This is a genomic window from Microbacterium sufflavum, from assembly GCF_023091155.1.
Lineage (GTDB): Bacteria > Actinomycetota > Actinomycetes > Actinomycetales > Microbacteriaceae > Microbacterium > Microbacterium sufflavum.
This window is the reverse complement of record NZ_JAHWXK010000001.1, coordinates 1-224,292: the sequence shown is the minus strand read 5'-3', so window position 1 is coordinate 224,292 and position 224,292 is coordinate 1. Positions and strand designations below refer to the sequence as shown.

The window sequence follows — 224,292 nt, the reverse complement described above, 5'->3', positions numbered from 1 at the left end:
ACCGCTTCTCGCAGGGCACCGAGTACTCGTCGCGTTCGGCCGGGGCGGCGTTCTGCGTCGCGGAGTCCGACGCCGACCTCTACTTCGACTACGCGAAGGTGCTGTTCGAGAACCAGCCGACGGAGAACACCGCGGGTCTGACCACCGACCAGCTGGCCGAGTTCGCGAAGCAGGTGGGTGCGGACGACGACGTCGTCTCGTGCATCACCGACGAGACCTATCGCAAGTTCGGCGCCGCCCAGGCGAAGAAGAACGACATCAAGGGCACCCCGACCGTGGAGATCAACGGCGAGCGGCTCGACCTGCAGAATCAGGCCGACATGAAGAAGCTCACCGACCTCCTGAGCTGAGTGTGATCCGCCCCGATGCCCCGTCCGGCCAAGTTGCCGGACGGGGCATCGTCGGATAACATAGATCTTTGGTGCCTTGTGCCATGCGTTCGGCGTGTCCGATCGGCCAGGCGCCACCCCCACCCATCCACCGCAGATCGACCGGTCTGCAGAAGCGTCAGCGAGGCTATGGCTAAGAAAGACGGTGTCATCGAGATCGAAGGCGTGATCTCCGAGGCTCTGCCCAACGCGATGTTCCGCGTTGAGCTCACCAACGGACACAAGGTCCTGGCGACGATCTCCGGAAAGATGCGGCAGAACTACATCCGCATCATCCCCGAGGATCGTGTCGTCGTGGAGCTCAGCCCCTACGATCTGACCCGCGGCCGCATCGTCTACCGCTACCGCTGATCGGTCGAGAAGTAACACCCCAGGCATTCCGCCTGCCCGGTGAAGACAGCGAACAGGAAACAACATGAAGGTCAACCCCAGCGTCAAGCCGATCTGCGACCACTGCAAGGTGATCCGCCGCCACGGCCGCGTCATGGTGATCTGCAAGAGCAACCCGCGTCACAAGCAGCGCCAGGGCTGAGTGCCCACCGCTGCGTGAGCAGCGCTCTCGCAATCTCATAACTCAATACGACACGGCAGGATCAGAACCCGCGACAGCGGGGGACACCTCGGGGCGGAGGCCCGGGCACCGATCCTGCTCCACACCTCCACAACACCCAGGAGAACCGCATGGCACGTCTTGCCGGCGTTGACATCCCGCGCGACAAGCGCGTGGTGATCGCCCTTACCTACATCTACGGCGTCGGCCGTACCCGCTCGGTCGAGATCCTCAAGGCGACCGACATCGACGAGAGCATCCGCGTGAAGGACCTCAGCGACGACCAGCTCGTCGCCCTCCGCGACTACATCGAAGGCAACTACAAGGTGGAGGGTGACCTTCGCCGCGAGGTCGCCGCAGACATCCGCCGCAAGGTCGAGATCGGCTCCTACGAGGGCCTGCGCCACCGTCGTGGCCTCCCGGTCCGCGGCCAGCGCACCAAGACCAACGCCCGTACCCGCAAGGGCCCGAAGCGCACCGTCGCCGGCAAGAAGAAGGCCCGCTAAGCAGCGGCCAGGGACTAGGAGAACACTTTCATGGCTGCACCCAAGGCCGCCGCGCGCAAGCCGCGCCGCAAGGAGAAGAAGAACATCGCGCTGGGCCAGGCCCACATCAAGTCGACGTTCAACAACACCATCGTTTCGATCACCGACCCGTCCGGCGCTGTCATCAGCTGGGCGTCGTCGGGTGGCGTGGGCTTCAAGGGCTCCCGCAAGTCGACCCCGTACGCCGCAGGCATGGCCGCCGAGTCGGCCGCCCGCCAGGCGCAGGAGCACGGCGTCAAGAAGGTCGACGTCTTCGTGAAGGGTCCGGGCTCCGGCCGCGAGACCGCGATCCGCTCGCTGCAGGCCGCCGGCCTCGAGGTGGGCTCGATCCAGGACGTCACCCCGCAGGCGCACAACGGCTGCCGCCCGCCGAAGCGTCGCCGCGTCTGATGCGTGCACCGAGCCGCTCGTCTCTCCGGAGCCGAGCGGCTCGGCGCCCCGCGCGGGCATCGACTTCCACAACTCAAGACCTCACCCCACCACATGTCATATAGCGGGCATGTGATCGAAAGGAACACAGAGTGCTTATTGCACAGCGTCCCACACTGACCGAGGAAAAGATCGTCGAGAACCGGAGCCGGTTCATCATCGAGCCTCTGGAGCCCGGCTTCGGCTACACGATCGGCAACGCGCTGCGCCGCAGCCTGCTGTCGTCGATCCCCGGCGCCGCTGTCACCAGCGTCCGTATCGACGGCGTGCTGCACGAGTTCAGCACCATCCCCGGCGTGAAGGAGGATGTCACCGAGATCATCCTCAACATCAAGCAGCTGGTCGTCTCCAGCGAGCGCGACGAGCCCATCACGGCCTACCTGCGCAAGACCGGTGCCGGTGAAGTGACCGCCGCCGACATCTCGGCTCCGGCCGGTGTCGAGGTGCACAACCCCGAGCTCGTCATCGCCACGCTCAACGACACCGCCAAGTTCGAGCTCGAGCTGACGATCGAGCGCGGTCGTGGCTACGTCTCGGCGACGCAGAACCGCAACGAGTACGCCGAGGCGGGCCAGATCCCGATCGACTCGATCTACTCTCCGGTCCTCAAGGTCAGCTACCGCGTCGACGCCACCCGTGCCGGTGAGCGCACCGACTTCGACAAGCTCGTCCTCGACGTCGAGACCAAGTCGGCGATCAGCCCGCGCGACGCCGTCGCCTCGGCCGCCAAGACGCTCACCGAGCTGTTCGGTCTCGCCCGCGAGCTGAACGTCGAGGCCGAGGGCATCGAGATCGGCCCGGCGCCCGTGGAGGCTGTGAACTCCAACGAGCTGTCGATGCCGATCGAGGACCTCGACCTGTCGGTCCGCTCGTACAACTGCCTGAAGCGTGAGGGCATCAACACCGTTTCGGAGCTCGTCGCCCTCTCGGAGACGCAGCTCATGAACATCCGCAATTTCGGCCAGAAGTCGGTCGACGAGGTGCGCGACAAGCTCATCTCGCTCGGTCTGTCGCTCAAGGATTCGGTGCCCGGTTTCGACGGCGCCCACTTCTACGGCGGCAGCGAAGACGAGTCCTTCTGATACCCGACCTTTCCTGACCAGGAGTTAGACGATTATGCCCAAGCCCACGAAGGGTCCCCGCCTCGGAGGCGGCCCCGCCCACGAGCGCCTGCTGCTTGCCAACCTGGCTGCCGCGCTGTACACCCACAAGTCGATCAAGACGACCGAGACCAAGGCCAAGCGCCTGCGTCCGCTCGCCGAGCGCCTGATCACCTTCGCCAAGCGCGGAGACCTGCACGCACGCCGTCGCGTGCTGTCGGTCATCGGTGACAAGGAAGTCGTGCACGTCCTGTTCAACGAGATCGCTCCGCTCGTCGCGGACCGCGAGGGTGGCTACACGCGCATCACCAAGGTCGGCAACCGTAAGGGCGACAACGCTCCGATGGCCGTGATCGAGCTCGTCCTCGAGCCCGTCACCCCGAAGGCGAAGTCGACCAAGAAGGCTGCTGCCGCGCCGAAGGCCGAGAAGCCCGCCGCCGAGGAGACCCCCGCCGAGGAGACCACCGAGGCTCCGGCCGAGGAGACCCCGGCCGAGGACGCCGCTGCCGAGGCCGGCGCCGAGTCGCAGGCCGAGGGCGAGGCCGCTGAGGCCGCCGCCGAGGACGCTGTCGAGAAGAAGTCCGAGTAACACTCGCACGCCACGAAGCCCGCCACCCCACCCGGGGTGGCGGGCTTCGTCGTCATCGGGGGACGTCAGCGGCCGTCGGTGCTGCGATAGCGTGCGCCAGGCCGGCCCTTCGTGCTGTAGTCGAGCGAGCGCACCGCCTGCCCGGTGGCGGCCAGATGCTCCAGGTAGCGGCGGGCGCTCACGCGGGAGATGTCGAGGTCGGCGCCCAGCTCCGCCGCTGAGGCGTCCGGACGGGCGGCGAGTGCGGTGGACACGCGGTGGAGCGTCTCCGCGCTCAGGCCCTTCGGCAGGCCGAACCGCTCGCGGAACGCGATGATGGCGTCTGCCGCCTCGACGCGCTGCACCACGTCGTGCAACTCGGTGTGGTCGCGCAGCAGCAGGGTCGCGCCACGGTCGGCGTCGTCGTCGCGGCTCGCGGTGCTGCGGGCGACGAGCACGTGCGACCCCACGATCACCGGGCGGCCCGCGGCCTCGCCCTCACGCAGCACCGTCGTGAGCTCCTCGCCCAGGACGTCGGCCGCCACGGCACCGTCGAGGTCGCCCGCATCACGACCGAGGAAACGGGCGGCCGCGTCGTTCGCGAGCGTGATGCGCCCGGAACCGTCGACCGTGACCACGCCCTCGCTCAGCCCGTGCAGCGTCGTCTCCTGGTTCTTCACGAGTGCCGCGATCTGATGGGGCTCCAAGCGGTAGATGCGGCGCCGGATCACCGAGGTGACCCATGCCGCTCCGAACACGCCCAGCACGGCAGCGGCGAGCATGGCGGAGATCAGCCACACCAGGTTGGCGGTGAACTCCTCACTGAGCTCCGACTCCAGGATGCCCACCGATGCCGTGCCGATCACGGCGCCGTCCTCATCCCGGATCGGCACCTTCACGCGCCATGAGGTGCCCAGCGTGCCGGTCTGCGTGCCCACGTAGATATCGCCGCCGAGCGGGATCGACGGATCGGTCGAGACCCGTTCGCCGATGCGCTCCGGGTTCGGGTGCGAGTACCGGATGCCCTCGTCGTTGGCGACCACCACGTAAGCGAGGTCGGACGCCTCCCTGATCACCTCCGCGACCGGCTGGATCGCTGCTGAGGGATCGTCGTCGTCGAACGCGTCGAGCACCACGGGCAGCGCGGCCACGGACTGCGCGACCGCCTGCATGCGATCCTTGTAGGCCTCGCGGAGCGCGTTCTCCTGGAACGCCCCGGCGGCGATCCCCGTGGCGAGGGTCACCAGGAACACGATCAGCGCCTGCAGCGCGAGCAGCTGCATCCGGAGCGTCATCTTCGAGGCCACCCGCTCATTCTCCCGGCTGTCGAACCAGGGCGCGAGCCGCGCGGACCGGCGTTCGCGACCAATACTTACGGAACGCGACCAATGGTTTCGGAAGCTTGAGCGGCCGCATCCACACCTCGATGGTGGACGGATTGCACTCGAACGCTCAAGGAGGAGCGCCATGAAGTACGTCCGCATCGCCACCCTGACCGCCGCGGTCGCCGCCACCGCCCTCGCTCTCACCGCGTGCTCGTCGGGAGGCGGAGACGCCGGAGGCTCGGACGGAGACGGGGAAGCCGTCGCCATCACCGACCTGAACATCGTGGTCCCCGCCGACCCTGGCGGCGGGTGGGACCAGACCGGCCGCGCGATGTCGCAGCTGCTCACGGAGGACGGGATCGTCGGCTCCGCCCCGGTCACGAACGTCGGAGGCGCCGGGGGGACCGTCGGCCTCGCGCAGCTCGCCAACGAGAAGGACCCGGCGACGCTCATGGTGATGGGACTGGTCATGGTCGGAGCGGTCGAGACCAACGCGTCCGCGGTCCGCATCGAGGACATGACGCCGATCGCCCGCCTCACCGACGAGCCGCTCGTGGTGGTCGTGCCCGCGGAGTCGGAGTACGACACGCTCGAGGACCTGGTGGAGGACGTCGTCGACCGCGGACAGGCCGTGACCATCACCGGCGGTTCGGCGGGCGGGGCCGACCACATCCTGGCCGGGCTCCTGCTGGAGGAGGCGGGCCTGGACGGCGGGGAGATCGCGGAGAAGCTCAACTACACGCCCAACTCCGGTGGCGGCGAGGCGACGTCGCTGATCCTCGGCGGCAAGGTCGCCGCGGGCATCTCGGGCGTCGGCGAGTTCCTGCAGCACATCGAGGCGGGGACGATGAAGGCGCTCGCGGTGTCGTCCGACGAGCCCGTCGCGCAGCTGCCCGACGTCGACACCATCACCGACGCGGGCTACGACGTGGTGCTCACCAACTGGCGCGGCGTGATCGCCCCGGGGGGCATCGACGACGCCGAGCGCGCGGAGCTGGAGCGCATCGTGACCGAGCTGGAGGAGTCGGACGCCTGGAAGGACGAGCTGGAGACCCGCGGGTGGGCCGACGCGTTCCTCACCGGTGCGGAGTTCGACGAGTTCCTCACCGGCAACATCGGCGAGGTCACCACGACGCTGCAGAACATCGGGCTGGTCGGCTGACATGTCGACCGGGTCTCCCGGGCCCTCGGGCCTGCAGACCGGCACACGCCGGTCTGTGGGCTCGCTCGGGTCTCTGCCGCGGGGCGAGCTCGTCTTCGCCCTCCTCATGGTCGCGCTCGGTGTGTTCGCCCTCGTCGGCGTGTTCTCCATCCACGTCCCTGCCGGGGCCCAGGTGGGTCCGACCGTGTTCCCTCTGTTCGTGTCGGTGCTGCTGCTCGGGTCGGCGGTGGCCGTGGTCGTGAGCATCCTCCGCGGTCACCGCGGCGTCCCGGAGGACGGCGAGGACATCGACCAGGCGCTTCCGACGGACTGGCTCGCGCTCGTGAAGATCGTGGCGCTCGTGGTGGCGCACCTGCTGCTGATCGAGCCGCTCGGGTGGGCGCCCGCCGCGGCGCTGCTGTTCGGCGGTGTCGCCTGGGCGCTCGGAGCACGCCGATGGTGGGTGGCCCTGCTGGTCGGTGCGGCCATCGCGCTCGTGGTGCAGATCGTGTTCGGCGGACTGCTCGGGCTGTCGCTCCCGTGGGGGCCGGCGCTCGGCTGGCTGGGGAGGATGCTCTGATGGACAGCTGGACCCTGCTCCTGGAGGGCTTCGCGACCGCGCTGCAGCCCCAGTACCTCGTGTTCGCGTTCTTCGGCGTGCTGATCGGCACGGCAGTGGGCGTGCTCCCGGGTATCGGCCCCGCCATGACGGTGGCCCTCCTCCTGCCGCTCACCTACACGCTGGAGCCGGCCGCGGCCCTGATCACCTTCGCCGGCATCTACTACGGCGGCATGTACGGCGGATCGACCACGAGCATCCTCCTCAACACTCCCGGGGAGTCGGCCTCGATCGTCACCGCGATCGAGGGCAACAGGATGGCCAAGCTCGGCCGGGGCGCCGCGGCCCTCGCGACCGCGGCGATCGGCTCGTTCGTCGCCGGCACGCTCGCGACGATCGGCCTCACGCTGCTGGCGCCGGTGCTGGCGCAGTTCGCCGTGAACCTCGGACCGGCGGACTACGTGGCGCTGATCGTCGTCGCGTTCGTCACGGTCGGCGCGCTCATGGGCTCCTCGGTGCCGCGGGGCCTGCTGTCGCTCGGCGTCGGGCTGTTCCTCGGGCTGGTCGGCACCGACTGGCTGTCCGGGCAGCAGCGCTACACGCTCGGCCTGCTGCCGCTCGCGGACGGCATCGACGTGGTGCTGGTGGCGGTGGGCCTGTTCGCCGTGGGGGAGACGCTCTACGTCGCCGCCCGTCTGCGCCACGGTGCGGTCGACGTGATCCCGGTGGCGCGCGGGTGGCGGAGCTGGATGACGAAGGACGACTGGCGGAGGTCGTGGAAGCCGTGGCTGCGCGGCACCGCCATCGGGTTCCCGATCGGGACGATCCCGGCGGGCGGTGCCGATGTCGCGACCTTCCTGTCGTACGCGACGGAGCGGAAGCTCTCCCGCCGCAAGGACGAGTTCGGGCGTGGCGCCATCGAGGGGGTGGCCGGGCCGGAGTCGGCGAACAACGCGGCAGCGGCCGGAGTGCTCGTGCCGCTGCTGACGCTCGGCCTGCCGACCACCGCGACCGCGGCGATCATCCTGACCGCGTTCCAGACGTACGGCCTGCAGCCGGGCCCGCTGCTGTTCACGGGACAGTCCGACCTGGTGTGGGCGCTGGTGGCGAGCCTGTACATCGGCAACGTCATCCTGCTCGTGCTCAACCTGCCGCTCGTGGGCATGTGGGTGAAGCTGCTGCAGATCCCTCGGCCGTACCTCTACGCGGGCATCCTGCTCTTCGCCGCGTTCGGTGCCTATGCGCTGAACTTCGCGGTCGTCGACATCCTGATCCTGCTCATCATCGGTGTGCTGGGGTACTTCCTCCGCCGGTACGGGTTCCCCGTGGCACCGCTCGTGGTGGGCATGATCCTCGGGCCGATGGGCGAGGAGCAGCTGCGTCGCGCACTTCAGTTGAGCCAGGGCGACCTGACGACGCTCGTCGCGCAGCCGTTCGCGGCCGTCGCCTACGCCGTGCTCGCGCTGCTGATCGCGGGCGGGCTGTGGCTGCGGCGTCGGCAGTGGCGGTACGAGCAGGCGCTCACGGCGTCGATCGCGGTGCCGGTGAAGGCCGACTCCGAGGTGTGAGAGCCGCGGGGTCGAGCAGGGGAGGAGCCGGGAGTAGGCTGGTCCGGTGACTGACGCGCAGGCCCTGAGACGCGGGCCTCGCGCCTACACGGCATTCATCGGCATCGGCCTGCTCGCCGGTCTCCTCTCCGGCCTGTTCGGCGTCGGCGGCGGCACGGTCATCGTCCCGCTCCTGGTGCTCCTGCTGCACTTCGACCAGCGGCTCGCGGCCGGCACCTCGCTGGCCGCGATCGTGCCGACCGCCAGCGTCGGTGTCATCTCGTACGCCACCACCGGATCGGTGGCATGGATCCCGGCCCTGATCCTCGCCGCGGGCGCCGTGGTGGGCGCGCAGATCGGCACGCGCCTGCTCCCGCGCATCTCGCAGACCGCGCTGCGCTGGGGCTTCGTGGGCTTCCTGGTCGTGGTGATCGTGAGCCTGTTCCTGGTGATCCCCTCGCGGGACGCCGTGTTCGAGCTGACCTGGCTCACCGGTATCGCCCTGGTCGGCGTCGGCGTGGGCACCGGCATCCTCGCCGGACTCATCGGCGTCGGCGGCGGTGTGATCGTGGTGCCGGTGCTCATGCTCGCGTTCGGCACCAGCGACCTGGTCGCCAAGGGCACGTCGCTGCTGATGATGATCCCGACCGCGATCTCCGGCACCGTCGGCAACCTCCGCAACCGGAACGTCGACCTGCTCGCCGCCGCGCTCATCGGTGTCTCGGCGTGCACGACGACCGCGCTCGGCGCGTGGCTCGCGACGATCGTCAACCCCTCCGTGGGCAACATCCTGTTCGCCGCGTACCTCGTGGTGATCGCGGTGCAGATGGCGATCAAGGCCGTCCGCGGCCGTCGTCGCGCCTGATTCCGCGCTTTCCGCTCGCCGGCTCCTAACCCGCGCCGACAGGGTCCTTCGTCGCCGGGAGGTTTTCTGCGACCCATTTTCCGCAGACCTCTTTACAAGCCGACCGGTCTCTCGCTAACGTCAGTCATCACATGACGTCATATAACAAGTCATGATGTTTGCTACCGGTCATCAGAAGGGACCATCTTGTCTGCCACCGCTCTGTTCGTCGACTCCGCCGCCATCGAGAACCAGCTCGCTGCGGCTCGCCAGGCGATCGCGACCCGGGACACCATCTCGCGCGTCGTGCTCACCGCCTGCGGCGGCTCCTACGCCGTCATGCAGCCCATCGAGTACCTCTTCGGAACGAAGGCCGTCCGGCTCGAGGCGACCGCCCTGAACGCCGCCGAGTTCACCTCGCGCGCCTCGTCCCGCGTCGACGCGGACACCCTCGTCCTCCTCTGCTCGCACTCGGGCACCACCCCGGAGACGGTCGAAGCCGCCCGTCACGCCCGCGAGCGCGGCGCCCTCACCGTCGCCTTCACGTTCGACCCCGCCTCCCCGTTGGCCGAGGCCGCGGAGCATGTCGTGGCCTACCAGCACGGCGAGGGCAAGAGCGAGGCCCACGTCGGGCCGGCGCTCCTCCTGCGCCTCGCCGCCGGCATCCTCGACGACCGCGAGCAGGCGGGTATCGCGACCGCCGTCGACGACGCCGTGGCCCAGTTGCCCTCGCTCGTTCCCGCAGCCCGCGAGGCGCACGCCGCCGCCGCCGATGCCTGGGGCTACGCCTCCCGCCGCGAGCCCCTCATCTACACCATGGCCGCGGGATCCAACTTCGGCTCGGCCTACTCCTTCGCCATCTGCCTGCTGCAGGAGATGCAGTGGGTGCACTCCGCCGCGATCCACGCCGGCGAGTACTTCCACGGCCCGTTCGAGATCACCGAGGAGGACGTGCCCTTCATCGCGCTGCTCGGCCTCGACGAGACCCGCGCCGTGGAGCAGCGCGCCGTCGACTTCGTCACGAAGCACTCGAAGCGGGTGCTGGTGCTCGACGCGCAGGAGTTCGGCCTGGACGTCGTCGCCCCCGAGGTCCGTGGCGTCTTCGCCCACCTGCTCTTCAACATCGTGCTGCGCGCCTACGCGGACGCGCTCGCCGACCACCGTGGTCACCCCCTCAGCGTGCGCCGCTACATGTGGCGCATGGAGTACTAGGAACGAAAGGATCGCAATGATGCGAACGTCAACCCGGATCGGCGTGGCGGCTGCGGCCGCTGTCGCCCTCGTCGTCCCCCTGGCCTCGTGCGCCGGAGGCGAGAGCGAGGCCGCGGACGGCCAGGTGGAGATCAGCTTCTTCCACCGCTGGCCGAACGAGCCGAAAAACTCGTACTACAGCGACATGGTGGCGGAGTTCGAGAAGGAGAACCCCGACATCACCGTCTCCGTCGAGAGCGTGCTCAACGACGCCTACAAGGACAAGGTCAAGGTCGTCGCCGGCTCCGCGAACGCCCCGGACGTGCTCTTCACGTGGAGCGGATCGTTCGTCGATGAGCTCGTCGCCAACGACGCGCTGCTCGACCTGGGGCCGTGGCTCGAAGAGGACGCCGCGTTCCGTGACAGCTTCTACCCGAGCCAGCTCGAGGCCTTCGAGGTCGACGGCACCTCCTACGGTCTGCCTGTGGGGATGCAGTCGAAGCTGTTCTTCTACAACAAGGACGTCTTCGAGGAGCTGGGGCTCGAGCCGCCGACGACGTGGGACGAGTTCATCGACGTGCTGGAGGAGATCCAGGACGCGGGGATGACCCCCATCGAGTACGGCGCGCAGGAGCAGTGGACGATCGCGCACTACGTGGGCACGCTCAACCAGCGCGTGGTCGACCCGGAGGTCTTCGCCGCGGATCAGGATCCCGCCACCGGCGAGTTCACCGACCCCGGGTACGTGACCGCTCTGGAGAGGTTCCAGGAGCTGGCGGAGTACATGAACGACGACCTCACCGCCGTCGGGCACGAGATCGCGCGCAACGCGTGGATCGCGGGGGAGGCGCCCATCATGTACATGCAGAGCGCCGAGGTGGGGTACTTCGGCGACGCGCAGTTCGAGTACGGCACGTTCAACTTCCCGGCCGTCGAGGGAGGCAAGGGCGACCCGGAGGAGTTGACGGGGGCACCGGAGGGCTTCGCGATCTCGAAGACCACGAAGCACCCGGAGGAGGCGCAGCGCTTCCTGGAGTTCCTGCTCAGCACGCAGAGCGGCATCGCCTACGCCGAGCGGGCGGGGGAGCTGAGCCCGGTGAAGGGTGCCGTGGAGGAGGCGGACGTGCCCGAGATCTCCCAGGAGCTCGCGCAGGGGATCGTCGACGCCTCGGCGATGACCACCTGGCTCGACAACGCCTACGATCCGCAGATCGTGCAGGCGTACCTGTCCGAGACGCAGCTGATGCTCAGCGGCCAGCAGACCCCGGAGGGTGTCATGGCCGCCGTGCAGGAGGCGGCGACGCGGGTGCGCGACGCCTCCTGATCCGCCTCGGGGCCGCCGTCGCCCGCCGTCGGCGGCCCCTCCCACTTCGGAAGAGACACCGTGATGAGAACACGATCCCGAGCCTGGTCGAACCTGCTCTACGTGCTTCCCGCGATCATCCTGATCGGGGTGTTCGTGTACTACCCGCTGGTCGCCAACGCGGCCTTCGGCTTCTTCTCCTTCAGCGCCGGCGCCGGTGAGATGCGCTTCGTCGGCCTCGACAACTTCGCCCGCCTGCTGTCGGACCCCGTGATCGCGACCGCGCTGGGCAACAACATCCTGTACGCGGTCGTGTCGATCGTGTGCCAGGTGCTGGGCGCTCTCGTGATCGCGGCCTGGCTCACCCGGCTGCTGGGACCGCGCATGGGCGCCTTCCTGCGGAGCGTCTACTTCCTCCCCGCCGTCATCTCCATGACGGTGATCGCGCTGCTGTTCACGTTCGTCTACAACGCCCGTGGCGGACTGCTCAACGCCCTGCTGGAAGCCGTCGGGCTCGGCGGCCTGCAGACCGCGTGGCTCGCCGACGTCGACACGGCCATGGGGGCGGTCATCGGCGTCTCGCAGTGGCAGAGCATCGGCTACGTCTGCATGCTCTACGTCGTGGCGCTGCAGCAGATCCCCGAGGAGTACTACGAGGCGGCGTCGCTCGACGGCGCCGGCCGCATCCGCCAGTTCTTCAGCATCACCGTGCCGCAGGCCAAGGAGATGATCTTCGTCGCCATGATCCTCACCGTCTCTGGGGCCTTCACGGTCTTCAACGAGCCCTACATCCTCACCAAGGGAGGCCCGGGCAACACCACCCAGGTGCTGGCGACCTACATGTACAACCAGGGCTTCTTCCAGAACCAGATGGGCTACGCCTCGGCCATTGCCAGCCTGATCTTCGTGATCACCCTCGTGCTGTCGGTCGTGCAGATGGTGTCGTTCCGAAGCGGGAGGGACTGAGATGAGCGGCACCCGGCTCCGTCCGGCGGAACGTCTCCGCCAGGTTCCCGTCCACCTCGTCCTCGTGATCTACGCCGTCGTGATCGCCTACCCGCTGCTGTGGATGGTCATCTCGTCGTTCAAGTCGTCGTCCGAGATCTTCACCGACCCCTGGGGACTGCCGTCGGTCTGGCTCGTGCAGAACTACGCGGCCGCCTGGGACCGCGGCATCTCCGACTACTTCGTGAACTCGGTCGTCGTCACGATCGTCTCGACGGTGGCCACGGTGGCGATCGCGGCACTGTGCGCGTACGGCATGGTGCGACTGTCGAGCCGGATCGCGAACATCGTCCTGATCATCGCCATGGGCGGCCTGGTCGTCGCACCGCAGGTGAGCCTGATCCCGCTGTACCGGCTGCTGGACGCGATGGGCCTGCTGAACACCTCCTGGGCGATGATCCTGCCCTACGTGGCGTTCCGGCTGCCGATGGCGATCCTCCTCATCCGGTCGGTGTTCCTCGGGATCCCGCGCGAGCTGGAGGACGCCGCGACCATCGACGGCTGCCGCTCGTTCGGCGTCTTCCGCCACGTCTACCTCCCGCTGAGCGCCTCGGTGCTCACCACGGCCGCCGTGCTGACCGGCTACTTCGCCTGGAACGAGTTCCTCTTCGCGATCGTCTACATCGACGCCGATGCGCTGCGCACCATTCCCGCCGGGCTGATGTCGTTCCGGGACTCGCTGTCGACCGAATGGGGGGTGCTGCTGGCAGGATTGACGATCGCCGCCCTCCCGATCGTGGTGGTGTTCCTCGCACTGCAGCGCTACTTCGTGGCGGGCGTCGCGGCGGGGAGCGTGAAGGGATGACCATGGACGTGGATGACCTCCGCGCCGCGCTCGCCGCGGTGCCCCCGCCCTCGCTCGTCGGCGTGGGTGACAACGTTCTCGACTGCTACCTGCACGAGGACCTCGCCTATCCCGGGGGCAACGCCCTGAACGTCGCCGCCTACAGCCGGCTGTTCTTCGGGGGGAGTGCCGCGTTCATGGGCATCATGGGCGACGACCGGTTCGCCGACCACGTGCGCGGCGTGCTCGACGAGATCGGCGTCGACGCCGCCCGGGTCCGTCGTGTGCACGGCGCCAACGGGATGGCGTTCGTCGCCCTCGACGACGACGGCGACCGGCGCTTCGTGGCCTCCAACCGCGGCGGGGTGCAATCCGAGCTGCGGCTGCGGCTGAGCGAGGTCGACCACGAGTATCTCGCCCGCTTCGCCCGCGTGCACACGTCGGTGTACTCGTCGCTGGAGCCCGAGCTGCCCGCCATCGCCGAGCGCGGGACGCGGGTGTCGTTCGACTACTCCGACGACGCGTCACCCGAGGTGATCCGCAGCACGGCACCGCACGTCGACGTCGGCTTCTTCTCCGGGGGCGGACTCTCCGATGCCGAGGTCGAGGAACTGGGCCGCTACGCCGTGCGCTGCGGCATCGGGTCGGCCGTGGTCACCCTGGGCGCCCGCGGATCCCTCGCCTTCGACGCGCAGTCCGTGCATCGCACCGGCATCCGCCCGGTCACCGCGGTCGACGCCCTCGGCGCGGGCGACGCGTTCCTCACCGGGTTCCTCGCGGCGCGGGCGGCCGGCGCCGACCTCGGCGACTGCCTCGACGTCGCCGCGACGAGCGGGGCGCTCGCCTGCACCCTGCGCGGTGCCTTCGGATACCCTGTGCATGCCGGGGACGACGCGCGAGCGCAGATGCTGCGCCACTATCCGGCGCCGGAGAGGAGGGCTTCGACGTGACTCAGCTGTCGCCGGGGGTGGGATCGACGCCGCTGCACGAGCAGGTCCGCGGGCTGCTCCTGCGCGAGATCGACGCGGGCACCTACGGCGAAGGGGAGCGGTTGCCGTCCGAGCCGGAGCTGTGCGAACGCTTCGGCGTCAGTCGCATCACGGTGCGTCGCGCGGTCGCCGATCTGGAGAGCCTCGGCATCGTGCGACGGCAGCAGGGCCGCGGCACGTTCGTGGCGCCGCGCCGCGAAGTGATCGGAGCCATGACGCTGGGCGGATTCGCCGACACGGTCGTCGCCGACGGCGTCAAGTCCCGTCGCATCATGCGCGCCGAGACCGTCCCCGCCGACGAGAAGCGCGCGCGCCGTCTCGGCGTGCAGGTGGGTGACCCGGTGTTCCGTCTCGTGCGCGTCTTCGCCCTCGACGACATCCCGCTGTCCATCGACGACAGCCGGTACTCCCTCACCCGCTTCCCCGAATTCGACCGGCACATCCGCGACGACACCTCCACCTACCAGGTGCTCCGCGACGTCTACGGCGTGGAGTTCTCGGAGATGTACCGCGAGATCGACGTGGGGTTCACGAACGCGCAGACAGCGGAGTGGCTCGCGCGCCCCGAGCACGATCCGCTCATCGTCATCCGCAAGCGTGCTCTCGACCGCTCCGGCGAGATCGTGCACACCTCCCGGGTGAAGGTCGTCCCCAGCCGGATGACGTTGAACATGGTGGCGCGATCGAAGGACTGACGGTCGCGAGGGCGTCCGGTGTCCACCCCCTCGGTAGGATCGAGGGGTGGCAGTCAACCAAGATCTGATCGGCCGGGAGTTCCCGCCGACCGCCCCCTATCTGGTCGGCAGGGAGAAGGTGCGCGAGTTCGCGCGCGCCGTCTTCGCCGACGCCCCGCAGCACACCGACGTCGAGGCGGCCCGCGCAGCCGGCTACGCCGACGTGGTCGCCCCGCCGACCTTCGCGATGGTGATCCAGGACCTCACGCTCCAGCAGCTGCTGGGCGACGAGAACGCCGGGATCGAGCTGTCGCGCACGGTCCATGCGGAGCAGCGGTTCCGCTACTCGCGGCCGATCGTGGCGGGCGACGAGGTCACCGCACAGCTGCGGGTCACCGGCATCCGCATGATGGGCGGCAACGCCATGATCACGAGCGAGACCGAGATCGTCGATGACGAGGGTGCGCACGTGGTCACCGCCACCACCGTGCTGCTCGTCGGCGCGGAAGAGGGAGAGGACGCCTGATGGGCTTCACCGTCGGAGACGTGGTCGCCGAGCGCACCGTGCACCTCACCCGCGAGTCCCTGGTGCGCTACGCCGGTGCCTCCGGAGACTTCAACCCCATCCACTACCGCGACGACGTGGCCGCATCGGTCGGGCTCCCCGGCGTGCTCGCGCACGGCATGCTCACGATGGGCATCGCCTCGTCGGTGGTCGTGGCCGCCCTCGACCCCGCCACCCGCATCGTCGACTACGGCGTGCGCTTCACCAAGCCCGTCGTGGTCGACCCGGTGGACGGTGCCGACATCCATGTGGCGGCGACGGTCGGCGCGGTCGACGACGACACCGCGCGGATCGACCTGAAGGTCACGTTCGACGACACGAGCGTGCTCGTCAAGGCGCAGCTGCGCGTCGCCGTCCGATGAGAGAGGTCGAACCCCTGCGGCTGGCCGAGCTCACGACGCTGCGCACCGGCGGCGCCCCCGAGCGCATGTTCGACGCCACCACGACCGAGGGTCTCGTCGAGGCGCTCCGCGAGACCTGGGAGCGGGGCGACCCGTGGCTGGTGCTGGGCGGCGGCTCCAACCTCTTCGTGGGGGACGAGCCGTTCGACGGCACCGTCATCCGCGTCCGCACGACCGGGATCGAGGAGCTCCCCTCGCCGCATGCGGGTCGTATCCGGCTGCGCGTGCAGGCGGGCCACGGCTGGGATGACCTCGTCGCCTACGCGGTCGAGCACGGGTACGCCGGCCTGGAGGCCATGAGCGGCATCCCGGGGACCGTCGGTGCGTCTCCCGTGCAGAACATCGGCGCCTACGGCCAGGAGATCCAGGAGACGCTGGTCGAGGTCGAGCTGATCGACGAGTCCACGGGTGAGATCTCGACCGTGCCCGCGGCGGAGCTCGGGCTGGGCTTCCGCACCTCGGTGCTCAAGCATCACCACGGCAGCGAGCCGCAGCGCCGCGCCGTGATCCTGTCGGTGACGGTCGACCTGCTGGTCGCGGGGGAGCGGGTGGTGCGCGGTGAGCAGCTCCGTCGCGCGCTCGGGCTGACCGACGACGCGCCGGTGCTGCTGACCTGGGTGCGGGAGCGCATCCTGGCGACCCGCGGGTCGAAGGGCATGCTGCTCGACGAGCACGACCCCGACACGCACGGCGTCGGCTCCTTCTTCCAGAACGCGATCGTGACGGCTGCGCAGGCGCGCACGCTGCCCCCGGAGTGCCCGCGCTGGCCGGTGGCCCCCGACCTCGACGCCGTGACGGTCATCCCGCTCGCGTCGTACGACGGGTACGTGCCGCCGACCAGGGCCGAGGCGCCCGACGTGAAGGTGAGCGCGGCCTGGCTGATCGAACAGGCGGGTATCCGCAAGGGCTTCAAGCTCCCGCGGTCGCGCGCCTCGGTCTCCACCAAGCACGCCCTCGCCCTCACGAACCGCGGTGGGGCGACCGCGGCGGAGGTCGCGGAGCTGGCGCGGTTCATCCAGAGCCGCGTGCACGCCGAGTTCGGGCTGGTGCTGCAGCCGGAGCCGGTGCTGCTCGGCGTCGACCTCTAGGGCGTCCGACCCGCGTCGTACACTCGCCGCATGAGTGGACTGATCCCGTACCTGCTGTTCCCCGGCACCGCCGCCGAAGCCCTCGGCCACTACCGCGACGTGTTCGGGGGTGAGTTGCAGCTGATGGACTACGCGCAGGCCGGTCGCCACGACGGTCCTGGCGACGCCGTCGCGCACGGGCAGCTCAGCGGCGGCCCGGTCGAGCTCGCCGGAGCGGATGCGGGCGCCGACGACGACGCGGTGCAGATGAGCGGCATGTTCCTGTCGCTCCTCGGAACGGCGGATGCGGCGACACTGACGCGCTGGTTCGGTGAGCTCGCCGCCGGCGGGCGCGTGATCGATGCGCTGCAGCGGCGGCCGTGGGGCGACCACGACGGAACGCTCGTCGACCGCTACGGCATCCGTTGGCTCATCGGCTTCCACCCCGAGGACTGACCCGCGCGCAGCACCGGGACAGACGACGAGACCCGCCCGGCCGGGAGCGGCGAGGCGGGTCTCGGGGTGTCGGTCAGGAGAACAGTCGCTGCAGGCGCTGCACGCCCTCGAGGAGCTGCTCGTCGCCGAGCGCGTACGACATGCGGATGTAGCCGGACGGGCCGAACGCCTCGCCGGGCACCACGGCGACCTCGGCCTGGTCGAGGATGAGGTCGGCGAGCTCCAGCGACGTGGTCGGGGTCACCCCGCCCCACGTGCGACCGAGCAGGCCCTGCACATCGGGGTACACGTAGAACGCGCCGAGCGGGTTGGGCACCACGAGGCCGTCGATCTTCGACAGCTCCGACACGATGAGGCGACGACGCCGGTCGAACGCCTCGCGGAACTGCTCGGCCTCGGTCTGCGGGCCGTTGAGCGCCGCGATCGCCGCCTTCTGCGCCACGTTGTTCACGTTGCTGGTGAGGTGCGACTGCAGGTTGCCGGCGATCTTGATCGCGTCGGCCGGGCCCACCATCCAGCCGACCCGCCACCCGGTCATGGCGTACGTCTTGGCGACGCCGTTGACGAGGATCGTCTGGTTCGCGGCCGCGGGCACGGCCTCCACGATCGACGTGGCCTTCACGCCCTCGTAGGTGAGGTTCTGGTAGATCTCGTCGCTGATGATCCAGATGCCGTGCTCGACGGCCCACTCGCCGATGGCCTTCGTCTCCTCGGCCGTGTACACCGAGCCGGTGGGGTTCGACGGCGACACGAACACGAGCACGGTGGTGCGCTCGGTGCGCGCCGCCTCCAGCTGCTCGACCGTGACCTTGTACTCCTGGTCGGCGCCCGCGAACACCTCGACCGGCGTGCCGTCGGCGAGTCGGATGGCCTCGGGGTACGTGGTCCAGTACGGGGCGGGCAGCAGCACCTCGTCGCCCGGGTTCACGACGGCCTGGAAGGCCTGGTACACCGACTGCTTGCCGCCGTTGGTGACGATGACCTGGCTGGGCGACACCTCGAGTCCCGAGTCGCGGAGCGTCTTGGCGGCGATGGCCTCGCGCAGCGCGGGCAGTCCGGGGGCCGGGGTGTAGCGGTAGCTGGCCGGGTCGGCGAGGGCCTCGGCGGCGGCGTCGACGATGAACTGCGGCGTCGCGAAGTCGGGCTCGCCCGCCGCATACGAGATGACGGGCTTGCCCTCGGCCTTGAGGGCCTTCGCCTTGGCATCGACCTTGAGCGTCGCGGACTCGGCGATGGCGGACAGTTTGCGGGAGAGAGGAGCGCGTTCGGTCACGGTTACGAGCGTACTCGCGTCGCCACCGCGGTCGACATGTGGGGACCGGCCAAGATCCGCGGTTCTTTCGGGTCGGGAAGGTCAGTCCGCGAGGCCGTGGGCGCGGGCGACGGCCTCGAGCGTGATGCGTCCGCCCTGGACGTTGAGCCCCTTCGCCAGCGCCGCGTCCTCCGCGGCCGCGCGCTCCCAGCCCTTGCCCGCGATCGCGGACACGTAGGGCAGCGTGGCGTTGGTGAGGGAGCGGGTCGCCGTCGTGGGAACCGCTCCCGGCATGTTCGCGACGCAGTAGTAGATGGAGTCGTGCACCGCGAAGGTGGGGTCGTCGTGCGTGGTGGGCCGCGAGCCCTCGAAGCAGCCGCCCTGGTCGATCGCGATGTCGACCAGCACCGAGCCCTTCTTCATCCCGGCGACCATGTCGTCGGTCACGAGCTTCGGCGCGGCGGCCCCGGGGATCAGCACCGAGCCGATCACGAGGTCGGCCGTGGCGAGCTCCTCGGCGATGTCGTAGCGGCTCGACGCGCGGGTCTCGAGCGCGCCGCCGTACCGGTGCTCGAGCTCGCGCAGGCGCGGCAGGGAGATGTCGACCACCGTGACCTTCGAGCCGAGGCCGAGCGCGTTGGCTGCCGCGTGCTCTCCGGCCACGCCGCCGCCGATGACGACCGTCTTGGCGCGCGGTGTCCCGGCGATCCCGCCCAGCAGCATGCCGCGGCCGCCCTGCGACCGCAGCAGCGAGTACGAGCCCATGGTGACCGAGAGGCGTCCGGCGATCTCGCTCATGGGGACGAGGAGGGGGAGCGATCGGTCGGGCAGCTGCACCGTCTCGTACGCGACGGCCGTGGTCCCCGCGGCCACGAGGGCGTCGGTGAGCGGGCGGTCGGCGGCCAGGTGCAGGTAGGTGAACAGGGTGAGATCGTCGCGCAGGAAGCCGTACTCCGCGGCGACGGGTTCCTTGACCTTGATGAGCAGGTCGGCCTCGCCCCAGGCCTCTTCGGCGGAGTCGACGATCTCGGCGCCCGCCGCGCGGTAGTCGTCGTCGGCGATGCTGGAGCCGATGCCGGCCCCCGACTGCACGAGCACGCGGTGGCCCTCGTGCACCAGGCGATCCGCGCCCGCGGGAGTGAGGGCGACGCGGTTCTCGTTGTTCTTGATCTCGGTCGGGACGCCGATCTTCATCGATCCTCCTGGTCTCGGGGTGCGTAGGCGCAGACCAGAATCGCAGAAACGTCGAGGAAGGGACAGATTTGATGAAGGCAATTCGGCCATCGCGAGAATCCTGAATAATGCTTCGTATGGCCACCACGTCTTCCGCCCCCGAGCCGAACAGCGTTCGGGCACCGGCGCTCGACCAGACCGATGCCCGCATCGTGCAGCTGCTCACCGTCGACGGCCGCATGACCAACGCCGAGCTCGCGGCGCGCCTCGGCGTCGCGCCCTCCACCGCGCACGCCCGGTTGCGCGCCCTCGTCGACCGCGGCGTGATCACCGGCTTCCACGCCAGCGTCGACGAGCGGCAGCTGGGCGCGGGACTCCAGGCGATCATCGGCGTGAGCCTGCGCCCGAGCGCCCGGCGCGAGAGCATCGTGGAGTTCGCCGACCGGGTGCGCGCCCTGCCGCAGGTGATCCAGGTGTTCTTCCTGGGCGGCGACGACGACTTCCTGCTGCACATCGCGGTCGCGGACTCGTCGGAGATGCGCGAGTTCGTCCTGGAGCACCTGTCGGCGCAGAGCAGCGTCGCCTCGACCCGCACGAGCATCGTGTTCGACTACCACCGCAACTCCGTGGCCGCGCCGTTCCACTGAGCGGGGGTCAGGTGCGCACGGAGCGGAGGACCAGGGCGAGCCGTGCTGCGGCCTCCTCCACCAGTGCGTCGTCGAGGTTGCCGTAGCCCAGCACGAGTGCCTCGAACGGTGTGACGGCGACGGCGTACCGCTGCAGCGGCGTGAGCGCGATGCCGAGGCCCGCCGCCGCCGACACGACCTCTGCCGCCGTGCACCCCGGGGGGAGCCGCAGCACGAGGTGCATCCCCGCGGCGATCCCGGAGACCTCGAGGCCCGGCAGCTCCCGGTCGAGCGCGTCGAGCAGGCGCTGCCGTCGACGGCGGAACCGCGAGCGCGAGGATCGCAGATGCCGCTCGAAGTCGCCGCGCGTGAGGAAGTGCGCAAGGGCCGCCTGGTCGACGAGCGACGGGGGTCCTGCGGCGGGGGCGGGGGCGAGGTCGGACGGCAGGAGCATCCACCCGACGCCGAGGGCCGGGGAGACCGACTTCGACAGCGACCCGATCAGGGCGACCCGATCCGGAGCGAGGCGCTGCAGGGCGGGGACGGGGCGCCGGTCGTAGCGGAACTCCGCGTCGTAGTCGTCTTCGATCAGCAGCGCATCGGAGGCGCGGGCCCAGCGCACCAGGCGCTCGCGCCGCGCCGGCGACAGGGCGGCGCCGAGCGGGAACTGGTGGGCGGGCGTCACGAGCGCCGCGCGGGCACCGGTCTGCGCGGCGAGCTCGACCAGGCTGTCGGTGTCGATGCCCTCCGCGTCGACCGGGACCGGGATGGGCCGCAGTCCGTTCTGCTCCGCCTGCACGCGCAACCGCGACCAGCTCGGGTCCTCCACCAGGATCGTGCGGTGGCCGCGCCGGTGCAGCTCGCGCGTGAGGAGGTCCATCGCGTCGGTCGCCCCGTGGGTGATGATGACGTGGTCGGGGTCGGCCACCGCGTGCCGCGAGCGGGCCAGGTACGACGCGACGGCCGCCCTCGCGGACGGATGCCCCGATGTCGGTGCGGCGGCGAGTTCGCGATCGGGCAGCGCGGTCAGGGCCGCCCGCAGCGCGGACGACCAGCGGGCGCGCGGCACCGCGCGCAGATCCGGGATGCCGGGCCGCAGGTCGTAGCGCGCCGGTGCCCGTGTTGCGGCGCGGGACTCGGTCGCGGTGTCGGCCGCGGGCGCAAGTTCGCGCGCACCGGTGGTACCCGTGCGGCCCGGGTGGCCGGGTCGCGGTGCACCCGCGGCTTGCGGGGGAGGAGGAGTTCCGAGGCTCTCCGCGACGCGCGTCGCCGAACCGGTCCGTGCCTCCAGGACTCCCTCGGCGACGAGCTGCCCGTACGCCTCGGTCACGACCCAGCGCGAGACCCCGAGCGTCTCGGCGAGGGTCCGGCTCGGCGGCAGCGCGGCGCCGGGGGTGAGGCGTCCGTCATCGATCGCGCGGCGCAGGGCCGACTCCACGCGATCGCGCAGCAGACCGCCCTCGACGTCGGAGCCGAGATCGATCAGGGTCTCCCACGCGAGAATCGGTCTGGTGTTCTGCATCGTGATTGGAGTGTAGCGCCGGACCGATAGCTCTCTAGCGTGGAGCCGTCCCCGAGAAAGGAACCCCCATGCAGTACCGCACCCTCTCCGACGGCCGCACGTCTTTCGACGTCTCCACGCTCTGCCTCGGTGCCATGAACTTCGGCACCCGCACCGACGAAGAGACCTCACGCGCCATCCTCGACCGCTTCGTCGAGGCCGGTGGCACGTTCATCGACACCGCGAACAACTACAGCCTCTGGGCGGGAGGTCACGGGCGCGAGAGCGAGCAGCTCCTCGGCCGCTGGCTGCACGACCGAGGCAACCGCGACGGCGTCCGCATCGCGACCAAGATCGGCGCCGCCCAGAAGGATCCGGCGAAGCCGCTGTCTAACACCCCTCCGACGAACTTCGAGGGGCTGTCGGCCGAGGTCATCCGGCGGCAGGGCCCCGAGAGCGCGCGCCAGCTCGGCATCGACCGCATCGACGTGCTCTACGGTCACGTGGACGACACCGAGGTGCCGCTCGCCGAGACCGTCGGTGCGTTCGGGGAACTGCAGCGCGCGGGGCTCGTCGGCATCGCGGGCATCTCCAACGTGCCCACCTGGCGCGTGGTGGAGGCACGGGAGGAGGCCCAGCGCCAGGGCGTCGCGCCGTACGGCGTCGTGCAGCAGCAGTACAGCTATCTGTATCCGGCGCCCCGGCTCGGACGGAACAACTTCGTGACGCCCGAGCTGCTGAGCTATGCGGCCTCGACCGGCACGGACGAGCGACCCCCGCTCGCGATCACCGTGTACTCACCGCTGCACCAGGGCGCCATCGCCCGGGTGGACAAGCCGCTGTGGGGCGGCGTCGACCACCCCTCCAGTCACGTCCGCCGCGCGCTGCTGCACGAGGTCGCCGCGGAGCTCGGAGCGACCGCGAACCAGGTCGCCCTCGCGTGGCTGCTCGGCGCCGAGGTGCCCGTCATCCCCGTGGTCGGCGTCTCCAGCGTCGCGCAGCTCGACGAGGCTCTCGGTGCCGCCGACCTCGTGCTCGACGCGGAGGTGCGCGCCCGTCTCGACGCGGAACCCGGAGAGGAGTGATCCCCGCCGCACGGCCGAGGGCCCGACACGTGCGGTGTCGGGCCCTTGTGCGCGTGAGCCGGGGCTCAGGTCTCGAAGGACGACGGCACCGCGCAGTAGTCCGCGAAGCGGCGGGCGGGGTGCGCGGGATCCGTGAGGTCGACCAGGGCGTTCGCGGCCGTGTGCGGCGGCTCCTCCCCGGCGAGCTGCCAGAGCACGGAGTTCCACAGGCCACGCGCCGTGGGCGACACCACCGCGGCGGGACCGGAGACGAGCAGGATGGTGCCGTCCGCACTGCCGGTGCGGAACGGTGTGATGATGAGGGCACGCAGCGCCGTCTCGTCCACCGCGGTGAGGTGCACGCGCTCCACCGTCTGGTCCGCGGCGGTGAGCGCGGTGGCGAGCGCATCGGCGGCGAGGCGCGACCGCTCGGCATCGGCTCCCGCGACCGCGAACAGCCGGCGGCCGCGCGGATACAGGTGCAGGAACTCCTCGGCGATGCCGGTCCACACGTCGCTCATGGGTCCAGGCTACGCCCGCACCGGACGACCGGGGCCGCGGCGGACGCACCGGTGCCGCGGGCCTCTCGACCCGCGGCACCCGTGTCCCGCGCTCAGTCCTCGTCGATCAGGAAGCGGCTGTACGCGCCGAGGGTGAGGAACGCGGGGAACTCCTCCTGCAGGGCGACCTCGCGGAAGATCTCGGCCGCGTCGTCGAAGCGGTCCCCGTCGCGGCGGTCCACCCCGTCCAGCACCTCCGCGATCAGCCCCTCCACGTACTCGACCGTGATCGGGGTGCCGTCCTGCGTCGTGCGGTCCTGGTGGATCCACTGCCACACCTGCGACCGGCTGATCTCGGCGGTCGCCGCGTCTTCCATGAGGTTGTCGATCGCCACCGCTCCGAGCCCGCGCAGCCACGCCTCCAGGTAGCGGATCGCGACCGACACGTTGTCGCGCACGCCCTGTGCGGTGATCGGCCGCCCGATGTGCAGGTCGAGCAGGTCCTCGGCGGTGACGTGCACCTCGGGGCGCTGCCGGTCGACCTGGTTCGGACGGTCGCCGAGCACCGCGTCGAACTCGGCCTGCGCCGTGGGGATGAGGTCGGGGTGGGCGACCCAGGTGCCGTCGAAGCCGTCGCCGGCCTCGCGCTTCTTGTCGGCCGACACCTTCTCCACCGCGCGCGCCGTGACCTCGGGATCGCGGCGGTTGGGGATGAAGGCGCTCATGCCGCCGATCGCGAAGGCCCCGCGCTTGTGACACGTCTGCACCAGCAGCTCGGTGTACGCCCGCATGAACGGGACCGTCATCGTCACCTCGCTGCGGTCCGGCAGCACGAACCGGGCTCCGCGCCCGCGGTAGTTCTTGATGATGGAGAAGATGTAGTCCCAGCGACCGGCGTTGAGGCCCGCGCAGTGGTCGCGCAGCTCGTACAGGATCTCGTCCATCTCGAACGCGGCGGGCAGCGTCTCGATCAGCACGGTCGCGCGGATGGTGCCGTGCGGGATCCCGACGTACTCCTCACTGAAGGAGAACACGTCGTCCCACAGCTTCGCCTCCTCGCTGGACTCGAGCTTGGCGAGGTAGAAGTACGGCCCGCGGCCGCCGTCGATCAGCGCCTGCGCGTTGTGCAGGAAGTAGAGGCCGAAGTCGACCAGCGAGCCGGAGGCCGAGGTGCGGCGGCCGGCGCGGTCGATGAACCCGATGTGCTTCTCGGGCAGGTGCCAGCCGCGCGGGCGCATCACGATCGTGGGCGTGCGCTCGGCGGTGACGCGGTACTCCTTGCCCTCGGGGGAGGTGAAGGACAGCTCGCCGCGGATGGCGTCGCGCAGCGACAGCTGCCCCTCGATCACGTTCTTCCAGGTGGGGCTCGTGGCGTCCTCCTGGTCGGCGAGCCAGACGCGGGCGCCCGAGTTGAGGGCGTTGATGGTCATCTTCGGGTCGGTGGGCCCGGTGATCTCGACGCGGCGGTCCTCCAGCCCGGGCCCGGCACCCGCGACGCGCCAGTCGGCGTCGGCGCGGATGTGCGCGGTGTCGTCACGGAAGCGCGGGTCGTGGCCGTTGCCGATCTCGAAGCGGCGGCGCAGGCGGTCGGCCAGGCGGTCGTGGCGGCGAGAGGCGAAGCGGTGGTGCAGCTCGGTGAGGAAGGCGATCGCCGCGGGGGTGAGGATCTCGTCGTAGCGGTCGCGGATCGGTCCGGTGACCTCGATCGCAGGTCCCTGCCGGGTCGTCGGGATCGGGGCGGTGGTCGGGGGGGCGGTGGGAGTGGTCATGATGCGGATCCTTTGCAGAGGTGGGGATCAGTGGAACTGGGCGGCCTCGGTGGAGCCGGCGAGGGCCAGGGTCGCGCTGTCGGGGTTGAGCGCGGTGGAGATCACGTCGAAGTAGCCGGTGCCCGCCTCGCGCTGGTGCTTGGTGGCGGTGTAGCCGTCGGCCTCGGCGGCGAACTCGGCCTCCTGCAGCTCGACGTAGGCGCTCATGGCGCGCTCGGCGTAGCCGCGGGCGAGGTCGAACATGGAGTGGTTCAGGGCGTGGAAGCCCGCCAGCGTGATGAACTGGAACTTGTAGCCCAGGTCGGCCAGCTCCTGCTGGAACGTCGCGATCTCGGCGTCCGACAGGTGGCGCTTCCAGTTGAAGCTCGGGGAGCAGTTGTAGGCCAGGAGCTTGCCGGGGAACTCGGCGTGGATCGCCGCGGCGAACTCCCGGGCGAGCTCGATGTCGGGCTCACCGGTCTCGACCCACAGCAGGTCGGCGTAGGGCGCGAAGGCGAGCCCACGGCTGATGACCGATTCGATGCCGGGACGGATGCGGTAGAACCCCTCGGTCGTGCGCTCGCCGGTGGTGAACTCCCGGTCGCGCTCGTCGACGTCGCTCGTGAGCAGGTCGGCGGCCAGGGCGTCGGTGCGGGCGATGATCACGGTCGGCACCCCGGCGACGTCGGCCGCGAGTCGCGCGGCGTTCAGCGTGCGGATGTGCTGCTGCGTGGGGACGAGCACCTTGCCGCCCAGGTGACCGCACTTCTTCTCGCTCGCGAGCTGGTCCTCCCAGTGGATCGCGGCGGCGCCGGCCTGGATGAGCGACTGCGCGAGCTCGTAGGCGTTGAGAGGCCCACCGAATCCGGCCTCCGCGTCGGCGACGATCGGGGCGAGCCAGTCCTGCGTGATCTCGCCCTCGGCGTGCTCGAGCTGGTCCTGCCGGAGCAGCGCGTTGTTGATGCGGCGGACCACGGCGGGCACCGAGTTCGCGGGGTAGAGCGACTGGTCGGGGTAGGTCTGCCCGGCGAGGTTGCCGTCGGCGGCGACCTGCCACCCGGAGAGGTAGATGGCCTTGAGCCCGGCCCGCACCTGCTGCACGGCTTGCCCGCCGGTGTAGGCGCCGAGCGCCCGGACGTAGTCCTCGGTGTGCAGGAGGTTCCACAGGTTCTCGGCACCGCGGTGCGCGAGGGTGGCGTCCTCGCGGACGGAGCCTCGGATGCGGATGACGTCGTCGGCGGAGTAGGTGCGCTCGACGCCGTCCCAGCGGGGGTCGGTGTCCCAGATCTCCTGGAGCTCCGCCGCCGTCTGAACCTGGTCGCCGGCGCGCAGGCCGGCGGGGCGCGGGGTGGGGTTTGATGCGGTGTTCGTCATGGTGTCTCCTCGGATGGAACCGGCGTCGGTGCCGGTGGCGTGGTCCCACTCTGTGTGAACTTCGGCGCTCTTCTCGGCCGGATCGAAGGAGAAGTTTGCCCTTCTTTCTGTTTTCGTGACAGAATCCCCGCCATGACCAGCACCGAGGCCGCAGAAGACACCGACGCCCTCACGATCGGGCGACGGATCCGTCAGCTGCGCACCGCTCAGGGGATGACCCTCGAAGAGCTCGCGACGGCGGTGGACCGCGCTCCCAGTCAGCTGTCGATGATCGAGACCGGCAAGCGCGAGCCCAAGCTCACGCAGCTCCAGGCGATCGCGCGAGCGCTCGGGGTCACGATCGACGCGCTGCTGGAGGGCGAGCCGCTCGACGAGCGCAGCAGCCTGGAGGTCGCGCTGGAGCGGGCGATGAAGGGCCAGACGTTCCGGGCGCTCGGCATCGATCCGTTCCGCATCGCGAAGACCGTGCCGACCGATGCGCTGAAGGCGATGCTCGCGCTCCACGGCGAGATCGACCGGCTGCGGGACGAGCGGGCGGCCACGCCGGAGGAGGCGCGGCGGGCGAACGTGGAGCTGCGGCACCTGATGCGGAGGCAGGACAACCACTTCGCCGACCTGGAGGCCAAGGCGTCGGAGATCCTCGCCGCGGTGGGGCACCCGGGCGGACCCCTCACGCAGCGGACGGCCTCGGAGATCGCCGCCTACCTCGGCTTCACGCTGCACTACGCCCCCGACCTGCCGCAGACCACCCGCAGCGTCGCCGATCTCGCCCACGGACGGCTCTACCTGTCGAGCAGCGTCCCGGCCAAGGGTGATGCGCGGACGGCGGTGCTGCAGGCGCTCTCGAGCCGGATCCTCGGGCACGCCGAGCCGCGCAGCTACGCCGAGTTCCTGCGGCAGCGCGTCGAGACGAACTACCTCACGGGCGCCCTCCTCATCCCGGAGGCCCACGTCGTGCCGACGCTCAAGGACGCGAAGCAGCGGCGTGCGATCTCGATCGAGGACCTCCGCGACGCCTACTCCGTGTCGTACGAGACGGCCGCGCACCGCTTCACCAACCTCGCGACACGGCACCTCGACATCCCGGTGCACTTCCTCAAGGTGCACGAGTCGGGCACCATCACCAAGGCGTACGAGAACGACGACGTGAACTTCCCGACCGATCGGCTGGGCGCGATCGAGGGACAGATGTGCTGTCGACGGTGGACCTCGCGGGTCGTGTTCGACGAGGACGACCGCTTCAACCCGTACTACCAGTACACGGACACGGGCAACGGGACCTATTGGTGCACGGCCCGGGTCGAGGCGTCGAGCGAGGGGCTGCACTCCGTGAGCGTGGGGGTGCGGTTCGACGACACGAAGTGGTTCGTGGGCCGCGACACCCCGCACCGCGGCGTCTCGAAGCACTCGGTCGAGGTGTGCTGCCGCCGTGCCCCCGCGGAGCTGGAGGAGCGGTGGCGCGAACAGTCGTGGCCCAACGTGAAGACCCCGCGCACGCTGCTGGCGACCCTGCCCACCGGCGCCTTCCCCGGCGTGGACACCACCGACGTGTACGAGTTCCTGGAGGCCCACGCGCCGCGGTGACCCCGCTCGGTACGCTCGGTCGATGAGCAGTGCTGTCTTCCCCGGTCCCCTCGGCCCGATGCCCGAGGCGGGTGCCGCCGCGGTCCTGTGGATGCCCCCGCAGGCGGATGCTCCGGGGCCGGTCCGGTTCGTCGACGGCTTCGAGCCGTTCGCCGAATTCGCGCGGGGCCACGAGGTCGACCCCGCGCTGCTCGCCGTCGATCTCGGGGCGACGTGGGACTTCGTCGCCGGTCATCCTGAGGTCCTCGAGAGCGAGACGCTGGCCGCGGGGGCGGCGCGGTTCGTGGGGAACGTCATCGCGGTCGTGCACCCGGCCGCGACATGGCGGATGACGAGTGAGCCGGAGATCGGGACCAACACCCTCTCGATCCCGGTCGCGGGTCTCGTGCAGGGGATGGTGCAGCAGCCCGGCCAGCGGGATGCGTTCCTGCAGATGCTCGCTCCGTGGGAGCAGGACGACATCGATGACGAGGAGATGAGGGCGCTGTCCGCGGAGGATTCGGCTCCCGCGGTCGTCGTCGTCCCGGCGCGCGCGTATGTCCGGCCTGCTCTCCCGATCCTGACCTTCCACGACGACCGCGGCGAGGGGATCCCCTACGGGCACCGCTGGCCCGACGGCATCGCGCCGGAGGAGTCGTACTCCCGGGAATCCCACCCGGAGCGCTTCGCACCGCTGTCCCTCGTGGTCGACGCGCTCATCGAGCACCTCCGTCGCGAGTACGAGGTCGAGGTGCGGCGAGAGAGGGGGGAGGGCGGGACCGAGCACGTCGTGCTCGAACCGGCGCGCGGTGCGCAGATCACGATCACGCCGGGCGTTCCCTCCGTCCGCATCGATGCGGGTGCCCACTTCCACGCGATCGTGCCCTCGTGCATCTGCGATGCCTGCGACGAGACCGCCGAGACCGCGGCGGACGAGCTGGAGCGGATCGTGCTGTCGGTCGCCGCCGGGGGCTTCCGGGAGAAGTACCCCGTGGGTCGCCGTGCGTGGCTGTACACGGAGATCCGGTCGCCGGACGGCGAGCGGCGGGAGAGCAGCTCCGGTCCTGCACCGGAGATGCCCGCCGAGGCGCGAGAGCGCGCGGCCGCCCTGCTGCGCGGGCTCGACGACGGCTGGTGGCCCGCCTGGCCGCTCCGCTCCATCCCCGCCTGACCCCGCCTGACCCCGGCCCCACCTCCGCCCGTTCGTGCCCCGTATGCACGACGGTGTTCCGCGTGCACGACCCGACGGTCGGGAGAGTCGTGCGCCCGTCGCCCGATCGTGCCGGACGAACTTAGTTTGATCTTGCTTAGTCAAGATTGACTATGTTACTTTCATCGAGCCATCAATGACGAACGGCCGAGAAGGGACCCTCATGGCTACTTCCTCTGCGGAAACCCGATTCCGCACCACTGCCACCCTGACGTGCGTTCTCGCCGCCACGCTGACGCTCGGAGCATGCTCCGCGCAGACGCCGGGCGGCGATACCGCCCCCACGAGCGCAGACGGATCCGACGCCTGCCAGCGCAACCAGGACGCCGGCACCATCACCTACATCTCCGGCTACGGCTACTCCGCCAGCGCCGGGCAGCTCGACGTGTTCCTCGCGAAGGAGCTCGGCTACTTCGACGACCTCTGCCTCGATGTCGAGATCAACGCCTCCGGCGCGAACGGACAGCAGCTCGTCGCCTCCGGTCAGGCGCAGTTCACCGCCCTCGGCTCCGCGTCCGACGTGATGCTCGCCGCCGCCAACAGCAAGAACCTCACGGCCGTCGCGACCTACGGCACGACCCCGCCGTTCTCGATCTTCGGCAACGAGAAGCTCGAGGACCTCACCGACCTCGAGGGCGGCTCGCTCGGCTACTTCATCAACCTCACGCCCATCGCCTCGGCCATGCTCGACGAGGCCGGCGTCGACGTGTCGAAGGTCGAGATGGTGAAGATGACCAACTACGACCCCACCGTGGTCGTGCGCGAGCAGGTCGACGCGATCGTCGGCTACGCCTCCAACCAGCCGCAGACCCTCAAGGCGCAGGACCTCCCGTTCAGCGAGTTCCTGCCGTCCGACCTCGGCGTCGAGGGCACCTACAACGTGATGGAGGTGAACTCGCGTTTCCTCGCCGAGCACCGCGAGGTCGCCGCCGACTTCCTGCGCGCGAGCCTCAAGGCACTGCAGTTCTGCCTCGACGAGTCCGACGAGTGCATCGACATGCTCGCCGAGCTCGCGGAGGAGAACGGCCAGGGCGCCGCGTTCCCGCGCGACCAGCTCGCCCGCACGTGGGAGGTCGAGTCGGCCTGGGTGCGCGAGAGCGCGGGCGGCAACCCCGGCGTGCAGACCAAGGCCATGTGGGAGCCCGAGTACGAGATCGTGCAGGAGTACGGCGACGTGAAGAACCTGCCCGCGATCGCCGACATGATGGACCCCGACCTGGTGGCCGACCTCTACGACGGCGACGAGCTCATCTGGACGGCGAAGTGATGACCGCGGCCACAGGCGCCGGCGTCGAGGTGCGCAACGTCTCGAAGTCGTTCGGGGTCGACGGAGCCAGGGTCACCGTGCTCGACGACGTGAGCCTCACGATCGGCATGGGCGAGTTCGTGTCGGTGATCGGCCCGAGCGGCTGCGGCAAGTCGACGCTGCTCAAGGTCGTCGCCGGGCTCCTCGACGCCGACTCGGGCACCGTGACCATCGACGGCGAGAGCGTCACCGCGGCATCCCGCGACAAGAAGATCGGCCTCGTGCCGCAGTCGCCCGCCCTGCTTCCGTGGAAGACCGTGCGCGAGAACGTCGAGCTCCCCGTGCGGATCAACCGCGGGGCGAACGGCGGCCGCGCCCTCCGCGACCCCGCGGAGCTGCTGTCGACCTTCGGCCTCGGGCATGCCCTGAAGAAGTACCCCGGGCAGCTGTCCGGCGGCATGCAGCAGCGCGCCGCGATCGCCAGGGCCTTCGTGTTCGACCCGGCGATCATGCTGATGGACGAACCGTTCTCGGCCCTCGACGAGATGAACCGCGACCTGCAGCGCATCGCCCTGCTGGACTTCTGGCAGTCCAACCGCAAGGCCGTCATGTTCGTCACGCACTCCGTGCCCGAGGCCATCATGCTCTCGGACCGGATCGTGGTGATGGCCGCCCACCCCGGGCGCATCGCCGAGGTGATCGACGTGAACCTGCCGCGGCCCCGCACCGAGGAGGCGTACGCCACCGACGAGTTCCGCGACCTGGAAGCAGTCGTGCGCGGTGCGCTGCGCGCGCAGACGGAGAAGGCCCATGTCTGAGCTGACCATGAGAGACACCACCGCCACCCTCGCCACCGCGCGCCTGCGCGAGACCCCCCGCCGCGGCGTCCCGTCGTGGCTGCGCTGGGGATCGTGGCTGCCCACCCTCATCACCTTCGTGATCGCGGCGCTGCTGTGGCAGATCGTCGCATGGACCAACCCCTATGTGCTGCCCACGCTGGAGGCGATCGGAGGAAGCCTCGTCGACGACGCGGGCATGTACTGGTCGAACTTCCTGGTGACGCTGCTCGAAGTGGTGGTCGGCGCCTCGGCCGGCATCCTCGCCGGGTTCCTGCTGGCGGTGGTGATGGCAGAGTTCCAGATCATCGAACGGGCCGTCATGCCGCTCGTGATCATCGTGATGGTCACGCCGATCGTCGCGATCGCCCCCGCGCTGGTCGTCGCGTTCGGCTTCGGCATGGTGCCGAAGTTCATCGTGACCGGGCTGGTGGTGTTCTTCCCGATGCTGGTCAACTCGCTCGCCGGACTCCGCGACGTCGACCAGAAGGCGCTCGACGTGTTCAAGACCCTGCACGCCTCGCGGTGGGAGATCTTCCGCGAACTGCGATTCCCGGGCAGCATGCCCTATGTCTTCGCCGGGCTGCGGATCGCCCTGCCGCTGGCCGTGGTCGGAGCCGCGGTCGCGGAGTTCGTCGCCGCCGGGCAGCAGGCCGGCCTCGGCTCGCTCGTCACCACCTCCGCCGCACAGGCGAACCTCCCCGTTACCTGGGCCAGCATCGCGCTGCTCTGCCTGCTCGGCGTGCTCCTGATCGTGCTCCTCGCGGTCGTGCGCAAGCGCGTCCTGTGGTGGAGCGACGGCGAGGTCACCGCCAAGGGCTGACCCGGCCCCACCCGCCCCGGGGGTGCGCCCCCGCCCCCGGGGTTCCCCCGGCGTGCCCGGACACCCCACGACGACACCACCCACCCACAAGGAAGGCACCCGCCATGACCGATCACCCCGTGAAGCAGCTGCGCCTCGGCCTCTTCGAGAACGCGCAGGCGAACGACTCCGGCACTGCGACCTGGCGCCACCCGGACAACGGGCGCTACCTCTTCGACCGACTCGACTACTGGCGCGACACCGCGCGCATGGCGGAGGACGCGGGCTTCGATTTCCTGTTCCTCGCCGACGCGTGGGGGTGGGCCGACGTCGCGGGCGAGCGTCCCGACATCTGCTCGATCGAAGGCCTCGACCTGCCGCGACTCGACCCCGCCGTGCTCCTCGCGGCTCTCATTCCGCAGACCACGCGCCTCGGACTCGTCGCCACCGGGTCGACGCTGCTGGAGCCGCCCTACGCGTTCGCGCGGCGCATGGCCAGCCTCGACATCCTGTCCGGCGGGCGCATCGGCTGGAACGTCGTCACGACCGGCACCGCCGACACCGCCGTGCAGGGCTTCGGGGTGCCGATGGTCGGGCACGACGAGCGCTACCTGATGGCCGACGACTTCATGCAGGTCGTGTACAAGCTGTGGGAGCAGGCGTGGGAGGAGGGGGCGCTCGAGCGCGACAAGTCCGGCCGCTTCGCCGACCCGGCCAAGGTGCACCGCATCGCGCACGACGGCCCGTACTTCCGCTCGCACGGCTACGGCAACACGCAGCGCTCGCCGCAGGGCACCCCGGTGCTGTTCCAGGCGGGCGCGTCTCCGGCCGGACGCGAGTTCGGCGGCAAGCACGGCGAGGCGATCTTCGTCGGCAGCGGCTCGGTCGAGCAGCTCCGCGGCCACGCGACCGCGATCCGCGAAGAGGCCGTGAAGAACGGCCGCGCCGCGCACGAGGTCAAGATCATGTCCGCGTTCGCCGCCGTCGTCGGCAGCACCGAGGAGGAGGCTCGTCGCACGTACGCCGAGGTCGCCGACGCCCAGAACCCCGAGGTCACGGTCGCCTCCTACGCCTGGTTCACCGGCCTCGACCTGTCGTCGTACGACCCGAGCACACCGATGTCGGAGCTGAGCACGGAGCTGTCGCAGACCCAGGTCGCGCGCTTCGCCGACAAGACCGTGGGCGACGTGCTGGGCGACTGGCACGCGCACGGCGTCGGCGCCCGCCCGCTCGTCGGCACCCCGGAGCAGGTGGCCGACCGGATGATCGCGCTCGCCGACGGTGCCGACCTCGACGGCTTCCTGTTCGCCCCGGTCATCCCGCCGGCGTCCACCAAGGACTTCATCGAGCACGTGCTGCCGATCCTGAAGGAGCGCGGCGCGATCGTCGAGCCGTCCGACGAGCCGCAGTCGCTGCGCGAGCGGCTGATGGGAACCCCGACGCCCGCGCTGGCCGAGTCGCACGTGGGTTCGACGTACCGCCGGTCGATGGCGCGTGTCTGACGAGCTGTCCGGCGTCGCTGTCGTGGGGAGCGCGAACCTCGATCTGGTGGTCGAGGTGTCGCGCCCCCCGCGCATCGGCGAGACACTGCTGGGCCGCGCCGGCGGCCGTTTCGCGGGCGGCAAGGGCCTGAACCAGGCGGTCGCCGCGGCCCGCAGCGGCGCACCGACGCGGTTCTGCGGTGTGGTCGGGACGGACGAGGGCGCCGCACTGCTGGAGCACACGCTCGCCGACGCCGGGGTCACCTCGGCCCTGCGCCGCTCGGATACCGCCCCGACCGGGGTCGCGCACGTGCTGGCGCTGGAGGGCGGCGACAACAGCATCATCGTCGGGGCCGGCGCGAACGCCGAGCTGTCGCCGGAGGATGCGGTCGCCGGGGTCTCCGGGGCCGCGGTCGTGCTGGCGCAGCTCGAGGTGCCGGTGCCCGCGGTGTCGGCGGCACTGCGGGCGGCGCGCGACGCCGGCGCCACGACCGTGCTGAACGCCGCCCCCGCCCACGCCGCGACCCTCGGGCTGCTGGAGTGCGTGGACGTGCTCGTGGTGAACGAGACGGAGTGCGCGGAGCTCGGCGGCATCGACCTCTTGCACCGCGCCGGGGCCGCGACCGTGGTGCTCACGCGCGGCGCCGGGGGAGTGGACCTGCACCGCACCGGTCGCCCGGTTGTGCACGTCGAGGCGTTCCGTATCGATCCGGTCGACACGACGGGCGCGGGCGACGCGTTCTGCGGCGCGCTCGCCGGTGCGCTCGCCCGTCGGGTGCCGGTGGAGGACGCCCTCGCCCTCGCGTGCGCCGCGGGGGCGATCGTGGCGCTGCACCGGGGAGCGACCACTCCGGCGCTCACGCCCGAGGCGCTGGCGGAGCTGACGGCGACGCGCTGAGGCCGGTCCGGAGGGGGCGGCGCGGGGTGCGGTCAGTCCTTCGCGGTGCTCTTCGTCGCCGTCTACGCGGTGCTCTTCGTCGCCGTCTTCGCGGTGCTCTTCGTCGCCGTCGTTGCGGTGCTCTTCTTCGCCGTCTTGGCGGGGCTCTTCGTCGTGGCGGCCGCCGCCTCCCGCTCCGGCGTCGTGTCCTCGGCCGTCTCGCCCGCGAAGGCGTACTCGCCGGCCCGCAGCCGTTCCAGCAGGTCGAGCAGCCACTGCTTCTCGGCGGTGAGCCGGGCGGTGGAGAGGTCGAAGATCTCGCGCACGTACTTCGGCGTGGTCTCGGAGCGCAGGGTGTCCTGCACATCGAAGCCGTTCTGCGTGATGATCGCGTCGCTCTTGATGAGGCGGTGCTCCAGGCCCGCGATGACCTCCTGGCGGCTCAGCACGAACATGAACGAGGCGACGGTCATGATCGCCTGGGTGTCGAAGGCCGCCACGTTCCAGAGGTTCTCGCGCAGCATCCGCTGCAGCTCGACCTCGCCCGAGGGGGTGATGCGGTACGTGGTGCGGGCGGGGCGCTTGCCCTCGGCCTCGGTGCCGCTCTCCGCGATGTACCCGTCGACCTCCAGGGCCCGGAGGGCGTTGTAGATCGAGCCGGGCTGGATGTGCGCCCACTCGTCGACGTGCCAGGTCATCAGTTCTCGCCGGAGGAAGTAGCCGTGTACCGGCTGGAACTGCTTCACGGCGCCGAGGACGACGAGACGGGTGGTCGACATGTCGTTCATGCTAACGGCTGGGATGCGCGTTCCCGGTTGTTTGAGTGGTCAAATTTGTCTATAGTCGCCTTAGTCAAAGTTGACTATCGAAAGGACTCGTGATGACCACTGCCGTGACCGATGCCCTGCCGCGCGACCGTGCGCTCCGTCGTGCCTTCTCGGTCTATCCCACGGGGGTGGTCGCCCTCGCGGCCGTCGTGGACGACCGCGCCGTCGGGATGGCGGTCAACTCCTTCACCTCGATCTCCCTGGAGCCCGCCCTCGTCGCGGTCAGCGCCGCCCGCACCTCGAAGACCTGGCCGGTGCTGCGTGCCGTCCCGGAACTCGGGATGAGCGTCCTCGCGGCACACCACGAACCGCTCAGCCGCTCCCTGTCCGCGCGGGAGGGGGACCGGTTCGGGGGTCACGCCTGGCACCGCACCGACGGCGGGGCCGTGCTGGTGGCCGACGCCGCGCTCTGGCTCACCTGCCGTCTGCACAGCACGTTCGACGGTGGCGATCACGAGATCGCTCTGTACGAGATCCAGGACGTGACGCTCTTCGACGACGTCGAGCCGCTCGTGTTCCACCAGAGCCGCTACCGCGCGATCTCTCCCGCCGCAGACGTGTGAGCGCACCCGTCCGCGAGATCGCCGGAGTGGTCGTCACCGGCGACGGTCGAGGACGCGACCTCGGGTTCCCGACCGCCAACCTCGCCCTCGACGGCCCCGGTCTCCCCGCCGACGGCATCTACGCCGCGCTGGCCTGGCTCGACGACGAGCAGGAGGGGATGCCCGCGACCGTGAGCGTGGGTGCCAACCCGACCTTCCACGGCAGCCGGGAGCGCCGGGTGGAGGTGCACCTGCACGACACGGACCTCGACCTGTACGGGCACCGCCTCCGGGTCGAGCTGCTCTCGCTGCTGCGCCCGACGCTCTGCTTCGACACCGTCGCGGCCCTCGTAGCCCAGACCGCCGCCGACATCGAGCGCGCCGGGGCCCTCCTCGCGACGGTGCCGCGGGCGCGCACCGGACGCCCGGCCTCGCGCCGAGGGCACGGTTTCTCCGCGTGAACAGGCGGGGTGGTCGGCAGCAAGCCGCGCACTCGGCGAGGGGATGGAGCCGCGCGGGATGAGGTGGCGCGGGCCCGAGCCGGTGCAGGGGCGGGGCGCCTATCAGTCGCGCGCGGTCTGCAGCAGCGCCCAGAGCTCGGCGCGGGCGGGGAACGACGCCAGATCCACGCCCAGCATGGCGCCGGCCTGCGCGACCCGCGAGCGCAGGGTGTGCCGGTGGATGCCCAGCGCCGCGGCGGCCGGCTCCGCGCGTGCGTCGTGCTCCAGCCAGACCCGCAGCGTGTGCTCGAGTCCGGTGCCGACCGCCGCGTCCTGCTCGCGCAGCGGCGCCAGGCGCGACTCCGCCACCAGCCGCGCCTCGTCGGTCGCCAGCGCCGTGAGGATGTTCGCACCCACCGTGTCCGCGTAGCGCACGACGGCCGCAGACGCGGGTTGCCGCAGGGCCGTCAGCGCCTGGGCGTGCGCACGCGAGAAGACCGCGTAGCCCTCGAGGCCGGAGACTCCGATGCGGATGCCGAAGCGCTCGGCGACCTCGTCCAACAGTCCCTCGTCGCCCGAGGACACGCACATCGTCAGGCCCTCGGGCGACTCCGCGAGGAACGACACCGTGCCGTGGTCCGCCCGGCGCCGCTCCCACCAGTCGACCAGCGGTCCGGCCGGGGCGTCGGCGGCGACCGCCACCACGATCGGTGCCGGAGGGAGGGCACCGAGCACGCGGCGGGCGAGCGCGGGGTCGTCGGCCAGCAGCGACTGCAGCAGCTGGGTGTGCAGGCGGCGACGGCTCCTGGCGAGCTGCTCGCTCTGCTCCAGCGCCAGTCCGGCCATCGCGATCACCGAGGTCACGACCGACCGGGCCTCCGCGTCCAGCGTCTCGGCGGCGACCGCGATCACCCCGCGCAGGTGCCCTCCGCGCCCGACGGTGAAGAGCATGAAGGTGTGTGCGTCGATCGTGAGCGACTGCCCCGCCTCCAGTCCACGGCCCAGGATCTCCAGCACGCGGTCGGCGAGCAGATCGAGCGTGGCGGTGTCGACCGCATCACGCGGATGGGCGAACAGCAGCGCCCCTGCCGCGTCGTACATGCCCGCCCAGACGTCGAGCCGGCGGCCGAGCTCCGCGACGATCGCGTCGAGGCCGCGCGGGCGGAGGGCGGCCAGGGCGAGCGCGCGCTGCGTGTCCAGCGCCCAGGAGCGGCGGGCGTACGCCTGGGCCGCGATGGCCTCGGAGTGTGCGCGGGCGACGGCGATGAACGGCGTGCGGTAGGGCACCTCGAACAGGGGGATGCCGTGTGCGGCGCAGGCGGCGATGAGCTCGTCCGGGATCCCGGAGCGGTGCACCTCGGTGCCGAAGCCGAGCCCGAGCACGCCGCGGTCGGCCAGCCGCCCGACGTAGGAGGGGATGTCCGCGGCGCCGTCGAACTGCGTGCCCGTGGTGAGCAGCGCCAGATCCTCGGACAGGAAGGGCGTCGGGTCTGCGAGGTCGGAGCCGTGCACCCACCGCAGCGGCCGGTCGAGGGCGCCGTCAGGCAGGGCGTGCTCGTCGGACACGAGCGTCAGGCCGAGGTCCCTGCGCTGGAGCAGGGACCGCAGCGTGGGGGCGTCGGTGGGGGCCATGGGCTTCCGTTTTGTACGAGGTGGCGAATCCGCTGCTCAGATTGTACAAGCCGGCGAATGCGACCCTCCCGGCGGCGGTCTTACGCTCGCGACATGGCACTCCTCGACACCGCAGCACCCGCAACCCCCCTCGGCGGCCCCGACCTCCCGCAGGAGCGTCGCCTCGTCACGGAACTCCCGGGCCCGCGCTCGGCCGAGGTCCTCGCCCGCAAGGCCGACGCCGTCGCCGCCGGTGTCGGCCACACCGTGCCGGTCGCCGCCGTTGCCGCGGGCGGCGGAGTGGTCGTCGACGCCGACGGCAACTCGCTCATCGACCTCGGCTCCGGCATCGCCGTCACCACGGTCGGCAACGCGCACCCCAAGGTCGCCGCGGCCGTCGCCGCGCAGGCCGCGCAGTTCACCCACACGTGCTTCATGATCTCGCCCTACGAGTCGTACGTCGGGGTGGCCGAGGCGCTGAACCGGGTCACCCCCGGCGACTTCGCCAAGAAGAGCGCGCTGTTCAACTCGGGCGCCGAGGCGGTCGAGAACGCGATCAAGATCGCCCGCAAGCACACCGGACGCCAGGCCGTCGTGGCGTTCGACCACGGTTACCACGGCCGCACCAACCTCACGATGGCGCTGACCGCCAAGTCGATGCCGTACAAGAGCGGCTTCGGCCCGTTCGCCCCCGAGGTGTACCGCGCCCCGATGTCGTACCCGTTCCGCGACGGCCTCGAGGGCGCGGAGGCCGCGGCCCGCGTGATCCTGCAGCTCGAGAAGCAGATCGGCGCCGACAACCTCGCCGCCGTCATCATCGAGCCGATCCAGGGCGAGGGCGGCTTCATCGTCCCCGCCGAGGGCTTCCTCCCCGCGATCGTCGAGTGGTGCCGCGCGAACGGCGTCGTCTTCATCGCCGACGAGGTGCAGACCGGCTTCGCCCGCACCGGCCACATGTTCGCGAGCGAGATCTTCGGCATCGAGCCCGACCTCATCACCACGGCCAAGGGCATCGCGGGCGGCCTGCCGCTGGCCGCGGTCACCGGTCGCGCCGAGATCATGGACGCGTCGCACTCGGGTGGCCTCGGCGGCACCTACGGCGGCAACCCGATCGCGTGCGCCGCGGCCCTCGCCGCGATTGACGTGTTCGAGAACGACGGCGTGATCGAGCGCGCCCGCGAGATCGGCGAGATCCTCATCGGCCGGCTCACCGCGCTGCAGTCCGACGACGCCCGCATCGGCGACGTGCGCGGACACGGCGCGATGGTCGCAGCCGAGTTCGTCGACCCCGAGACCAAGGCCCCCGACGCCGCGCTCACCGCCGCGGTCGCGAAGGCCTGCATCGCGCAGGGCGTGATCGTGCTCACGTGCGGCACCTACGGCAACGTCATCCGCTTCCTGCCGCCGCTGTCGATCGGCGACGAGCTGCTGAACGAGGGCCTCGACGTCGTCGCGCAGGCGCTCGCCTCGGCCTGACCCCGCTGTCCGGCCGCGTCCCCGGATCGGGGGATTTCGGGACGCGGCCGGTACTTCATCCCCCACATCCCCCGACGACGAAGGAGTTGCAGATGGCTGAGATCACTCGCGACGTGCTGATCGTCGGCGCCGGAGCCGCAGGGCTCACGGCCGCCAACGATCTGCGCAAGGCCGGCCTGTCGGTCGCCGTGCTGGAGGCCCGCGACCGCGTGGGCGGCCGGCTGTGGACCGACGTGATCGACGGCGCCATGCTCGAGATCGGCGGCCAGTGGGTGTCGCCCGACCAGGACGCCCTGAAGGACGCGATCGAGGAGCTCGGGCTCGAGACCTACAGCCGCTACCGCGAGGGCGACAGCGTCTACGTCGGCCCCGACGGTCAGGCGCACCGCTTCACGGGCGAGATGTTCCCGGTGTCGCCGGAGACCGAGGCCGTGATCGCCCGCATCACCGGCATCCTCGACGCCCTCGTGGCCGAGATCGACCCGGACAAGCCGTGGGAGCACCCGAACGCGGCGGAGTGGGACTCCATCTCGTGGGACGCCTGGCTGCGCTCGCAGACCGACGACGACGAGGCCGTACGCAACCTCGCCTTCGCCACCGGCTCGGCGATGCTGACTAAGCCGACGCACTCCTTCTCGCTGCTGCAGTCGCTGCTCATGGCGGCCTCGGCCGGCTCCTACTCGAACCTCGTTGACGCCGACTTCATCCTCGACAAGCGCGTGGTCGGAGGCCTGCAGCAGGTGCCGCTGCGTCTCGCCGAGCGCCTGGGGGAGGACGTGCTGCTGAACCAGCCCGTCCGCAGCCTGGAGTGGTCGGATGACGGGGTCGTGGCGACCACCGACGACCTCACGGTCCGCGCACGGTACGCGATCCTCGCGCACGCCCCCATCCTCTACAACCGCATCTCCTTCGTCCCGCCGCTGCCGCGTCGCCAGCACCAGCTGCACCAGCACCTGTCGATGGGCTTCGTCATCAAGGTGCACGCCGTCTACGACCGGCCGTTCTGGCGCGAGCAGGGCCTCAGCGGCACGGCGTTCAGCCCGTACGAGCTCTCGCACGAGGCGTACGACAACACCAACCACGGCGACGAGCGCGGCACCCTGGTCGGCTTCGTCTCCGACGCCAACGCCGACGGCGTGTTCGAGCTGTCGGCCGAGGAGCGCAAGGAGCGCATCCTCGAGTCGCTGTCGCACTACTACGGCCCGGAGGCCAAGAACCCGGTCGTGTACTACGAGAGCGACTGGGGCAGCGAGGAGTGGACGCGGGGCGCGTACGCCGCGAGCTTCGACCTCGGCGGGCTGCACCGCTACGGCGCCGACCTGCGCACGCCGGTCGGACCGATCCACTTCGCCTGCAGCGACATGGCCGGAGCGGGTTACCAGCACGTCGACGGGGCGATCCGCATGGGCCACCTCGTCGCGGCGAACATCGTCGACGCCCGCCGCGAGGCCGGCGCTCCCGAGAGCATCGGCTGATGACCGGCTCGGTCGTCGTCGGCTACACGGCGACGGACGCGGGGGCGGACGCCGCGGCGCTGGGCGCCCGGCTGGCCCGCAGCATCGGCGCGACGCTGCACCTGGTGATCGTGCTCCCCACCGAGGGCACCCGCAGCGCGGCCGTCCCGCCGGAGCGCGCGTATGAGGACGTGATCCGCACGCAGGCACGGAAGTGGCTGCAGGACGCGGTCGTGCGGCTCCCGCAGGAGCTGGTGCGCAGCGGCCACGTGCGCTTCTCCGAGTCGTTCGCGGAGGGGCTCATCGCGGCGGGCGAGGAGTTCGACGCGAGCGTGATCGTGATCGGCACCGCGGGCGGCGGCCTTTTCGGCCGTCACCGCCTCGGCAGCGTCGCGTCCGAGCTGCTGCACTCCTCGCCGATCCCGGTCGCCCTCGCGCCGTCGGGGCTCGCGCAGCAGGACGACCACGTGCTCCCGCGCGTCACGGTCGCGGTCGGCACGCGTCCGGGTGCGGAGGGCGTGCTCGACCAGGCCGTCGCCCTCGCCGGGGCGGCCGAGGTCTCCCTGCGGCTGGTGTCGCTCGTGCCGTTCGACGTGCCGCCGGGCCTCGACACCGGCGCGATCCGCCTGGCCGGCAGCGAGCACGCCCACCGGGTGCTCGCGGTCGCTGCCGAGCAGCTGCCGGACGGCCTGGGCGCGGTCGTCGAGGAGGCACCGGGCGAGACGGTCGAAGACGCCGTCGCCGGGCTCTCCTGGCTCCCCGGCGAGGTGGTGCTGGTCGGCTCGAGCCGCCTGGCACAGCCGCGCCGTCTGTTCCTGGGCTCCACGGCGGCGAAGATGCTGCACGAGCTGCCCGTTCCCATGATCGTCGTCCCGCGCACCCGCAACGAAGCAGGAGACCGCTGATGAGCAGCACCAACCGGGCGACGGAGCCCGCATCCGGCGTCACGACCGGCATCTCCACGAAGGGCCTGAGTGCCGGCACCGTCGGCCTCATCGGCGCCGTCGTGATTGGCATCTCGTGCATCGCCCCCGCCTACACGTTCACGGCCGCCGTCGGCCCCACCGCGTCCGAGGTGGGCGCGCAGATCCCGGCGATCATCCTCGTCGGCTTCATCCCGATGCTCCTGGTGGCCTTCGGCTACCGCGAGCTCAACAACCGCATGCCCGACTCCGGCACGTCCTTCACCTGGGCCGCCCGCGCGTTCGGACCCTGGGTGGGCTGGATGGCCGGCTGGGGCCTGGTCGTCGCGACGATCCTGGTGCTGTCGAACCTCGCCGGGGTCGCCGTCGACTTCCTGTTCCTGCTGCTGTCGCAGATCACGGGCAACGCCGGGATCGCCGACCTGGCCGGGGTGACGTGGATCAACATCGGCGTGTGCCTGCTGTTCATGCTGGGGGCGACGTGGGTGTCGTACCGCGACATGCAGACGACCCAGAAGCTGCAGTACTGGCTGGTGGGCTTCCAGATCCTGGTGCTGGTGTTCTTCGCGGTCGCCGCGATCGCCCAGGCCGTGAGCGGCAACGGCTTCGACTACCAGCCGTTCGACCTCAACTGGTTCAACCCGTTCGCGATCTCGTCGTTCAGCGCCGTGGCGGCCGGTCTCTCCCTGTCGATCTTCATCTTCTGGGGCTGGGACGTCACGCTCACGATGAACGAGGAGACGAAGGACCCGGAGAAGACGCCGGGCCGCGCGGCCACGGTCACCGTGCTCACGATCGTCTCGCTGTACCTGCTCCTCGCCGTCGCGATGATCATGTTCGCGGGCGTGGGCACGGGCGAGCTCGGCCTCGGCAACGGCGATATCCAGGAGAACGTGTTCTTCCACCTCTCCGGACCGATCCTCGGGCCGCTCGCGTTCCTCGTGTCGCTGGCGGTACTCACCAGCTCGGCGTCGTCGCTGCAGTCGACGTTCGTCGGTCCGGCGCGCACCCTGCTCGCGATGGGCCACTACGGCGCCCTGCCGAAGTCGTTCGCGAAGGTCAGCCCGCGGTTCTTCACCCCCGGCTACGCCACGATCGTCTCGGCCATCGTGGCCTCGGCGTTCTACGCGGTCATGCGCGTGGTCAGCGAGGACACCCTGTGGGACACGATCCTCACGCTCGGCATGATGATCTGCTTCTACTACGGCATCACCGCGTTCGCGTGCGTCTGGTACTTCCGCAAGCAGTGGTTCGACTCCACGCGCAACGTCTTCTTCACGTTCCTGTTCCCGCTGGTGGGTGGCATCATCCTCGCGATCCTGTTCTTCACCACGCTGATCGACTCGATGGACCCGGCTTACGGCTCGGGGTCGGAGATCGGCGGCGTCGGGATCGTGTTCATTCTCGGGATGCTGATCATCGTCGTGGGCATCGCGGTGATGATCTGGAACGCGATCCGTCGCCCGGCGTTCTTCCGCGGACAGACGCTGAGCATCGACGCGCCGCCGAGCCGGCGTCGTCGCCCCTAGCCCCCACTCACAGAAAGAGAACCCATGAGCACTCAGACCGAGCAGGCGCTGCTCGACAGCATCCCCACTGGACTCTTCATCGGCGGACAGTGGATCGACGGCGAGACCGGCGCCACGTTCGACGTCAAGGACCCGGCCACGAACCAGGTGATCCGCACGATCGCCGACGCCACGCCCGCCGACGGCATCCGGGCGCTCGACGCCGCAGTGGCCGCTCAGGACGAGTGGGCCGCCACCGCTCCGCGCGTGCGGAGCGAGATCCTGCGCCGCGCGTTCGACCTGGTGCAGGCGCACAAGGAAGACCTGGCGCTGCTGATGACCCTGGAGATGGGCAAGCCGCTTGCCGAGGCGCGCGGCGAGGTCGCGTACGGCGGCGAGTTCCTCCGCTGGTTCAGCGAGGAGGCCGTGCGCATCAGCGGTCGCTACGGTCTGAACCCGGAGGGCACCGGGCACATGATCGTGTCGCAGCGCCCCGTCGGGCCGTCGTTCTTCGTCACCCCGTGGAACTTCCCGTTCGCGATGGCCACCCGCAAGATCGCGCCGGCGCTCGCCGCCGGGTGCACGGTGGTCATCAAGCCCCCGGCACTCACGCCGCTCACGACCATCTTCTTCACGAAGCTGCTGGAGGAGGCGGGGCTCCCCGCCGGCGTCGTCAACGTGGTGCAGACCTCGAAGTCCAGCGCCCTGTCGGCGCCGATCATCGCGGACCCCCGGCTGCGCAAGCTGTCGTTCACGGGGTCGACCGAGGTGGGCCGCAAGCTCATCGCGCAGGCGGCCGAGGGCGTGCTGCGCGTGTCGATGGAGCTCGGCGGCAATGCACCGTTCGTGGTGTTCGACGACGCCGACCTCGACAAGGCCGTGGAGGGTGCGCTCGCCGCGAAGTTCCGCAACATCGGCCAGGCGTGCACGGCGGCCAACCGCTTCATCGTGCACCGTGACGTGGCCGGCGAGTTCGCCAAGCGGGTGACCGAGCGCGTGAACGCGATGAAGATCGGCCGCGGCACCGAGGAGGGCGTGGCGATCGGCCCGCTCATCGACGAGGACGCGGTGGCCAAGGCGGGCGAGCTCGTCGACGACGCGGTGGAGCGCGGCGCGACGCTGCTCGCGGGCGGCAAGGCGCTCGAGGGCACCGGCACGTTCTACGAGCCCACGGTCCTCACCGATGTCGTGGCCGGCAGCGCGATCCTGCGCGAGGAGATCTTCGGCCCGGTGCTGGCGATCGCCACGTTCGAGACCGAGGATGAGGCCGTGCGCCTCGCGAACGACACCGAGTACGGCCTGGTGTCGTACGTGTTCACCGAGAACCTGCAGCGCGGTCAGCGCATGATCGACGCGCTCGAGACCGGCATGATGGGACTCAATGTGGGCGTGGTCTCCAACGCGGCGGCTCCGTTCGGCGGCGTCAAGCAGTCCGGTGTCGGCCGCGAGGGCGGCTTCGAGGGTATCCACGAGTACCTGTCCACCAAGTACACGCTGATCCCGGTCTCCTGACCGGACGGCAAGAGGAGGAGACATGACCGACTACGCCGTCGTCAATCCCGCCACCGGCGAGACCCTGGCCACGTACGACACGTTCACCGATGCGCAGATCGAAGAGGCGGTCGCGGCCGCCGACGAGGCGCACCGCGAGTGGTCGCGCTCGACCACGGTCGCGGAGCGCGCACAGCTGCTGCGCCGCGCCGCCGAGCTGCATCGCGAGCGCCGCGAGGAGTTGGCCGACGTGTTCGTGCGCGAGATGGGCAAGCCGCGCGAGGCCGCGCTCGGCGAGGTCGACTTCGCCGCCGACATCGCCGAGTACTACGCGGATCAGGCCGAGGACATCATGGCCGACCAGCCCATCACGATCCTCGGCGACGGCTCGGCGATCATCCGCCGGTCGTCGCTGGGGCCGCTCGTGGGCATCATGCCGTGGAACTTCCCGGCCTACCAGATCGTGCGCTTCGCGGCGCCGAACCTGATCGTCGGCAACACGATCCTGCTGAAGCCCGCGCCGCAGTGCCCGGAGTCGTCGAGCGCGATCGAGGCGATCTACCACGACGCCGGGTTCCCGAAGGGCGCGTACCAGAACGTGCTCGCCACGAACGAGCAGATCGCCGACATGATCGCCGACCCGCGCGTGCAGGGCGTCTCGCTCACCGGCTCGGAGCGTGCGGGGGCGGCGGTGGCCGAGGTCGCCGGACGGCACCTCAAGAAGGTCGCGCTGGAGCTCGGCGGCTCCGACCCGTTCCTCGTGCTCTCGACCGACGACCTCGACGCGACGGTCCAGGCCGGCGTGGACGCGCGCCTCGACAACAACGGTCAGGCGTGCAACGGCGCCAAGCGCTTCATCATCGTCGACGAGCTGTACGACGCGTTCGTGGAGAAGTTCACGGCGGCGATGGCGGCCGTCGAGGCGACCGACCCCACGCAGGACGACACCGTGCTCGGACCGGTGTCGTCGGAGGCGGCGGCGGAGAACCTGCAGAAGCAGATCGACACCGCGGTCGCCCAGGGCGCCACGCTGCTGACCGGGGGCACGCGCGACGGGGCGTTCTTCGCGCCGACCGTGCTCGCCGACGTCACGCCGGAGATGGACGTGTACCGGGAGGAGCTGTTCGGCCCCGCCGCCGTCGTGTACCGCGTGGCCGACGAGGACGCCGCGGTGCAGCTGGCCAACGACACCACGTTCGGGCTCGGGTCGTACGTCTTCACGACCGATGAGGCCCAGGCGGAGCGGGTGGCCGACAAGATCGAGGCCGGCATGGTGTACGTCAACCTGGTTCTCGCCGACAGCCCGGAGCTGCCGTTCGGGGGCATCAAGCGCAGCGGCACCGCGCGTGAGCTCGGACACCTCGCCGCCGACGAGTTCGTCAACAAGAAGCTCATCCGCATCGGCTGAGTCCGACGCGGTGACGGTGCCCGGGGGTCGATCGGCCCCCGGGCACTGTCGCGTCCGGTCCTGTGACGTTCGGACGGGTGCTGTCCAGCCGGCGGGTCCGTGGGTGACAATGTCGGCATGAGTGTGCACAGCGACCCCGTCCGGACCCTGACCGATGCCGAGAGCTGGGAGCGCCTGCGCGGACAGGAGCTCGGACGCCTCGTGACCCACATCGGCGACACGATCGACATCTTCCCGATCAACTACGCGGTCGACGGGGACGGCATCGTGTTCCGCACCGCTCCGGGGAGCAAGCTGTTCGAACTGACCGCGAACGCCGATGTGCTGTTCGAGGTCGACGACCACACCGACGTCGACGCGTGGAGCGTGGTCGTGCGCGGGCACGCCGCGGCGCTGGAGACCGATGCCGATGTCGCGCGCGCCGAGGCCGCGGGGCTGCGCCCGTGGATCCCGACCGTCAAGCGGGTGTTCGTCCGCATCGCACCCGCCTCGGTGTCGGGACGCGCGTTCCATCGTGATCCCGAGCCGGAGCGCGACGGCCCCCAGGAGTACTGACCGGCCCGCGTCAACCCCGGCACCAGGGCGGAGGGGCGGGCGTAGGGTCGGAGTATGGCCAACGTCGCTGAGAACATCGTCAAGACTCTGCACGCCAACGGGATCGATCGGGTCTACGGCATCCCCGGGGATTCGCTCAACGGATTCACGGACGCGCTGCGCAAGGACGGCCGCATCCGCTGGGTGCACGTGCGCCACGAGGAGTCCGCGGCGTTCGCGGCCGCCGCGGACGCGGGCACCACGGGTGAGCTCGCCGTCGTCGCCGGCTCGTGCGGGCCGGGCAACCTGCACCTCATCAACGGGCTGTACGACGCCCAGCGTTCCCGCGTGCCCGTCCTGGCGATCGCGGCGCACATCCCGACGACCGAGATCGGCACCGGCTACTTCCAGGAGACGCACCCGCAGGAGCTGTTCCGCGAGTGCAGCGTGTACGTCGAGTACGTGGCGGACCCGAAGCAGATGCCGCGGCTGATGGAGATCGCGATGCGGGCGGCGATCGAGCAGCGCGGTGTCGCGGTGCTGGTGATCCCTGGCGATGTGGCGCTGGCGGAGATCGAGGATGACCGCGCGGTCGTGGTCCGCCGCGCCCGGCCGGTGGTGGCACCGAGCGGGGCGGAACTGGAGCAGGCCGCCACGCTGCTGAATGCCGCGAAGCGCGTCACGATCCTTGCCGGCGCCGGCGTCGAGGGCGCGCACGACGAGGTGATCGCGCTGGCCGACCGCCTGGGCGCGCCGATCGTGCACGCGCTGCGCGGCAAGGAGTTCATCGAGTACGACAACCCGTTCGACGTCGGCATGACCGGTCTGCTCGGGTTCGCATCCGGCTACCGGGCGATGGAGGCCGCCGACACGCTGCTCGTGCTCGGCAGCGACTTCCCGTACGAGCAGTTCTACCCCGACCACGCGACCACGATCCAGGTGGACATCCGCGGCTCGCAGCTCGGCAAGCGCCACCCGCTCGACCTCGGACTCGTGGGCGACGTCGGCGCCACCGCGGAGGCCCTGCTGCCGCGCCTCGCCCGCAAGGACGACCGCACGCACCTCGACGACGCGACGGCGCACTACCGCAAGACGCGCAAGAAGCTCGACGAGCTCGCGGTCCCGGCGAAGGGCGACCGCCCGATCCACCCGCAGTACCTCGCGCGGCTGCTCGACGAGCACGCCGCGGACGACGCGATCTTCACGGCCGACGTGGGGTCGCCGACGGTGTGGGCGGCGCGTTACCTGACGATGACCGAGCACCGTCGACTGATCGGCTCGTTCACGCACGGCTCGATGGCGAACGCGCTGCTGCACGGCATCGGGGCCCAGGTCGCCCACCCGCAGCGCCAGGTCGTGGCCCTCGCGGGCGACGGCGGGCTGTCGATGATGCTGGGCGAGCTGCTCACGCTCACGCAGAACCGCCTGCCCGTGAAGACCATCGTGGTGAACAACTCCTCGCTGAACTTCGTGGAGCTGGAGATGAAGGCCGCCGGGTTCGTCACGTACGGCACCGGACTGGACAACCCGAGCTTCGCCGCCATCGCCGAAGCCATGGGGATCTTCGCCCGCCGGGTGGAGCGCAGCGACGAGCTGCCGGACGCCGTCCGCGAGGTGCTGGCGCACAACGGTCCCGCCCTGCTCGACGTGGTCACCGAGCGTCAGGAGCTCTCGATGCCGCCCGCGATCGAGGCGGCGCAGGTGAAGGGGTTCGCGCTGTACGCGATCCGCACGGTCATGTCGGGCCGCGGCGACGAGCTCCTCGATCTGGCGCGGGCGAACTGGCGCCAGCTGTTCTGACGCCTCCGGCCGCGCGGGGTGCGGGCTCAGCTCTCCAGCAGCGCCCGCACCTCGGCCGCCTCGCCGTGGCGGCCGAGCCCTTCGAGCACGTCGCCGAGCTCGAGCGCGGTGACCTGACGCAGCGGCGGGAAGCCTTCGGCGTGCTCCAGGGCGCTGCGGTAGACCGCGACCGCGTCGGCGGCGCGCTCGTTGCCCGCGAGCACCCGTGCGGCGAACAGCTCGGAGCCTCCGGCGGAGCCCGGGTCGCCCAGCTCCGCGAACGCGTCCGCGGCGGTGAGCGCGGCGGCAACGGCCTCGTCGATCCGTCCGAGCTGCGCGAGCGCGCGGGCGCGGGAGTCCGTCACGTCGGCGTGCAGCCACCCGGCCTCGTGCTGCTGCGCGAGGGCGGCGACCTCGTCGAACAGGGCGAACGCCCGCTCGTCGCCGCGTCCGCCGTAGGCCTGACCCAGGCTGTGGAGCACCTCGCTGAGGGCGCCGACCGCTTCCGGCGCACCCCGGACGATCTCGGCCGCGCCCTCCAGGAGGCGGATCGCGTCGTCGTGCTCCTCGAAGCGGGCGAGGATCTTCGCCTGCTCGGTCATCGCCATCGCCTGGTCGGCGTGCTCCGCGCCCTCGCCGAACAGTTCGGCGGCGTAGCCGTGCACGCCCACCGCCTGTCCGAACTCGCCCGACTCGGCCAGAGCGCGCGCGAGCAGGGTGGCGGTCATGCCGCGGGAGGCGGGGGCCACGTCGGCCTGCTCCTCGCGCTGCAGCACGTCGCCGAACAGCTCGGCCGCCTCCTGGGCGTCGCCGGAGCGCAGCATGGCGCGGGCGAGCCGGAAGTCGACGCCGGTCGCGTCGCCTCCGGCCTCGGCGCGCAGGCGCGAGGCGAGGCGGTAGCGCGAAACGGCGCGGTCGGGGTGGTCGGCGTCCTCCCACAGTGCCCCGGCGAGCACGTGCGCGTCGGCGAGAGCCCGTGTGGCGCCCAGCTCGGCGAGGAGGCGGCAGACCTCGTCGGCGTCCGCAGCGCCGTCGAGGTGCTCGCCCGTGCCTCCGCGCACCCGGGCCCTGGTCTGCAGCGCCTGGGCGCGATGCCCGGCGGAGAGGTCGTCCTGCGCGAGGAATCGGTCGAGCAGAGCGGTCGCGGCCTCCAGGTCGCCCTTGGAGAGCACGGCCCCGATGGCGACGAGCGTGGTGGTGTTCGACAGCCGGGTGTCCTCGGCCTCGGCGAACGCGCGGGCGGCGTGCTCGGCGAGGTCGAGCGCGGCGTCGGGCTCGTCGGCGTGCAGGTGCAGCGAGGCGCGGCTGATGGCGAGGTCTCCGCGCGACCACGCCGGAAGGCGCTCGGCGGTGGCCAGTTCCTCCTCCAGGGCGGCCCTGGTGTCGTCGGTGTCGAGCCCGAACGTGGCGAGGCCGAGGCGCAGCTCCAGCTCGGCCTGCACGTCGCGGCCGGCGTCGCGCAGCGCGGCGATGCGCTCGGGCAGCACCTGCTCCGCCTCCTCGATGCGGTCGAGCGCCACGAGGATCCCCAGGCGCATCGACAGCAGCTGTGCGCGTTTGCCGGGGTCGGTCACCTCGAGCGCACGGGGGAGGGCGTCGAGCGTCTCGTGCTCGGCGCCGAACTGGGCGAGCTGCATCACGCGGTCGAACCAGCCGTCCGCGTCCGTCGGGGTCGTGGCCGGTGCGGTGGCGACGAAGGCGTCGGAGCGGATCGGCACGTCCCAGCTCTCGTCGGCCAGGCGGCGCGAGCGGGCGAGGCTCCGCGCGTGCCCGTCCGTTCCGTCGCGCTCGTCGAACTGCGCGCCGATGCGCTCGGCGGCCGTCCAGGCGGCGGTGGCGAGCTCGGCCGCGGTCCACGCGCCGTCGTGCTCTCCGAAGAGCCCGACGAGGGCGGGGGCGTCCGCACCGCGGACGGGGGTGTCGCCGTGCCCGGTCGCCACGACCCTGTCCAGTGCGACGGCGAAGGCGGTGAGGGCCGCGAAGTGCGCGTCGACGTTCAGGCCGTCGTGCGCGAGCCATCCGATGTGCCGCTCGATCAGGGCGAGGGCACGCGCCTCGTTGCCGGTGACGGCCGCGAACACGATGTTGTTGGCGACGATGCGGAGGTTGTCGGGGTTGTCCTTCGCGAGGCGGTAGCTGCGCAGGTGGGCGGTCTTCGCGTCCTCCAGGCGTCCGGCGCGGAGGTAGGGGAGGAGGACGCGGGAGAGCGCGTGCTCGGGCTCCTCGCCGCACGAGAAGCCGCCCTCGATCATCTCCTCGACCAGGCGGATGGCGTCGGCGTCGCGGTCGGTGTCGGCGAAGAAGCCCGCGAACTGGCTGCGGCCGCAGGCGTCGCAGTGGCTGTGGTCGTCGCGGGGTGTGGCCTCCAGCTGCACGCGCAGCGCCTCGGCGTCGTCCATCCGGCCGGCGTCCCACGCGTCCTCGAACCGGGCGGTGAGCACGCCGCTGAGGCCGAGGCCCGCGGCGCGGTAGTGGGCCTCCATGTCGTCGAGCACGGCGGCGATCTGCTCCTGCGAGAACGCGGGGGACGACCGCAGCGACGAGGCCATCCACTTGAACTGCCACATGAGGTCGGCGCCGCCGTTGTCGAGGTCGGCGGGGAAGCGCTGCGGGTCGGCGTCGTGGTGGGCGAGGCACCACGCGAAGGAGTTGAGCATCACGTCGGTGGCGCCGACCATGTTGGCCGAGGCGGTCTGCCGCATGCGGGCCTCGTACTCCAGGCGCTCGTCGCCGAGCTCGACGGCGAGGGCCACGGCCTCCGCGACGAGGGCCTGCTCCTCCGGACCCCACGGGGTGCGGTCGATCTCCTCGATGAGCTGCTGGAAGCGCTTCTTCGGACGTGCCATGGGAGCCTTTCGGTGGAGTGTCAGCGGGCGTCGCCGAAGGGGAGGGAGTCCCCCTCGATGCCGGCGGAGAGCGAGACGAGGTCGGCCAGCGCGCTGGTCATGAGCGCCCGGTCGGCGTCACGGAGCGGATGGTGGCCGGCGAGGAGCGCCTGGATGTAGAGCAGCTGCACGGTGCGGGCGAACACGGCGTCGTCCTCGACGCGCACCAGGGCGCGCACCACGCGGTTGGACCAGTTCAGGCACAGCCGTGCGGTGAGGTCGTCGTCGCGGGCGGCGGACAGCGTCTGGTCGATGCGGTCGAGCACGCCGCCCCACAGTGCCCCGGCGACCCCTCTGGTGCGGCCGCGGTCGATCGCGCGCAGCACCTCGGGGTCGGCGACGTACAGCCCGGTGAGTGCGGGCTGGTCGATCGAGCGCACGACGACGGCGCAGTCGGAGGCGGCGAGCACGGCCCCCGCGCGGGTCTCGAGCGCCACGGCGGCGTCGCGGTCGTCCAGGGGCGGGGGATCGAGACGGTCGAGCTCGCCGGCGACGTCCACCCTCTCCACGGTGACGGCGGGGTACAGCTCGGGCAGCAGGCGCACGAGGTCCGCGTCGTACAGGTAGCCGCCGTTGACCAGCACCTCATCGGCGGGCGAGATCCCGGCGACCTGGCGGAACTCGTCCACGGTCTGCGCGTAGCGGATGTGCGGGTAGCGCTCGACCAGGTCGCCGATGCGCAGCGTGCCGTGTGTGGTCTCGACGGTGAGCCACCGGGTGATGAACCGCGCGAGCTCCTCGTCGTGGCGCACGAGCGACTTGAGGCCGACCTCGTGCACCGCCACGAACTGTGCGAGGCGGTGCGGCTCGCGCAGTCCGAGCTCGAGCACCCAGCGGCGGATCCCCGCGCCGAGCTGCTCGCGCACGTGCTCCAGGGCCGTGTCCTCCACGAGGGACTCCCGGCTCGCGGTGGGGGCGAGGCCGGTGGAGTCGACGACCGCCCGCACGAAGAACGCCCAGTCGGGCAGCACGTCGTCCACGCGCTCGGACAGCAGCATGCGGCCGAGGTACATGCGGGTGGCCTGGCGTGCGCCGGGCGGGGGTGCGTAGGGGAGCACGTAGGCGAGACCGCGCGTGCCGGTCCCCGGTTCGCCGAGCTCGATCACGTCGAGGGGGTTCGCGCCGAGCAGGTCCCGCCCGTAGGCGACGGCCGCTTCGGGGTCGTCGGCGTGGGAGAGGAACGGCGGCTCGCGCGTGATGTCGACGTCTCCGGCGCCGGTGTCGATCGTGACCCGCACGGGGAGGAACTCGCCGAACGTGGTGGCGAGCTCGTGCACGGCGGCGGGCCGGAGCAGCTCGTCGGCGTCGAACCGCGGTACGAGGTGCACGCTGGTGCCGACCGGGAGGTCGTCGTCGAGCTCGATCACCTGGAACGTGCCGTCGGCGCTGCCCGTCCACTCCACGGCCGCGCCGCCTCGGGCGCTGCGCGAGCGGATGACGATGGTGTCGGCGACCATGAAGCAGCTGAGGAGTCCGATGCCGAACTGCCCGAGGTAGTCGCTGCGGGGGAGGTCGAAGATGTCGCGCTTCGAGCTGCGGCCGACCGTGGCGAGCAGGTCGGCGACCTCGGCGGCGGTCAGGCCGACGCCGTCGTCGCGGAGCACGAACTCGCCGGTCTGCGCGGTGAGCGGCGTGATGCGGATGCGCCCGCCGCCGCCGTCGACCTCGTGACGGGCGGTGATCGCGTCGCGGGCGTTCTGCAGCAGCTCGCGCAGGTAGACGCGGGGGCTCGAGTAGATGTGCCTGCTCAGCAGATCGACGACTCCGCGCAGGTCCACCTGGAACTGCTGCACATCCCCACCCACACGCGCCCCTTCTCGCCGGCATCCGCTCGCCGAGCCTAGCAACAACCCGTATATCGAGCCCGGTTCGGCACCGTCGGGCGGATGCCGTATGCTTGTGGAGCAGTTGTTCTCTGCATTCTTTCGCCGTGCCTCGGGTCTTCGGATCTCGGCGCAGCGCGGGGATGGGAGGGCACCCCGAGGCCTCCGGGTCTCTAGGGCGGTAGCTCAATTGGCAGAGCAGCGGTCTCCAAAACCGCAGGTTGCAGGTTCGATTCCTGTCCGCCCTGCGCGTCAGTGCAACGCTGGCACACGAAAGGTACATTCAGGATGGATCAGGACGAACCGCGCGGCGAGGTCGTCGCGGCCGGCGCCACGCGCCAGAAGAAGGGCAACCCCTTCTCCCGGTTCTTCGGGGGCATCGCCCTGTTCATCCGCCAGGTCATCGCCGAACTGCGCAAGGTCGTCACCCCGACCCGCAAGGAGCTGTTCAAGTTCACGGGTGTGGTGCTCGTCTTCGTCGTGATCGTGATGGGCATCGTCTACGGTCTCGACTACGTCTTCGGGCTCCTGACCCACTACGTGTTCGGTATCCCTGGCTGATGACCCCCGCGGCGGCAGCCGCAGCTATGGAGAAGAAGCAACGTGTCTGAACGATATTCCGACGACGCCGACTGGGCGACCGCCGCAGAGCAGTCCAGCGAGGAGGACGAGGCCCAAGAGGGCAACGTGCTCGCCGCTGAGGAGTTCTCGGTCACCTCTGCCGAGCACGTCGCGGTCCACGTCGAAGACGAGGACGGCGAGGACGACACGGACGACATCGACATCGACATCGACGACCCGGAGGCGGACGCGATCGTGAACGACGCTCTCAACCTGGACGAAGCGGCGGAGTCCGAGGCCGCCGCCGAGGTCCTCAACGATTCCGTGGCCGAGGAGGCCGCCGAGCAGGAGGCCGAGGCGGCTGACGAGGTCACCCCGTACGACGGTCCCGACGTGAACGGCGAGGACGACCGTCCCGCAGCCGAGTCCGAGGAGGACGACGCCGAGTCCGAGGAGGACCCGTACGAGGCCTTCCGCATGGACCTGCGCATGCTCCCCGGCAAGTGGTACGTCATCCACTCGTACGCGGGCTTCGAGCGCAAGGTGAAGGCCAACATCGAGCAGCGCAAGTCGACGCTCGAGGTCGAGGACGAGATCTACCAGGTCGAGGTCCCGATGGAAGACGTGGTCGAGATCAAGAACGGCCAGCGCAAGATGGTCACCCGCGTGCGCATCCCCGGCTACGTGCTGGTGCGCATGGAGCTCACGGAGGACACCTGGTCGGTCGTGCGCCACACCCCGGGTGTCACGGGCTTCGTGGGCAACGCCCACAACCCGACGCCGCTGCGCTTCGAAGAGGCCTTCAACATGCTGAAGTCGCTCGTCGAGGTGAAGGACGTCCCGACCGCCAAGAACATCGCGGCGAAGGGCGGCGTCGCCGTGGCCCGTCCGCTGCCGGCCGAGGTCGACTTCGAGGTGGGCGAGACCATCACGATCAAGGAGGGCTCGTTCGCGGGTCTTCCCGGTTCGATCAGCGAGATCAAGCCGGAGAGCGGCAAGCTCACGGTCCTCGTCTCGCTCTTCGAGCGCGAGACGCCGGTCGAGCTGTCGTTCGACCAGGTCACCAAGATGATCTGACACTGCTGTCATCAGAACGCCCCGCCGGCTCATCCGGCGGGGCGTTCTGCGTGCGGCCGCGGGTCTCCCCGCACCCGTCGGTCAGCCCGCGTGCTGTGCGGCCCAGTGCGGGCTCTGGATCAGGCCGAGGAGATTGCCGAACGGGTCGCTGACCGACGCCGACCACCACCCCTCGCCGCGCTGGGTGACGGGGTCGAACGGGGTGGCGCCGAGGGCTGCGAGGCGGTCCATCTCGGCGTGGATGTCGTCGACGTGCAGGCTCACGAGCGCGCCTCCCGGCTGCGGCAGGGCGGGGCGGAAGCGGGCGTCCATCAGGGCGAACTCGTCGTCGTCGTCGCCGAAGCGCCATTCGGCGTACTGCGGGGTCCCCTGTTCGGGGCGGGTGAAGTACGGCGCGGCGTCGAACACGCGCGCGTACCAGTCGATCGCGGCGGGCATGTCCTCGGCGACGAGGTTGAGGTTGGCGAGACCACGGAACATGGGATCTTCTCCTTTGGTGGGAACGGCTTTTCTTCTATGCTCGACCGTGAAGTGATCACCTTCTGATCACTTCGGAAAAGAGGTTCCCGATCCGTGCCGATCGCCTGATCCAGGCTCTGCTGCTCCTGCGGGGCCGCCCCCGGATCACCGCCGCGGAACTGGCCGCCGAGCTGGAGGTCTCGGTGCCCACCGCGCGCCGCGACTTGGAGGCGCTCGCCATGGCGGGTGTGCCCCTCTATCCGTCTCGGGGGCGCGGCGGCGGGTGGCGCCTGATCGGAGGGGCCCGGACCGATCTCACGGGACTGACCGAGAGCGAGGTGACGTCGTTGCTGGTCGCGCTCAGCCAGAGCCGCGCCGCCGCGCCGGAGCACACGGCCGCGGTGCGCAAGCTCATGCGTGCCGTGCCGGAACCGTTCCGCGAGGGCGCGCAGCGGGTGGCGGAGTCGACCGTGCGGGATGCGCCCTGGGGTGAACCCGATGATGCGCCGGAGCGGCCGGCGGTGTCGGAGCTGCAGCGGGCGATCGCTGCGCGCCGCCGGGTGCGCTTCGGCTACGGCGACGCCGGGCGGCCGGTCGAGGTGGTGCCGCTCGTGGTCGGCAGCCGCGGTCCGCGGTGGTATCTGCTCGCGGCGCCGGGGCGGAACGGCGGGGCCGACGTGGACCGGCTGCGCACGTACCGGGTCGACCGGATCGCGGATCTCGCCCTCACCGACGAGCGGGGGGAAGGGCCGGATGGCTTCGACGCGCCTGCCGCGTGGGAGCGGATGGTCGAGACGGTCGAGGGGCTGCGGGGCGAGGCGCGCGCCGTGATCCGCGCGGAGGCCTGGGCCGTGCGCGCGGTGCTCGACCGCTTCGGGCGCCAGGCCGCGGTGATGGATGCCGACGAGGGACTGATCGAGGTGCGGGCCCACCGTGCGGACGCTCTGGCCGAGCAGCTCGCCGGGTGGACGGGCGCCGTGGAAGTGCTCGAACCGGTCGAGGTGCGTGCAGCCCTGCGCGAGCTCGGGCAGCGGATCGCGGAGCAGTACCGCGACCCCTGACCCCGCGCGGAAGTGGGGCGCGGGATGCGGTAGACTCTTATGGTTTGTGCGCCGCTTCGGCGTGCGCGCTGACGACCACGACCCGGAGATGCCGGGTCCGTGGGAGAAGCGGGTGTCCGCATCCGCCTCGAGGAAAGGAAAGGGAATGGCACCGAAGAAGAAGGTGACCGGCCTGATCAAGCTTCAGATCAACGCCGGTGCCGCCAACCCGGCGCCGCCGATCGGCCCCGCGCTCGGTCAGCATGGCGTCAACATCATGGAGTTCTGTAAGGCGTACAACGCCGCGACCGAGTCGCAGCGCGGCAACGTCATCCCCGTCGAGATCACCGTCTACGAGGACCGCAGCTTCACCTTCGTCCTGAAGACCCCGCCCGCGGCGGAGCTCATCAAGAAGGCCGCCGGCGTGCAGAAGGCCTCGGCCACCCCGCACACCGTCAAGGTCGGCAAGATCACCAAGGACCAGGTCCGTCAGATCGCCGAGCAGAAGCAGGCCGACCTGAACGCGAACGACATCGAGGCCGCCTCGAAGATCATCGCCGGCACCGCCCGTTCCATGGGCATCACGGTCGAGGGCTGAGGAGAATAATCATGGCTACCAAGTCCAAGGCTTACAAGGCTGCCGCCGAGAAGATCGAGGCAGACCGTTTCTACACGCCCGCCGAGGCCGTCGCGCTCGCGAAGGAGACCGGTTCGGCGAAGTTCGACTCGACCGTCGAGGTCGCGCTGAAGCTCGCCGTCGACCCCCGCAAGGCCGACCAGATGGTGCGCGGCACCGTCATCCTGCCCCACGGCACCGGTAAGACCGCCCGCGTCATCGTCTTCGCCACGGGCCCCGCGGCCGAGGCCGCGATCGCCGCAGGTGCCGATGAGGTCGGCGGCGCCGAGCTCATCGAGAAGGTCGCCGGCGGCTGGACCGCGTTCGACTCGGCCGTCTCCACCCCGGAGCTCATGGGCCAGGTCGGTCGTCTCGGCAAGGTGCTGGGTCCGCGTGGCCTGATGCCGAACCCGAAGACCGGCACCGTGACCCCGAACCCGGCCAAGGCCGTCGAGGAGATCAAGGGCGGAAAGATCGAGTTCCGCGTCGACAAGCACGCCAACGTGCACTTCGTCGTCGGCAAGGCGTCCTTCACCGCCGAGCAGCTGAACGAGAACATCGGCGCAGCGCTCGAGGAGATCGTCCGCCTCAAGCCGTCGAGCGCGAAGGGCCGCTACATCCAGAAGGGTGCGGTGTCGACCACGTTCGGCCCCGGCATCCCGCTGGACGTCAACGCCATCTGAGCCTGACTCACCGAAACGCCCCCGGGTTCCGCCCGGGGGCGTTTCGCGTCCTCCGCCCCGCGTCGACACGGAGCGTCATCGGATGCGGGGGATCCCGCGACGGCACGTACTGTGGGGAGGTCCCGCGCCGGTCGCGTAAACTCGCACCGCGCCTCTCACCCCAGGAGGGTCCATGTCCCGTCGTCTCATCGCCGTCACCGCACTCGTCGTCGCCGCCGCGGCGCTCACTGCCTGCAGCGGCTCCACCACGCCCGCGAACACGTCCGGTGCGGAGAGCACCGCGGGCTCCGACTTCGGCCTGGTGAAGGACGGCACGCTCACGGTCGCGACCGAGGGCACATACCGCCCGTTCAGCTTCCACGACGACGGCGGCTCGGGCGACCTGACCGGCTACGACGTCGAGATCATCCAGGCCGTCGCCGACAAGCTGGGCCTCGAGGTGGAGTTCCAGGAGACGCAGTGGGACGCGATCTTCGCCGGTCTCGACGCCGGCCGCTTCGACGTGATCGCGAACCAGGTCTCGATCAACGACGAGCGCGAGGCGAAGTACCTCTTCAGCGCGCCCTACACCGTGTCGCCCGGCGTCATCGTGGTGGCCGAGGACGACGACTCGATCAGCTCGTTCGACGACCTGGCCGGCAAGACCACGGCCCAGTCGCTCACCAGCAACTGGTACGAGCTGGCGACCGACTCCGGCGCCAAGGTCGAGGCCGTCGAGGGCTGGGCGCAGGCCGTGGAGCTGCTGCGTCAGGGCCGTGTGGACGCGACCGTGAACGACAAGCTGACGTTCCTCGACTACGAGACCACGAACAGCCCGACGGGGCTGAAGATCGCGGCGGAGACCGAGGACGCCGGCGAGCAGGCGTTCGTGTTCACGAAGGACAAGACCTCGCTCGTCGAGGCCGTGGACGGCGCTCTCGAGGAGCTGCGCGCCGACGGTACACTGGCGGAGATCAGCGAGAAGTACTTCGGCGAGGACGTCTCGCAGTAACCGATGGCGAACCCCTGGCAGCTGTTCCTCGACTCGCTCTGGCCGATCGCCTGGGCGGGCCTGACGGCGACGGTGCCGCTCGCGCTGGTGTCGTTCGCGCTGGGGCTGCTGATCGCGGTCGGCGTCGCGCTGATGCGGATCTCGGTGCATCCGGTGGTGGCGGGCGTCGCGCGCTTCTACATCTCCGTGATCCGCGGCACGCCCATGCTGGTGCAGCTGTTCGTGATCTTCTACGGGATGCCGTCGATCGGCATCACGCTCGACCCGTGGCCAAGTGCGATCATCGCGCTGTCGCTCAACGTGGGCGGCTACGGAGCCGAGGTCGTGCGGGCCGCGATCCTGTCGGTGCCGAAGGGGCAGTGGGAGGCGGCGTACACGGTCGGGATGAACCGCACCCGCACGCTCACGCGGATCATCCTGCCGCAGGCGGCACGGGTGTCCGTGCCCCCGCTGTCGAACACGTTCATCTCGCTCGTGAAGGACACCTCGCTCACGTCGCTGATCCTGGTGACGGAGCTGTTCAAGGTCGCGCAGCAGATCGCGGCGACGACCCTCGAGTTCATGGTGATCTACCTCGCCGCGGCGCTGGTGTACTGGGTGTTCTGCCTGGTGCTGTCGTTCGGCCAGAGCGCCCTGGAGAGGAGGCTCGACAGCCGTGTCGCCCACTGACCAGACGCCCGTCCCGCTGCTGTCCGCCCGCGGACTGCGCAAGAGCTTCGGCGACACCGAGGTGCTGCGCGGGATCGACCTGACGCTGCACCGCGGAGAGGTGCTGGTGCTCATCGGCCCGAGCGGCTCGGGGAAGACCACCGTGCTGCGCGCGCTCAACGGCCTCGAGACGCCGGACGCCGGCACCATCACGGTCGACGGCGGGCCCGAGCTCGACTTCGCCCCCGCCGAGCGGCCGCGGCCTCGCGCGCAGAAGCAGCAGCGGCTCGCCCTGCGCGATCGCTCCGCGATGGTGTTCCAGCACCACAACCTGTTCCCGCATCTGACGGTGCTGCAGAACGTGATCGAGGGGCCCTGGCGTGTGCAGCGGCGGCCCAGGGCGGAGGTCGTGGCCGAGGCCCTGGCCCTGCTCGACCGGGTGGGCCTGGCGGACAAGGCGGACGCCCGTCCGCATCAGCTGTCCGGAGGACAGCAGCAGCGCGTGGGGATCGTGCGTGCTCTCGCTCTCAAGCCCGACCTGCTGTTGTTCGACGAGCCGACGAGTGCGCTCGACCCCGAACTCGTCGGGGAGGTGCTGCTGGTGATCAAGGAGCTCGCCGACGAGGGGTGGACCATGGCGGTCGTCACGCACGAGCTGAGCTTCGCGCGCGAGGTCGCCGACCACGTCCTGTTCCTGGACGGCGGGGTGGTGGTCGAGGAGGGGCCGCCGGCCGAGATCTTCCGCGCCCCGCGACACGAGCGCACGCAGCGGTTCCTCACGCGCATCCTCCGCCCGCTCGACGGCGCCTGAGACGCGGGGCTCGTGCGCGCCGCCGATCGGTGACAGGATGCGGTCGTGGGAACCATCGACGACTACCTGACCGGGCTCGCCCCCGCGGACCGCGCGGCGATCGACCGCGTGTACGCGATCGCGCGGGAGGAGGAGCCGGATGCCGAGCAGGGCACCGGCTACGGCATGCCCGCCCTCGTCCACGGGGGCAGACCGCTGCTGTCGGTGATGCGCGCCAAGAAGCACATCGGCGTGTATCCCTTCAGTCCCGACGCGGTCGCGGCCGTGGCGGCGGCACTGGCCGATCATCCGGGCGCCAGCGTGGACAAGGGGACGATCCGCTTCCAGCCGGAGCATCCGATCCCGAAGCAGACGCTGCGCGCGCTGGTGCGGGCGCGGCTGGCGCAGATCGACGGAGTCTGAGCCGGATCAGCCGCCGAACACGGGGAGGATCAGGCTCACGGCGAGCGCGACCATGATCACGGCGATCACCGCGTCGAGAACCCGCCACGACCGCTCGGTGCGCAGCCAGCGCCCGAGGTAGCGTGCCCCGAAACCGAGGGCCGTGAACCACAGGGCACTGGCGAGGATGGCCCCGGCGGCGAACAGCCAGCGCTGCTCGCCGTGCGTCGCGGCGATCGACCCGAGCATCAGGACGGTGTCGAGGTACACGTGCGGGTTGAGCCAGGTGAGCGCGAGGACGGTGAGGAGCACGGGGGCCAGACGTGTTCCGCTCCGGATGGCGGTCGCGGTGCCGCCGGCCGATCGACCGGTCCCCGTTCCGTCGGCGGGGGAGGACGCATCGACCGCCAGCACCTCACCGCCGCGCCAGGCGCGCCGTGCCGCGAGCAGCCCGTAGCCGAACAGGAACAGCGCCCCGGCAACCCGGGCGACGACCACGAGCCACGGCGCAGCCTGGAGCAGGAAGCCCAGCCCGGCGACACCGGCGGCGATCAGCACGGCGTCGGAGACGGCGCACACGATCACGACCGCCAGCACATGCTCCCGCCGGATGCCCTGGCGCAGGACGAAGACGTTCTGGGCGCCGATGGCCACGATGAGGGAGAGGCCGAGTCCGAGACCGGCGAGGACGGTGAGCATGGCACCAGCCTAGGAAGCGACTGCCATCAGAGAAAGCGAAGATTCCTTCCGAACCATTAGCATCACTGATGTGAGGATCGATCCGGAGCTCGCCGCGACCCTGGCCGCCGTCGCCGACGAAGGCACTCTCGACGCGGCATCCCGCCGACTCCGGATCACGCCGTCCGCGGTCAGCCAGCGGCTCAAGAGCCTGGAGGAACAGCTGGGGCGCATCCTGCTCGTGCGCAGCAAGCCCGCGCGGCTCACCGAGGCCGGTGAGGCGGTGGTGCGACTGGCCAGGCAGGTGGCGCTGCTGGAGCACGACGCGCTCGCCGGGGTGGGCATCGGCGACGACGGTTCCGAGCGGCGCATCGTCGTTCCGCTCGCCGTGAACGCCGACTCGATGGCGACGTGGTTCCTCGCGCCGATGGCACGACTCTCCGCCACGCACGACATCGACGTCGACCTGCACCGGGACGATCAGAATTTCACCGCCCGGCTGCTGGAATCCGGCACGGTGATGGCCGCGGTGACGAGCGAGGAGACCCCGGTGGCCGGATGCTCGGTCGCACCTCTCGGGGTGCTCGAGTATCGCGCCATGGCGGAGCAGGGCTTCGCGGACCGGTGGTTCGCCGAGGGGGTGAGCGCCGCCGCTCTCGCCCGCGCGCCGTTCGTCGACTTCGACCGTCGCGACACGCTGCAGCACGAGTGGCTCGCGGCTATGTCCGTCACGCAGCAGGGCGTGCCGCGGCACTACGTCCCCGCGTCCCACGACTACGCGATCGCGGTGTCGCTCGGCCTCGGCTGGGGAATGGTCCCGCGGCTGCAGGAGACGCCCGGGCTGGTCGCGCTCGGGGGTCCGACGCTGAAGGTCGCGCTGTACTGGCAGCAGTGGAACCTGCGGTCGACGCTGCTCGACACCATCGCCGCCGAGGTGGCCGCCGAGGCGCGGCGGGTGCTCGCCCCGGTCGCGCCCGCCCGCCGGTCGCGCCGCTGACAGGACGATCCCCGGCTGCGCGGATTGTGCCACGGCTGCGCGCGGATCCGCCTTGTCTGGTCCGAGGGGCTCGGAGAGGATGCGAGGACGCGGGAGAATCCTCCGAGTTCCGCTCGCCGGCGTTCCCCGAGATCGACGACGGAGGGGGAACGACATGGCGACGACCACGACCCGGCGAAAGGTCCGCGCGGTCCTGGCAGGAGGACTCGTCCTCGGAGTGGGAGCGGCGGTCACGCTCGCCGCGTGGAACGACTCCGAGTTCGCGACCGGCACGTTCACCGCGGGCTCGTTCAACCTGGAGGGCTCGACCGACGGCACGGCCTTCACCGACCACAACGTCGACGACGGCGACACGGCCGCCACCCTCGCGTTCACGCTCCCCGCCGGCATCGTCGGCAACATGTCGCCCGGCGACACCGTCTACGCGGGTTTCTGGGTGCGTCTCGCGGCCGGCACGACCACCGGGGCCAGCCTCGTCGCCGCGGGCACGACCGCGGATCCCGCGGCGAGCTCCAACACCGATCATCTGTCCTACGCGATCTACCCGCTCGCTCCCGGCGCCACCTGCAACGCGGCCAGCGCGACCGGAACCGCCGTCGCCTCCGGGGCCACGCTCGACGCACAGACGGGCGTGACCGCCGTGACGCTCACCGAAGGAGCCTCCGCCGCCACCCCGGGCACCGCCGTGCAGCTGTGCGTCGCGGTCACGGCCGCCGCCGCGCTCGAACCCGGCCTGGTCACGAACGCGACCTGGGAGTTCACGGCCACGTCGACGAGCTGAGCGGGCCATGGGTACCCGCAGGCAGCGGCGGGAGAGGATCCGGCTCCGCTCCCGCCGCCTCCGAGCCCTCCTGGCGGGCGGCCTGGTGCTCGGCATCGGGGCGACCGCGACACTCGCCGCCTGGAACGACTCGGAGTTCGGCTCGGCCACGTTCACGGCCGGCCGGTTCGACCTCGTCGGGGCGACCGACGGCGTCACGTTCTCCAGCCACGCGACCACGGGGGCGGCGGCAGCCCTGAACTTCCAGCTCCCGCCCACGGCCATGGCGCCCGGCACCACGACGTATGCGCTGTTCAGCGTCAAGACCGCGTCGCCCTCGGTCGCCGGCGTGCTCCAGCTCACGGCCGGGACGCCGGGCGGCACGGGTCTCGCGTCGTCGCTCACCTACGGGGTGCGTGCGATCGCCGGGACCACGTGCTCGGCGGCGACCTACCCCGGCGGCACCGCCGTGGTCGCGGACGGCTCCGCGCTCACGGCCGGCGGCGCCTCGACGCAGGCGGTGTCCGCGAACGGCGCGTCGGTCGTGAACTACTGCTTCGCGGTGACGCTGCCGACGACGGCGCCGAACACCGCGCAGGGCCTGACGATGACCCAGACATGGCAGATCCAGGGCACGTCGTCGTAGCCGCCGCCGGGCACGAGCGAGAGGAGGGGTCGTGACGGCACTCACCCGCCGCGAGGCGCGCGCGCAGCAGAGCGGGGAAGCGGGGGCGCGGGCGCAGCACCCCACCCGGCGCCCCGGGTTCGCGCGCGCGTTGGGCGATGCGCTGCTGTGGCTCGCCGCCGCCGCGGGCGTCGTGTGCATCGTGCTGGTGCTGCTGGCGGCCACGGCGCAGATCACGCTCATCCTGTTCCGCACGGGCTCGATGTCGCCGACCATCCCGGCCGGATCGGTCGCCGTGGTGCAGCGGGTCCCTGCCGCGGCGGTGGAGGTGGGCGACGTCGTGACGGTCGACCGCCCCGGCGACCTGCCCGTGACCCACCGCGTGACCGCGGTGCAACCGGGCGCCGGGGCGGGGGAGCGCGTGCTGACGCTGCGGGGCGATGCGAACGCGGTCGACGACCCGTTTCCGTACACCGTGACCTCCGTGCGCACCGTGCTGCTCGCGGTGCCGGGCCTGGCGACCGTGATCGTCGCACTCGGGCATCCCGTCGTGCTCGGCGGCATGACCGTGGCCGCGACCGCGCTGGTGGTGTGGGCCTTCTGGCCGCGGTCGCCGCGACGCGCTCGCACCGAGGGTGGTCCGCCGTGAGGCCCCGCGTCGCGCTCGCGGTCCTGGCGCTGCCCGTCTGCCTGGCCCTTGCGGCACCGGCGGCGGCGGTCGCTGCCCCCTCCACCGAGGTGGTGCAGGGCCAGGTGCTGCGCCTGGTCTCGGTCGCGGACTGGGACGCCGCCCGCGACCTGCGACCCGACCGGCCGGTGCAGTGGGACGTGCAGGTGAGCGCCGACGCGCCGGATCCCGGGGTCGTGCGGCTCGGCGTGAGCGCGTCCGGGTCGGCGCGGTTGCGGCTCGACATCGCCCTGTGCGCGGAGCCGTGGCAGGACGCGGTGTGCCCGGCGGGGGCGACGGTCTTGCGGACGGACTGGAGCGTCCCGCGCGACGGCGCCGAGGTGCCCCTCGCCGCCATGCGTGACACCGAGACCGCGCATCTGCGGCTGACGATCGCGCTCGACCCGGCCGACGGCTCCGGCAGCACCGAGGTGCGCGTGCTGGCTCACGGCGCGGGCGAGAGCGCGGCGGTGGGCTCCGACGGCGCGCTCGCGGTCACGGGTCCGTCGCCGTGGCTGCCGCTGGCGGCGGTGGGCGGCGGACTGCTGCTGACCGCGGCTCTCGTGGCGCGGGGGCGTCGCGGAGGAGAGCGCGGGGAGGGGCGAGGATGACACGGCCGTGGCGGCGCACGATCGCCGGTGCCCTCGGGGTCGGGGTCCTGGTCGGCGTGGCGCTGCTGCCCGCGGTGCAGCCGACCGAGGCGCGGTTCACCGATCCGGAGTACGCGGCGGGGTCGTTCACCGCGTCGCAGCTGACGACGCCCACGATCACCTCGTGCAGCGTGACCAACCTGCTCGGCACGTTCACGGGCTTCACGATCACGTGGAGCTCCGGATACCTCAAGCCGCAGCAGCGACTGTCGATCAACAACGTCGCGGTCGACAACGCGAACGTGACGCAGAGCGGCAGCGGCCCCTACTCCTACTCCGCGACGATCAGCTCCGGTCTGCTCAGCACGCTGCTGGGGAGTCTGCTCGGCTCGTCGAACACGGTGCGGGTCGAGGCCGTCCTGCCCGGCACGGCCTGGGTGTCGCCCGCGGCGACCCGCACGCTGTCGGTGGGCGGACTGCTGGGGCTCGGGGGCAACAACACCTGCACGTGAGGTCGTGCCGGCGGTGCGGCGTTCAGTCGGCGAGGGCGAGGGCGCGGAAGAGGTCGCGCTCGCGCAGCTGCTCGCGGCGGCTCGCGGAATCGTCCTGCGTGCGGGCGGGAACGTCGCGGCCCGTGGTGCGCCGGTACAGCTCGTCGATCAGCGCGGTGGCCAGGTCGACCAGCTTGGCGATCTCGCGGTCGTCGCGGTCGATCCACACGCAGCGAGGCTCGTCGTGCACCGGAGCGAAGTCGACGTGCTCCTCCCACACGAACAGCGTGCGCTCGGCACCGAGCACGTGCTGCTGCCACCAGACCTGTCGCAGGTAGGTGCGCGGGATGCCGCGGAACGCCTTGTTCGTGGTCTTGATCTCGGCGAGGCGGATGCGCCCGTCGGCGTCGACCGCGATCCCGTCGGGCGTGGCGAGGTGGCGGTGCTCCACCTCGGCGCGGAACAGCGCGGAGGAGGGGAGGATCCCGTGCGTGGCTGCGACCCAGGCCGCGATCTCCGGCTCGCGCCGTCGGCCGTGGTCGGTGTACGCGTTGCCGCCGAAGCGGGGCCCGCCGCCCAGCTTGGAGTCGGCGGCACGGGCGATGGAGCGCTCGCTCGTGAGTCCGGCGACGTCGGTCGCGGTGATGCCGCGGGACCGCGCCCGCATCCACGCCACCCGGTCGCGAGAGTCCGCGACGATACGGGCGTGGAGTTCGGGGGTCACCTGAAAACCCTAACCCCGTGCGCCGACGCTCCCTCCCCGCACACGCCGCGTCCCCGCACGGCCGCCGGGGATTTGGGGAGGGGCGCGCGCTGAGGTAGAGTGGGTGGCAACCGAAGACCGCTGGTCATCGTGTGTGCGCAAGCACGCAGGATCGAAGCTCTGCATCGCAGGGGCCCGCGCAGGTGTCACGAACTTCCGAGCTCCGTGCGCTTGCGCCGGAGCTCTTCTCTTTGCAGGGGGTCGGAGGCCGGCGCCCCACCACCGTGCGGCGCCTCGTACACATCAAGGAGTGACCATGGCGCAGAAGGATGCATCGGTCGCCGAGCTCACGAAGTCATTCGAGAACTCGAACGCCGTCCTGCTGACCGAGTACCGCGGTCTGACGGTTGCCCAGCTCAAGCAGCTGCGCAACAGCATCCGTCAGGACGCCGAGTACGCCGTGGTGAAGAACACGCTGACCAAGATCGCCGCCAACAAGGCCGGCATCTCCTCGCTGGACGACGACCTCAAGGGTCCGTCGGCCGTCGCGTTCGTGCACGGTGACTTCGTCGCCACTGCCAAGGCTCTGCGTGACTTCGCCAAGGCCAACCCGCTTCTGGTGATCAAGTCCGGCATCTTCGAGGGCAAGGCCCTCTCTGCCGACGAGGTCAACACGTACGCCTCGCTCGAGAGCCGTGAGGTTCTGCTGGCGAAGGCCGCGGGAATGATGAAGGCGACGATGGGCAAGGCTGCCGCCACCATCGACGCGCTTCGCGAAAAGCTGGAGACCGCAGAGGCCGCGTAAGCGACCGGCGATCTCGTCACCACCACCCCATCTATTAGGAGATACATCATGGCGAAGCTCACCACCGAGGAGCTGCTCGAGCAGTTTGCCGGCCTCACCCTCATCGAGCTGAACGACTTCGTGAAGGCGTTCGAGGAGAAGTTCGAGGTCACCGCTGCTGCCCCCGTCGCCGTTGCCGGTGCCGCCGGTGGCGCAGGCGAGGCCGCTGCCGAGGAGGAGAAGGACTCGTTCGACGTCATCCTCGAGGCTGCCGGCGACAAGAAGATCCAGGTCATCAAGGCTGTCCGCGAGCTCACCTCGCTCGGCCTCGGCGAGGCCAAGGCCGTCGTCGACGGTGCTCCGAAGGCCGTCCTCGAGGGCGCCAACAAGGAGACCGCCGAGAAGGCCAAGGCTGCTCTGGAAGAGGCCGGCGCGACCGTCACCCTCAAGTAATTCCAGCGCACCAGCGCTTCTGCGAAGGCCCCGGGTTCCGCCCGGGGCCTTCGTGCGTCCGGGGAGGGGTGCTCAGCGGGGTGGTGCGGTGGAGCTGCGCACGACGAGCGACGAGGGGGCGGTCACCCGGTCGATGGGGGCCTCCGGCTCCGCCATCCGTCGGATCAGCAGCCGCACGGCCTCGTGACCCTGGTCGCGGGGAGACTGCCCGATCGTGGTGAGGGCGAACATGTCCGCATGGGCGTGGTCGTCGATGCCGACCACGCTGAGCTCGGTGGGCACGGCGATGCCCAGGCGTCGAGCGGCGATGATCGCCCCGATCGCCGCCTCGTCGCAGACTCCGACGATCGCGGTGGGCCGGTTCCGCCGGTCTCCGAGGAGCCCGGCGGTCGCGGCATAGCCCCCGGGCATGGTCGGTGCCGCGCCGACGACGCGGGCGTGGGCGAGCAGGCCCGCCGCGCGGAGCGCGCCGTGGTACCCCTCGAGCCGCTGCGCATCGCCGTAGCTCAGTGCGGCGGCGTCGGTCGCGCCCCCCACGAACGCGATGTCCTCGTGGCCGAGCTCGATCAGGTGCTCGGTGGCGATGCGGGCGGCGGCGGTGTCGTCGATCGAGACCGCGCTCGATCCCTCGCTGTACGGCCCGACGCTGACCAGCGGGCGACCCGTGCGGTGCAGGCGCTCGAGCTCGCGCGCGCTCGGCTGGATGCCCACCGCGATGATGCCGTCGAACCTCCGGCCGGGCAGCACGGTCTCGAACAGCCGTTCCCTGGTCTGCGTCCCCTCGGGAACGCCGTACAGCGACAGGTCGTAGTCCACGGAGAGGAGCGACTCCTGCACCCCGGCGAGCAGCTCGGCGAAGAACCAGCGGTCGATGGGCGGCATCACGAGGCCGACGGTCTGCGTGCGTCCGGTCGCGAGGCTCGTGGCGGACGAGTGGGCGACATAGGCGAGGTCGTCTGCGGCGTCCATGACCCGCTGCCGTGTCTCGTCGGACACGTAGCCGCGTCCGCTCAGCGCCCGGCTCGCGGTGGCCTTGGACACTCCGGCACGCGACGCGACGTCCGCGATCGTGCTCATCGGTCCTCCTCGACCAGGGTCCACTTCGATGTGGGGACGGCGACGCCCGGGCTCGCCGGGTGACAGCGTAGCGGCTCGACCGTGGAAAAGGAACCGGTTCCACACTGATCCGGAGGGAGCGCTCCCATCCGCGACGCGGCGGCGCATCGGAATGGTTGCGAGCTTGTGACCCTTGCGTGTTGTGCGGGGAGCGGGCCGCCAGTATGTTGGCCTGGAATCGGTTCCCTAATCGACGCCGGTGCTGGCGACGGACAGCGGGACCCTGTACTCGAAGAGGAGAATTCACATGGCTCTGTCACAGCGTTCCCGGCTGGTCGTGCCGCTGGCCCTGATGGGCGTCGCGGGCATCGCCCTCGCCGGCTGCGGGGCTCCGGGAGGTGCGCCGAGCACCGGAGGCGGCGGAGGCGACGACGCCACCGTCACGATCTACGGCACGATCGTCGACTCGGAGGCGGAACTCCTCCAGGAGTCCTGGAAGGACTGGGCCGACGAGAACGGCATCACCATCAAGTACGAGGGCAGCCAGGACTTCGAGACGCAGCTGGGCACGCGCGCCCAGGGCGGCAACCCGCCGGACATCGCGATCTTCCCGCAGCCGGGTCTGTTCGCCGACTTCGCCGACCGCGGGTTCCTGAAGCCCGCCCCGGAGGAGGTCGAGAAGAACGCCAACGAGTACTGGACCGAAGACTGGGTGAACTACGGCACGGTCGGAGACACCTTCTACGGTGCCCCGCTCATGGCGAACGTCAAGGGCTGGATCTGGTACTCGCCCGCCAAGTTCGCGGAGTGGGGCGTCGAGGTCCCCACGACCCTCGACGAGATGACGGCGCTGACCGAGAAGATCCAGGCCGCCACGGGCACGCCCGCCTGGTGCGCCGGCTTCGAGTCCGGCACCGCGACCGGCTGGCCGGGCACCGACTGGATCGAGGACTACGTGCTGCGCCAGTCCGGACCCGACGTCTACGACCAGTGGGTCACCAACGACGTGAAGTTCACCGACCCGCAGATCAAGCAGGCGTTCGACTCGGTCGGACAGATCCTGCTCAACCCGGCCAACGTCAACGCGGGCTTCGGCGACGTGCGCTCGATCAACTCGACCGCGTTCGGCGACGTGGCACCCAAGCTCGCCGCCGGCGAGTGCGCGCTCACGCACCAGGCCTCGTTCCTGTCGGGCTTCTTCCCCGAGGGCACGAACATCGCCGAGGACGGCGACGTGTGGGCGTTCATGCTCCCCGGCGAGTCCGAGGGCGACACGGCAGTCACGGGCGCCGGTGAGATCGTCGGCGCGTTCAGCGAGTCCGAGGCCACGCAGAAGGTGCTCGCGTACCTGTCCAGCCCCGAGTGGGCCAACAGCCGCGTGAGCCTCGGCGGCGTCACCTCGGCCAACAACGGGCTCGACCCGGCGAACGCCAAGGACCCGATCCTCCAGGAGACCATCAAGATCCTGCAGGACCCGGAGACCACGTTCCGCTTCGACGCCTCCGACCTGATGCCCGGTGCCGTCGGTGCCGGAACCTTCTGGAAGGGCATGGTCGCGTGGGTCAACGGCACCTCGACGGACGAGGTGCTCACGCAGATCGAGACCGGCTGGCCCTCCAGCTGATCCCGGGGGAAGAGGGGCCGCCCCGCACCAGGGGCGGCCCCTCTGCTCCCTCGGCGCCCACATCGACGTGGGCGCCGTGATCCGATCCGCGTGACGTAAGGGGAATCCGTGAACGCGACAGTCTTTTTCCAATGGATCGGCTCGCTCCCGCCGATCCTGCAGGCCGTCGCCGTGGTCATCGCGTTCGCGGTGGTCGTGGCGATCATCCTGCTGCTCGTGGACATCGCTCCACGCCGGGGCACGCAGTACACCATCATCCGGCTGGCGATGTGCCTGCTCATCCCGCTCGCCGTGATGTGGTTCTTCAACTCCTACTACTGGGCGATGGGGGTCGCGGTCCTCGTCGGCGCCGTCTTCTTCTTCCTGGACTACCGGTCCCGCGATGGAGCGGGCTACCTGATCCAGCTCGTCGCCTTCATGGCTCCGGCGATGCTGCTCCTGCTCGTCGGCCTCATCCTCCCGTCGATCCAGACCATGTACACGTCGTTCTGGAACTCCTCGGGCAACACGTTCGTCGGGTTCGCCAACTACGTGTGGATCTTCACGCAGTCGGACGGCATCACCTCGGTCGTCAACACCATCATCTGGGTGCTGCTGGTGCCGACGGTGTCGACGATCGTCGGTCTCGCGTACGCGGTCTTCATCGACAGGACCCGCGGCGAGAAGATCTACAAGGTGCTGGTGTTCATGCCCATGGCGATCTCGTTCGTCGGCGCGAGCATCATCTGGCGGTTCATGTACGAGTACCGCGGACCGGAGTTCGAGCAGATCGGTCTGCTGAACCAGATCCTGGTGTGGTTCGGCGGGACGCCGCAGCAGTGGCTGCTGAACCAGCCGTGGAACAACCTGTTCCTCATCGTGGTGCTCATCTGGGTCCAGACCGGTTTCGCGATGGTCGTGCTGTCGGCCTCCATCAAGGGCGTCCCGGCCGAGCTGCTCGAGGCCGCCGAGCTCGACGGCGCGAACGCGTGGCAGCGGTTCATCTCGGTGACCGTACCGGCGATCCGCCCGGCACTCATCGTCGTGCTCACCACGATCTCGATCGCCTCGCTGAAGGTGTTCGACATCGTCCGCACCATGACCGCCGGCAACTACGGCACGTCGGTGCTCGCGAACGAGATGTACACGCAGTTCTCGAAGTTCGAGGCGGGGCGCAGCGCCGCGCTCTCCGTCATCCTGTTCATCCTGGTGCTGCCGATCGTCATCTACAACGCGCGCCAGATCAAGAAGCAGCGGGAGATCCGATGACCGACACCGTAGGCACCGAGACCCCGGCCAGCACGCGCGCCGTCACGACCGGGGGTGGCCTCGACGGCGCCGCCGGACGCGCCAGGAAGAAGCTGTCCCGTCCGTGGGCGTCCGCCGCGTCGATCGTCATCGCGGTCCTGTGGACCATCCCGACGCTCGGGCTGTTCATCTCGTCGTTCCGTCCGCGCGACGAGATCCAGTCGACCGGATGGTGGACGTTCTTCACGAACCCGCAGGTCACGCTGGAGAACTACGTCGATGTGCTGCAGTCCGGCACGACGCAGCTGACCATCCTCGAGTCGTTCATCAACTCGATCGCCATCACGATCCCGGCGACCGTGGTGCCGCTGATGATCGCGGCCATGGCGGCGTATGCGTTCGCGTGGATCGACTTCAAGGGCCGCAACGCCCTGTTCATCTTCGTGTTCGCGCTCCAGATCGTGCCGATCCAGATGGCGCTGGTGCCGCTGCTCAGCTCGTTCTCGCGCGGCCTCAACCTGTTCGGTCTGCAGGTGACCCTGCCGCTCGGAGCATCGGACGGCTACGCGCAGGTGTGGATCGCGCACTCGATGTTCGCGCTGCCGCTGGCGATCTACCTGCTGCACAACTTCATGTCGGAGATCCCCGGAGAGATCATCGAGGCGGCCCGCGTGGACGGCGCCTCGCGCGGACAGATCTTCTTCCGCGTCGTGCTGCCGCTGACGATGCCGGCGATCGCCTCGGTCGCGATCTTCCAGTTCCTGTGGGTGTGGAACGACCTGCTCGTGGCGCTGGTGTTCGCCGACGGAGCGGCCGCGCCGATCACGAAGCTGCTGGCCGAGATCACCGGAACGCGCGGCAACGACTGGTACCTGCTCACGGCGGGTGCGTTCGTGTCGATCATCATCCCGCTGATCGTGTTCTTCGCGCTGCAGCGCTACTTCGTGCGCGGCCTGCTCGCCGGGTCTACCAAGGGGTAGTCGAGACAGGAGCGCTCGCCGGAAGGGGCCGGTCACCGTCGCGGTGGCCGGCCCCTTCCGTGTGTCGCGGACGGGCTCGGCGGTGCGTCCCGGCGGCGGCATGCAGGAACTTCACATGATCGGAACGGGTGTCTCTGCGTAATGGAACGCTCCCGATCCCGTCTCATGGCATAGGGACGATCTGGGGACGTCCGCTCGGGGGTGGAGCGATCCGGTCCGGATGTTTGGGGCATCCGGTCCGGCAGTCTGCAGTGTCGTGTCTGCGTTTTGCCGTGGCAGGAGTGTGCCGCGGCGGCGCGTCCGCAGCGAGAGCTGATGTCGGAAGCCAGAAAGACACAACAACAGATGAACATCGTGGGGAATCGCGCGCGCGCCTGGGGAGGCCGCGCGGTCATGGGGGCTGCGATCGCAGCCCTCGCAGTGGTGGGCGCCCTGCTCACGCCGGGCGCGGCGTCGGCGGTGGTCGCCTCGGGCCCGGACGGGCGCACGCAGGAGACGGCGGCGGCGTCGTGCTGGGAGATCAAGCAGAACAACCCGGCGGCGGCGGACGGCGTGTACTGGCTGGTGACGCCGGGCCTGGTCTACCCGCAGCAGTTCTACTGCGACCAGACGACCGACGGCGGCGGGTGGGTGCTCGTGGGCCGGGGTCGGGAGGCGTGGAAGGAGAGCTACAACGGTCTCGGCACGCCGGAGCAGGTGGCGAACGCGCCCACGGGAACGGCCGCGTTCGCTCCGGCCGAGCTGCCCGCCAAGACCGTCGACGGCCTGCTGAACAACGGCCGCCCCAATGCTCTGCCCGACGGGATCCGCGTGCGGCGCGCGACCAACGCCGCGGGCAGTGCCTGGCAGGAGGTGCGGTTCTCGCTCGCGAAGAGCGACCGCTGGGAGTGGACCTTCGGCGCCAAGCACGACCTCGCCGACTGGGGCTTCGGCATCAGCGGCGGCATCGACACCACGGGAACCGGTGGCGTGACCGCCGCCTTCAACGACGACGCGGGCATGAACAACGTCGTGTTCTCGCAGCGGGCCACGCACGGCTACCGGATGGGCTGGGCGTACGGCTCGGCGGTGACCGGCACGACGGACGCGTCCTCCTACCTGTGGGCTCCGGCGGGGCAGGGGTACGCGACGCCGTTCGCCCAGGTGTTCCTGCGGCCGCAGCTCACCCTGTCGACGCTCGACTTCGGTGCCGTCCCGACCACGGGCACGCCCGCGAGCACGCTCCCGTCGATCCCGAGCTCGTACGCCGTGAAGACGTCGTGGGGTGTCTCGGGGCTCGCCAACGGCCAGTCCGGAGAGACGAACGTCGAGGTCTCGGACTTCGGTGAGGTCGCCGGGAAGGTCTTCGTCGGCGGCAACTTCCTGAACGTGCAGCAGACCAAGGACGGCGCGGGGCAGACGTCGCAGCCGTACCTGGCGGCGTTCGACGTGCACACCGGCGCGTGGGTCCCGACCTTCCGGCCGAAGCTCGACGGACAGGTGAAGTCGGTGCAGGCGCTGCCGGACGGCCGGCTGGCGATCGGCGGGCAGTTCTCGACCGTGAACGGGGTGGCGCAGCCGGGACTGGCGATCCTCGATCCTGCGACCGGGCAGCTCTCGGGCTGGCAGGTCAAGGTCGAGCACCGCGCGACCGGTGCGGTCCCCTTCGTCCGCGACCTGGACGTGCAGGGCGGCTACCTGTACGTCGCCGGTTCGTTCACGCACCTGACCTCCGTCGGCACGACACCGACGACGGGCGGCGCGTGGAACGGCGGCCGTATCGTGCTGGCCACCGGCAAGCCCGACACCGCGTGGAACGCGAACCTCAACGGGACGGCGGCCTCGGTCGACGCGAACGCCCAGGGCGACCGCGCGTACTTCTCCGGCTACTTCCTGATGAAGTCGTCGACCCCGGCGCCGTCGGCCGCGGTGCTGCAGACGACGGCGGGCGCACCGCTGGCGACCACCTGGACGCCGGAGTTCAGCGACGACCGCAAGGACGAGAACGGCGCGTACGTCAACGCGGTGTGGCAGCTCGGCATCATCGAGGTCGGCGGGCGTGTGTGGATGGGCGGCTCGCAGCACTCGATGTTCTCGTACGACCGGAACACGCTCCAGCGCGTGGGCGGTTGGATCACGCAGGTGGGCGGCGACATGCAGACGGTCGAGACCAACGGCTCCGTGGTGATCGGCGGCTGCCACTGCGGGGACTACGTCTACGACGACGCCTACAGCCAGACGCTCGTCGGCGGATTCAGCCGGGCGGACAAGATCAATCTGGTGGGGGCGTGGGACGCGAAGTCCGGCACCTACATCCCGGACTGGTCGCCGATGGTGGAGGCGCGTGCGGGGTACGGCGCGTGGGGGACGTTCTTCGACAGCACCGGCACCCTGTGGGTGGGTGGCGACTTCAACCGGTCGCAGCTTCCGGGTGGTGCGGAGCAGTGGTCGGGCGGGTTCATCCGCTTCGCGCCGCGGGATGCGGTGGCGCCGACGACCCCGGGGGCGGTGTCGTCGACCCCATCGGCAGACGGGAAGACGGCGACGCTGACGTGGGGCGCGTCGACGGATGCGGGTTCGGGTGTGACGTACGAGGTACTGCAGGGCAACCGTGTGATCGCCTCCACGACCTCGGCCTCGTACACCGTGCCGGTGACCTCGACCGCCGCGAACTACGTCGTGCGGGCGCGGGATGCGGTGGGCAACCGGTCGGCGTCGACGGCGGCGTTCACGGTCGCTCCGGCCCCGGCGAACGCGCTGACGTTCGTGGGCAACGGGGACTCGTGGTCGTGGCGGTACTCGTCGGACGCGCTGCCGGCCACGTGGAACGCGACCACGTTCGACGCGTCGTCGTGGGCGGTCGGGAAGGCGCTGTTCGGGCGGGGCGTGTCGGGGGCGGCGACGAACATCGATCCGTCGAACCTGGCGACCAAGCCGTTGAGCGCGCAGTTCCGCAAGACGTTCACGGTGACCAGTGCGGCGAGCGTGACGAATGCGAAGGTCTCTCTCATCGCGAACGACGGCGCGGTGGTGTACCTGAACGGCCGTGAGCTGGGGCGGGTGCGGATGCCGGCGGGCACCGTCACGCAGAACACCTACGCGACGGCGGCGGTGACGCAGTCGTCGGCGGCGGGCACGCGCGCGGTGTTCAGCGTTCCGGCCGGTGTGCTGACGGAGGGCACCAACGTGCTGGCGGTGTCGGTGCACGCGAACTTCCGCACGACCGCGGACCTCGGGTTCGACCTGGCGTTCACGGGCGAGCGGGCGGCGCCTCCTGGCCCGGTGACGGGTCTGGTGGCGACGCCGGCGCAGACGTCGGTGGCGTTGGGGTGGACGGCTCCGGCGGGTTCGACGGCGGCGGCGTCGTATGTGGTGTCGCGGAACGGGGTGAAGGTGGGGACGGTGACGGCTCCGGCGACGACGTTCACGGATACCGGGCTGACGGCGGGGACGGCGTATACGTATGCGGTGGTGGCGGTGTCGGCTGCGGGGGTGGCGTCGACTCCGGCGACGGTGCAGGCGACGACGACGGCTGCGGCTCCGGTGGGCCCGGCGGTGTCGGTGCCGAGCGGGTCGGCCTGGTCGTGGCGGTACTCGGCGGATGCGTTGCCGGGGGACTGGAACACGGCAGGGTTTGATGCGTCGTCGTGGGCGGTCGGGAAGGGCGTGCTGGGGCGGGGGGCGACGGTGGCGACGAACATCGATCCGTCGAATCTGGCCACGAAGCCGTTGAGTGCGCAGTTCCGGACGTCGTTCACCGTGTCGGATGCGGCGTCGGTGAAGGACGGGACGGTGTCGGTGATCGCCGATGACGGGGTGGTGCTGTATCTGAACGGGGTGGAGCTGGGGCGGGCGAATCTGCCCGCCGGGTCGATCACGCAGAACACGTATGCGACGGCGGCGCCGCGGGCGACGACCGCGGCGGGCGCGCGGGTGACGTTCCAGGTTCCCGCGACGCTGGTGAAGGAGGGGACCAACGTGCTCGCCGCGTCGGTCCACGCCAACTACCGCGGCACACCCGACCTCACCTTCGACGCCGCACTCACCATGCCGCGGTGACCGGAGGGGCCCGGGGTCGGGCGCCTCCGGGTGCCCGGCCCCGTCCGCATCGCAAATCGATCCGGGATTCCGGCGTAATGAATCGGGCGTCGAAACGTCTCATGATATGGGGACGTTCGCAGCGGGGGTGAGCTGAGCCGGAGGCATCTGCCTGCCGCCTCACCCGCGCCCGGATTCGGTCGTGGGTGCAGTGCGCCGATACGCAACGACGGACACGAAGGAATCCGATGTACCTGAAGGGAACTCGAGCACGCACCTGGGGGATGCGTGCTCTGGTGGGAGCGACGATCGCCGCCACCGCATTCACGACCTCGCTGGTGACCGCCGCCTCGGCGGGCGGAGCGGTGTTCGAGATGATGACCGCGCATTCGCCGGCGGCGAAGGGGGCGAAGATGGTCACGATCCACAGCGGGTCGACGTGGGCGTGGCGGTACTCGACCCAGGCCCTGCCCGACGACTGGAACGGCGTGGACTACGACGCCGCCGGGTGGAACAGCGGGCCGGGTCTCCTCGGCCGCGGCGTCACGGGGGAGACCACGAACATCGACCCCACGAGCCTGTCCGCGAAGCCGGTCAGCGCCCAGTTCCGCAAGGCGTTCACGGTCACCGGGGCCGGGCGCGTGCACGACGGCACGGTCACGGTGATCGCCGATGACGGAGTCGTCGTGTACCTCAACGGGGTCGAGCTCGGCCGGGCGAACCTGCCGGCGGGACCACTCGACCAGGACACGCTCGCCACGGCTGCCCCGCGGGCGGACGCGGCCGCACGGAAGACGTTCACCTTCGTCGTGCCGGCGAAGCTGCTCGTCGAGGGCACGAACGTGATCGCCGCCTCCGCGCACGCGAACACGCCGACCACGCGGGATCTCAGCTACGACCTCACGCTCCAGATGCCCCGCTGACATCGCAGGACGCAGGGCATACCTTGCGACAGCCCAACATTCTACGTGTCACTGCGTAATGAACCCGGTGTCCCTGCGTCTCATGAGTGTGCAGCGTCTGTGACGTCTGCGCGCACGCGCGACCGCGGCGAGCTCGTGGGGTGGGTTCGTCGTGCAAGAAGCCAGAGATCGGCCTGAGCCGATGACAGAGAAGAAGGATTCGATGAATCGCATGCAGAACAGGGTGCGGGGCTGGGGTGCCCGCGCTCTCGTCGGCGCGGCTTTGGCCGCCGCCGCGGTAGCGGGGTCGCTGGTCGTCCCGGCCGAGGCGTCGGCCGCGACCGCGCTCCCCGACGGCAAGACCCAGGAGACGGCCGCGGCGTCGTGCTGGGAGATCAAGCAGAACTATCCGTCCCAGCCGAGCGGTGTCTACTGGCTCCTGACGCCGAAGCTCGTCTACCCGCAGCAGTTCTACTGCGACCAGGTGAGTCTCGGCGGCGGCTGGGTGATGATCGGCCGCGGGCGCGAGGGATGGAAGGAGAACTACAACGGCCTCGGTACCCCCGAGCAGATCTTCTCCACGCCCAGCGGTACGGCGGCATTCAAGCCCGCGCAGCTTCCCGCCAAGACGGTGGACGGACTGCTCAACGGCGGACGACCCGATCAGCTTCCGCCGAACAGCATTCGCGTCAACCGCGCCTCGGCGCTGGACGGCACCCGCTGGCAGGAGGTCCGCTTCAGCCTGACCCGGCGCGACCGCTGGAACTGGACCCTGAGCGGCGGCAACCCGGTGGGCAGCTGGGTGTTCGGCGGCTACACCGGGTCCGGCGGGTGGACAGGTTCCGTCGGGTGGGGTGGCCCCACCATGCCCCAGGGTTATGGTTTCGGTAACGACGACGGCACCGGGTGGAACATGACCGGGGTTGCTCAACGAGCGACGCACAAGTACCTCGAGGGCTGGTCCTACGGTGCACAGGTCACCGGCGCCGACACTCCCACCTCCTACATGTGGGCCCCGGCCGGACAGGGGTACGCCATCCCGTTCGCCCAGATGTTCGTCAGACCACAGCTGAAACTCGCCGACCTGGACTTCGGGACGGTGCCATCGACGGGCACGCCGGCATCGACGCTGCCCTCCATCCCGAACAGCGACGCGATGAAGACCGTATGGGGGGTCTCCGGTCTGGCGAACGGCCAGGCCGGGGAACTCAACGTCGAGGTGGCCGAATTCGGTCAGGCCGGTAACACGGTGTTCGCGGGCGGCAACTTCCAGTACGTGCAGCAGACGCGCGATGGTGCCGGCAAGGTGGAGCAACCCTACCTTGCGGGATTCGACGTGAACACCGGTCAGTGGGTGTCGTCCTTCCGGCCCGTCCTGAACGGCCAGGTCAAGGCGATCGCGACGCTGCCCGATGGGCGTCTCGCGATCGGCGGGCAGTTCACGACGGTCAACGGTGTCGCTCAGCCAGCCCTGGCCTTCCTGGATCCGGTGACGGGGCAGCTCTCCGGGCAGCAGGTCAAGGCGGAGCACCGCACGGTCGGTGCGGTTCCCTACATCCACGATCTGGATATCCAGGGCGGTTACCTCTACGTCGCCGGCTCGATGACGCACCTCACCGCAGTGGGGACGACGACGAGTGCGAGCGCCTGGAACGGGGGTCGCATCAATCTCGCGACGGGCCTTCCGGACACCAACTGGAACGCGAACCTCAACGGCACCACGGTCGCCGTGGACGCATCCGCGCGGGGCGATCGTGCCTACTTCGCGGGGTACTTCGACTCCAAGGGTGGCACGTACACGCCGGACGGAACGGCGATTCAGACGGGTGCCGGGGCTCCGCTGACGAGTCCGGTGTGGGTGCCGTCGTTCAGTGAGTCGACCGTCGACGCCCAGGGGCACTATCAGGGGTACCTGTGGCAGAACGGTGTCGCGGAGATCGGAGACCGGGTGTACCTCGGCGGGTCGCAGCACTCGCTGTTCGGCTACGACCGCAACACCTTCCAGCGCGTCAGCGGATCCATCACCCACAACGGTGGCGACATCCAGACCGTGGACGACAACGGATCCATCGTGGTGGCGGGGTGCCACTGCGGCGACCACGCCTACCAGGACAAGTATCTGAAGAAGGAGATCACGGACCCGTGGACCGAGGTCGACAAGATCAACTACGCCGGTGCCTGGGATGCGGCGACGGGCAAGTACATCCCCGACTGGTCCCCGGTCGTGCAGTCGCGCGCGGGGCAGGGCGTGTGGGGCTCGTTCTTCGACAGCACCGGCGCGCTCTGGATCGGTGGTGATCTGACCGACTCCATGCGGGCGGGGCAGGTCAACCAGTGGTCCGGCGGTTTCATCCGGTTCGCGCCGCGGGATTCCGTGGCTCCGTCGACGCCGGGCGCGATCTCGTCGACGCCGAACGCGGATGGGGCGACCGCGACGCTCGCGTGGGGGGCATCCTCCGATGCGGGTTCCGGTGTGACGTACGAGGTGCTGCGTGGCAACCGGGTGATCGCGTCGACGACGGCCGCAAACCTGACGGTCCCGGTTCCTGCCGAAGCGACGACCTACGTCGTGCGGGCGCGGGATGTCACGGGCAACCGCTCGGCATCCACCGCGGTGTTCACTCTGCAGCCGGCGTCCCCGAACGCATTGACGTTCGTGACGAACGGGGACTCGTGGTCGTGGCGGTACTCGTCGGATGCGCTGCCGGCGGACTGGAACGCGGCGACCTTCGACGCGTCGTCGTGGGCGGTCGGAAAGGGCCTGTTCGCGCGGGGCGTGTCGGGGGCGGCGACGAACATCGATCCCTCGAACCTGGCGACCAAGCCGCTGAGCGCGCAGTTCCGCAAGACGTTCACGGTGGACGACCCGACGACGGTGGTGAACGGGAAGGTCTCGGTGATCGCGAATGATGGTGTGGTCGTGTACCTGAACGGGGTGGAGCTCGGTCGGGTGCGGATGCCCGCGGGTGCGATCACGCAGAACTCGCTGGCGAACGCCGTGGTCTCGAATGCGACAGCGGTCGGCAACCGGGTCGTGTTCGACGTCCCGGCCGGTGCACTCGTCGCCGGCACGAACGTGATCGCCGCATCGGTGCACGCGAACTACCGTGCGACGCCCGACCTGAGCTTCGACCTGGCGTTCACGGCGGAGCGGGGCACGGCTCCGGCTCCCGCACCGGGCACGGTGACGGGTCTGGTGGCGACGCCGGCGCAGACGTCGGTGGCGTTGGGGTGGACGGCTCCGGCCGAGTCCACGGCGGCGGCGTCGTATGTGGTGTCGCGGAACGGGGTGAAGGTCGGGACGGTGACGGCTCCGTCGACCTCGTTCACGGATACCGGGCTGACGGCGGGGACGGCGTATACGTATGCGGTGGTGGCGGTGTCGGCTGCGGGGGTGGCGTCGACTCCGGTGACGGTGCAGGCGACGACGACGGCTGCGGCTCCGGTGGGCCCGGCGGTGTCGGTGCCGAGCGGGTCGTCGTGGTCGTGGCGGTACTCGGCGGATGCGGTGCCGGGGGACTGGAACACGGCAGGGTTTGATGCGTCGTCGTGGGCGGTCGGGAAGGGTGTGCTGGGGCGGGGGGCGACGGTGGCGACGAACATCGATCCGTCGAATCTGGCCACGAAGCCGTTGAGTGCGCAGTTCCGGACGTCGTTCTCCGTGTCGGATGCGGCGTCGGTGAAGGACGGGACGGTGTCGGTGATCGCCGATGACGGGGTGGTGCTGTATCTGAACGGGGTGGAGCTGGGGCGGGCGAATCTGCCCGCCGGGTCGATCACGCAGAACACGTATGCGACGGCGGCGCCGCGGGCGACGACCGCGGCGGGCGCGCGGGTGACGTTCCAGGTTCCGGCGACGCTGGTGAAGGAGGGGACCAACGTGCTGGCCGCGTCGGTCCACGCCAACTACCGCGGCACACCCGATCTCACCTTCGACGCCGCACTCACCATGCCGCGATAACCGCCACGGACACGCGCCGCGGCACCCGCCGCGGTCGTGAGGAGGAACAGAAGCCGAAGCCGAGGGGGCACACGGAGGGGCCGGACACCACCAGGTGCCCGGCCCCTTCGGTCATACCCGTGCCGGTTCAGCGGGAGCGGCCGTCTCGCCACGCCACCGCGTCGCGGGGAGAGTCGACCAGCACGGCGTCGATGCCCAGGCGACCGAGCTCGCGGTACCGCTCCGCGTCCGTCACGCCGATCACCATCAGGTTCACGCGGTCCTTCGGGTCGAGACACGCGACCGACTCGCGGTCCCACGGCGTCACCTCCACCTCGGTCGTCGCGGTGCCCGAGGTGAACGTCTCGCTCACGGCGACCGTCCGCCGGTCCTCGAACGCCATCCACGTCCCCGCGGCCGGAGGCGCGTCGCAGTGGTGGGCCAGGGCGATCTCGAGCAGCCGCTCGCGCGTGAGGTCGCGGTCCTCGGCGACCTGCACGTCTCCGGCCGCCCTGGCCGCGCCGCTCGCTACCGCGTCGGTGGAGTACACGACCGTGTTCGCCGTGCGACGGGTCTCGCGCAGCACGGCGAGCACGGCCTGCACGAGCGGCTCCGGGTTCGCCTGCTTGAGGTCGAGGAACAGCAGTCGATCCGCCGGCACCTCGGCCAGCGCCCGGCGGAGGGTGGGCAGCAGTGCCGCACCCGAGCGGTAGGGCGTGTCGGTGCTGCCGCGGGGGTGGAAGTTCCAGCCGGCGTTCAACCCGGTCAGCTCGTCGGCGGTGTGCTCCGCGACCGTGCCGGTGCCGTCGGTGTTCGCGGCGAGGTCGACCGGGCGGTACAGCACCGGCACGCCGTCCTTCGACAGCTGCACCGTGAGCCAGAGTCCGTCGGCGCCGTCGTCGAGCGAGCCGCGGATGCCCTCCAGGGTGTTCTCGGGGTAGTCGGCCGTGCCCGCGCGATGGGCGATGATGAGCGGCTCGTGGCGATGACGGTCGGAGGAGGTGCCGGCGTCGCGGGTGGCCGGTCGCGCGGGGGACCCGCTCGCGGCGAGAGCCTGTTCGCCGGTGGCCGCGGCGAGCGGCAGGAGGCAGCCGAGGGCCAGGGCGGCGGCGGCGCGGATCCAGGGGCTCGATGGTCGGATGGACATGGTGGTGCTCCTTCACGGGGTCCCCGCCGCTTCCGATGGTCTCCCCGCCGCGCGGGCAGGCTAGCATCGCAGCGGCGATCACCCGGTATACCCGCCACGACGGGCAGCTCGTCGGCGTCGTCACACCCGCGTGGGCGCCGTGGTGCCGCCGTATTCTGGGCTCATGGCCTACGCAGAATCGATCGTCGACCTGGTCGGCGACACGCCCCTCGTGAAGCTCCAGCGCGTCACGGAGGGCATCGCGTGCACGGTGCTCGTCAAGCTCGAGTACCTCAACCCCGGCGGGTCGGCGAAGGACCGCATCGCGACCCGGATCATCGACGCGGCCGAGGCCAACGGCGACCTCGCCCCCGGCGGCACGATCGTCGAGCCCACCAGCGGCAACACCGGGGTGGGCCTCGCCCTGGTCGCCCAGCAGCGCGGCTACCGGTGCGTGTTCGTCGTGCCGGACAAGGTCGGCGAGGACAAGATCGACGTGCTCCGCGCGTACGGGGCCGAGGTCGTGGTCACGCCCACCTCGGTCGCCGCCGACAGCCCCGAGTCGTACTACAGCGTCAGCGACCGGCTGGCGCGGGAGATCCCGGGGGCGTTCAAGCCGAACCAGTACGAGAACCCGAACGGTCCGCGCAGCCACTACGAGACGACCGGGCCGGAGATCTGGCGCGACACCGAGGGCGCGGTCACGCACTTCGTCGCCGGAGTGGGCACGGGCGGCACCATCACGGGCGCGGGCCGCTACCTGCGCGAGGTGTCGGACGGCCGCGTGCGCATCGTCGGCGTCGATCCAGAGGGCAGCGTCTACAGCGGAGGCACCGGGCGGCCGTACCTGGTCGAAGGCGTGGGGGAGGACATCTGGCCCGGCGCCTACGACCCCTCCGTGCCGCACGAGATCGTGGCCGTGAGCGACGCCGAGGCCTTCGCAATGACGCGACGGCTGGCGCGCGAGGAGGGCATCCTCGTCGGCGGGTCGAGCGGCATGGCCGTGGTCGGCGCCCTGCGGGTGGCCCGCGACCTGCCCGCGGAGGCGGTGATGGTCGTGCTGCTGCCCGACGGGGGGCGCGGCTACCTCGGAAAGATCTTCAACGACGGCTGGATGCGCTCGTACGGCTTCAGCGAGGTGGAGGAGGGCGAGACCGTCGCGGACGTGCTGGCCGCCCGCCCGTCGCGGACGGGACACGGGCTGCCCGACCTCGTCCACGCGCATCCCACCGACACCGTGCTGGAGGCGATCCGCATGATGACGGAGTACGACGTGTCGCAGCTCGTCGTGCTGAGCGCCGAGCCGCCCGTGATGATGGGCGAGGTCGTGGGCACCGTCGACGAGAAGGGCCTGCTCGACCTGCTGTTCCGCGGCGACGCCGAGCCCAGCGATGCGGTCGGTGCGCACGTGGGGGAGCGGCTGCCGCTGGTCGGCATCCACGCGCCGGTGGCGCAGGCCAGGGCGGCCCTCGCCGAGGCCGACGCGCTGCTGGTGACGGAAGACGGCAAGCCGCACACGGTGCTCACCCGGCAGGACCTGCTGGCGTACCTGTCGCGCTGACGCGGGGCGTAACAGGGGCCGTCGGCGCGCGAAGCCCGGTCGTAGGCTGAGGACATGTCCGAGCACGCCTTCGCCACCCGAGCCATCCACGCGGGCCAAGCGCCCGACCCGACCACCGGGGCGATCATCCCGCCGATCTATCAGTCCTCGACCCACGTGCAGGACGGCATCGGCGGCTTCCGCGACGGCTACGAGTACAACCGCGCGGGCAACCCGACGCGGTCGTCGCTGGAGACGCAGCTCGCGGCTCTGGAGGGCGGCGTGAGCGCGCTGTCGTTCGCGTCGGGGCTCGCCGCGGAGGATGCGCTGCTGCGCGGCATCCTGAAGCCGGGCGACCACGTGCTGCTCGGCAACGACGTCTACGGCGGGACCTACCGTCTGCTGACGAAGGTGCTGGCGCCGTGGGGCATCGTCACCACGACCGCCGAGCTGTCCGACCCGGATGCTCTCCGGGCGGCGATCCGCCCCGAGACGCGGATCGTCTGGCTGGAGACGCCGAGCAACCCGCTGCTGAAGGTGGTCGACATCGCGCTGATCGTCGAGATCGCCCACGCGGCCGGGGTGCTCGTGGTGGTGGACAACACGTTCGCGTCGCCCGCGCTGCAGCAGCCGCTGGCGCTCGGCGCCGACCTGGTCGTGCACTCCACCACGAAGTACCTCGGCGGGCACTCCGATGTGCTCGGCGGGGCCGTGGTGTTCGGCGACGACCGCTTCGTGGAGCCGGTCAAGTTCCAGCAGTTCGCGGTGGGTGCGGTCTCGGCGCCGCTGGACGCCTGGCTCACCACCCGCGGCATCAAGACCCTCGCGGTGCGCATGCGGCAGCACTCCGAGAACGCCCAGGCGATCGCGGAGTGGGCGGCCGCGCGACCGGAGTTCGCCGAGGTGTACTACCCCGGCCTGTCGTCGCACCCGGGTCACGCGGTGGCGGCGCGGCAGATGAGCGGCTTCGGCGGCATGCTGTCGCTCGGGCTCGCGGCCGGTGCCGAGGCGGCGCGGTCGTTCGCGGAGAGCACGAGCGTGTTCCAGCTGGCCGAGTCGCTCGGCGGGGTCGAGTCGCTGATCGGCTACCCGCCGGAGATGACGCACGCCTCGGTGCGCGGGACCGAGCTCGCGGTGCCCGAGAACGTGGTGCGGCTGTCGGTCGGCATCGAGGACGTCACGGATCTGATCGCGGATCTCGAGGAGGGCCTCGCGCGCCTCGGCTGACCGGCCTCAGCACTCCCCGTACGGGATCGACGACGCACCCCCGGAGCGCTCCGGGGGTGCGTTCGCCGTCCCGCTGGACGAGGCGGCGACGGTAGCATGAAGGGTTCCCCTGGCCGAATCGATTCGACCACGCTCCGCCGATTCTGGAAGGACCTCGTGTCCGACGCCCCTCGCACCAACAGCACTCCGACCACCCCCGGGCCCGCGCCCGAACGCACCGCGACCGGCAGCATCCGCGCCTCGTCGCCCACCGGTGCCATCCGCACGCTCGGATCGAACCCGGCCACCGCGCCGATCATGCTGCACCCGGGCGACGCGATCCCGCTCGGACGTCGCACGCTCACGATCATCCTGCTCGGAGCCCTCACGGCCCTCGGGCCGTTCACGATCGACCTCTACCTGCCCGCGTTCCCCGTGCTGGAGGAGGACTTCCAGACCACGGCCGCCGCGATCCAGCTCACCCTGACCGGCACCATGATCGGCTTCGCGCTCGGTCAGCTCATCGTCGGACCGCTCAGCGACAAGATCGGCCGCCGCACTCCGCTCATCGCCGTGACCGCGCTGCACGTGCTGGCCAGCCTCGGTGCCGCGTTCGCCCCCGACCTGCCGCTGCTCGGTGCCGCCCGGGTGCTGATGGGCATCGGCGCCGCGGCGGGCGGTGTGGTCGCGATGGCCGTGGTGCGCGACCTGTTCGGCGGGCGACGCCTGGTGGTGATGCTCTCGCGGCTCGCGCTCGTGTCCGGCGTGGCACCCGTGATCGCTCCGCTGATCGGCTCGTGGCTGCTGACGCTCATGCCCTGGCGCGGGATCTTCGGCGTGCTCGCGGCCTACGGCGTGGTGATGCTCGTGTCGACGGTGCTGTTCATCCGGGAGACCCTCCCGGTCGCGCGACGCAAGGACCCCGGTGGCGCGACGATGCGCGAGCGGTACCGGTCCGTGCTGACCGACCGGGTGTTCCTCGGGGTGCTCGTGATCGGCGGCATGACGTTCTCCGGCCTGTTCTCGTACCTGTCGGCGTCGCCGTTCCTGTTCCAGGTGACGCACGGGCTCGACCCGCAGCAGTACGGGCTGCTGTTCGCGGTGAACTCCCTCGGCGTCGTGATCGGCGTGCAGACCGCGTCGCGCCTCGCCGCGCGCTTCGGGCCGCAGTGGGTCATGGCGTACTCCACCGCGGTGCTGCTGCTCGCCGCCTCCGCCATCGTCATCACCGACCAGCTCGGCCTCGGCCTGTGGGGGACCGTGATCCCGCTGTTCGTGTTCATGACCGCCTGCGGCTTCACGTTCCCGAACGTGCAGGTGCTCGCGCTCGACCGTCACGGCAAGGCCGCAGGCACCGCCGCGTCGATCATCGGCGCGACGAACTTCGGTGTCGCGGGGCTCATCTCCCCGCTGGTGGGCTGGATCTCGCAGGACGCGGGGATCACCGCGACCACCATGGCCTCGGTCATGGTGGGCTGCGCCGCGGTGGGCATCCTCGCCCTGTGGTTCGTGGTGCGCCCGCGCACCGTCGGCATGCTGACGCCCTGAGGTCGCACGAGCATCGGTCAGAATAGGACGATGAATCGACGGATGCTGCTCTGGTGGGGCGTCGCCTGCCTGCTCCTGGCCACCGCACTGGGCGCGGTCGTCGTGCTCACCTCCCCGCAGACCTTCGGGTTCGACCGGTGGTGGAACGAGACGATCGTGCGCATCCGTGCCGACTGGATGCTCGACTTCGCCCTGGTGCTGAACTGGATCGGTGGCGGCTGGGTCGCCATCCTCGGGGTCCCGCTCCTGGCGATCCTGATCCTCCTGCTGCTGCGGCGCTGGCGAGGGGCGCTGTTCGCAGCGATCTGCTTCCTCGCGAGTGCCGGAGCGGTGCAGCTGCTGAAGAACATCTTCGGGCGCGCTCGTCCCGACGACATGCTCGTGGTGAGCGACTACGGCTCCTTCCCGTCTGGGCACACCGCGAACGCCGCGACCATCGCGGTGGTCGTCTGGGTCCTCTTCCCCCGCGTCTGGACGGCGATCGCCGGAGCGGTCTGGGTGCTGGCGATGGCGCTGTCGCGCACGTTCCTGTCGGTGCACTGGGCGACGGACACGCTCGGCGGTGCTCTCGTCGGTGCGGGTGTGGTGCTGGCGCTCGCCGCCTGGCTGCTGCCGTGGGTGCGCGCCGACGTGGCGGACCGTGCCGCCCGCGCCGATAGGCTGAGCCAGACCTGACCCGACCCGAGGAGTGCTCCGTGGCGCGTATCCGCCCCTACCGGCCCACCGACCGTGCCGCGATGTACGAGATCTGTCTCAAGACCGCCGATGCCGGCGGTGACGCCACCGGCATCCTGTCGGACGACGACCTGTGGGGCGCGCTGTTCGCCGTGCCGTACGTGGAGCGCCACCCCGACCTCGCGTGGGTCGTGGAGGGAGACGACGGCCGGGCGATCGGCTACCTCGTCGCGACCGACGACACCGACGCGTTCTACGCCTGGTTCCGCGACGTGTGGTGGCCTCCGTTCCACGAGCGCTACCCGCGCCCCGAGACCGTGGACGGACGCGAGAGCCGCCTGATCGACTACGCCTACACGCGCGAGCCCGGCGCCGAGCCGCACGCCGCCGCGTACCCGGCCCACCTGCACATCGACCTGCTGCCCGAGACGCAGGGGCAGGGGATGGGGCGGCGCCTGGTGGAGACGCTGTTCGACGAGCTCCGCCGCCGCGGTGTGCCCGCCCTGCACCTGGGCATGGATCCGGCCAACGCGGGTGCGGCGGCGTTCTACGACCGGCTCGGCATGACCCGTCTCGCGGAGACCCCCGGCGGCATCACCTACGGCGTGCGCTTCGATGACGAGGCCGGGGCGCGCTGAGCGCTCCCCATCCGACGACGAAGGCCCCCGCAACGGCGGGGGCCTTCTCGTTTCTGGCGGTGACGGCGGGACTCCGGTGCTCGCTGCGCTCACTCCTCCCCGAATCCCACGATGCTCGGGAGAAAGCCAGAAGGGCCCCCGCTGGCGCGGAGACCCTTCTGGCTTTCTGGCGGTGACGGCGGGATTCGAACCCGCGGTTGCTTGCACAACACACGCTTTCCAAGCGTGCTCCTTCGGCCGCTCGGACACGTCACCAGGGAACAACCTGTCCATCCTATCCGATGCGATGTGGTGCGCGTGACCGGGCCCGGGGACGTCATCCGAAGAGGCATATGTGTAATATTGCACCTCACGAGGCCGCTCTATAACCTCAAGTGAGGACGCGACCGACACTGGGGAGGTCGCACTCCGGGGGAATCATGCGAGCGCAAAAAAGAGGGACGCCCTGATGTCGGGCGATGAGATCATCGGTGCGCGCGCTCTGCGCGAGTGGATAACCGGTGAGCGCCATCATTACTCGCGGGTGTTCTTCGTGGACCGGGACGCCCCCGCCCACCAGGTCCTGGCGGCCGCCGAAGGCCGCGACGCGGTCTTCCTGCCGGATGGGAGCGAGCCGTGCGAGACCCACGCCGAGGTCATCCGCTACGGGGGTGGGTGGGACGACGTCGGCGATGAGCTGTTCCTCGGCCCGCACGGCGTCGAGCGCCAGGACTACATCGCGGCGGCCTTCGTACAGATCGTGGATCCGATCGCCGTCGGATTCTCCGATGAGACGAGCTGGCGGGCATTCCTCGACGATGCGGAGCTCGCTCGACGCACCGGCGTGTTTCCCGCCGCCCTGCTCGATGCCCGCGTGCTCCTCGCGGACCGCGTCGCGCTCGCTTCTCCCGTAGCGCTGATGCGTCCGAGTGCCGTCCGCGTCCGCAGCGACGGGCGGGTCTCGGCGGGCATGCAGGGCGAGGTGGTCGGTGCGGTCACCGAGCTGCCGTCTCTTCTCGCTGCAGCGCTGCCGGGGGCCGCCCTGGTGGGCGGAGTCATGCCCCGAGACAGGGTGCTCGACGACCTCCGCACGCGGGGCTGGGTCGGGCGATACCTCACGGCACTGGAGCTGATGAGAACCCTCTCCCTCGCGAGCACCGACGCGGCGATCGCGGGCTTCGGCTGGACGCCCTTCGACGACGGGCTCTGCGATGCCGAACCCCGGACCGCCGATCCGCTTCTCCTCGAGACGGGGGACGGGTTTCTGCTCGCGGATCTCACGACGCGGCGCCGGCAGCTGCTGTCCCCCGACGCGGCCAGGGTCGTGGCGGTCACGCAGACGTCCAGCGATACGGAGAGTGCGGCCGCGCGCGTGGCGCGACAGCTCGAGGTGCCGAAGTCCCAGGCGCTCTCGCTCTGCCTCGAAGCGATCGATGCGCTCGGCGTGCACTGCGGGCGGCGAGCCGTCGACTCGTCCTCGACGACAGGAGCCGTGCGGTGAGCGCGCCGCACGCCCTCTGGACCTCGATGCTGCCGGCGGACACGACCTTCACGCCGGACCGGGTCGCGGTCGGAGCCGCGGGTCATCGGATTGCCTTCGCGGACGGCTCGACGCGGCTCTGTGCGACGAGCGGGCTGTGGAACGTCCCGCTGGGCTTCGGCAACCCTGCCGTGGCCGAAGCCGTGAGTCGGGCGAGCCGCGACGCCTCGTATCTCTCCCTCTTCCGGGCTCCGCATCGCTACGCCGAACACGCTGCGGACGCTCTCATCGACCTCGCCGGCTCGCTCCGCTACCGCCGCGTGATCTTCTCCACCTCCGGCGGGGCGGCGAACGACGCAGCCATGAAACTCGTCCGCCAGTACTGGGCGCAGAAGGGGCGCCGGGACCGGACGATCAGCGTCGGCCTCCGCGGCAGCTATCACGGCACGATGTACGGCAGTCACGCCCTGAGCGGTGACGATCTCCTGCAGTCCGTGTACGCCGTCGACCGCCGCTCCGTGCGGCACGTGTCGGCGCACGACGACGGTGAGGAGCTGGCGACCCTGATAGCACGGGAGGGCTCGCGGGTGGCCTCGGTCGTCGTGGAACCGATCCTGGGCAGCGGCGCGCACGCGCTCTCCGACGCGTTCGTCGATCGCCTTCTCGCCCTGCGCGAGGAGTACGGCTTCCTCGTCGTCGCCGACGAGGTCGCGACGGGTTTCGGCCGCACGGGCACGATGTTCGCGACCGACACCTGGCCCGCCGCACCCGACGTGCTCATCCTGTCGAAAGCGTTGACCAACGGCGCGATGGGGGCCGCCGCACTCCTGGTGGGGCGGGAGATCGCCGTCGCATTCACAGACGGCGGATGGACGTTCGTGCACGGGGAGACGCAAGCGGGGACCCCGATGTGCGCGGCAGCGATCCTCGCCGTGATCGATGAGCTGCGTCGTATCGACGTGGAGTCGGCGACACAGGCGCTGGCGGTCGAACTGCAGAACCTGGTGCGGTCGTGGAAGACGGAGCAGCTGATCGCCGACAGCACCGGTCGCGGGTGTTTCGTCGGGCTTGCCCTTCGTGACGAGCACGGACAGGAGCTTTCCGGAGCCGCCGTCCTGCGGGTCGTCTCCGCGATCGCCGATCACGGTGTCGTCGTGCATCCGGGGCCCAGTGCGATCGAGCTGATCCCGGCGTACGGTTTCGGCGCGCCGGAGCTGCGAGAGGTCGACACCGCCGTCCGCGCCGGCCTCGCCGAGGCACGTGGGGCGCTCTCATGACCAGCGGATTCGCGGGTCGCGTTCCGACTCTCTGGCACGGACCGGGGATCGCCCGTCGGATGACGCGTCAGCTGACGGCAGGGCGTGAGGCGCTCGTCATCGCAGATCCGGCCGCGGTGCTCCCGCTTCCCACCGGACGCTCGGTGCGCACGCGGACACTCGACACCGGCCGCGCCGATGTCAGAGCGGTCGTCGCGATCGCTCGCGAGATGATGGACCGCCCGCCGGAGGTGGTGGTGGCCGTCGGAGGTGGAAGCATCCTCGACGCGGGCAAGATCGCCGCGCTCGCGCTGGCCCGGGGTCATCTCCTCGACTACGCCATCGGGCACGCGCGGCTGTCCGCGCTCACCGTCCTGCCCGACGCACTCCCGCCCGTCGACCTCGTGGCCGTGCCGACGACGCTGGGGACCTCGTCGGAGACGAACGGCGTCGGCATCCTCACGAACGAACGGGGCTCTCGACTGATCGTCGGCCGCGCCCTCCGCCCCCGCCACGCCCTGGTCGACCCGTGGAACTTCTCCACCCTCAGCCCGGGTGCGGTGCGCGAGGGAGCGCTGGAGGCGTTCTTGCGCATCGCGGGTGCGGCGACCAGCGTCCAACGAAGCCCGAGGGCCGACAGCGACGCCGTCGCTCTCGGAAGGGCCCTGCTCGAGACCGCGGCGCACGACGCCGGATCGCCCTCGGGGAGACAGCGCCTCGCGCGTCTGAGCGGAGCCACGCAGCGCAGCGCGGCGCTGCGTGGAGGCGATCCCTTCAGCGCGCGGCACTGGTATCTGGCGAACGAGGTTTCCTCTCACCTGGGCGTGCGCAAGATGGTCGCGACGGCGGCGGTCATCGGCGCGGTCTGGCGCCGAATCGGAGCGGGCGACGCTCGCTGGGGTGACCGGGAGAGTCTCGCGGACTTCTGGGCGCGTGTCGCTCACGCGGTGGCCCTTCCCCTCGACCCGGCGGACGGCATCGACGCGCTGCTCGAGCGGTGGCGGATTCCGAGTCCGCCCCGGCCGGCCGCAGCGCTCCTGCACAGCATCGCCGAGGCCGCCGAGCAGTCGTGGGGCGGGCGTCGGCCGATGCTCCACGGGCTCGACGCGGGAGACCTCCGCGCTGTGCTGGGCGACGCCAGATGGAGCCTTCGAAACGCAGCGGCGAAAGCCGGACGATCGACGAAGGAAGGAGGTGAACGAGATGGAACCACGCAGTGACACGTGCATCCGATTCGAAGAGCTGGATCCCATGGAGGCCCCGAGCTGGGACAGCTTCTACAAGGGCGTCATCGGTGCTCTGATCCTCATCGGTGCGGGCGCGGCGATGGCCACGTGATCTGACTTGACGGCGGGAGAGAGCGAAGGGAGGTGAGCATGCACGCTGCGACGCCGACGCTCGAGTTCACAGAACTCGAGGCCATGGACGCGCTCAACGACGGCGATGACTTCATGCGGGGTTTCGCCGTCGGAGTGATCATCGGGATCCTCGCTCTGACGTAGGAGACGCACTCGGACGAGTGCCCAAGGAGGTGCACAGTGCAGAAGACATCGATCGAGTTCGTGGAGCTCGAGCAACTCGACACACCGATGGAGTGGTGGGAGCACGCCAGCTACATCATCGCCATCATCGGCGGGGCGGTGGCGATCGCCACCTGACAGAAGGGTGCGGGCCGCAGGCGGGGGCCCGCGCCCGCTCACACCGGGAAGGCGAAGACGAATGGCAGATCTGATCACGGAGGCGGTGGCCGCACGGCTCCGCGCGGTCGGCGCGCACGCCGTGCCGGAGGACCTGTACGCGGCTGCGGGCAGTACCTTCTACGAACGGCTCGTCGGCTCCGATCGTGCCGAGATCCGGGAGGTGCTCGCGCTCGCGCGGAAGACCGAGGGTCCGATCCTCGACCTCGCGGCGGGAAGCGGACGGCTCACGATCCCTCTGGTGCGCTCGGGCCGGCGCGTGATCGCGCTCGACCTGTCGGCCGACATGCTGGCCCTCGTGCGGCACGTCCTCCCGGGGGAATCCGCCGTGGAGTGCGTCGTGGCGGACATGCGCGACTTCACGCTCGCGCGACGCTTCCGCCTGGTCATCCTCGGTGCCACCTCTCTCACCCTGTTGAACGGGGAAGACCGCGCTGCGCTGTACGCCGCCGTTCGGCGGCACCTCGCTCCGGGCGGTCTCTTCGCATTCACGCTGGCGGGGGCCATCGCGGAAGCGGAACTGCGCGTGACGAGGACCGAGAAGATCTGGGTCCCGGGGCCGGATGGCGCGGAGAGGTATCTGTTCAGCCAGCAGATCGAGGACGACGGCTCCGCCCGACTCGTGAACTGGCTGCGCGCGGACGATCTGGTACCGGGGGGAAGGGTGACGGTGTTCACGAGCCGCCTGCAGGTTCTCGGCCTGGATGAGATCTGCCGTGAGATCGCGGACGCCGGGTTCGAGGAACCGAACGTTTCTCCCGTACGGTCTCCGCAGGGTGCGGAGATCGTGATGGTGACGACGTCCGCGGTTTCCTCCACGACGATCGCGGCTGACGATGCCGTCGCCTGAGCCGCCCCACCGGCAGCGCTTTCGCGGGACCGCCCCGCTGGGTGCCGAGGACCGTCCCGTGCGCTCCGCAGACGTCTCCTTCGAACGTGTCGGGGAGGACGCGGTGTGGGTCGCGTCCGTGCACGGCGTACCGACGTCACGGGTCTCGCGCTCCGTCGTCGATCTGCTGGAGGCGATGGACGGCGAGACACCGCTCCACGTCCTCCGCACCCGCTTCGCACCGTCCGAGTCCTCGGAGAGCTTCCTTCGACTCGTCGAGCGCTTCCGAGCGAGCGGATTGCTGGAGGGCGCAGGAAGAATCCCGCCGGGGCGGCTGTCGTATCGTGCCCCGCTCACCCTGCAGGTCGCGACCCTGCGTGCGCCCGAGCTCTTCCGACGGTTGCACCGTCTGCTCCCGTCGCTTCCCAAGAGGGTGATGCTGATCCCCGTCGTCATGGCCGGGCTCGGGGCTGTTGCCGCCCTTCTTCAGGCGGCGGATGTCGTCCGGGTCGTCGTGACACCGGTGCCGCTGGCCGCCCTCCTCGGCACCGTCATCGTGCTCGGGCTGCTCACCCTGCTCCACGAGACGGCCCACGGCCTCACACTCACCGGCTTCGGCGGCACGCCCCGTCGGGCCGGTTTCATGATCTTCTATCTCGCTCCCGCGTTCTTCGTCGATGTGACGGACGGCTGGCGTCTCCGCGACCGTGGGCAACGCGTGTCGGTCGCCCTCGCCGGACCAGCCGTGCACGTGGTGGCCGCCGGAGTCGCTCTGGTCGCCGCTCTCGCGCTCCCGCCGTCCGAGCTTCGTCAGGCCGTGCTGCTGGCGGGTGTCTCGTGCGTCCTCATCGTCCTGATCAATCTCATCCCCTTCGTGCGCTTCGACGGATACATCGCGCTCATGAGTGCTCTCGACGAGCCGAATCTGCGCGAACGCACGATCCGCGATGCCTCGGACCGCCTTGTCCGGCTCCTCTTCGGGGGTGGGCGGTCGGAGAAGCGAGTGCCGCCGTGGTGGAGCGTGCCGTTCGGTCTGGCGAGCCTGTTCACGCCGTGCGTGTTGGTGTTCCTCGCTGTTGCACGGGTGGCGAAGGCGGGTACCGCGGGCGGCCCGGTGCTCTCCGTCCTCACGCTCGCTCTGGAGGTCATCGTGGCGATCACCGGGCTGACGATCGTGCTTCGGGCGCTCGTGCGCGTGCTCCGGGCCGGAGTGTCCCGAGTCCGATTCGCGACCGTGCTCGCCGTGATGACCGGCGCTGTCGTCATCGCCGGTGCCCTGATCCCCGTGCCACGCACGGTCACGCTCGGCTTCTGGACGCATGACGGCCGGATGTCGCTCGTGCAGGCCGGAGGAGGACGCGCTTCCGGAATCCCCGACGGCACCCGCGTCGACCTGATGACCAGCGGGATCCTCGGGAGCGCGGTGATCGGCACCGGGACGGTCGTGCACCGGTCCCCGACCCCGGTGACGGTGCCGTTGGACGCGCTGGTCCCGGTGTCCGCCCCCGACGTCTCCGTCGCCGCGGTGAGTATCGGCGTCGTCGAGTTATCCCCAGACCACCCAGCCCCGCCGGGCACCGGGCAGGCGCGTGCTCATCTGGGAACGACCGATCTGTGGCACGCGCTCTGGACGGCGGGAGTGACCGAGCCGTTGTCGACTCTCATGGACGAAAGGTAGGAGAAGGATGAACAGGAAGGATCGGGCGATCGAGGTCCGAGGGCTCACCAAGAGGTATGGCCATCGGGCGGCGGTCGATGGGCTCTCATTCGGGGTGCCGCGCGGGTCGATCGTCGGGCTGCTCGGCCCGAACGGGGCGGGTAAGTCGACCACCCTCCGAGCGATCGTCGGGCTGCTGCGACCGACGGAGGGGGAGTGCCTCATCGACGGCCGCCCGTTCGCGTCGCTGGAGAACCCCGCGACGCACGTCGGAGTCCACATGGACGGGTTCGGGTTCGAGGTGGGCATCACGGGGCGACGGCATCTGGAGATCGCCCGGCTGGCGGCGGGGGCTCCGTCGCAGCGCGTGGATGAGGTGCTGGACGAGGTGGGACTCGCGCCCGACGCCCGCCGCCGCGTCAAGACCTACTCGACGGGGATGGCGCAGCGACTGGGCTTGGCGACCGCGCTCGTCGGCTCGCCACGGACACTGATCCTGGATGAGCCGGCGAACGGCCTGGATCCGGACGGCATTCGTTGGCTTCGCGGCTTTTTACGGAGCTTCGCCGACCGTGCCGGCACGGTGCTGATCGCGAGCCATCAGCTTCCCGAGCTCGAACAGGTGGTCGATGAGGTGGTCGTGCTCAAGCGTCGCGCCCTGTTCGCGGGGCCGCTGCGGGATCTCGTCACGAGCGACGCCGAGTCGCTGGAGAGCAGGTACTTCGAATTGATCGAGGGGGTGTCGGCGTGACGTCGGTGATTCGCAGCGAGCTGCTGCGTTCGGTGAGCGGCTTCTCCGTGCTCGCGATCTTCCTGGTCGCCGTCCTGCTGCCGGTGTACGTTCTCTGCTCGGATGGCTCGCACTTCGACCTCGCGGGCCTCGAGCCCGCCGCCGCGACACTCCAGGTTCTGCAGCCCCTCGCCTGGACGGCCCTCTCGGCCGCGTTCGTGGGCGCCTACACCGTCACCCGCGAGTACTACTACGGCTCGATGGACCGTACCCTCGTCGCCGTGGGGTTCCGGCGCGCCTTCGCGGGCAAGCTCGTGGCGGGGGCGCTGGTCGCCGTCGGCACCTCTCTCGTCATCTGCGTGCTCTGGACGGCGGCCGCCGCGATCCTCCTGACACGGGAGGGGCAGTCCTTCGTCCTCGGCGACGACGCCTGGGGAATGTACGGAGGCGCGCTCGTCGGCGCCGTCCTCGGCGCTCTCCTCGGAGGTGCGATCGGCTGGATCACCCGGAACTACTACGTGACGGCGGCGATCCTCCTCGCCTATCCGCTGGCCGTGGAGTTCGCGCTGCTGCGGACGGCGCCGGAGGTCGCGAGGTACTCGCCCGGCATGGTCCTCGCCGCGATCGGAGCCCCCGCGTATCAGGGGCGGTTGCTCGACCTCCTTCCGGCGCTGGGCGTCGCGCTCGTGTGGACGGGCGGTCTGGTCGGGATCGCGTGGGCGCGAGGACGCCGGGCCGTCGCGTGATCGGTCGGGCTCTGCGTGCGCAGGCGCGCGACGTCGGCGGCGACCTCGTGCTGCTCGGTGCGGCGGTGGCGGCGCTCGTGATCTCGCTCCCGCTCGCGGCGAGCATTCCCTCAGAGCTCGCGGATGCCCCCGCCGGTGTCCGTGACACCCTCACCGCGCCGCTCCACACCGTCCTGGCGACCTCCGCGGCCGTTCTCGCGGCGGTCTACGGCTCGTTCCGGTACACGGTCGATCGGCGCGACGGCGTCATCGCGCAGCGTCTGATGCTGTTGCCGCGGTGGGCGGTCCTTCTGGTCCGGCTGCCGACGTCGGCGATCGGGGGAGCGGCCGTCGCGCTCGTCGCACTCCTCGGCGGCCACGTCGTGCTGTGGGCCACGATGGGCGGCATTCCCCTGGACGCAGCGGCGGTGGGCGCCACTCTCGCGCTCGGTGCCCTCGCCGGCCTGTGGGGAGTGGGGATCGGGATGATCGTCCAGGCCCACCTCGTCGCGCTCTTCGTCACGTCCCTGTCGCTCGGGGTCGCGACGCTCGTCGCGCTGTTCTGGAGCGCCGGGGCCGCGAGTCTTCCGCTGCTCGCGTTCCTCCAGACCCTCGGGTTCGACGTGACCGCCGTCGGGCTCTCCACGGGCGATCAGCTGTACGGCCTTCTCCCGGCCGGGCTGACGGCGGCCTGGGTGCTCGCGGCCGTCGGCGGGGGGAGCCTCGCGTTCCTGAGCCGCGACGTCACGTGACCGCCTCTGACCCCGGCCGCGGTCAGGTCGGCGACGTAGGATTCCGGGGTGGCAACCCCCAAGATCGTCCTCTTCTACGCCTTCACCCCGCTCGCCGATCCCGAGGCGATACGGGTGTGGCAGCGCGACCTCGGCGAGGCGCTGGGACTGCGGGGACGACTGCTGATCTCGAAGGACGGCATCAACGGCACCCTCGGTGGCGACCTCCCCGCACTCAAGAAGTGGGCGCGCTCGTTCCGGTCGTACGCGCCGTTCCGCGACGTCGACCTCAAGTGGAGCGAGGGCACAGGGCTGGACGAGCACGGCCGCAGCCTCGACTTCCCGAAGCTGAGCGTGAAGGTGCGCGACGAGATCGTGTCGTTCGGGGCGCCCGGCGAGTTGCGCGTGGACGAGCACGGCGTCGTCGGCGGCGGAGCGCGACTCACCCCGGAACAGCTGCACGAGCTCGTGGCCGAGCGCGGCGAGGAGGTCGTGTTCTTCGACGGTCGCAACGCGCTCGAGGCGCAGATCGGGCGCTTCCGCGGCGCGGTCGTGCCCGCCACCGAGACCACGCGCGACTTCGTGGACCTGCTCGACTCCGGGGTCTACGACGAACTGAAGGGCAAGCCCGTCGTGACGTACTGCACGGGTGGCATCCGCTGCGAGGTGCTGTCGAGCCTGATGACGGCCCGCGGGTTCGGCGAGGTGTACCAGCTCGAGGGCGGCATCGTGCGCTACGGCGAGAAGTTCGGCGACGACGGACTGTGGGACGGCTCGCTGTACGTGTTCGACGGCCGGGGTTCCGTCGACTTCAGCGATCACGCCCGGGTGATCGGTCGCTGCGCGGGCTGCGGCGCCGCGACCAAGCGCACCGCGAACTGCCCCGATCTCTCGTGCCGTGCGCAGTTCGTCGTGTGCGACGACTGCGACACCGTGCGCTGTGCCGCGCACCCCGCCGAGGCCGCCGCGTCCTGATCACCCGCGGGGCGCTCAGGCCAGCAGCGCCGCATCCGCTCCGCGCGGGGCGTACAGCGACCGCGGCAGCAGTCGCGCGCGCACCCGGGTCGGGCCGTCGACGCTGTGCTGCAGGCTCGACAGCACCGCACGCAGGGGTTCCGCGAGATCGTCGGTCTCCTGTGCGCCGGGGCGGGCGTAGTTGGCGCGCTCGACCGCGGTGGTGAGGCGCTGCAGGGCTGTGGCGTCCGCGCCACGGTCGCGCGCGAGGGCGGCGGCTCGCGCACGGGGGCTGTCGGCGTCCGACACCGGCAGCGCCAGGTCGAGCAGGGTGTCGCGCAGTTCCGCCCACGCGGCGGCCGCGTCGCCTCGGGCCGCGCGACGCATCCGCATCTGCCGCTCGATGAGCCGCACGATCCCGGGGAGCAGGAGCAGCACGACCACCCCGAGCGTCACGAGCGCGACCGGGGTCGGGTCGAGGCGGCGCAGCTCTCCGGATCCCGCGGACCCGGGGTCCGCGTCACCCCGGTCGACGTCGGGGCCCTGCGTCTCCTGCGTCTGCGGCGCCGTGGTCGGCGCGGGCTCCGTGATCCCGCCGGTCGCACCGCCCTGGGCCTCGCCCGCGCGGAACGCCGTCGGGACGCCGAGCGACGCGGTGGGCTCGAACGACACCCAGCCGATGCCGGGGAACAGGACTTCGGGCCAGGAGTGCAGCTGGTCGCTCGTCACGGAGAAGATCGACTCGTCTCCGCGCTTCTCGTCGGTGAGCGAACCGGGGAGGTACCCGACCACGATCCGCACCCGCATGTCGAGGCTCTCCGCCATCAGAGCGAACGCGCCGGCGAAGTGCACGCAGTACCCGGAGCGCTCCTCCAGGAAGCGGGCGACGGCGTCGGCGCCGGTGCCGTCGAAGCCCTCCTCCACCGGCGTCTCCAGCGAGTAGTCGAACTGCGCGCGGAACCAGTTCTGCAGCGCCACGAGCCGGTCGTAGTCGGTGTCCGCGTCGGCGGTCACCTCGGCCGCGAGCTCGCCGATGATCCCGGGCAGCTCGACGTCCTCGATGTCGGGATCCGCGAGCGGCGGGGCCGCGTCGACCGCACGGATCTGCTCGAGCGTCGGCGTGACGCGCGTGGAGCTCACGGTGTAGTCGTTGCCGGCGGCGTCGGACCGACGCGAGTACAGCGTGCGGTTCTCGGGGGCCACCCGCCACGACCCGTTCAATCCCGACACGTCGGTGGCGGGGTACGGCACCGGCAGCCAGGCGCTCGACATGCGCAGGATGCGGATGGACGTGGTGGCGTCCTCGGTCGCGACGCCCTCGCTCCACTCCGGCTCCCCGAAGCCGTCCGCCTGCGACTGCAGGTCGCCGCGGTCGGGCTGCCACACACGGCCGTCGAAGCGGGACAGCGTGGTCAGGCGCAGATAGGGCGCGGTGGCGGCGTCGGTGGCGAGGGTGAGCACCTCGACCGGGTTGGGCTGGCGCAGGTCGTCGCCGAGGCGCAGCGACGCGTCGACGGTCACGCCGACGCCGGTGCCGGCCATGGTGGGGGCGACGGGCAGCGCGGGCGTCACCACCAGGGCGGAGACGACGGCGGCCGCGCCGACCCCGACGGCGACCGACAGCGAGCTCCGGCGCGGAGAGGAGCCGTCGCGCTGCGCGGTGACCCGGAACAGCAGCAGCGCCGTGAGCGCGAGGGCCACGAACCAGGCGACGTTCGGGTCGCCGAAGGTCACGATCATCGGCACGGCGCCGATCACGCCGATCAGCACGGTGGCGAGCACGGCCGAGCGCTGGGCGACCAGGTGGTCGAGCAGGATCGCCACCACGGCGAAGCCCGCACCGAGGGCACCCGCCAGTGCGGGGGAGGCGTCGAGCGGCGCCGAGCCGAACACGATCTGCTCCCAAGCGGCCGCCCCCAGGCCCTGGAACACCGCGAGGGTCGTCGCGGTGGGAACGACCCCCAGGATCGCGGTGTCGCCCGCGAGCAGCAGCGTGAGCACGGCGACCGCGACCGCGACCTGGGCGAGCAGCGCGCCGAGGTCGCCCAGTCCCGCGCGCCGGCGGCGGAGGAGGTGACGGACGAGCATCCCGGTGCCCACCACGGCCACCACGATCAGCACGACCGTGAACGACCAGGCCCCCGGCGTGATCACCGAGGTGAACGGCCACATGGCCACGAGCGCTCCGACCGCGGCGAGCACGCCCGTGGCGACGACGCGATCCGGTTCGTCGCGGTCGCGGTGCCACCGCGGCACGGTGCGCGGCGGCGGGGTCGCGGCGCGCGGCTGCTCAGCGCGGAACATCGCCCGCTCCGCTCCGCGCGGCCAGCGCGTCGTCCCAGGCCTCGGCGACGTCGGTGCCGAGGGCGGCGACGGTCCACCCGTGCTGTCGTGCCGCGTCGGCCGCACCCGGCAGCGGCTCGGTGGCGAACAGCAGCGGGGCCGCGGCTCCCGCGGGACGCAGCAGCGCCGCGTCCTCCTCGTCGACGCGTCCGGTGACGAACACGAGCGGCCCGGGCGGGGTGCCGCCGACGAGGGCCGCGAGCTCCCGGGCCTCGCCGCGCGGGGTCACCAGGGCGAGTGCGACGAGCAGGCCGTCGCGGTCGTCCTCGTGTCCGCGGAGCGCGCCGAGCAGCGTGCCCGCGGTGTCGATCACGTCGACGCTGTAGCCCTCGGCGGCGAGGTGCAGGGCGGCCGAGGCGCACAGCGACACCGCGGACTCGAAGGCCGGGTCGGCGGCGTCGCCCTGCGGGTCCCAGCGACCGGCGCTCCGGTCGAGGACGACCAGCGCGTCGGGGCTGGACTCCTCCTCCTCCTGGCGCACCATCAGCTCGCCGCGGTGGGCCGTGGCCCGCCAGTGGATCCGGCGCATGGAGTCGCCGGGGGCGTAGCCGCGCGGGGACAGGTTGTCGCTGCCCTGTCCGAGGCGGGTCGACGAGGTGTGGGCCGTCCCTCCCGCCGCCCCGATGCGCACGGCGAGCGGTGTGAGGGCGAACACCTCCGGCACCACCGTGATGGTCCGGGTGTCGCCGAACGCCTGCTCCCGCTGCGCGAGTCCGAACGGGTCGACCGTACGGAGCATGAGGGGGCCGAGCGGCCAGACGCCGCGCCGCACCCCCGTGATGAGGTAGCTCAGCTGCGCGGTCTCGGCGGGGTACTCGCCGCTGGAGTCTCCGGCGACCGCGTCGGGCAGCACGTCATGCCACAGGCCGTGCGGCACCCGCAGCGCCCGCAGCGTGAAGCGCACCGTGACCCGCGAGGCCTCCGACACCGTGAGCAGGTCGGTCGAGATCTGTCGCGCGACCGTCCCTGAGCGCCGTGGCAGCCGAACCGCCAGCGCGGAGAACAGGGTGAGGGCGGCCAGGAACACGGCCATGAAGAGGAGGATGCGCGCGCCGAGCACGTTCGCCGCGACCAGGCAGCCGAACGCCGCGACGAGCGTGCCGGTGCCCCGGCGGGTGAGGAGGCGGCGTCGTCGCATGGCGGGGGTCTCAGGAGCGGGTGGCGACCGGGACGCGCACGCGCTCGGCGATCTGCGTGAGCGCGGCCTCGATGGGCTGGGCTCCGGCGCGATGGGCGCCGCGCGCGGGGAGCAGGCGGTGGGCGAACACGGGGAGGAGCAGCGACGTGATGTCGTCGGGGATGACGTAGTCGCGGCCGTCGAGGGCCGCCCACACCTTCGCCGCACGCACGAGCTGGAGGGTGGCGCGGGGGCTGGCACCGAGATGCAGGCTCGGGTCGGAGCGGGTGGCCTGGGCGAGTGCGACCGCGTACTCCTCCAGGGCCGGGGCCACGTGCACGGCCCGCGCCCAGGCGATGAGCTGCGCGACGGACGCGGCGTCGGCCACGGGCGTCACGGTGGCGAGCGGGTTCACCACGTCGCGCTGCCGCAGCATGAGGGCTTCCGCGCCCGGGTCGGGGTAGCCCATCGAGATGCGCATCATGAAGCGGTCGCGCTGCGCCTCGGGGAGGGCGTAGGTGCCCTCCATCTCCAGCGGGTTCTGCGTCGCCACCACGAGGAACGGGTCGGGCAGGCGGTGCGTGGAGCCGTCGACCGTGACCTGGCCCTCCTCCATGGCCTCCAGCAGCGCGGACTGCGTCTTGGGGGACGAGCGGTTGATCTCGTCGGCGATCACGATGTGGGCGAACACGGCGCCCCGCTTGAACTCGAACTCCCGGTCGACCGGGTTGTACACCGACACGCCCGTGACGTCGCCGGGCAGCAGGTCGGGCGTGAACTGGATGCGGCGGACCGTGGCGTCGATGCTCGCGGCCAGTGCGCGGGCGAGCATCGTCTTGCCGACGCCCGGCACGTCTTCGATGAGCAGGTGGCCCTCCGCGAGCAGGCACACGAGCGCGCTGCGTACGGCGTCGGGCTTGCCGTCGATGACCTGGCTGATCGAGCCGAGAATCGCCGCCGTCTGGGCGGCGAATCGCTCGGCGTCGATCGTGACCGGGGTCAGGGGGGCGTTCTCAGGCATGCGATCCCTCTCACGTCGACGCAACGATGCGCGTGAATCGATCGTACGCTCCGCGCGGCGTGCGGGACCATGCCCGCGTGGGTTCGTCGCCCCGCCGCTGGTCGGGTAGAGTGGACGACGGCTCTCCGCGTGGCGGCATCCAGGCCAATTCCCCCAGGGCGGAAACGCAGCAAGGGTAACCGGGCTCTGCTGGGTGCGCGGAGGGTCTTTTCTTTTGCCGGGCCCGGTACACAGGCGTTCGTCGGACGGGCCTGCGACAATCGAGCGGTGACCGTCCCCCCTCCTTCGCGGCCGCCGCATCCGCTCGCCCGCTTCGCCTCGCCGGTGCTGCTGCTGGCGGTGATGTGGCTCGTGCAGTTCGCCGATGCCCTGCTGCCCGGATCGTTCACGGGCTTCGGTCTGCGGTCGTGGGACCTGTCGGGGCTCAGCGGCATCATCCTCGCCCCGCTGCTGCACGCGAGCTGGGCGCACCTCATCGCCAACTCGGTACCGTTCCTCGTGCTCGGCTGCCTGGTCGCGGTCGAGGGGGCGCGCCGCTTCTGGGCCGTCACCGTGATCGTCGCGGTCGTCGGCGGGGTCGGCACCTGGCTCGTGAACGCTCCAGGCACGCTCACGGTCGGCGCCTCAGGCCTGGTGTTCGGCTACTTCGGCTACGTCGTGATGCGCGTGTTCGCGCCGGGGCGCGTCGCCCATCGCATCCTCTACGCCGTGATCGCCGTGGTCGTGATCGGCGTCTACGGCGGCACGATGCTCGCGGGCGTGATCGGCGTGGCCGACGGCGTCTCGTGGCAGGGGCACCTGTTCGGTGCGATCGGCGGCGGCGTCGCGGCGCTCATCGGGCGGCGCTCCCATCCGGCGGCGGGAGCCGTGCGCCCGTGACCGCGTCCCGCGCGAGGCCGCGGGCGGGCAAGCCCGCCGCCCGGCGGAGGCCCGCGGCGAAGAGGTCTCCGGCGGCTCGGCGTCGCGCGGCCGCGCGGCGCCGGACGGCATCCCGTGCGCGCTGGCGCACGCGCGGCCGGCGTCTGCTCGTGTCCGCCGGCGTGGTGGCCGTGGTCGCGGGGCTCCTGGTGCTCATCCCGCTCGGCCTGGCCCGCGACCCCGCGCCGGTCTGCATCGACCGCCCGGAGACCTTCCCCGCGGCGGGCATCCAGGGGTGGCGCGGCGAACAGCTGGAGAACGCGGCGACCATCATCCGCACGGCCTCCGCGCTCGGCTTCGGGCGCGACGGGCAGATCCTCGGCGTGATGACCGCGATGGGGGAGAGCAGCCTGCGCGCGATCGACTACGGCGACTGGGAGACCCGCGGCTGGACCAACCCCGACGGCTCGCGCACCACGAGCATCGGGCTGTTCCAGCAGCAGGACTGGTGGGGCAGCGTCGAGCAGCGGATGGACCCCGCGGCCTCGGCCACGCTGTTCTACGAGCGTCTCGGGCGGCTTCCGGAGTGGCAGTCGATGCCGGCGTCGCACGCGATCCACCGCGTGCAGATCAACACCGACCGCGAGTACTACGCCGGCTACCAGGAGGATGCGACGGCCGTGGTCGACGCTCTGTCCGGACCGTGCGAGTGACGGCGCGTTAGTCACGGCACCGTCCGGGCGCGTCCGACGGCGCCCCGCCTAAGCTGGGGGCGTGGCGCGGAGCATCTACATCACCTCGGCCGAAGGCCATACCGGGAAGTCGACGATCGCCCTCGGGGCGCTCGACGCCCTGATGCGCGTCTCCCCGCGCGTCGGGGTCTTCCGACCCATCGCGCGGTCGGTCGCCGAGCGCGACGAGATCCTCGAGCTGCTGCTCGCGCACGACGGCGTGCAGCTTGACTACGACGACTGCATCGGCGTGACCTACGACGACGTGCGCGCCGACCCCGAGGCCGCGCTGGCGACCATCGTCGCGCGGTTCAAGGCGGTCGAGGCGCAGTGCGACGCGGTCGTGATCGTCGGCAGCGACTACACCGACGTCGCGAGCCCCGCGGAGCTCGGGTTCAACGCGCGCATCGCCGCGAACCTCGCCGCGCCCGTGCTGCTCGTGCTGAGCGGCCGCGACCAGCAGCGTCAGGCCGAGCAGCTGGGCACCACCACCGCCCGCACGCCCGCCGCCGTGGGGCAGATCGCCGCCCTCGCGCTGTCCGAGCTCGCCGCGGAACGGGCGGAGCTGTTCGCCGTGGCGGTCAACCGCGCCGACCCTGAGGCGCTGGAGCCGATCGTCGCCGCCGTTCGCGCCGTGCTTCCGGCCGACCGCACCCCGGTGTGGGCGATCCCGGAGGACCGCGCCCTCGTGGCACCGTCCATCCGCGGCATCCTCGCGGCGATCGACGGCACGCTGCTCGCGGGCGACGAGGAGCGCCTGACCGCGGTCGCCCTGTCGATCGTCGTCGCCGGCATGTCGATGGTGAACGTGCTGCCGCGGATCACGGAGGAGGCCGTGGTGGTGATCCCCGCCGACCGCACGGAGGTCCTCCTGGCCGCCCTGCTCGCCGATTCCTCCGGGACCTTCCCGCGCATCGCCGGCATCGTGCTCAACGGGCCGTTCCCGCTGCCCGCGCCCATCCTGCAGCTTCTCGACGGGTTCGCGTCGTCCGTGCCGATCATCACGACCGACCTGGGCACCTACGACACGGCGGTGCGCGTGATGGGGACGCGCGGACGGATCACGGCCGATGCCCGCGGGCGCTACGAGCGGGCGCTCGGTCTCTTCCAGGCGCACGTCGACATCGCCGAGCTGACCGAGCAGCTCGGGCTCGCCGAGGCCCACGTGGTCACGCCGCTGATGTTCCAGTACGGCCTGATGGAGCGGGCGCGGGCCGACCGTCGCCGGATCGTGCTGCCGGAGGGCGACGACGACCGCATCCTCCGCGCGGCCGCGACGCTGCTCGCGCGAGACGTGGCCGACCTCACGATCCTGGGCGACGAGGCCGCCATCCGCGCGCGGGCCTCCGAGCTCGGCGTCGACATCGCCGACGCGCAGGTCCTCAGCCCCACCGACCCCGAGCTGGTGCAGCGGTTCGCGGAGGAGTACGCCCGGTTGCGCGCGCACAAGGGCATCACGCTGGAGCGGGCGGCCGACACGGTCACCGACGTGTCGTACTTCGGCACCATGATGGTGCACCTGGGTCTCGCCGACGGCATGGTGTCGGGGGCTGCGCACACGACAGCCCATACGATCCGCCCGTCGTTCGAGATCATCAAGACCAAGCCGGGGGTCGAGGTCGTGTCCAGCGTGTTCCTGATGGCGCTCGCCGACCGCGTCCTGGTGTACGGCGACTGTGCCGTGATCCCCGACCCCACGGCGGAGCAGCTGGCCGACATCGCGATCTCGTCGGCGACGACGGCGCGGCAGTTCGGGATCGACCCGCGCGTCGCGATGCTGTCGTACTCCACGGGGGAGTCCGGCAGCGGCGCCGACGTCGACAAGGTGCGCCAGGCCACGGCGCTCGTGCGGGAGCGCGCGCCGGAGCTGCCCGTGGAGGGCCCGATCCAGTACGACGCCGCCGCCGACGCCGCGGTCGCCAAGGCCAAGCTGCCCGACTCCGCGGTGGCCGGCCGCGCGACGGTCTTCGTGTTCCCCGACCTCAACACGGGCAACAACACCTACAAGGCCGTGCAGCGGTCGGCGGGAGCGGTCGCGATCGGTCCGGTGCTGCAGGGTCTCAACAGGCCGATCAACGACCTGTCGCGCGGGGCGCTCGTGGACGACATCGTCAACACGGTCGCGATCACCGCCATCCAGGCGCAGAGCGCAGAGGGGGAGCGGGCGTGAGCGCGATCCTGGTGATCAACAGCGGATCCTCCTCGCTGAAGTACAGCCTGATCGACGTCGAGCGGGAGGACGAGCTCGCGAGCGGGCTGATCGAGCGCATCGGCCAGGAGTCGAGCCCGGTGGCCCACACCGTCCGCCCGGTCGTGGCCGCCGACGCGGTGCCGACCATGCTCGATGCGACGTACCGCGAGGAGCGGCCGATCCCCGACCACGCGGCCGCGTTCGAGGTGATGCGCGAGCAGTTCGCGGCGCACGGGCCCTCCCTCGACGCGCACCCGCCGGTCGCCGTCGGGCATCGGGTGGTGCACGGCGGGGCACGCTTCTACGCCCCCACGCTGATCGACGCCGACGTGGAGCGGCAGATCGGCGAGCTGGCCGTCCTCGCCCCGCTGCACAACCCCGCGAACCTGGCCGGGATCCGGGCCGCGCGTGCGGTGTTCGACGCCGTCCCGCACGTGGCGGTGTTCGACACGGCCTTCCACCAGACGCTTCCGCCCGCGGCCTACACCTACGCGATCGACGCGCAGCTCGCCGCCGAGCACCGGGTGCGCCGTTACGGGTTCCACGGCACGAGCCACCAGTACGTGAGCGAGGCCGCGGCCCGCTTCCTCGACCGACCGCTGGGGGAGCTGCGCCAGCTGGTGTTCCACCTCGGCAACGGGGCCTCGGTCACCGCGATCGACGGCGGTCGCTCGGTCGAGACGTCGATGGGGCTCACGCCGCTGGAGGGGCTCGTCATGGGCACGCGGTCGGGCGACCTCGACCCCGCGGCACTCGTGCATCTGTCGCGACGCGCGGGGTACACGATCGACGACCTCGACACGCTGCTGAACACCCGCAGCGGACTCGCGGGGCTGGCGGGGCGCAGCGACATGCGCGACATCCTCGCCGGGGTCGCGGAGGGCGACGAGGCGGCGGTGCTGGCCTTCGACGTGTACGTGCACCGGCTCCGCGCCTATGCGGGGGCGTACATCGCGCAGCTCGGCGGGGTCGACGTGATCTCCTTCACGGCGGGCGTCGGCGAGAACGCGGCCCCGGTGCGGGCGGCGGCCCTGGCGACCCTGGGCTTCGCGGGCGTCGAGCTCGACCAGGAGCGCAACACCGCCAGAGAGCGCGGGATCCGGGTGATCTCGACCGACGCGTCGCGCGTGACGGTGCTGGTGCTGCCGACCGACGAGGAGCTCCAGATCGCCAGGCAGACGGCCGAGCTGCTCTGATCGCGGCTGCGGGGTTACCCCGTGCGTGCCGCCCGCATTACGCTGGCACAGTGGCACGGAGAGGTGCCGATCCGTCCCTCGCCCTTCTCCTGGAGGCCCTGTGCCAGAAGCGCTGCCCGACCTGCTCCTCGCCGATGGAGTGCTGTTCGATCTCGACGGCGTGCTCACGCCGACCGCCGAGGTGCATATGAGGGCGTGGAAGGCCGTCTTCGACGACGTGTTCGCGCGCTGGGGCATCACCCCGCCGTACACCGACGAGGACTACTTCGCGTATGTCGACGGCAAGAAGCGCTACGACGGGGTCGCGAGCCTGCTGCGCAGCCGCAACGTCGAGGTGCCGTGGGGATCCGTCGACGACGACCCCTCGGCCGAGACCGTGTGCGGGATCGGCAACCGCAAGAACGCCGCCTTCGCGGCGTCGCTGCGCGGGCAGGGCATCGCCCCGTTCCCCGGCTCGCTCGCTCTGGTCGAGCGGCTGCACGCGGCCGGTGTGCCGATGGGCGTCGTGTCGAGCTCGAAGAACGCCGAGGAGGTGCTCGCCGCCGCCGGCATCCGCTCGTTCTTCCGCGTCGTGGTCGATGGCGTGGTCGCGGAGCACGACGGCCTGGCCTCCAAGCCCGCGCCGGACATGTTCGCGGCGGGTGCCGTCCGCCTGGGCGTCGACCCCGCCCGCAGCGTCGCGGTCGAGGACGCCACGTCCGGTGCCGCGTCCGCCGCCGCCGCCGGCTATGCGACCGTGATCGGCGTGGACCGCGGCACCGGTGCCGACGCGCTGCGCGCCGCCGGCGCCACGCACGTGGTCGACGACCTCGCCGCCCTGCTTCCCGACACCCGCACCGACATCCCGGAGACCGCATGATCGACCGCGACCGCTTCCCCGTCGACCCGTGGCGTCTGATCGAGACGCACTACTCGGAGGAGGGTGTCGGCGAGACGCTGTTCTCGGTCGGCAACGGCTACCTCGGCCTGCGCGGCAACCACATCGAGGGCCGCGGTGCGCACGAGCACGGCACCTTCATCAACGGGCTGCACGAGACCTGGCCGATCCGCCACGCCGAGCAGGCCTACGGCTTCGCCGAGGTGGGGCAGACCATCGTGAACGCGCCGGACGCCAAGGTGATGCGGCTGTACGTCGACGACGAGCCGATCTCGCTCGACGACGCCGACGTGCGCGAGTACGCCCGCACGCTCGACATGCGCACGGGCGTGCTGGAGCGTCGCGTGGTGTGGGAGACGCCGTCGGGCAAGCGGGTCCGCATGCGGGATCAGCGGCTGGTGAGCTTCGAGGAGCGTCACCTCGCGGTGCTGCGCCTCGAGGTCGTGGTGGAGAACGCGGATGCGCCCGTCACGATCAGCTGCCAGCTGCTGAACCGCCAGGACGGCGCCGGTGTTTACGCGGGGACGCCGATCGGAGCCAAGAGCGGCGCGGGCTTCGACCCGCGCAAGGCGGAGCGCATCGCCGACCGGGTGCTGGAGCCCGCGGAGCACTGGCAGGACGGGCTGCGCTCGGCGCTGTCGTACCGGGTCGCGGCGTCGGGCATGACCGTCGCGGTGGTGGCCGACCACATCGTCGAGACCGAGAACCAGTACAACGCCAGGACTCTGTGCGAGCCGGACATCGCGAAGAACGTGTTCCGGGTGCAGGCCAAGGCGGGCGTGCCGATCACCATCACGAAGCTCGTCAGCTACCACACCTCGCGGGGCGTGCCGACGCGGGAGCTGGTCGACCGGTGCCGTCGTTCGCTCGATCGCGCGACCGATGAGGGCGTGGAGTCGGTGTTCCGGCGGCAGCGCGAGTGGCTCGACGCGTTCTGGGAGCGCAGCGACGTGCAGATCGGCGGGCGTGACGACCTGCAGCAGGCCACCCGCTGGTGCCTGTTCCAGCTCGCGCAGGCTTCGGCGCGCGCGGACGGGGCCGGCGTCCCGGCGAAGGGCCTCACGGGGTCGGGCTACAGCGGCCACTACTTCTGGGACACCGAGATCTACGTGCTCCCGTTCCTGACCTACACGACCCCGCGGTGGGCGTACAACGCGCTGCGCGCCAGGGTGAAGATGCTTCCCGCCGCCCGTCGGCGGGCGGCGCAGCTCAACGAGGCGGGCGCGCTGTTCCCGTGGCGCACGATCAACGGTGAGGAGGCGTCGGCGTACTACGCGGCCGGCACGGCGCAGTACCACATCAACGCCGACATCAGCTTCGCGCTGGGCAAGTACGTGCGTGCGACGGGCGACGAGGCGTTCCTGCGCCGCGAGGGTGCCGACATCGCGATCGAGACGGCGCGGCTGTGGGCGACGCTCGGATTCTGGCGCGGTGCGCGGCTGGTCGAGCAGTCGGACGCGGGTGACGGCCTGCAGACGTTCCACATCCACGGCGTCACGGGGCCGGACGAGTACACGACGGTCGTGAACGACAACCTGTACACGAACGTCATGGCGCGCTACAACCTCCGCTACGCGGCCAAGGTGGTGCGCGAGATCCGCGACAGCTACCCCGAGGACTACGCGGCACTGGTCGAGCGCACGGGGCTGGGGCCGGGCGAGGCGGAGTCGTGGGAGCGGGCGGCCGAGGCCATGTACATCCCGTACAGCGAGAGCCTGGGCATCCACCCGCAGGACTCGCTGTTCCTGGAGCGCGAGGTGTGGGATCTGGCGAACACGCCGGCGGATCAGCGGCCGCTGCTGCTGCACTTCCACCCGCTGGTCATCTACCGGTTCCAGGTGCTGAAGCAGGCCGACGTGGTGCTGGCGCTGTTCCTGCAGGGCAACCACTTCACGCCGGAGGAGAAGAAGGCCGACTTCGACTACTACGACCCGCTGACCACGGGCGACTCGACGCTGTCGGCCGTGGTGCAGTCGATCCTGGCCGCGGAGGTGGGGTACCAGGACCTGGCGCAGAAGTACTTCGAGCAGTCGCTGTTCGTCGACCTGCACGACCTGCACCACAATGCGTCGGACGGCGTGCACGTGGCCTCGGCCGGCGGGGTGTGGACGGCGCTGGTGTGCGGCTTCGGCGGCATGCGCGACTACGCGGGCGACCTGAGCTTCGACCCGCGGCTCCCGGCGGGGTGGCCGTCGCTGTCGTTCCCGCTGCAGTGGCAGGGGTCGGCGCTCACCGTGACGGTCACGCGCGAGGAGCTGCGGGTCGAGGTGCGCAGCGGCCCTCCGGTGCCCTTCAGCGTGCGTGACACCGCGTACTTCGCGACGCTGGAGGACCCGGCGGTGGTGCGGCTGGCCGACCAGGGGCCCGTGATCGCCGGGCGGCCGACGCTGCGGGAGTTCGCCGATGCGCGGCGCGACGACGGCACGCGCCTGTCGGCCTCGGTGCCGGTGATCACGACCGCGATTCCGGTCGTCGAGCCGATCGACTGAGCCGGGCCGCGCCTCCTCCGTCGAGGAGGGGGCGCGACCCGCCGAACGTCGGTGGCACGCCGTAGGCTGGGGTGGTGACCACAGCCCTCTACCGCCGCTACCGCCCCGAGACGTTCGGCGAGATGATCGGGCAGTCGCAGGTGACCGATCCGCTCATGACGGCGCTGCGCGGAGACCGCGTGGGTCACGCCTACCTCTTCTCCGGTCCGCGCGGCTGCGGCAAGACCACGTCGGCCCGCATCCTGGCGCGCTGCCTGAACTGCGCCGAGGGCCCGACCGACACCCCGTGCGGCGCGTGCCCGAGCTGCGTGGAGCTGTCCCGCGCGGGCGGCGGGTCGCTCGACGTGGTGGAGATCGACGCGGCGAGCCACAACGGCGTCGACGACGCGCGCGACCTGCGTGAGCGGGCGACCTTCGCCCCGAGTCGTGACCGCTACAAGATCTTCATCCTCGACGAGGCGCACATGGTCACGCCGCAGGGGTTCAACGCGCTCCTGAAGCTGGTGGAGGAGCCGCCGGAGCACGTGAAGTTCATCTTCGCGACCACCGAGCCCGAGAAGGTCCTCGGCACCATCCGCTCGCGCACGCACCACTACCCGTTCCGGCTCGTGCCGCCCGCCGCGATGCTCGAGTACGTCGAGAAGCTGTGCGCCGAGGAGGGCGTGGTCGTCGAGCAGGGCGTGCTGCCGCTCGTCGTGCGTGCGGGCGGCGGCAGTCCCCGCGACACGCTGTCGCTGCTCGACCAGCTGATCGCCGGGTCCGACTCCCCGGCCGGGTCGGAGACGGTCACCGTGGGCTACGCGCGCGCCGTGGCACTGCTCGGCTACACGCACGGGGCGCTGCTCGACGAGATCGTCGATGCGCTCGCCGCGGGCGATGCCGCCGCGGCCTTCCCCGCGATCGACCGCGTGGTGCAGACCGGGCAGGATCCGCGGCGCTTCGTCGACGACCTGCTCGAACGCCTGCGCGACCTGATCGTGATCGCCGCCGTGGGCTCGGGGGCGTCCGCGGTGCTGCGCGGCATCGCGGAGGACGAGCTCGACCGCATGCGCCGCCAGGCCGAGGCGTTCGGGGCGCTCCGGCTCTCGCGCACGGCCGACGTCGTGAGCGCGGCCCTCGACGACATGTCCGGCGCCACGTCGCCCCGCCTCCACCTCGAGCTCATGGTCGCGAGAGTGCTGGCGGAGGCCTCGGGCGCGGGCGCTGCTCCCGGCACCGCGTCGTCCGCGGTCGGGGGATCGGCCCCCGCGCCGGCTGCGGCTCCCGCGTCGGCCGCGGCCGCAGCACCGTCTGCCGTGCCACCCGCGCCGGCCATGGCGCAGGCGTCTGCCGCGCCGGGAACGTCGGCGACGCCCGCCTCGTCCGGGGCTCCCGCTGCACCCTCACCGGCCCCGGCGCCGTCCGCGGCTCCCGCTGTGCCGACGCCCGCCTCGACCGTGGCACCGGCCGCGTCGGCTCCCGCTCAGCGCGCGTCCTCCGCGGCGAATGAGGCGGTGTCGTCCGATCCCGCGAGCCCCGACCGCGCCACCTCCACCTCCACCTCCACCTCCGGGGGCTCCGACGCCGGAGGCTCGGCCGCCGCCGACGACACCGCGTCGGCGCCGTCCGTGTCTTCGCCGCCCCCCGCCGGCCCGGTCACGTTCGACCGCATCCGCGCGGCGTGGCCGTCGGTGCTCACCCGGCTCGAGGGCATCAGCCGCACGTCGTGGCTGCTCGCCACCGCGGTGCAGCCGCTCGCGTACGACACCGACTCCGAGGTGCTCACGCTCGGGTTCACGAGCCAGCACGACGTGGCGAAGTTCAAGGGCACCACGCCCGGCTCCGGTCCGTCCGACCACCTGCGCTCCGCGATCGAGCAGGAGGTCGGCGTCCGGGTGAAGTATCTGCCGGCGCCGATGCCGCAGGGGGGAGCGCCGCGCCAGCCCGCATCCTCCGGGCCCAGCGCCCCCGCCGACGCCGCACCCGCATCGGAGCCTGCCTCAGCGGCGCGAGCCCGCCCGCAGGTCCGCAGCGACTCCGCCGCGCCCGTGACCGAGTGGGCCGTGGCCGCGATCCCCACCGCGGAGCCGGTGGCCGCCGCCGCCCCGGCGCTCGCGGTCGACGAGGAGCCCGAAGAGGTCGAGGCCGCCTCGTCCGCGCCCGCCCCACCGGCCGACGGTGCCGCGGACCGCGACGAGCCGCCGCTGCCCGGAGACGACGAGGCGCCCGCCTTCGACGACGAGCCGCCCTACGACCCGTCGTACGAGCCGGCGTATGAGCCGCGATCCCCGTCCGCCCCACCAGCGGCGCGCCCCACCGCGCAGCCGTCCAGGGCCGCCGCTCCGTCGGTCGCCACCCCGCCCGTCGTGGTCGAGCGCACCCCCGCCGCCGGGGGCGTGCAGCGCTACGGTGAGGCCGTGATCCGCCAGGTGCTCGGAGCGACGTTCCTTCGCGAAGAGCCCTACGAGCCCCCCACGAGGTTCTCCTGATGTACGACGGCATCGTCCAAGAGCTGATCGACGAGTTCGGCCGGCTTCCCGGCATCGGGCCCAAGTCCGCGCAGCGCATTGCGTTCCACATCCTGCAGACGCCCACGTTCGACGTGGCACGGCTGGCCGAGCTGCTGACCGAGATCCGCGTGCGCGTGCGCTTCTGCGAGATCTGCGGCAACGTCGCGGAGCAGGAGCGGTGCGCGATCTGCCGTGATCCCCGTCGCAATCAGGCGCTCATCTGCGTGGTCGAGGATGCGAAAGACGTGGCGGCGATCGAGCGCACGCGTGAGTTCCGTGGCCTGTACCACGTGCTCGGCGGCGCCATCAGCCCGATCGCGGGCATCGGACCGGACGATCTGCGCATCGCGCAGTTGATGACGCGCCTCGCCGACGGCACGGTGCAGGAGGTCATCATCGCCACGAACCCCAACCTGGAGGGCGAGGCGACCGCGAGCTACCTGAGCCGGCTGCTCACCACGATGCAGATCACGGTGTCGCGCCTGGCGTCGGGGCTGCCCGTGGGCGGCGACCTCGAGTACGCCGACGAGGTCACGCTCGGTCGTGCCTTCGAGGGGCGGCGCGTGCTGTGACCCCGCACTCCGGCTTCACGCGCCGGGGCTGGCTGCTCTTCGGAGTCATGGCCCTGCTGTGGGGCGTGCCCTATCTGTTCATCAGCATCGCGGTGGAGTCGATCTCCCCGCCGGCGATCGTCGCGGGCCGCACGCTGATCGCGGCGCTGCTGCTGCTGCCGTTCGCGCTGCGCAGCGGAGCCCTGCGCGCGGCGCTCCGGCACTGGCCCTGGGTGCTCGCGTTCGGCGCTGTCGAGATGGCCGGGCCCTTCGTGCTCCTCGGTCACGCGGAGATGACGCTGCCGTCGGGGATGACGGGGCTCCTGGTCGCGACGGTTCCGCTGTTCGCGGCGTTGATCGCGCTCGGAGGCGGCGACCGCGGCGTGCTGCGCCCCGCCCGGGGCATCGGTCTGCTCGTGGGTTTCGTCGGCGTCGCGATCGTGGTGGCCGGCCCCGGTCTGTTCGGCGGCGACGTGAGTCTGCTGGCGGCGGGTGAGGTCCTGCTGGTCGCCGTGCTCTACGCGATCGCGCCCTTCATCGTGGCGCGAAAGCTGGCCGACGTGCCGTCGCTGGGCACCATCACGCTGTCCCTGCTGATGATCGGCCTCGTCTATCTGCCGATCGGTCTCCTCACACAGCACGAGGTGCCGACGCTGCCCTCGCTCGGGGCGCTGCTCGCCCTGGCGGTGATCTGCACGGCGCTGGCGTTCCTGGCGTTCTTCGCCCTCATCCGGGAGGTGGGGCCGGTGCGCGCTCCGCTGTTCACGTACGTCAACCCGGTGGTCGCGATCGTGCTGGGCGCGATCGTCCTGTCCGAGCCGCTCACGCCGGGTCTGCTGATCGGCTTCCCGCTGATCATCGTCGGCTGCTGGTTCGCCGCGACCGGCGGCCGGCTGCGCCCCGTGCCGCCGCCGTCCTCCACCCCGGCCCCGCCCCTCGCCCTCTAGCGCCCGCGCCCTGCGGTGAGTCGCGCAACCGGTGAAGGGTCCGCGTCCGTCACATGCGCGGTCGGGCATGTGCGCGATCCGTAGAATGAGCGTGGGCGGATCCGCCCGTCATCCCCGGGAGTGAACGTGGCCCTCATCGTGCAGAAGTACGGCGGCTCGTCCGTCGCGAACGCAGAGAGCATCAAGCGCGTCGCCAAGCGCATCGTCGACACCCGTCGTGCGGGCCACGACGTGGTGGTCGCGGTCAGCGCGATGGGCGACACGACCGACGAGCTGCTCGACCTCGCCAATGAGGTGGCGCCGATCCCGGCACCGCGCGAGCTCGACATGCTGCTGTCCAGCGGTGAGCGCATCTCGATGGCGCTGCTGGCGATGGCGATCCACTCGATGGGCTTCGAGGCGCGGTCCTTCACGGGCAGCCAGGCCGGGATGATCACCGACTCGCAGCACGGCGCCGCGCGCATCGTCGACGTCACGCCGGTGCGGCTCCGTGAGGCGCTCGACGAGGGCGCGATCGTGATCGTCGCCGGGTTCCAGGGCTTCAACCGCGACACCCGCGACATCACCACCCTCGGCCGTGGCGGCTCCGACACCACCGCCGTGGCCCTGGCGGCAGCGCTCGACGCCGACGTCTGCGAGATCTACAGCGACGTCGACGGCATCTTCACCGCGGACCCGCGGGTGATCCCGAGGGCGCAGAAGCTCGACCACGTGTCGAGCGAGGAGATGCTCGAGCTCGCGGCGAACGGTGCGAAGGTGCTCTACATCCGCGCGGTCGAGTACGCACGCCGTCATGGCGTCCTGATCCACGCCCGGTCGACCTTCTCGTCGGCCGAGGGCACGTACGTTCTGGGCGAGGGCATGAAGAACCCTCGCGAAGCCGAGGGAGCAGCCATGGAAGAGCCCATCGTCGCCGGAGTCGCCACGGACTTCAGCCAGGCCAAGATCACGGTCGCGGGCGTGCCCGACGTTCCTGGCAAGGCCGCCGACATCTTCAAGATCGTCGCGAAGTCGGGCGCGAACGTCGACATGATCGTGCAGAACGTGTCGGCCGCGTCCACCGGACGCACCGACATCTCGTTCACGGTGCCGAAGGCGGATGCCACCGCAGCCCTGAAGGCCCTCGCGGGTGAGCAGGCCGAGGTCGGCTTCCTGAACCTGGTGCACGACGACCAGATCGGCAAGCTCTCGGTCGTCGGTGCGGGCATGCGCACGCACTCGGGTGTGTCGGCGACGCTGTTCGAGGCGCTGTCGGAGGGCGGCATCAACATCGAGATGATCTCCACGTCGGAGATCCGCATCTCGGTGGTCCTGCGCGCCGACGACCTGGCCGAGGCGGCCCGCACCGTGCACACCGCCTACGGGCTGGACGGCGAGGCCGAGGCGACGGTCCACGCCGGCACCGGTCGCTGATCCTGCCATCGGCCGTCCGGATCCTGCCGACGTCGTCACGGCGCCGTCACGCGGGCGGTCGGCCGCTGTCGGCACGGTAGACTCGCCGAAACCCTGACACCGGCGCCAGGCGTGGCCTCCGCATCCCGTCGCCGCGCCCGAAGCCTCGTACGCCGTACCGCACGAAGCCAAGGAACCTCATGACCCGCATCTCCGATTCAGGACTCTCCGTCGCCATCGTCGGCGCCACCGGCCAGGTGGGTACCGTGATGCGCGAGATTCTCGCGGAGCGGTCGTTCCCGATCCGCGAGCTGCGCCTGTTCTCGTCGTCGCGATCCGCGGGCACCGCGATCGAGTTCGGCGGCGCGACCGTGATCGTGGAAGACGTGGAGACGGCGGACCCCGCGGGCATCGACATCGCCCTGTTCTCCGCCGGCGCGACCGCGAGCCGTGCCTACGCGCCGCGGTTCGCCGAGGCGGGCGCGGTCGTGGTCGACAACTCGAGCGCGTGGCGGATGGACCCCGAGGTCCCGCTCGTGGTGAGCGAGGTCAACCCGCACGCGATCGACGCCCGTCCGAAGGGCATCATCGCCAACCCGAACTGCACCACGATGGCGGCCATGCCGGTGCTCAAGGCGCTCGACGCCGAGGCCGGGCTCGAACGGCTCATCGTCTCGACGTATCAGGCGGTCTCCGGCTCCGGTCTCGCCGGCGCCCAGGAGCTGCTGGGCCAGGTCGAGGGCGTGCTGGCTCAGGGCAACACCCTGGAGCTGGTGCACGACGGTTCTGCCGTCGACTTCCCGGAGCCTGAGAAGTACGTGGCACCGATCGCGTTCGACGTCATCCCGTTCGCGGGCAACCTCGTCGACGACGGTGACAACGAGACCGACGAGGAGAAGAAGCTCCGCAACGAGAGCCGCAAGATCCTCGAGCTCCCGGGTCTGCGCGTGGCGGGGACGTGCGTGCGGGTGCCGGTGTTCACGGGTCACTCCCTCTCGATCAACGTCGAGTTCGCGCGGGACATCACGCCCGAGCGCGCGCGCGAGGTCCTGAGCGCGGCCCCCGGGGTCGTGCTCGATGAGGTGCCGACGCCCCTGCAGGCTGCCGGCAAGGACCCGAGTTTCGTCGGTCGCATCCGCGCCGACCAGTCCGCGCCGGAGGGCAAGGGGCTCGTGCTGTTCCTCAGCAACGACAACCTCCGCAAGGGAGCCGCGCTGAACGCGGTGCAGATCGCCGAGGTGCTCGCGGAGCGCCTCGCCCCCGTACGCTGACCCGGGGCGCGGGACCGTCCCGCCCACGGGGGACAGCGGGACCTGACGTCATCGCATATCGGCATGCTCAAGGATCGAACCGCTCGGCAGGTAACGTGTTAGCCGGCCGAGGTCGCCGCTCCGCGCATCCGCGGGTCCCGACGGAGACCTCCTAGCCGGGCCGTCCCGATCGGGGCGGCTCCTGGTCGTCCCTCCGCGGGGGCGCAGGCGCCGCGGCGCGTGCGCGCGGAGGGGCGTGGATTCTGGGGGTAGGACGAATGGGTCTCGATCGGAGATCACGGGGGGCACGATTCCGTCGTGCCCTGGCGACGGCGGCCGCGGTGACGGCGACCATCGCGGGCTCGCTGGTGGTCGGGGGTGCGCCGGCGTCTGCGGCGGCGGCTCCCGATGGCCTGACGCAGGAGACGGCCGCGGCGTCGTGCTGGGAGGTCAAGCAGAACGATCCGACCGCGCCGGACGGCGTGTACTGGCTGGTGACTCCGCGGCTCGTGGCGCCACAGCAGTTCTATTGCGATCAGACCACCGGCGGAGGCGGATGGGTGCTCATCGGCCGCGGCCGCGAGGGGTGGAAGGAGGGCTACAACGGTGTGGGAACACCCGAGCAGGTCCGCGACACCCCGGCGGGCACTGCGGCGTTCGCGCCCGCGCAGCTGTCGTCGAAGACGATCGACGGGTTGCTCGACGGCGGTCGCGTCGACGCGCTGCAGGAGGGCGTGCGTGTCCGTCGCGCGCTCGACACGGCGGGTTCGGCGTGGCAGGAGGTGCGCTTCTCCTTCGCCAACCGCGACCGCTGGGTGTGGACGATGGGCGGCGGGCACGTCCTCACGTCGTTCTCCTTCAAGAACCCGGGGGAGCGGTCGAAGACCACCGGCAGCGGCGGGACGTCGGCCGTGTTCGGCGTCGACACCGGCGCCAAGCGCGTCCGCTTCGAGGAGGGCGATCTGCCGTACCGCTTCCGCAACGGCTGGTCGTTCGGGGCGCAGGTGTCGGGGAACGAAGACCCGTCGTCGTACCTGTGGGCTCCGGCGGGCACGAGGGGCAAGGCGCGCCCCTTCGCCCAGGTGTTCCTTCAGCCGAAGCTCATGACCAGAGACCTCGACTACGGCACGATCGGGTCCCAGGGTGCTCCGGCCATCACGCAGTCCGCGATTCCCAACAGCAACGCCATGACCACCACGTGGGGTGTCGCCGGGCTCGCCAACGGGCTGTCCGGGGAGGCGAACACCGAGGTGGCGTCCTTCGGCGAGGCGGGCGGCAACGTGTTCGTCGGCGGGAACTTCGCCACGGTGCAGCAGTCGGAGGCGGGCGCCGGTCAGGTGGCGCAGCCCTACCTCGCCGCGTTCGCCCTCGGCACGGGCGCGTGGGTCTCGTCGTTCCGGCCCGTCCTGAACGGGCAGGTGAAGGCGATCGCCGGTCTTCCCGACGGGCGGGTCGCCATCGGCGGCCAGTTCTCGACGGTGAACGGCGTTCCGCAGGCCGCGATCGCCTTCCTCGACCCGGCGACCGGGCAGCTGTCCGGTCCGCAGGTCGTCGCCGAGCATCGGGCGGCGGGGGCGGTGCCGTACGTGCGGGACTTCGACGTGCAGGGGGACTACCTGTATGTCGCCGGTTCGTTCACCCACCTTCGGGCGGCCTCGTCGACCGTCAGCGCGAGCGCGTGGGACGGGGGCCGGATCGACCTCACGACCGGACGGCCGGACACGGCCTGGAATGCCAACCTCAACGGCACGAGCATGTCCGTGGACGCGTCGGCGGCCGGCGATCGTGCGTACTTCGCCGGCTACTTCACGATGCAGGGGGCGATCACGACCACCAGCGCTGCGGCCCTGCAGACCACGGCGGGTGCCGCCGGTGTCACGCCGCACTGGACGCCGACGTTCAGCAGGCCGATGTACGACGCCGCGGGGAACCCCACGGGGTGGGTCTATCAGAACGCGGTGACCGAGACGGGCGGTCGACTGTGGCTCGGCGGATCCCAGCACTCCCTGTTCTCCTACGACCGCACCGACTTCCGCCTGATCAGTGGAAACGTCACGCTGAAGGGCGGCGACTTCCAGACGATCGCCCAGAACGCGGACTCGACCCTCATCGCCGCCGGGTGTCACTGCGGTGATTGGGTGTATGAAGACGCCTACACGAACCCGGAGACGCCGAGGACTGCCTCGGAGATCGACGATATGTCGTTGATCGGCGTCTGGGACGCGGTGACGGGTCGACACGTGTACGAGTTCGCGCCCGATCTTCAGGCGCGAGAGGGGCACGGCGCCTGGGCCTCGTTCTTCGACAGCACGGGTGTGCTGTGGGCGGGTGGCGACATCACCCGCTCGGTCCGTGCGGGTGGTTCCCGGCAATGGTCCGGTGGTTTCGTGCGGTTCGCTCCGAGGGACTCCGTCGCCCCCGCTGTGCCGACGCGCCTCACGGTCACCCCGGCCGGCGGGGCGACGACGTTGACGTGGAACCGCATCTCGGATTCGAGCTCGGTCACCTACGAGGTGCTGCGCGGCAACCGCGTGATCGCGTCGACGACGGCGGCGAGCTACACGGCGCCGGCGTCGTCGGAGGCTGCGACGTACTACGTCCGGGCGCGGGATGCGGCGGGCAACCGCTCCGCGACCACGGCGGGTGTCGCCGCGGCTGCCGACGCCGCTGCTCCGGCCCCCGCTCCCGCTCCGGTCGCGCCCGACGAGGCCGTCACCCCGGACGCAGCCGTGCAGCCCGGGCAGCCGTCGACGGACACGTTCATCGCCAACGGTGCGACGTGGTCGTGGCGGTACTCCGCCGATCCGCTCCCCGCGGACTGGAACACGGTGGAGTTCGACGCGTCCGCCTGGCACACGGGCCCCGCGGTGCTGGCGCGTGGGGTCGCCGGTGCGGCGACCGACATCGACCCGGACGACCTCGCGGTCAAACCGCAGAGCGCGCATTTCCGGACCGTCTTCACGGTCGACGACCTGACGGGTCTGCACGACGGAACCGTGTCGGTGATCGCGGATGACGGGGTGGCCGTCTACCTCAACGGCGTGGAGATCGGGCGGTCGAATCTTCCGGCCGATGCGACCCTCCGCCAGACGACGTTCGCGTCGTCCTCGGTGGCACCCGGCAAGGCGGCGGCCAGTCGCGCGTCCTTCACGGTGCCGGTGTCGCTGCTCCGGCAGGGCGTCAACGTCATGTCGGCGGAGGTGCACGAGAACAATCCGGGCAGTGCCACCATGAGCTTCGACCTGACGTACACCGCTCCGCGCAACTGAGAACGGACGACGCCGAGCCCGCTCCCGCCGCACGGGGGAGCGGGCTCCGGCGTGCCCGAGCGGGGTCGCCCGGCGGACGATCGGCCCCGAGCCACGCCCTAGACTGGTCGGGTGACTGAAAACGTCGATGTCGTGCTGATCGGTGGTGGCATCATGAGCGCCACCCTGGGTACTCTGCTGCACGAGCTGCAGCCGGAGTGGAAGATCGTCGCCTTCGAGCGGCTGTCCGACGTGGCGCAGGAGAGCTCCAATCCCTGGAACAACGCGGGCACCGGGCACGCCGCGCTCTGCGAGCTCAACTACATGCCGCAGCAGGGCGATGCTCCGCTCGACCCCGCGAAGGCCGTGTCGATCAACGAGCAGTTCCAGCAGAGCCGGCAGTTCTGGTCGTCGCTCGTCGAGAAGGGTGTGCTGGACGCGCCGTCGACGTTCATCAACGCGACCCCGCACATGACGTTCGTGCGCGGCGAGAAAGACGTGGCGTACCTCAGGAACCGCTACGAGGTGCTCAAGGAGCAGCCGCTGTTCGCGGGCATCGAGTACAGCGAGGACTCCCGCGTCATCAACACCTGGGCGCCGCTGCTGATGCAGAAGCGACGCAAGGGCGAGCCCTTCGCCGCCACCCGGGTCCCCGCGGGCACCGACGTCGACTTCGGCGCCCTGACGCACCAGCTGTTCGATCACCTCCGCGAGTCCGGCGTCTCGGTGCGCACGAACCACGAGGTGAAGTCTCTCAAGCGCCAGAAGGACGGCACCTGGCTCCTCAACTACCGCACCACGGTGGGGCGCACGCCCAACCAGATCAAGGCGAAGTTCGTGTTCGTCGGGGCGGGCGGCTGGGCGCTCAAGCTGCTCCAGCGGTCGGGCATCCCGGAGATCAAGGGCTACGGCGTCTTCCCGATCGGTGGGCAGTTCCTCAAGACCACGAACCCGAAGATCGTCGCTCAGCACAAGGCGAAGGTGTACTCGCAGGCGTCCGTCGGTGCGCCGCCGATGTCGGTGCCGCACCTCGACACCCGCGTGGTCGACGGCGAGGCGTCGCTGATGTTCGGCCCGTTCGCGACCTTCAGCCCGAAGTTCCTCAAGAACGGCTCCATGCTCGACATCGTGACGCAGGTGCGCGCGCACAACCTGTGGCCGATGCTGCGGGTGGCGTTCGCGAACCCCGATCTGATCACCTACCTGATCAGCGAGCTGATGAAGAACCACCGCAAAAAGGTCGACAGCCTGCGCACGTTCATGCCCACCGCGAAGGACGAGGACTGGACGCTCATCAACGCCGGTCAGCGCGCGCAGGTCATGAAGAAGGATGCGAAGAAGGGCGGCGTGCTGCAGTTCGGCACCGAGGTGGTCGCCGCCGGCGACGGCTCGATCGCGGGGCTGCTCGGCGCCTCTCCGGGGGCTTCCACGGCCGTGCCGATCATGCTCGATCTGCTCAAGAAGTGCTTCCCGGGCGAGTTCCCCGCGTGGGAGCCGCGGCTGCGCGAGCTGATCCCGACCTTCGGCCAGAAGCTCAACGCCGATCCGGCGCTCGCGGAGGAGTCCACGGCGGCGACCGCCGCCGCCCTCGGCATCAACGCCTGAGACCGGACCGTGGCGAAGCTCTACTTCCGCTACGGCGCGATGAACTCGGGCAAGTCGACCGCCCTGCTGCAGGCTGCCTACAACTATGAGGAGCGGGGCCAGCACGTGCTGCTCGCCAAGCCCGCGATCGACACCAAGGGCGCGGCGGAGATCGAGAGCCGCCTCGGCGTCACGCGGCAGGTGGACTTCCTGATCGGGCCGGAGGACGACGCGCGGGCGCTGTTCGCGGAGCATCGTACGCGCATGCGGCGCTCGACCGAGGAGGAGCTGCTGCCGACGGCCCCGATCGACGTGGCGTGCCTGCTGGTAGACGAGGCGCAGTTCCTCACGGCCTCCCAGATCGACGACCTGTTCCGGGTCGCGGTGGAAGACGGCATCCCCGTGATGGCCTACGGCATCCGCAACGACTTCCTCACCCACGCGTTCCCCGGCTCCGCGCGGCTGCTGGCGATCGCGCACTCGCTGGAGGAGCTCAAGACCATCTGCCGCTGCGGGCGCAAGGCGGTGTTCAACGGCCGCGTCGTCGGCGGCCGCTTCGTGTTCGACGGAGATCAGGTGGCGATCGACGAGGGCGCGGACGGCTCCGCGTCGCCCGAGCTCACCACCTACGAGTCGCTGTGCGGCACCTGCTACCTGGAGGAGTCGGGCGGGCGCCTGGGGTGACCTGATCGCTCTCGCTGCCGCCCGTCTCCTCGCGAGGCGGGCGGCTTTGCGTGGTCTGACCACACGGGGTACGCTGTGGTCAGACCACAGGAGGCGGGATGGCGGAGCAGCCGGCGCGAGCATGGCGACTCGTGCTCGAGCACATCGAGCGCGACCTCCTCGACGGACGCCTCGGCCCCGGCGACCGGCTGCCGTCGGAGCGCGACCTGGCGAGCGACCTAGGTGTCGGACGCTCCAGCGTGCGCGAAGCCTTCCGCGTGCTCGAGGTGCTCGGCCTCATCCGCACCGCGACCGGATCGGGCCCGCAGGCGGGAGCGATCGTGATCGCGACGCCGACCGGGGGCATGTCCGCGCTGCTGCGGCTGCAGGTCGCGGCGCAGGGCTTCCCGCTCGACGATGTGGTGCGCACCCGCCTGGTGCTGGAGAACGCGGTCGTCGCGGCCCTGGCGTCCGGAGGCGGCGGCGACACCGCGAAGGCCCACGAGCTGCTGCACGCGATGGACGCCGCGGGCTTGACCCCGTCCGAGTTCCTCGCCCTGGACGCCCAGCTGCACCTGTCGCTCGCCGAGGGCAGTGGCAACACGGTCATCGCCGCGATGATGGCGGGGCTGCGGTCGTCGATCGAGTCGTATGTGCGCGCCGGAGCCGCCGCGATCCCCGACTGGGACACGATGGCGACACGGCTGCGCGCCGAACACCACGCCCTCGTCGCCGCGATCGACGCGGGCGATGCGGAGGCCGCCCGCGCGCTGGTCCGCGCCCACATCACCGGCTACTACACGTCCGCGGGGCTCACCCGCGACATCCACCCCCACGACTGAGAGGCACGCCATGGTCCAGCGCCAGCTCCCCAACCCCGCCGAGCTGTTGGAGCTCATGAAGTTCAAGAAGCCCGAGCTCGACGGCCGCAAGCGCCGGCTCGACGCGGCTCTCACGATCGACGACCTCCGTACGATCGCGAAGCGCCGCACGCCCAAGGCGGCGTTCGACTACACCGATGGCGCGGCGGAGGGCGAGCTGTCGCTGAGCCGCGCCCGCCAGGCGTTCCAGGACGTGGAGTTCCACCCCGGCATCCTCAAGCCCGCGCCGGATGTCGACACGACGGTCGAGATCCTCGGCGGGCCGTCCGCGCTGCCGTTCGGCATCGCTCCGACCGGGTTCACGCGGCTCATGCAGACCGAGGGGGAGGTCGCCGGTGCCGGCGCTGCGGCCGCGGCGGGCATCCCGTTCACGCTGTCGACGCTCGGTACGACCTCGATCGAGGGGGTCAAGGCCGCGAACCCGCACGGGCGCAACTGGTTCCAGCTCTACGTCATGCGCGACCGCGAGATCTCGTACGAGCTGGCACGCCGTGCCGCCGCCGCGGGCTTCGACACGCTGCAGTTCACGGTGGACACCCCGGTCGCCGGTGCCCGGCTGCGCGACAAGCGCAACGGCTTCAGCATCCCGCCGCAGCTCACGCTCGGCACGATCGTCAACGCGATCCCGCGGCCCTGGTGGTGGTTCGACTTCCTGACCACGCCCAAGCTGGAGTTCGCGTCGCTGAGCTCCACCGGCGGCACGGTCGGCGAGCTGCTCGACGCCGCGATGGACCCCACGATCAGCTATGACGATCTCGCGGTGATCCGTGACATCTGGCCCGGTCGCATCGTGATCAAGGGCGTGCAGAACGTCGAGGACTCCGTGCGACTGCGCGACGCCGGTGTCGACGGCATCGTGCTGTCGAACCACGGCGGTCGTCAGCTCGACCGCGCGCCGATCCCGTTCCACCTGCTGCCCCAGGTGCGCCGGGCCGTGGGCGACGACTTCACCGTCATGATCGACACCGGCATCATGAACGGCGCCGACATCGTGGCCTCGGTCGCGCTCGGGGCGGACTTCACGCTGATCGGCCGCGCGTACCTCTACGGCCTGATGGCGGGAGGCCGCCAGGGCGTCGACCGGACTATCGCGATCCTGCGCAGTGAGATCGAGCGGACCATGCGTCTCCTCGGCGTCGCGTCGCTGGCGGAGCTCGAGCCGGCCCACGTCACGCAGCTGACGCGTCTGGTGCCCGTCGCGCGCGACGCCGCGGGGGCCGTCGTCCGCTGACGTCGCCGTGCCGGGTTCGGCTACGACTGCGGGGCCACGGCGCGGCGCCGCGGTGGCCACGGCACGAGCATCGACGTGGTCTGCCGGTAGTCGGCGTATGCGGGGTACTTCGACGCGGTGATCGACTCCGTGAAGATCGTCGAGCCGAGGAACAGCACCGTCAGGAGCGCGGCGCCGACGATCGTGGGGTTCAGCACGCCCCCGAGCACCCCGGCCCCCGCGGTGGCGGCCGCGGTCGCGCCCAGCGCGTAGAACGCCCACCACTGCGCCTGTTCGAAGAAGAAGTTGGGGTGTCGGCTGTAGCGGAACAGCCCGGTCGTCGCGAAGCCGGGCGCGAGGTCACCGCCAGCCTGCTTCTTGCGCTGGTGGAAGTTCCACTGCTGCTGGTCGGCGACCGTCTCGCCGACCAGGAACCCGAGGAACGCGATCGTGAACAACGCGTCCCACCCGGTCAACGCGGTGGGGTGCTGGGCGGCCAGCCATGCCGGAAGGGTGATCAACACGAGCAGGGTCATCTGGTACCCGATGATGAACAGCAGGTTGAACACCTGGAACTGCCACGGGCGCATCCGCTTCCGCAGGATCGCCCAGCGGTAGTCCTCCATGCCGGTGTAGCCGCCCTTGCGGGCGAAGTTGAACGTGAGCCGCGCGCCCCAGGCCGTCACCAGGATCCCCATCAGCACGATGCGCGCTGATCCGGCGTCGGCGGTGAAGGCGCCGGCCACGAAGATCCAGACATAGACGACGGGGACGATCGACCACGCGCGGTCGACCCACGACGTGTCACGGGTGATCAGCGACAGGATCCAGCACACGAGGCTGGCCAGCGCTGCGACGAGGACGACGATCTGCAGGGCATCCATGACGCCATGCTAGAGCCAAGCCAGGCCGGGTATCCGGCACCGGCCGCCGCCTCAGACGCGCGACGTGAGGGTGGGCAGCAGGGCTTCGAGGCGGGTGGCGGTGTCCTCCCAGCCCTCGACGGCGATCGACGGGACCCCGATCGCCAGGACCGGGTAGTCGTTGCCGCCCTCGTCGAGCCGGTCGCCGTAGAACAGCATCGCGTCCAACGGGATGCCCGTGTGCGCGGAGAGCTGCCTCATGCCGAACGCCTTGTCGATCCCGGCGCGGGTGATGTCGATCGAGGTGGAGCCCCCCGAGCGCACCTCGAGCCCGGGGAGTCGGGCGGCGACCGCGTCGCGCAGGGCCGCGCGCTTGCTGCCGGACGGATCCCACGCGTGCTTGGCCTCCCGCGGAGCCCGCTGCCCGAGCGCGGAGAACGTGATCTGCGAGCCGCGGTCCTCCATGATGTCGCCCCAGGGGTCGGTCTCCCACAGGCCGAGCCGCTCCGCCTCCTCGCGGAGGGCCGTGAGAGCAGACGCCTTCTCGTCGTCGCTCAGGTCGTGCGCGTACACCGGCGCGAAGTCGGCGCCGTCGTGGCGCAGGTAGCGGGTGCCGCAGGTCGGCAGCAGGTGCAGCCGGGCGAGAGCTGCGGCGTCGGCATCGGCGAGCTGGGCGATCACCTGCGTGCGGAACTGCGGCTCGTTGCCCCCGGAGATGATGGCGACGTCGACGCTGCGGAGAAGTTCGCGCAGGAGGCCGGAGATCCGCGGGTCGATCGGGCCCTTGGAGGGGGCGAGGGTGTCATCGAGGTCGAAGGCGACGAGTGCGGGCGAGGTCATGATGCCTCCAGCCTAGGAGGTCGCAGCCGTGAAGAGCGTGGAGCTGCGAGCAGCGTGCACAGGAGGGCGAGGGCCACGCCCAAGGTGGCCCCGGTGGAGTTGGCCAGCACGTCGTTCATCGTCGCATCGCGGTGGGGCAGGGCGAGGTGCTGCGCGGTCTCGATCGCGAGAGAAAGTGCCGGTCCGACCAGCAGCGACAGCGGCCACACACGGCGGGGGAGGAGCAGGAACGCGAGGACGCCGAGGGGCACGAAGACCGCGATGTTCGACAGAACTTCCAGCCGCGTGAACGTCAGTGCGGTCCAGCCGAGCCGGTGGGTGAGCGACACGATCACGTCGAGCAGATTCGGGACCGCATGCTCGACCCGGGACGGCGTGAGCGTGAGCAGGGCGAGCCCCGCGAGGAACGGGACGCCGAGGGCGAGCGCCCAGATGCGGGTGGCGCGACGCGGCGGAGGCAGGAGCGTCCCCATGCGGTCCCCTTTCGCACGCTCTCCGATACAGAGAAGGCCGCCCGTGGGGGCGGCCTTCCGGTGTCACTGGTCGGGGTGACAGGATTTGAACCTGCGACCTCTTCGTCCCGAACGAAGCGCGCTACCAAGCTGCGCCACACCCCGTTTGCAACCCTCCGAGTCTACAGGGAAATCCCCTGAGCGCCCAATCGGGGCGGTGATCACGCGTGGGGGATCAGCGTGAGCAGCGTCGCCTCCGGGCGGCACGCGAAACGCACGGGCGCGTAGATCGAGTGCCCGCAGCCGACGCTCACGTTCAGCGGGACGCTGCGGCCGTCGTGCGTCCAGGTGCTGAGTCCCTTGGCCTGCTTCAGCGGGATGTCGCAGTTCGCCACGAGCGCGCCGTAGCCGGGGAGGCAGACCTGCCCACCGTGCGTGTGACCGCCGAGGATGGCGTCGGCGCCGAGGTCGACGAAACCGTTGAGCACGCGCTGATACGGCGCGTGCGTGACGCCCAGCACCGCCGTTCCGGGCTCGCGCGGGCCCAGGCCCTCGATGGCCGAGGGGAGCGCGTCGAGGCGGTCCCAGTCGCGGTGTGCGTCGTCCACGCCGAACAGGTCGACGGCGGTGCCACGCAGGGTCAGTCGCGCCGCGCGATTGTTGAGGTCGGTCCAGCCGAGCTCGTCCGTGAAGAAGCGGTCCATCGACTCCGTGTCGAGCACGGTCGGCTCGCGGTGGCGCCGCGAGGGTCCGGAGAAGTAGCGCAGCGGATTGCGCGGCGCGGGGCCGTTCACGTCGTTCGAGCCGTGCACGAAGACCCCGGGGATGCCGGCGAACGGGGCGAACGCGCGGCGGATCCCCTCGAGTCCGCGCTCGTGACCCAGGTTGTCGCCGGTGTTCACGATCAGGTCGGGCCGCAGCTGCGCGAGCGACGCGAGCCAGTCCTGCTTGCGGTGCTGCCACGGGGCCATGTGCGCATCGGACACGTGCAGGATGCGCAGGGGAGGGGTGCCGGGGGCGAACGCCGAGGCGGACACCTCGCGCACGGTGAAGAGGTAACGTTCGATGCCCACGCCCCACACCGCGGCGGCGGCGCCCACGGCCCCCACCGCGCCGAGCGCGATGAGGGCCGGATGAGCCGAGCGCGACGAACCTACTGGCACGTCACGACCACGGTGGTGCTGCTGTTGACAGGAGTGCCCGGCGCCGGATTGGTCACCGCGACCGCAGACCCCGGCGGGTTGCACGAATTGTCGAACTCGTAGGACGCGACTCGAGCCGCCTTGAGTGCGGCGTCCGCCTGGTCTCGCGACATCCCGACGATGTTCGACGGCACCACGGCACCACGGCCGTTGCTGATCGAGAGGGTCACGGTGGCAGCCGTCGCAGCCTCGCCCGTCGGGTCCTGTGCCGCGACGAGGCCGGCCGCGAGGTCGCTGTCCACCTCTCCGCCGATCGCCACCTGGAAGCCCGCGTTCTCGAGGGTCGAGCGCGCCTGGTCCTGCGACATGCCGACCACGCTCGGAACGGCCTTGAGCTCCTGACGGATCAGGTTGTTGTCCGGCTGGGGGAAGCGGTCGCCGCCGTAGGCCTCGTTCGCGGCCGCCTGCGCGGCGCGGGCCAGCGGGTAGCGCATGTCGTTGAGGTTCCAGCGACCGTAGCTCTTCCGGTAGATGTTCTCCTGGCCCTGCCAGCGTCCCGCCCACACGGCCGTCGCGACCTTCGTGCTCGACTCGATCATCATGGTCGACCACGTGTTGTGCGTTCCGGTCTTGCCGATCAGCGGGGTGCCGTCGCCCGGGTTCGCCCGCGAGCCGGTGCCGCCGCCGCCCATGACGGTTTGCAGCGCGTAGGCGGCCGTGGCTGCGACCTCGGGAGAGATCACGCCGGGGGTGCACGACGACGCGGGCAGCTCACGGTCCTTGCCGTCCGGACCGATCACGCGGTCGATCGCCCGCGGCGTGCAGTAGGTGCCGCCGCTCGCGACCGTGGCGTAGGCGTTGGCCATCGCGATGGGCGAGATGTTCTTCGCGCCGAGCACGTCGTACGGCACGTTCTCATCGGTGGTCTTGCCGCCGTTGGCCAGCGTGACGCCCAGGCGGTCGGCCACCTTGTTGATGTCGCAGAGGTCGAGCTTGGAGGCCATCGCGAAGTACCCGCTGTTGAGCGAGTTCTTCGTGAAGTTCAGCACGGTGTCGGTCGAGCCGCCGCCGCCGCCGAAGTTGCCGATCTCCTTGGTGTTCGCGACCATGGTGCCCCCACCGCACGAGGCCGCGGTGAACTTCATGTTGGTCTGCACGCGGCCGTTCAGGGTCTCGCGCACCGAATGACCCTTCTCGAGCCAGTCGATCAGCGTGAACAGCTTGTAGGTCGAGCCCACCTGGAAGCCGTTGGAGTCTCCGTGCTTGCGGTCGCCCGCGAACACGAGAGAGGTGTAGGCGGGATCGGTGGTCGGGGTCTCGGTGAACATCGTGTTCTGGGTCATCGAGAGGATCCGGCCGGTGCCCACCTCGATGGACACACCCGCGGCACCGAAGTGCATGCCGTCGTAGTTGGCCGGGACGATGTCGGCCATCTCCTGCGCCGCCGGGTTCTGGATGCGGTAGTCCAGCGACGTGAAGATCTTCAGACCGCCGCGGCGCAGCAGGTCGCGCCGCTCCTGCGGCGTGGCGCCGAACGCCTCGTCGTTCAGGACGATCGAGCGCACGTACTGGCAGAAGTAGGCGTTCGTGCCGGCGGCCGCACAGCCCTGCGTCGGCGGGTTGATCGCAGGAACGATCGGGGAGGCCTTCGCCTCGTCGTACTGGGCCTGGGTGATCTTGCCGTCGTCGAGCATGCGGTAGAGCACGTAGTCGCGGCGCTTGAGGGTGTCCGCGTAGCCGTCGGCGGCGTTGTTGTGTCCGACCTGAGCATCGTCGGTGTACGTGCCCTCCACCGGCTTGTCGATCCGGTACGTGTTGGGGTTCTGCACGATGCCGGCGAGCGTCGCGGCCTGCGCGACCGTCAGGTTCATCGCCGTCGTGGAGAAGTAGTACCGGGCGGCGGCCTCGATGCCGTAGACCGTGCCACCGAAGTTCGCGATGTTCAGGTAGCCCAGCAGGATGTCGTTCTTCGAGAAGTCCTTCTCGATCTGGATCGCGTAGCGCATCTCCTGCAGCTTGCGCTCGATGCCCTTGCTGCCGACCGCGTTCGTCGCGTCCAGCCAGCACTGCTGGAGCTCCTCGGAGTACGTGTCCGACGTGGTGTCCACGTCCTGCTCGCACTGCTGGATCAGCACGTTCTTCACGAACTGCTGGCTGATGGTCGAGGCGCCGCGGCTGGATGTGCCGCGGACGTTGTCGATCAGCGCCTTCATGGTGGCGCCCAGATTCACTCCGCCGTGGCTGTAGAAGCTCTTGTCCTCACTGGAGAGGATCGCGTCGTAGAGCACCGGGCTGATCTGCTCGTACGTGACGGGGACGCGGTTCTGCTCATAGAACGACGCGAGGGCGACCGGCGTGCCGTCGGGCTGGGTGGCGTAGATCGTCGACTGCTCCATCGGCGTGCCGGGGCTGAGGTTCTCGGGGAGCTTGTCGAAGAGCGTCAGTGCCGTGGTGCCGGCGACTCCCGTCATCGCGAGGACGGGGGTGACGCTGGCGGTGACGAGCAGACCGGCGACGGCGCTCAGTCCGACGAGCCCGACGAGACCGCCGAGCACGCCCTTCACCGTGCGATTCTTGTGGGGCATACGCTTGATCGTAGGGGAGTTCCCTGAATACACCCTCTGACGAACACGCCCGCTCGGCCTGTTCGCGTCCCGATCGACAGGAGAGCCATGACCACGTGGGAGTACCTGACCACGCCGCTGCTGATCCACAACACCGCCGCGATCCTCAACAACTGGGGCAAGCAGGGCTGGGAGCTCGTCCAGGTGGTGCAGGGACCGGAAGGCGGCCTCGTGGCGTACTTCAAGCGCCCGGTGACCACCGACGGCTCCGCGAACGCGGGCCTCGCCGCCGCCGCCGAAGCCGCGCGTCAGTTCGAGGGGGGTCAGGCATGAGCGTCTCCACGCGCCTCGCCGAGCTCGGCATCGAGCTCCCCGCCGTCGCCGCTCCCGTCGCCGCCTATGTCCCGGCGGTCGCCCACGGCGGGCTCATCTACACATCCGGCCAGCTCCCGTTCGTCGACGGCGCCCTGCCCGCGGTGGGCAAGGTCGGCGCTGAGGTCTCCGCGGAGGACGCCAAGGCCTTCGCGCGGACGTGTGCCCTCAACGCGCTGGCCGCGGCCGCCGACGTCGCGGGCGGGGTCGACCGCATCGCCGGTGTCGTGCGGGTGGGCGGCTTCGTCGGTTCAGCCGAGGGCTTCACCGGCCAGCCCGGCGTCATCAACGGCGCGAGCGAGGTGCTCGGTGAGATCTTCGGTGACGAGGGCCGTCACGCGCGCGCGGCCGTCGGCGTCGCCGAGCTCCCGCTCGGCAGCCCGGTCGAGGTCGAGGTGACGTTCCGCCTCGCCTGACCCCGACACGCGAACGCCCCCTCCGACGGGAGGGGGCGTTCGTCGTCTACGGGCTACTTCACCTGCGCGGAGATGATGCTCATGACCGCGGTGTCGGCCAGGGTCGTCGTGTCGCCGACCTCGCGGCCCTCGGCCACATCGCGCAGCAGACGCCGCATGATCTTGCCCGAGCGGGTCTTGGGCAGCTCCCCGACGATGTACACGTCTCGAGGGCGCGCGATGGCACCGATCTGTTCGCCGACCCAGAGCCGGAGCTGCTGCGCGAGCCCCGCCGGGTCGTGGGCGGCGAGATAGCTCTCCTTGATGATGACGAACGCCACCACCGCCTGGCCCGTGGTCTCGTCGGACGCCCCGACCACCGCGGCCTCCGCGGTGGCCTCGTGCGCCACGAGCGAGGACTCGATCTCCGCCGTCGACAGCCGGTGGCCCGACACGTTCATGACGTCGTCGACGCGGCCGAGCAGCCAGAGGTCGCCGTCCTCGTCGAGCCGTGCACCGTCACCCGCGAAGTAGTAGCCCTGCTTCTCGAACTTCTCCCAGTACGTCTCGCGGAAGCGTTCCGGGTCGCCCCAGATGCCGCGCAGCATGCTCGGCCACGGCTCGGTGATCACGAGCAGTCCGCCGTTGCCGTTGCCGACCTCGACGCCCTGCTCGTCCACCACGTCGAGGGTGATCCCGGGGAGGGGGACCTGCGCCGAGCCGGGCTTCGTGGCGGTGACGCCGGGGAGCGCCGACACCATGATGGCGCCCGTCTCGGTCTGCCACCACGTGTCGACGATCGGGGTCTTGCCCGCGCCGATGACCTCGCGGTACCACATCCACGCCTCGGGGTTGATGGGTTCGCCGACCGATCCGAGCACTCGCAGCGACGACAGGTCGAACTTCTGCGGGACGCTGCGGCCGACCTTCATGAACGACCGGATCGCCGTCGGGGCCGTGTAGAAGATGGAGACCTTGTACTTCTCGATGATCTCCCACCAGCGTCCGGGGTGCGGCGTGTCGGGCGTGCCTTCGTACAGCACCTGGGTGGCACCGTTGGCCAGCGGGCCGTACGTCACATAGCTGTGGCCCGTGATCCACCCGATGTCGGCGGTGCACCAGTACACGTCGGTCTCGGGCTTGAGGTCGAACACGTACTTGTGGGAGTACGCGGCCTGCGTGAGGTAGCCACCGGAGGTGTGCAGGATGCCCTTCGGCTTCCCCGTGGTGCCGGAGGTGTAGAGGATGAAGAGCGGGTTCTCGGCGGGGAAGGCCTGAGCCGTGTGCTCGGCGGAGGCCGCCGGGACGACGTCGTGCCACCAGATGTCGCGCCCGTCCGTCCAGTCCACCTCGTTCTCGCCACGACGAACGACGAGGACGTGCTCGACGGTCTGCTGCTCGCCGTCGCCGCGGTCGGCCAGAGCCTGGTCCACGGCGGGCTTGAGCGCCGAGACGCGGCCCTTGCGGTAGCCGCCGTCGGCCGTGATGACGAGCTTGGCTCCGGCGTCGTCGATGCGGGAGCGGAGGCTGTCGGCACTGAATCCGCCGAACACGACGGAGTGGATGGCGCCGACACGTGCGACCGCGAGCATCGCGGCGATCGCCTCGGGGATCATCGGCAGGTAGATGGCGACGCGATCGCCATGACCGACGCCGAGTCCCTCCAGCACGTTCGCGACGCGCTTGACCTCCTCGGTCAGCTCGGCGTACGTGATGCGACGACTGTCGCCGGGCTCGCCCTCCCAGTGCAGGGCGACGCGGTCGCCGTTGCCGGCCTCGACATGACGGTCCAGGCAGTTGTAGGCGACGTTGAGCTCGCCGTCGTCGAACCACTTGGCGAAGGGCGGGTTGTTCCAGTCGAGGACCTGGGTGAACGGCGTGTGCCAGTGGATGAGATCGCGCGACTGCTCGGCCCAGAAGCCTTCCCGATCCGCCGCGGCGCGCTCGTACAGTTCCTGTGACGCGACGGACTGCGCCGCGAACTCCTCCGATGGCGGGAATCTCCGGGTCTCGTCGAGAAGGTGGTCGATCTGGCTGCTCATCGGCAGGCGCTCCTTTGCGGCATACGGGTCATGCAGGCGTGGTCGCACGGGGGGAGGCGCGACCAGGTCAGGGCGAATCTATCGGCGTGCCACGCCCTCGAGTACTGCCGAAAGTCGGTAGTGGCGCCGGTTTTGTCAGGACGGTCGCCTTGCGTACACTCGACGACAGCCGAAATCTCATTCCGGCCTTGGCGCGCCCGATTCCCCCGATCGCGCGGCGCCGTGGGCGGCATCTCATTCCCCCCGTGAGATGCCGCCCATCTCTTTGGGAGCGCTCCCTCTGCCCGGGTCCTCTCCGTTGTCGACCCGCGGCCCCGAGTTCTCCACGGGCAGCCGGTCCGAGGCCTTGTGCACAGACGCCGATGCCGGAGTCGCCCTGCGGCGGCACGCCTCGCCCGCCGTGCCTACTCTCGCCGCATGCCTGAACGATTCGTCATCCGGTCGAAAGACGCGGCAGCGGGGGATGCGGCTACCGCCCCTCCCCATGCCGTGCTCCTCGCGGAACCCGCATTCGCGCCGCTGGCCCCCCATGTGGACGACACCGTCACCGACGTCTTCGTCAACGGGGCAGACGGACTCTTCCTCGACCGCGGCAGCGGCGCGCAGCCCGTTCCGTCGTGGCGAGCGACCGAGCGGGAGGTACGCGACCTCGCGGTCGCGCTCGTCGCGCTCGGCGGCCGGCACCTCGACGACCAGGCGCCGTGCGTCGACGTGCGCCTCGGCTCGGGCGTGCGGGTGCACGCCGTGCTCGCCCCCGTCTCCACGACCGGCACGGCGCTGTCCATCCGGATCCCGCGGGTCCATGCGGCCGACCTCGACGCCCTCGCCGCACTGGGCACGATCGATGCGCAGCAGCACGTCTGGCTCGACAAGCTCGTCGCGGAACGGGCGAACCTCTTGATCACGGGCGGGACGGGTACGGGGAAGACGACGCTGCTGTCGGCGCTGCTGTCGTCGGTACCGCCGGGTGAGCGCATCGTGACGATCGAAGACGTGGCGGAGCTGCGGCCACGGCACCCGCACCACGTCGCCCTCGAGGTGCGTCAGGCGAACCTCGAGGGCGCGGGCGGCATCGGACTCGCCCGGCTCGTCCGCGAGTCGTTGCGCATGCGCCCCGATCGGCTGGTGGTCGGCGAGTGCCGCGGCGAGGAGGTACGGGAACTCCTCACCGCCCTCAACACCGGCCACGATGGTGGCGCCGGCACGATGCACGCGAGCGGTGTCGCGGACGTGCCCGCGCGGCTCGAGGCGCTCGGCGCGCTTGCCGGAATGGACCCCGTGGCGCTCGCTCGTCAGGCCGTGAGCGCGTTCACCGTCGTCCTCCACCTGCACCGGGGGTCCGACGGAACGCGGCGCATCGCCCACGTCGGGCGACTCGTGCTGGAGAGCGATCGGCTGGGCATCGAGGAGGTCCGACCATGGTAAACAGGAGGCGTCGCGCGACGCAGTCCGCGCACGAGGTCGACCTGGCGCACTCCGTGCAGACGCTGGCCGTGCTGCTGCAGGCAGGTGCAGGGCCGCTCGTGGCGTGGCGCCATCTCGCCGGGACGGGCGACCCGAATGCGATCGCGGTCCTCGCGCGCGTCGACGACGGAACACCGCTCGTCACTGCGATCGATGCGGCCGGCGGTCGCTGGCGGGAGCTGGCCGCGGCCTGGGAGATCGCCACCGTCGTGGGCGCGCCCCTCGCGGAGGTCCTCCGCACGATCGCCGGGTCATTGCGCGACGCGGCCGCCGCCGCCGACGATGTCCGCGTCGCGCTGGCCGAGCCCGCCGGAACGGCGCGACTGCTGCTGTGGATGCCCCTCGCGGGACTGCTCCTCGGCGTCGCCCTCGGCTTCGACACGATCGGGGTGCTCCTCGGCACACCCGCCGGGGCGACCTGCGCCGTCGCCGGGCTGCTGCTGGTCGGAGCGGCTCGCGTGTGGACGCGACGGCTGCTCCGCCGTGCACAGCCCGCGTCGGGGACGCCGGGGATCGCCGCCGAGCTCGTCGCGGTCGCCCTTCGCGGGGGTGCCCCGATCGACCGTGCACTCCGGCTCGTGGCAGATGCGGCGGTCGTGGACCAGGGAGGGGAGGAGAGCGTGCGCCGGGTACTGGAGCTGTCCCGGACGGCGGGCGTTCCCGCCGTCGAGCTGCTGCGTGCCTCCGCGGCGCAGGACCGACATGCAGCGCGCGTGCAGGGGCGCCTCCGCGCGGCAGTGCTCTCGACGCGACTCCTCGTGCCGCTCGGCGTCTGCACTCTGCCGGCGTTCCTCCTGCTGGGGGTGGCTCCGCTGATGCTCAGCGTGCTCGCCTCCACGTCCATTCCTGCGTGAGTCGCTCGAACCACCCAATAAAGAGGAAGAAGGAAGAATATGAACACCATTCCCCGACTCGACCGCCGTCGTGCAGCCGCCCTGTTCGGCGACGACACAGGAGCGGCGACGGCCGAGTACGCCATCACAACCATGGCCGCGGTCGCGTTCGCAGGACTGCTCGTCGTCATCATGAGGTCGGACGAGGTGCGCGGCATCCTCACCGATCTCGTGCGGCGCGCGCTCACGGTGTCATGAGCAGGCCGCTGGGCGAGCGCGGCGCGGTGGCGGCGGAACTGGCGCTCGCCCTGCCGGCCGTCGTGCTCGTGCTTCTTCTCGGCGTCGGGGCGCTCGCCGCATCGTCACGACAGGTCGCGCTCCAAGATGCGACGGCGGACGCCGCCCGTCTGATGGGGCGGGGTGAGGGTGACGCCGCGGCCGCGGCTGTGGTGCGGCGGGCGCTTCCCGACGCCAGGGTGACGTTCGGCGCCGTCGACGATCTCGTCTGTGCGACGACGACGCTCGACCTCACCGTGGGACCGCTGATGCGCCTCCCGCTACGCGCCGCGAGCTGCGCTCTCGACGGGGGTCGGTGATGGCGGGGACGGTGCTGGCCGCCGGCGTGCTCGTCGTCGGCGCGACGCTCTCCGTCGGGCTCGCCGCCGTCGGCGGGGCGGCCGTGACCGCGCAGCGTGCAGCGGACGCAGCGGACGCCGCGGCGCTCGCCGCCGCCGATGCGCGCAGCGGTGCGATTCCCACGGCTCGCACGCCGTGCGACCTGGCCGCGCACGTCGCCCAGGCCGGAGGGGCACGCCTGATCGCGTGTTCGCTGGCCGGGGACGTGGCGACCGTGACGGTGTCGGCGGCGTACGCTGGACTCGCAGCCGTCTCCCGCGCCCGTGCCGGGCAACCCGAGGAACCGTGACGGCCGCGCGACCCTCGCTCGCTGTGAAGTACCCCGCACAGCGGTGTGTATGGTGTGCTTCGAAGAAAGGACGCACCCTTGGCTGAAGGCAAGAAGCTCGTCATCGTCGAGTCCCCGACGAAGATGCGGTCTATTCAGGGATACCTCGGCGACGGCTACGAGGTGCTCAGCTCCGTCGGCCACATCCGCGACCTCGCCGACAAGAAGGACATCCCCGCCGACGACAAGAAGGCGTACGGGAAGTACTCGATCGACATCGACAACGGGTTCGACCCGTACTACGTCGTCTCCGACCGCAAGACCAAGACGGTCGCCGAGCTGAAGCGTGCGCTGAAGAGCGCCGACGAACTCCTGCTCGCCACCGATGAGGACCGCGAGGGTGAGGCCATCGCCTGGCACCTGCTCGAGACCCTCAAGCCCAAGGTGCCCGTCAAGCGCATGGTGTTCCACGAGATCACCAAGGATGCGATCCAGGCCGCCGTGGGGAACACGCGCGAGCTGGATCATGCCCTGGTCGATGCGCAGGAGACCCGCCGTATCCTCGATCGTCTGTACGGGTGGGACGTCTCGCCGGTCCTCTGGTACAAGGTCAAGACCGGGATCTCCGCCGGACGGGTGCAGTCCGCGGCGACGCGTCTGATCGTCGACCGCGAGCGCGAGCGCATGGCCTTCGTGTCGGCTGAGTACTGGGACGTCGACGCCGACGCGGCCGCGACCGGCACCTCCTTCCGGATCCGTCTCGTCCGGGTCGACGGCGGACAGCTCGCCCGCGGCACCGACTTCGATGACACCGGAAAGCTCAAGAAGGCCGTCGTGGTGCTCGACGAGGCACGCGCTGCCGCACTGGCCAGAGCCGTCGACGCCACGGGGGCGGGGACGGTCACCAAGGTCGAGGCGAAGCCCGGCACCCGGAGCCCGTACGCCCCCTTCACGACGTCCACCATGCAGCAGGAGGCGGGTCGCAAGCTCTCGATGAGCGCCAAGCAGGCGATGAGCGTCGCCCAGCGCCTGTACGAGAAGGGGTACATCACCTATATGCGTACCGACTCCACGGCGCTGAGCACCCAGGCGGTGCAGGCGGCGCGGAGCCAGGCTGTCGCTCTCTACGGTGACAGCGCGGTGCCGCTCAAGCCGCGCGTCTACAAGTCGAAGAGCAAGAACGCCCAGGAGGCCCACGAGGCCATTCGTCCCTCCGGCGAGAACTTCCGCACGCCGTCGTCGCTGTCCTCCGAGCTCGACCGCGAGGAGCAGCGTCTCTACGACCTGATCTGGAAGCGCACGGTCGCGAGCCAGATGGCGGACGCCAAGTACGAGACGACGACCGTCACGATCGCCGTGGATGCCGATGGCCAGACGGCCGAGTTCACCGCATCCGGCACCGTCTACACCTTCAAGGGCTTCCTGGAGGCCTACGAGGAGGGTCGCGACGAGAAGCGCGGCGACGCGGACGCCGCCGAGAACCAGTCGCTCCCGGCCGTCGCCGTCGGGGATGAGCTCGCCGTCTCCCACGCCGAGGCCAAGGGCCACCGCACGACCCCGAAGCCGCGCTACACCGAGGCGTCGCTGGTCAAGGTGCTGGAGGAGAAGGGCATCGGTCGTCCGTCGACCTTCGCCACGATCCCGGAGACCATCCTCGACCGTGGCTACGCGGTCAAGCGCGGACAGGCGCTCGTGCCCACGTGGCTGGCGTTCAGCGTGGTGCGGTTGCTCGAGGAGCACTTCGCCGAGCTGGTCGACTACGACTTCACCGCGGCGCTGGAAGACGACCTCGACACGATCGCCCGGGGCGAGCAGAACCGCGTGGAATGGCTCAAGTCGTTCTACTTCGGCTCGGAGTCGCACGTGGGACTGCGGCAGGTCGTCGACAACCTCGGTGAGATCGACGCGCGGGCCCTGAACTCCACGCGCATCACCGACACCGCGACGCTGCGCTTCGGCAAGTACGGCCCCTACCTGGAGGTCACGGACCCGGAGAACCCGGACGCGAAGCCGCGAATCGTGAACGTGCCGGAGGACCTGGCGCCCGACGAGCTGACGGCGGAGAAGGCGCAGGAGCTGATCGACGCCCCGGTGGCGGGGGACCGCGTGCTCGGCACGAATCCGGAGAACGGCAAGATCGTCGTCGTCAAGGACGGCCGGTTCGGGCCGTACGTGCAGGAGAACGACCCGGTCTCGGATGACGCCGCGGTCGACGAGGCGACCGGTGAGGTCGTCGAGGCTCCCAAGCCCAAGCGCGGCGCGAAGAAGGAGACGGCGCCCAAACCGCGGACCGCCTCGCTGTTCCGCTCGATGTCGGTGGACACGCTCGACCTCGACACGGCGCTCCAGTTGCTGAGCCTCCCGCGGGTGGTCGGCGTCGACCCGGAGTCCGGCGACGAGATCACCGCGCAGAACGGCCGATTCGGCCCGTACCTGAAGAAGGGCACCGATTCGCGGTCGCTCGAGAGCGAGTCGCAGATCTTCGACGTGACGCTCGACCAGGCCCTCGAGATCTACGCCCAGCCGAAGTACGGTGCAGGTCGTCGCGCCTCGAGCGCGCTGGCTGAGTTCGACGCGGACCCCGTGAGCGGGAAGCCCATCCGCGTGCGCGACGGTCGCTTCGGTCCCTACGTGACCGACGGTGAAACGAACGTCACGATCCCGCGCGGCCAGAAGCCCGAGGACATCACGTTCGAGATCGCCGTGCAGATGCTGGCCGACAAGCGCGCGAAGGGCCCTGCGCCCAAGCGCGGCTCGCGTACCGCCGCGAAGAAGGCTCCGGCGAAGAAGGCTCCGGCGAAGAAGGCGAGCGCCGACGGAAAGGCCACGACGGCGAAGGCGACGGCGGCGAAGAAGACCGGGAAATCCGCGGGCTCCACGTCGGCGGCGCGCTCGGCCGCGGCGAAGAAGGCGGCGGCGACGCGCGCGGCGAACGCCGCGGCGAAGGCGGCGGAGAAGGCCGGCTCGTGACCGCGAGCCGGGGCGCCTGGATCACTCTCGAAGGCGGGGACGGCTCGGGCAAGACCACTCAGGCGAACGTTCTCGCCGACTGGCTGGAGCAGAGCGGGCGCACCGTGGTGCGCACCAGGGAGCCGGGGGGATCCGAGGTCGGCACGCTGATCCGCGAGATCGTGTTGCACCACCGCGGGGACATCGCGCCGCGCGCCGAGGCCCTCCTGTACGCCGCCGATCGGGCGCATCACGTCGCGACGGTCGTGCGCCCGGCGCTCGCGCGCGGTGAGGTCGTGCTGCAGGACCGCTACCTCGACTCGTCCGTCGCCTACCAGGGTGCCGGTCGGGTGCTCGACCCGGCCGAGGTGCGGGACCTGTCGCTGTGGGCGGCCGAGGGCGCACTTCCCGATCTCACGGTGCTGCTCGACCTCGACCCCGCCGCGGCGCGCACCCGACTCGACTCGGCCGACAAGCCCTTCGACCGCCTCGAGGCCGAGCAGGCCGAGTTCCACGAGCGCGTGCGCGAGGCCTACCTCGACCTGGCCGCCGCGGAGCCGGAGCGCTTCCTCGTGCTCGATGCCGCACAGCAGCCCGAGGCGATCGCGGAACGGATCCGAGCTCGCGTCGCTGAGCTCCTGGACTGATCCTCCACAGGCCGAACAAAGACGGCTGCGACCACGGATGACGGGAGACGTCCCCGCGGCGTCGGCGGTCCCGATTAGGCTGAGGACATGCCCCCGACTCTCGCCCCCGCATTCCCCTGGGCGGACGTCTGGGGCCAGGACGCGGCGGTCGACACGCTGCGCGCGGCGGCAGCCGATCCGTCGGCCCTGTCCCACGCCTGGCTGATCACCGGCCCGCCGGGGTCGGGGCGGTCGACGCTCGCGTACGCGTTCGCCGCGGCGCTGATCGCCGAGGGTCCCGATGACGAGGCCACCATGCGCCAGGTCCTCGCCGGCACCCATCCCGACGTCACGGCGCTGCGCACCGACAAGGTCATCATCACGATCGCGGAGGCGCGATCCCTGGTCGAACGCTCGTACTTCGCCCCGTCCGCCGGGCGCTACCGCGTCATCGTCGTCGAAGACGCCGATCGCATGGTGGAGCGCACGTCCAACGTGCTGCTCAAGGCTCTGGAGGAGCCCCCGGAGCAGACGGTCTGGATCCTCTGCGCGCCGAGTGAGGCGGATCTGCTTCCCACCATCCGTTCACGCGTGCGGTCGCTGCGGCTGCGGGAACCCGACGTCGCCGATGTGGCACGACTCATCAGCCTCCGCACGGGGGTCGATGAGGCGGTCGCCGAGCAGGCGGCGCGTCACGCGCAGCGGCACATCGGGATGGCCCAGCGGCTCGCCACCGATGACGCCGCACGACGTCGTCGTGAAGAGACGCTGCGCGCCGTCATCGGTGTCCGCGGTGTGAACGACGCGGTCGATGTCGCCGGGCGCATCATCCAGGCGGCGACCGAAGACGCCAAGGCGCTCACGGCCGAGCGCGACGCGAACGAACGGGCCGCGCTGTTGCGCACCGTGGGCGTGGCGGAGGGGCAGGCCGTGCCACCGGCGCTCCGCCCGCAGGTGTCCGCGCTGGAGGACGAGCAGAAGAAGCGGGCCACGCGGAGTCTGCGCGACGGCATCGACCGCGTGCTCACGGACATGCAGTCGCTGTTCCGTGATGTCGTGATGCTCCAGTTCGGGCGCAGTGACGACCTCATCAACAGCGAACTGCGCCCCGAACTCGTCGATCTCGCGGCGGCATGGCCCGTCGCCCGGACCCTGGTCGTCCTCGACCACCTTGCCGAGACCCGGCAGTCGCTGGAGCGCAACGTCGCTCCGCTGCTCGCCCTGGAGAGCTTGCTCGTGACGGTCACGAGCGGGAGGAAACCGTGAACACTCGCCCCCTGTCGCGCCTGCGTCGCGCGGCCGCGCTCATCGCCGGACTGGCCGTCGCCTCGGTCGCCCTCTCGGGCTGCCTCTACGCGATGATCCCCGAGCAGTCGGCACGCCCGGCGGGCGAGAAGGAGCCGGACACCGAGGGTGTCGCGGCCGACCTGCTGCCCTACTACTCCCAGAAGCTGGACTGGACGGAGTGCGGCACCGGCTTCGAGTGCACCGACGTCACGGCGCCTCTCGACTGGGAGAACCCCGGCTCCGGCGAGATCCAGCTCGCGGTGGTGCGGCATCGCGCCGAGGGCACCGCGGTCGGCTCGCTCCTCACGAACCCCGGCGGGCCCGGCGCGAGCGGGGTCGACCTGGTACTCAGCAGCCTCGGCTATGCGGTCGGCCCCGCACTGGTCGAGAACTACGACGTGATCGGCTTCGACCCTCGCGGGGTGGGCGGGTCGACGGCCGTCACCTGCTACGACGACGCCGAGATGGACGACTACCTCTACGGCATCCCCGAGGCCCAGCGGGGGAGCGCCAAGTGGGAGCAGGAGCTGCTCGACGGGCATCGCGCCTTCGCTGAGGCGTGCGACGCCAACAGCGACGGCATCCTGCCGTACATCACCACGGTCAATGCGGCCCGCGACATGGACCTGATCCGCGCGGTGCTGGGAGACAAGCAGCTCAACTACCTCGGCTACTCGTACGGCACGTTCCTCGGTGCCACCTACGCCCAGCTCTACCCCGAGAAGGCCGGACGCCTCGTGCTCGACGGGGCGATCGACCCCGCCGTCCCGGGACTCGAGGTCGGGGCCACGCAGGCGCTGGGATTCGAGTCGGCGCTGCGGGCGTACATGCAGAACTGCCTCGATTCGGGCAACTGCCCGTTCAGCGGCTCGGTCGACGAGGCGATGGCCGACCTCGGAGCGCTCCTGGCCAGCGCCGACCGCACGCCCCTCGAGAACGGGGACGGACGGCTGATGGGCGCCGATGCGCTGATGACCGCGATCATCGCCGCGCTGTACTCGCAGGACAGCTGGGACTACCTCACCCAGGCCCTGGAGGAGGCGCTGCAGGGCGACCCCACGACCGCGTTCGTGCTCGCCGACTTCTACAACGGTCGGGAGAACGGCACCTACATCGACAACTCCAGCGAGGCCTTCCGCGCGTACAACTGCATGGACTATCCGGTGGAGGACGACCCGGCGGCCGAGGCGGCGATCACCGCGAAGATCGCGGAAGGGGCACCCACGATCGCGCCCTACTGGACCGGCCCGGACCCCTGCGAGGTGTGGCCCTATCCGCCGACGGGGACGCGCGGGGAGATCGCGGCGGAGGGCGCCGGTCCCATCGTCGTCGTCGGTACCACCAATGACCCGGCGACGCCGTACGAGTGGTCCGAGTCGCTCGCGAACCAGCTGGAGGAGGGCGTGCTGATCACCCGTGTGGGCGAAGGGCACACCGGCTACAACAAGGGCAACACCTGCGTCGACGAGGCCGTCGAGGGATTCCTGCTCGACGACGTGGTGCCCGAGGACGGCCTGCGCTGCGAGTGAGGGCGGGCTCGATTCGCGAGCGAGGCCGAGACAGGGTAATATCGGTGATCGCGCCGCTCACGCGTCGCACGCCGCTTTAGCTCAGTCGGCAGAGCATTTCACTCGTAATGAAAAGGTCGTCAGTTCGATTCTGACAAGCGGCTCAGTGAAACCCCCGGGATCCTCAAGATCCCGGGGGTTTCTGCGTGTGCGGAGCTGCGCCATCGGGCGTGGCACGGGCGCCGGCGCCTAGGTGCGCCGTGCCAGGAGCGCGGACGCCGTGAGCGCCACCCCGCGATCCTCATCCCGTGCGAATCCGCCCAGGGCCTCGTCCGCGCTCAGGCCACGAACCCCCGCCAGCGCGGCGGCGAGCCGGCGACGCGCGACGACCGAGGCGCCGTCGGCGGCACGCTGCACGTGCTCGGCCACGGTCCGCGCGGCTGCGGGGTCTTCCGCGAGTCGTTCGAGCACCTCCGCGGCGGCGACGTCGTCGACCCCGGCTGCCACGTCCGCCACCAGCCGGGGAATCACAGCCGTGTCCCCGAAGCGGCCCCGCGCTCGGGCGGCCGCGGCCGCGATCTCCCGGTCGAGGTGCTCGATCGGCGCGCCGAGGGCGGCCCGCGCCCGTGGTGTGTCGAGCTTCTCCAGCGCGCGCATCGCGCGGTGACGACGCGCGGCCTCGGCGTCGTGCAGTCCTCGCTCCAGCGTCGGCACGGCATCGTCCCCGGACCGCGCGACCGCCCACAGCAGGGCCCCGGCGGTGTTGAGGTCGTCCTCCCGCAGCACCGCCGCGACGAGGACGGCCGTGGACGCGTGGTCGGCGTCCGCGGTGAGGGCGAGCGTCTGCCGCGCGGACGCGTCCGGCGCCTCCAGGCCCCGCAGGAGCTCCACCATGCGCAGGGCGTCGGACCAGTCCCGCGGCTCGCCCGACCGCACCTGTTCGAGGCGCTCCGCCAGCTCGGTGAGCACCGCGAGCCGCGCGCGCGTGCGATGCAGGAGCCGCTCGATCGTGTCGGACGGCGCGCGGGCGTCGTCCGCGAGAGCTGCGGGGATGTCCGCGAGCGGGAGGCCGAGCGAGCGCAGGTTCTCGATGTGGAACAGCCGGCGAAGATCCGCGTCCGAGTAGTCCCGGTACCCGCCCGCGGTGCGTTCGCTGGGCGACAGCAGGCCGATGCGGTCGTAGTGCCGCAGCATGCGCGCGCTGATGCCCGAGCGCGCCGCGACCTCGCCGATCAGCACGCCTCAGCCCTCCGCGGGAGCGGGAGACGCCTGCAGCGCCACGATCCGCTGCGCCTCTCGGATCGCCGCGCCGAAGTCGTCGTCGGGGTCGTCGATCAGCCGCGCGGTCGCCAGGGCATGCGCGCGCACGGCGGGGTCGGCGTCGTGTGCGGCAGCGGCGGCCACGGCGGTCCCGGCGTCGTCGAGCATCGCGATGGCCCGACTGAGGCTGCGCTGCAGCTCCCGGTCGCCGCGCCCGAGCTGGGTCGCCAGCTCCCGCGCGAGCGCCGGCCGCTCCTCGTCCGGCACGAGCCCCGCCGCGGCGCGCCACGCCGCGCGTGCGACCTCGGGGTCGTCGTCGCGCAGCAGCTCGGTCGACACCGCGGGCCAGGCGCGACGGTCGCCGATCTTCGACAGCGTGTGCAGGGCCTGGCTCCTGGCCTGCGCCACGGGTGACCGCAGCTCCGGCAGGAGACGGTCCACGGTCGGCTCAGCGTCGTGTCGGGTGAGTGCCCACGTGAGCATGTCGCGCACGAAGAAGTCGGGCTCCACCGCGCTCTGCTCGACGAGCACGTCGATGTAGCAGGGGTTCGGCATGGTGCCGGCCGTGAGAGCGGCCTGCAGGCGCGCCGAGGACGCGGTCGACTGCAGGGCAGCGCGCAGTCGCGACGCCGGGTCGAGGGGATGCTGTTCGGTCATGGTTGCCTCCGCCGTCCATTCCACACCTTGTCACGATGACAGGGTCAAGCGCTGCCCGGTCGACGGCGCCCGCACGGCGTACCCTCGAGGCATGAGCAGAGCACTCCTCATCGTCGACGTCCAGAACGACTTCACGGAGGGCGGGGCGCTCGCGGTGGAGGGGGGAGACGCGGTCGCCGAGGCCGTCTCCGCCTTTCTCACCGTGCACGCGGCCGACTACGACGTGATCCTCGCCTCCCGCGACTGGCACGATGCGGACGGCGACAACGGCGGACACTTCTCCGGCTCGCCCGACTTCGTCGACACGTGGCCGGCCCATTGCGTCGCGGGCACGGCGGGCGCGGACTACGACCCGCTGCTCGACACGACCGCGGTCACCCACCACGTCCGCAAGGGGCAGGGTGTGCCCGCGTATTCGCTGTTCGAGGGAATCACCGACGACGGCGACACCGCCGGGGCCGTGCTCTCGGCCGCCGGAGTCGTGTCGGCCGATGTCGTCGGCATCGCGACGGACCACTGCGTGCGCGCCTCCGCGCTGGATGCCATCGCGCACGGCGTGCGGGTCCGCGTCCTCACCGACCTGATCGCCGGGGTGGCCGCGCCCTCGAGCGAGGCTGCGCTGGCCGAGCTCGTGCACGCCGGCGCGGTGCTGGCCGAGAGCGGCGACGCGTGAGTCGCAGCGTCCTGCTGCTGCGCGCGGTCAACGTGAGCGGGCGCAACAGCGTGCCGATGGCGCGACTGCGCGAGGTGCTGGAGGAGCGGACGGAGCTCGCCGCCGTGTCGACCTACATCGCCAGCGGCAACATCCTCTGCGCGACGCCCGACGACCCCGAGGCGGCCCGCGCGACGGTGCGCCGCCTGATCGCGGAGGAGTTCGGCGTCGACACGCCCGTCATCCACCGCACGCACGCGGAGCTCGTGGCGACGGCGGCCGCGCAGCCGTTCCCCGACGGCGAGGCGAGGTACGTGCACGCGATGTTCCTGGAGGGGCCGCCCGCGCCGGGTGCGGTCGCGGCGCTCGAGCAGCGACTCGTGCCAGGGGAGCGGATCGCGCTGGTGGGTCAGGACCTGTGGATCGATTACGCCGAGGGCGGCGTGCACTCCACGAAGCTCACCACGAGCGTGCTCAACCGTGCCCTGGGGGTGGCCGGAACCGCCCGCAACCTGCGCACCACGCAGAAGCTCATCGACCTCACGGCCTGAGCGGGGCGGGGCGAGGGGGCCTCATCGCTGGTCGGCGTCGGCTGCGTCGGAGCCGTCGGGAGCTGCGGCGAGGGGGCGGCTGAGCGCGCGCGGCGGGAGGTGCGGATGCGCGGCGACGTCGACCCGGCGCGTGCCGCAGTCGAGGCAGCGCACGTAGAGCACGACGCCCTCGCTGGTGGGGTGCCGCGACTCCACGAGCCAGGCGTGCTCGTGACGGTCGACGGGCGGGACGAGGGGGACGGGGAGGGTGTCGGCGGCGGTCATGGGACCAGCGTGATGTAATGGTCTTATGCATCTCAACCCTTACGGCGAGTATGCCGTGCTGCTGGCCGCGTCGCTGGCCAACGACTGGCCGGCCGACCGGCAGGGCATCGAGGAGCGCACGCTCGCCCTCGGGATGACGCAGACCTTCCCGCCCGCCGACGGCGACCACGCCGCGGTGCGGGCGGTGATCGACGACTGGCTCTCCATCGTCGATGCGCCCGACCCCGACGAGCGCGCCGCCCTGCTGAACGCGCAGCTCGCCGCCGCCGGCGCCTATCCGCGACTCGTCGACCACGACGACGAGGGGTGGCACCTGCACTACCGCGACGACGTGCGGTCCCTGCCGTTCGTGCTGCGCGCGACCATCAACCTCGGCACCGCGCTGCACCTGGTCACGCGCGGCATGAACCGGCTCGGACGCTGCGAGGCCGCACCCTGCCGCAACGTGGTCGCCGATGTGACGCGCAACGGCCGCCAGCGGTTCTGCTCCGTGAGGTGCGCGAACCGGGCGGCCGTGCGGCGCCATCGGGCGCGCGTCGGGTGAGGGTCAGGCGGTCTGTCCCGCGTGCTTGCCCTCGCCGATCTCCTCGACCAGCTTCGCGTTGAAGGCGGGGAGGTCGTCGGGGGTGCGGCTGGAGACGAGGCCCTCGTCGACCACGACCTCCTCGTCCACCCAGCTCGCGCCCGCGTTGCGCAGGTCGGTCTTCAGGCTGGGGTAGCTCGTGAGGGTGCGGCCGTCGACCACGCCCGCCTCGATCAGGATCCAGGCGCCGTGGCAGATCACCCCGACCGGCTTGTGCTGCTCGAAGAAGGAGCGGGCGAGTGCGATGGACGCCTCGTCCATGCGCAGGTGGTCGGCGTTCACCACGCCGCCCGGGAGGACGAGCGCGTCGAACTGGTCGGCGGAGGCATCGGCCGCGGCCAGGTCGACCGCCTGCTCGTGACCGTTCTTGCCGGTGATGGCGGCGCCGTCGGGGGCGATCATGGTCGCGCTCGCGCCCTCCGCGGTCACGGCCTCCCACGGGCTGGTCAGCTCGCTGTCCTCGAAGCCGTCGGTCGCCAGGAACGCCACGCGGTTTCCGCTGAGAGTCATCGTCTGTCCTTTCGCTGGGGAGTCGCCCGGATCCGGGCGCACCATCACCCTCTCTCGGGGGCCAGGAGCGCGGACAGGGGGTGGCCAGGCGGCCGCGCGGATGATACGAGGGCGGGCTCACGCGAGGTCGCGCTGGCGGGGGGATGAGCAGGGGGTGCCGACCACCCCGGTGCACGCCGCATCGACCCGGCCACGGTCGTGTCGCCGCACGCACCCGCAGGGGTGGCGACGGAGGAATGACGGTGGGCCCCGTGGGGCTCGAACCCACGACCCGCGGATTAAAAGTCCGATGCTCTGCCAACTGAGCTAGAGGCCCGTGCTCCCAGTCTAGGGCGCACGACGAAGGGCCGTCGGCGCACAGCTCGCCGACGGCCCTTTCACCTTCCCTGACTCCTCCCGATCAGAGAAGGCCGTGTGCCGGTCGGGTCGCCCGGCACCTCCCCGCGCTTACTGCGCCGGGGGCATCAGGACCGAGTCGATCAGGTACACGGTCGCGTTCGCGGTCTGCACGCCGCCGCAGATGACGTTGGCGTCGTTGACCATCCACTGGTCACCGCTGCCGGTCACCTCGAGGTCCGCGCCCTGCACGGTCGTGTGCATGCCGGCGATGTCGGCCGGCTCGATCTGGCCGGGCACCACGTGGTAGGTGAGGATCGACGTCAGCGTCGCGCTGTCGGTCTTCAGGGCCTCGATCGTGGCGGGGTCGATCTTCGCGAACGCGTCGTCGACCGGCGCGAACACGGTGAACTCGTCACCGTTGAGCGTGTCGACCAGGTTCACGTCGGGGTTGAGCTGGCCGCTCACCGCGGCCACCAGCGTGGTCAGCATCGGGTTGTTCGACGCGGCGACCGCGACCGGGTCCTGCGACATGCCCTGGATGGAACCGGCGCCGTCCGGGACCTCTTCGGCGTAGGCCGCGCAGCCCGGGCCCACGAGGTTCGCGGCGGGGTCCATCTCCATCGGCGTCGACTCCGACGTCTCGGGGGCCTTCGGCTCCGACGACTCCTCCGTCGTGCTGCCGCTGCCCATGGAACACGCGGAGAGCAGGAATGCGCTCGCCAGACCCAGGGTGACTGCTGCGGTGACCTTCTTCTTGGTGCTGAACATGTCGAGCTCCTTCGAAACTCCGGCCACGGCCTCTCCGTGGCGTTGACCGGTGTTCGGAACCGTCTCGGGATCGGATGGGACGAATTCGGAAAAAGTTCGCGAATCCTCCCTCGCGGGGTCCGATCCAATCCATTGGGCGGCCCGGAGCGAACAGAGCCTGACAGAAGCGAGGACCTCATGGACCTGATCATCATCGGCCTGCTCGGCGGGCTCATCACCGGCATCTCGCCGTGCATCCTGCCCGTGCTCCCGGTGATCTTCCTCACCGGCGGCGCGCAGTCGGCGGCCTACGACGGAGAGGCGGTGCCCGCCCGGCGAAGCCGCCCGTACTTCGTGATCGCGGGCCTCGTGCTCAGCTTCACGCTGGTGACGCTCGTGGGTTCGCTGATCCTGGGTCTGCTGAACCTGCCGCAGGACATCATCCGCTGGGTGGGCATCGCGGTGCTGGTCGTGATCGGCGTCGGCCTGATCGTGCCGCGGTTCCAGCACCTCCTGGAGCGGCCGTTCCAGCGCTTCGGGCAGCGCGAGGTGAAGAACCGGGGCAACGGCTTCGGTGTCGGACTGGCCCTCGGCGCGGTGTTCGTGCCGTGCGCCGGACCGGTCCTCGCGGCGATCATCGTGGCGGGCTCGACCGGCCAGATCGGCGTGGGCACGGTGCTCCTCACGGTGTCGTTCGCGATCGGCGTGGCCGTCCCGCTGCTGGTGTTCGCGCTCGCGGGTCGCAGCGTGGTGGAGCGCATCCGCGCCTTCCGGTCGAAGGAGCGCGCACTGCGCATCGCCGCCGGCATCGCCATGATCGCACTCGCCGTGGGGCTCGTGTTCAACGTGCCGCAGGCGCTGCAGCGGCTCCTTCCCGACTACACGGCTCCGCTGCAGGAGCAGATCGCCGACTCCGAGCAGGTGCAGGACGCGCTGGACCTCGGTGGCCTGGTCAACGACGAGAACAAGGACCTCGACCAGTGCACGAACGGTGCGACCGAGCTCGAGTCCTGCGGCACTGCCCCGTCGATCAAGGGCATCCAGCAGTGGCTGAACACGCCCGACGGCGAGGCGATCGACCTGAAGGACCTGCGGGGGCAGGTCGTGCTGATCGACTTCTGGGCGTACTCGTGCATCAACTGCCAGCGGTCGATCCCGCACGTGGTGGCCTGGGACGAGGCGTACCGCGACGCCGGACTGCAGGTCATCGGGATCCACTCGCCGGAGTATGCGTTCGAGAAGGATCCGGGCAACGTCGCCGCGGGCGTGCGCGACTTCGGCATCGCGTATCCCGTCGCGCTCGACAACACCCTGTCGACCTGGACGAACTACCGCAATCGTTACTGGCCGGCGCACTACCTGATCGACGCGGACGGCACCGTGCGCCACATCTCCTTCGGCGAGGGCAACTACGCGGCGACCGAGTCGATGATCCGGGAGCTGCTGCAGGACGCGGATCCGGACGTGCAGCTGCCGCCGGCGACGGACGTGAAGGACGAGACGCCGGAGCTCGGCTCGACGACACGGGAGACCTTCCTCGGCTCGTCGAAGGACGTGAACTACGGCGGCGGGGACGAGTACCGCCGCGGTGAGGGCAGCTTCTCGTTCCCGAAGGACCAGCCCGACGACAGCTTCGCGCTGGATGGCGACTGGACGGTCGAGACGCAGTACGTGACCCCGACGAGCGACGACGGACGCATCCGCCTGGAGTATCGCGCGGGCGAGGTGCGGATGGTCGTGGCGGGCTCGGGTGAGGTCGTGGTGCGCGATCAGGACGGTGAGGAGCAGACCATCGCGATCGACGGGACGCCTCGCTCGTACGGCCTGGTCGAGCAGGGCGACATCGCGAAGGGAACGCTCACGCTCGAGGTCCCGGCCGGTGTCGAGGTCTATTCCTTCACATTCGGGTGACGTCTGCGCGGGAACGGGGAGGAGATACGGCATGCTTATGGAGATGGTCATCGACGGGATGGACGTCCCGGAGGACGGGGCAGCGCCGAAGGATGCCGTCGCCGACCTCCTCGTCCGCGTCGCGTCCGGTGATCAGGCTGCCTTCGCCGAGCTGTACGACTCCCTGTCCCCGCGGGTCTTCGGCCTCATCCTCCGCGTGCTGGTCAACCGCGCGCAGAGCGAGGAGGTGCTCCAGGAGGTGTTCCTGGAGATCTGGCAATCCGCTTCGCGGTTCGCTCCGAACAGAGGACAGGGACGAACCTGGGTGATGACCATCGCCCATCGACGGGCCGTCGACCGGGTGCGGGCATCGCAGTCGAGCGCCGACCGCGATGTGCGAGCCGGCTTCAAAGACCTCGGTGTCGCGCACGACAGTGTCGCGGAGCGGGTGGAGCTGGGCATCGAGGGGGAGCGGGTCGTCGCGGCGCTGTCAGGGCTTCCTGACGCGCAGCGGGAGGCGCTCGTCCTGGCCTACTACGGCGGTTACAGTCAGAACGAGATTTCGGCGCTCGTGGGGGCGCCGCTGGGGACGATCAAGACACGGATGAGAGACGGGCTGACCCGTCTCCGCACGGCGATGGGGGTGACGGCATGAACGAGAAGGACTTCGCGGAACTCGCGGCGGGTGCCGCGCTCCACGCGCTGTCCGCCGACGACGAGAACCGGTACCGCCGGGCACTCGTGGAGCATCCGGAGTGGGCGGCCGTGGCAGACGTCGACGCGGACAGCGTCGCGCTGCTGGGTGAGGGCGTGACGCCGGTCGCCCCGCCGCCCGGCGTTCGTGCGGCTCTGCTCGCCCAGATCGCCCGGACGCCGCAGGGCGACACCGACCCACACGACACCGACGCGCACGACACCGCGGGGAGCGCCCCCGGGGTCGCGTCCGCCGGTGGCCCCGAGGAGCCCGCCGTCCGCAGGCCGCGCCGCTGGACCCGCCTGGCCTTCGCGCTCGCCGCGTGCCTGGCGCTGCTGGTCGGCGTCGGCATCGGAGCGGTGGCGCTCAATGCACAGCTCACCCGTCCCGCCAGCGTCGTGGCGCTGCAGGAGATCGAGGCCGCGGGCGATGCGCAGCAGGCCACGGTCGAGCTCGACGGCGGGGCCACGGCCACCGCCCACTGGTCGGGCTCGGTCGGCAAGGCCGTGCTCGTGACGGACGGTCTGCCCGAGACCGACGCCGGCAAGACGTACGAGCTGTGGTTCGTGCGCGGCGAGGAGCCGATCGCGGCCGGTGTGTTCGACCCGGAGGACGGTGCGGCGACCGCGCTGCTCGAGGGCGAGATGCGGGCGGGTGACGCGATCGCGGTGACCGTGGAGCAGGAGGGCGGCTCGCCGTCCGGGCAGCCCACCACGGATCCGGTCATCGTCATCCCCACGGCCTGAGTCGCGGCGGCGGGCGTACCCTGGAGGGATGCCCGAGCAGCACCACCGGCCCGTGCGCCGCCCCTCCCACGCGTTCGACAACATCGTGGGGTCGAGCGACCCCGCGGAGGAGAGCAGGGTCGCGCACGCCACGGCCTCCGCGCTGCTGACGCGCGTGCGCGAGGACGAGACCGGCGCGAGCGTGGAACGGCTGATCGCGTTCACGCGGGAGCACGGCATCGACGAGATCGCCGAGCTGTGGTCCACCGCGCCGTCGCGCACGCTGCCGGGCTCGCTGTGGCGCCTGTACGTGCTGCAGCTCGCGATCCACGGCGACCCGCGCACCGCCGCGCTCCTGTACGACCGCGGTCGCGTCGAGCTTTCCTCCGCCGACGCCGTGGTGGCGGGTGCCCCGGTGCCGGCGAGCCCGGACGAGCTGGTCGCGCTGATCGACACGATCCTCCGCGGTGCCTTCCGGGGCGACTTCGCGGTGGCGCTCGACCGGGCGGCGGCGTTCTGCCGCGTGCAGGCCTCCGGCGCGACGCACACCGCGGACGACTACGAGGGGACGGAGCCGGAGCGCGCGAGCGAGCTGACCACGCGGGCGCTGCGGTTGAGCACGTACGCGCAGGACCTCTCGGCCTCGGCCGCGCTGTGGCGCATGGGCGCGCTGGCCTGACAGCGCCGCGGCCGGCGCCCGGACAGAGAAAGACCGGGCCGCAAGAACGCCTCTCGGCGGAAGGCCGCTCGCAGCGGCGAAAATTGGAGCCCGGGGTTATGCGGCCCGGCCACTCCAGTGTAACGCGAGCGCGCGACAGGTATTCCCGGCGTTCTAGGCTCGTGGCATGACCCGACGCTTCGCCCTCATGCTCGACCCCGTCGCCGCCGACGAGCAGCGCGACGACTACACCGGCACGTTCACGCAGGTCGACGCCACGGCTCCGGCCCTGAGCGTCGGCGAGTTGAGCACCCAGCGGGGGGACGGCGTGTTCGAGTCGATCGGCGTGGTCGACGGTCATGCGCAGGAGGTCGTGCCGCACCTGGAGCGAATGGCACACTCCGCGCGACTGTGCGACCTCCCCGAGCCGAACCTCGAGCAGTGGCGGCAGGCGGTGCAGCGGGCCGCGGCGCAGCTCGGCGCGGGGGAGTCGGTCATCAAGCTGATCCTCAGTCGCGGCGTGGAGCACGGACCCACACCCACCGCCTGGGTCACGGCCGCTCCCGCCGCGGACTTCTCCGCCGTGCGCCGCGACGGCGTGAAGGTGGTCACGCTCGACCGCGGGTACGACCTCGGTGCCGCCGAGCGGGCGCCGTGGCTGCTGCTGGGCGCCAAGACCCTGTCGTACGCGGTGAACATGGCGGCGCTGCGCGAGGCCAAGCGGCGCGGGGCCGACGACGCGGTGTTCCTCTCGAGCGACGGCTTCGTGCTGGAGGCGCCGACGGCCTCGCTCCTCCTGCGCTTCGGCGACCGGTTCACGACCCCGGCGCCGAACGGCGGGATCCTGCACGGCACCACACAGCTCAGCGTGTACGACCACCTCAGCGCGCGCGGGTTCGAGGTCGGCTACGACCGCATCCCCGCGGGCGACCTCACCCGGGCCGATGCGGCGTGGCTGGTGTCGAGCGTGCGTCTCGCGGCGGCCATCACCGCGGTCGACGGTGTGCCGCTGCCGGTGGATGCCGCGCTCACGGACGAGCTCAACGCGTACCTGCTCTCGCCGCGCGACTGAGGCCGCAGACGCGGAAGGGCCCGGGTGCCGTCGCACCCGGGCCCTTGTCGTACCGGCGGTTCAGCCGAAGCGGCCGGAGACGTAGTCCTCCGTCGCCTGCACCGACGGCGTGGTGAAGATCGACGTCGTGTCGTCGTACTCGATGAGCTTGCCGGGCTTTCCGGTGCCGGCGATGTTGAAGAACGCCGTCTTGTCCGAGACACGGCTCGCCTGCTGCATGTTGTGGGTCACGATCACGATCGTGAACTCGTTCTTGAGTTCGCCGATCAGCTCCTCGATCGCGTACGTCGAGATGGGGTCGAGCGCCGAGCACGGCTCGTCCATCAGCAGCACCTCGGGCGACACCGCGATCGCGCGGGCGATGCACAGACGCTGCTGCTGACCGCCGGAGAGGCCGGAGCCGGGGCGGTCGAGCCGGTCCTTGACCTCGTTCCAGAGGTTCGCGCCGGTGAGCGACTTCTCGACCAGGTCGTCCTGGTCGCTCTTGGACATGCGGCTGTTGTTGAGCTTGACGCCCGCGAGCACGTTCTCCTTGATCGACATCGTGGGGAACGGGTTGGGGCGCTGGAACACCATGCCCACCTGGCGGCGCACGAGCACCGGGTCGACGCCGGCGCCGTACAGGTCCTTGCCGTCGAGCAGCACCTCCCCCTCGACGCGGGCGCCGGGGATGACCTCGTGCATGCGGTTGAGTGTGCGCAGGAAGGTGGACTTGCCACAGCCGGAGGGGCCGATGAACGCCGTCACGCTGCGCGGCTGGATGTCGAGGGAGACGCCTTCGACGGCGAGGAAGTTGCCGTAGTAGACGTTGAGGTCGTTGACTTCGATGCTCTTGGACACGGGGTTTCCTGTTCTGAGGTTCGGGCTCAGCGGCCGGAGAGTTTCGGGGCGAACCACTTCGCGATCAGACGCGCGAGGAGGTTCAGCACCATGACGATGAGGATGAGGGTGAGGGCGGCGGCCCAGGCGCGCGCGACCGCGGCGTCGGGGTTGGTGCCCTGGTTCATGTACTGGTTGTAGGCGAACACCGGCAGGGTCATCATCTGACCGTCGAAGATGTTCGTGTTGAGGCTCTGCGTGAAGCCGGCGGTCAGCAGCAGCGGGGCGGTCTCACCGATCACGCGGGAGATCGCGAGCATGACCGAGGTCATGATGCCGGCGATGGAGGTGGGCAGCACGACCTTGAGGATCGTCAGCCACTTCGGTACGCCCAGCGCGTAGGAGGCCTCGCGCAGTTCGTTCGGGACGATGCGCAGCAGTTCCTCGCTGCCGCGGACGACGACCGGGGTCATCAGCACGGCGAGGGCGAGCGCACCCATGAAGCCCATCGAGATGCCCGGTCGCAGCAGCAGCGCGAACACGGCGTAGATGAACAGACCGGCGACGATCGACGGGATGCCCGTCATCACGTCGACGAAGAACGTGATGGCCTTCGCGATCTTCCCGCGCCCGTACTCGACCAGGTAGATCGAGGTCATGAGCCCGATCGGGACCGAGATGATCGTGGCCGTCAGGGTGATCAGCACGGTGCCCCAGATGGCGTGCACGATGCCGCCGCCGTCGCCGACCACGTTGCGCATGGAGTAGCTGAAGAACTCGGCGTCGAAGCGTTCGATGCCGTTCGCCACCACGGTCCACAGCAGCGACACGAGCGGCAGCAGCGCGATCAGGAAGGCGGTGGCGACGAGGGCCGTCATGAGCCGGTCCACGGCCTTGCGGCGGCTCTCGGCGATCGACGAGATCACCGTGATGATCACCATGTAGAGCAGGATGCCGACGATCACGGTGCCCGCGATGTTGAAGTCGGCGAGGGGCGTGTCCGACCCCGCGGCGGCGACGCCGAACACGGCCGCGGAGACCGCGAACGAGACGCCGAGCAGAGCCCACGGCGCCCACTTCGGGAGGCGGCCGGAGGTGAGGGAGGCGCGCGGCGTCGTGGGAGCGCTGGTGAGGACGGTCATGTCAGTTCGCTCCAGAGAACTCGGCGCGGCGGGCGACGATCCAGCGCGCCACGGCGTTGACCGCGAAGGTCACGACGAAGAGGATGAGGCCGGTCGCGATGAGCGTGTTGACGCCCGTGCCGTGCGCCTCGGGGAAGGCGAGGGCGATGTTCGCGGGGATCGGCGTGGGGTTCGTGGCGGTGAGCACCAGGAAGCTCACGACCGCCGAGGGGGAGAGCACCATGGTCACGGCCATGGTCTCGCCCAGGGCCCGCCCGAGCGCGAGCATCGCGGCGGAGACCATGCCGCCGCGGGCGAAGGGCAGCACGGCCATGCGCACCATCTCCCAGCGGGTGGCGCCGAGGGCCAGGGCGGCCTCCTCGTGCAGCTTCGGCGTCTGCAGGAAGACCTCGCGGCAGATGGCGGTCATGATCGGGATGCACATCACGGCGAGGACGAGGGCCGCGGTGAGGATGGTCTTGCCCGTCGCGGAAACCTGACCGCCGAAGAAGGGCACCCAGGAGGCGTTGTCGTTCAGCCAGACGTAGATCGGCTGGAGCAGCGGGGCGAGCACGAGTCCGCCCCACAGGCCGAACACCACGGACGGCACGGCCGCGAGCAGGTCGATGATGTAGCCGAGCACGGCCGCGAGTCGGCGGTGCGCGTAGTGCGAGATGAACAGCGCGATACCGATGGCGATGGGGGCCGCGATGATCAGGGCGATGAACGAAGCCCACAGCGTGCCGAAGACGAGCGGCCAGACATAGGCCCAGAAGGATTCGCCGCGCAGGATGTGGTTGTCGGTGGTGTCGAGCTGGAAGGCCGGAAGGCTCTGGATGATGAGGAACGCGGCGACGAGGGCGAGCACGACGAGGATGATGATCCCCGCTCCGAGTGCGGTGCCGGAGAACACCCGGTCGCCGAGTCGCTGCTTGGCCTTGATCGGTGCGGGCGGCGCCGGGGTCGGTGCCGGTGCCGTGGTGGGCTCCTGCGCGGTCGTGCTCATGATCTCCCTGTTTCGGGCCGGGTGGAGATGGATCGGGTGCTGACCCGGCGGAGCCCCCGCGTCCGTGTCGGGACGCGGGGGCACCGTGTCAGCGGATCGGCGGGATCAGCCGACCTGGATCAGGTCGATCGCGGCCTGGACCTGCTCGCGCAGGCCGTCCGAGATCGGGGCGCTGCCGGCGTTCTCCGCGGCGGCGTCCTGGCCCTCGGCGCTCGCGATGTACGTGAAGTAGGCCTTCACGAGCTCCGCGACGTTGCTGTCCTCGTACTGCTCGCAGCCGATGAGGTAGCTGACCAGGGCGATCGGGTAGGCGCCGTCCGCGGCGGAGGCCGGGTCGACGTCGAAGACGAGGTCGCCCTCGCCGCGGCCCTCGGCGAGCGGCGAGGCCTCGACGAGCTTCGCTGCGGCCTCGGCCGAGTAGGGCACGAACTCCTCGCCGACGCCCACGGCGACCTGGCCGAGGCCGTCCGCCTGCGAGGCGTCGAGGAAGCCGATGGCGCCGTTGCCGGCGGTGATGGCCTGCTTCACGCCCGAGGTGCCCTGAGCGGCCTCGCCGCCCTGGATCGGCCACTCGTCCGAGACCTCGTAGGTCCACACGTCGGGAGCGGTCGCGCTGAGGTACTTCGCGAAGGTCTCCTGCGTGCCGGACGGGTCGGAGCGGTGCACGGGCGAGATCGCCAGGTCGGGCAGCTCGACGCCCTCGTTGAGAGCGGCGATCGCGGCGTCGTTCCAGTTGGTGATGGTGCCGGCGAAGATGCCCGCGATGGTCGCGGCGTCGAGGTTCAGGGTGTCGATGCCCTCGAGGTTGAACGCGACCGCGACGGGCGAGATGTAGAGCGGGACCTCGACGATGTCGTCGGTCGTGCAGGCGCCGAAGCCGCCGGCGGCGATCTCCTCGTCGTTGAATGCGCGGTCGGAGCCGATGAAGTTGCTGCCGCCCTCGAGGAAGTTCTCGCGGCCCGTGCCGGAGCCGGTGGGCTCGTAGTTGACGGTCACGTCGGGGTTGGCGGTCTGGAACGCGGCGACCCAGGCCTCCTGGGCTGCGGTCTGGGAGGACGCGCCGGTCGCGTCGATCGTGCCGGAGAGCGTGGACTCGCTGGGCTCGTCGGTGGAGCCGCCGGTGCCGCCTTCGTTCGCGGCACAGCCGGCGAGTGCGAGAGCGGCGACGGCGCCGATGGCGCCGATTCGTGCGATTCGGGAGATCTTCACTGTGGATCCTTCGATCGTGGAGGGTTGGGGCCCGGTGCAGGGCACACAGTGACGCTAGGGGCGACGGTTAACGAGACTCTCCCTCGCAGGTGAACGGCAGGTGAACGACCGGAGACGCTCTGGGGGCGATCCCAGGCGCCGCGCGGGCTCGAGCGCCCTCGTTCGCGGGTCCGCCGACGTGTCAGACCTTCGGCGCGTGCGTCTCGATCGAGATGATCCCGGAGCCGGGATTCGTGGCGGACACGTGCACGACGGAGAACGCGCCGGTCTCCAGATCGGCGGCGCTGGTCACGTACGAGCCGCGCACGGTGCCGGTGGCGAGGGCGATCTCGGCGAGCAGGGCGGGCAGCACGGGGCCGTGGCTGCACAGCACGGCGGGCTTGCCGGAGCGGATGCGGCGTCCGACGACCGAGCGGAGGTCTGCGGTGCCGTCCTCCCACGCGTCCTGGCTGATCTTCTCCGTCTTCACCGGCTTGCGGTCCAGGGCCTTCGCCAGCGGGGCGACCGTCTGCACGCAGCGCACCGCATCGCTCGTGATGAGCTTGCGCACGCCGAACGCGCGGAGCGGACCCACGATCGCCTTGGCCTGGCGTCGGCCGCGTTCGGTGAGCGGCCGCGCGGAGTCCGCGCCGTCCCACTCCGAGCGGGGGAGGGCCTTCGCGTGCCGGAGCGCGATCACCGGGAAGGTGCGCAGGACGCCGTCGTCGACGAGGGCCGCGAACGCGTCGAGGATCTCGTGGTCGACCGGGTAGCTGAGCGCGGCGCGGGCCTTCTTGACGCTGACCCACTCGAGCGCGGCGATCTCCCGGTTGGGCACGAACGTCGACGCCCGGATGGCCTCGTCGGTCGCCTCGGCCGCCCAGTAGTGCACGACCTTCTGCTTGCGTGAGGCGAGCAGGTAGCGGCTCACCCCCACGGGGACGCCGAGGGCGACGCGGATGCCCGTCTCCTCGTGCACCTCGCGCACGGCCGTCTCCGCGAGCATCTCACCGGGGTCGACCTTGCCCTTGGGGAGCGTGACGTCGCGGTACTTCGTGCGGTGGATCAGCAGGATGCGCAGCTTGCCGTCGACCAGGCGCCACACCACGGCACCCGCGGCGTACACGGCCTTGTCCGCCCACTTGGAGCGGGCGATGTCCTCGGGGAGCTGGAGCTGCCGCGCCGTCATCGGACCGCCCGCGCCCGCCGGCGCCGCTGGATCATGCCCATGGTCTTGTCCTGCAGGTCGACCAGCGGCCTGCCGTCCGCGTTCACGGCGTGGCGCTCCCAGACGCCGTCGGCGCCGAGGTGCCACGACGACGTGCCATCGTCCATCGCGAGGTCGAAGAACGCCGTGAGCTCCTTGAGGTGCGCGGGGTCGGTCACGCGCACGAGCGCCTCGACGCGACGGTCGAGGTTGCGGTGCATCATGTCGGCGCTGCCGATGTAGACCTGCGGGTCGCCGCCGTTCTCGAACGCGAAGATGCGCGAGTGCTCCAGGTAGCGGCCGAGGATGCTGCGGACGGTGATGTTGTCGCTGATGCCCTCGAGGTCGGTGCGCAGGCTGCAGATGCCCCGCACCCACACGTCGACCTTCACGCCTGCGGCGCTGGCGCGGTACAGGGCGTCGATGATCTCCTCGTCCACCATCGAGTTCACCTTGATGCGGATGTGTGCGGGCACGCCCGCCTCGGCGTTGCGGCGCTCGGCGTCGATCAGGCGGATGAGGCCCTTGCGCAGGTGCAGCGGTGCGACCAGGAGGCGCTTGAACTTCTTCTCGATCGCGTAGCCGCTGAGCTCGTTGAACAGCCGGGTCAGGTCCTTGCCGACCTGGGCGTCGGCGGTGAACAGGCCGAAGTCCTCGTAGATGCGGCTGGTCTTGGGGTTGTAGTTGCCCGTGCCGACGTGGGAGTAGTGCCGCAGCAGGCCGTCCTCCTCGCGGATCACGAGCGCGAGCTTGCAGTGCGTCTTGAGGCCGACCAGCCCGTAGACCACGTGCACGCCGGCCTTCTCCAGCTTGCGTGCCCACACGATGTTGTTCGCCTCGTCGAACCGTGCCTTCACCTCGACCAGGGCGAGCACCTGCTTGCCGGCCTCGGCGGCGTCGATGAGTGCCTGCACGACGGGGCTGTCGCCCGAGGTGCGGTACAGCGTCTGCTTGATCGCCAGCACGTGCGGGTCTCGCGCCGCCTGCTCCAGGAACGCCTGCACGCTGGTCGTGAACGACTCGTAGGGGTGGTGCACGAGCACGTCGGACTTGCGGATGGCCTTGAAGATGTCGGCCCGGTTGCTCGATCCCGCCGGCTGGAACGCCACCGCGGTCGTGGGCAGGTGCGGCGGGTAGCGCAGGTCGGGACGATCGATGCGTGACAGGTCGAACAGGCCCCGCAGGTCGAGCGGTCCGGGAAGGCGGTAGACCTCCAGATCGGTGATGTCGAGCTCGCGCACGAGCAGGTCCATCGTGACGTCGTCCATGTCGTCGGTGATCTCGAGGCGGATGGGCGGGCCGAACCGGCGGCGCAGCAGCTCCGCCTCCAGCGCCTGGATGAGGTTCTCGCTCTCGTCCTCCTCGATCTCCACGTCCTCGTTGCGGGTGAGGCGGAACGCGTGGTGGTCGAGCACCTCCATCCCGGGGAACAGGTCACCGAGGTGGTTGGCGATCAGCTCTTCCAGGCGCAGGAAGCGCTTGATCTCGCCGGTGGACGGCACCTCGACGAAGCGCGGCAGCATCGGCGGCACCTTGAGACGGGCGAACTCCTGACGGCCCGTGCGGGCGTTGCGGATGCGGATCGCGAGGTTCAGCGACAGCCCGGAGATGTAGGGGAACGGGTGAGCGGGGTCGACCGCCAGCGGCATGAGCACGGGGAAGACCTGCGCGCCGAAGTAGTCGGACAGCGCGCTGCGCTCCTCGTCGGTGAGGTCGGACCACTCGGTGATCTCGATGCCGGAGTCGGCGAGGGCGGGACGCACCAGGTTGGTCCACGCGGCCGCGTGCCGCAGCTGCAGCGCGTGTGCTTCGCGCGAGATGTCGGCCAGGGCGTCGACGGGGGAGCGGCCGATGTTGGTCGGCACCGCGAGGCCGGTCATGATGCGGCGCTTGAGGCCGGCGACGCGCACCATGAAGAACTCGTCGAGGTTGCTCGCGAAGATCGCCAGGAAGTTCGCGCGCTCCAGCTCGGGCAGCGTCGGATCCTCGGCGAGCTCGAGCACACGCTGGTTGAACGCGAGCCAGCTCAGCTCGCGGTCCAGGTACCGGTGGTCGGGCAGTTGCGAGTCCGGGGACTCCACGGCATCGAAGTCGTCGTCTTCGGCGTCACCGAGGCCGGCGTCGGCGAGTGCGGGATCGATCATGGGGTACATCTAAGCACCGGGAGGTGTCGGGCGTGTGAACGCCGGTCACCCCGTGCCGACGAGGCTCTCGTCGTCGTACACGTTGAAGCGGTACCCGACGTTGCGGACCGTGCCGATGATCTGCTCCTGGTCGCCGAGCTTCGCCCTGAGCCGTCGCACGTGCACGTCGACCGTGCGGGTGCCGCCGAAGTAGTCGTAGCCCCATACCTCGCTGAGCAGCTGCTCGCGCGTGAACACTCGCGACGGGTGCGTGGCCAGGAAGTGCAGGAGCTGGAACTCCTTGTAGGTGAGGTCGAGGGGCTTGCCGTGCAGCTTGGCCGAGTACGACTGCTCGTCGATCGTGACGCCGGAGGCCTGCACGCGCGCGGGCTCGGACACCTCGTCGCGGCGGGCGATGGCGAGCCGGACGCGGGCGTCGATCTCGGCGGGGCCGGCCGTCGCGAGCAGCACGTCGTCGATGCCCCAGTCGCCGGAGAGCGCGCTCATGCCGCCCTCCGTGACGACGAGGAGGAGCGGGGCCTGCTGGCCGGTGGCGCGCAGCAGCCGGCACAGCGACTTCGCTCCGACCAGGTCGTGGCGGCCGTCGACCACCGCCACGTCGTACTCCGGAGCGTTCACGAGCTGCGCCGGTTCGGCCGGGATCTGGCGGGTGCGATGGCTGAGCAGCTCCAGCGCGGGAAGCACCTGCTCCGAGAGGGGAGCGTTGGTCAGAACCAGCACCAGGGCCACGCGCACTCCTCACCGGCGGGGGGTTCGACGCCGTGCCGCCATGATAGCGGCCGTGGATGCGCAAGAATGGAGACATGTCAGAACCCGCCCTCGCTCCGCGCAACGCCTTCACCGGCGTGATCGTGGTGTGGGCGGTGGCCTTCGTCGGCACGATCCTGATCGGCATCTTCGCTGCGGAGGAGTGGCGCATCCCCTGGATGCTCGTCGGGTTCGGTGCCGTCGTCCTGATCTCCTTCGCGGTGCAGCTCTGGTACGGCCGCACGCAGGGGTTCATCTTCCGCGTGGCGAGCAGCGTCACCGGCGCCCTGCTGCTGATGGGGGTCATCTCGGTCGGGTTCGGGCTGGCGGCGCTCATCCCGTCCTGACGCCGATCCGGCGCGGTATGGTGGATCCATGGACATCATGGCGCTCGAAATCTTCTTCATCGGCCTCCTGGGCCTCGCGAGCCTGGCGATCGTCTTCGTGTCGGCCGTGGTGCTGCGCAACCTCTTCCGCGGTCAGCGCTGACGAGATCGTGATCGAGCTCCCGACCGACCTTCCCGCCGATCTCGTTCCGCTCTCGTGGCTGATCGGGGTCTGGGAGGGCACCGGCGTGATCGAGTACCCGGTCGGCGAGGAGCGTCTGCAGGGCGAGTTCACCCACCGCGTCAGCTTCAGCCATGACGGTGGCCCCTTCCTCAACTACGCCGCGACCGCCACCTTCACCGGCGAAGACCAGTCGGCGTCGATTCCCCTGACCGCCGAGTCCGGCTTCTGGCGCCTGGCGCGCCCGGCTGCCGCATCCGATGCGGGCCCCGCGCTGCTGCCGCCGACCGTCGCGCCGGTCGTCCGCACGGTCGACGACGTGGAGGAGCTCCGCGGACCGAACGGCGCGTTCCCGCTCGAGGTCTCGATCGCCCGCTCCGACGGCATGCTCGAGTTCTACCTCGGCGAGATCAACGGCCCGCGCGTCGACCTGGCGTCCGACGCGATCGTGCGCGGAGCGGGGACGAAGGAGTACGGCTCGGCCTCGCGCATGTACGGTCTGGTCGACGGCCACCTGCTGTGGGCCTGGGACATCGCCGCGCTCGGCACACCGCTGCGCGCGCACGCCTCGGCCCGCCTCGCGCGGGTGTGAACGGAGAGGGGCGAGCAGGCATGGGCGGGTTCGACGAGCGGAACGGGGCCGTCCTCGGCGACGGGGGCGTGGCGCACTTCGGCGATCCCTTCCGTGAGCAGCGCTGGCTGGCGGCGGGCGAGGCGCTGGTCCCGCTGGACGACCGCGCCGTCATCGAAGTGGCGGGCCCCGAGCGTCTCGGCTGGCTCGACTCCATCACGTCGCAGGCCGTCGGGCGACTCGCGCCGGGCGAGAGCACGGAGCTGCTGGTGCTCGATCCCCAGGGGCGGGTGGAGCACGCCGCCGGTGTCGTCGACGACGGCTCCGCGACCTGGCTCATCGTCGATGCGGCCGACGCGGAGGCACTGGCGGGCTGGCTCACCCGCATGAAGTTCCGCACCCAGGCCACGGTCGAGGTGCGCGACGACGTGGCGCTGGTGGGCTTCGTCGACGGGGGCGCCGCATCCGAGCGGATCCGCGCCGTCGACGGCGCCCTCGTGTGGGCGGACCCCTGGCAGCGCGTCGGCGCGGGCGGGTATCAGTACGCCGCGACCACCGAGCACCCCGGGGCCGAGCTGGCCTGGCGCATCGCCATCGTCCCGAGCGGCAGCGTGCCCGCGCTCGCCGCGACCCTCGACGACGGCGAGGTCGCCGGACTGCTGGCCGCGGAGGCTCTGCGCATCGCCGCGTGGCGACCGCGGTGGGCGTCCGAGGTCGATGAGCGGTCGCTGCCGCACGAGTCCGACTGGCTGCGCAGCGCGGTGCACCTCGACAAGGGCTGCTACCGCGGGCAGGAGACCGTGTCGAAGGTGCACAACCTCGGTCATCCGCCTCGGCGGCTCGCCGCGCTGCACCTCGACGGCAGCGACGCAGTGCTCCCCGAGCCCGGCGCTCCGGTCTTCGCGGGCGACGACGAGGTGGGGCACATCACCTCGGTCGCGCGACACCACGAGGAGGGCCCCATCGCGCTCGCGATCCTGTCGCGCCGGGCCCCGGTCGGGGATCTGGTCGTGCGCTCCGAGGGCGTCGACATCGCGGCGTCGCAGCAGGTCATCGTCCCCGCAGACGCGGGCGCCACGGCGGAGGTGCCCCGCCTGACGCGGCTGTCGCGCCGCCCGACCGCGCCGGACCCGCGCCGCACCTCGCCGTCCGCCTGAGCGGGCGTCCCGGCGTCAGGTCGGGCGCGGGGCGACCGCGTCCCACGGCAGCGTGAGCTCTCCGAGACGCCAGCGCGTGCGGCCGCCCTGCACGGGCCACCCCTGGTCGCGCAGCGCGGACACGGCCGCGAGGAACCGTTGCGTGGCGCCGAAGGTCGACAGGGGAGCCGCGCGGTCCCACTCCCGATCGAGCTCGGTGAGCAGCGCGTGGATGCGCTCGCCGGGGACGTTGCGATGGATCAGCGCCTTGGGCAGCCGCTCCGCCACGATGCTCGGACGCTCGAGTCCCTCCAGTCGCAGCGAGATCGTGAGGCGCAGCGCCGATCCATCCCGGTCCGCGTCGACCCAGCTGGCGATGCGGCCGATCTCGTCGCACGTCCCCTCCACGAGCAGTCCGCCGGGGGCGAGGCGCGCCGCCATCGTGCGCCAGGCCGCGGGGACCTCGGCCTCGTCGTACTGCCGGAGCACGTTCATGGCGCGGATCACGGCGGCACGGCGGTCGCCCGGCAGCGGCACCTCGAAGCCCCCACGCGCGAACGACACCCGCAGATCAGGAGGGAACCCCGTCCGACCCGCCCGGACCTCGGCGAGCTGTCGCGTGGCCGTGGCGACGCGCGCCGGATCGATCTCCAGGCCGAGCACCTCCGCGTCGGGACGGACCCGGCGCAGGCGCGCGGCGAGCTCGAGCGCCGTGACCCCGCTGGCGCCGTAGCCGAGGTCGACCACGAGCGGATCCTCCGCGCGACGCAACGCGGTGCTCGCGGCGATCCAGCGGTCGTTGCGGCGCAGCCGGTTGGTCCCGGTCGTGCCACGGGTCGGCTGGCCGAGCGGAGATGACGCCATGCGTCCATCCTCTCCCGTGCCCGGCGCAGTCCGATCCACGGCCGCGGATAAACTGGCCGCATGACTGCGAAGCGCACCCTGATCCTGCTCCGCCACGGGCAGAGCGAGTGGAACGAACTGAACCTCTTCACCGGCTGGGTGGACGTCCGCCTGACCGAGCAGGGCAAGGGCGAGGCCCGTCGCGGCGGTGAGCTGCTCGCCGAGTCCGGCATCCTCCCCGACGTGCTGCACACCTCGCTGCTGAGCCGAGCGATCCAGACCGCCGACATCGCGCTGGACGCGGCCGACCGGCTGTGGATCCCGGTCACGCGCTCGTGGCGACTCAACGAGCGGCACTACGGCGCGCTGCAGGGCAAGGACAAGGCGCAGACGCTGGAGGAGTTCGGTCCAGAGCAGTTCCAGCTGTGGCGCCGTTCGTTCGACGTGCCGCCGCCCCCGCTCGACGACGCGAGCGAGTTCAGCCAGGTGAACGACCCCCGGTACGCGCACATCGACGGTGAGGTGCCCCGCACGGAGTCGCTCAAGCTCGTGATCGACCGCCTGCTGCCCTACTGGGAGACCGCGATCGTGCCCGACCTCGAGGCAGGCAAGACGGTGCTGGTCACCGCGCACGGGAACTCGCTGCGCGGGCTCGTGAAGCACCTCGAGGGCATCAGCGACGATGACATCGCCGGACTCAATATCCCCACCGGTATCCCGCTGGTCTACGAGCTCGACGAGAACAACGCGCCCACGGGCCCCGGCCGCTACCTCGACCCCGAGGCCGCCGCCGCCGGTGCCGCCGCCGTGGCCGCGCAGGGCAAGAAGTAACGCGCACGCCCCGACGCGAGAGACCCCCTGCCGCCGATCGGCGCAGGGGGTCTCTCGCGTACGACGGGCGACGCGTCAGGCGTGTCCGAGCTCCTGCTGCTCCACGGCGAGGGCGATGTCCTCCTCCTCGACGTGCCAGTCGCCCGTCGCCAGGTACACGACCTTCTTCGCGACGGCGACCGCGTGGTCGGCGAAGCGCTCGTGGTAGCGGCTGGCCAGCGTGGCGTCGACGGTCGCGACCGCCTCGCCCTTCCAGTTGTCGCTGAGCACCTTCTCGAACACGCTGGCGTGCAGCTCGTCCACGTCGTCGTCGGCGTTGCGGATCTGGTCGGCGAACTTCAGGTCCTGGGTGCGCAGCAGCTCGGCGAGCGTGCGCGAGATCTCGACGTCGAGCTCGCCCATCCGCACGAAGGTGCCCTTGAGGCCCTTCGGGATGGCGCGCTCGGGGAAGCGCAGCCGGGCGAGCTGTGCGATGTGCTCGGACATGTCGCCCATGCGCTCCAGGGAGGCGCTCACGCGCAGCGCGGTGACGACGATGCGCAGGTCGCGCGCGACCGGCTGCTGGCGGGCGAGGATCTCGATGGCCTGCTCGTCGAGCGCGACGGCCAGCTCGTCGATCTTCGCGTCGTCGGCGATGACCTCCTCGGCCAGGGCGACGTCGCTGGTGGCGAACGCGCGCGTCGCCTTGTCGATCGAGACGGTGACGAGGTCGGCGATCTCGACGAGGCGGGACTGCAGGTCCTCGAGGGACTGGTGGAAGACTTCGCGCATGGGGGCGCAACCTTTCGTTCGGATCTCTGCTGAGTCGTCAGCGCGAGGCGGCGGGGCGTCCGCACGAGTTCGGGCCTGTGCGCAGGCCTGAAGCGATTGTCTGCTCCGAAGGTTAACGAACGGTGCCCAGCGAGTGAATAGTACGTCTCGCCTCCCCGTCACGGCGCGGAAACCCGCCGGACGGGCGGTGAACGCGCTCTACGCTGGAGTCATGACCCTGCCGCAGCTCGCGCTGTCCTCCCTTGCCATCGGGCTGGTGATCGGCGTCGGGATGTCGCTCCTGGTCGTCTGGGCCTACCGGGCGAGGGCGCGAGCGGAGGAGGAGACGTCGACGTCGATCCCGCAGGGGATCACGGATGTGCTCGGCAGCATGGACGACGCGGCCTGCGTCGTCGACGCCTCGGGACTCGTGCTCGCGACCTCGCGGGCGGCGGCGCGGTTCGGCATCGAGGTCGGTTCCACGCTGGAGAACCCGGAGCTGCGGCAGCTGGTGCGCGGCGTCCGTGCGTCGGGCGACACGGCGATGGAGTCGCTGCGCATCACTCGCGGAGGGCTCAGCCTCGATCCGCGCCTGGTGTCGGCACGGGCGAGTGCGATCGGGGCGCGCCTGGTGCTGCTGATCGTGCGGGATGTCACCGAGCAGGAGCGCCTGGACCAGATGCGTCGGGACTTCGTGGCGAACACGAGTCATGAGCTCAAGACCCCGGTGGGGGCGGTGAGCCTGCTCGCGGAGGCGATCGAGTCCGCCGCCGACGATCCCGCACAGGTGCGCGTCTTCGCGTCGCGCATCTCGGCGGAGGCCAACCGACTCGGACAGCTCACCGGCCGCATCATGAGCCTGTCCCGCCTGCAGGCGGAGGACGGCCTGACGGAGGTCGGACCCGTCTCGATCGATGAGGTCATCGCCTCGTCCATCGAGGCGCACGTCGTGCAGGCCGATTCGGCGGGGGTGGAGCTTGCCCGCGGGGGCGACCGCGGCGTGTGGGTGCGCGGCGACGCGCAGATCCTCATCGAGGCGGTGGGCAACCTGATCGCCAACGCGATCGTGTACTCCCCGCGCGGCTCGCGCGTAGGTGTGGGGGTGCGGGCCGACGACGACGTGGTCGAGATCGCCGTGTCCGATCAGGGCATCGGGATCGCGGAGGCCGACAGGGAGCGGATCTTCGAGCGCTTCTACCGTGCGGACGAGGCGCGCTCGCGCCGCACCGGCGGCACAGGGCTCGGACTGTCGATCGTGAAGCACGCCACGCAGCGCCACGGCGGCGAGGTGCGCCTGTGGTCCCGGCCGGGCCGTGGCTCCACCTTCACGATCCGTCTTCCGCAGATCGCCGCGCCGGCGAACGCCGATCGTGACAAGAAGAACAAGAAGAAGCGTGCGCGGAAAGCGGCCAGGTCGGCCGGCTCGCGCGTCCGAAACGGAGAGACCGCATGACCCGCATCCTTCTCGTCGAAGACGAGCCCGACCTCGCTGATCCCCTCGCGTATCTGCTGCGCCGCGAGGGGTACGAGGTGGAGATCGCCGAGGACGGTCCCGGTGCGATGGCGGCGTTCCGGGAGCGCGGTGCCGACATCGTGCTGCTGGACCTGATGCTGCCGGGGATGCCCGGCACCGAGGTGTGTCGTCAGATCCGGTCGACGTCGGCCATCCCGATCATCATGCTGACCGCGAAGGACTCCGAGGTCGACATCGTGGTGGGGCTCGAACTGGGCGCCGACGACTACATCACCAAGCCGTACTCGTCGCGGGAGCTGCTGGCCAGGATGCGGGCCGTTCTGCGTCGGGTCGTCCAGGCCGAGGGCGAGCTCGACGAGAGGGTGCTCGAGGGCGGACGCGTGTCGCTCGACATCGATCGCCACACGGTGTCGGTCGCGGGGGAGCAGATCAACATGCCGCTGAAGGAGTTCGAGCTCCTCGAGGTCCTGATGCGCAACTCCGGGCGCGTGCTCACGCGGGGGCAGCTGATCGACCGGGTGTGGGGGAGCGACTACTTCGGTGACACGAAGACGCTCGACGTGCACATCAAGCGGATCCGGTCCCGCATCGAGGAGAACCCGAGCGAGCCCGTGATGCTCGTGACCGTGCGCGGTCTGGGCTACCGCTTCGAGGGCTGACGACCGGGGACGCGAAGAGGCCGGCACCCGTGGGTGCCGGCCTCGTGTGTTCGTGCGGTGTCAGTCGCCCTCGGGGGCGAGGTCCGAGTAGTAGGGGAGGGTGCCGTCGAGCACGGGCACCGCGGTCGTGACGCCGGCCGAGTCGCCGGACTGGAAGTGGATGTCGACCGTGGCGCCGGGCTTCGTGTCGAGCCCGACGATGCGCAGCGGCTCCTCGTCGGAGCCGAGGCTGATGGTCTGGCCGGCGGAGACGGTGACCGTGAACGGGTCGACGCCCTCCAGGGTGATGGTGAGGGTGGCGCGGTCCTGCGTCGGGTTGACGATCGCGCCGACGAAGTTGCCGACGGAGCCGTCTTCGTTCGCGATGACCAGGGCGTTCCGCACGTCGATCGGGCCGTCCTTGTCGGAGACGTTCACGCCGTCGGAGGCCGCGTACTCGATCTTGGTCGACTGCGGCGTGATGAACGTGCACCCGGTCGCGCCGAGCAGAACGAGGGCGCTGATGGCGGCAGACGCGACAAGGCGCGATTTCACGGGTCCTCCTGAGGTCCGGCGGGATATCCGTACCCATTCTATGGGTATGTGTCAGCGGGGCGTGGACGAGGAAGCGCGAACCTTAGCGCATATCCCCTGTGGTATCCTTGAGGTTGCCGAAAGGACATGTTTTTATGCTTTTTGAGGTTGGCGAGACCGTCGTCTATCCGCACCATGGCGCTGCGACCATCATCGAGGTCAAGGAACGCGTCATCAAGGGCGAGACGAAGAAGTACCTGAAGCTCAACGTCACGCAGGGCGATCTCATCATCGAGGTCCCGGCCGAGAATGTCGACCTGGTCGGCGTCCGCGACGTGATCGGCAAGGAGGGCCTCGATCACGTGTTCGAGGTGCTGCGCGCTCCCTTCACGGAGGAGCCCACCAACTGGTCCCGTCGCTACAAGGCGAACCTGGAGAAGCTCGCCTCCGGCGATGTCATCAAGGTGAGCGAGGTCGTGCGCGACCTGTGGCGTCGCGACCAGGACCGCGGGCTTTCCGCCGGCGAGAAGCGGATGCTGGCGAAGGCTCGTCAGATCCTCATCTCGGAGCTGGCGCTGGCAGAGAAGATCGACGAGGACAAGGCGGGCACCCTGCTCGACGAGGTCCTCGCCTCCTGACTTCTTCACGACGAAAGGCGGGTGCTGCGGCACCCGCCTTTCGTCGTCTCCGCCGGTAACGTGAAGGCGTGAGCATCGTTCCCGTCCCGCACACCGCGATCATCATCGTCGCCGCCGGCTCCGGCACCCGACTGGAGGCGCGCGCCCCGAAGGCGTTCGTCGGCATCGACAACCGCACGATCCTGCGCCACGCCCTCGACGGGGTGTTCGCGGCGCAGCCCCTGCAGGTCATCGTGGTCGCGCCCGCCGGGCACGAGGGCGATGCGCAGACCGAGCTTCTCGCCGCCGCGGGCGACCGCGCCGATCTCGGCCGCGTGGTCACGGGAGGCGCCACCCGACAGGAATCCGTCGCCGCGGGGTTGGCGGCCCTCTGGGGAGACGTGACGACGGTGCTCGTCCACGATGCGGCGCGGGCGCTCACCCCACCGTCCGTCATCGATGCGGTCGCCGCGGCCGTCACGGCGCAGGCGGCCGCGCTTCCGGTGCTTCCCGTCGTCGACACCCTCAAGCGGGTGGACGGTGGCGTCGTGACCGGCACCGTCGACCGCTCCGAGCTCGCCGCGGCGCAGACGCCGCAGGGCTTCCCGCGCGACGCGCTCGAGGCGGCGTACGCGCGTGCCGCCGAGGAGGGCGCGGAGTACACGGACGACGCGGCGCTGTTCGCCGCGGCCGGTCACACGGTCCGCCTCGTCCCTGGTTCGGAGCGATCGTTCAAGATCACCACTCCCGACGACCTCGAGCGTGCCAGGGCTCTCCTCGCGACGGCGCCCCCGAGCACGGGTGCGCGGCGAGACCGCGGCGCAGGCGCTCTACCGCGCGTGGGCATCGGAACCGACGTGCACGCGTTCGGCGGCGAGGGCGACCTGTGGCTCGCCGGGCTGGAGTGGCCGGGCGAACAGCCGCTGTCGGGTCATTCCGACGGCGACGCGGTCGCGCACGCCATTGTCGACGCTCTGCTCGGCGCGGCGGGGCTGGGTGACATCGGCACCCACTTCGGCACGGCGCATCCGGAGTATGCGGGCGCGCACGCCGACGTGTTCCTGTCGGCGACGCGGCGGCTGCTCGCCGAAGCCGGCTTCTCGATCGGGAACGTCTCCGTGCAGTTCCAGGGCAACCGTCCGCGATTCAGCGCCCGCCGTGTCGAGGCGGAGCGCGCGCTGTCCGCGGCGCTCGGGGGCGCTCCCGTGTCGGTCACTGCGACGACGACCGACGCCCTGGGCTTCTCCGGCCGCGGAGAAGGCATCGCGGTCACGGCCGTCGCACTCGTGGTGCCGGTGGACGGCCCGCACCGCTGAGCCGAGCGCATCCGCGACACGATCAGGAGCGCCGCGCGCCCGCCGAGTAGGCTTGACCGGTGACCCTCCGCCTCTACGACACCCGCGCACAGCTGCTGCGCGACTTCGTGCCTCTCGACTCCGAGAACATCACGATGTACGTGTGCGGACCGACGGTACAGTCCGGACCCCACATCGGTCACGTCAGGGCCGCGCTGAGCTTCGACCTGCTGCGCCGGTGGCTCGAGCACCGCTACGGTCGCGTCACGTTCGTGCGCAACGTCACCGACATCGACGACAAGGTGCTGCAGAACGCCACACCGGAGGAGCCGTGGTGGGCGCTGGCGTATCGGATGGAGCAGGAGTTCACCGCGGCGTATGCGGGCATCGGCATCCTGCCGCCCACCTACGAGCCCCGTGCCACGGCCTCGGTGCCGCAGATGCAGGAGCTGATCACGCGCCTCATCGACCGCGGGCACGCCTATCCCGCGCCCGACGGCTCCGGCGACGTCTACTTCGACGTGCGGTCGTGGGCGCAGTACGGCGCGCTCACGCATCAGTCGGTCGACGCGATGGAGGCGGCGGAGGATGCGGACCCCCGGGGCAAGCGCAATCCGCAGGACTTCGCGCTCTGGAAGGCGTCGAAGCCGGATGAGCCGGCCGACGCCACGTGGCGTTCGCCGTGGGGTCTCGGGCGACCGGGATGGCACATCGAGTGCTCGGCGATGTCGAAGCGTTACCTCGGCGACGAGTTCGACATCCACGGCGGCGGGCTCGACCTCCGCTTCCCTCACCATGAGAACGAGCTCGCGCAGTCGACGGCAGCGGGGGACGGCTTCGCGCGGTACTGGGTGCACAACGGCCTGGTGACGGTGGACGGGCAGAAGATGTCGAAGTCGCTCGGCAACTTCACGCTCGCCCGTGACGTGCTCGACGCGCACGACCCGCTGGTGGTGCGCTATGCGCTCGCTGCCGCGCACTACCGCTCGAGCCTCGACCTGTCGGAGTCCTCGTGGGCGGAGGCGGAGGCGGCCCTCGGTCGTATCCGTACCTTCCTGGAGCGGGCGGCGCGTGTCGCGGAGGTGGACGCCGCCGAGAGTCGCGAAGACCTGCCGTCGGCCTTCGCCGCTGCGATGGACGACGATCTCGGCGTTCCCCAGGCGCTCGCGGTCGTGCATGAGACCGTGCGGGCGGGAAACTCCGCGCTCGACGCGGGAGACCGCGACGCGGCCGCGCAGGCGGCGCGCGCGGTGTCGGCGATGACGTCGGTGCTCGGTCTCCGACCGAGCGACGCCACGGCCGCGGGCGACGCCCGGGCGGCCGCACTGGACGCGCTGGTGCAGGAGATGATCACGCAGCGTGCGCAGGCGCGGGCGGACAAGGATTGGGCGGCGGCGGATCGCATCCGTGATGCGATCGCTGCCGCAGGAATCACGCTGGAGGACACTCCGGCCGGAACTCATTGGAGCATCGATGACTAAGCCAGGGCGCCCCGGCGCGAGCAAGGGCAAGAAGAAGGGCCCCACGAAGGGCACCGGTGGTCTCGGGCGCAAGGCGCTCGAGGGCCGCGGTCCCACCCCGAAGGCGGAGGACCGCGCATGGCACCCGGCCGGGAAGCGCAAGGCCGCGGCCGAGCGCTACGCCGCGGCGGGCGGTAAGGGCAAGCCCGGCGGGCGCCCGTCGGGTGGCAGCCCCAACCGCACGGCCCGTGCCAAGGACAACACCACCGACACCGAGACGGTGACGGGCCGCAACTCGGTGCTGGAGGCGCTGCGGGCCAAGATCCCGGCGTCGGCGATGTACATCGCGCAGCGTGTCGAGATGGACGATCGCGTCAAGGAGATGCTGTCGATCGCGACTCACCGCGACATCCCGGTGCTGGAGGTCACGCGCCAGGAGCTCGACCGCATGGCGGGTTTCGACGGCGTGCACCAGGGCGTCGCGCTGAAGGTGCCGCCGTACGAGTACGCGCACCCGCAGGATCTGCTCGAGCAGGTCATCGACCGCGGGGATACGCCGCTGTTCGTGGCGCTCGACGGCGTGACCGACCCGCGCAACCTCGGCGCGATCATCCGCTCGACGGCGGCGTTCGGCGGCCACGGCATCATCCTGCCGCAGCGCCGTTCCGCCGGTGTCAACTCGGCGGCGTGGAAGACCAGTGCGGGTGCCGCCGCGCGCATCCCCGTCGCCCTCGCGACGAACCTCACCACGCAGCTCAAGGAGTTCAAGAAGCAGGGCGTGTTCGTGCTGGGGCTCGACGGCGATGGAGATGTGTCGCTGCCCGAGCTGCAGCTCGCGGATCGACCGGTCGTGATCGTCGTCGGCTCCGAGGGCAAGGGCCTGTCGCGTCTGGTGACCGAGACCTGCGACCAGATCGTCTCCATCCCCATCTCGGCGGCGACGGAGTCGCTGAACGCCGGGATCGCCGCGTCGGTCGCCCTGTACCAGGTGGCGACCGTCCGCGCGGCGGACTGACCGCACGAGAAAGGCAGAGCATGGCGCGCATCATCGTCCTCGGAGGAACCGGTTACGCCGGACGGCACATCGTGTCGGAGGCGGTGAGCCGCGATCATGCGGTCGTCGCGATCTCCCGCACGACGCCGTCCGACCCGGTCGCCGGCGCCGCATACGTGCAGGGATCCGCCCTCGACGCGGCGTCGCTGCGGGAGGCTTTCGCGGGTGCGGATGCCGTGGTGTCCGCGCTGTCGCCCCGCGGTGACATGGAGGATCGGGTACTGGAGGCCCTCACCACGGTGATCGGCGTGCTCGCCGGGACCGAGACACGGCTCGGTGTGGTCGGCGGTGCCGGCGGCAGCCTGGTCGCTCCGGAGGGGCCGAGGCTCTTCGACCTCGACTTCCCGGAGGAGTACAAGCACGAGGCGCAGGTGGGCATCGACTCGCTCGCGCTGCTCGAGGAGACCGATCCCGCGCTGGACTGGTTCTTCGTGCACCCCGCCGAGGTCTTCGGCCCCTGGGCCGAGGGGGAGCGGACGGGTCGCTACCGCGACGGCGGCGACGTGCTGGTGCGCGACGAGGAGGGGAAGTCGTACATCTCCGGCGCGGACTTCGCCGTGGCCGTCGTGGACGAGATCGAGCAGGGCAACCACCACCGCGAGCGGTTCACGGTCGGCTACTGAGGGCGGCGTTCAGACGAGGTCGCGCCAGTCGACCTCGTCCTCGTCATCGGCGAGCGAGAGCGTGCCGGTGATCACCGGGAGGCTCATGGTCTCGGTCGGCGGTCCCATGATGGTCGCTTCGTCGCGGCGGTGGCGCAGCACGTCGTTGATGTAGCTGGTCAGGACTTCCGCGAGGGGGATCGAGCGGCCCTGCGCCTGCGACAGGTACCAGCGGTGCTCCAACACCTGGTGGAACACCTCGGCGGGCTCCAGCTTGGCGCGCAGGTCGTAGGGGATGGCGCGGACGACGGGCTCGAACACGCGCGTGAGCCACTCATGCGCGTACATCTCCTCGTCCGCCCACTGCTTGGTCGAGCGGGCACGGAACTCGTCGAGGTCGTTGAGCAGGCGTCTCGCCTGGTTCTCCTCCACGTCGAGTCCCGTCAGCCGGATGAGGCGGCGCTGGTGGTGGCCGGCATCCACCACCTTCGGCTGGATCTCGACCACCGTCCCGTCGGCGGTCGTCGACATGGACATCTCGTCGATGTCGAAGCCGAGTGCGTTGAGGCGTTCGACGCGCTCGGTGATGCGCCAGGTCTCGGCTGCCGAGAACGACTCCTGCGCCGTGAGCTCCGCCCAGAGCGAGCGGTAGGAGGACACGATGCCGTCGGCGATCGCGACCGCATCCACGCCGTGCTCGAGCCGACCGCCCGCCGCGAGGTCCATGATCTCGCCCGCGATGTTCGTCCTGGCGAGGTCGAGGTCGTACGCGCGCTGGCCGTCCGTCAGGCCCTCCTCGTGAAGCTCGCCGGTCTCCGCATCCACGAGGTAGGCCGCGAACGCGCCGGCGTCGCGGCGGAAGAGGGTGTTCGACAGCGACACGTCGCCCCAGTAGAAGCCGACGTTGTGGAGGCGCACCAGGAGCAGGGCGAGCGCGTCGACGAGTCGCGTGGCCGTGTCGGGTCGGAGCACGCGTGTGAACAGCGCGCGATACGGCATCGAGAAGCGGAGGTGCGAGGTGACGAGCGCCGCGGGGAGGGGCTCGCCGGCGGCATCGGTGCGCCCGGCGATCACGGCGACCCTGGCGACGCAGGGGACGTCGAGGCGGGCGAGGTTGCCGAGCATGTCGTACTCGCGCTGCGCCATCGCGGCGGTGGTCTCCTTGACGGCGACGACCCGACCGGAGAGGTCCGCGAAGCGCACGAGATGCCGGGACAGCCCCTTCGGCAGCGACACGATGTGCTCGGACGGCCACTTGGCGAGGCTGGTCGACCAGGGCAGCGCGAGGAGCCCCGGGTCGACGGTGCTGGCGGTGATGCGCAGCGACTCCTGCATGGATGCTCCTGAGGGGAAACGAGCGCGGCGCGGGCGACCGAAGTCAGCCCGCGCCGCGGATGGTGTGTCCGATCAGGCGGAGACGACCGGCTTGTCGTTCAGGCGGTCGCCCGTCTCCTGGTCGAAGGCGTGCACGTGACCGGCGTTGGCCGCGAGGGTCACGGTCTCACCGGCGTTCGGGTGGTTGCGGCCGTCCACGCGGGCCACGAGGTCGGCGCGCTTGCCGTTGATCTCGGTGTGGCCGTAGAGGTAGCCGTCGGCGCCGAGCTCCTCGACGAGGTCGACGACGACCGACAGGCCCTTGCCGTCGGCCGGACCCACGGTGATGTCTTCGGGGCGGACGCCGACCGTGACCTGCGAGCCGTTGGCGCGGCCGACCGTGTCGCGGTCGAGCGGGACGACCTCGGTGCCGAAGCGCACGCCGCCGTCGGCGAGGTCCGCCGCGAACAGGTTCATGGCGGGGGAGCCGATGAAGCCGGCGACGAAGACATTGTTCGGCTTCTCATACAGGTCGCGCGGCGAGCCGACCTGCTGCAGCAGACCGTCCTTCAGCACGGCGATCCGGTCGCCCATCGTGAGCGCCTCGGTCTGGTCGTGCGTGACGTAGACCGTGGTGACGCCGAGACGGCGCTGCAGCGACGCGATCTGCGTACGGGTCTGCACGCGGAGCTTGGCGTCGAGGTTCGACAGCGGCTCGTCCATGAGGAACACCTGCGGCTGACGGACGATGGCGCGGCCCATCGCGACGCGCTGACGCTGACCACCCGACAGGGCCTTCGGCTTGCGGGTCAGGTACTGCTCGAGGTCGAGGAGCTTGGCGGCCTCCAGGACACGGGCGGCGCGCTCCTCCTTGCCGACGCCGGCGATCTTGAGCGCGAAGCCCATGTTCTCGGCGACCGTCATGTGCGGGTACAGGGCGTAGTTCTGGAAGACCATCGCGATGTCGCGGTCCTTCGGCGGCACGTCGGTGACGTCGCGGTCACCGATCAGGATGCGGCCGGAGTTGACCTCTTCGAGGCCGGCGAGCATGCGGAGCGAGGTGGACTTACCACAACCGGAAGGGCCGACGAGGACGAGGAATTCACCGTCGCCCACCTCGAGGTTGAGCTTGTCGACGGCCGGACGGGTTCCGCCGGGGTAGAGGCGGGTGGCCTCGTCGAAAGTCACAGATGCCATCGTGTTTCTCCTTCACCGGCAGGTACGTGCCGGACGATCCGTAGTGAATGAAGCGGCGGAGTGACCCGCCGTGACCCGCCATCGGGTCGGGTTCAGTATGGCACGATCGGCCGTACCTGGGTATTTCTCAGCCTCACTGACTAGCATCGAATCCGGCCGCGTTCTGCGGCGATCGTCGCCGGGCGACGGTCGGGGCCAACCCGGACCCCCCGAGACTCAAGAGGAACGATGTCGAGCGACGAAACGCCGAACGTCCCCGCACCTCGCAATTCCCGCGAGGTCGTGCGGGAGAAGGCCCAGAAGGTGCACGCCCAGCAGTCGAGGGCCCGCCTGATGAGACGGATCATCATCGGCGCGGTCGCGGTGATCGCCGTCGGGGCCATCGGCACCGCGGTGACCATGGCCGTGACGTCGCAGGTATCCAAGCCTCAGCTCAGCCCGAGCGGCATGGAGTCGGACGGCGTCGTGGTGACCGACATCTCGTCGATGGCCACCTCCGCCGAAGCCCCCGCCACGCCGACGCCCACGCCGTCCGAGGCCGGTGCCTCCGCTTCTCCCACGCCGGATCCGACCGCGTCTCAGGCTGTGGACGTGCACGTCTACGTCGACTATCTGTCGCCCGATGCGGGGAAGTTCGAGCGCGCGAACGCGCGACTGCTCGCGCAGTGGATCGAGGACGGCGCGGCGACAGTGAGCTATCACCCCGTCGCGCTGCTGACGGCCAGCTCCAACGGCACGAAGTACTCGCTGCGCTCGGCCGCAGCTGCGGCGTGCGTCGCGACGCACTCGCCCGACCAGTTCTACGCGTTCAATCACGACCTGCTCGACGATCAGCCCGAGGTCGGCAGCGACGGTCTCTCCGATCAGGAGCTGGCGAACCTCGCTGGAGCGGTCGGCGTCGACAACGGGAAGGTCGTCCGCAAGTGCATCGAGGAGGGCGACTTCGTGAACTGGGCGAAGGAAGCGACCACGCGGGCGCTCAAGGGTCCGCTCGCCGGTTCCGACGACCTGGTCCTCACCGCCGCGCCGATGATCGTCGTGAACGGCGAGGCCTATGTGGGGGCGCTCGACGACCCGCAGGAGCTGTCCACGTTCGTGATGTCGGTGGCGAGCGAGGCGTACTACGAGTCCACCTCGACCCCCACTCCGACGCCGTCGGCCACGTCGACGCCCGCGCCGTAATCGAGCGGCGCCTCCGCCATCGCTAAGCTGATGGCACCCGCCGACTTGGCGCAATTGGTAGCGCACCGTACTTGTAATACGGGGGTTACGGGTTCGAGTCCCGTAGTCGGCTCCGGACGGCAACGCCCGCCATCCCTGTATTTCCGGGGGATGGCGGGCGTTGCGTCTCACAGCTCGGCGGGGCTCAGGTAGTGGAACACGGTGCGGATGGCGGTGCCGTCGATGGTGTGAATGGCCAGCCCCGGCATCGCCGTGTCGTCCGCGATCGGATTGAGCCTGCTTCCCAGTCGCATCGTGGAGACGATGCCCGGGGCACCGAGCACCGGTACCCCGGCGAACGACGCGGCGAGGGCGGAGTGCACGTGCCCGGTCAGGACGCCGATGATTCGTGCGTTCCCCACGATCAGCGCCTCCAGGTCGCTCGTGTTCTCCAGATTCCACCGGTCCGCGACGTCATGCCCGACGGGCACCGGTGGGTGATGCATCGTGAGAAGGACGGTGCCGGGGGCCGAGCTCGCTGCGTGCCGCGCGAAGTCGATCGTGTCCGGCGTGAGGTGGCCTTCGACGCGAGCATCGAGGTGTGAGTCCAGCCCGATGACGCGCACCTCGCCCACGTCGATGAAGCCCGACAGGGCCGGGTTGAGACCGGCCTGGGCCTGGGAGTGGAGCATCGTCTCGCTGTGATCGTGATTCCCGGGTACGACGATCGTCGGTATGTCCGCCGGGAGGGTCGCGAACAGTTGGGCGTACTCCTCGGCGGCGCCGTGGTCGGCAAGATCGCCGCTGAGGACGATCGCATCGACGTCGGGGAGGAAGGACACCGCTGCGAGCACTGCCTCGAGCCGGCGCAGTCGGTGCGGAGATGTGTCCAGATGCGGGTCGCTGAGGTGCGCGATCAGAGTCATGAGTCGCCCTCCGGTCGCTGGGGTGCGTCCACGAGCCCGAGGAACCCGCGGACGGCGGCGCGCATCATCTCCTCGTCCCCCGTGGCTCGCGACAGGACATACCCGCCCTGGATCACCGCCACCGCGGCCGTAGCCCGGTCGCGCGCGACGCCCCCATCGAGCCCCTGCTCTTCGAAGACGTCGGCGACGAGACCGATGAGGTCGAGGAAGTAGCGGGCGACGGAGGCGCTGAGCTCCTCGTCGGCCGCGACGAAGGGGTCAGCCGTGAGGCGACCGATACGGCACCCCGAGGTCGCCTCGCGGGGACGTTCGAGGTACGCGGCGATCCTCGCTCGCGACTCGGTGTGGGCGTTCAGGGCGTCGGAGGACGATGCCAACGCTTCATCCACCGAACGGCCGACGGCAGCGAGCGCCAGGTCGCGCTTCGAAGGGAAGTGGTGATAGAGGCTCCCGTGTCCCACACCGCTTCGCTCGATGACTTGCCGCGGGGTGGTCGCCGCCACCCCGTTGGCGGCATACAGCTGTTGCGCCGCGCGTAGCAGGGATTCCCTCGCATCTGTGCTCATAGAAGGATCATGCCATACCTAGAGGTAGGTATGGGAAGGTCGTGCGCCGCCGCGGTCGCGCCATTTGCGTAACACTTTGGCGAGTGTTATGTTACTTATGTGCAGGTGGCCGGCACCCCGCCCCGGCCACCTGCGCGCATCTGTTCAGGCCTCCTACGGCCGCCCCGTTCGCAGGAGGCTGACGATGGACGTTCCCGAGTGGCAGCAGGGCTACCCGTATTCGGAAAAGCTCTCCCGCGCCGAGTACGAGACCGAGAAGCGCCTCCTCCAGATCGAGCTGCTCAAGCTGCAGGCGCATGTGAAGCACAGCGCGGAGCGGGTGTTGGTCCTGTTCGAGGGGCGCGACGCAGCCGGCAAGGGCGGGGCCATCAAGCGCTTCATGGAGCATCTCAACCCTCGCGGGGCCCGGGTCGTCGCTCTCGACAAGCCGACCGACGCCGAGCGCACGCAGTGGTACTTCCAGCGGTACGTGGCCCATCTGCCGTCCGGCGGTGAGATGGTCCTCATGGACCGTTCCTGGTACAACCGCGCCGGGGTCGAGCGCGTCATGGGGTACTGCACCGATGAGGAGTACCAGGAGTTCCTCCGAACCGCTCCGGAATTCGAGCGGATGCTGGTGGGCTCGGGCATCCGGCTGATCAAGCTCTGGTTCTCGGTGGGTGAGGCGGAGCAGCGCCGCCGGTTCGACCGCCGTCGCGAGGATCCCGTGAAGCAGTGGAAGCTGAGCCCCACCGACATCGCGAGCATGGACAGGTGGGCCGACTACACCACGGCGAAGGAAGCGATGTTCTTCCACACGGACACCCCGGTCACGCCGTGGATCGTGGTGCGCTCGAACGACAAGAAGCGCGCACGGCTCGAGGCCATCCGCTACGTGCTGTCGCGCTTCGAATACGACGGAAAGGACGCGCGGGTCGCACACGCGCCGGACAGCCGTCTCGTCGGGCGTCCGTCGCAGATCTACGACCAGGGCGAGTCCGCCGCGCAACGACGCTGACGGAGCGGCGTCACACGGCGTCACGTGGGAATGCCGAGTATCGCGATCGCGGTTGTGATGAGCATGACCCGCATCGGCAGCAGTGACCTCGACGTCTTCCCCCTCGCCCTCGGTGGCAACGTGTTCGGCTGGACCGCCGATCGCGACGCATCCTTCGCCGTCCTCGACGCCTATGTCGACGGTGGCGGCGACTTCATCGACACAGCGGACTCGTACAGTGCGTGGGTACCGGGGAATCGGGGCGGGGAGAGTGAGGAGATCATCGGGGAGTGGCTGGCTTCGCGCCGCCCGCGCGGTGTCGTCGTCGCGACGAAGGTGAGCCAGCATCCGGACTTCTCCGGGCTCTCCGCGACCACGGTGCGCGCCGCAGCGGAGGCGTCGCTGACGCGGCTGGGCGTCGACGAGCTGGACCTGTACTACGCGCACTTCGACGACGAGACCGTTCCGCTGGAGGAGACGGTCGCCGCGTTCGGGCAGCTGGTCAGCGACGGCCTCGTGCGACACGTGGGGGTGTCGAACTACTCGGCCGAGCGCATTCGCGAGTGGGTCGACATCGCCGGGCGGCTCGGGGTCGCGCAGCCGATCGCGATCCAGCCGCATTACAACCTCGTGCACCGCAACGTCGTGGAAGACACCATCATCCCGGTCGCCGAGGAGTTCGGACTCGGGCTGGTGCCCTACTACGCCCTGGCGAGTGGGTTCCTCACCGGGAAGTATCGCTCGACCGACGCCAGCGGCGAGGCGTCGCCGAGGGCCGCGGGTGCCGCGCGCTACGCCACCGACCAGGGCCTGCGCGTCCTCGACGCGCTCGGCGAGGTCGCGCACGCCCGCGGAACCTCGATCGCCGCGGTGTCGCTCGCCTGGCTCCGGGCCCAGCCGACCGTGGTCGCCCCGATTGCGAGCGCCCGCTCCGTGGATCAGGTGCCCGACCTGCTGGAGGGCGCACGGCTCGAGCTGTCGTCCGACGAGGTGCACCGTCTGAACGATGTCTCGGCGTGGACGCCGACCTCCGCCGCCTGAGTCGTCAGTCGCCGACGAGTCCGAGCCGATGCGCGAGGATGACCGCGTGGATGCGATCGCGGGCGTCGAGCTTGGCCAGCACCCGGCCCACGTGCGTCTTGACGGTGGACTCGCCCACATAGAGAGCGCGCGCGATCTCGGCATTGGTCAGGCCCTGACCGATCGCCAGGAACACCTCCTGCTCCCGGTCGGTCAGCGAGGCGTAGCGGGACGCATCCGCGCGGTCGGGCTCCGCCGGTGTTCCGGATCCGAGCCGCGGCCCCACGTGCTCGAGCAGCAGGCGGGTGATGCGGGGGGAGAGCGCGGCGTCCCCACGGTGCACGGCCCGCACCGCTGCGAGCATCTCGTGGCGTTGCGCGTCCTTGAGGAGGAACCCGCTCGCGCCGGCGCGGATCGCCCCGAACGCGTACTCGTCCAGGTCGAAGGTCGTGAGCACGAGCACGCGGGTCTCCGGGTGGTCGCGCACGATGGCCGACGTGGCGGCGATGCCGTCGAGTTCGGGCATCCGGATGTCCATGAGCACGAGGTCGGGCGCAAGGGCCGCGCTCTGGGCGATCGCCGCGCGGCCGTCCTTCGCCTCCCCGACGACCACGATGTCGGGTTCGGACTCGAGCACCATCCGGAAGCCGAGGCGGATCAGCTCCTGGTCGTCGACGAGGAGCACGCGGATCGGCGATGTCATGAGGGGTCCTCCGGGGTGGGTGTCGTCGCGGGGACGACCGGGCTGAGGGGCAGTCGGGCGTGCAGGCGCCATCGGCCGGGACCGTCCGGTCCGGAGTGCAGCCGGCCGTGGACATGCGCCGCGCGTTCGGTGAGTCCGCGGAGGCCGAAGCCGCCCGCGCCGACGTCGGTGCCGGAGACGCCGTCGTTGACCACCTCGACGCGGACCTCGTCGTCGGAATAGCCGATCGAGACACCGATCATCGAGACGGCAGGAGCGTGGCGCATGGCGTTCGTCACCCCCTCCTGCACGATCCGGCCCAGTGCGTGGGCGACGGACGGCGGGACGTCGGCGGTGCCCGTCACCGTGAGCGTCACCGGGTACCCCGCGCGCTGGGCGGCTTCGACCGTCTCCCGCGGCTGGGCGGGCTCGACCGGCGCGAGGGGGAGCGGCGAGTCGTCGTCGCGCAGTACGCCCAGCATCGATCGCATCTCCGTCAGCGCGCTCCTGGCCGTCTCGGCAGCGGTCGAGGCTGCCGCGCGGGCCTGCGTGTGATCGGGGGTCGCGGCCGCACCCTCCGACAGGGCGACGATCACCGTCAGCGAGTGCGACACGATGTCGTGCATCTCGCGGGCGATCCGCGCGCGCTCCGCGGCCGCCGCCAGCTGGGCCTGTTGATTGCGTTCGACCAGGAGTTGCCGCGATCGGTCGATCACCGCGTCGATGTATCGCTGGCGATTGCCGACGTTCACGCCGATCAGAGTGCCGATGAGACCGAGGACCACGGTGCTCAGGACCGTGTTGAGGCCCGACTGGAGGGTGACGCCACCGGTCAGCAGCAGCGCGCCGGCGACCGCCGACACCGCGGCGACACCCCAGCCGAAGGCCGCCCAGGCCGCGCGCGACGACCCGTGGACGGCGAGGGAGAAGCCCGCGATCAGGAGCAGCGGGCTGCTGCCCGGAGAACCCGCGAGCAGAAAGAACACGTCGAGTGCATACGCCGCGACCGCCGGGAGCAGCGGGAGCCGCCGCCGCCACAGCAGCGTGGCACAGGCGGCGAGGACGGCCAGGGGCCAGACGATCGCACGGACGACGGCCCACGGCTCCGGCAGAGCGTCCAGACGCGCGGCCGGTGTCAGCGTGAGCAGGACGCAGAGCGCCGTGAGGAGGACGTCGGCGACCACGGGGTGCCGCGCCCAGAAGCGTCGGAACACCCCGGGCGGACGCGGAAGCCGCAGCTCCTCGTCCTCACGGATCGAGTCGCTGCGGCTGCGCGTTCTCCTCACGGGCCGACTCTACGCGTCGCGCGTGCGCAGGACCGCCCATGCGGCAAGCAGCGCTCCGACCACCCAGCAAGCGAGCGTCAGAAAGGCGACGGGGGCCTCGATCGCCGCTCCCTCACCCGGGAGGATCGCGCTCTGCGCGGCCGCCACCGGAAGATAGGTCGCGGCATCCACCACCCACGCCCACGCCTCACCGGCCATCGAGAAGAAGTTCCCGACGATCGGCAGCACGAACAGCAGGCCGACCGTCGCGGCGATCGCGCCGGCGCCCGAGCGCAGGATGAACCCGAACGCGACGCCGATCAGGGCGAACACCGACATCGACAGGGATGCGACCAGGATCGGCAGGAACGACGCCGACGGGTCGGACCAGTCGATGCTCTGATCGCGGGAACCGACGATCATCCCGACCGCCACGGCCGCGACACCGAAGATCACGAGCGAGGACACGAACAGGAACAGCGCCAGCACGAGCGACTTCGCGAGCAGGACGGCCCCGCGCACCGGAACGGCCGTGAGCGTCGAGCGGATCATGCCGGTCGAGTACTCGCCGGTCACCGCGATCGCGCCGATGATGCCCGCCAACAGCATCGTGAACTGGATCGGCATGACCACGGCCTGGATGGGTTCGAACCCCGGAACGTCCACCGCCTGGGCGATCAGCATGGCGATGCCGATCGTGAGGACGGCGGCGATCGCGATGGACCACCACGTGGAGCGCAGCGTGGTGAGCTTGATGGTCTCGCTGCGGACGGCCCGGAAGAAGGTGAGCCGGCGACCGGTGTCGACGCGCGGTGTCGTGGCGACGGGGGCCTGCGTGGTCATGAGAGCTCCTTCGTGCGGTACTCGACGGCGTCGCCGGTGAGAGCGAGGTAGGCGTCCTCGAGAGAGCCGGTGGTGGGCGTGAGTTCGTGCAGGGGGATACCGCGTTCGGCAGCCAGGTCGCCGATGCGTGCGGCCGGGAGACCGACGATGTCGAGCAGATCCGGCGCGGAGCTGACGATCTCGACGTCCGGCGCCCCCACGGCCGCGGCGAGCTCCGCGGGACGCGGCGTGCGCACCCGAACGGTGTTCCTGGTCCACGAACGCACGAGGTCCGCGAGGGGAGCATCGGCGAGGACACGCCCGCGTCCCATCACGATCACGTGGTCGGCGGTCTGCGCCATCTCGCTCATCAGGTGGCTCGACAGCAGCACGGTCCGCCCCTCCGAGGCGGCGTGGCGCACGAACTGCCGCACCCAGCGCACACCCTCGGGGTCGAGACCGTTGACCGGCTCGTCGAGGATCAACGTGTGCGGGTCACCCAGTAGAGCCGAGGCGATCCCGAGGCGCTGGCCCATGCCCAGGGAGAACTTCCCGGCGCGCTTGCGGGCGACGGAGCCGATGCCGGCGAGGTCGATCACCTCGTCGACCCGCGAGTCGGGGATGCCGTGGGTCGCGGCCATCGCCCGCAGATGATTCCTGGCGGTGCGCCCGGTGTGCACGGCCTTCGCGTCGAGGAGCACCCCGACCTCGGTGAGCGGGGCGCGGAGCTTGCGGTATTCGCGCCCGCCGACGGCAGCGCGACCCGAGGTGGGCCGGTCGAGTCCGACGATCAGGCGCATGGTCGTCGACTTCCCGGCACCGTTCGGGCCGAGGAACCCGGTGACCGTGCCCGGCTGGACGGTGAACGACACGTCATCGACGGCCGTCTTGTCTCCGAACCTCTTGGTGAGGCCTTCTGCTGTGATCATGTCGTCCACGCTACGGACGGCGCCCGCCGCGCGCGTCCGCCCGCGGTACCTTTCCGCGCGCTCCGGATCCTCCCCCGGAAGGATGAGTGACCGCTTGCGCGGGGGCGCTGTCCGGGGCCACCATGCTGCGCCGTGAGCACCGTGGGCCGTCGGGTTCCGGGGCTCGGATAGGGTCGACGGGTGACAGACGCCCGTCGACTCCCCGCGCCCCTGGCCCTCGGCGGAGCCGTCGCCATCGGCGTCATGACCGCCATCCAGGCGCGGATCAACGGGGTGCTGGGCGTACGGGTCGACAACGGCATCGTCGCGGGCTTCCTCTCCTTCTCGGTCGGGCTCGTGGCGCTCGCGGTCGTGATCGCGCTCCTGCCGTTCGCCCGTCGCGGTGCCGTACGGCTATGGCGGGGGGTCCGCGGGCGCTCCGTCCCGTTCTGGATGCTCCTCGGCGGCGCGTGCGGGGCCCTCACGGTCTCGACGCAGGGGCTCACAGCGGGCGTCCTCGGCGTCTCGCTGTTCACGGTCGGCGTGGTGGCGGGGCAGACGCTCCACGGCCTGGTGCTGGACCGGATCGGCTTCGGGCCCGCGGGCGTCGTCGCGGTGACCCCCGGTCGCCTGCTCGGTGGGGCGCTGGCGCTCGCCGCGGTCGCGATCTCCCTGTCGGGCGACGTCCTGGCGTCCGCTCCGCTGTGGATGCTGGTGCTGCCGTTCCTCGCGGGAGTGGGCATCGCCTGGCAGGCCGCGACCAACGGGCGTTTGGCGCAGCGCGTGCAGTCGCCCATCGCCGCCACGCTCATGAGCTTCATCGCCGGGACGGTCGTGCTCGCGGTCGCCGCGGCCCTGAGCGTCGCGCTGCGCGGAGCGCCGGACCCCCTCCCGGCCGAGCCGTGGCTCTACCTCGGCGGGTTCCTCGGTGCCGCGTACATCCTGCTCGGCGCGTTCATCGTGGCTCACACGGGAGTGCTGCTGATGGGGCTCGGCTCGGTGCTGGGCCAGCTGGTGACCTCGGTGGTGATCGACGTGCTGTGGCCTGCGGAGGCGGGACCGGCGCTGTGGCAGGTGATCGCGATGGTCGTCGTCGCGGTGGCGTCGGTCGTCGTGGCAGTGCCGCGGCGTCGTGGCCGGTGACTACGCGGGGTTCTCCTTCGCGGCCTTCTTCTTCGCCTTCTTGGCGGCCTTCTTCGCCTTCTTCTTCGCCTTCTTGGCGGACTTCTTCTCCGCGTTCGCCTCGGCCTTCTTCTCGTTCTCGGCGAGCTCGGCGGGCTCGGCGGCGGCGACGGCCGGTTGGGTCGAGGGAAGACGCGTCAGCAGTCTGCGCGCGTCGACGGCCTTGCGTCGGCCCGGCGACTTCCCCGGCGGTTTGTCGCCGACGTACAGCCAGCCCAGCAGCTCCTCGTCGTCGGCGAGGCCGTGCATCGCCGCGACCGGCTGCGACCGCGTGAAATGTCCGGTGCGCCAGATCACACCCCACCCTGCTTCGTCCAGCAGGAGGCTGAGCACGTGGGCGACGCCGGAGGCGACGGCCTCCTGCTCCCACCGCGGCACCTTCTCGCTCGGCTGGTAGCTGGCCACCACCGCGATCAGCAGGGGGGCGCGCAGCGGCTTCGTCGAGGGGGAGTCGTCGCCCTGCGCCTGGGCGATCGCTGCTCCGAGGGCCTCTCGATCGGCGCCGCGCAGCTCGATCAGCCGCCACGGTCGCAGCGAGGAGTGATCGGCGACGCGTCCGGCCGCGGCCACCAGGGCCAGCAGTTCTTCCCGCCCGGGCGCGGTGTCTCCGACCTTCGACCAGGACTGTCGTGCGCGGACGGCGTCGAGCGCGCTCACGACTCGTCTGGCGTGAAGTTCAGCGCGATCGAGTTCATGCAGTAGCGGTCGCCCGTGGGAGTGCCGAAGCCGTCGGGGAACACGTGCCCGAGGTGCGAGCCGCACGTCGCGCAGCGGACCTCGGTGCGCACCATGCCCAGGCTGTCGTCCTCCAGGAGCTCCACGGCGTCGGGCCGGATCGACTCGTAGAAGCTGGGCCACCCGCACCCGGAGTCGAACTTGGTGCCGCTCTTGAACAGCTCGGCGCCGCACGCTCCGCACGTGTACAGGCCGGCGCGCTCCTCGTCGAGCAGTTCTCCGGTCCAGGCGCGCTCGGTCGCGGCCTGGCGCAGCACCGCGTACTGCTCTTCGCCGAGCTCCTTGCGCCACTCGTCTTCGGTCTTGTCCACGCTGTACGACATTGCGTCCTCCTCGGGTCCTCTCCATTCTCCACGCTGCGGCGGTGTCTCGGCGCTGCGCGTCAGAATGGACGCATGACCGACCCGATCCGGGAGCGCTATGCCCGCTTCGCGCGCGACGAGGCCCCCGGGCGCAGCGCCCTGTACGGGGAGTGGGCGGCCGGCGTCAGCGATGACGAGCAGCTGCGCGATGTGCTGCGTCGCATCCCGGAGACGCACCGCCAGCCACCGCTGGTGTTCGCGGTGTCCCGGCTGCTGGGCGCCCCGCTCGAGGACTACGCGGCGTGGCGCGCCTTCGTCCTGGCGCACGCCGACGTGCTCGTGGCCGAGTGCGCGGCGCGGTCCCTGCAGACGAACGAGCCGCTGCGGCTGGCGGCGCTGCTCCCGGTCCTCTCCGAGATCGAGGGGCCGATCGCGCTTCTCGAGCTCGGCGCATCGGCCGGTCTCTGCCTGTACCCAGACCGGTACTCGTATCGCTACGTGACGGCCGAGGGCTCCGAACGGCTCGCCGTCGACCCGCACGACGGTCCCTCCCCGGTCGTGCTGCAGAGTCGGGTGACGGGGACGATGCCGAGTGTTCGCCTGCCCGAGGTCGTGTGGCGGGGCGGCATCGATCTCGCACCGCTCGATGCCGCGGACGACGGAGACCGGCGGTGGCTGCGCGGGCTCGTGTGGCCGGGGGAGTCCGGGCGCGAGCGCCGCATCGAGGCCGCGCTCGACATCGTCGCAGCCGATCCACCGCTGCTGCTCGCCGGCGACGCGGCCGAGAGGCTCGAGGAGCTCCTGGCGATGATGCCTGTGGGTGCCACCCCCGTCGTCACGACGCCCGGGGTGCTCGTCCACATCCCCCGCCGTGCGCGCGAGGCTCTCGTCGCGCAGATCCAGGGGCTGCCGGCGCGATGGATCACGATCGACCCACCCGGACTGCTCGACGTGTGGCGGCCGTCCGTGGACGCGACGACATGGTCCGGCTTCGTGGTCGCGCTCGACGGCAGGGTGCGGGCGGCGGCCGACCCGCTCGGGCTATGGTGGGAGTGGCGCGCGGGCGATGACGTCACCGCGTCCTAACCTGGAGCCATGCTCGGAGACCTCACGGAACGCGACCGCGCGATCCTCGCCCTCGAAGCCGCCTGGCCGCGGCATGGCGGCATGAAGGAAGAGGTCATCCGCAGCACCCTCGGCATGAGCGCGGCGCGCTACTACCAGCTGCTCGGACGACTCATCGACTCGGAGGCGGCCCTGGCGTTCGACCCGGTCCTGGTGCGGCGGCTGCGACGGCTCCGCGACACCCGGGGCACCCGACGGGCGGCGCGCATGCCCGGCTTCGTCGGCTGACGGACCCGCTTCGCTCCGCTCGCTGGCCTCCGTCGCGGATTGCCAGCATCGTGCCGCTAGCATCGAGGGGTGTCCAAGCCCTCCCGTGACCGATTCGATGACGTTCCCCGCGCCTCCGGACGCGTCGGGGCCCACCGCGCGGAGGCTCCGGGCATGAACGGCTGGGTGGTCCTGCTGTGGTCCTTCGTGGCTGCGCTCGTCCTGATCATCGCCGGGATCTTCGGTTCGCTGGTCGTCATGGGGCGCATCGAGCTGTTCCCCGAGGCGGGCCCCAGCGCGGTGCCGACACCGGAGGAGACGGGTGTGGTCGACCCGAGCTACTCGGTCATGATCCTCAACGCGACCCCTGATTCCGGCCTCGACGACCAGATGCGTGACACTCTCATCAATGCCGGCTGGCCGGCGGGGATCGTGTTCGCCACGGACAGCGCGAGCGACGACTTCGCCACGACGACCATCTACTACGTCGACGACGCGGACGAGCAGGCGGCCGTGGGTCTCGCCGGGGTGATCGGCGGCGCTGCGGTGAAGCAGGACGACTTCTACGCCGATCTGAACGAGACGGGCGGCAAGCAGCTCACCGTCGTGATCGGCCTCGATCGCTCAGCGTCGGCGCCGGAGCAGTCCGAGGAGACTCCCGCTCCCTGACGCCCCTCCACAGGCGGGCGACGCGGCTTGCACTCGATGGTGTCGAGTGCCAGAATGGCGTTAGCACTCTCTCACTCTGAGTGCTAAACCCACCGTCTACGTCCAGGAGGGACGACAAAACTCATGGCAAAGATCATCGCCTTCGATGAGGAGGCCCGCCGCGGCCTCGAGCGTGGCCTCAACATCCTCGCCGACGCGGTCAAGGTGACCCTCGGCCCGCGTGGTCGCAACGTCGTGCTCGAGAAGAAGTGGGGCGCCCCCACGATCACGAACGACGGTGTCTCCATCGCCAAGGAGATCGAGCTGGACGACCCGTACGAGAAGATCGGCGCGGAGCTCGTCAAGGAGGTCGCCAAGAAGACCGACGACGTCGCCGGTGACGGCACGACGACCGCCACGGTGCTCGCCCAGGCCCTGGTCCGCGAGGGTCTGCGCAACGTCGCGGCCGGCGCCGACCCCATCTCCCTCAAGCGCGGCATCGAGAAGGCCGTCGCCGCCATCACCGAGGAGCTGCTGAGCAGCGCGAAGGAGATCGACTCCAAGGAGCAGATCGCCGCGACCGCGTCCATCTCGGCGGCAGACCCGGCCATCGGTGAGCTGATCGCCGAGGCGATCGACAAGGTCGGCAAGGAGGGTGTGGTCACCGTCGAGGAGTCGCAGACCTTCGGCACCGAGCTCGAGCTCACCGAGGGCATGCGCTTCGACAAGGGCTACCTGAACCCGTACTTCGTCACGGACCCGGAGCGCCAGGAGGCCGTGTTCGAGGACCCGTACATCCTCATCGCCAACCAGAAGGTCTCGAACATCAAGGACCTCCTGCCCATCGTCGACAAGGTGATCCAGGACGGCAAGGAGCTCGTCATCATCGCCGAGGACGTCGAGGGCGAGGCTCTGGCGACGCTCGTGCTGAACAAGCTCAAGGGCATCTTCAAGTCGGTCGCCGTCAAGGCTCCCGGCTTCGGCGACCGTCGCAAGGCGCAGCTGCAGGACATCGCGATCCTCACCGGCGGCCAGGTCATCACCGAAGAGGTGGGCCTGAAGCTCGAGAACGCGACGCTCGACCTGCTGGGTCGTGCCCGCAAGGTCATCGTCACCAAGGACGAGACCACGATCGTCGAGGGTGCCGGCGAGGCCGACCAGATCGAGGGTCGCGTCACGCAGATCCGTCGCGAGATCGAGAACACCGACAGCGACTACGACCGCGAGAAGCTGCAGGAGCGCCTGGCGAAGCTCGCCGGTGGCGTGGCCGTCATCAAGGCGGGCGCTGCAACCGAGGTCGAGCTCAAGGAGCGCAAGCACCGCATCGAGGACGCCGTGCGCAACGCGAAGGCGGCCGTCGAGGAGGGCATCGTCCCCGGTGGTGGCGTCGCGCTCATCCAGTCCGGCACCAAGGCGCTCGACGCCCTGTCCCTCGAGGGTGACGAGGCGACCGGTGCGAACATCGTCCGCGTGGCGATCGAGGCTCCGCTCAAGCAGATCGCCCTCAACGCCGGTCTCGAGCCGGGTGTCGTCGCCAACAAGGTCTCCGAGCTCCCCGCGGGCCAGGGCCTCAACGCCGCCAGCGGCGAGTACGGCGACATGTTCGCACAGGGCATCATCGACCCGGCGAAGGTCACGCGCTCCGCGCTGCAGAACGCCGCGTCGATCGCCGGCCTGTTCCTGACGACGGAGGCCGTCGTCGCCGACAAGCCGGAGAAGGCTGCCGCTCCCGTGGGTGACCCCTCGGGTGGCATGGACTTCTGATCCCGCTGCATCCACAGAAAGCCCCCGGCTCCGGCCGGGGGCTTTCTGGTGTTCACCGGAAGTGAAGCCGACGCTCAGCGGAACATGCTCGCCGAGTACTGGTCGGCGTCGGCGTACTGCGTCGCGACGGAGCCGAGCGATGTGCCGATACTGTCGAGCACCTGCTCGACGTGGAGCTGCGCGCCCTGCCACTGCTCGGCACACCCCTGGAACGCATTGGACGCGGTCCCCACCCACGACGACTGCAACTGCCTGAGCTGCGCCATGAGCGTCGATGACTCGGCACGGAGACGCTCGATGGTCGCGCGGGTGGAGGCGTGCGCGGCGTGCATGGCATCGGTGTCGACGGTGAATACGGTCATGAGGAACTCCTTCATCTCGGAGCTTCCGACGGTAGGTGAGGCCACGTCGATGGAGCGGACGGGAGGCGGGTCACCCCTGCGTCCTGGGGACACCTCGCCCGCTCACGACTCCGTGCAGAGCCAGCGCCACGCGTCGCAGTCAGGGCAGATCGAGCGGGTCGAGCGGTTGCGTGTCTTCGAGCAGGTGGGCCGGCGTGGCCTGGGCCGGTGCCAGGGGCAGCGTGACCGTGAAGGTCGCCCCGCCCCCCGGGCTCTCGGAGACCGCGATGTCGCCGTTGAGCGCCTTCAGGATGGAGGCCACGATCGCCAGGCCCAGCCCGGATCCGCCGGTCTCCCTCGCCCGCGAAGTGTCCGCTCTCCAGAACCGCTCGAAGATCTGCTCCCGGATCTGCGGCGGCACGCCTTCGCCGTGATCGACGATGGCGATACTCGCCGTTCCCGCCAGGCGATCCGAGTCCACGACGATCTCGATGGGGCTGTCGGCGGGGGAGAAGCGCCGCGCGTTGCCCAAGAGGTTGGTCACGACCTGGCGCACCTTGTTCTCCTCGCCGAGCACGATTGGCGGTGTCCGCACGGGAATGTCCTGCACCTCGCTGAAGTCGATGGCCGGCGGTTCCTCGTTCTGCTTGGCGCGGCGGCGCAGCCGGGACAGCGGTGCGAGCGGCCGCACGCGCGGGGTCGTGCGCTCGGGCTCGATCGGGACGATCGGCGTGCGCACCGGTGCCGTGGGGACGTTCTCCAGCGTCCGGTCGATCACCGAGACCACCCGGCCGGGTGCTGCCGCCCGTACGTCGAGCGCCGCGTCGCGCGCGATCGGCCGGAGGTCGAGCGGCTCGATCGTGGGCTCGCGCTCCTCATCGAGCCGAGCCAGCGCCAGCAGGTCTTCCACCAGCACCCCCATCCGGATCGCTTCCTTCTCGATGCGCTCCATGGCCCTGGCGGTGTCCTCTTCGCCCGTGATCGCGCCCATGCGATAGAGCTCGGCGTAGCCGCGGACACTCACGAGCGGGGTGCGCAGCTCGTGGCTCGCGTCTCCGATGAAGCGTCGCATGTGCTGCACGGTCCGGTCGCGCTGCGCGAGGGAGCGATCGACGCGGTCGAGCATCGTGTTGATCGCGGCATTGAGGCGGCCCACCTCGGTGGTCGGTTCCAGGTCGGTGAGGCGCTGTCGGAAGTCGCCCGCCGCGATCGACATGGCGGTCTGCTCGACCTGCCCCAGCCGCCGGAACGTCAGCGTCACCAGGCCGCGCGTGAGCAATGCGGCGACGAAGATCGTGATCAGCGCGATCGTGATGTAGATGCCGAAGTACTGGCTGATGATGCGATCGGCCTCGGCCAACGGCAGAGCGACCATCTGGATGCTGAGCGGCGTGCCCTCCTGCTGCACCAGGGCGACGGCCCCGTGGTAGACGCTGCCGTTGTCCCCCTCGAGCGCGAGCACCTTGTCCTCGTTCGCCTGCGCCTCCGAGAGCGAGTACTCCGCGGGGAAGAAGGGGGCACGACCCGACGCGCTGGGGGCCGTCGCGCGCAGCGCGCCCTCCGCGTCGTACACCGCGAAAGAGAAGTCGCGGGGCTTCTCGTCGCGGGGCGTGTAGGTCGTGACGCCGTCGATCGTCGTGGTGTCGAAGTAGCGCTCGATCAGATCGCTCGTGACGAGGGCAGGAAGTTGCGCGTTGATGTTCTCCACGAGCGCGTTGCGGAGCAGCGGAACCGTGCCGATCCCGGCCACCAGCAGACCGAGCGCGAGCACGGCGACCGTGACGCCGGTGACCTTGGCGCGGAGGCTGATCCGCCGCCACCACGTGGTCACCGCATCCGGCTCGTGCGCCATGCGGCCCTCCCTGCTGTGGCGATCCCGCCGTCGAGGGCGGATCCGTGCGACGTCGTCAGACCGTCTTGCCGACCTTGAGCATGTAGCCGAAGCCGCGCTTCGTCTGGATCAGCGACTCCTCCGTGTGCGGGTCGATCTTCCGACGCAGGTAGGAGATGTAGCTCTCGACGATGCCGGCATCGCCGTTGAAGTCGTACTCCCAGACGTGGTCGAGGATCTGAGCCTTCGAGAGCACCCGGTTGGGGTTGAGCATCAGGTAGCGCAGGAGCTTGAACTCGGTGGGGCTCAGCTCGATCGGCTCCTTGCCGACGTAGACGTCGTGGGTGTCCTGATCCATCGACAGCTCGCCGGCGCGGATGATCGACTCCTCGTCGGCCTGCATGGTGCGACGGAGGATGGCCTGGGCGCGGGCGACGATCTCGTCGAGGCTGAACGGCTTGGTGACATAGTCGTCGCCGCCGGCGTTGAGGCCTTCGATCTTGTCGTCCGTGCCGTCCTTGGCGGTGAGGAACAGGATGGGAGCGGTGAAGCCGGCGCCGCGGAGGCGCTTGGTCACGCTGAAGCCGTTCATGTCCGGCAGCATGACGTCCAGGATGATGAGGTCCGGCTCCTCCTCGAGGACGGCCGAGATCGTGGCGGCGCCGTTGGCGACCGTCTTCACCTGGAACCCGGCGAAGCTGAGACCCGTGGAGAGCAGGTCGCGGATGTTGGGCTCGTCGTCGACGACCAGGATGCGCGCAGCAGTCATGTCCCCATTATGGTGACTTCGGCCATGCGGTTGCTGATTACCTTCGGAGCGCCGGAAGCCGCACCGCCGAGGCTAGGCGGCCGCGGCGATCGCGTCCGCGTCCATGATCGTGTAGCTGTAGCCCTGCTCGGCGAGGAACCGCTGGCGGTTCTGCGCATAGTCCTGGTCGATCGTGTCCCGAGCGACGAGCGTGTAGAAGCTCGCCGTGTGTCCGGACTGCTTGGGACGCAGGAGCCGTCCGAGCCGCTGGGCCTCCTCCTGCCGTGAGCCGAACGAGCCGGACACCTGGATGGCGACCGAGGCCTCGGGCAGGTCGATGGAGAAGTTCGCCACCTTCGACACCACGAGAAGTGAGATGTCGCCCTCGCGGAAGGCGCGGTACAGCTCCTCGCGCTCCTCGACCGGCGTCGATCCGGTGATCTGCGGTGCGTTCAGCGCATCGGACAGCGAGTCGAGCTGATCGAGGTACTGGCCGATCACGAGGATCTGCTCTCCTTCGTGCTTCGCGATCAGCTCGCGGACGGCGTCGATCTTGGCGGGCGCCGACGCGGCGAGGCGGTAGCGTTCGTCATCGGTCGCCGCGGCGTACTCCAGCCGGTCGCTCGGCGGAAGGTCCACGCGCACCTCGTAGCAGACGGCCGGGGAGATGAACCCTTGCGCCTCGATCTGCTTCCAGGGAGCGTCGAAGCGTTTCGGTCCGATCAGGCTGAAGACGTCGCCCTCGCGGCCGTCCTCACGGACGAGCGTCGCGGTCAGGCCGATGCGGCGACGGGCCTGGAGGTCGGCGGTCAGCTTGAACACCGGCGCGGGCAGGAGGTGGACCTCGTCGTACACGATGAGGCCCCAGTCCAAGGCGTCGAGCAGCGCCAGGTGCGCGTACTCGCCCTTCCGCTTGGCGGTGAGGATCTGGTAGGTCGCGATGGTGACCGGCTTGACCTCCTTCGACTGCCCCGAGTACTCGCCGATCTCCTCCGGTGTGAGGCTGGTGCGCTTGAGCAGCTCGTCGCGCCACTGTCGCGCCGAGACCGTGTTGGTCACGAGGATCAGCGTCGTGGTCTTCGTCGCGGCCATGGCTCCGGCCCCGACGATCGTCTTGCCCGCGCCGCAGGGGAGGACCACGACGCCGGAGCCGTCCTTCGCGAAGGCGTCGACCGCGTCCTGCTGGTACGGGCGGATGTGCCAGCCGTCCTCGGCGAGCTCGATCTCATGCGGAGTGCCGGGCGTGTAGCCCGCGAGGTCCTCCGCGGGCCAGCCGATCTTCAGCAGCTCCTGCTTGATCTGTCCGCGGGCCCACGCGTCGACCACAAAGGTCTCGGGAGTCGGGTGGCCGATCAGCAGCGGCTGGATGCGCTTGTTGTTCGCGACCTGCGCCAGCACGGCGGGATCGGTCGACCGCAGGATCAGCACGCCCTCGTCGTCGCGCTCGATGACGAGCCGCCCGTAGCGGTTGACGGTCTCGCGCAGGTCGACGGCGACCGACGGGGGCACCGGGAAACGCGACCAGCGGTCGAGTGTCTCCAGCATGTCTTCTGCCGTGTGCCCTGCGGCTCGCGCGTTCCACAGTCCCAGGCGGGTGATGCGGTACGTGTGGATGTGCTCCGGCGCGCGTTCCAGCTCGGCGAAGATCGCGAGCTCGTGTCGGGCGCTCTCGGCGTCGGCGTGGGCGACCTCGAGCAGCACGGTGCGGTCGCTCTGGACGATCAGGGGGCCATCAGACATAGCTGACCAGTCTACCGGCCGTCCGGAGGGCAGGGCCTCACGGGGCCACGACGGTCGCCGCGCGGATGCTCGACACCGGGAGCGTGCGCTCGACGTCGGCGGCTCTGTCGCGGCCGCGCAGCCGTCCGCCACCGATACCCGTGGCCTCCAGGAGCAGGTCCCGCGTGGATCCGTCCGGCATGCCGACCGTCACACGCAGGACAGCCTTGGCTCGCACCGCGGCTTCGAGCTCCCGGTCGAGCCAGGCGGCATCGGCGTCCGGACCCTGGCGATCGCGCAGCCGGGCGATCAGCGTGTCGTAGTCGTCAGCGGGGTCGTGTCCGTCGGCCGGGGGAGCGGCGGGGTGGCGGTCGCGCACGACGATCGCTCCGTCCTCGTCGACGAGGCTCGCCGGGTAGCGGGCGTCCGTCAGCGCCCAGTACACGGTGTCCTGGGCCACTCGCGTGGTGAGCGAGCCCACGTGGGCTGTGAGCGCGAGCGGTCGGAGCGCCTGATCGACCGCGAGGGCTTCCAACACGTGCGGGTCGCTGCTCTCGATCCGGGTGCGCCCCGTCTCGCCGTCGACGGACACCCGGATGAGGCCGTGCCGTTGGGCGGTCTGCGCCACCAGGTAGCCCAGCGGCTGGGGTATTCCGGTGAGGGAGATCGCGCCGAGGAAGTCGAGGATGGAGTGTTCGCTCTCCCCGGTGGCGAAGGCGTGGGCCACCGACTCGGCGGTGAACCGGTAGGAGGAGGCCTGTGCAGCGGACTCCCGGACGGCGATCGTGCGCAGTCGCACGTCGAGGGCGGGCTGCAGCGGACCGGGAGCGATGGCCGTGAGGTCGTTCTGGAGGAAGATGCGGTCGACCTCCGCCGGGAGCTGTGCGACGAGGGTGCGGGCGTCGGCGGGCTCTCCGCGTCGGAGCGGCGCGGCCCAGGGGGGCTCGGTGCCGTCGTCGGCGATCAGACCGATCAGCCGGGCCGATTCCGTGAGCTCTGCGGCGTGTTCCGTCCAGGCGGCGTCCCAGGGGTGCGCGAGCGGCCACTGCGACACCGGGATCCACCCGGCAGTCGCCGGGCGAAGACCGCGCGGCAGGGAGTCGCGGAAGGCGGTCGCGAGGAGCGTCCAGCGGGCGGCGACGGAAGAGCGCAGCCATTCCTCGGCGAGCGCGGTCGTCCGCAGTCGACGGTCGACCGGGGCCGCCAGCCGGGCACGGACGGCGAGTCCGGAGAGCAGGTCGATGGCCTCGGTGGGCAGCCCGGCCTCGGCGAGCTGCCGCTTCTCGCCGGCGCTCACCGCTCCGCCGAGCAGGAGGGCGAAGGGCCGTTCCCTGGCGATGAGGAGGAGGTCGGCGAGGCGCGCGACCGTGGTGAAGGCGCGCTCGGCGGCGTGAGCGGACGTGGCCTCGGAGGACGGCGCGGGGGGAGTGGCGTCGATCGGCGTCGGCCGCGCGCGGCCTTCGACCAGCAGGTCCACGGGCGGCTGCGGTGTCCCGTCGGCGCGCAGGAGGGCGAGGGCGACCAGTCGCTCGCGGCCCTCGCCCGGCTGCTCACCGGCGACGGCATCCACGAGGGACGCGGCCTCCGCGGCGGTGAGTGCCGGGAGGACTCGGCTCAGGGAGGACGGTTCCAGCAGGGCCTCGGCCGCATCGAAGAAGTCCTGCCACGTCGCGTCGGGGCGTACGCCGCGGGCGGCGAACAGCTCCCGGAGCTCGGCATCGCTCGCTGCGGCCAGGCGGTCGGCCAGCGGTCGTGCGTGCGTGCTCATCGGCGGGGGCTCAGCGACGCGATTGCGCGCGACCCTTCCGGACGAAGCTCATGATCAGCAGGGTGATGATCAGCACGAACGCGAGTGGCAGCCCCCAGTAGGGGATCGCGGCGACGACCGGCCACGCGCCTTCACCGAACGCGGCGCGGTCCATGCCCGTGGCGGTGCCGATGATGATCGCGAAGAAGCACACCACGGAGGCGGCGGCGATCCCGAGTGCGGTGAACGCCAGGATGCGATCGATCCGGCGGATGGGGACCTCCGGTCCGGGGCTCTGCGTGCTCATCCGCTCCAGACTACTCGCCCCGGCGCGGTCGGTTCCGTTCGCCCCGCGACCGGTAGGCTGGACGCACGCGCACGAGCGCGCTCTGTTCTGCTTTTCGATACCAGCGAGGTTCACCCATGCCCACCGGCAAGGTCAGGTTCTACGACGAAGACAAGGGTTTCGGCTTCATCGCCAGCGATGACGGCCAGGACGTCTTCCTGCACGCCTCCGCGATGCCGGCCGGCACCGCGATCAAGGCGGGTGCGCGCGTGGAGTTCGGCGTCGCCGATGGCAAGCGCGGCCTGCAGGCGCTGTCCGTGCGGGTGCTCGAGGCCCCGCCCAGCCTGGCGAAGGCCAAGCGCAAGCCCGCCGACGACATGGCGATCATCATCGAAGACCTGGTGAAGCTGCTCGACGGCATCGGCGGCGATCTGCGTCGCGGGCGCTACCCGTCCTCCGGTCACGGCCGCAAGATCGCAGCCGTTCTGCGCAAGGTCGCTGATGACCTCGAAGCCTGAGGCTGACGCCCGCCTCGTCGAGGCCCATGATCTCGCGCTCGCAGCGCTGCGCGAGTTCACTCCCGCGTCCACCATCGGGCCGGCCGCCGGATACATCGCAGAGGAAGACGGATCGGTCTCGCTGCGCTTCGAGAACCGGCTGGCCGGATATCCGGGGTGGTACTGGACCGTGACGGTGGCCCGCGTCGACGACGAAGAGCCCACGGTGCTGGAGGCCGAGCTCCTGCCGGGCGACGGCGCACTCCTCGCGCCCGAATGGGTGCCCTGGGCCGAGCGCCTGGCGGAGTATCGCGCGCACCAGGCCGAGCTCGCCGACGCGGCTGCGGCGGCAACGGACGGCGATGACGGCGACCGGTCAGACGGAGCCGCGGACGTCGAACTCGACGATGTCCTGGACGACGAGCTCGACGAGGATGACGACGAGGCGTCCGACATCCTTCACGCCGGCGACCTCGACGGCGTCGACATCGACGAGCTCGACGACTCCGCATCCGACGACGAACTCGACGACTCCGCATCCGACGACGCGGAGGACGACGACGCAGATGTCGAAGACGACGCCGAAGACGACGACGCCGAAGACGACGACGCCGACGTCCGCGGTGCGGACGCCGGCGAGGTCGACGAGGAGGAGTGAGTCCCGGCGCTCAGCCGCCGAGGTTCTCCAGCACGTAGTCGATCGAGCGCGTGAGCTGACGGATGTCGTCGGGCTCGATGGAGACGAACGTCGCGACGCGCAGCTGATTGCGTCCGAGCTTGCGGTACGGCTCGGTGTCGACGATGCCGTTGGCGCGCAGCGTCTTCGCGATCGCTGCCGCGTCGATGCTGTCGTCGAAGTCGATCGTCGCGACGACCGGCGAGCGGTGTGCCGGGTCGGACACGAACGGCGTCGCCACGGTGGAGGCCTCGGCCCAGTCGTACAGCACGGAGGACGACTCCGCGGTGCGCGCCGCAGCCCAGGCGAGGCCGCCGTTGTCGAGGATCCACTGCAGCTGGCTGTCGAGCAGGTGCAGCGTGGTCAGCGCCGGGGTGTTGAGGGTCTGGTTGAGTCGGGAGTTGTCGACTGCCTGCTTGAGGCTGAGGAACTCGGGGATGTAGCGGCCCGAAGCGGCGATGCGCTCGATGCGGTCGACCGCGGCGGGCGAGACGGCCGCGAACCACAGTCCGCCGTCCGACCCGAGGTTCTTCTGCGGGGCGAAGTAGTACACATCGGCCTGCGCGACGTCGAAGTCGATGCCGCCCGCCGCGCTCGTCGCATCGATCACGGTCAGGGCCCCGTCGGCGTCGACGCGCGACACCGGAGCGCTCACGCCGGTCGAGGTCTCGTTGTGCGGCCACGCGTACACGTCGATCCCGTCGACGAATGCGGCCTGCGTGCAGGATCCCGGCTCCGCTCTGCGCACGTCGGGGGCCTCGAGCCACGGGGCCCCGGCGGCGGCGGCGAACTTGCCGCCGAACTCGCCGAACACGAGGTTCTGGCTACGACGCTCGATGAGGCCGAACGCCGCGGCATCCCAGAACGCGGTGGAGCCGCCGTTGCCGAGCAGGATCTCGTATCCGTCCGGGATGCGGAACAGCGCGGCGAGCCGCTCGCGCACGCTGCCGACGAGGTTCTTCACGGGCGCCTGACGATGCGAGGTGCCGAGGATCGACGAGCCGGAGGAGAGCAGCGCCTCCAGCTGTGCGGGCCGCACCTTCGAGGGGCCGCAGCCGAAGCGCCCGTCAGCGGGCAGGAGGTCACCGGGAATCTCGATCGCCATGGGTCGATTCTAGGGGGAGCGCACGGGGCCGCCCCGCCTGCTGTCGATCCGATGTCCCCGCGGGAATGTAGGCTTGCCTAAGAACTTCGGAGGGCCCGCACATGACCGATCTGATCGACACCACGGAGATGTATCTCCGCACCATCCTCGAACTCGAGGAGGAGAACATCGTGCCGCTGCGCGCGCGCATCTCCGAGCGGCTCGGCCACTCCGGACCGACCGTGTCGCAGACGGTCGGGCGGATGGAGCGCGACGGGCTCGTCGTGGTCTCCGAGGATCGTACGCTCGAGCTCACCGACGCCGGTCGCCGCAAGGCGGTCGACGTGATGCGCAAGCACCGTCTCGCCGAGCGCCTGCTGTCGGATGTGATCGGACTCGACTGGGCGTTCGTGCACGAAGAGGCCTGCCGCTGGGAGCACGTGATGAGCGAGCAGGTGGAGCGCCGCCTCGTCGAGCTGCTCGGGCATCCCACGGAGTCGCCCTACGGCAATCCGATCCCCGGTCTGGATCAGCTCGGCGACCTCCCGGCCCGGACGTTCGATGAGGGCGTCGTCGGTCTGGTGCAGCGTCTGAACGCGGCGGGCGAGCCCGTCGAGGGCACGGTGCGTCGTCTGGCCGAGCCCGCGCAGGTCGACCCCGAGCTGCTGGAGCAGCTGCGCGATGCGGGCGTCGTACCGGGGGCGCGCGGTGACTTCCGGTTCAACGAGGGCTACGTCCTCATCCAGATGGACGGCAAGGACGAGGGGCTCGAGCTTCCCGTCGAGCTCGCGTCGCACATCTTCCTGGTGGGCGAACCGGCCTGATCGCGCCGCAGAATCGCGGTTCGTCGCGCACCGTCTCGGGGCGTGGGACGGCCTCACCGAGGATTGCCAGTTTCCCAGGGTGACATGATCGTTATCTTCCGGTAACCTCGGTCAGGTCCTCAGCGAAGAAGCCCGTTGGGGATGGACCGCGAAGATACGCCTTCAGGCTCATCGTCTTCTCGGCACGGATGACTCTTGTACCCGATTCCCCATCCGCGCCATCGAGGAGAGCGCCGATGAGCCAGCACACCCGAGGTGCGAAGGCCCAGGAGGACCACGTTTTGGCCGCAGACATCGAACCGACCGAGAAGACACCTGAAGATCGAGTTCCGGCTCGCCGCACCCCACCGAAGGTGACGGCGCGAAAGGTGGTCAAGCCTCTCCGGTCGGTGGCGATCTTCGGTGCCGTCGGTGCACTGGTCGCCGCCGTCGCGCTTCCCGCCTACGCCGCATCCAAGCCGGCCGATGCCGCCACCACGACGGTGCAGCAGCTCGCCGCGGTCGACGCGCAGTCGCTGGTCGTCGCTTCCGAGGCGACCTCCGCTCCTGTCGTGCGCGGCACCTTCAGCGCGACGACTCCCGACGAGATCGCGAAGAAGAAGGCCGAGGAGGCCGCTGCCGCTCGCGCCGCGGCCGCCGCCACCGCTGCGGCTTCGTCGTCGGGCGGTCGCTTCAACACGGCCGGCTACGCGCTCACCGCGCCGGGCTCCGGCGAGGTGCGCTATCCGCTGCCGCTCGGCTCGTGGCACGTCAGCCGCACCATCGGCGGCGGTCACAACGGCATCGACATGCTCGCACCCGCGGGCACCCCGATCTACGCGGCTGCGGCCGGCGTCGTCCGGGCTTCGGCCGAGAACATCGGCGGCTACGGCGTGTGCGTCATGCTCGACAGCGTCATCGGCGGCCAGCGCGTGCAGACCACGTACGGCCACATGCTCTACGGCTCGCGTCAGGTGCAGGCCGGCCAGAGCGTCGCGGCCGGTCAGCTCATCGGCTACGTCGGCAGCACGGGACGTTCGACCGCGAACCACCTGCACTTCGAGGTGTGGATCAACGGCGGCCTGGTGGAGCCGGGCAACTGGCTCTCGATCAACGCCGGCTGACGGACACACCTCCGATCGTTCACCCGCTGTTGCGCCCTGCCCCCTGTGGGATGGGTTAGCCTGAACCCGTCGTCGAACAGGCGGGAGAGGCTGATGGAGCGAATACCGACCATCCGAACCATGGATGCCCTCGGTCGTCACGTCCTTCAGCATCGCCCGCAGGGATGCCGCGGTCCTGCCGCGCGCGAAAGGCGCTGTCTCTAGACAGCGCCTTTTTTCGTCCCTGCGTGCACTCCACCGCCTGTGCGATGCCGTGTGAGTCGAGAGTGCCGGGAAGCCGTCCCGGCGGATCGAGAGGATGACGAATGCGCACACTGGTCCTGAACGCCGGGTACGAACCGCTGGCGATCGTGTCGTTCAAGCGAGCACTGGTCCTGGTCATGAATGAGAAAGCGACCGTGATCGAGCGCGTCGAAGACGACCCCGTCTGGGGGACGCACGGTGTCTACGACCGGCCAGCCGTGATCATCCTGTCCCGCTACGTGCGGGTGCCGACCGGGCGACGTGTTCCGGTCACCCGGCGCGGGGTGCTCCGCCGCGACGACCACCGCTGCGGCTACTGCGGCAAGTCGGCATCGACCATCGACCACGTCCTGCCCCGGTCGCGCGGGGGAGCGGACTCGTGGGAGAACCTCGTCGCGTGCTGCCTGCGGTGCAACAACCTCAAGAGCAATCGCACGCCGCAGGAGATGCGGTGGCAGCTGCGGTTCACGCCGCGCCCACCCCACGGCACCGCCTGGACGGTGCGGGGGTCCGAGCGGAGCGACCCGCGGTGGGAGCCGTACCTCGCCCTCGCGGCCTGACCCTGAGCGGCCGAGGGCGCGCATCCCGGTCCCGTAGACTGGGTGCGCGCCCTCGTAGCTCAGCAGGATAGAGCAGCCCTCTCCTAAAGGGCAGGTCGCAGGTTCGAATCCTGTCGAGGGCACCCTTCCCGCGATCCCGTCGTCACGGCTTCCCGCGGCGCCACAGCGCGGACGGCCACCAGATGGCCTTCCCGATGTCGTACGTGAGAGCGGGCACGAGCAGCGAGCGCACGACGAACGTGTCGAGCAGGACGCCGAACGCGACGATGAACGCGAGCTGCACGAGGAACAGGATCGGGATCACCGAGAGGGCAGCGAACGTCGCGGCGAGCACGAGGCCGGCAGAGGTGATGACGCCCCCGGTGATCGAGAGCCCGCGCAGGATGCCCTCGCGTGTTCCGTGCTGCTTCGACTCCTCGCGCACGCGGGTCATCAGGAAGATGTTGTAGTCGATGCCCAGGGCCACGAGGAACACGAAGCCGTAGAGCGGGACGGCCGGGTCGGCGCCGGGGAACGCGAAGATCCCGTTGAACACGAGCGCGGACACGCCGAGCGCGGTTCCGAACGACAGCACCGTGGTCAGGATCAGCAGCACCGGGGCGAGGATCGACCGGAGCAGCAGCATCAGGATCAGCATGATCACGAGCAGGATCACCGGGATGATGAGGTTGCGGTCGTGGATCGAGGCATCGTTCGTGTCGACCGATGTGGCCGTGACGCCGCCCACGATCGCACCGAGGTCGTCGAGCTCGACGCGCAGCTCCCGCACCGTCGCGGCAGCCTCGGCGGAGTCCGCTGCGTCGGTCAGGGTCCCCTGCAGCAGCACCTGACCGTCCACGACCGTGGGATCCGGGGCGGGGGTCCCCGGAGGGCCGACCGCCGTGATCCCGTCCTCGTCGATCGGCGCGGAGCCGCTCGGGGAGTCGGCGGCGGTCACCGTGACCCCGTCGATCCCATCGTTGGCCAGGAGCACGTCCGCCGCGTCCTGCATGCGCTCCTCGTCGACCACGACCGACACCGGGCTGCCCGACCCGCCGGGGAAGTGCTCGCCCAGCGCGACCTGCCCGTCGCGCGCCTCAGACGCTCCGAGCACGAGGTCGGACTGCGGCACTCCCACCGCGTCGAGCTGGGTGACTCCGGCGGCTCCGGCCAGGAGCACGAGCGTCGTCACGATCCAGATCACCCTGGGGCGCTTCTTCACCGCGCCGGCGAGGCGAGCCCACAGCCCGGTGGTGCGCATGCCGTGCTCCTCCGCGACGACCTCGGGCTCGAAACGGGGCCGGCGGGGCCAGAACACCGCGCGCCCGAAGAGCAGCAGCAACGACGGGAGCAGTGTGAGCGCCGACAGCATCGCGAACACGATGCCGATCGCGGCGACCGGCCCCAGCGTGCTGTTCGACTTCAGGTCGCTGAGCAGCAGGCACAGCAGTCCGGCGATCACGGTGCCGCCTGACGCGACGATCGGCTCGACCGAGCCCTTCCACGCGGCCCGCAGCGCGACGCCCTTGTCCTGCGCGACGCGCAGCTCTTCACGGAAGCGGGCGACGAGGAGCAGCGCATAGTCGGTCGCGGCGCCGATCACGAGGATGAACAGGATGCCCTGGGTCTGTCCGCTCAGCAGCAGGATCTCCCACTTCGCCAGCCACCACACCACCAGGAGCGCGACGCACAGCGCGAACAGACTCGTGGACAGCACGACGAGGGGCAGCAGGAACGACCGGTAGACCAGGACGAGGATCACGAGGACCGCCAGCAGCGCCACCCCGAGCAGGAGGCCGTCGATGCCCGAGAAGCCGGCGACCAGGTCGGCGCTGAAACCGGCCGGTCCGGTGATGTAGACCGTGACCCCGTCGGGGACCGCCGCGCGCAACTCCTCGCCGAGCGCCGTGGTGGTATCGGCGAGTTCCGCGTCGCCCTCGATCGGGATGAACGCCTGCACGGCCTTCCCGTCGTCGGAGGGGAGCGCGGGCGAGACGTCGTCCGCGACGCCCTCGACCGACGGAGCGTCGGCGACCGCATCGCTGATCGCGTCGAGCTCGGTCTGCGTCAGCTCCTGGTCCGAGGTGAACACCGCGATGGCCGGGATCGCGTCGCTGTCGTTGAACTCGCCCAGGAGCTGTTGCACGGTGGTCGCGTCGGCCGATTCGGGCAGGTACGTGGTCTGGTCGTTCGAGGAGACCTCGTCGACCTTGCCGAACAGGGGGCCACCGAACGACGCCCCGGCCAGCCACACCAGGATCAGCAGGACCGGGAGGAAGACCCGCAGCCACGAGTGGCGACGGACGCGCTCTCGGGACGGCGGGGTCGGCGTTTCGGCGGGGCGGGACATCGGGTTCCTTTCGGGAGGAGGTGGGGTCGTCGCGGGGGTGTCGGAGTCAGGAGACCCAGGCGAGGATGAGGATCATCGTGGCGAGGAAGCCGGCGATGTAGTTGAGGGCGATGAAGCGGCGCCAGGCGCGGTTGGTCCTGCCGGAGGTGTCATCGGTGACGTTCCACCACGGTGCGGCGTTCACGATGTAGGGCACGGCGAGTACCGCCGCGAGGGGGCCGGGCCAGGGCGTGAGGAGCATTGCGACCCCCGCCACCGCCCAGAGGCCGATCGCGAGGCGCACGGTGGCTCGGGCTCCGATCACGGTGGCGATGGACGAGATGCCGCCCTCGCGGTCCGGCCCCACGTCCTGCACGGCGCCGAACGCGTGCGCTGCCATGCCCCACAGGAAGAACGCGCCGAGCGTGACCACGGTCGCCGCCGAGACCGGAGCTCCCGCGAGGGCGAGGCCGACGATGGCCGGGCTGACGAAGTGGGTGCTCGACGTGATCGAGTCGAGGAACGGCCGTTCCTTGAAGCGCAGCACCGGCGCGGAGTAGGCGATCACCGCGAACACGCTCACCGCGAGCCACCACCACGACGCAGGGTTGCCGACCGCGAACAGGTAGACGAGGAACGGCACGTTGGTCGCGGCAGCGGCCCACAGGGTGGCGCGGTGGATGCGCGGCGACAGCAGTGCTCCCTCGATCCCGCCCTTGCGCGGGTTCGCCAGGTCGGACGCGTAGTCGAACACGTCGTTGATGCCGTACATCGCCAGGTTGTAGGGGATGAGGAAGTACAGCGTGCCGATGACGAACGTGGGGTCGATCTCGCGCGTGCTGAGCAGGTAGGCGGCGGCGAACGGGAAGGCGGTGTTGATCCAGCTGATGGGCCGCGACGACAGGAGGATCTGCGCGATGTCGTGTCCGACTCCCGTGCGCGGCACGGACGCCCGGCTCATGCGCGCTCCTCCCGTTCGGTGGCGGCTGCGGTCGCCGCGGCCGAGGTCCCCCTACGGGAACGTCGCGCCCGCAGGGCGGTCCACACGGCGGGCAGCAGCAGCACCGCGGCGACCGGATAGGCGAAGTCCTCCAGCGGAGCGAGACCGATGTGTACGCCGACGAGATGTGCGGGGGAGTAGTGGAAGAGCCCGGTCGCGATCATGACGGTGTCGAACACGGCCGTGAGCGCCAGGAGGGTCAGGGCGGTGGCGGCCAGAGCGCCGGCGTGGGGACCGCGCCGGGCCACGAGCGCGGCGACGAGGCCGCCCGTCGCGGCGACGGCCAGGAACACGGCGGACAGCTGCAGATACGTCATCGGGCGGCCTCCGCGTGGGGCGGCCGTGCGCGGCGACGCTCCACGAGCCGCACGGCACCGCCGTACAGGACCATGGTGCACACGACCAGAAACACCAGGAAGACCGGCTCCTCGATCGGCAGCTCCGGGGCGAGGACGATGCCCGTCGCGATCACCGCCTCACCGCGGAAGAAGATCCCGGCGGCGATGCCCGCCACGTCCCACACAAGGAAGAACGCCACCCCGAGAAGCGTCACGACCGCCGCCGCGAACGCGTCGCGCCAGAAGAACAGGCGGAAGCGCCAGTCCAGCAGCAGCATGCACCCGAGCGACACCAACAGGGCGCCGAGGTAGATCGCGCCGGTCACGGCCGGGCCGTCCGTTCCGAGGGCGCGGGTTCGGGGAGGGGACCGGGCGAGTGGTCGCCGCGGATGCGCTTGAGCACCAGCTCCGCGCTGATCAGGCACATCGGCACGCCGACCCCGGGCGCCGTCGTGGCGCCCGCGTAGTACAGTCCGCGGACTCGGCGCGACGCGTTCTGCGCGCGGAACATCGCGCTCTGCGACAGGGTGTGCGCCGGGCCCAGCATTCCGCCGCGCCAGGAGTGGTAGTCGTCGTGGAAGTCGGCAGGTCCCACGGTCTCGCGCACCACGATGCGTTCGCGCAGGTCCGGGATCCCCGCCCACGAGGAGATCATGTCGATCGCGGCGTCGGCGGCCGCTTCGATCTGCGGCGAGCCGGATCCGTCCGATCCGCCATGGCCGAGGTCGACATCGGCGGGCACCGGGACGAGGACGAAGAGGTTCTCGTGGTCGGGGGGCGCGACGTCGGCGTCGGTCGCGCTCGGGCGGCACACGTACGTCGATGCCGGTGCGGGGATCTGCGGGGTGCGCCCGAAGATCGCGTCGAAGTTCGCGTCCCAGTCGTCGGTGAAGAACAGGGAGTGGTGCGGCAGCTGCGGCAGCGATCCCCGTACCCCGAGCATGACCAGCACCCCGCCGGGCCCGCTTGTCCGCCGCGCCCACCACGACTCGGGGTACGACTGCAGCGACGGCGGCAGCAGCGCGGTCTCCGTGTGGTGCAGGTCGGCGCCGGACACCACGATGTCCGCCTCTTCCACGTGCTGGTCTCCGTTGGGGTCCGTCCACCCCACGCCCCACACGTGCGTCCCGGCGCTGTCGTCCCGCGTGAGGATGCCGGTGACCTCGGCTCCCGTCACGATGCGGACGCCCGAGTCCTCGGCCAGGGCCGCGATCCGCTCGACCACGCGCCAGAATCCGCCCTGCGGGTACAGCACGCCCTGATCGAGGTCGAGCGCGCTCATGAGGTGGTACATCGCGGGGGCGCTGCGCGGATCGGTGCCGAGGAAGACCGCCGGGTAGCCCAGGATCTGCCGGAGCACGGGGTGGCGGAAGCGCCGGGCGGCGAACGACTGGAGTCGGGTTCCCAGGAGGGAGAACAGGCGGGGGAGGGCGCGCAGCACTTCCGGGGCCGCGAGGGAGCGCGTGCGGGTGAACGGGTTGTAGAGGAAGTAGCGCTGCGCCATGGTGCCCGCGTGGTACGCCGAGTCGAGGTAGCGGTCGAGCGTGGCAGCGGAGCCCGGCTCGAGGTCGTCGAACAGTCGTCGGACGGCATCGCGGCCCGCGGGAACGGTGACAGCGCCCTCCGCCGACTCCGGTGCGCGGAAGACGCGGTACCCGGGGTCGAGCAGCGTCAGGTCGAGCTGCTCCTCGGTGCTGGTGCCCATCATCCGGAAGAAGTGGTCGAACACCTCCGGCATCAGGTACCACGAGGGGCCGGAGTCGAAGCGGAAGCCCTCGCGTTCGAGCGTTCCGGCGCGTCCGCCCACCCGGTCGTTGCGCTCCAGCACCACGACCCCGTGCCCGTCGCGGGCGAGGAGCCCCGCGGTCGCGAGCCCCGCGACACCGGCACCGATCACGACGACGCGGCTCATCGGTCACGCTCCCACGCGGTGGTCGCGACGGCCCGTGCCGCGAGCAGCGCCTTCACCGGGTCCGGCACACGCACACGGCGGCGGTAGAGCTCGGCGGCGGGGGTCTTCGCGACGCGGCGGGTGAGTGCGGCGAACAGCGCCAGCGCGCTGCGGACGGCCGCCCTCGCGTCCTTCGGCAGGAGGGGGATCGCGGCGCGGGCGTCGGCCAGCTGGCGTTCGACCGTGGCGACCCAGGCGTCGCGGTCGGCGTCCGTGAGCCGTTCGGTGCCACCGAGGTAGCCGCGCTGGAGGCGGTCGGTGTCGTCGGCGAGGTCGCGCAGGAAGTTGACGTTCTGGAACGCGGCTCCGAGCCGCCGGGCTCCCCGGTGCAGGATCTCCAGATCCTCCGGGGTGCGGTCGGCATCGCGGAGGAACACCTGCAGGCACATGAGCCCGACGACCTCGGCCGAGCCGTAGACGTAGGCGGCGTGGGCGTCCGCGTCGTAGGCGGTGAACCCGGCGTCGCGGGAGATGTCGGCACGCATGGAGTCGAAGAACGGCCCCGTCAGGTCCTCGCCGATGGCGCACTCCCTCGCGGTGCGGGCGAACGCGTGCAGGATCAGGTCGCTGCTGTACCCGGTGCGCATGGAGCGGTGGGTCTCGGCGATATACGAGTCCAGTGCCGCGGCCTGCGCCGAGGCGTCCAGCCCCGCCTCGGCCGCGACCCCGTCCACGATCTCGTCGGCGATACGCACCATGGCGTAGATGTTGCGCACGTGCTGGCGATGCCGCGTGCCGAGAAGCCGGGTGGCGAGACCGAACGAGGTGGAGTAGGTGCGGATGACGTCGGTGGTGGCGATCTCGGCGGTGCGACTGAAGCGGCGCAGGGCGGCGGGATCCGGGCGTTCGACGGGGCGGGGGCTCATCGGCGGCGGCCCTCGATGCGGTCGGCGATCGCCAGGATCGTGCGCCCGGCCGCGGGGCTGAGCGTGCCGGACTCCTCCGCCTCGGCGAGCACGGTCGACACGGCGGTGAGCTGCTCCTGCACGAGTCCGCGGACGAAGCGCTCGGCGCCGCACTCGCGCAGACGGTCGCGGATGTCGCCGGCGTCGGACGCGCTGAGGTCGGCCGTGCCGAAGCGCAGCTCGATGCTCGGCCAGTGGCTCGTCATGCGCGCGTACGCGATGATCGCGGTCTCCTTGCCCTCTCGGAGGTCGGAGAAGGCGTCCTTGCCGTGTGCGTGCGGGTCGCCGAACACCGAGAGGAGGTCGTCCTGCAGCTGGTACGCCAGTCCGAGGTGGGTGCCGATCTGGGTGAGCTGCTCCTCGGCTTCCGCGCTGGCTCCGGCGAGGACGGCAGCGGCGCGCAGCGGCAGCACGAAAGAATAGGTCGCGGTCTTGGACGCGCTCGTGGCGAGGATGGTCCGCAGGTCGGGCGTGACGATGCCATCGCTGAGGGCGACGTCCGCGTGCTCACCCGCGACGGTCTCGAACACGGTGGTGTCGAGCAGGGCCAGCAGCCGCTCGCGGCCGTCGGCGCTCACCTCGGCGCGGGCGAAGCCGAGCACCGCGGTCGACAGGAGCAGATCGCCGAGGAGGATCGCGCTCGCGCGTCCCCAGTGCAGGGCGGCGGCCGCGGTCTCGTCGGGGCGCCGCGCCACGAGGGAGCCGATGAGGTTGGGCCGCCCGCGCCGCGTGAGGTCGCCGTCGATCACGTCGTCGTGCAGCAGGAACGCGAAGTGCAACAGCTCGACGTGCGCGGCCACGTCGATCGCGCCCTCGGTCTCGCGTCGGGTGGGCACGGTCGTCGCCAGCGCGGGGAAGAGCTCCATCAGCATGAGCGGACGCAGGAGCTTGCCGCCGAGGGCGTGCTGGGCGGCCTCGTTCCAGAGCGCGGCGAACTCGGCCCCGTGATGCTCGGCGGCCACGGCGCGCTCGGCGAAGCGCCGCCGCAGGACCTCCTCGATCCGAGTACCGAGGTCTTCGTGCGTGATGGTCGTGCTCATGGCTCAGACCTCACCGAGGCTGCGGAGGCGTGGCAGTTGCTCGACGATCCACGGGCTGAACGCGAACGGGGCGAGGGCCACGGCCTCGGCCAGCGCCGCCGGGTCGACCCAGGCCCATTCCGACACCTCCTGCGGGTTGGCGACGGGATCGTGATCGAGCACGGCGACGTGCACGGGGCAGATCTCGTTCTCGACGATGCCGCTCGCATCCACGGCGCGATAGCGGTAGTCGGGGAGGACGAGGCGGACCTGGTCGACGCGGAGGCCGAGCTCGTGCAGGCCGTGCCGCCGCACCGCGTCCGCCATGTCCTCGCCGGGCTGAGGGTGTCCGCAGAAGCTGTTGGTCCAGACGCCGGGCCAGGTGCGCTTGGTCAGGGCGCGCCGCGTGACGAGGACGCGCCCGGACGGGTCGAGGACGTAGCACGAGAAGGCCAGATGGAGGGGGGTGTCGAACGTGTGGACCTCGTGCTTGGGAAGGACGCCGACGGCTGTCCCGTCTTCCGCGAGGAGCGTGACCTGTTGCATGACTTCCCCGTCCTTTAGCTAACTTGGTGAAATATCAACTTAGCATGAATCTGTTCGTGTGTAACATGATCGCATGGACACCGAGCCCCGCACCACCCTGCGCTCCGGGGCGGCTGTGGCCGCGGACTCCTCCGCTGAATCGGCGTCGACGGAGAGCGCAGACGGGCTGAGTCACGGATCGATCTACCACGTCGACGCGAGCGACCCGCGCAGCACACTGATCGATCGCACCGGGGTGCCCCCGGAGGATCTGCGCCAGATCGCCCTCGTCATGGAGGCGCTGAGCGATCTTCGAGACGCCGAGCAGCGGCTGTCGCAGGCCTCGCGGCGATACATGCAGCTCAACGAGACCGACATGCGCGCGCTGCACTATCTGATCGTGTGTGCCAACCGTGCGATGGTCGCGACCCCCAGCGGCATCGCGCATCACCTGGGCGTGTCCACGGCGGCGACCACCAAGCTCCTCGACCGGCTGGAGAAGGGCGGGCACATCCGGCGGTCGCCTCATCCGACCGATCGTCGTGCGCTCGCCATCACCATCACGCCGGAGACGCGGCACGCCGCGATGGAGACCGTCGGCCGACAGCAGGCGAAGCGCTTCTATGCAGCCGCTCGGCTGTCTTCGGCCGAGCGTGATGTCGTGATCCGCTTCCTGAAGGACATGACGGAGGAGATCACCCTCCGCGATGAGCCGTGGGCGACGGCGGGCGCAAAAGAAGATCCCGCCCGACCGTGAGGTGGGGCGGGACCGTGTCACTGGGCCGCTTTGTAGGCTTCGAGGATGGGGGCGGGGATCCTCCCGCGTTCTGAGAGCGTGTAGCCGTTCTCATTCGCCCACGCGCGGATTGCCGCGACTTCGGGGTTGCGTGCCGGCCGTTTCCGGGTGGAACGCGAGCGCGACGGCGCGGATGATCCGCTCCCGGCGCGGCGGCCCGCGGAGATATACGGCTCGAGTGCGGCGCGCAATTCCTCCGCGTGCGCCGCGTTCAGATCGATCTCGTAGGACGTTCCGTTCAACGAGAAATGCACGGTCTCGCCTTCACCGACCTCCAGGACGCTGCCGTCGATATCGTCGACCAGTTGATGCACAATTCTTCTCGCCATGAATGCGACTGTACCTGCGGCACGCAAACGCAGCAATAATTCATGGTCGCTCGGCCGGAGAGAGAAGCAGTTCAGGGGAGAAGACCGGCGCGGCGTGCCTTCGTCACCGCGGCGTGCCTCGTCGAAGCATCGAGCTTCGACATCGCGGTCCCCAGATATGCCTTGACCGTTCCCTCTCTCAGGCCGAGCTGCGCGGCGATCTCGGCATTCGTCGCGCCGAGCGCCGCGCACGCGAGCACATCCGTCTCCCGAGGGGAGAGGTGCACCACCGGCACCGGGGCGGTGGTGGGCGGCACGGTCTCACCGGCAAGGGTGAGCAGACGCCGCTCCACCTGAGCCAGACGCGCGCGCACATCGACGTCCTCGACCGCGGCGGCGATGCTGCGCAGTTCGGCGAAGCTCTCACGCAGCTCCTCGCGCTGCGGCGCCGCGACGGTCGGCGGCGTTTCCGTCGCCGCACGGAGCCTCCGCTGCACCTCGTCCCTGATGCGGAGCTCGTCCGCCACCGACTGCGCCACCTGCATGGCGGGCGCCGTGGTCACCCCGCCGACCTGCGCGTGGTCCCAGGCACCGGCGTACAGAACGCCGCGCGAGCGTCCCTGCACCACGATGGGCAGGGCCAGAAGCGTGCGCAGCCCCTCGCCGAGGACGAAGACGTCGTAGTCGTGCGTGATCTGCCGTGAGGAGCCGTAGTCGCTGGTCATGCGCGGCCGCAACTCCATCATGGCGCGCCCGCCGAGACCCCGTTCCGGTCGGACGCGCAGCCCGTCGAGCGACCGGGTGCGGGCCCCGACGATGCTGGTGACGCTCACCACGCCCTCTTCCACGAGACCGCCGAAGGCCACGGGGAACCGTGTGCGTCGTGCGAGCTCGCGCACCGCATTGGCGACGAGATCCGCCTCGGTCTCAGCGGCGATCGGAGAGGTCACGGAATACCTACTTTCGGGGGTGACGGCGCCGTTCCCCGTTTCGTAGCGTCGACCCTACCATTCGGGCGGATCGAGCCGCGCGAGCACGGGACATGTGGCAAGGAGGCCCCATGAACGACCATCAACCGACCCCTCAGAGCGGAGCGATCGACTACGTCGCCGTCGAACAGTCTCCGCGATTCGTCCGGCTGAAGCGAACGCAGAGATCGTTCATCTTCCCGTTGGCTGCTTTCTTCCTGGTCTGGTACTTCGTCTATGTGCTGCTGGCCGCATTCGCGCGCGACTTCATGGCGCAGCGGGTGTGGGGCGATATCACGGTCGGTCTGCTCTTCGGACTGGGACAATTCGTCACGACATTCGCGATCACCATGGCATATGTCGCATTTGCAAATCGCAGACTCGATCCGCTGGCGACCGAGATCAGGGATGAACTGGAGAAGGCGCAGGCCGACGCATGATCGGTATTCGGACGGCTACCGACACCGTCGCCCTCGAGATCAATCCGGTCTTCAACATCTCGATCTTCCTGGCCTTCGTGGCGGTGACCCTGTTCATCGTCATCCGCGCGAGCAGGAACAACAAGACGGCGGCGGACTACTATGCGGCGGGGCGTTCGTTCACGGGGCCGCAGAACGGGTTCGCGATCGCCGGCGACTATCTGTCCGCCGCGTCTTTCCTCGGCATCTGCGGTGCGATCGCCATCAACGGGTACGACGGCTTCCTCTATTCGATCGGGTTCCTCGTGGCCTGGCTTGTCGCGCTCCTGCTGGTGGCCGAGCTCATGCGCAACACCGGGAAGTTCACGATGGCGGATGTGCTGTCGTTCCGCTTGAAGCAGCGCCCGGTGCGCATGGCGGCGGCCATCACCACCCTGGCGGTGTGCTTCTTCTACCTGCTCGCGCAGATGGCCGGCGCCGGCGGGCTCGTCTCGCTGCTGCTCGGCATCGACGGGCGCGTCGGACAGTCGATCGTGATCGCGGTGGTCGGCATCCTCATGATCGTGTACGTCCTGATCGGGGGGATGAAGGGAACCACGTGGGTGCAGATCGTGAAGGCGGTCCTGCTCATCGGCGGCGCTCTCGGGATGACGATCTGGGTGCTCGCGCTCAACGGGTTCAGCCTCAACACGCTGCTTGAGGCTGCGGTCGCCAACTCCGACAAGGGTGACGCGGTGCTCGCGCCCGGATTGCAGTACGGGGCGAATCCGTGGGACTTCCTCTCCCTCGGCATGGCCCTGGTGCTCGGTACCGCCGGTCTGCCGCATGTGCTCATGCGGTTCTATACGGTGCCGACGGCCAAGGAGGCGCGGCGGTCTGTGGTGTGGGCCATCTGGCTCATCGGCGGTTTCTACCTGCTGACGTTGGTACTGGGCTACGGCGCCGGCGCGCTCGTCGGAGCGGATGTGATCGCGGCAGCACCCGGTGGGGTGAACTCGGCGGCACCGCTCCTGGCGCTGCAGCTCGGCGGCCCCGTGCTGCTCGGTTTCATCTCGGCCGTCGCGTTCGCCACGATCCTCGCGGTGGTCGCCGGGCTGACCATCACGGCTGCGGCGTCGTTCGCCCATGACATCTATGCCAATGTGATCCAGAAGGGACGCAAGGATGCCGCGGGGAACCCGGTCGAGGCCGATCCGAACGGCGAGGTGCGCGTCGCCCGTCGCACGGTCATCGTGATCGGCATCCTCGCGATCGTGGGCGGTATCGGCGCTCAGGGGCAGAACATCGCGTTCTTGGTGGCGCTCGCCTTCGCCGTCGCGGCGTCGGCGAACCTGCCGACGATCCTCTACTCGTTGTTCTGGCGGAGGTTCACCACGCGTGGCGCGGTGTGGAGCATGTACGGCGGCCTGGGCTCGGCGATCCTGCTGATCGTCCTGTCTCCGGTCTTCTCTGGGACGCCGACGTCGATGATCCCCGGCATCGACATCGCGGTGTGGCCACTCAACAATCCGGGGATCGTCTCCATCCCGTTGGGCTTCCTCCTCGGCTGGCTCGGCACGGTCACGAGCACCCGACGCGAGTCGCCCGAGCTCGCTGCGGAGATGGAGGTCCGTTCCCTCACCGGCTTCGGTGCCGAGAAGGCGGTGGACCACTAGAGACCCCGTCGCCTCGGCGGAACAGGGAGGTGGACCCGGCGGCCTACTCGCCGGGTCCACTTCTCTGCGGGGTCGGGTGCGTGGGGTCGGGAGGCTCAGTGGGACTCGAGGTCGAGGAGGAATCGTTTGCGGTCGGGGTGCGCGCCGTACTGGCCCGGTGATCCGTCGGACCGCACCACACGATGGACCGGGACGATGATGGAGAAGGGCGTGACGCGGCAGGCGGTGCCGACCGCTCTGGCCGCTCCGGGGTGGCCGGCGAGGATCGCGACCTCCCCATAGCTCATGGTCTGCCCCCACTCGATCTCGCAGATGGTCTGCAGCGCTCGCCGCGCGAAGCCGTCCGTGAGTCGCCAGTCGATGCGCAGGTGCGTGTCGAACCGCACCGGATCGCCGTCGAAGTAGTCGAGGAGCAGCTGCGCCAGTTCGTCGGCGGCGCCGGGGGCAGGGGCGGGAACGGCGCCCAGCTGCCGAGACACCCCCTCCAGCAGCCAGGGGACGCTCGGGTCTTCCGACTCGGAGAGGTCGAAGCGCACGATGCCCTCGTCGGAGAACACGGCGAGGGCATCGCCGAACGGCGTCGGGGCGAAGTCGTAGCGGAAGCTCATGGCACCATCCTGGTGGGCGCGGCCGATGAGGACGATGCTGCGCTCGTCGCGATTCACGGACCGTGGAGAACCTGAGCCGAGGCCTTGGCGGGGGAGGGAGGGTGAACGCGGGACGGATGCGCGGATTTTCGGCGGAAACCCGCCAGGGATACCGGCCTCCGGCGGTCGCGCGCCTAGGGTGTGAGTGTGTGGCGACGTGAAGGGAAGTCTGCGGACGGCACGGCGGCGGAGACCGCTGTGCCTCTCGGCGACCTCCACGAGACCTCGACCGGCGTGGACATCGCGCATGCCGCCGAGGCCGAGCGGACGAGGCTGAAGGCGGAGGCGGCTGATCTCGGAGGTCCCTCCCCGCTCACCAGTTTCCGTGACGGGCCGGAGTCCGGCATCGACATCTCCAAGGCCCACCCCGGCAGCCTCCCGCAGTTCATCACCGGCAAGTCCACGCTGCTGTCCAATCTCTTCCGCGACGAGGTGGGACTGCGCACCGCCCGACTCGCGGCCGAGCGCATCACCGCGAAGAACACCGAGCTGCGCACGGTCCGTGGCATCGAGGCCGTGCACCTGGCGGTCGGTGTCGCGCGATGGCGGATCGGTGGCGCGTGGTTCGCCGCGCCCGTGCTGCTGCGGCCGCTCGCGATCCGCCGTCACCATACCGACTTCGAGCTCAAGCTCCAGGGCGCCTTCGAGGTGAACCCCGAGCTCGTGCGCATCGCGAGGGAGCACTTCGGTCTCACGATCGATGCCGATGCCCTCGCTGCTCTCGCGTACGACGGCGGCATCTTCAAGCCGCAGCCGGTGATCGACAGTCTCCGCGCGCTCACGCGATCAATCGACACCTTCTCCGTCGAGCCGCGTCTCGTCGTATCGACCTTCGCCGACGTCGGTTCCGCCATGTCCCGCGATGGCGCAACCCTCGACCACACCGTGCTCAACGCTCTCGGCGGCCACGTCGGGGATCGCGAACAGCTCGCTGCGCCCCGGGCGGTGCCGCATCACACGGGCCCGGACGATCGTGCCCCCGCGTCGGACAACCTTCTTCTGGATGCCGACGCCGAACAGGAGGCGGTGCTCGCACGCATCGCGGCCGGGCACTCGTTGACCGTGGCGACGCTTCCGGGGACCGGGGGCACGCAGACCGTCATCAACGCCATGGGCGAGCTGGTCCGGGCGGGCAAGCGCGTGCTCGTGGTGTCAGCGCGACGGTCCACTCTCGACGGCGTGCGCCACCGTCTCGCCGGCATCGGGCTGGACAGCCTCGCCGTGTCGCCCGCCAGCGTGCGACGCGACCTCGTGAAGGCGATCGGCCGCAACGAGAAGGCGACGGCGCCGAAGGTGAGCGAGGTCGACGACGCACTCGTCCGGCTCCGCACTGTGCTGCGCGACTACCGTGAGGCACTGACGTCACCCGTGCCGGGGCTCGACGCCTCGGTCCTCGACGCCACGCGCCATCTCACCCGCCTCGCCTCCCTTCCGGTTCCGCCCTCGACCACAGCGAGGCTGGGGATCGACGCGCTCCGGCGACTCGCCGCCGATCGGACGGACGCGGCCGAGGCCCTCGCGCACGCGGCTCGTCTCGGCGAGTTCCGCGTCGGGCCCAACGACTCTCCCTGGTACGGCGTCACGTTCGCCAGCACCGAGGCCGCCCGTGCCGCACACGAGCTCGCCGGGCGACTGCACGCGACGAGCGTCCCGGCCCTCCTGGAGCGCGGCTACGAGCTGATCGCACAGACGCATATGCGCCCCTTCGCCACGATCGACGAGCTCGGCGAGTACCTCCGCCTGCTGCAGGGCATCCGCGACACGCTCGATCGCTTCAGCCCGACCGTGTTCGAGCGGCCGCTCGGCGAGCTCATCCAGGCGCACGGCTCACGACGCGATACGCCGGGGATGTCCGGCGCGAACCGTCGTCGGCTGCGACGGCTGGCGAAGGAGTACGTGCGTCCGGGTGTGCACGTGACCGAGATGCACGAGGCGCTGCTGCGCATCCAGACGCAGCGCACGCAGTGGCAGCGCTATGTCGATGCGGGCGTCGCTCCGGAGATCCCGCTCGGGCTCGCCGACGTCTACGTGGCCTGGCAGCGGGTCGAGGCGGAGCTGGCGGAACTGGATGCGGCCCTGGGACGCCGTGAGCCTCTGTCCTCCCTCCCGGTCGCGCGGCTGGTGCGGATGCTGGCGGGTCTCGCGGCGAAGTCCGAGGTGTTCGAGAACCTCGTCGAGCGCGCGCAGCTGCGCGACAAGCTGGCTCTCCTCGGGCTGGAGCCGCTGCTCACTGAGCTCTCGGTGCGACATGTGTCCGAGGCCCAGGTGGGGGAGGAGCTCGAGTTCGCGTGGTGGCAGTCGCTGCTGGAGCGGGCGCTGCAGGACAACCGGTCCCTGCTGGGTGCGAACACGGCCGTCGTCGACCGGCTCGAGCGCGACTTCCGGCTTGTGGACGAGGCGCATGCGGCGATGGCGGGACCGTTGCTGGCGTGGCAGCTGGCCAACCAGTGGCGTATCGCGATCGTCGACGAGCCGCAGCAGTCGCAGCATCTGCGCCGTGCGCTGACCCAGCCGTCGACCACGACCGCGGAGGTCGTGAGCGCGGCGCCGACCCTGGTCGACGTGCTCGCCCCGGTGTGGATCTCGTCGCCGTACCTCGTGCCGGAGATCCCTGACTCGGTGGAGTTCGACACCGTGCTGCTGGTCGACGCCGCTGCCATCAATCTCGCGGAGGCCGCCCCGGCGATCCGTCGCGCGCGCCAGGTGGTCGCGTTCGGTGATCCGGTGACACAGCGGCCCACGCCGTTCCACATCGCCGTCGATCCGTCCGAGGAGTGGGAGGCCGAGGTCCCGTTCGACGAGGTGTCGGTCTTCGAGCGCCTGTCCGAGCTGCTGCCCGTGATGACCCTCACCCGGAGCTATCGCGCGGGTGGTGAGGACCTCGCGGAGCTCATCAATGACGCGTTCTACGGCGGGGAGATCGTCTCCCTCCCGTGGGCCGGGTCCTATCTCGGCCGAGGCAGCCTCACGGTCGACTACGTGGAGGGGGGAACGGGCACTCCCGACCCCGTCTCCGGAGCGGTCGAGAGCCCGGACGCCGAGGTCGCGCGGGTGGTCACGCTCGTGGTGGAGCATGCCGTCCACCGTCCCGCCGAGTCGCTCATGGTCGTCACGGCGAGCACGCGCCACGCCGAGCGGGTGCGCGCGGCGGTGACCTCCGCGTTCGCCGGTCGCTCGGATGTCGCGGACTTCGTGGGCCGTGACACCGCCGAACCGTTCGCGGTCCTGACGCTCGAGGAGTCGGTGGCGGAGAGCCGCGACCGCGTGATCTTCTCGCTCGGATTCGGTCTGACCAAGCACGGACGGGTGCTCAGCGACTTCGGCGACCTGTCGACCCCGGACGGCGAGCGTCTGCTCACCGTGGGCATGACCAGGGCGCGCCGGTCGATGGTCCTGGTGTCGTCGATCCGGCCGTCGGCGTTCGACGACGGTCGGCTGGAGCACGGCGCCGCCACCCTCATGTCGATCCTGGGCGGTCTGGCCACGCGCGCGCGTGACGCACGTCTGGAGGATCTCGCCGATCCACTGACGCTGGCCCTCGCGCGGGAGCTGCGACGACTCGGAGCCTCGGTCGACGTGGACTACCGGGGACTGCTTCCGCTCGTGGCGCAGCATCGGGGCAAGGCGGTCGTGATCGAGTCCGACCCGGAGTCGCGCGGCGAATCGTTGCGCGAGACGCTGCGCCTGCGCCCGCACGTGCTCCGCCGCCTCGGGTGGCACTATGTGCGCGTGCACGCGTTCGACCTGTACAGCGACCCGCGCACCGTGGCGACGCGCATCGCGTCCGTGCTCGGCATCGCGGAGTCGACGGCTCGGGCCGAGAACGACACGCAGCCCATCGACCTCGGCGACCGCGGGCGTGAGTGACAGCGGCGACGCGGAGCCTCGGCAGCGCGTGGTTCGGGTGCCCGGGGCTCGCCGGGCCCGGTTGACACCGGTTCCGGGGAGCGACACGGCCCCTGAGGCGGCGACCACCGCGACCGGCGACGAACGCCGGACCGCTCCCGCGGGCGCCAAGGGCCCGAACGACGAGCAACTCCTGCGCGACGTGCCGCCGCACTACTGACACGGCAGTGCCCTGCACAAGAAAGACGCACGGCCCTCGGGAGGGCCGTGCGTCGTGAGTTCTGTGCCGCGTGGGGGCGCGGCCCGGTGTCAGGCGCCGCGCTGCTGCTTCTGCAGCAGGTCGCGGATCTCCGCGAGGAGTTCGGTCTCGCTGGCCTGGGCGGCCTCCTCGACGACCGGGTTCTTCTTCGCGCGACGCTCCTTGTAGATGTTCATCGGCATCACGAAGGCGAAGTACACCACGATGGCGACCGCGAGGAAGCTGATGATCGCGGTGATCAGGTCACCGATCGGGAAGGTGACCTCCTGCCCGTACAGGCCGGTGATCTTCGGGCCGAACTTCCCCGCTGCGTCCGCGACGAAGAACAGCGACACCAGCGGATTGATGATGCTGGCGACGATCGCGTTGACGACGGCGGTGAACGCACCGCCGATCACGACGGCGACCGCGAGGTCGATGACGTTGCCGCGCAGAATGAACTCTTTGAATCCCTTGATCACGGGAAACCCCCAAATATCGTGCGACCTCAGTTCGAGGCCGGGGTCGATGCGGCGGTCGTTTTGGCCCCCGTCGTCGAACCCGCCTTCGATGATGCCGAACCCGTCGCGGATGTGCCACTTCCGGCACGCGAGTCCGTGCGGTAGAAGCCGGAGCCGTTGAAGGTCACACCGATGGAGCCGTACTGCTTGCGCAGCGGGCCGCCGCACTCGGGGCAGACCGTGAGCGCGTCGTCGGAGAAGCTCTGGACAGCGTCGAACTGGTGCCCGCACGTCGTGCAGGCATAGGCGTAGGTGGGCATGGGGTCCTTGCGGTTCAGCGTCGCCGGGGCGACAGGTTCAGGGTCTGCGTCGGGGTGACGATGCCGTCCACCGGCTGATCGTGCACCTCCCGCGGCAGTGCGTCGAGTATCTCGGAATCATAGATGACGGCATACACGGGCGGGCACTTCTCCATGGAGCCGATCGTCTTGTCGAAGTAGCCGCGTCCCCAGCCCATGCGCATGCCGGAGCGGTCGACGGCGGCGGCGGGGACGATCATGAGGTCGACGTCGTTCACCGCGATCGGGCCGAGCACCTCGCCGGTCGGCTCCGGCAGTCCGTGCAGACCCTCGGCGACCTCGTCGGTGTCGTCGGCGACCGCCCAGTCGAGCAGCCCGTCGGCGCGCGTGACGGGCAGCAGCACGCGGATTCCCCGCCGCACAGCGCGGGTCACGAAGTCGCGCGTCCCGGGCTCGGTGGTGGTCGAGAGGAAGCAGGAGATCGACCGTGCGCCTAGCTCATCCACCAGCGCGTCGAGGCGTTCGCCGATCGCGTTCGCCGCCGCCTCACGCTGCGGGTCGGAGAGGAGTTGACGCCGTTCACGCAGGTCTGCCCGAAGGGCTCGCTTGGCGTGCTCGACGTCTTTCCACATGCTCCGAGTCTAGGGCGGGGCCCGGCGGTAGGCTGTGGGGATGGGTAACGAGAAGATCAAGGCCGTCATTCCCGCCGCAGGACTGGGGACCCGCTTCCTGCCAGCGACGAAGGCGATGCCGAAGGAGATGCTCCCCGTCGTGGACAAGCCGGCGATCCAGTACGTGGTCGAGGAGGCTGCCGATGCCGGCATCGAGGACATCCTGGTGATCATCGGGCGGAACAAGAACGCGATCTCCAACCACTTCGACTCGGTACCCGAACTCGAGGTCAAGCTCATGGAGAAGGGCGACACCGGTCGGCTCGAGCGCGTGATGAAGTCGAGCGATCTGGCCGACATCCACTTCGTGCGTCAGGGCGAGCCCAAGGGGCTCGGGCACGCGGTGCTGCGTGCCCGCACGCACGTCGGTGACAGTTCGTTCGCCGTGCTGCTGGGTGATGACCTGATCGACGAGCGCGACCCGCTGCTCACGGAGATGATCGCCCAGCACGAACGCACGGGCGCGGCCGTCATCGCGCTCATGGAGGTCGACCCGGACAGCATCCACATGTACGGCGCCGCTGCCGTCGAGCCGATCGAGGGATCCGACGCGGTGCGGGTCACCGGTCTCGTCGAGAAGCCCGCCAAGGAGGATGCGCCGTCGAACCTCGCGATCATCGGCCGCTACGTGCTCCCCGCGTCCGTCTTCGAGATCCTCGAGCGGACCGAGCCGGGCAAGGGCGGCGAGATCCAGCTCACCGACGCGCTGCAGGAGCTCGCGACGGCCGAGGGCGGTCCCGGCGTCGTCGGCGTGGTGTTCGGCGGGCGCCGCTACGACACGGGTGACCGTGTGGACTACATCAAGGCGATCGTGCAGCTGGCGACCGACCGCGATGATCTCGGAGCCGAGCTCCGCCCCTGGCTGAAGGACTTCGCGGAGCGCCTCTAGGCGATCGCGCGGGCGGTCGGGGTGCGGCATGGAGATGATGGCGGGGATGCGGCACGGGCCCGTTGAGCTGCGCCTGATCAGGACCAAGGACGCCAGGCCGCTTCAGCACGAGCTGCTGACGAACCGGTCGTGGCTGCAGCCGTGGGAGGCGACAGTGCCGCATGGCGCCGTGTCGTTCGACATGCGCCTCAGCATCCGGCGACTGCTTCAGCAGTACCGCGACGGCGGTGGCTATCCGTTCGTCATGGAGTGCGACGGTGAGATCGCGGGGCAGCTGAACGTGTGGGGAGTGGCGCGGGGATCCCTGTGCTCCGCGACCATCGGCTACTGGGTCAGCGAGCGGTTCGCCGGGCGGGGGATCACTCCGACCGCTGTCGCCCTCGCGACCGACGCCTGCTTCACGGAGTACGGTCTGCATCGGATGGAGATCTGCATCCGACCCGAGAACGCCGCGAGTCTCCGCGTCGTGCAGAAGCTCGGCTTCCGGTACGAGGGCCTTCGTCGCCGGTACATCCACATCGATGGCGACTGGCGCGATCATTACGCTTTCGCACTCACCCGGGAAGACGTGCCCCAGGGTGTGCTCGCCCGCTGGCTGAGCGGTCAGGTCCCGCCTGAGGCCGCGGCCGTCCCTCCTTCGGACCGCATCTCGCTCTGATCCAGTCCTATTCCGCCCGGACACACCGCGACACGCGCCCGGCTGCACGGCGGCGCCACCCCGCTGCCCTTACCGTTGTCGTTATGGACGGGCCGGTGCTGAGCGGGGGAGTGATCGTGCTCGTCGCCGTGCTCCTGTGGATGCTCTATCTCCTGCCGTCCTGGCGCGGACGCTTCCAGTACAACGCCGCGGAGCGCAACGCCGTGCGGCTGAACCAGGCCCTCCGCGTGCTGGCAGAGACCAGTGAGACGCCGAGCGAGGTGCACGTCGAGCTCAATGCCCGGACGGTGCTCGCTCAGCAGAAGCTCGCGAAGCGCGTGCAGTCGCAGCGCGAGGCGGCCGAGCTCGAGGCGTTGCGCGAGCAGCTCGCTGCCACCAAGGCGGACCCGGCGGTCCGGCGTGCACGCGCGCGTCGGCGCACGCGGATGCTTGCGACGTCCACGCTTCTGCTCGGCCTCGTCGCCGCCGGGTTCGGCGTATGGCAGCTCCTTGCCGCCGGATCCTCCGTGCTCCTGTGGGTGGGCGGCGCGCTCACCCTCATCGCCGCACTGATCCTGCAGCGCATGGCGTCGGTGGCGGTACGCGCGGCTCGCCGACCCCGGGTCGCGGTGCCGGCGGAAGCGCAGCGCGTCGCTCCGGAGCTTCACGACCAGGGGCGGGCGACCTGGACGCCGCGCCCGCTTCCCGAACCGATGGTCTCGGTCACCGGCTCGCGAGCGCACGTCGCGCGTGCCGAGATGGATGCGCAGCAGGCGCGACGTGACGCCGCGCGACGCGCCGAGCTGCGGGAGCGCGCTGAGCGCCTCGCTCCCGCTCCCCCCGTCGCGATCCCCGCACCCGCGGCGGATTCTCCGTACGCGCGGATGGGTTTCGTGGACGACGCCGAGATCGAGGCGCACGTTCGCGAGCTTCTCGCACGGCGAGCGGCTGGTTGACTGCGCCGACACGAGCACCCCGCGCATCGTGATAACGTAGAACTCGTTCACGGGCCTATGGCGCAGTTGGTAGCGCGCCTCGTTCGCATCGAGGAGGTCAGGGGTTCGAATCCCCTTAGGTCCACAACAACACATGAAGAAGGCCGCCGGGTCACCGGCGGCTTTCTTCGTCTCCGCCCGAGGCTTCCGTTCCGTCCGCAACATCATCTCGGCGCGAATGGTTCGATGCCGCAGCAGAACGTGAGCGCGCGTCGCGGACCCGTCGCCCGGCGACCGCTGCGTAGGATCCGAGCCGGAATCCGCCGGGTGGGGGTGCGACACGCCCGGGCGGATGGGGCGATTTGCCCGACCCCCGGAATCCACGTAAGTTATTAGCTGTTCGCCCCAAACGGTTGAGCGGAGGTCCTCGGACCGGCTCCCGTCAAGCATCGAACACCTCCCGATTCCAGAAGAGCTCGATAGAGCAATCCGGATGAAGGTGCTGACTCGTTCCCTCGAGCAGGTCGCCGAACGGCGATTTGACAACGGAAACGGGATGGCTAAGATAGAGAAGTTGCCCTGCGGGCCTGGTTGTGATGGCTGGGTCGTGGGAGCATCCGATCCTTGAGAACTCAACAGCGTGCACTTGTCAAATGCCAAATTATCCTCGTTCAG

At 70.6% G+C, this 224,292-nt stretch carries 217 protein-coding genes, 8 tRNA genes, 1 other RNA gene and 1 pseudogene (1 of these 227 only partly in view); 152 read left to right on the top strand and 75 right to left on the bottom strand.

The window, feature by feature from the left end; all coding sequences use genetic code 11:
* From KZC56_RS01115 to rplQ, 7 genes are all read left to right on the top strand, one after another.
* Positions 1–350, top strand: partial view of a DsbA family protein gene (locus tag KZC56_RS01115; RefSeq protein ID WP_136028904.1) — the 3' portion only. 322 nt of this gene lie to the left of the window's left edge; the window shows 350 of its 672 coding nt (coding positions 323–672); its start codon lies off the left edge, out of view; the stop codon is at positions 348–350.
* A gap of 168 nt (positions 351–518) precedes the next feature.
* Positions 519–740 (top strand): translation initiation factor IF-1, encoded by a 222-nt coding sequence (gene infA / locus KZC56_RS01110; protein ID WP_028496510.1) that lies wholly within the window; start codon positions 519–521, stop codon positions 738–740.
* A gap of 64 nt (positions 741–804) precedes the next feature.
* Complete coding sequence (rpmJ, locus tag KZC56_RS01105) at positions 805–921, top strand: 50S ribosomal protein L36 (RefSeq protein ID WP_005050492.1); 117 nt, start codon at positions 805–807, stop codon at positions 919–921.
* 149 nt (positions 922–1,070) lie between these two features.
* Positions 1,071–1,445, top strand: a complete 375-nt coding sequence (gene rpsM, locus KZC56_RS01100) for a 30S ribosomal protein S13 (RefSeq protein WP_062632862.1) — start codon at positions 1,071–1,073, stop codon at positions 1,443–1,445.
* A 30-nt stretch (positions 1,446–1,475) separates the two neighbouring features.
* A complete protein-coding gene (gene rpsK, locus KZC56_RS01095) occupies positions 1,476–1,874 on the top strand; it encodes a 30S ribosomal protein S11 (RefSeq protein WP_045249905.1) in 399 nt (132 codons plus the stop codon).
* A 131-nt stretch (positions 1,875–2,005) separates the two neighbouring features.
* Positions 2,006–2,995 (top strand): DNA-directed RNA polymerase subunit alpha, encoded by a 990-nt coding sequence (locus KZC56_RS01090; RefSeq protein ID WP_136028906.1) that lies wholly within the window; start codon positions 2,006–2,008, stop codon positions 2,993–2,995.
* A gap of 34 nt (positions 2,996–3,029) precedes the next feature.
* Positions 3,030–3,602 (top strand): 50S ribosomal protein L17, encoded by a 573-nt coding sequence (gene rplQ / locus KZC56_RS01085; protein WP_136028908.1) that lies wholly within the window; start codon positions 3,030–3,032, stop codon positions 3,600–3,602.
* Positions 3,603–3,667: 65 nt separating this feature from the next.
* Here the strand turns inward: rplQ and KZC56_RS01080 are convergent, their stop codons facing one another.
* Entirely contained in the window at positions 3,668–4,888 is a 1,221-nt protein-coding gene (locus tag KZC56_RS01080) for a PAS domain-containing protein (RefSeq protein ID WP_136035979.1), read from the bottom strand.
* Between the two features lie 160 nt (positions 4,889–5,048).
* On the opposite strand from KZC56_RS01080, the gene KZC56_RS01075 reads away from it, so the two are divergent.
* The 14 genes from KZC56_RS01075 to KZC56_RS01010 all read left to right on the top strand — a co-directional run bounded on the left by KZC56_RS01075 (position 5,049) and on the right by KZC56_RS01010 (position 17,432).
* Positions 5,049–6,068 carry a Bug family tripartite tricarboxylate transporter substrate binding protein gene (locus tag KZC56_RS01075; protein WP_247637662.1) on the top strand — a complete coding sequence of 340 codons (1,020 nt, stop codon included), beginning with the start codon at positions 5,049–5,051 and terminating at the stop codon, positions 6,066–6,068.
* 1 nt (position 6,069) lies between these two features.
* Positions 6,070–6,627: a tripartite tricarboxylate transporter TctB family protein gene (locus tag KZC56_RS01070; RefSeq protein ID WP_136028915.1), complete on the top strand. Its 558-nt coding sequence runs from the start codon at positions 6,070–6,072 to the stop codon at positions 6,625–6,627.
* Complete coding sequence (locus KZC56_RS01065; RefSeq protein WP_247637661.1) at positions 6,627–8,174, top strand: tripartite tricarboxylate transporter permease; 1,548 nt, start codon at positions 6,627–6,629, stop codon at positions 8,172–8,174. Before KZC56_RS01070 ends, KZC56_RS01065 begins: the two co-directional genes overlap by 1 nt.
* Positions 8,175–8,220: 46 nt before the next feature.
* Entirely contained in the window at positions 8,221–9,018 is a 798-nt protein-coding gene (locus KZC56_RS01060; RefSeq protein ID WP_136028919.1) for a sulfite exporter TauE/SafE family protein, read from the top strand.
* 186 nt (positions 9,019–9,204) lie between these two features.
* Positions 9,205–10,209: an SIS domain-containing protein gene (locus KZC56_RS01055; protein WP_136028921.1), complete on the top strand. Its 1,005-nt coding sequence runs from the start codon at positions 9,205–9,207 to the stop codon at positions 10,207–10,209.
* A 16-nt stretch (positions 10,210–10,225) separates the two neighbouring features.
* Entirely contained in the window at positions 10,226–11,512 is a 1,287-nt protein-coding gene (locus KZC56_RS01050; protein ID WP_247637660.1) for an ABC transporter substrate-binding protein, read from the top strand.
* A gap of 63 nt (positions 11,513–11,575) precedes the next feature.
* Positions 11,576–12,457, top strand: coding sequence for a carbohydrate ABC transporter permease (locus tag KZC56_RS01045; RefSeq protein ID WP_136028925.1), 882 nt, complete (start codon positions 11,576–11,578; stop codon positions 12,455–12,457).
* A 1-nt stretch (position 12,458) separates the two neighbouring features.
* Positions 12,459–13,301, top strand: a complete 843-nt coding sequence (locus KZC56_RS01040) for a carbohydrate ABC transporter permease (RefSeq protein ID WP_247637659.1) — start codon at positions 12,459–12,461, stop codon at positions 13,299–13,301.
* Complete coding sequence (locus KZC56_RS01035; RefSeq protein WP_247637658.1) at positions 13,298–14,230, top strand: PfkB family carbohydrate kinase; 933 nt, start codon at positions 13,298–13,300, stop codon at positions 14,228–14,230. The genes KZC56_RS01040 and KZC56_RS01035 overlap by 4 nt, the downstream gene beginning before the upstream one ends.
* Entirely contained in the window at positions 14,227–14,964 is a 738-nt protein-coding gene (locus tag KZC56_RS01030; protein ID WP_136028931.1) for a GntR family transcriptional regulator, read from the top strand. The genes KZC56_RS01035 and KZC56_RS01030 overlap by 4 nt, the downstream gene beginning before the upstream one ends.
* A gap of 46 nt (positions 14,965–15,010) precedes the next feature.
* On the top strand, positions 15,011–15,469 hold the full coding sequence (locus tag KZC56_RS01025) for an FAS1-like dehydratase domain-containing protein (RefSeq protein WP_247637657.1): 459 nt from the start codon (positions 15,011–15,013) through the stop codon (positions 15,467–15,469).
* Entirely contained in the window at positions 15,469–15,870 is a 402-nt protein-coding gene (locus KZC56_RS01020) for a MaoC/PaaZ C-terminal domain-containing protein (protein ID WP_136045895.1), read from the top strand. Before KZC56_RS01025 ends, KZC56_RS01020 begins: the two co-directional genes overlap by 1 nt.
* Positions 15,867–16,997, top strand: a complete 1,131-nt coding sequence (locus tag KZC56_RS01015) for a UDP-N-acetylmuramate dehydrogenase (protein ID WP_247637656.1) — start codon at positions 15,867–15,869, stop codon at positions 16,995–16,997. The genes KZC56_RS01020 and KZC56_RS01015 overlap by 4 nt, the downstream gene beginning before the upstream one ends.
* A gap of 30 nt (positions 16,998–17,027) precedes the next feature.
* On the top strand, positions 17,028–17,432 hold the full coding sequence (locus KZC56_RS01010; RefSeq protein ID WP_136028939.1) for a VOC family protein: 405 nt from the start codon (positions 17,028–17,030) through the stop codon (positions 17,430–17,432).
* A gap of 73 nt (positions 17,433–17,505) precedes the next feature.
* Here the strand turns inward: KZC56_RS01010 and KZC56_RS01005 are convergent, their stop codons facing one another.
* Complete coding sequence (locus KZC56_RS01005; protein WP_136035984.1) at positions 17,506–18,705, bottom strand: pyridoxal phosphate-dependent aminotransferase; 1,200 nt, start codon at positions 18,703–18,705, stop codon at positions 17,506–17,508.
* 81 nt (positions 18,706–18,786) lie between these two features.
* Positions 18,787–19,878: an alanine dehydrogenase gene (gene ald / locus KZC56_RS01000; RefSeq protein ID WP_136028944.1), complete on the bottom strand. Its 1,092-nt coding sequence runs from the start codon at positions 19,876–19,878 to the stop codon at positions 18,787–18,789.
* 107 nt (positions 19,879–19,985) lie between these two features.
* Between ald and KZC56_RS00995 the strand changes: the two genes are divergently transcribed.
* Entirely contained in the window at positions 19,986–20,504 is a 519-nt protein-coding gene (locus tag KZC56_RS00995; RefSeq protein ID WP_136028946.1) for an Lrp/AsnC family transcriptional regulator, read from the top strand.
* A gap of 7 nt (positions 20,505–20,511) precedes the next feature.
* On the opposite strand, the gene pdxR is transcribed toward KZC56_RS00995, so the two are convergent.
* Entirely contained in the window at positions 20,512–22,005 is a 1,494-nt protein-coding gene (gene pdxR, locus KZC56_RS00990; RefSeq protein WP_247637655.1) for a MocR-like pyridoxine biosynthesis transcription factor PdxR, read from the bottom strand.
* 68 nt (positions 22,006–22,073) lie between these two features.
* Between pdxR and KZC56_RS00985 the strand changes: the two genes are divergently transcribed.
* Positions 22,074–23,069, top strand: coding sequence for an aldo/keto reductase (locus tag KZC56_RS00985; protein ID WP_247637654.1), 996 nt, complete (start codon positions 22,074–22,076; stop codon positions 23,067–23,069).
* Between the two features lie 65 nt (positions 23,070–23,134).
* Here the strand turns inward: KZC56_RS00985 and KZC56_RS00980 are convergent, their stop codons facing one another.
* The 3 genes from KZC56_RS00980 to aceA all read right to left on the bottom strand — a co-directional run bounded on the left by KZC56_RS00980 (position 23,135) and on the right by aceA (position 26,670).
* On the bottom strand, positions 23,135–23,569 hold the full coding sequence (locus KZC56_RS00980; protein ID WP_136029614.1) for a hypothetical protein: 435 nt from the start codon (positions 23,567–23,569) through the stop codon (positions 23,135–23,137).
* Positions 23,570–23,661: 92 nt separating this feature from the next.
* A complete protein-coding gene (aceB, locus tag KZC56_RS00975) occupies positions 23,662–25,317 on the bottom strand; it encodes a malate synthase A (RefSeq protein ID WP_247637653.1) in 1,656 nt (551 codons plus the stop codon).
* Between the two features lie 27 nt (positions 25,318–25,344).
* The gene (aceA, locus tag KZC56_RS00970) at positions 25,345–26,670 is read right to left on the bottom strand and encodes an isocitrate lyase (RefSeq protein WP_136029610.1); all 1,326 of its coding nucleotides are present in this window, start codon (positions 26,668–26,670) and stop codon (positions 25,345–25,347) included.
* Positions 26,671–26,802: 132 nt separating this feature from the next.
* Between aceA and KZC56_RS00965 the strand changes: the two genes are divergently transcribed.
* The 7 genes from KZC56_RS00965 to KZC56_RS00935 all read left to right on the top strand — a co-directional run bounded on the left by KZC56_RS00965 (position 26,803) and on the right by KZC56_RS00935 (position 34,706).
* Positions 26,803–28,254 carry an XRE family transcriptional regulator gene (locus KZC56_RS00965; RefSeq protein ID WP_136029608.1) on the top strand — a complete coding sequence of 484 codons (1,452 nt, stop codon included), beginning with the start codon at positions 26,803–26,805 and terminating at the stop codon, positions 28,252–28,254.
* A gap of 22 nt (positions 28,255–28,276) precedes the next feature.
* Positions 28,277–29,404 (top strand): DUF6226 family protein, encoded by a 1,128-nt coding sequence (locus KZC56_RS00960; RefSeq protein WP_247637652.1) that lies wholly within the window; start codon positions 28,277–28,279, stop codon positions 29,402–29,404.
* Between the two features lie 202 nt (positions 29,405–29,606).
* Positions 29,607–30,710 (top strand): ABC transporter substrate-binding protein, encoded by a 1,104-nt coding sequence (locus KZC56_RS00955; RefSeq protein WP_247637651.1) that lies wholly within the window; start codon positions 29,607–29,609, stop codon positions 30,708–30,710.
* Positions 30,710–31,507 carry an ABC transporter ATP-binding protein gene (locus KZC56_RS00950; protein WP_247637650.1) on the top strand — a complete coding sequence of 266 codons (798 nt, stop codon included), beginning with the start codon at positions 30,710–30,712 and terminating at the stop codon, positions 31,505–31,507. Before KZC56_RS00955 ends, KZC56_RS00950 begins: the two co-directional genes overlap by 1 nt.
* Positions 31,500–32,348: an ABC transporter permease gene (locus KZC56_RS00945; protein WP_136029600.1), complete on the top strand. Its 849-nt coding sequence runs from the start codon at positions 31,500–31,502 to the stop codon at positions 32,346–32,348. Before KZC56_RS00950 ends, KZC56_RS00945 begins: the two co-directional genes overlap by 8 nt.
* A 104-nt stretch (positions 32,349–32,452) precedes the next feature.
* A complete protein-coding gene (locus tag KZC56_RS00940; protein WP_247637649.1) occupies positions 32,453–33,829 on the top strand; it encodes an NtaA/DmoA family FMN-dependent monooxygenase in 1,377 nt (458 codons plus the stop codon).
* Positions 33,822–34,706, top strand: a complete 885-nt coding sequence (locus tag KZC56_RS00935; protein ID WP_247637648.1) for a ribokinase — start codon at positions 33,822–33,824, stop codon at positions 34,704–34,706. Before KZC56_RS00940 ends, KZC56_RS00935 begins: the two co-directional genes overlap by 8 nt.
* A gap of 62 nt (positions 34,707–34,768) precedes the next feature.
* On the opposite strand, the gene KZC56_RS00930 is transcribed toward KZC56_RS00935, so the two are convergent.
* On the bottom strand, positions 34,769–35,464 hold the full coding sequence (locus KZC56_RS00930) for a PadR family transcriptional regulator (protein WP_206252885.1): 696 nt from the start codon (positions 35,462–35,464) through the stop codon (positions 34,769–34,771).
* Positions 35,465–35,565: 101 nt separating this feature from the next.
* Between KZC56_RS00930 and KZC56_RS00925 the strand changes: the two genes are divergently transcribed.
* Together KZC56_RS00925 and KZC56_RS00920 are read left to right on the top strand one after the other, a co-directional pair.
* Positions 35,566–36,075: a flavin reductase family protein gene (locus KZC56_RS00925; protein ID WP_136036597.1), complete on the top strand. Its 510-nt coding sequence runs from the start codon at positions 35,566–35,568 to the stop codon at positions 36,073–36,075.
* Positions 36,072–36,515, top strand: a complete 444-nt coding sequence (locus tag KZC56_RS00920) for a riboflavin kinase (protein ID WP_136036598.1) — start codon at positions 36,072–36,074, stop codon at positions 36,513–36,515. The genes KZC56_RS00925 and KZC56_RS00920 overlap by 4 nt, the downstream gene beginning before the upstream one ends.
* A gap of 102 nt (positions 36,516–36,617) precedes the next feature.
* Here the strand turns inward: KZC56_RS00920 and KZC56_RS00915 are convergent, their stop codons facing one another.
* Positions 36,618–38,126: a PucR family transcriptional regulator gene (locus KZC56_RS00915; protein WP_247637647.1), complete on the bottom strand. Its 1,509-nt coding sequence runs from the start codon at positions 38,124–38,126 to the stop codon at positions 36,618–36,620.
* Positions 38,127–38,219: 93 nt separating this feature from the next.
* On the opposite strand from KZC56_RS00915, the gene gabT reads away from it, so the two are divergent.
* From gabT to poxB, 8 genes are all read left to right on the top strand, one after another.
* Positions 38,220–39,581 (top strand): 4-aminobutyrate--2-oxoglutarate transaminase, encoded by a 1,362-nt coding sequence (gabT, locus tag KZC56_RS00910; RefSeq protein ID WP_205814365.1) that lies wholly within the window; start codon positions 38,220–38,222, stop codon positions 39,579–39,581.
* A gap of 92 nt (positions 39,582–39,673) precedes the next feature.
* Complete coding sequence (locus KZC56_RS00905; RefSeq protein WP_136029586.1) at positions 39,674–41,056, top strand: flavin monoamine oxidase family protein; 1,383 nt, start codon at positions 39,674–39,676, stop codon at positions 41,054–41,056.
* Positions 41,056–41,940 (top strand): universal stress protein, encoded by an 885-nt coding sequence (locus tag KZC56_RS00900; RefSeq protein WP_136036501.1) that lies wholly within the window; start codon positions 41,056–41,058, stop codon positions 41,938–41,940. The genes KZC56_RS00905 and KZC56_RS00900 overlap by 1 nt, the downstream gene beginning before the upstream one ends.
* Positions 41,940–43,487 carry an APC family permease gene (locus KZC56_RS00895; protein WP_136034422.1) on the top strand — a complete coding sequence of 516 codons (1,548 nt, stop codon included), beginning with the start codon at positions 41,940–41,942 and terminating at the stop codon, positions 43,485–43,487. Before KZC56_RS00900 ends, KZC56_RS00895 begins: the two co-directional genes overlap by 1 nt.
* 24 nt (positions 43,488–43,511) lie before the next feature.
* Complete coding sequence (locus KZC56_RS00890) at positions 43,512–44,978, top strand: NAD-dependent succinate-semialdehyde dehydrogenase (protein WP_136034420.1); 1,467 nt, start codon at positions 43,512–43,514, stop codon at positions 44,976–44,978.
* 22 nt (positions 44,979–45,000) lie between these two features.
* Positions 45,001–46,365 carry an NAD-dependent succinate-semialdehyde dehydrogenase gene (locus tag KZC56_RS00885; protein WP_136034418.1) on the top strand — a complete coding sequence of 455 codons (1,365 nt, stop codon included), beginning with the start codon at positions 45,001–45,003 and terminating at the stop codon, positions 46,363–46,365.
* A gap of 117 nt (positions 46,366–46,482) precedes the next feature.
* A complete protein-coding gene (locus KZC56_RS00880; protein WP_136034416.1) occupies positions 46,483–46,920 on the top strand; it encodes a pyridoxamine 5'-phosphate oxidase family protein in 438 nt (145 codons plus the stop codon).
* 54 nt (positions 46,921–46,974) lie between these two features.
* Positions 46,975–48,699 carry a ubiquinone-dependent pyruvate dehydrogenase gene (gene poxB / locus KZC56_RS00875; RefSeq protein ID WP_247637646.1) on the top strand — a complete coding sequence of 575 codons (1,725 nt, stop codon included), beginning with the start codon at positions 46,975–46,977 and terminating at the stop codon, positions 48,697–48,699.
* 26 nt (positions 48,700–48,725) lie between these two features.
* Here the strand turns inward: poxB and KZC56_RS00870 are convergent, their stop codons facing one another.
* Together KZC56_RS00870 and KZC56_RS00865 are read right to left on the bottom strand one after the other, a co-directional pair.
* On the bottom strand, positions 48,726–51,524 hold the full coding sequence (locus tag KZC56_RS00870) for a hypothetical protein (RefSeq protein ID WP_247637645.1): 2,799 nt from the start codon (positions 51,522–51,524) through the stop codon (positions 48,726–48,728).
* A gap of 20 nt (positions 51,525–51,544) precedes the next feature.
* On the bottom strand, positions 51,545–53,368 hold the full coding sequence (locus KZC56_RS00865) for an HSP90 family protein (protein WP_247637644.1): 1,824 nt from the start codon (positions 53,366–53,368) through the stop codon (positions 51,545–51,547).
* Between the two features lie 193 nt (positions 53,369–53,561).
* Here KZC56_RS00865 and KZC56_RS00860 point away from each other — a divergent pair.
* The 3 genes from KZC56_RS00860 to nusG all read left to right on the top strand — a co-directional run bounded on the left by KZC56_RS00860 (position 53,562) and on the right by nusG (position 55,024).
* Positions 53,562–53,634 (top strand) — tRNA-Trp (locus tag KZC56_RS00860).
* A 40-nt stretch (positions 53,635–53,674) separates the two neighbouring features.
* A complete protein-coding gene (secE, locus tag KZC56_RS00855; protein ID WP_136034407.1) occupies positions 53,675–53,947 on the top strand; it encodes a preprotein translocase subunit SecE in 273 nt (90 codons plus the stop codon).
* A gap of 42 nt (positions 53,948–53,989) precedes the next feature.
* A complete protein-coding gene (gene nusG, locus KZC56_RS00850) occupies positions 53,990–55,024 on the top strand; it encodes a transcription termination/antitermination protein NusG (protein WP_136037470.1) in 1,035 nt (344 codons plus the stop codon).
* Positions 55,025–55,105: 81 nt separating this feature from the next.
* On the opposite strand, the gene KZC56_RS00845 is transcribed toward nusG, so the two are convergent.
* On the bottom strand, positions 55,106–55,504 hold the full coding sequence (locus tag KZC56_RS00845; RefSeq protein ID WP_136034403.1) for a VOC family protein: 399 nt from the start codon (positions 55,502–55,504) through the stop codon (positions 55,106–55,108).
* A 62-nt stretch (positions 55,505–55,566) separates the two neighbouring features.
* Between KZC56_RS00845 and KZC56_RS00840 the strand changes: the two genes are divergently transcribed.
* The 7 genes from KZC56_RS00840 (at position 55,567) to KZC56_RS00810 (ending at position 60,674) form a co-directional block, all read left to right on the top strand.
* Complete coding sequence (locus KZC56_RS00840; RefSeq protein ID WP_308194367.1) at positions 55,567–56,544, top strand: helix-turn-helix transcriptional regulator; 978 nt, start codon at positions 55,567–55,569, stop codon at positions 56,542–56,544.
* A gap of 145 nt (positions 56,545–56,689) precedes the next feature.
* Positions 56,690–57,121, top strand: coding sequence for a 50S ribosomal protein L11 (gene rplK, locus KZC56_RS00835; protein ID WP_025102337.1), 432 nt, complete (start codon positions 56,690–56,692; stop codon positions 57,119–57,121).
* Between the two features lie 11 nt (positions 57,122–57,132).
* On the top strand, positions 57,133–57,822 hold the full coding sequence (gene rplA / locus KZC56_RS00830; RefSeq protein WP_136034399.1) for a 50S ribosomal protein L1: 690 nt from the start codon (positions 57,133–57,135) through the stop codon (positions 57,820–57,822).
* A 172-nt stretch (positions 57,823–57,994) separates the two neighbouring features.
* Positions 57,995–58,813, top strand: a complete 819-nt coding sequence (locus KZC56_RS00825) for an amino acid ABC transporter substrate-binding protein (RefSeq protein WP_247637642.1) — start codon at positions 57,995–57,997, stop codon at positions 58,811–58,813.
* A 3-nt stretch (positions 58,814–58,816) separates the two neighbouring features.
* The gene (locus KZC56_RS00820) at positions 58,817–59,482 is read left to right on the top strand and encodes an amino acid ABC transporter permease (RefSeq protein ID WP_136035367.1); all 666 of its coding nucleotides are present in this window, start codon (positions 58,817–58,819) and stop codon (positions 59,480–59,482) included.
* A complete protein-coding gene (locus KZC56_RS00815; protein ID WP_136034393.1) occupies positions 59,469–60,272 on the top strand; it encodes an amino acid ABC transporter ATP-binding protein in 804 nt (267 codons plus the stop codon). Before KZC56_RS00820 ends, KZC56_RS00815 begins: the two co-directional genes overlap by 14 nt.
* Positions 60,273–60,317: 45 nt before the next feature.
* Positions 60,318–60,674: an iron chaperone gene (locus tag KZC56_RS00810; RefSeq protein WP_247637641.1), complete on the top strand. Its 357-nt coding sequence runs from the start codon at positions 60,318–60,320 to the stop codon at positions 60,672–60,674.
* A gap of 6 nt (positions 60,675–60,680) precedes the next feature.
* On the opposite strand, the gene KZC56_RS00805 is transcribed toward KZC56_RS00810, so the two are convergent.
* Positions 60,681–61,352, bottom strand: coding sequence for a LysE/ArgO family amino acid transporter (locus KZC56_RS00805; RefSeq protein WP_247637640.1), 672 nt, complete (start codon positions 61,350–61,352; stop codon positions 60,681–60,683).
* Positions 61,353–61,422: 70 nt separating this feature from the next.
* Here KZC56_RS00805 and KZC56_RS00800 point away from each other — a divergent pair, with 70 nt between their 5' ends.
* The 6 genes from KZC56_RS00800 (at position 61,423) to KZC56_RS00775 (ending at position 65,482) form a co-directional block, all read left to right on the top strand.
* Positions 61,423–62,328, top strand: a complete 906-nt coding sequence (locus KZC56_RS00800) for a LysR family transcriptional regulator ArgP (RefSeq protein WP_247637639.1) — start codon at positions 61,423–61,425, stop codon at positions 62,326–62,328.
* 154 nt (positions 62,329–62,482) lie between these two features.
* Positions 62,483–63,109, top strand: a complete 627-nt coding sequence (locus KZC56_RS00795; protein ID WP_247637638.1) for a SipW-dependent-type signal peptide-containing protein — start codon at positions 62,483–62,485, stop codon at positions 63,107–63,109.
* Positions 63,110–63,116: 7 nt separating this feature from the next.
* A complete protein-coding gene (locus KZC56_RS00790) occupies positions 63,117–63,734 on the top strand; it encodes a SipW-dependent-type signal peptide-containing protein (protein WP_136035363.1) in 618 nt (205 codons plus the stop codon).
* A 31-nt stretch (positions 63,735–63,765) separates the two neighbouring features.
* The gene (locus KZC56_RS00785; protein WP_247637637.1) at positions 63,766–64,362 is read left to right on the top strand and encodes a signal peptidase I; all 597 of its coding nucleotides are present in this window, start codon (positions 63,766–63,768) and stop codon (positions 64,360–64,362) included.
* Entirely contained in the window at positions 64,359–64,991 is a 633-nt protein-coding gene (locus KZC56_RS00780; protein WP_247637636.1) for a hypothetical protein, read from the top strand. Before KZC56_RS00785 ends, KZC56_RS00780 begins: the two co-directional genes overlap by 4 nt.
* Positions 64,988–65,482 (top strand): hypothetical protein, encoded by a 495-nt coding sequence (locus tag KZC56_RS00775; protein ID WP_247637635.1) that lies wholly within the window; start codon positions 64,988–64,990, stop codon positions 65,480–65,482. Before KZC56_RS00780 ends, KZC56_RS00775 begins: the two co-directional genes overlap by 4 nt.
* A gap of 22 nt (positions 65,483–65,504) precedes the next feature.
* Here KZC56_RS00775 and KZC56_RS00770 read toward each other — a convergent pair whose 3' ends face one another.
* Positions 65,505–66,185 (bottom strand): YqaJ viral recombinase family protein, encoded by a 681-nt coding sequence (locus KZC56_RS00770; protein ID WP_136034373.1) that lies wholly within the window; start codon positions 66,183–66,185, stop codon positions 65,505–65,507.
* 295 nt (positions 66,186–66,480) lie between these two features.
* Here KZC56_RS00770 and rplJ point away from each other — a divergent pair, with 295 nt between their 5' ends.
* Both rplJ and rplL read left to right on the top strand, forming a co-directional pair.
* Positions 66,481–66,969, top strand: coding sequence for a 50S ribosomal protein L10 (rplJ, locus tag KZC56_RS00765; RefSeq protein WP_136034371.1), 489 nt, complete (start codon positions 66,481–66,483; stop codon positions 66,967–66,969).
* 48 nt (positions 66,970–67,017) lie between these two features.
* Positions 67,018–67,401: a 50S ribosomal protein L7/L12 gene (gene rplL / locus KZC56_RS00760; RefSeq protein WP_067194328.1), complete on the top strand. Its 384-nt coding sequence runs from the start codon at positions 67,018–67,020 to the stop codon at positions 67,399–67,401.
* Positions 67,402–67,473: 72 nt separating this feature from the next.
* Here rplL and KZC56_RS00755 read toward each other — a convergent pair whose 3' ends face one another.
* Positions 67,474–68,478, bottom strand: coding sequence for a LacI family DNA-binding transcriptional regulator (locus KZC56_RS00755; RefSeq protein WP_247637634.1), 1,005 nt, complete (start codon positions 68,476–68,478; stop codon positions 67,474–67,476).
* Between the two features lie 286 nt (positions 68,479–68,764).
* Between KZC56_RS00755 and KZC56_RS00750 the strand changes: the two genes are divergently transcribed.
* From KZC56_RS00750 to KZC56_RS00725, 6 genes are all read left to right on the top strand, one after another.
* Complete coding sequence (locus KZC56_RS00750) at positions 68,765–70,081, top strand: ABC transporter substrate-binding protein (RefSeq protein WP_247637633.1); 1,317 nt, start codon at positions 68,765–68,767, stop codon at positions 70,079–70,081.
* Between the two features lie 108 nt (positions 70,082–70,189).
* On the top strand, positions 70,190–71,329 hold the full coding sequence (locus KZC56_RS00745) for a carbohydrate ABC transporter permease (protein ID WP_136034364.1): 1,140 nt from the start codon (positions 70,190–70,192) through the stop codon (positions 71,327–71,329).
* Positions 71,326–72,288, top strand: coding sequence for a carbohydrate ABC transporter permease (locus tag KZC56_RS00740; RefSeq protein ID WP_136034362.1), 963 nt, complete (start codon positions 71,326–71,328; stop codon positions 72,286–72,288). Before KZC56_RS00745 ends, KZC56_RS00740 begins: the two co-directional genes overlap by 4 nt.
* 315 nt (positions 72,289–72,603) lie before the next feature.
* Positions 72,604–76,326: a fibrinogen-like YCDxxxxGGGW domain-containing protein gene (locus KZC56_RS00735; protein ID WP_247637632.1), complete on the top strand. Its 3,723-nt coding sequence runs from the start codon at positions 72,604–72,606 to the stop codon at positions 76,324–76,326.
* 275 nt (positions 76,327–76,601) lie between these two features.
* Positions 76,602–77,228, top strand: coding sequence for a hypothetical protein (locus tag KZC56_RS00730; protein ID WP_247637631.1), 627 nt, complete (start codon positions 76,602–76,604; stop codon positions 77,226–77,228).
* 202 nt (positions 77,229–77,430) lie between these two features.
* The gene (locus KZC56_RS00725) at positions 77,431–81,168 is read left to right on the top strand and encodes a fibrinogen-like YCDxxxxGGGW domain-containing protein (RefSeq protein ID WP_247637630.1); all 3,738 of its coding nucleotides are present in this window, start codon (positions 77,431–77,433) and stop codon (positions 81,166–81,168) included.
* Positions 81,169–81,295: 127 nt separating this feature from the next.
* Here KZC56_RS00725 and KZC56_RS00720 read toward each other — a convergent pair whose 3' ends face one another.
* Positions 81,296–82,294: a glycerophosphodiester phosphodiesterase family protein gene (locus tag KZC56_RS00720; protein WP_247637629.1), complete on the bottom strand. Its 999-nt coding sequence runs from the start codon at positions 82,292–82,294 to the stop codon at positions 81,296–81,298.
* Between the two features lie 163 nt (positions 82,295–82,457).
* Between KZC56_RS00720 and KZC56_RS00715 the strand changes: the two genes are divergently transcribed.
* The 5 genes from KZC56_RS00715 (at position 82,458) to KZC56_RS00695 (ending at position 87,880) form a co-directional block, all read left to right on the top strand.
* Positions 82,458–83,834 (top strand): cystathionine beta-synthase, encoded by a 1,377-nt coding sequence (locus tag KZC56_RS00715; RefSeq protein ID WP_247637628.1) that lies wholly within the window; start codon positions 82,458–82,460, stop codon positions 83,832–83,834.
* A 54-nt stretch (positions 83,835–83,888) separates the two neighbouring features.
* Complete coding sequence (locus KZC56_RS00710; RefSeq protein ID WP_247637627.1) at positions 83,889–85,040, top strand: cystathionine gamma-synthase; 1,152 nt, start codon at positions 83,889–83,891, stop codon at positions 85,038–85,040.
* 156 nt (positions 85,041–85,196) lie between these two features.
* Positions 85,197–86,567 (top strand): multidrug effflux MFS transporter, encoded by a 1,371-nt coding sequence (locus KZC56_RS00705; protein ID WP_372490536.1) that lies wholly within the window; start codon positions 85,197–85,199, stop codon positions 86,565–86,567.
* A gap of 30 nt (positions 86,568–86,597) precedes the next feature.
* Positions 86,598–87,242 (top strand): phosphatase PAP2 family protein, encoded by a 645-nt coding sequence (locus KZC56_RS00700; RefSeq protein ID WP_206252914.1) that lies wholly within the window; start codon positions 86,598–86,600, stop codon positions 87,240–87,242.
* A gap of 20 nt (positions 87,243–87,262) precedes the next feature.
* Complete coding sequence (locus KZC56_RS00695; RefSeq protein WP_247637626.1) at positions 87,263–87,880, top strand: GNAT family N-acetyltransferase; 618 nt, start codon at positions 87,263–87,265, stop codon at positions 87,878–87,880.
* Positions 87,881–88,047: 167 nt separating this feature from the next.
* On the opposite strand, the gene KZC56_RS00690 is transcribed toward KZC56_RS00695, so the two are convergent.
* Positions 88,048–88,135, bottom strand: a tRNA-Ser gene (locus tag KZC56_RS00690).
* Positions 88,136–88,328: 193 nt separating this feature from the next.
* On the opposite strand from KZC56_RS00690, the gene mpaB reads away from it, so the two are divergent.
* The 12 genes from mpaB to trhO all read left to right on the top strand — a co-directional run bounded on the left by mpaB (position 88,329) and on the right by trhO (position 97,939).
* Positions 88,329–89,360: a daptide biosynthesis RiPP recognition protein gene (gene mpaB, locus KZC56_RS00685; protein ID WP_247637625.1), complete on the top strand. Its 1,032-nt coding sequence runs from the start codon at positions 88,329–88,331 to the stop codon at positions 89,358–89,360.
* Entirely contained in the window at positions 89,357–90,616 is a 1,260-nt protein-coding gene (mpaD, locus tag KZC56_RS00680) for a daptide-type RiPP biosynthesis aminotransferase (RefSeq protein WP_247637624.1), read from the top strand. The genes mpaB and mpaD overlap by 4 nt, the downstream gene beginning before the upstream one ends.
* 59 nt (positions 90,617–90,675) lie before the next feature.
* Entirely contained in the window at positions 90,676–91,815 is a 1,140-nt protein-coding gene (mpaC, locus tag KZC56_RS00675; RefSeq protein WP_247637623.1) for a daptide-type RiPP biosynthesis dehydogenase, read from the top strand.
* Positions 91,799–91,933 carry an MpaA1 family daptide-type RiPP gene (mpaA1, locus tag KZC56_RS17595; protein ID WP_275090549.1) on the top strand — a complete coding sequence of 45 codons (135 nt, stop codon included), beginning with the start codon at positions 91,799–91,801 and terminating at the stop codon, positions 91,931–91,933. The genes mpaC and mpaA1 overlap by 17 nt, the downstream gene beginning before the upstream one ends.
* Before the next feature lie 38 nt (positions 91,934–91,971).
* Positions 91,972–92,097, top strand: coding sequence for an MpaA2 family daptide-type RiPP (gene mpaA2 / locus KZC56_RS17590; protein ID WP_275090548.1), 126 nt, complete (start codon positions 91,972–91,974; stop codon positions 92,095–92,097).
* Positions 92,098–92,133: 36 nt separating this feature from the next.
* On the top strand, positions 92,134–92,253 hold the full coding sequence (gene mpaA3 / locus KZC56_RS17755) for an MpaA3 family daptide-type RiPP (protein WP_308194330.1): 120 nt from the start codon (positions 92,134–92,136) through the stop codon (positions 92,251–92,253).
* Between the two features lie 61 nt (positions 92,254–92,314).
* Positions 92,315–93,142 (top strand): daptide-type RiPP biosynthesis methyltransferase, encoded by an 828-nt coding sequence (gene mpaM / locus KZC56_RS00670; protein WP_136034218.1) that lies wholly within the window; start codon positions 92,315–92,317, stop codon positions 93,140–93,142.
* Between the two features lie 58 nt (positions 93,143–93,200).
* Positions 93,201–94,799: a daptide biosynthesis intramembrane metalloprotease gene (gene mpaP / locus KZC56_RS00665; RefSeq protein WP_247637622.1), complete on the top strand. Its 1,599-nt coding sequence runs from the start codon at positions 93,201–93,203 to the stop codon at positions 94,797–94,799.
* 7 nt (positions 94,800–94,806) lie between these two features.
* Positions 94,807–95,529 carry an ATP-binding cassette domain-containing protein gene (locus tag KZC56_RS00660; RefSeq protein WP_136034221.1) on the top strand — a complete coding sequence of 241 codons (723 nt, stop codon included), beginning with the start codon at positions 94,807–94,809 and terminating at the stop codon, positions 95,527–95,529.
* The gene (locus tag KZC56_RS00655; RefSeq protein WP_136037038.1) at positions 95,526–96,254 is read left to right on the top strand and encodes an ABC transporter permease; all 729 of its coding nucleotides are present in this window, start codon (positions 95,526–95,528) and stop codon (positions 96,252–96,254) included. Before KZC56_RS00660 ends, KZC56_RS00655 begins: the two co-directional genes overlap by 4 nt.
* Positions 96,251–96,985: a hypothetical protein gene (locus KZC56_RS00650; protein WP_247637621.1), complete on the top strand. Its 735-nt coding sequence runs from the start codon at positions 96,251–96,253 to the stop codon at positions 96,983–96,985. Before KZC56_RS00655 ends, KZC56_RS00650 begins: the two co-directional genes overlap by 4 nt.
* 48 nt (positions 96,986–97,033) lie before the next feature.
* Positions 97,034–97,939, top strand: coding sequence for an oxygen-dependent tRNA uridine(34) hydroxylase TrhO (gene trhO, locus KZC56_RS00645; RefSeq protein ID WP_247637620.1), 906 nt, complete (start codon positions 97,034–97,036; stop codon positions 97,937–97,939).
* A gap of 15 nt (positions 97,940–97,954) precedes the next feature.
* On the opposite strand, the gene KZC56_RS00640 is transcribed toward trhO, so the two are convergent.
* From KZC56_RS00640 to KZC56_RS00630, 3 genes are read right to left on the bottom strand one after another with little or no spacing between them, the layout of a single operon-like run.
* A complete protein-coding gene (locus KZC56_RS00640) occupies positions 97,955–100,222 on the bottom strand; it encodes a transglutaminase TgpA family protein (protein ID WP_247637619.1) in 2,268 nt (755 codons plus the stop codon).
* Positions 100,209–101,399, bottom strand: a complete 1,191-nt coding sequence (locus KZC56_RS00635; RefSeq protein WP_206252923.1) for a DUF58 domain-containing protein — start codon at positions 101,397–101,399, stop codon at positions 100,209–100,211. The genes KZC56_RS00640 and KZC56_RS00635 overlap by 14 nt, the downstream gene beginning before the upstream one ends.
* A gap of 10 nt (positions 101,400–101,409) precedes the next feature.
* Complete coding sequence (locus KZC56_RS00630) at positions 101,410–102,399, bottom strand: AAA family ATPase (protein ID WP_136028517.1); 990 nt, start codon at positions 102,397–102,399, stop codon at positions 101,410–101,412.
* A gap of 116 nt (positions 102,400–102,515) precedes the next feature.
* Here KZC56_RS00630 and ffs point away from each other — a divergent pair.
* The 17 genes from ffs to KZC56_RS00545 all read left to right on the top strand — a co-directional run bounded on the left by ffs (position 102,516) and on the right by KZC56_RS00545 (position 124,977).
* An RNA gene (gene ffs / locus KZC56_RS00625) (signal recognition particle sRNA small type) lies at positions 102,516–102,612 on the top strand.
* A gap of 54 nt (positions 102,613–102,666) precedes the next feature.
* Positions 102,667–103,278, top strand: coding sequence for a rhomboid family intramembrane serine protease (locus tag KZC56_RS00620; RefSeq protein ID WP_247637618.1), 612 nt, complete (start codon positions 102,667–102,669; stop codon positions 103,276–103,278).
* Complete coding sequence (locus KZC56_RS00615; protein WP_247637617.1) at positions 103,275–103,970, top strand: hypothetical protein; 696 nt, start codon at positions 103,275–103,277, stop codon at positions 103,968–103,970. Before KZC56_RS00620 ends, KZC56_RS00615 begins: the two co-directional genes overlap by 4 nt.
* Positions 103,971–104,031: 61 nt before the next feature.
* Positions 104,032–106,158, top strand: coding sequence for a phosphate acetyltransferase (pta, locus tag KZC56_RS00610; RefSeq protein WP_206252927.1), 2,127 nt, complete (start codon positions 104,032–104,034; stop codon positions 106,156–106,158).
* A complete protein-coding gene (locus KZC56_RS00605; protein WP_247637616.1) occupies positions 106,155–107,375 on the top strand; it encodes an acetate/propionate family kinase in 1,221 nt (406 codons plus the stop codon). Before pta ends, KZC56_RS00605 begins: the two co-directional genes overlap by 4 nt.
* Positions 107,376–107,475: 100 nt before the next feature.
* On the top strand, positions 107,476–108,234 hold the full coding sequence (locus KZC56_RS00600; protein ID WP_136034889.1) for a beta-phosphoglucomutase family hydrolase: 759 nt from the start codon (positions 107,476–107,478) through the stop codon (positions 108,232–108,234).
* Positions 108,231–110,741 (top strand): glycoside hydrolase family 65 protein, encoded by a 2,511-nt coding sequence (locus tag KZC56_RS00595; protein WP_136044210.1) that lies wholly within the window; start codon positions 108,231–108,233, stop codon positions 110,739–110,741. Before KZC56_RS00600 ends, KZC56_RS00595 begins: the two co-directional genes overlap by 4 nt.
* A gap of 74 nt (positions 110,742–110,815) precedes the next feature.
* Positions 110,816–113,209 (top strand): DNA polymerase III subunit gamma and tau, encoded by a 2,394-nt coding sequence (locus tag KZC56_RS00590; protein WP_247637615.1) that lies wholly within the window; start codon positions 110,816–110,818, stop codon positions 113,207–113,209.
* On the top strand, positions 113,209–113,802 hold the full coding sequence (gene recR, locus KZC56_RS00585) for a recombination mediator RecR (RefSeq protein WP_136032137.1): 594 nt from the start codon (positions 113,209–113,211) through the stop codon (positions 113,800–113,802). The genes KZC56_RS00590 and recR overlap by 1 nt, the downstream gene beginning before the upstream one ends.
* Positions 113,799–114,728: a DMT family transporter gene (locus KZC56_RS00580; protein ID WP_136032139.1), complete on the top strand. Its 930-nt coding sequence runs from the start codon at positions 113,799–113,801 to the stop codon at positions 114,726–114,728. The genes recR and KZC56_RS00580 overlap by 4 nt, the downstream gene beginning before the upstream one ends.
* A 126-nt stretch (positions 114,729–114,854) precedes the next feature.
* Positions 114,855–116,141 carry an aspartate kinase gene (locus tag KZC56_RS00575; protein WP_136032141.1) on the top strand — a complete coding sequence of 429 codons (1,287 nt, stop codon included), beginning with the start codon at positions 114,855–114,857 and terminating at the stop codon, positions 116,139–116,141.
* A 179-nt stretch (positions 116,142–116,320) separates the two neighbouring features.
* Complete coding sequence (locus KZC56_RS00570) at positions 116,321–117,391, top strand: aspartate-semialdehyde dehydrogenase (protein WP_136036897.1); 1,071 nt, start codon at positions 116,321–116,323, stop codon at positions 117,389–117,391.
* A 320-nt stretch (positions 117,392–117,711) separates the two neighbouring features.
* Complete coding sequence (locus tag KZC56_RS00565; protein ID WP_247637614.1) at positions 117,712–120,639, top strand: fibrinogen-like YCDxxxxGGGW domain-containing protein; 2,928 nt, start codon at positions 117,712–117,714, stop codon at positions 120,637–120,639.
* Between the two features lie 153 nt (positions 120,640–120,792).
* Positions 120,793–122,223, top strand: coding sequence for a malate dehydrogenase (quinone) (gene mqo, locus KZC56_RS00560; protein WP_240745413.1), 1,431 nt, complete (start codon positions 120,793–120,795; stop codon positions 122,221–122,223).
* Positions 122,224–122,232: 9 nt separating this feature from the next.
* Positions 122,233–122,886, top strand: coding sequence for a thymidine kinase (locus KZC56_RS00555; RefSeq protein WP_136032149.1), 654 nt, complete (start codon positions 122,233–122,235; stop codon positions 122,884–122,886).
* Positions 122,887–122,984: 98 nt separating this feature from the next.
* Positions 122,985–123,707 carry a FadR/GntR family transcriptional regulator gene (locus KZC56_RS00550; protein ID WP_247637613.1) on the top strand — a complete coding sequence of 241 codons (723 nt, stop codon included), beginning with the start codon at positions 122,985–122,987 and terminating at the stop codon, positions 123,705–123,707.
* 10 nt (positions 123,708–123,717) lie between these two features.
* The gene (locus KZC56_RS00545) at positions 123,718–124,977 is read left to right on the top strand and encodes an alpha-hydroxy acid oxidase (protein ID WP_136032153.1); all 1,260 of its coding nucleotides are present in this window, start codon (positions 123,718–123,720) and stop codon (positions 124,975–124,977) included.
* 20 nt (positions 124,978–124,997) lie between these two features.
* Here KZC56_RS00545 and KZC56_RS00540 read toward each other — a convergent pair whose 3' ends face one another.
* From KZC56_RS00540 to KZC56_RS00515, 6 genes are all read right to left on the bottom strand, one after another.
* Positions 124,998–125,840, bottom strand: coding sequence for a DUF1295 domain-containing protein (locus KZC56_RS00540; RefSeq protein WP_206252934.1), 843 nt, complete (start codon positions 125,838–125,840; stop codon positions 124,998–125,000).
* Between the two features lie 51 nt (positions 125,841–125,891).
* Positions 125,892–126,659, bottom strand: coding sequence for an HAD-IIB family hydrolase (locus KZC56_RS00535; RefSeq protein ID WP_247637612.1), 768 nt, complete (start codon positions 126,657–126,659; stop codon positions 125,892–125,894).
* A complete protein-coding gene (locus KZC56_RS00530) occupies positions 126,656–127,132 on the bottom strand; it encodes a VanZ family protein (RefSeq protein WP_136032158.1) in 477 nt (158 codons plus the stop codon). Before KZC56_RS00530 ends, KZC56_RS00535 begins: the two co-directional genes overlap by 4 nt.
* A gap of 67 nt (positions 127,133–127,199) precedes the next feature.
* Positions 127,200–127,276, bottom strand: a tRNA-Pro gene (locus KZC56_RS00525).
* Positions 127,277–127,332: 56 nt separating this feature from the next.
* Positions 127,333–128,274, bottom strand: coding sequence for a metallophosphoesterase (locus tag KZC56_RS00520; RefSeq protein ID WP_247637611.1), 942 nt, complete (start codon positions 128,272–128,274; stop codon positions 127,333–127,335).
* Positions 128,265–130,838, bottom strand: coding sequence for a transglycosylase domain-containing protein (locus tag KZC56_RS00515; RefSeq protein ID WP_240744587.1), 2,574 nt, complete (start codon positions 130,836–130,838; stop codon positions 128,265–128,267). Before KZC56_RS00515 ends, KZC56_RS00520 begins: the two co-directional genes overlap by 10 nt.
* Before the next feature lie 87 nt (positions 130,839–130,925).
* Between KZC56_RS00515 and sp36 the strand changes: the two genes are divergently transcribed.
* Both sp36 and KZC56_RS00505 read left to right on the top strand, forming a co-directional pair.
* Complete coding sequence (sp36, locus tag KZC56_RS00510) at positions 130,926–131,150, top strand: Sp36 family protein (RefSeq protein ID WP_136032162.1); 225 nt, start codon at positions 130,926–130,928, stop codon at positions 131,148–131,150.
* Positions 131,147–131,605, top strand: a complete 459-nt coding sequence (locus KZC56_RS00505) for a RidA family protein (protein WP_136036890.1) — start codon at positions 131,147–131,149, stop codon at positions 131,603–131,605. The genes sp36 and KZC56_RS00505 overlap by 4 nt, the downstream gene beginning before the upstream one ends.
* Before the next feature lie 53 nt (positions 131,606–131,658).
* On the opposite strand, the gene acs is transcribed toward KZC56_RS00505, so the two are convergent.
* Positions 131,659–133,626 (bottom strand): acetate--CoA ligase, encoded by a 1,968-nt coding sequence (gene acs / locus KZC56_RS00500; RefSeq protein WP_136032166.1) that lies wholly within the window; start codon positions 133,624–133,626, stop codon positions 131,659–131,661.
* A 417-nt stretch (positions 133,627–134,043) separates the two neighbouring features.
* Between acs and KZC56_RS00495 the strand changes: the two genes are divergently transcribed.
* From KZC56_RS00495 to KZC56_RS00450, 10 genes are all read left to right on the top strand, one after another.
* Positions 134,044–135,051: a TadA family conjugal transfer-associated ATPase gene (locus tag KZC56_RS00495; protein WP_247637610.1), complete on the top strand. Its 1,008-nt coding sequence runs from the start codon at positions 134,044–134,046 to the stop codon at positions 135,049–135,051.
* Positions 135,045–135,944: a type II secretion system F family protein gene (locus KZC56_RS00490; RefSeq protein ID WP_247637609.1), complete on the top strand. Its 900-nt coding sequence runs from the start codon at positions 135,045–135,047 to the stop codon at positions 135,942–135,944. The genes KZC56_RS00495 and KZC56_RS00490 overlap by 7 nt, the downstream gene beginning before the upstream one ends.
* Positions 135,945–135,983: 39 nt before the next feature.
* Positions 135,984–136,181 (top strand): DUF4244 domain-containing protein, encoded by a 198-nt coding sequence (locus KZC56_RS00485; protein WP_136032173.1) that lies wholly within the window; start codon positions 135,984–135,986, stop codon positions 136,179–136,181.
* Positions 136,178–136,519, top strand: a complete 342-nt coding sequence (locus tag KZC56_RS00480; RefSeq protein WP_247637608.1) for a TadE family type IV pilus minor pilin — start codon at positions 136,178–136,180, stop codon at positions 136,517–136,519. Before KZC56_RS00485 ends, KZC56_RS00480 begins: the two co-directional genes overlap by 4 nt.
* Positions 136,519–136,848 carry an Rv3654c family TadE-like protein gene (locus KZC56_RS00475; protein WP_136032176.1) on the top strand — a complete coding sequence of 110 codons (330 nt, stop codon included), beginning with the start codon at positions 136,519–136,521 and terminating at the stop codon, positions 136,846–136,848. The genes KZC56_RS00480 and KZC56_RS00475 overlap by 1 nt, the downstream gene beginning before the upstream one ends.
* A gap of 78 nt (positions 136,849–136,926) precedes the next feature.
* The gene (topA, locus tag KZC56_RS00470; RefSeq protein ID WP_247637607.1) at positions 136,927–139,797 is read left to right on the top strand and encodes a type I DNA topoisomerase; all 2,871 of its coding nucleotides are present in this window, start codon (positions 136,927–136,929) and stop codon (positions 139,795–139,797) included.
* On the top strand, positions 139,794–140,423 hold the full coding sequence (tmk, locus tag KZC56_RS00465; protein WP_136032180.1) for a dTMP kinase: 630 nt from the start codon (positions 139,794–139,796) through the stop codon (positions 140,421–140,423). The genes topA and tmk overlap by 4 nt, the downstream gene beginning before the upstream one ends.
* An 87-nt stretch (positions 140,424–140,510) precedes the next feature.
* Entirely contained in the window at positions 140,511–141,668 is a 1,158-nt protein-coding gene (locus KZC56_RS00460) for a DNA polymerase III subunit delta' (protein WP_136032182.1), read from the top strand.
* On the top strand, positions 141,665–143,218 hold the full coding sequence (locus KZC56_RS00455; protein ID WP_247637606.1) for an alpha/beta hydrolase: 1,554 nt from the start codon (positions 141,665–141,667) through the stop codon (positions 143,216–143,218). The genes KZC56_RS00460 and KZC56_RS00455 overlap by 4 nt, the downstream gene beginning before the upstream one ends.
* 70 nt (positions 143,219–143,288) lie before the next feature.
* Positions 143,289–143,361 (top strand) — tRNA-Thr (locus KZC56_RS00450).
* Between the two features lie 85 nt (positions 143,362–143,446).
* Here the strand turns inward: KZC56_RS00450 and KZC56_RS00445 are convergent.
* Positions 143,447–144,436: a MerR family transcriptional regulator gene (locus tag KZC56_RS00445; RefSeq protein WP_247637605.1), complete on the bottom strand. Its 990-nt coding sequence runs from the start codon at positions 144,434–144,436 to the stop codon at positions 143,447–143,449.
* A gap of 3 nt (positions 144,437–144,439) precedes the next feature.
* The gene (locus tag KZC56_RS00440) at positions 144,440–145,114 is read right to left on the bottom strand and encodes a HEAT repeat domain-containing protein (RefSeq protein WP_247637604.1); all 675 of its coding nucleotides are present in this window, start codon (positions 145,112–145,114) and stop codon (positions 144,440–144,442) included.
* 91 nt (positions 145,115–145,205) lie between these two features.
* On the opposite strand from KZC56_RS00440, the gene KZC56_RS00435 reads away from it, so the two are divergent.
* Positions 145,206–145,787 carry an isochorismatase family protein gene (locus tag KZC56_RS00435; RefSeq protein ID WP_136031445.1) on the top strand — a complete coding sequence of 194 codons (582 nt, stop codon included), beginning with the start codon at positions 145,206–145,208 and terminating at the stop codon, positions 145,785–145,787.
* Positions 145,784–146,317, top strand: a complete 534-nt coding sequence (locus tag KZC56_RS00430) for a DUF1697 domain-containing protein (protein WP_247637603.1) — start codon at positions 145,784–145,786, stop codon at positions 146,315–146,317. Before KZC56_RS00435 ends, KZC56_RS00430 begins: the two co-directional genes overlap by 4 nt.
* Before the next feature lie 21 nt (positions 146,318–146,338).
* Here the strand turns inward: KZC56_RS00430 and KZC56_RS00425 are convergent, their stop codons facing one another.
* Positions 146,339–146,581 carry a hypothetical protein gene (locus KZC56_RS00425; protein WP_136031449.1) on the bottom strand — a complete coding sequence of 81 codons (243 nt, stop codon included), beginning with the start codon at positions 146,579–146,581 and terminating at the stop codon, positions 146,339–146,341.
* Between the two features lie 25 nt (positions 146,582–146,606).
* Here KZC56_RS00425 and KZC56_RS00420 point away from each other — a divergent pair, with 25 nt between their 5' ends.
* A complete protein-coding gene (locus tag KZC56_RS00420) occupies positions 146,607–147,125 on the top strand; it encodes a CGNR zinc finger domain-containing protein (protein ID WP_247637602.1) in 519 nt (172 codons plus the stop codon).
* A gap of 3 nt (positions 147,126–147,128) precedes the next feature.
* Here the strand turns inward: KZC56_RS00420 and KZC56_RS00415 are convergent, their stop codons facing one another.
* The 3 genes from KZC56_RS00415 to KZC56_RS00405 form a co-directional block, all read right to left on the bottom strand.
* Positions 147,129–147,674 carry a type 1 glutamine amidotransferase domain-containing protein gene (locus KZC56_RS00415; RefSeq protein WP_247637601.1) on the bottom strand — a complete coding sequence of 182 codons (546 nt, stop codon included), beginning with the start codon at positions 147,672–147,674 and terminating at the stop codon, positions 147,129–147,131.
* A gap of 243 nt (positions 147,675–147,917) precedes the next feature.
* Positions 147,918–147,990: transfer RNA gene (locus KZC56_RS00410), tRNA-Lys, on the bottom strand.
* A gap of 131 nt (positions 147,991–148,121) precedes the next feature.
* On the bottom strand, positions 148,122–148,781 hold the full coding sequence (locus KZC56_RS00405; protein WP_136031456.1) for a fasciclin domain-containing protein: 660 nt from the start codon (positions 148,779–148,781) through the stop codon (positions 148,122–148,124).
* Positions 148,782–148,958: 177 nt separating this feature from the next.
* On the opposite strand from KZC56_RS00405, the gene KZC56_RS00400 reads away from it, so the two are divergent.
* From KZC56_RS00400 to KZC56_RS00380, 5 genes are all read left to right on the top strand, one after another.
* Entirely contained in the window at positions 148,959–150,671 is a 1,713-nt protein-coding gene (locus KZC56_RS00400; RefSeq protein WP_136031458.1) for a cytochrome c biogenesis protein DipZ, read from the top strand.
* Positions 150,672–150,702: 31 nt separating this feature from the next.
* Complete coding sequence (gene sigK / locus KZC56_RS00395; protein WP_205812597.1) at positions 150,703–151,305, top strand: ECF RNA polymerase sigma factor SigK; 603 nt, start codon at positions 150,703–150,705, stop codon at positions 151,303–151,305.
* Positions 151,302–152,090, top strand: a complete 789-nt coding sequence (locus KZC56_RS00390; protein ID WP_247637600.1) for an anti-sigma factor — start codon at positions 151,302–151,304, stop codon at positions 152,088–152,090. The genes sigK and KZC56_RS00390 overlap by 4 nt, the downstream gene beginning before the upstream one ends.
* Positions 152,091–152,118: 28 nt before the next feature.
* Entirely contained in the window at positions 152,119–152,748 is a 630-nt protein-coding gene (locus tag KZC56_RS00385; RefSeq protein ID WP_136035813.1) for a DNA-directed RNA polymerase subunit beta, read from the top strand.
* Positions 152,749–152,914: 166 nt separating this feature from the next.
* A complete protein-coding gene (locus tag KZC56_RS00380; protein WP_247637599.1) occupies positions 152,915–153,799 on the top strand; it encodes an aminodeoxychorismate lyase in 885 nt (294 codons plus the stop codon).
* A 60-nt stretch (positions 153,800–153,859) separates the two neighbouring features.
* On the opposite strand, the gene pstB is transcribed toward KZC56_RS00380, so the two are convergent.
* The 7 genes from pstB to KZC56_RS00345 all read right to left on the bottom strand — a co-directional run bounded on the left by pstB (position 153,860) and on the right by KZC56_RS00345 (position 162,013).
* Positions 153,860–154,639, bottom strand: a complete 780-nt coding sequence (gene pstB, locus KZC56_RS00375; RefSeq protein ID WP_136031466.1) for a phosphate ABC transporter ATP-binding protein PstB — start codon at positions 154,637–154,639, stop codon at positions 153,860–153,862.
* Positions 154,640–154,665: 26 nt separating this feature from the next.
* The gene (gene pstA / locus KZC56_RS00370; protein WP_247637598.1) at positions 154,666–155,760 is read right to left on the bottom strand and encodes a phosphate ABC transporter permease PstA; all 1,095 of its coding nucleotides are present in this window, start codon (positions 155,758–155,760) and stop codon (positions 154,666–154,668) included.
* A gap of 1 nt (position 155,761) precedes the next feature.
* Positions 155,762–156,745, bottom strand: a complete 984-nt coding sequence (pstC, locus tag KZC56_RS00365; protein WP_136031470.1) for a phosphate ABC transporter permease subunit PstC — start codon at positions 156,743–156,745, stop codon at positions 155,762–155,764.
* A gap of 105 nt (positions 156,746–156,850) precedes the next feature.
* The gene (locus KZC56_RS00360; protein WP_136031472.1) at positions 156,851–157,954 is read right to left on the bottom strand and encodes a phosphate ABC transporter substrate-binding protein PstS; all 1,104 of its coding nucleotides are present in this window, start codon (positions 157,952–157,954) and stop codon (positions 156,851–156,853) included.
* Between the two features lie 181 nt (positions 157,955–158,135).
* On the bottom strand, positions 158,136–159,122 hold the full coding sequence (locus KZC56_RS00355; RefSeq protein ID WP_136035809.1) for an NUDIX hydrolase: 987 nt from the start codon (positions 159,120–159,122) through the stop codon (positions 158,136–158,138).
* Positions 159,119–161,284, bottom strand: coding sequence for an RNA degradosome polyphosphate kinase (locus tag KZC56_RS00350; RefSeq protein ID WP_136031477.1), 2,166 nt, complete (start codon positions 161,282–161,284; stop codon positions 159,119–159,121). Before KZC56_RS00350 ends, KZC56_RS00355 begins: the two co-directional genes overlap by 4 nt.
* A gap of 45 nt (positions 161,285–161,329) precedes the next feature.
* The gene (locus KZC56_RS00345) at positions 161,330–162,013 is read right to left on the bottom strand and encodes a winged helix-turn-helix transcriptional regulator (protein ID WP_136031479.1); all 684 of its coding nucleotides are present in this window, start codon (positions 162,011–162,013) and stop codon (positions 161,330–161,332) included.
* Positions 162,014–162,087: 74 nt separating this feature from the next.
* Here KZC56_RS00345 and KZC56_RS00340 point away from each other — a divergent pair, with 74 nt between their 5' ends.
* From KZC56_RS00340 to ygfZ, 3 genes are all read left to right on the top strand, one after another.
* Complete coding sequence (locus KZC56_RS00340) at positions 162,088–162,378, top strand: hypothetical protein (RefSeq protein ID WP_168387152.1); 291 nt, start codon at positions 162,088–162,090, stop codon at positions 162,376–162,378.
* 149 nt (positions 162,379–162,527) lie between these two features.
* Positions 162,528–163,130: a nitrobindin family protein gene (locus tag KZC56_RS00335; protein ID WP_136031483.1), complete on the top strand. Its 603-nt coding sequence runs from the start codon at positions 162,528–162,530 to the stop codon at positions 163,128–163,130.
* 20 nt (positions 163,131–163,150) lie between these two features.
* Positions 163,151–164,266 carry a CAF17-like 4Fe-4S cluster assembly/insertion protein YgfZ gene (ygfZ, locus tag KZC56_RS00330; RefSeq protein WP_136031484.1) on the top strand — a complete coding sequence of 372 codons (1,116 nt, stop codon included), beginning with the start codon at positions 163,151–163,153 and terminating at the stop codon, positions 164,264–164,266.
* A gap of 15 nt (positions 164,267–164,281) precedes the next feature.
* Here ygfZ and KZC56_RS00325 read toward each other — a convergent pair whose 3' ends face one another.
* Positions 164,282–165,109 carry a class I SAM-dependent methyltransferase gene (locus KZC56_RS00325; RefSeq protein WP_247637597.1) on the bottom strand — a complete coding sequence of 276 codons (828 nt, stop codon included), beginning with the start codon at positions 165,107–165,109 and terminating at the stop codon, positions 164,282–164,284.
* Positions 165,110–165,169: 60 nt separating this feature from the next.
* Between KZC56_RS00325 and KZC56_RS00320 the strand changes: the two genes are divergently transcribed.
* Complete coding sequence (locus KZC56_RS00320) at positions 165,170–165,919, top strand: phosphoglyceromutase (protein ID WP_136045551.1); 750 nt, start codon at positions 165,170–165,172, stop codon at positions 165,917–165,919.
* A 75-nt stretch (positions 165,920–165,994) separates the two neighbouring features.
* Here KZC56_RS00320 and phoU read toward each other — a convergent pair whose 3' ends face one another.
* Positions 165,995–166,690: a phosphate signaling complex protein PhoU gene (gene phoU / locus KZC56_RS00315; protein ID WP_136031489.1), complete on the bottom strand. Its 696-nt coding sequence runs from the start codon at positions 166,688–166,690 to the stop codon at positions 165,995–165,997.
* A gap of 211 nt (positions 166,691–166,901) precedes the next feature.
* Between phoU and KZC56_RS00310 the strand changes: the two genes are divergently transcribed.
* Positions 166,902–168,122 carry a sensor histidine kinase gene (locus KZC56_RS00310; protein WP_136031490.1) on the top strand — a complete coding sequence of 407 codons (1,221 nt, stop codon included), beginning with the start codon at positions 166,902–166,904 and terminating at the stop codon, positions 168,120–168,122.
* Complete coding sequence (locus KZC56_RS00305) at positions 168,119–168,802, top strand: response regulator (RefSeq protein WP_136031492.1); 684 nt, start codon at positions 168,119–168,121, stop codon at positions 168,800–168,802. The genes KZC56_RS00310 and KZC56_RS00305 overlap by 4 nt, the downstream gene beginning before the upstream one ends.
* Positions 168,803–168,862: 60 nt before the next feature.
* Here the strand turns inward: KZC56_RS00305 and KZC56_RS00300 are convergent, their stop codons facing one another.
* Positions 168,863–169,336 (bottom strand): DNA modification methylase, encoded by a 474-nt coding sequence (locus tag KZC56_RS00300; protein WP_136031494.1) that lies wholly within the window; start codon positions 169,334–169,336, stop codon positions 168,863–168,865.
* A gap of 134 nt (positions 169,337–169,470) precedes the next feature.
* Between KZC56_RS00300 and KZC56_RS00295 the strand changes: the two genes are divergently transcribed.
* The 5 genes from KZC56_RS00295 (at position 169,471) to KZC56_RS00275 (ending at position 174,364) form a co-directional block, all read left to right on the top strand.
* Complete coding sequence (locus tag KZC56_RS00295) at positions 169,471–169,953, top strand: CarD family transcriptional regulator (protein WP_136031496.1); 483 nt, start codon at positions 169,471–169,473, stop codon at positions 169,951–169,953.
* A 68-nt stretch (positions 169,954–170,021) separates the two neighbouring features.
* Positions 170,022–171,248: a 2-C-methyl-D-erythritol 4-phosphate cytidylyltransferase gene (gene ispD / locus KZC56_RS00290; RefSeq protein ID WP_136045552.1), complete on the top strand. Its 1,227-nt coding sequence runs from the start codon at positions 170,022–170,024 to the stop codon at positions 171,246–171,248.
* A 59-nt stretch (positions 171,249–171,307) separates the two neighbouring features.
* Positions 171,308–172,708, top strand: a complete 1,401-nt coding sequence (gene cysS / locus KZC56_RS00285; RefSeq protein ID WP_136031500.1) for a cysteine--tRNA ligase — start codon at positions 171,308–171,310, stop codon at positions 172,706–172,708.
* A complete protein-coding gene (gene rlmB, locus KZC56_RS00280; RefSeq protein ID WP_136031502.1) occupies positions 172,701–173,702 on the top strand; it encodes a 23S rRNA (guanosine(2251)-2'-O)-methyltransferase RlmB in 1,002 nt (333 codons plus the stop codon). Before cysS ends, rlmB begins: the two co-directional genes overlap by 8 nt.
* A 20-nt stretch (positions 173,703–173,722) precedes the next feature.
* Entirely contained in the window at positions 173,723–174,364 is a 642-nt protein-coding gene (locus KZC56_RS00275; protein ID WP_136031504.1) for an NAD(P)-dependent oxidoreductase, read from the top strand.
* 9 nt (positions 174,365–174,373) lie between these two features.
* On the opposite strand, the gene KZC56_RS00270 is transcribed toward KZC56_RS00275, so the two are convergent.
* A complete protein-coding gene (locus KZC56_RS00270; RefSeq protein WP_136031506.1) occupies positions 174,374–175,678 on the bottom strand; it encodes a DUF4032 domain-containing protein in 1,305 nt (434 codons plus the stop codon).
* 72 nt (positions 175,679–175,750) lie between these two features.
* Positions 175,751–176,854, bottom strand: a complete 1,104-nt coding sequence (locus KZC56_RS00265; RefSeq protein ID WP_136031508.1) for an ABC transporter ATP-binding protein — start codon at positions 176,852–176,854, stop codon at positions 175,751–175,753.
* 228 nt (positions 176,855–177,082) lie between these two features.
* Between KZC56_RS00265 and KZC56_RS00260 the strand changes: the two genes are divergently transcribed.
* Both KZC56_RS00260 and KZC56_RS00255 read left to right on the top strand, forming a co-directional pair.
* On the top strand, positions 177,083–178,036 hold the full coding sequence (locus KZC56_RS00260; protein ID WP_136031511.1) for a DsbA family protein: 954 nt from the start codon (positions 177,083–177,085) through the stop codon (positions 178,034–178,036).
* 39 nt (positions 178,037–178,075) lie between these two features.
* Positions 178,076–178,148: transfer RNA gene (locus KZC56_RS00255), tRNA-Thr, on the top strand.
* A 55-nt stretch (positions 178,149–178,203) separates the two neighbouring features.
* Here the strand turns inward: KZC56_RS00255 and KZC56_RS00250 are convergent.
* The 3 genes and pseudogenes from KZC56_RS00250 to KZC56_RS17840 all read right to left on the bottom strand — a co-directional run.
* The gene (locus KZC56_RS00250) at positions 178,204–178,941 is read right to left on the bottom strand and encodes a metallophosphoesterase (RefSeq protein ID WP_247637596.1); all 738 of its coding nucleotides are present in this window, start codon (positions 178,939–178,941) and stop codon (positions 178,204–178,206) included.
* A complete protein-coding gene (locus KZC56_RS00245) occupies positions 178,938–179,318 on the bottom strand; it encodes an LmrA/YxaF family transcription factor (RefSeq protein ID WP_247637595.1) in 381 nt (126 codons plus the stop codon). The genes KZC56_RS00250 and KZC56_RS00245 overlap by 4 nt, the downstream gene beginning before the upstream one ends.
* Positions 179,319–179,354: 36 nt before the next feature.
* Positions 179,355–179,507 (bottom strand): annotated as a pseudogene (locus tag KZC56_RS17840) (TetR/AcrR family transcriptional regulator); the annotation flags it as partial.
* Between the two features lie 184 nt (positions 179,508–179,691).
* Here KZC56_RS17840 and ppk2 point away from each other — a divergent pair.
* Together ppk2 and KZC56_RS00235 are read left to right on the top strand one after the other, a co-directional pair.
* Positions 179,692–180,504, top strand: coding sequence for a polyphosphate kinase 2 (gene ppk2 / locus KZC56_RS00240; protein WP_247637594.1), 813 nt, complete (start codon positions 179,692–179,694; stop codon positions 180,502–180,504).
* A gap of 63 nt (positions 180,505–180,567) precedes the next feature.
* A complete protein-coding gene (locus tag KZC56_RS00235; RefSeq protein WP_247638848.1) occupies positions 180,568–181,524 on the top strand; it encodes an aldo/keto reductase in 957 nt (318 codons plus the stop codon).
* Positions 181,525–181,528: 4 nt separating this feature from the next.
* On the opposite strand, the gene KZC56_RS00230 is transcribed toward KZC56_RS00235, so the two are convergent.
* The 4 genes from KZC56_RS00230 to KZC56_RS00215 are packed head-to-tail and all read right to left on the bottom strand — an operon-like array spanning position 181,529 to position 185,201.
* Positions 181,529–182,206, bottom strand: coding sequence for a response regulator (locus tag KZC56_RS00230; RefSeq protein ID WP_136031517.1), 678 nt, complete (start codon positions 182,204–182,206; stop codon positions 181,529–181,531).
* Positions 182,203–183,471: a sensor histidine kinase gene (locus tag KZC56_RS00225; protein ID WP_247637593.1), complete on the bottom strand. Its 1,269-nt coding sequence runs from the start codon at positions 183,469–183,471 to the stop codon at positions 182,203–182,205. The genes KZC56_RS00230 and KZC56_RS00225 overlap by 4 nt, the downstream gene beginning before the upstream one ends.
* 9 nt (positions 183,472–183,480) lie before the next feature.
* The gene (locus KZC56_RS00220; RefSeq protein ID WP_247637592.1) at positions 183,481–184,293 is read right to left on the bottom strand and encodes an ABC transporter permease; all 813 of its coding nucleotides are present in this window, start codon (positions 184,291–184,293) and stop codon (positions 183,481–183,483) included.
* Complete coding sequence (locus KZC56_RS00215; RefSeq protein ID WP_136046258.1) at positions 184,290–185,201, bottom strand: ABC transporter ATP-binding protein; 912 nt, start codon at positions 185,199–185,201, stop codon at positions 184,290–184,292. Before KZC56_RS00215 ends, KZC56_RS00220 begins: the two co-directional genes overlap by 4 nt.
* A 210-nt stretch (positions 185,202–185,411) precedes the next feature.
* Between KZC56_RS00215 and KZC56_RS00210 the strand changes: the two genes are divergently transcribed.
* Positions 185,412–186,323, top strand: a complete 912-nt coding sequence (locus KZC56_RS00210) for a DMT family transporter (RefSeq protein ID WP_247638847.1) — start codon at positions 185,412–185,414, stop codon at positions 186,321–186,323.
* Here KZC56_RS00210 and KZC56_RS00205 read toward each other — a convergent pair whose 3' ends face one another.
* On the bottom strand, positions 186,324–187,019 hold the full coding sequence (locus KZC56_RS00205; protein WP_247637591.1) for a nitroreductase family protein: 696 nt from the start codon (positions 187,017–187,019) through the stop codon (positions 186,324–186,326).
* The gene (gene msrB, locus KZC56_RS00200) at positions 187,016–187,420 is read right to left on the bottom strand and encodes a peptide-methionine (R)-S-oxide reductase MsrB (protein WP_136037075.1); all 405 of its coding nucleotides are present in this window, start codon (positions 187,418–187,420) and stop codon (positions 187,016–187,018) included. Before msrB ends, KZC56_RS00205 begins: the two co-directional genes overlap by 4 nt.
* 72 nt (positions 187,421–187,492) lie before the next feature.
* Between msrB and KZC56_RS00195 the strand changes: the two genes are divergently transcribed.
* The 4 genes from KZC56_RS00195 to groL all read left to right on the top strand — a co-directional run bounded on the left by KZC56_RS00195 (position 187,493) and on the right by groL (position 191,143).
* Positions 187,493–188,485: a DUF2332 domain-containing protein gene (locus KZC56_RS00195; protein WP_247637590.1), complete on the top strand. Its 993-nt coding sequence runs from the start codon at positions 187,493–187,495 to the stop codon at positions 188,483–188,485.
* Positions 188,486–188,494: 9 nt separating this feature from the next.
* Complete coding sequence (locus tag KZC56_RS00190; RefSeq protein WP_136031532.1) at positions 188,495–188,752, top strand: DUF3263 domain-containing protein; 258 nt, start codon at positions 188,495–188,497, stop codon at positions 188,750–188,752.
* 69 nt (positions 188,753–188,821) lie between these two features.
* A complete protein-coding gene (locus KZC56_RS00185) occupies positions 188,822–189,400 on the top strand; it encodes a LytR C-terminal domain-containing protein (RefSeq protein WP_308194328.1) in 579 nt (192 codons plus the stop codon).
* 123 nt (positions 189,401–189,523) lie between these two features.
* Positions 189,524–191,143 (top strand): chaperonin GroEL, encoded by a 1,620-nt coding sequence (gene groL, locus KZC56_RS00180; RefSeq protein ID WP_136037073.1) that lies wholly within the window; start codon positions 189,524–189,526, stop codon positions 191,141–191,143.
* 74 nt (positions 191,144–191,217) lie between these two features.
* Here groL and KZC56_RS00175 read toward each other — a convergent pair whose 3' ends face one another.
* The 6 genes from KZC56_RS00175 to KZC56_RS00150 all read right to left on the bottom strand — a co-directional run bounded on the left by KZC56_RS00175 (position 191,218) and on the right by KZC56_RS00150 (position 197,836).
* Positions 191,218–191,505, bottom strand: coding sequence for a WXG100 family type VII secretion target (locus KZC56_RS00175; protein ID WP_247637589.1), 288 nt, complete (start codon positions 191,503–191,505; stop codon positions 191,218–191,220).
* A 139-nt stretch (positions 191,506–191,644) separates the two neighbouring features.
* Entirely contained in the window at positions 191,645–193,336 is a 1,692-nt protein-coding gene (locus KZC56_RS00170; protein WP_136031538.1) for a sensor histidine kinase, read from the bottom strand.
* Positions 193,337–193,391: 55 nt separating this feature from the next.
* Positions 193,392–194,084 carry a response regulator transcription factor gene (locus tag KZC56_RS00165; protein WP_136031539.1) on the bottom strand — a complete coding sequence of 231 codons (693 nt, stop codon included), beginning with the start codon at positions 194,082–194,084 and terminating at the stop codon, positions 193,392–193,394.
* Positions 194,085–194,156: 72 nt separating this feature from the next.
* Positions 194,157–195,803: a DNA repair helicase XPB gene (locus KZC56_RS00160; protein WP_136046254.1), complete on the bottom strand. Its 1,647-nt coding sequence runs from the start codon at positions 195,801–195,803 to the stop codon at positions 194,157–194,159.
* Positions 195,804–195,840: 37 nt separating this feature from the next.
* Positions 195,841–197,550, bottom strand: a complete 1,710-nt coding sequence (locus KZC56_RS00155) for a helicase-associated domain-containing protein (RefSeq protein ID WP_206252992.1) — start codon at positions 197,548–197,550, stop codon at positions 195,841–195,843.
* A 10-nt stretch (positions 197,551–197,560) separates the two neighbouring features.
* Complete coding sequence (locus KZC56_RS00150) at positions 197,561–197,836, bottom strand: multidrug ABC transporter ATPase (RefSeq protein WP_136031545.1); 276 nt, start codon at positions 197,834–197,836, stop codon at positions 197,561–197,563.
* 116 nt (positions 197,837–197,952) lie between these two features.
* On the opposite strand from KZC56_RS00150, the gene KZC56_RS00145 reads away from it, so the two are divergent.
* Positions 197,953–198,333: a cold-shock protein gene (locus KZC56_RS00145; protein ID WP_136031547.1), complete on the top strand. Its 381-nt coding sequence runs from the start codon at positions 197,953–197,955 to the stop codon at positions 198,331–198,333.
* Complete coding sequence (locus KZC56_RS00140) at positions 198,317–198,970, top strand: DUF3027 domain-containing protein (protein WP_247637588.1); 654 nt, start codon at positions 198,317–198,319, stop codon at positions 198,968–198,970. Before KZC56_RS00145 ends, KZC56_RS00140 begins: the two co-directional genes overlap by 17 nt.
* 10 nt (positions 198,971–198,980) lie before the next feature.
* On the opposite strand, the gene serC is transcribed toward KZC56_RS00140, so the two are convergent.
* Entirely contained in the window at positions 198,981–200,093 is a 1,113-nt protein-coding gene (gene serC, locus KZC56_RS00135) for a phosphoserine transaminase (RefSeq protein ID WP_247637587.1), read from the bottom strand.
* A gap of 101 nt (positions 200,094–200,194) precedes the next feature.
* On the opposite strand from serC, the gene KZC56_RS00130 reads away from it, so the two are divergent.
* From KZC56_RS00130 to KZC56_RS00115, 4 genes are all read left to right on the top strand, one after another.
* Complete coding sequence (locus KZC56_RS00130; protein WP_136031553.1) at positions 200,195–200,896, top strand: iron-dependent transcriptional repressor DtxR; 702 nt, start codon at positions 200,195–200,197, stop codon at positions 200,894–200,896.
* A gap of 368 nt (positions 200,897–201,264) precedes the next feature.
* Entirely contained in the window at positions 201,265–201,999 is a 735-nt protein-coding gene (locus KZC56_RS00125) for a M23 family metallopeptidase (RefSeq protein ID WP_240744570.1), read from the top strand.
* A gap of 305 nt (positions 202,000–202,304) precedes the next feature.
* Positions 202,305–202,802 carry an HNH endonuclease gene (locus KZC56_RS00120; protein ID WP_136031557.1) on the top strand — a complete coding sequence of 166 codons (498 nt, stop codon included), beginning with the start codon at positions 202,305–202,307 and terminating at the stop codon, positions 202,800–202,802.
* Between the two features lie 48 nt (positions 202,803–202,850).
* A tRNA-Arg gene (locus KZC56_RS00115) sits at positions 202,851–202,924 on the top strand.
* A 20-nt stretch (positions 202,925–202,944) separates the two neighbouring features.
* On the opposite strand, the gene KZC56_RS00110 is transcribed toward KZC56_RS00115, so the two are convergent.
* The 8 genes from KZC56_RS00110 to idi are packed head-to-tail and all read right to left on the bottom strand — an operon-like array spanning position 202,945 to position 210,869.
* On the bottom strand, positions 202,945–205,131 hold the full coding sequence (locus tag KZC56_RS00110) for an MMPL family transporter (protein WP_247637586.1): 2,187 nt from the start codon (positions 205,129–205,131) through the stop codon (positions 202,945–202,947).
* 46 nt (positions 205,132–205,177) lie between these two features.
* Positions 205,178–206,071, bottom strand: coding sequence for a prenyltransferase (locus tag KZC56_RS00105; RefSeq protein ID WP_136031561.1), 894 nt, complete (start codon positions 206,069–206,071; stop codon positions 205,178–205,180).
* A complete protein-coding gene (locus tag KZC56_RS00100; protein ID WP_136046248.1) occupies positions 206,068–206,427 on the bottom strand; it encodes a lycopene cyclase domain-containing protein in 360 nt (119 codons plus the stop codon). Before KZC56_RS00100 ends, KZC56_RS00105 begins: the two co-directional genes overlap by 4 nt.
* Positions 206,424–206,774 carry a lycopene cyclase domain-containing protein gene (locus KZC56_RS00095; protein WP_372490532.1) on the bottom strand — a complete coding sequence of 117 codons (351 nt, stop codon included), beginning with the start codon at positions 206,772–206,774 and terminating at the stop codon, positions 206,424–206,426. Before KZC56_RS00095 ends, KZC56_RS00100 begins: the two co-directional genes overlap by 4 nt.
* Positions 206,771–208,360, bottom strand: coding sequence for a phytoene desaturase family protein (gene crtI / locus KZC56_RS00090; RefSeq protein ID WP_247637585.1), 1,590 nt, complete (start codon positions 208,358–208,360; stop codon positions 206,771–206,773). The genes KZC56_RS00095 and crtI overlap by 4 nt, the downstream gene beginning before the upstream one ends.
* Positions 208,357–209,265 carry a phytoene/squalene synthase family protein gene (locus KZC56_RS00085; protein ID WP_206252998.1) on the bottom strand — a complete coding sequence of 303 codons (909 nt, stop codon included), beginning with the start codon at positions 209,263–209,265 and terminating at the stop codon, positions 208,357–208,359. The genes crtI and KZC56_RS00085 overlap by 4 nt, the downstream gene beginning before the upstream one ends.
* The gene (locus tag KZC56_RS00080) at positions 209,262–210,344 is read right to left on the bottom strand and encodes a polyprenyl synthetase family protein (protein WP_136031569.1); all 1,083 of its coding nucleotides are present in this window, start codon (positions 210,342–210,344) and stop codon (positions 209,262–209,264) included. The genes KZC56_RS00085 and KZC56_RS00080 overlap by 4 nt, the downstream gene beginning before the upstream one ends.
* Before the next feature lie 3 nt (positions 210,345–210,347).
* Positions 210,348–210,869 (bottom strand): isopentenyl-diphosphate Delta-isomerase, encoded by a 522-nt coding sequence (gene idi, locus KZC56_RS00075; RefSeq protein WP_247637584.1) that lies wholly within the window; start codon positions 210,867–210,869, stop codon positions 210,348–210,350.
* A gap of 73 nt (positions 210,870–210,942) precedes the next feature.
* Between idi and KZC56_RS00070 the strand changes: the two genes are divergently transcribed.
* Positions 210,943–211,605 carry a MarR family winged helix-turn-helix transcriptional regulator gene (locus KZC56_RS00070; RefSeq protein ID WP_247637583.1) on the top strand — a complete coding sequence of 221 codons (663 nt, stop codon included), beginning with the start codon at positions 210,943–210,945 and terminating at the stop codon, positions 211,603–211,605.
* Between the two features lie 17 nt (positions 211,606–211,622).
* Here the strand turns inward: KZC56_RS00070 and KZC56_RS00065 are convergent, their stop codons facing one another.
* Together KZC56_RS00065 and KZC56_RS00060 are read right to left on the bottom strand one after the other, a co-directional pair.
* Positions 211,623–211,973 (bottom strand): histone-like nucleoid-structuring protein Lsr2, encoded by a 351-nt coding sequence (locus KZC56_RS00065; protein WP_247637582.1) that lies wholly within the window; start codon positions 211,971–211,973, stop codon positions 211,623–211,625.
* Between the two features lie 71 nt (positions 211,974–212,044).
* Positions 212,045–212,902 (bottom strand): LuxR C-terminal-related transcriptional regulator, encoded by an 858-nt coding sequence (locus tag KZC56_RS00060; RefSeq protein ID WP_136037066.1) that lies wholly within the window; start codon positions 212,900–212,902, stop codon positions 212,045–212,047.
* 110 nt (positions 212,903–213,012) lie between these two features.
* Between KZC56_RS00060 and KZC56_RS00055 the strand changes: the two genes are divergently transcribed.
* Together KZC56_RS00055 and KZC56_RS00050 are read left to right on the top strand one after the other, a co-directional pair.
* On the top strand, positions 213,013–213,360 hold the full coding sequence (locus KZC56_RS00055; RefSeq protein ID WP_136037065.1) for a DUF485 domain-containing protein: 348 nt from the start codon (positions 213,013–213,015) through the stop codon (positions 213,358–213,360).
* Positions 213,357–214,994 carry a monocarboxylic acid transporter gene (locus KZC56_RS00050; protein WP_206253002.1) on the top strand — a complete coding sequence of 546 codons (1,638 nt, stop codon included), beginning with the start codon at positions 213,357–213,359 and terminating at the stop codon, positions 214,992–214,994. Before KZC56_RS00055 ends, KZC56_RS00050 begins: the two co-directional genes overlap by 4 nt.
* A 95-nt stretch (positions 214,995–215,089) precedes the next feature.
* On the opposite strand, the gene KZC56_RS00045 is transcribed toward KZC56_RS00050, so the two are convergent.
* On the bottom strand, positions 215,090–215,602 hold the full coding sequence (locus tag KZC56_RS00045) for a methylated-DNA--[protein]-cysteine S-methyltransferase (protein WP_136046243.1): 513 nt from the start codon (positions 215,600–215,602) through the stop codon (positions 215,090–215,092).
* 237 nt (positions 215,603–215,839) lie between these two features.
* On the opposite strand from KZC56_RS00045, the gene KZC56_RS00040 reads away from it, so the two are divergent.
* A complete protein-coding gene (locus KZC56_RS00040; protein WP_247637581.1) occupies positions 215,840–219,508 on the top strand; it encodes an AAA family ATPase in 3,669 nt (1,222 codons plus the stop codon).
* Positions 219,509–219,796: 288 nt separating this feature from the next.
* On the opposite strand, the gene mscL is transcribed toward KZC56_RS00040, so the two are convergent.
* From mscL to KZC56_RS00025, 3 genes are read right to left on the bottom strand one after another with little or no spacing between them, the layout of a single operon-like run.
* Complete coding sequence (mscL, locus tag KZC56_RS00035) at positions 219,797–220,207, bottom strand: large conductance mechanosensitive channel protein MscL (RefSeq protein WP_136031587.1); 411 nt, start codon at positions 220,205–220,207, stop codon at positions 219,797–219,799.
* Positions 220,208–220,233: 26 nt separating this feature from the next.
* Complete coding sequence (locus KZC56_RS00030) at positions 220,234–220,506, bottom strand: FmdB family zinc ribbon protein (protein WP_136031589.1); 273 nt, start codon at positions 220,504–220,506, stop codon at positions 220,234–220,236.
* A 14-nt stretch (positions 220,507–220,520) separates the two neighbouring features.
* On the bottom strand, positions 220,521–221,117 hold the full coding sequence (locus KZC56_RS00025) for a 5-formyltetrahydrofolate cyclo-ligase (protein ID WP_136031591.1): 597 nt from the start codon (positions 221,115–221,117) through the stop codon (positions 220,521–220,523).
* Between the two features lie 40 nt (positions 221,118–221,157).
* Here KZC56_RS00025 and galU point away from each other — a divergent pair, with 40 nt between their 5' ends.
* The 4 genes from galU to KZC56_RS00005 all read left to right on the top strand — a co-directional run bounded on the left by galU (position 221,158) and on the right by KZC56_RS00005 (position 223,762).
* Positions 221,158–222,045 carry a UTP--glucose-1-phosphate uridylyltransferase GalU gene (gene galU / locus KZC56_RS00020; RefSeq protein WP_136031593.1) on the top strand — a complete coding sequence of 296 codons (888 nt, stop codon included), beginning with the start codon at positions 221,158–221,160 and terminating at the stop codon, positions 222,043–222,045.
* A gap of 46 nt (positions 222,046–222,091) precedes the next feature.
* Positions 222,092–222,703: a GNAT family N-acetyltransferase gene (locus KZC56_RS00015; protein ID WP_136031613.1), complete on the top strand. Its 612-nt coding sequence runs from the start codon at positions 222,092–222,094 to the stop codon at positions 222,701–222,703.
* An 83-nt stretch (positions 222,704–222,786) separates the two neighbouring features.
* Positions 222,787–223,638, top strand: coding sequence for a hypothetical protein (locus KZC56_RS00010; RefSeq protein WP_136046239.1), 852 nt, complete (start codon positions 222,787–222,789; stop codon positions 223,636–223,638).
* A gap of 51 nt (positions 223,639–223,689) precedes the next feature.
* Positions 223,690–223,762, top strand: a tRNA-Ala gene (locus KZC56_RS00005).
* Positions 223,763–224,292: the final 530 nt, after the last annotated feature.

What these genes read in the sequence shown, in the direction of transcription:
- mqo (WP_240745413.1), top strand. Translation starts at nt 120,793, where the DNA reads ATGAGCGCCACCCTGGGTACTCTGCTGCACGAGCTGCAGCCGGAGTGG.
- KZC56_RS00940 (WP_247637649.1), top strand. Translation starts at nt 32,453, where the DNA reads ATGACCGATCACCCCGTGAAGCAGCTGCGCCTCGGCCTCTTCGAGAAC.
- KZC56_RS00305 (WP_136031492.1), top strand. Translation starts at nt 168,119, where the DNA reads ATGACCCGCATCCTTCTCGTCGAAGACGAGCCCGACCTCGCTGATCCC.
- KZC56_RS00080 (WP_136031569.1), bottom strand. Translation starts at nt 210,344, where the DNA reads ATGAGCACGACCATCACGCACGAAGACCTCGGTACTCGGATCGAGGAG.
- KZC56_RS00415 (WP_247637601.1), bottom strand. Translation starts at nt 147,674, where the DNA reads ATGACTCTCAGCGGAAACCGCGTGGCGTTCCTGGCGACCGACGGCTTC.
- KZC56_RS00805 (WP_247637640.1), bottom strand. Translation starts at nt 61,352, where the DNA reads ATGCTCACCGTCCTCGCCGGTCTCGGACTCGGCCTCTCCCTCATCGTG.
- aceB (WP_247637653.1), bottom strand. Translation starts at nt 25,317, where the DNA reads ATGACCACTCCCACCGCCCCCCCGACCACCGCCCCGATCCCGACGACC.
- KZC56_RS01050 (WP_247637660.1), top strand. Translation starts at nt 10,226, where the DNA reads ATGATGCGAACGTCAACCCGGATCGGCGTGGCGGCTGCGGCCGCTGTC.
- KZC56_RS00050 (WP_206253002.1), top strand. Translation starts at nt 213,357, where the DNA reads ATGATCGGTATTCGGACGGCTACCGACACCGTCGCCCTCGAGATCAAT.
- KZC56_RS00145 (WP_136031547.1), top strand. Translation starts at nt 197,953, where the DNA reads ATGCCCACCGGCAAGGTCAGGTTCTACGACGAAGACAAGGGTTTCGGC.
- KZC56_RS00015 (WP_136031613.1), top strand. Translation starts at nt 222,092, where the DNA reads ATGCGGCACGGGCCCGTTGAGCTGCGCCTGATCAGGACCAAGGACGCC.
- KZC56_RS00485 (WP_136032173.1), top strand. Translation starts at nt 135,984, where the DNA reads ATGAACACCATTCCCCGACTCGACCGCCGTCGTGCAGCCGCCCTGTTC.
- KZC56_RS00985 (WP_247637654.1), top strand. Translation starts at nt 22,074, where the DNA reads ATGCAGTACCGCACCCTCTCCGACGGCCGCACGTCTTTCGACGTCTCC.
- KZC56_RS00340 (WP_168387152.1), top strand. Translation starts at nt 162,088, where the DNA reads ATGTCAGAACCCGCCCTCGCTCCGCGCAACGCCTTCACCGGCGTGATC.
- KZC56_RS00380 (WP_247637599.1), top strand. Translation starts at nt 152,915, where the DNA reads ATGACCCGACGCTTCGCCCTCATGCTCGACCCCGTCGCCGCCGACGAG.
- groL (WP_136037073.1), top strand. Translation starts at nt 189,524, where the DNA reads ATGGCAAAGATCATCGCCTTCGATGAGGAGGCCCGCCGCGGCCTCGAG.
- KZC56_RS00950 (WP_247637650.1), top strand. Translation starts at nt 30,710, where the DNA reads ATGACCGCGGCCACAGGCGCCGGCGTCGAGGTGCGCAACGTCTCGAAG.
- ald (WP_136028944.1), bottom strand. Translation starts at nt 19,878, where the DNA reads ATGAAGATCGGCGTCCCGACCGAGATCAAGAACAACGAGAACCGCGTC.
- KZC56_RS00260 (WP_136031511.1), top strand. Translation starts at nt 177,083, where the DNA reads ATGTCGAGCGACGAAACGCCGAACGTCCCCGCACCTCGCAATTCCCGC.
- KZC56_RS00740 (WP_136034362.1), top strand. Translation starts at nt 71,326, where the DNA reads ATGACCGACACCGTAGGCACCGAGACCCCGGCCAGCACGCGCGCCGTC.
- KZC56_RS00720 (WP_247637629.1), bottom strand. Translation starts at nt 82,294, where the DNA reads ATGTCCATCCGACCATCGAGCCCCTGGATCCGCGCCGCCGCCGCCCTG.
- KZC56_RS00890 (WP_136034420.1), top strand. Translation starts at nt 43,512, where the DNA reads ATGAGCACTCAGACCGAGCAGGCGCTGCTCGACAGCATCCCCACTGGA.
- KZC56_RS00965 (WP_136029608.1), top strand. Translation starts at nt 26,803, where the DNA reads ATGACCAGCACCGAGGCCGCAGAAGACACCGACGCCCTCACGATCGGG.
- ppk2 (WP_247637594.1), top strand. Translation starts at nt 179,692, where the DNA reads ATGGACGTTCCCGAGTGGCAGCAGGGCTACCCGTATTCGGAAAAGCTC.
- KZC56_RS00390 (WP_247637600.1), top strand. Translation starts at nt 151,302, where the DNA reads ATGAACGAGAAGGACTTCGCGGAACTCGCGGCGGGTGCCGCGCTCCAC.
- KZC56_RS00160 (WP_136046254.1), bottom strand. Translation starts at nt 195,803, where the DNA reads ATGTCTGATGGCCCCCTGATCGTCCAGAGCGACCGCACCGTGCTGCTC.
- KZC56_RS00030 (WP_136031589.1), bottom strand. Translation starts at nt 220,506, where the DNA reads ATGCCCACCTACGCCTATGCCTGCACGACGTGCGGGCACCAGTTCGAC.
- mpaC (WP_247637623.1), top strand. Translation starts at nt 90,676, where the DNA reads ATGACGCGTCAGCTGACGGCAGGGCGTGAGGCGCTCGTCATCGCAGAT.
- KZC56_RS00895 (WP_136034422.1), top strand. Translation starts at nt 41,940, where the DNA reads ATGAGCAGCACCAACCGGGCGACGGAGCCCGCATCCGGCGTCACGACC.
- KZC56_RS00140 (WP_247637588.1), top strand. Translation starts at nt 198,317, where the DNA reads ATGACCTCGAAGCCTGAGGCTGACGCCCGCCTCGTCGAGGCCCATGAT.
- KZC56_RS00570 (WP_136036897.1), top strand. Translation starts at nt 116,321, where the DNA reads ATGACCCGCATCTCCGATTCAGGACTCTCCGTCGCCATCGTCGGCGCC.
- KZC56_RS00440 (WP_247637604.1), bottom strand. Translation starts at nt 145,114, where the DNA reads ATGACCGAACAGCATCCCCTCGACCCGGCGTCGCGACTGCGCGCTGCC.
- KZC56_RS00945 (WP_136029600.1), top strand. Translation starts at nt 31,500, where the DNA reads ATGTCTGAGCTGACCATGAGAGACACCACCGCCACCCTCGCCACCGCG.
- KZC56_RS00900 (WP_136036501.1), top strand. Translation starts at nt 41,056, where the DNA reads ATGACCGGCTCGGTCGTCGTCGGCTACACGGCGACGGACGCGGGGGCG.
- mpaA2 (WP_275090548.1), top strand. Translation starts at nt 91,972, where the DNA reads ATGCACGCTGCGACGCCGACGCTCGAGTTCACAGAACTCGAGGCCATG.
- gabT (WP_205814365.1), top strand. Translation starts at nt 38,220, where the DNA reads ATGGCACTCCTCGACACCGCAGCACCCGCAACCCCCCTCGGCGGCCCC.
- KZC56_RS00010 (WP_136046239.1), top strand. Translation starts at nt 222,787, where the DNA reads ATGGACGGGCCGGTGCTGAGCGGGGGAGTGATCGTGCTCGTCGCCGTG.
- KZC56_RS00545 (WP_136032153.1), top strand. Translation starts at nt 123,718, where the DNA reads ATGGTCCAGCGCCAGCTCCCCAACCCCGCCGAGCTGTTGGAGCTCATG.
- ygfZ (WP_136031484.1), top strand. Translation starts at nt 163,151, where the DNA reads ATGGGCGGGTTCGACGAGCGGAACGGGGCCGTCCTCGGCGACGGGGGC.
- KZC56_RS00790 (WP_136035363.1), top strand. Translation starts at nt 63,117, where the DNA reads ATGGGTACCCGCAGGCAGCGGCGGGAGAGGATCCGGCTCCGCTCCCGC.
- KZC56_RS00220 (WP_247637592.1), bottom strand. Translation starts at nt 184,293, where the DNA reads ATGACCACGCAGGCCCCCGTCGCCACGACACCGCGCGTCGACACCGGT.
- KZC56_RS00385 (WP_136035813.1), top strand. Translation starts at nt 152,119, where the DNA reads ATGCCCGAGCAGCACCACCGGCCCGTGCGCCGCCCCTCCCACGCGTTC.
- KZC56_RS00215 (WP_136046258.1), bottom strand. Translation starts at nt 185,201, where the DNA reads ATGATCACAGCAGAAGGCCTCACCAAGAGGTTCGGAGACAAGACGGCC.
- aceA (WP_136029610.1), bottom strand. Translation starts at nt 26,670, where the DNA reads ATGACGAACACCGCATCAAACCCCACCCCGCGCCCCGCCGGCCTGCGC.
- KZC56_RS01035 (WP_247637658.1), top strand. Translation starts at nt 13,298, where the DNA reads ATGACCATGGACGTGGATGACCTCCGCGCCGCGCTCGCCGCGGTGCCC.
- rplK (WP_025102337.1), top strand. Translation starts at nt 56,690, where the DNA reads ATGGCACCGAAGAAGAAGGTGACCGGCCTGATCAAGCTTCAGATCAAC.
- KZC56_RS00475 (WP_136032176.1), top strand. Translation starts at nt 136,519, where the DNA reads ATGGCGGGGACGGTGCTGGCCGCCGGCGTGCTCGTCGTCGGCGCGACG.
- KZC56_RS00515 (WP_240744587.1), bottom strand. Translation starts at nt 130,838, where the DNA reads ATGCCCCACAAGAATCGCACGGTGAAGGGCGTGCTCGGCGGTCTCGTC.
- KZC56_RS01040 (WP_247637659.1), top strand. Translation starts at nt 12,459, where the DNA reads ATGAGCGGCACCCGGCTCCGTCCGGCGGAACGTCTCCGCCAGGTTCCC.
- KZC56_RS00595 (WP_136044210.1), top strand. Translation starts at nt 108,231, where the DNA reads ATGATCGACCGCGACCGCTTCCCCGTCGACCCGTGGCGTCTGATCGAG.
- KZC56_RS00905 (WP_136029586.1), top strand. Translation starts at nt 39,674, where the DNA reads ATGGCTGAGATCACTCGCGACGTGCTGATCGTCGGCGCCGGAGCCGCA.
- phoU (WP_136031489.1), bottom strand. Translation starts at nt 166,690, where the DNA reads ATGCGCGAAGTCTTCCACCAGTCCCTCGAGGACCTGCAGTCCCGCCTC.
- galU (WP_136031593.1), top strand. Translation starts at nt 221,158, where the DNA reads ATGGGTAACGAGAAGATCAAGGCCGTCATTCCCGCCGCAGGACTGGGG.
- KZC56_RS00530 (WP_136032158.1), bottom strand. Translation starts at nt 127,132, where the DNA reads ATGGGGACGCTCCTGCCTCCGCCGCGTCGCGCCACCCGCATCTGGGCG.
- KZC56_RS00870 (WP_247637645.1), bottom strand. Translation starts at nt 51,524, where the DNA reads ATGGCACGTCCGAAGAAGCGCTTCCAGCAGCTCATCGAGGAGATCGAC.
- KZC56_RS00955 (WP_247637651.1), top strand. Translation starts at nt 29,607, where the DNA reads ATGGCTACTTCCTCTGCGGAAACCCGATTCCGCACCACTGCCACCCTG.
- idi (WP_247637584.1), bottom strand. Translation starts at nt 210,869, where the DNA reads ATGCAACAGGTCACGCTCCTCGCGGAAGACGGGACAGCCGTCGGCGTC.
- rpmJ (WP_005050492.1), top strand. Translation starts at nt 805, where the DNA reads ATGAAGGTCAACCCCAGCGTCAAGCCGATCTGCGACCACTGCAAGGTG.
- crtI (WP_247637585.1), bottom strand. Translation starts at nt 208,360, where the DNA reads ATGAGCCGCGTCGTCGTGATCGGTGCCGGTGTCGCGGGGCTCGCGACC.
- KZC56_RS00925 (WP_136036597.1), top strand. Translation starts at nt 35,566, where the DNA reads ATGACCACTGCCGTGACCGATGCCCTGCCGCGCGACCGTGCGCTCCGT.
- KZC56_RS00350 (WP_136031477.1), bottom strand. Translation starts at nt 161,284, where the DNA reads ATGATCGATCCCGCACTCGCCGACGCCGGCCTCGGTGACGCCGAAGAC.
- KZC56_RS00755 (WP_247637634.1), bottom strand. Translation starts at nt 68,478, where the DNA reads ATGAGCACGATCGCGGACGTCGCGTCGCGTGCCGGAGTGTCCAAGGCC.
- KZC56_RS00085 (WP_206252998.1), bottom strand. Translation starts at nt 209,265, where the DNA reads ATGAGCCCCCGCCCCGTCGAACGCCCGGATCCCGCCGCCCTGCGCCGC.
- KZC56_RS01070 (WP_136028915.1), top strand. Translation starts at nt 6,070, where the DNA reads ATGTCGACCGGGTCTCCCGGGCCCTCGGGCCTGCAGACCGGCACACGC.
- KZC56_RS00355 (WP_136035809.1), bottom strand. Translation starts at nt 159,122, where the DNA reads ATGACGGCGCGGCAGCTCCAGCTCCCCGAGGACATCGCCCGCTCCAAG.
- rplQ (WP_136028908.1), top strand. Translation starts at nt 3,030, where the DNA reads ATGCCCAAGCCCACGAAGGGTCCCCGCCTCGGAGGCGGCCCCGCCCAC.
- KZC56_RS00130 (WP_136031553.1), top strand. Translation starts at nt 200,195, where the DNA reads ATGACCGATCTGATCGACACCACGGAGATGTATCTCCGCACCATCCTC.
- KZC56_RS00230 (WP_136031517.1), bottom strand. Translation starts at nt 182,206, where the DNA reads ATGACATCGCCGATCCGCGTGCTCCTCGTCGACGACCAGGAGCTGATC.
- KZC56_RS00175 (WP_247637589.1), bottom strand. Translation starts at nt 191,505, where the DNA reads ATGACCGTATTCACCGTCGACACCGATGCCATGCACGCCGCGCACGCC.
- KZC56_RS00320 (WP_136045551.1), top strand. Translation starts at nt 165,170, where the DNA reads ATGACTGCGAAGCGCACCCTGATCCTGCTCCGCCACGGGCAGAGCGAG.
- rplA (WP_136034399.1), top strand. Translation starts at nt 57,133, where the DNA reads ATGGCTACCAAGTCCAAGGCTTACAAGGCTGCCGCCGAGAAGATCGAG.
- KZC56_RS01010 (WP_136028939.1), top strand. Translation starts at nt 17,028, where the DNA reads ATGAGTGGACTGATCCCGTACCTGCTGTTCCCCGGCACCGCCGCCGAA.
- KZC56_RS00105 (WP_136031561.1), bottom strand. Translation starts at nt 206,071, where the DNA reads ATGAGCCGGGCGTCCGTGCCGCGCACGGGAGTCGGACACGACATCGCG.
- pstA (WP_247637598.1), bottom strand. Translation starts at nt 155,760, where the DNA reads ATGACCGTCCTCACCAGCGCTCCCACGACGCCGCGCGCCTCCCTCACC.
- recR (WP_136032137.1), top strand. Translation starts at nt 113,209, where the DNA reads ATGTACGACGGCATCGTCCAAGAGCTGATCGACGAGTTCGGCCGGCTT.
- mpaM (WP_136034218.1), top strand. Translation starts at nt 92,315, where the DNA reads ATGGCAGATCTGATCACGGAGGCGGTGGCCGCACGGCTCCGCGCGGTC.
- rpsK (WP_045249905.1), top strand. Translation starts at nt 1,476, where the DNA reads ATGGCTGCACCCAAGGCCGCCGCGCGCAAGCCGCGCCGCAAGGAGAAG.
- KZC56_RS00995 (WP_136028946.1), top strand. Translation starts at nt 19,986, where the DNA reads ATGCTTCGTATGGCCACCACGTCTTCCGCCCCCGAGCCGAACAGCGTT.
- KZC56_RS00885 (WP_136034418.1), top strand. Translation starts at nt 45,001, where the DNA reads ATGACCGACTACGCCGTCGTCAATCCCGCCACCGGCGAGACCCTGGCC.
- KZC56_RS00820 (WP_136035367.1), top strand. Translation starts at nt 58,817, where the DNA reads ATGGCGAACCCCTGGCAGCTGTTCCTCGACTCGCTCTGGCCGATCGCC.
- serC (WP_247637587.1), bottom strand. Translation starts at nt 200,093, where the DNA reads ATGGCGATCGAGATTCCCGGTGACCTCCTGCCCGCTGACGGGCGCTTC.
- KZC56_RS00825 (WP_247637642.1), top strand. Translation starts at nt 57,995, where the DNA reads ATGTCCCGTCGTCTCATCGCCGTCACCGCACTCGTCGTCGCCGCCGCG.
- KZC56_RS00425 (WP_136031449.1), bottom strand. Translation starts at nt 146,581, where the DNA reads ATGACCGCCGCCGACACCCTCCCCGTCCCCCTCGTCCCGCCCGTCGAC.
- KZC56_RS00265 (WP_136031508.1), bottom strand. Translation starts at nt 176,854, where the DNA reads ATGGCATCTGTGACTTTCGACGAGGCCACCCGCCTCTACCCCGGCGGA.
- KZC56_RS00170 (WP_136031538.1), bottom strand. Translation starts at nt 193,336, where the DNA reads ATGGCGCACGAGCCGGATGCGGTGACCACGTGGTGGCGGCGGATCAGC.
- KZC56_RS00295 (WP_136031496.1), top strand. Translation starts at nt 169,471, where the DNA reads ATGCTTTTTGAGGTTGGCGAGACCGTCGTCTATCCGCACCATGGCGCT.
- KZC56_RS00270 (WP_136031506.1), bottom strand. Translation starts at nt 175,678, where the DNA reads ATGCAGGAGTCGCTGCGCATCACCGCCAGCACCGTCGACCCGGGGCTC.
- mpaB (WP_247637625.1), top strand. Translation starts at nt 88,329, where the DNA reads ATGTCGGGCGATGAGATCATCGGTGCGCGCGCTCTGCGCGAGTGGATA.
- KZC56_RS00435 (WP_136031445.1), top strand. Translation starts at nt 145,206, where the DNA reads ATGAGCAGAGCACTCCTCATCGTCGACGTCCAGAACGACTTCACGGAG.
- KZC56_RS01065 (WP_247637661.1), top strand. Translation starts at nt 6,627, where the DNA reads ATGGACAGCTGGACCCTGCTCCTGGAGGGCTTCGCGACCGCGCTGCAG.
- KZC56_RS00275 (WP_136031504.1), top strand. Translation starts at nt 173,723, where the DNA reads ATGGCGCGCATCATCGTCCTCGGAGGAACCGGTTACGCCGGACGGCAC.
- KZC56_RS00100 (WP_136046248.1), bottom strand. Translation starts at nt 206,427, where the DNA reads ATGACGTATCTGCAGCTGTCCGCCGTGTTCCTGGCCGTCGCCGCGACG.
- KZC56_RS00640 (WP_247637619.1), bottom strand. Translation starts at nt 100,222, where the DNA reads ATGTTCCGCGCTGAGCAGCCGCGCGCCGCGACCCCGCCGCCGCGCACC.
- KZC56_RS00915 (WP_247637647.1), bottom strand. Translation starts at nt 38,126, where the DNA reads ATGGCCCCCACCGACGCCCCCACGCTGCGGTCCCTGCTCCAGCGCAGG.
- KZC56_RS00155 (WP_206252992.1), bottom strand. Translation starts at nt 197,550, where the DNA reads ATGAGCACGCACGCACGACCGCTGGCCGACCGCCTGGCCGCAGCGAGC.
- KZC56_RS00795 (WP_247637638.1), top strand. Translation starts at nt 62,483, where the DNA reads ATGGCGACGACCACGACCCGGCGAAAGGTCCGCGCGGTCCTGGCAGGA.
- KZC56_RS00165 (WP_136031539.1), bottom strand. Translation starts at nt 194,084, where the DNA reads ATGACTGCTGCGCGCATCCTGGTCGTCGACGACGAGCCCAACATCCGC.
- KZC56_RS00715 (WP_247637628.1), top strand. Translation starts at nt 82,458, where the DNA reads ATGGCCTACGCAGAATCGATCGTCGACCTGGTCGGCGACACGCCCCTC.
- KZC56_RS01020 (WP_136045895.1), top strand. Translation starts at nt 15,469, where the DNA reads ATGGGCTTCACCGTCGGAGACGTGGTCGCCGAGCGCACCGTGCACCTC.
- KZC56_RS00505 (WP_136036890.1), top strand. Translation starts at nt 131,147, where the DNA reads ATGAGCGTCTCCACGCGCCTCGCCGAGCTCGGCATCGAGCTCCCCGCC.
- KZC56_RS00250 (WP_247637596.1), bottom strand. Translation starts at nt 178,941, where the DNA reads ATGACTCTGATCGCGCACCTCAGCGACCCGCATCTGGACACATCTCCG.
- msrB (WP_136037075.1), bottom strand. Translation starts at nt 187,420, where the DNA reads ATGTCGTACAGCGTGGACAAGACCGAAGACGAGTGGCGCAAGGAGCTC.
- KZC56_RS00540 (WP_206252934.1), bottom strand. Translation starts at nt 125,840, where the DNA reads ATGGATGCCCTGCAGATCGTCGTCCTCGTCGCAGCGCTGGCCAGCCTC.
- rplL (WP_067194328.1), top strand. Translation starts at nt 67,018, where the DNA reads ATGGCGAAGCTCACCACCGAGGAGCTGCTCGAGCAGTTTGCCGGCCTC.
- KZC56_RS00195 (WP_247637590.1), top strand. Translation starts at nt 187,493, where the DNA reads ATGACCGACCCGATCCGGGAGCGCTATGCCCGCTTCGCGCGCGACGAG.
- rplJ (WP_136034371.1), top strand. Translation starts at nt 66,481, where the DNA reads ATGGCGCAGAAGGATGCATCGGTCGCCGAGCTCACGAAGTCATTCGAG.
- acs (WP_136032166.1), bottom strand. Translation starts at nt 133,626, where the DNA reads ATGAGCAGCCAGATCGACCACCTTCTCGACGAGACCCGGAGATTCCCG.
- KZC56_RS00980 (WP_136029614.1), bottom strand. Translation starts at nt 23,569, where the DNA reads ATGAGCGACGTGTGGACCGGCATCGCCGAGGAGTTCCTGCACCTGTAT.
- KZC56_RS01015 (WP_247637656.1), top strand. Translation starts at nt 15,867, where the DNA reads ATGAGAGAGGTCGAACCCCTGCGGCTGGCCGAGCTCACGACGCTGCGC.
- KZC56_RS00310 (WP_136031490.1), top strand. Translation starts at nt 166,902, where the DNA reads ATGACCCTGCCGCAGCTCGCGCTGTCCTCCCTTGCCATCGGGCTGGTG.
- sigK (WP_205812597.1), top strand. Translation starts at nt 150,703, where the DNA reads ATGCTTATGGAGATGGTCATCGACGGGATGGACGTCCCGGAGGACGGG.
- KZC56_RS00400 (WP_136031458.1), top strand. Translation starts at nt 148,959, where the DNA reads ATGGACCTGATCATCATCGGCCTGCTCGGCGGGCTCATCACCGGCATC.
- KZC56_RS00660 (WP_136034221.1), top strand. Translation starts at nt 94,807, where the DNA reads ATGAACAGGAAGGATCGGGCGATCGAGGTCCGAGGGCTCACCAAGAGG.
- KZC56_RS01075 (WP_247637662.1), top strand. Translation starts at nt 5,049, where the DNA reads ATGAAGTACGTCCGCATCGCCACCCTGACCGCCGCGGTCGCCGCCACC.
- KZC56_RS00960 (WP_247637652.1), top strand. Translation starts at nt 28,277, where the DNA reads ATGAGCAGTGCTGTCTTCCCCGGTCCCCTCGGCCCGATGCCCGAGGCG.
- KZC56_RS00405 (WP_136031456.1), bottom strand. Translation starts at nt 148,781, where the DNA reads ATGTTCAGCACCAAGAAGAAGGTCACCGCAGCAGTCACCCTGGGTCTG.
- KZC56_RS00070 (WP_247637583.1), top strand. Translation starts at nt 210,943, where the DNA reads ATGGACACCGAGCCCCGCACCACCCTGCGCTCCGGGGCGGCTGTGGCC.
- KZC56_RS00065 (WP_247637582.1), bottom strand. Translation starts at nt 211,973, where the DNA reads ATGGCGAGAAGAATTGTGCATCAACTGGTCGACGATATCGACGGCAGC.
- KZC56_RS00535 (WP_247637612.1), bottom strand. Translation starts at nt 126,659, where the DNA reads ATGACCTCGCCCGCACTCGTCGCCTTCGACCTCGATGACACCCTCGCC.
- mpaA1 (WP_275090549.1), top strand. Translation starts at nt 91,799, where the DNA reads ATGGAACCACGCAGTGACACGTGCATCCGATTCGAAGAGCTGGATCCC.
- KZC56_RS00775 (WP_247637635.1), top strand. Translation starts at nt 64,988, where the DNA reads ATGACACGGCCGTGGCGGCGCACGATCGCCGGTGCCCTCGGGGTCGGG.
- KZC56_RS00495 (WP_247637610.1), top strand. Translation starts at nt 134,044, where the DNA reads ATGCCTGAACGATTCGTCATCCGGTCGAAAGACGCGGCAGCGGGGGAT.
- KZC56_RS00045 (WP_136046243.1), bottom strand. Translation starts at nt 215,602, where the DNA reads ATGAGCTTCCGCTACGACTTCGCCCCGACGCCGTTCGGCGATGCCCTC.
- KZC56_RS00750 (WP_247637633.1), top strand. Translation starts at nt 68,765, where the DNA reads ATGGCTCTGTCACAGCGTTCCCGGCTGGTCGTGCCGCTGGCCCTGATG.
- KZC56_RS00930 (WP_206252885.1), bottom strand. Translation starts at nt 35,464, where the DNA reads ATGTCGACCACCCGTCTCGTCGTCCTCGGCGCCGTGAAGCAGTTCCAG.
- KZC56_RS00420 (WP_247637602.1), top strand. Translation starts at nt 146,607, where the DNA reads ATGCATCTCAACCCTTACGGCGAGTATGCCGTGCTGCTGGCCGCGTCG.
- KZC56_RS00735 (WP_247637632.1), top strand. Translation starts at nt 72,604, where the DNA reads ATGTCGGAAGCCAGAAAGACACAACAACAGATGAACATCGTGGGGAAT.
- KZC56_RS00325 (WP_247637597.1), bottom strand. Translation starts at nt 165,109, where the DNA reads ATGGCGTCATCTCCGCTCGGCCAGCCGACCCGTGGCACGACCGGGACC.
- KZC56_RS01045 (WP_136028925.1), top strand. Translation starts at nt 11,576, where the DNA reads ATGAGAACACGATCCCGAGCCTGGTCGAACCTGCTCTACGTGCTTCCC.
- KZC56_RS00150 (WP_136031545.1), bottom strand. Translation starts at nt 197,836, where the DNA reads ATGAGCACGCAGAGCCCCGGACCGGAGGTCCCCATCCGCCGGATCGAT.
- KZC56_RS00700 (WP_206252914.1), top strand. Translation starts at nt 86,598, where the DNA reads ATGAATCGACGGATGCTGCTCTGGTGGGGCGTCGCCTGCCTGCTCCTG.
- rpsM (WP_062632862.1), top strand. Translation starts at nt 1,071, where the DNA reads ATGGCACGTCTTGCCGGCGTTGACATCCCGCGCGACAAGCGCGTGGTG.
- KZC56_RS00490 (WP_247637609.1), top strand. Translation starts at nt 135,045, where the DNA reads ATGGTAAACAGGAGGCGTCGCGCGACGCAGTCCGCGCACGAGGTCGAC.
- sp36 (WP_136032162.1), top strand. Translation starts at nt 130,926, where the DNA reads ATGACCACGTGGGAGTACCTGACCACGCCGCTGCTGATCCACAACACC.
- KZC56_RS00190 (WP_136031532.1), top strand. Translation starts at nt 188,495, where the DNA reads ATGCTCGGAGACCTCACGGAACGCGACCGCGCGATCCTCGCCCTCGAA.
- pdxR (WP_247637655.1), bottom strand. Translation starts at nt 22,005, where the DNA reads ATGCAGAACACCAGACCGATTCTCGCGTGGGAGACCCTGATCGATCTC.
- KZC56_RS00235 (WP_247638848.1), top strand. Translation starts at nt 180,568, where the DNA reads ATGACCCGCATCGGCAGCAGTGACCTCGACGTCTTCCCCCTCGCCCTC.
- KZC56_RS00110 (WP_247637586.1), bottom strand. Translation starts at nt 205,131, where the DNA reads ATGTCCCGCCCCGCCGAAACGCCGACCCCGCCGTCCCGAGAGCGCGTC.
- KZC56_RS00550 (WP_247637613.1), top strand. Translation starts at nt 122,985, where the DNA reads ATGGCGGAGCAGCCGGCGCGAGCATGGCGACTCGTGCTCGAGCACATC.
- KZC56_RS00480 (WP_247637608.1), top strand. Translation starts at nt 136,178, where the DNA reads ATGAGCAGGCCGCTGGGCGAGCGCGGCGCGGTGGCGGCGGAACTGGCG.
- KZC56_RS00120 (WP_136031557.1), top strand. Translation starts at nt 202,305, where the DNA reads ATGCGCACACTGGTCCTGAACGCCGGGTACGAACCGCTGGCGATCGTG.
- KZC56_RS00460 (WP_136032182.1), top strand. Translation starts at nt 140,511, where the DNA reads ATGCCCCCGACTCTCGCCCCCGCATTCCCCTGGGCGGACGTCTGGGGC.
- secE (WP_136034407.1), top strand. Translation starts at nt 53,675, where the DNA reads ATGGATCAGGACGAACCGCGCGGCGAGGTCGTCGCGGCCGGCGCCACG.
- poxB (WP_247637646.1), top strand. Translation starts at nt 46,975, where the DNA reads ATGGCCAACGTCGCTGAGAACATCGTCAAGACTCTGCACGCCAACGGG.
- infA (WP_028496510.1), top strand. Translation starts at nt 519, where the DNA reads ATGGCTAAGAAAGACGGTGTCATCGAGATCGAAGGCGTGATCTCCGAG.
- KZC56_RS00725 (WP_247637630.1), top strand. Translation starts at nt 77,431, where the DNA reads ATGAATCGCATGCAGAACAGGGTGCGGGGCTGGGGTGCCCGCGCTCTC.
- KZC56_RS00845 (WP_136034403.1), bottom strand. Translation starts at nt 55,504, where the DNA reads ATGTTCCGTGGTCTCGCCAACCTCAACCTCGTCGCCGAGGACATGCCC.
- KZC56_RS00710 (WP_247637627.1), top strand. Translation starts at nt 83,889, where the DNA reads ATGTCCGAGCACGCCTTCGCCACCCGAGCCATCCACGCGGGCCAAGCG.
- pstC (WP_136031470.1), bottom strand. Translation starts at nt 156,745, where the DNA reads ATGAGCACGACCGCGCAGGAGCCCACCACGGCACCGGCACCGACCCCG.
- KZC56_RS00025 (WP_136031591.1), bottom strand. Translation starts at nt 221,117, where the DNA reads ATGTGGAAAGACGTCGAGCACGCCAAGCGAGCCCTTCGGGCAGACCTG.
- rlmB (WP_136031502.1), top strand. Translation starts at nt 172,701, where the DNA reads ATGACTAAGCCAGGGCGCCCCGGCGCGAGCAAGGGCAAGAAGAAGGGC.
- KZC56_RS00630 (WP_136028517.1), bottom strand. Translation starts at nt 102,399, where the DNA reads ATGCCTGAGAACGCCCCCCTGACCCCGGTCACGATCGACGCCGAGCGA.
- KZC56_RS00055 (WP_136037065.1), top strand. Translation starts at nt 213,013, where the DNA reads ATGAACGACCATCAACCGACCCCTCAGAGCGGAGCGATCGACTACGTC.
- KZC56_RS00635 (WP_206252923.1), bottom strand. Translation starts at nt 101,399, where the DNA reads ATGCGACGACGCCGCCTCCTCACCCGCCGGGGCACCGGCACGCTCGTC.
- KZC56_RS00880 (WP_136034416.1), top strand. Translation starts at nt 46,483, where the DNA reads ATGAGTGTGCACAGCGACCCCGTCCGGACCCTGACCGATGCCGAGAGC.